Below are 200,380 nucleotides of genomic sequence, written 5' to 3' on the forward strand. Positions count from 1 at the left end.
GATGAATCGAGAATACGCAAACTTCAAGGGCCATTAATGTTTAATGTAATGCGAAAGATAGCCATGGCGCTTTTTAAACAAGATGCATCTAAGTCAGCAAGTATGGCGAGGAAAAAGAAAATGGCAGGGCTAGACGATGATTACCGCTCAACCCTGCTAGAGTCTGGGATTAAAATGCGCTAGCCGTGGGGCTATTACGCCATATTACTTGGGTAACATCTTCAATTAAGTTACATTAACGCAATACACTATTTATTGATGGAGTTAATCATGTTTAACCCAGAGCAAAAATATTTAATAGCCCCTTCTATTTTGTCTGCTGATTTTGCAAAACTAGGCGAAGATGTTGATAAAGTACTCGAAGCGGGCGCTGACGTGGTTCACTTTGATGTAATGGATAATCACTATGTACCTAATCTCACAATTGGTCCTATGGTGTGTAAAGCACTCAGAGATTACGGCATTACAGCACCTATCGACGTACATTTAATGGTTAAGCCTGTAGATAGTCTTATTCCATTGTTTGCAGAGGCTGGCGCATCAATTATTACTTTTCATCCAGAAGCCAGTGAGCACGTCGATCGTACAATACAGTTAATAAAAGATCACGGCTGTAAAGCAGGCTTAGTGTTTAACCCTGCTACAAGCTTAAGTTATTTAGATCATGTTATTGATAAGCTAGATACCATTTTACTTATGTCGGTTAACCCAGGTTTTGGCGGGCAAAGCTTTATCCCTCATACGCTTGAAAAATTACGCCAAGCTAAGCAACGCATTATTGAATCGGGTCGAGATATTCGCTTAGAGGTTGATGGTGGCATTAAAGTCGATAACATTGCAGCAGCAGCACAAGCAGGCGCTGATATGTTTGTTGCAGGCTCAGCTATTTTTAACCAACCAGATTACAAAGTTGTGATTGATCAAATGCGTGAGCAGCTTGGAAGTGTTAAGTAATGAAATACGATATAGCCTTATTTGATTTAGATGGTACCTTAGTTGATAGCGTTTACGACTTGTATATTGCTATTAACCTAACCTTGAGTGACCTCGCTTTTCCTATTGTTAGCCAACGCTTGGTCGAAAGCTGGATCGGTAATGGGGTTGAAGTCCTCGTTAAACGCGCTTTGAGTGGTGATATGCAAGTGAGTGAGCATCTAGATGAGTCACTTAGTAGTAAAGCAATATTACAGTTTTATAAGCACTATGAACAACAAGTTGGTGAGTATAGTGTTTTGTACCAACATGTAGAAACCGGGCTTGCAGCACTTCGTGGTATGTCTAAAGCACTAATCACTAATAAGTCTCGAATATTTACAGAAAAACTACTTGATAAACTAGCGCTAACGAGTCATTTCGATGTGATTGTATGCGGTGACGATATGGTAAAAAAACCATCGCCAGAGCCATTGCTATTTGCTTGCAAAAAACTTAATGCGGAGCCTAATAAAGCAATAATGATAGGTGATTCTAAAAGCGATATACTTGCAGCTAAAGCCGCTAATATAGACGTAATTGCACTTAGTTATGGCTATAACCAAGGTGAAAATCTTAAGGATTATAATCCACAGTACCTATGTGATAACTTCTTAGATATAATACCTGTTCTAACGCAGCGTTAAATATTATTAATTAAGCTAAATAAAGGAAAATCATGAGTAAACCAGTAGTATTAAGTGGCATGCAGCCAACCGGTGGTATGACAATAGGCAACTATGTTGGCGCTATTAACCAGTGGGTTAAGCTACAGGAAGAATGTGATAGCTACTTTATGCTTGCAGATTTGCATGCGATTACGGTACGCCAAGACCCTGAATTACTTCGCGCTCGCGTACTGGATGGAGTTGCGTTATATACAGCATGTGGTATCAATCCGGAAAAATCTGCATTATTTGTACAATCTCAAGTGCCTGAGCATGCTCAACTTGGTTGGGTTTTAAACTGTTATGCGCAAATGGGTGAGCTTAATCGTATGACGCAGTTTAAAGATAAGTCAGCAACACATGCCAATAATATTAATGTGGGGTTATTTGCTTATCCAGCTTTGCAAGCGGCTGATATTTTATTATATCAAGCAGATAAAGTGCCAGTAGGAGATGATCAAAAACAACATCTTGAATTAACGCGCGATATTGCTACACGATTTAATAATGTATATGGCGACATTTTTACGCTACCAGAGCCGTACATTCCTGAGTTTGGCGCTCGCGTAATGAGTCTGCAAGATCCACTTAAAAAAATGTCTAAGTCTGACGAAAACCCAAATGGTTTTATAGTGATGCTAGACGAGCCTAAAAAGATTGAGAAAAAACTTAAAAAAGCAGTAACAGATTCAGATGAGCAAGCGCGCATCTATTTTGATCGCACAGAAAAACCAGGCGTTTCAAACTTGCTTACTTTATTGAGTGTTGCAACTAAGCGCTCAATTGAAGACTTAGTGCCAGAGTATGAAGACAAAATGTATGGTCACTTGAAGAAAGACACTGCCGATGCAGTAGTAAGTATGTTAGAGCCAATTCAAGCACGTTTTAAAGAGATCAGAGAAGATCAAAACCTACTTAATAGCATAATGAAATCAGGTGCTGAAAAAGCCAGTGTACGTGCTGAGAAAACATTGAAATCGGTATACGACGCACTTGGGTTTATACCTCGCGGTTAAATTATATATAAATTTAAACACAAAAAATGCTGATTAATTGAGTTATATTTTATATAGAAGCTTATTTGCCCGCCACTTTATAACTCTAAAGTACTTAACACCGACTTTCCTTATGGTGGGTAAGCAAAACCTCTATTTACTTAATAGAGGTTTTAGGTAATGCCCAGTATGTGAACGCTCACATTCGGCTACTTCTTCTGGTGTACCGGCAATGAGTATTTCACCACCGCCTGCTCCGCCTTCAGGTCCTAAATCGATAACCCAGTCTGCTGTTTTAATAACATCGAGGTTGTGCTCAATAACAACAATTGTATTGCCGTGATCGCGCAGGCGATGAAGTACGACAAGCAGCTGTTCAATATCAGCAAAGTGTAAGCCTGTTGTTGGCTCATCTAATATGTAGAGCGTTTTACCAGTATCACGCTTTGATAGCTCCCGCGCTAATTTTACACGTTGCGCCTCACCACCAGAGAGAGTAGTAGCGGCTTGACCTAAACGAACATACGACAAACCAACGTCCATTAGGGTTTTAAGCTTACGGGCAATAGCCGGTATTTTGTCAAAATACTCATGCGCGTCTTCAACAGTCATCTCAAGTACTTGGTGTATGTTTTTACCTTTGTATTGGACTTCGAGTGTTTCACGGTTATAGCGTTTGCTCTTACACACATCACACGGTACATACACATCAGGTAAAAAGTGCATTTCAACTTTAATTAAGCCGTCACCTTGGCACGCTTCACAGCGTCCGCCTTTAACGTTAAAACTAAAGCGACCTACTTTGTAGCCACGTGAACGCGCTTCTTGTGTACCTGCAAATAACTCACGAATGCCGGTAAATATACCTGTGTAGGTTGCCGGATTTGAACGCGGAGTACGACCAATCGGGCTTTGATCAATATCGATCACTTTATCAAAATGATCTAAACCGCTAATTGATTTATACGGTGCCGCTTCGGCAGTGGTTGCGCCATTTAGCTCTGTATGAGCAAGTTTAAATAAAGTGTCGTTTATTAGCGTTGATTTACCCGAGCCCGATACACCTGTCACACAGGTCATTAAACCAAATGGGATTTTTAAATCCACATTTTTAAGGTTATTACCCGTTGCGCCAAATAGCTCTAGCCATTTGTCGTTCGTTGGGTGACGCTCTTTTGGTATTTCTATTTTACGTACGCCTGATAAAAATTGGCCCGTAACAGATTCTTTGCTTGCTAAAATATCGTCGCGCGTACCTTGAGCAATAATATGCCCACCATGAACACCCGCACCTGGGCCAATATCAATAATATGATCTGCAGCACGAATAGCATCTTCATCGTGCTCTACCACAATAACGGTGTTACCTAAGTCGCGCAAATGGACCAATGTTTGTAATAAACGGTCGTTATCGCGTTGATGTAATCCAATAGATGGCTCATCTAGTACGTACATTACACCTACAAGACCGGCACCAATTTGACTGGCTAAGCGGATACGTTGAGCCTCACCACCTGATAATGTATCGGCGCTACGTTCAAGTGATAAATAATTTAGGCCAACGTTAATTAAAAACGATAAGCGGTCGCGAATTTCTTTTAATATTTTTTCAGCTATTTGGCCTTTTTGTCCGGTTAACTCTAAACCTTCAAAAAATTCCATGGCTTCACCAATACTCATGCATGTGATTGCAGGTAAGTTGGTTTGTCCAATAAATACATTTCGAGATTCTTCGCGTAAGCGCGAGCCATGACAGCTAGGACACGCTTGGCTTGTTTGGTATTTAGCAAGTTCTTCGCGTACAGAGTTTGACTCGGTCTCGCGGTAGCGGCGATTCATGTTATTTAAAACGCCTTCAAACTCGTGATTACGCGTAATTAAATCGCCACGGTCGTTACGGTAATTAAACGCAATTTTAGTGCTACCAGAGCCATCTAAAATAATTTTTTTCGAGTCGCTGTCTAAATCTTGATAAGGTACATCTAAATTAAAACTATAATGCTCAGCAACGGCTTGTAGCATTTGATAGTAATAAAAGCTGCGTTTATCCCAGCCTTTAATTGCACCGCCAGCAAGGCTTAACTCTGGGTTATGCACTACGCGATTAGGATCAAAATATTGACGTATACCTAAACCATCACAGGTTTGGCACGCACCAGCAGGGTTATTAAACGAAAACAAACGCGGTTCTAGTTCAGTCATTGCATAGCCACAAGTAGGGCAGGCAAAGTTTGCTGAAAATAGAATTTCTTCAGCGCTGCTATCATCCATGTATGCTACATGTGCCACGCCATTAGACATTTCAAGTGCGGTTTCGAACGATTCTGCTAGGCGTTGTTGTAAGCCATCTTTTACTTTAAATCTGTCTACAACTACTTCTATAGTATGTTTTTTATGAAGCTCAAGTGTTGGTGGATCAGACAAGTCACATACTTCACCATCTATACGGGCGCGAATATAACCTTGGCTCGATAGCTGTTCTAATAACTTAACATGCTCACCTTTACGCTCTTTTACTATAGGCGCAAGCAGCATTAATTTACTGCCCTCAGGCAGTGCCAAAACAGTATCTACCATTTGGCTCACTGTTTGCGCAGCAAGTGGTAAATTATGTGTAGGGCATCGTGGTTCGCCAACGCGGGCAAACATAAGTCGTAAGTAATCGTAAATTTCGGTAATAGTACCCACAGTTGATCGTGGGTTATGAGACGTTGATTTTTGCTCAATAGAAATTGCAGGAGAGAGGCCTTCGATGTGATCCACATCAGGCTTTTCCATAAGCGATAAAAATTGTCTTGCATACGCAGAGAGTGATTCAACATACCGGCGTTGTCCTTCTGCATAAAGTGTATCAAATGCAAGTGATGACTTCCCCGAACCAGATAGACCAGTAATAACTATTAATTTATCACGTGGGATGGTTAGGCTGATGTCTTTTAAATTATGCGTACGGGCGCCTCGGACTTCAATGTTTTCCATGCTATCTCGTTTATTACCAAAATTATTTACTCAGTATCGCATAATACGAAGCAATATTAATCCTTGATCAATGAAAAATCCTTACTTATAGGCGATTAATTATTGCTACGCTTATGGTAGAATCCCAACCTCAATTTTTCATAGAGTAAGATCACGCAGATAATGACCGCATCTTCACTTAATTCACGAGAAAAACGCGCCGCTGTATCACTGGCGAGTGTGTTTGCATTTAGAATGCTCGGCTTGTTTATGCTGATGCCTGTATTGGCTATTTATGGACAATCGCTTGAAGGTTTTTCGCCTATTTGGATTGGTTTTGCCATTGGTGCGTATGGTTTAACGCAAGCTGTACTACAAATACCTATGGGTCGATTATCCGATAAGATTGGTCGTAAAAAGGTTATTGTTGGTGGCTTAGTTGTATTTGCTATTGGCTCTGTCGTTGCTGCATTAGCTGACTCTATCCAAATGGTTACCGTAGGCCGTGCTTTACAAGGTATGGGCGCAATAGCCAGTGCGCTACTCGCGTTTGCTTCAGATTTAAGCCGCGATGAGCAACGACCAAAAGTAATGGCCGTTATTGGTATGAGCATAGGAATGAGCTTTGCCTTTGCTATGTTACTTGGGCCAATTGTTGCAGCTTCGTGGGGTATTGCTGGTGTATTTTGGTTGACTGCTATTTTAGCTGTCTTTGGTATATTTATAGTGACCATGCTAGTGCCAAAGGCGGTAAATAAAGCGCCCAAAGGCGATACATTAGCAAGCTTCAGCGACATTAAAAAATTAATTAAACACCCTCAGTTAGCACGATTAAATGCAGGTGTATTGTTATTGCATTTAACGCTAACCACAATTTTTGTGGTACTGCCGAGCCAATTAATTAAAGATGGCTTGGTTGCCGACCATCACTGGTATTTGTATATTCCAGTGCTATTTTTAGCATTTTTATTAATGGTACCAATAATGATTGTGGCCATTAAAAAAGAGAAAGAAAAACAAGCATTTATTGGCTCAGTAGCCTTGTTAACTATTAGTATGTTAGCAATGTCGGTATGGGTTAATAGTGTAGTAGGCATTGCTGTGTGTATGCTGCTTTATTTTGTGGCGTTTAACTTTTTAGAGGCCACTATGCCTGCGCTTGTATCGCGAATAGCACCTGCAAGCCAAAAAGGTTCAGCAATGGGTGGCTACTCATCTAGTCAGTTTTTAGGCGCCTTTTTGGGCGGTATGTTAGGTGGCTATGTAGCACAAACTACAACGACGCAAGCTGTGTTTGCGGCAGCGGCACTTGTTGGGTTAATATGGCTTATTATTGCGTGGAAAATGCAAGTCCCACCCAAAAGTAAAGTTATTAGTTTAATGACTAAATTAGATTCTGAAGAGCATGCTCAAGTACTTGCTTCTCAGTTAGTTGCTTTACCAGGTGTAATAGAAGCAACTGTAGTTCGCGATGAAAGTCGCAGCTATTTAAAGATTAATGATAAAGAATTTGACCTAGACCAAGCGCGTAAAGTCGCTGGTTTAATCTAACATTTATAGGAGATGGTTCCATGGCACGCGGTGTGAACAAAGTAATTTTGGTTGGTAATTTAGGGCAAGATCCTGAAGTTCGTTATATGCCTAACGGCAACGGTGTAGCAAATATTACCCTAGCAACTTCGGATAGCTATAAAGATAAAAACACTGGCCAAATGGTTGATAAAACTGAGTGGCATCGTGTTGTATTCTTTGGCAAATTAGCTGAAATTGTTGGTGAATATTGTCGTAAAGGTTCACAAATTTATGTTGAAGGTAAACTTCAAACACGTAAGTGGACCGATCAACAAGGCCAAGAAAAATACACAACTGAAATTGTAGTTGACGGATTTACAGGTCAAATGCAAATGCTTGGCGCACGCGGTGGCGATCAGCAAAGCGGTGGTTATCAAGGTAATCAAGGCGGCCAACAAGGTGGTGGTTACCAAGGTAATCAGCCGCAAGGTGGCCAACAAAGTGGTGGTTACGGTCAAAATAACCAAGGTCAAGGCGCACAGCAAGGTGGCTACAATCCACAGCAACAAGCCGCACCAGCAGCACAACCAAAACCGGCTCCAGCACCACAGCAGCAAAGTAATCAATATCAGCCGCAAGGTGGTTATGCACCACAGCAAAAAAGTGCACCACAACAGCAAGGTGGCTTCGCTCCTAAACCGCAAAACGCCCCGCAAGGTGGTGCATCAAACCCAATGGAACCGACCATTGATTTTGACGACGATATCCCATTCTAGTTTTCCAACTTTTACAGTGTAAAGATTTATTATAGAAAAGCCCCGTTCATACGGGGCTTTTTTATGCGGGTTGTTTAGCGAGGGCACCCAAGAACTATCAATGAATATCGTCATTAAGCAATAAAATGAAATAGTATTAGTAAGTATGTTAAATTATGGTGAAATTTACATTATCTTTAATTGATATGTATATCGTTAACACTTACCATTAAAAGACTTTTACCTTAATTACACAATGAGAAACATGAAAACTAATATCTTATTTTTATTTCTTGTTTTTCAATTTTTGAGTCCAATTTCAAACGCTCAATCTTCTTCAAATGTTACTCATGTTTTATTTATAAATTCAACAAACCAAGATATGCCTTGGCACAAAAGTGTTGATTCTGGACTGCGTAAAAAACTTATAGAACGTTCTTTTAGTTATGAACTCTTCGTTGAAAATATGGATGTAAACCGCTTTGATGAAGCAAATCAAAAACAGTTAATGAAGGACTACCTTAAGCAAAAATATAAAAATAAGCACATAGATATCATTGTTACTCAGTCGCCTTCTGCAGCTGTACTTTTATCGCAATTAGATGATTTTTTTATAAATGCTCCAAGAATATATTTAGAACCAGGCGCTCAATTTAGTTTACCTGAAAGCACCAATGGAGCAGTGATCCAAGCTAAATTAGACTACGCGCAAGCAACAGCAAGCGCTGTTAATTTAATGAAGCCTAAAAAATTAATCGTTATATTAGATACAAAAAATGATATTGGGATGAGCTTTTATCGAGGGCTATTTTCGGTTATTAACCGTGACTTTTCGTATTTAGACGTAGAAAAGTGGTTTGATCTTTCAATGCCAGAGCTACTCACTAGAATAAAAAATGCGCCAGATGATTCAATTATATTGTTTACACCCATTTTCAGGTATTACGATAATAAATCTCTTAGCCCTTATCAGCTAGTAGAGCGATTAGCTGAAGTAAGTTCAGCGCCCGTTTTTAGTTATTGGGAGGTACTATTAGGTTCAGGTGTTGTTGGTGGGTATGTGTTGTCGGGTGAAAAAATAGGCGCACGTATTGCCGATTCGATAATTTTATACAATGAAAATAAAAGTCTAAGTGCAATCAGTGGTGAAGAACTAAGTGTTTATGCTTACGATTGGCGTCAATTAAACAAGTTCGATATAGCTTCACAAAGCTTGCCAGAAAAGTCGATTATATCTTATTACGAGCCAACCTATTTTGAGCAAAATAAAACATTGATTTACAGCGCTACTGCGATTATCTGTATTCTTAGCAGCTTTTTAGTTTTCGTATTGTTTTTAAATCAACGCCGCATCCAACTTTTAAAAGAGCTTGATGAAGAAAAGCAAAGATTAGAGTCTCGCGTTGATCAGCGTACTGAAGAACTGTTGCAAGCCAAAGATGAGGCCGAAAAGCTGACATCCGCTAAGTCTGAATTTTTAGCAAATATGAGTCATGAAATTAGAACGCCTATGAGTGGGATTATTGGCTTAACCAACATTTTGCTAGAAAAAGGTTTGCCTGGGGAATATGAGCATTATTTAAATAAAATTAAATATTCTTCAGATCAACTCCTGGTGGTTATTAACGATATTTTAGACTTTTCAAAAATTGAGTCTGGAAATGTTAACCTTGAAGAATTTCCTTTTTCCGTAAATTCGGTTGTTGATTATATCAAAGCAACCTTCAATGAATTGGCCCAAAGTAAAGGGGTCACATTTGATATTAGCATTGATGAGGCAGTTAAACTGGACTTAATCGGCGATGTAGTGCGAATAAATCAGGTGCTGTTAAATTTATGCTCTAACGCAATTAAATTCACCCCTCACGGCACTGTATCGGTTTTAATTGAGTCAAGAAAGTTATTAGACGATCCGCAAAGTGTTTGCTTATATTTTACAGTTAAAGACTCAGGTATTGGCATCGCTGAGGATAATCTTAGCAATTTATTTGAATCATTTACTCAGGCAGATAGTTCTACAACTAGGAAGTTTGGTGGTACAGGGTTAGGTTTAACAATTAGTAAGCGTTTATGCCAATTGATGGGTGGTGATATAACGGTACACAGCACTCAAGGTGTGGGTAGTGAGTTTGTTGCTTCGGTCAAAGTTAAATTGAACAACCAAGCGTTGATTGATGATACGGCTAACCTAATCTTTACTGATCCGTTTGATGTATTAATTATAGATGATAATGAAGATGACCTTAAAGTAATTGAAAATCAGCTTACAGCTATGGGTTTAGTATGTACTGCGTGCTCGTCTGCTAAGCAAGCTATTGATATTATTGAACAGAATAAAGAAAAATTTAAAGTCATTATTGTCGATTGGATAATGCCAGCGATGAGTAGTGAAACATTTTTAACGCGTATTTATAATATTAATCCCCAGCTTTGCAATAATATAATTGTACTTACAAGGGATCATGAGGTTTTACTTAATGATGTGGCTAACAAAATAAATATAAACACAATTTTGTAAAAACCTGTTTATTCGAGTGTCTTGTATAAGGAGGTGAGCAGTAGAGTGTTAGGTTTTTTTAATGAAGTGCCTAAAGTAAATACTGTGAGTGAACAGTCGCTGGCGGGTATTAAAGTATTAGTTGTAGAAGATAATTCAATCAATCGACTAATAGTTACCAACATACTAGAAAATAGCGGCGCTCAGGTTTACTTAGTTGATAATGGATTAGAGTGCATCCAAACAGTAAAATTAGAGTCGTTTGATATAATTTTAATGGATATTCATATGCCTATCATGGACGGTGTTGAGGCGACTCAAATTATTCGTAATGATAGTGATGAAACTATCGCAAATATTCCAATAATTGCCTTAACAGCTAATGTTATGAAAGATGATTACACGATACTTATCTATTGGCATGAATGCTCATGTTGCAAAACCCATTAAAACACAAAAACTACGTGAAACTATAATTCGCTGTTTAAATAAATAGTTGCGCTATACATATAATTTAATATTTTTATCAAATACCTACCGCAATCCCTTCCATTGGCTTGAGCCGATTTTTTAATAACTTAAAAAGTTTATAAAATAGAATTTGACTCACGCGCTTTTGCATGTGAAATTTCATATATTCGATTTTTCGTATATTCATTTGGTAAAGGTTGAGTTATAAATGTCAGAAGTTAATGGGTTACCAAATACAAATAAAACACACAGCGTTGTTCCACATACTAAAAATTTTAACGTTAGTTTTTCTGAGCACAAACCTAAAATTTTATTGTGATATGGATCATTAAGAGCGCGTTCTTATAGCAAGTTGGTAATAGAGGAGAGTGCACGTTTATTAACGTATTTTGGTGCTGAGGTTAAAATTTTTAATCCTGAAGGTTTACCTCAAACTGATAGTGAAGATGAATCACACCCTAAAGTACAAGAGTTACGAGATTTAATGCTTTGTCGATGGCTTTCATCTATTTACAGAATAAAGGGCATAGCTGTTTATTTTTGTAAGCTCTCGTTTATTTGAGTGTTTTTTGTTTAGTGCTATTAATAAAAGTTTAAACTTAGTTTGCAACCTTGTGCTTCTATAGATATTGAACAACACTTTAGTTATTAATATAACGAGTGGCAGGCTATGCAAAAGAGTAAACTCTGGCTTTTAAAGTACTTCAAAGGTATCTCTTTTGTTCTGTTTCTGGTGATACTTATTAGTTTTAATTTCATTTTAAATGATGCATTACATCAAAAAGCACATGTTTCTGGACAGCAGTTTGTTAAGCGTGTTTACGAATTAAATTTATCCCCCTCTATAAATAATGAAGTGTTAGTCGCATTAGCTAAAAGTGAAGGCTTTAAGCTGGAGGTGCAAAATTCTTCAGATCACTTTAGAAACTTAGTAAATTTAGAACGCGAAGTTTTTACTTTTAAAACGTTAAGTTTGAGCCTTTATCACTATCCAGTGTGGGTAACACAAAGCTACTTATTTATATTTTTAAATTTGATTATATTAGGCGCTGCTAATTGGTCTTATCGCTGGTGGAGTCTGTTAAAAGTAAACCGTAAAGTAATGCTTAAAAATACAGTTATACAGCCGACTAAAATGATTCAACAAAGGCATAAAAATACTCAACTAATCGCACAGACAAAAAAATGTGATTTAAGTTCTTTGTATGGAGTTAATAGAGCATCACATAACTTATTTTTACTTATTAAGTGTGATTGTAGCTTTGATAAAAAAACAGATATAGAAGCCAATTTTAAAGTCTTAATTACTAAAAAATTAGCCGAACTTAAAAGTGTGTCGGTAAAAATACTAAACTCTAATTACTTAGCAGTTACCTTACCAAACATTTCTATTAGCGAGTTGAATAGCTACGTTGAAAAGCTTCATAAAAATGTGTTTTTAATATGTCAAAATCATCAAAAAAATATTACTCATAAAAATATTAAAATAGGTGCGTGTGATTATCAATTAAGCGCTGATCAAGTGGCGGTTTATAAGTTAGCAAAATCAGCACTCGTACTATCACAAAGCAGCCTATTGCGGCACTGCCACCGTTTAACGTTAAATCACTGCCAAGAAAAACACCTCTCTAGCAAACAGGTTATAGAAAACATTAAAAAGAATAAATTTATATTATTCTTTCAGCCTGTATTTGAACTCTCTAGTGGAGATATCCTGCAGCATGAAGCTCTTATTCGGGTTAGGCATAGCCAACTTGGTTTACTGGCCGCTCGTTATTTTATTAAACAGGTTTATAGTGATCAAGACGCTTTAATATTAGATAAAACTGTAATAACACAAGTCAAAAAGCTAATGCTCAGTGAGTCTTCGGCTTTAACTGTTAGTGTAAATCTACACCCTAAAAATTGGTTTAATACTGTATTTTGGGAGTGGTTAGCCAATCAAATGGCAGAGCTTAAGTTAAATGCTAAATTACAATTTGAAATAAGTGAGGCTGAATTTTTTACTTATAGAGAGTCGATAACTAATGCGCTTAATGTTATTAAAAAAGGGTATTCACATATTGTGATTGATAATGTAAAAAGTAGTGAGAAAGTAGCCATGCTAGTTGATTATAACCAAGTATGTGGACTTAAGTTATCTTACGAACTGGTTCATTTATTAAATGAAAAAATTCAAAATCAAAAGAAAATAAAAAAGATAGTCGAAGCCGCTAGTCTTTTAAATCTACCCGTATACGCGGTGGGCGTAGAGACTCAAAAAGAGCTACTTACGCTTACCAAATTGGGAGTGGTAGGAGCTCAAGGTTTTTACTTTTCAGAGCCGCTTCAAGAGTTTACGCAAGCGGTATTTAATTAAGGTCTAGATTAACCCTCTATATTTAAGCCCATTTAATCCTTGAAGCCCGCCGGTATGAACAGCAATAATTTTACTCCCAGATGGGAAATAATCTTGCTCAATAAGCTGCCACAATGCATACATCATTTTTCCGCTATAAATAGGCTCAAGTGGCAGATTATAAGTGTGGCCCATATCTTGGCAAAACTGCCATAACTCAGGTGAAAACTTACCATAACCCCCATCATGAAACTCTGTGAGTAATTGCCAGTTAGTTTGGTTATTAGCTTTAGCGCTCAGCTTTTTTATTTTTTCATTTAAATATTCAGCTTGTTTTAATACCGCTATACCAATAACTTGTGTTGTTGAAGCACTGCCTTCTATTAGTCCAGCAAGCGTGCCACCACTACCTGTAGGACAAACTAAGTAGCTATGTTCAGGTAAGCTTTGTACTAATTCTTTACACCCTAATAAAGCATGTTCATTTGTACCACCTTCAGGGATGATATAAGCGTTTGGAAAACGCTCTTGCAGAGCATTAAGGTATTCGGTGTCGTGACGTTTTCGATACTCTATACGATTAACAACATGTAGGTTCATACCACAATGTTTTGCAAACTGAATTGTCGGATTGTTGTTATCAAGTTCTGGTCCGCGGATAATTGCATGAGTTTTTATATTAAACTCTTTTCCCGCAGCTGCGCAGGCGTGAATATGGTTTGAGAATGCACCACCAAAAGTCAGAAGTTCTGTCTTATTTATCTTTTGCATGTACGCTAAATTATATTTTAATTTACGCCATTTATTGCCACTTATTAACGGATGAAGCAAATCATCACGTTTTATACCTAAATAAATATTTCTCTTTTTTAGAAACGAGCTATCTATTTGTTGTATTTGGTTATTTTCATCTATTTTGAATGTTTCATGCATTTTTTTGGTTTTCAATTTGGCAAAGTAGTTAAAATGTACGACACTTATTTCATACATAATTAACATTAGTAGCTATATGAAAGAAAAGCTGTTTTCGTGGTTAAATCGTAGTTTAGATCCAAATACAGCTATTGGTGTTGCAACTTACGCAGATACTGTTAACGCAGTATGTTTAAAAAAACAAAGCGACCGATGGATGGTTCACAGTTCTCACAGTGTTAATGTGTCTGAGCAAACTGATTATACCGCTGCAATTGTTGCTTGTACAAATGAGGTTTCTACTGATATTTGTGCCGTTAATTTAGTTATACCGCATTATTTTTATCAAATAGTGCAAATGGATAAACCAAATCTCAGCGATGAAGAAATAATTCAGTCACTCCCTTGGACTACAAAAGATTTAGTTGATATAGCCCCTGAAAATATTGTGGCTGATTTTATTGATTACCCAATAACACTCACAATGCAAAGCAGCAAAATGAATGTATTACTACGACGAGTTGCAGTTAAGTATGCTGGAAACAGAGTACAGAGTAACAGCGCCTACACGTATATTTTTAAAAGACACAACCTCACTATTATCAACTTCATTTTTGAATATAGGTAAAACAAATATAGTGGTCGAAACCGGCGCGTACTTGGCTATTTATGTGGATGGTGCGATTGCTATTGCAGCCGATGCCAATATTGCGGCCTATATTGTTGCCACTGGTGAGGTAAGAATCGCACAAAATGTAACGTATCAGGGGGCAATTACATCGGCTACTCAAATTATTACCGAAGGGAGCTCAACGTTTGACGCTCTACCAGTACCCGAAAGCATCCCTGGTTTTTGTGGTATTTATACACCAGAAACCCTAGATCATTATCGTTTAACAATCAGCGATAATAATGCTCTAACGTGTGAAGCTAAAGAGATGACACTCACAGCCTGCGCTAATGATGCCTGCGATTTATTATTTGCTGAGCCGTCTAGTTTAAACCTTTCTCCAGATAATAGTGGGCAACAAAGCTGGGTTACAGGAGAGAATATTAATTTTACAGGATCCGCGGTTGTCGAATTTGCTAAACGCACCACAGGCAGTGTTACATTTGGGTATAACACTGCAGAGCCTTCTGCACCTCTTCGTTGTTATATTGCAGGCAATAATGTTGGATTAAGCGGCTGTAAAGTTACGTTTTCTGATGCTGGATTTATTTTTAATAATGATACAGATGGAAATACTACCATTCCAACTCAGCTATCAGCAAAGCCTTCAAATACTGGATTTAATGCAAAAGCGTTATCTATCCAGGCGGTAAAAACTAATACCACTACGGGCGTATGCGAAGCGGCATTTCCCGCTGGTGGTGATGTGAGCTTAGATTTATCGTATACATGCAGCGCGGGTGCAAGTTGCTCTGATACGGTTTCACTTAGTAATAACAATAATACCTTTGCGGTAGAGCAAGCTTCTAAATCGTTCATACTAAACTTTGATAGTGAGTCTAAAGCTCCGATTGTTATAAATTATCCCGATGCAGGAAAGTTGAGTTTAAATGTAAATACCAATTTAATTTTAGACCCAGTCACTAATTTATCAGTAAATTTAACGGGGAGTTCAAATGAGTATGTTGTAAAGCCATTTGGATTAGCGATGGAAGTTGCAAGTGATGGTTATGCAACAGACGCTGATGGAAGTTTATTTAGATTAACTGGCGAAGCATTTGATTTAAAGATGAATGCGGTGCAATGGCAAACAGGGCAAGACACTAACAACGATGGTTACCCAGATAACTACAGCAATATAACAAATAACACCATTGCCAAGCACTTTATTACAGAGCAACCACTTGTAGAGGCATTACTTAAAGCGCCTACGCCAGGCGTTCAAGGTACGCTTGAAGCGATGAGCACTGTTGCCTTTAGTGACACAGGCAGTTTGAGTGAATCTATATCGCAGTATAATTACGACCAAGTTGGCATCATTGATTTAACAGCAGGTCTGCAAGATGCCGATTACTTTGGCGCGGGAGATGTAAAAGGTGAATTATATAATATTGGTCGTTTTGCACCTTCGCAGTTTCAGGTAGTGGGGGTTCAAGCTGCCGCACAATGCACGCAATACGGCAGTAATTTAACTTACCTTGATCAACCTTTTGAACTCGGCTTTACAGTACAAGCACTAAATCAAAATGGTGAGCTAATGGCTAATTATAAAGAGGGCTTTGATAAATCGAGTGTAGTCATTAATGCCGAAAATAATGAAGTGGCTAACTATGTACCCGCAACTAATTTTGCTAGCCGCTTAGTAAACCTAGGGAATAATAACTGGGGAGATATAAGCGACGGCCAATGGCAAATGAGTCAAATAAACACCACACTTCAAAGATTAGGTGTAGGGCAAGCAGACAGACCGTTCGCTATGGTCAGTTTAATGGCAACGCTTTCTAACATAGAAGGAGCAACGCTCATTGATGCAAATGATAAACCTAATACACAAACAGCATGTTCAGATGGCTGTAATAGTGTACGACTAAATACATTACCAATAGAGTTTAGGTTTGGACGTTTAGTACTTGGTAATAACGCAGGCTCCGATCTCGACCCTTTACTTATTCCTATGCAGGCTCAGTATTACAATGGCAGTGGATTTGTAAATAACGCTGAAGATAACTGTAGTGTATTTGATCATACCCAAATTACTCAAATATCACCTAACAGCCCGCAATTAGCCTATGAATATGGAACGGGTGTATCTGGCCAGTTAGAGGCGGGAGTGTATCCGGCAAACAATGGTATTTATGCACAGCCAAATGGTTTGGGTGAATTTACCTTAAAATATAATACTTATGATTGGTTAAAGTAGGATTGGCAGGGCGATGGAACATAGCTTGATCCTCGTACTATTTTACAATTTGGACGCTTTAGAGGAAATGATCGGGTTATTTACTGGCGTGAAACACGCGAATAGTTGTAAACTAAGATAATAATTGAACAAAGCTTGTGTTTTGTGCTGCAAGTACATAGCATAAGGCTTTAATTATAAAAAATAATAACGACCAAATAATTGCCGCTTTTTGGGACTGGAATATATGCGAATTACTCCTTTATCTCTGTTAATTTCAGCTAGTTTGTTAGCTAGTAGTGCATTTGCACAAGACACAGCTACAGTAACTGGAATTGAGTCAGAGATTAGTGTTAAACAGACAGAATACGATAACTCGACAAGAATACTTGAAAAACATCTTAAAGAAGAAAGTCAGTTACAAAATCAACTAGAGCTACTTCGTTCTCGTTCTACAGAGCTAGATAAAGAAAAAAACCAAGCGCTCGATGCGATGAACGAAATGTACCGTCGTTTAATTGACGATCCCACTATTAATATTAGTGCGGCTCAATCACGCTATCAAAAAGCGGTGATTGATCATAAGCAAAACAAAGATGATATTTCTATGCAGTTGGCGGCAATTGCATCCCACCGTAAAGATATAGAGCAAATTCGTGTTGCTAAACATACGCTTTTAAATACTTTAGAGAGCTTAAAAGAGCAGTTAACTACAGCCAGAGTAGAGCGTTTACGTAACGAGTTTACACGTGAAGGCACGCTTGAAGTTAACCATACGATTAACTGTAAGCGAACAGAAACGCTAGCAGCGTGTGAGCAACGCGGTCAGCAAATGGGGCTGCAAAAAGCAACTAAACGCTTTGTAGATCAAATATTTGCAAATCTAACAGAAGAGCGCATTGTTGAGCCAAAACGTAATTTGGCGGGCGCTCAAGTACAAATATTAAGTAGCCATGTAGTTAACAGTGCATTTAGCGGCCAAGGTAACTACAACGTCAACTTAAGCGTAACCATGCGCGGCGAAGTAAACAGTAGCCGTTTATGTAGCTTATTAAGCATTGATAACCGTTATTGTTCTGAGTACGGCACGCCACTTACAGCTGCTTATCAACCCGCGTATAACAATACATTTACTGATAGTCAGTTAACATTCAGTAATAGCGCGGATAATAGCAACACGGTGTCGGTTTCTCGTTTAGAGAAGCAGCCAGTACGTGATTATTCAGTTAAACCTGCATCGGCGAAAAAAGATTACCCTTCTATCCTTAATAAGAAGAAGGATCAATCAATAGAGCTGACATTACGATCAAACGTATACGACGATGAAGTGTTTATCGATGGTGTAAGCTTTGGCTCAACACGCTTGATCACACGTTTACCGCCGGGTATTCACAACATTGAAATACGTAAACTTGGCTATAAGCCTTATCAAGTTCGTGTTGATTTGAATAAAGCACAAACAATTAATGCAAATTTGGTAAAAAAGCCTAAGTCGATTGCTGCACCGACCTATACTCGAGAGCAACCAGAAGTAACAACACGCCAGGTTAGTGAAAACGTTAATGTATTAAATGCAAACGTTGAAACGCCGGTTGTCGTTATTCCTGCAGGCAAATTTAAAATGGGCGATATCAATGGCAATGGTTTAGCTAATGAACGTCCAGTAATTGAAAAAGTAATAGCAAATTCTTTCGCTATGCAAAGTAAAGAAGTAACCGTAGGTGCCTACGAAAAATTTGTAGCAAATACAGGTTATAAAACTCAAGCGGAAAAAAATAAAGGGTGTGCGTATTATTTAAATGGCGAACCAGTATGGGAAGCAAATTTAAATTGGCGTAATCCTGGTTTTGAGCAAGGCAGTGACTTTCCTGCTGTATGTTTAACTTATAACGATGCAAAAGCTTACGCTGAGTGGTTATCGGGTCAAACAGGACAGCAATTTCGTTTACCTAACGAAGTTGAGTGGGAATACGCAGCACGTGCAGGAACCGAAACAGAATACCCTTGGGGTAACGAAATTGGTAAAAACCTAGCTAACTGTGGTTGGTGTGGTAGTGAATGGTCAAATAGACGTGCATCACCAGTAGGTTCTTTTTCTCCAAATGCATTTGGATTATACGATACCGTAGGCAATGTATGGGAATGGACCGATAAAGAATCAGGTGAGTCTGATGTAGCAGTAAGAGGCGGAGCGTGGAATTTTGCACCAAGCCTTGCTCGTGCATCTACGCGTTTAATTTTAGCGCCTGATTTTAGATCTAACTACATTGGTTTTCGCTTAGTTCGCGAACGATAAACTCAATTAAGGAAGCTTTGCTTCCTTTTTTCACAAATTCACAAAGGCGCTGCGCTTTATATTGCTCATATAGTTGAGCATGTTAAAGTGAGGCAGCTAATATAAGAACGTATTTCAAAGGTCATCCAGCCTCATGTTTAAAAAACTCCGTGGTATTTTTTCTAACGATCTATCGATCGACTTGGGTACAGCCAATACCCTAATTTATGTAAAAGACGAAGGCATTGTATTAAATGAACCTTCTGTTGTTGCTATCCGCCAAGAGCGTGCTGGTGGACCTAAAAGTGTTGCATCTGTAGGTACAGAAGCAAAGCTTATGTTAGGTCGTACACCGGGTAATATAAAAGCGATTCGTCCAATGAAAGACGGTGTTATTGCTGACTTTTTTGTAACAGAAAAAATGTTACAACACTTCATTAAGCAAGTGCACAACAATAACTTTATGCGTCCAAGTCCGCGTGTACTAATTTGTGTACCGTGTGGTGCTACTCAAGTAGAAAAACGTGCAATACGTGAATCTGCAATGGGTGCAGGTGCTCGTGAAGTTTACTTAATTGAAGAACCAATGGCAGCAGCTATTGGCGCAGGTTTACCAGTATCAGAAGCAACAGGTTCTATGGTTGTTGATATTGGTGGTGGTACAACTGAAGTGGCTATTATTTCACTTAACGGTGTTGTTTACTCATCATCTGTTCGTATTGGTGGCGATAAGTTTGACGAAGCTATTATTAATTATGTACGTCGTAACTTTGGTAGCTTAATTGGTGAAGCGACAGCTGAAAATATTAAGCATCAAATTGGCTCTGCGTTCAAAACTGATGAGCCAATCGAAATTGAAGTGCGTGGTCGTAACCTTGCCGAAGGTGTTCCGCGTTCATTCACGCTTAACTCACACGAAATCCTAGAAGCTTTACAAGAGCCGTTAATGGGTATTGTGAGTGCAGTAATGGTTGCGCTTGAGCAATCACCACCAGAGCTGGCATCAGATATCTCTGCGCACGGCATGGTACTTACTGGCGGTGGTGCATTGTTAAAAGATTTAGACCGTTTATTAATGGAAGAAACGGGTATTCCGGTTGTTGTAGCTGATGATCCACTTACGTGTGTTGCGCGTGGTGGTGGTAAAGCATTAGAAATGATCGATGTTCATGGTGGTGACGTTTTTAGTTACGACTAATGAAATTAATGTTTGGACGCACAGTCTCTTTGCAACTGCGACTTTTTGTCGCAGTGCTTTTGAGTATCGTACTCATAGTTGGAGACAGATATACGCAAGGTGGTACCGTTGTTCGTACCAGCCTTAATACTCTAGTTAGCCCACTAATCTATGTTGCTAATTTACCCTACGAATTATTTAGCTTAAGTGCTAAAAGCCTGCATACGCGGGATCAACTTCTTACTGAAAACGAAGCGCTGAAAAAAAAGCAAATGCTACAAAGCGAGCAACTTCAGCAGTATCAATTTCTAGCCAGAGAAAATCAAAAACTGCGTGCCTTATTAGGCTCATCTGCAAAGCAATCAAATCGTAAAATAATTGCTCAGGTACTCTCTGTACATTCAAACCCGTATAGTCATCAGGTTGTTATTAACCGTGGTACAACTGACGGGCTTAGTGAAGGCCAAGCTGTAATTGATGAAATGGGTGTAGTAGGGCAGCTTACAAAGGTTGGTTCAACAACTTCACGCGTGCTACTAATGACCGACACCACACATGCCACACCTGTGCGTATACTTCGTAACGATGTACGAACGGTTGTTGAAGGCATAGGTAAAATTAACGTCGTTAAGCTCTCTCACGTTCCACACAGTTTAGATGTGCGAATTGGCGATGTGCTTGTTACATCGGGTTTAGGGGGGACATTTCCTGAAGGATACCCGGTGGCAGTAGTAACCGAAATAAATCGTGATGAAGGGCGACCGTTTGCACAAGTTTTTGCAGAACCTATTGCGCAACTAGATCGCATTCGTTTGCTGGTTATTTTATGGCGTAATCAACAGGAGCAAATCAGCGATGATTAACCGTTATTCATTGTTAATTGCGCTAAGCATCTTTTTTGCGTTAATAATGGCACTAATGCCACTTCCATTTTCGTTTGAGCCATTTAGACCTGACTGGGTTTTACTTGTACTTATGTATTGGTCGTTAGCAGTACCGCATCGTTTAAATATTGGTACTGCTTGGATTGTTGGTTTATTAATCGATTTGGCGTCTGGCTCACCGCTGGGCGTGAACTCGCTTACATTCTCAGTATGTATATTTATAACCGCAAGTAACTTTCAAAAAATTCGTAACTTTTCGCTTTGGCAACAAAGCTTATTAGTTGGTTTATTTTTAACGCTGTACCATTTAATGCAATTTTGGCTAAATCATTTTTTGTTAGATGTTTACTTTAATCCACAGTATTTATGGCCAGTAGCAACCGGAATGGTTAGCTGGTTTTGGGTTTTTTTACTGCTTCGTAAATATCGCAGACATTTTAGGATCAGGTAATGACTACCTCAATATATTTGGCATCAGCCTCTCCCCGTCGTAAAGAGTTATTAAGCCAATTAGGTGTCGAATTTACACAGTTTAGTGTTGATGCAGATGAAAGCCCACTTCCAAACGAGCAACCTAGAGCTCTTGTTGAGCGTTTAGCGCGCTTAAAAGCACAAAGCGGTGTTGAGCTTGGATATACTGATCGTCCTGTGCTTGGTAGTGATACCGTGGTTGTTATCGACAACGAATCACTGGGTAAACCTCGTGATAAAAACGATTTTACAAACACATTAAAACGCCTGTCAGGTAACACGCATCAAGTTCTTACCGCAGTTGCATTTGCGACGCAAAATGATGTGCTTAGCTGTGTTGCAAGCACAGATGTTACTTTTAAAACCTTAACAGATGAAGAAATTAATGCTTATTGGGAGTCAGGTGAGCCACAAGATAAAGCCGGTGGCTACGGTATCCAAGGTTTAGGCGGCCGCTTTGTAACTCACATTGCGGGTAGCTATTTTTCTGTTGTAGGCTTACCTTTATATGAAACCGAACAATTATTAAAAACATTCTTAAGAAGGTAACATGAGTACAGAATTACTGATCAATGTCACACCGAGCGAAAGCCGTGTTGCCCTAATAGAAAACGGTGTACTGCAAGAAATACAGCTAGAGCGAATCGGTAATCTAGGTATTGTAGGCAATATTTACTTAGGAAAAATAAGCCGTGTACTTCCGGGTATGCAGGCTGCTTTTGTTGATATCGGCCTTGAAAAAGCTGCATTTTTGCATGCATCCGATATTGTAAATAGTGCCTCTATTGTTGAAGGCGTAGACGACGTACCAATAAAAAAAGTACAAGATATTAGAGAGTTAGTTCGTCAAGGCCAGTACATTATGGTGCAAGTGGTAAAAGATCCGCTAGGCACTAAAGGCGCAAGACTTACCACTGATATTACTATTCCTTCTCGTTATTTAGTGTTTATGCCAGATGCGACCCACGTAGGGGTTAGTCAGCGTATTGAAACTGAAGAAGAGCGCTCGCGCCTTAAAAAAATAGTCGCAGAATATGGCGATGAAAATGGCAGTTTTATTGTTCGCACAGCAGCCGAAGGCGCTAGCGAAGCAGAATTACGACACGATGCCGGTTTTTTAAGAAAACTATGGGAAAAAATTACAGCTCGTCGCAAAAAAACCAGTAAAGCCAGTATTCTACATGAAGACTTAACGCTTGCCTTTAGAACCCTACGTGACTACGTAGGCGAAGATATGGAGCGCATTCGCGTTGACTCTAAACTTACTCATGAAGAGCTAAAGTTATTTACTGAAGAGTTTGTTCCACAGCTTTCTCAAGTGCTTGAATACTACCCAGGCGAGCGGCCTATATTTGACTTGTTTGACGTTGAAAACGAAATTCAAAAAGCACTACACCGTAAAGTTACGCTAAAATCGGGTGGTTATATAATTATTGACCAAACAGAAGCAATGACGACTGTTGATGTTAATACTGGCGCATTTGTAGGGCATCGTAATTTAGAAGAAACCATTTTTAATACCAACGTAGAAGCAACCTCTGCAATTGCCCGCCAGCTCAGGCTGCGTAACTTAGGCGGTATTATCATTATCGACTTTATCGATATGGTAAGTGAAGATCATAAGCGACGGGTGCTTCATTCACTTGAAGCAGCCCTTGCAAAAGATCGCACTAAAACGAATATTAATGGGCTTTCAGCGCTTGGCCTTGTTGAAATGACGCGTAAACGTACACGCGAAAGCTTAGAGCATATTTTATGTGATGTATGCCCTGCATGCTCCGGTCGTGGTTCACAAAAAACAGTTGAAACGGTTTGCTACGAAATACTACGTGAAATAGTGCGTGTTAACCGAGCATACGCAGCAGACAAGTTTATGGTGTATGCAGCGCCGGCTGTAAGTGAGGCCCTACTAAACGATGAGTATCATAACCTTGCTGAGCTTGAACTATTTATTGGTAAGCAAGTCAATATTCAAACCGAGAGCTTATACAGCCAAGAACAGTTTGATGTGGTAATGATGTAATGAAAGCAAAAGCGGTCTGTTTTTTTTGTTTTAGAAAGTTATGGCAGACCTGCGCCATAATTTTGGTATTACTGGCCGTTATTGTTTCAATTTTAAAATATACCCTCCCGTATGCAAACGAGTACAAAGGTGACATAGAAAGCTATTTACACGAAAAGTTTGAAATAAGCTTATCTATTGGCGAAATATCAGCTAGTTGGCAGGGCAGTGGTCCTGCATTAGTGCTAGAAAATTTATCGTTTAAAGATAACGAAACCGCGCCAATATCACTCACCATTGCTAAAACCAGCTTAGAGCTAAACCTATGGGAAAGCTTAAAAGCACTGCAACTTAGATCTAATTATTTTGTTATTAATGGTTTTCATACCAGTGTAAATATCACCAACTTATTTAAAACCGGTGATAACGACGAAGTTTCTTTTGAGCAAAAAGAGCTAATTGAAGAACTGTTTTTGGGTAAAACGGGTCATTTTGCAATAGAAAATTCCAGTATTAACTTTATTTTAGAAGACGGTAAAGAACGTAAATTACTTCTTCAAAACATTGTTTGGCAAAATGAAGATGAGCAGCATCTTGGTAGTGGAAGCTTAGCACTGCCGGGTATTTCGGTCGGAGACTTTGACGCGCGCATTGCACTTACTGGCGATACCCTAGAGCAGGTTGCGGGCGACATTTATGTGCAGGCTAATAAGGTCGATGTATCTAACTGGTTAGCACAATATATAAATACGCAAAAGCAACAACTGCATAGCGATATTAATTTACAAGCATGGCTAAAACTAGATAAAGGCCTTGTAAGTGATGTGAAAATGCAGTGGTTACCAAGCTTTGTACGCTGGCATCGAGAAGAGCAAAGCCACCAAGTTAGTTTGAGTGAAGGTGGATTCCATCTATATCCAGAACAAAATAGCTGGCACTTAAAAAGCACCGGTTTAACATTTAATAGTAACGATAAAGCATGGCCAAGTTTAGAGTTTGAAGCTCAACTAGGGTCGCAAAATAAAGTGTGGCTCCATCAAGTTGATTTTGAATTACTGAGTAACCTAGCAGGGCTAAGTAATTTTAATGCACTTGAACCATTTTTAGAGCGCCAACCTAGTGGGCAAATAGATCAAGCTTATTTAAATTTTTCTAATGCACAGCAATGGCAATTATGGTTTGAGGCTGACAATATTGGTTGGCAAGAATTAAGGTCTGTACCTGCAGCACAAGAACTTAGAGTAAGTGGTTTACTTAATCAAAGTAGTGGTCGAATAAATTTATTTGGTGAAAATGGTACATTGATCACAGGCGAAAGCTTTAGTAACGACATAAATTATAATCAGCTAAATGTAGAGCTAGATTTAGCTAAGCGAGATGATGGCTGGCATATAAGTAGTGACAATATATGGTTTGATAATAATGAAGTTACTCTTGCTGCAGAATTACAAATTAGTCTAACAGATGATCCTCGATTAGATCTTTACGCTGAAGCGTTCGCCCCAGATGCCAACATTGCAGGTCATTACTTCCCATTAAAAGCTATGAGCCCTGAGCTCGTTAGCTATTTAAATGGCGCAATTAAAGGCGGAGAAGTGTCTAAAGCACAAGTCTTATTTGCAGGACCTTTATCTGGTTTTCCATTCACCGATGGCAGCGGTCAGTTTAATGTATTAGCGCAAATAGACAACGCAACCTATGAGTTTGATCCTGATTGGCCTTTGGTCACTAATGCCAATGTACAGCTACATTTTGATAATGAGCGTATGGATATATATAGCCAGCAAGGCAAGTTGGTTAATTTAGATATTGGTAATAGTGTACAGGTGAGCATTGCAGATTTAATGAATGCTGATGAACTTATTGTGCAAATTGATAAAAAAGCAGAGCTGGAAAAGTTACATGACTTTTTTGCAGCGACACCTATTGCCAAACCTCTTGCTGAAATTTTTAAAGTTGTACAGGGCAAAGGCGAAGCCGATGCCAGTATTGAGCTTTTAGTAGGCTCTAAGTTTAAAGGCGGAGCCAGTGTTAGCGGCAAAGTTAATTTAAATGACTTGCCAGTATTTATAGCAACGCCAGGAATTGAGCTTAAAAACTTAACTGGCGAGCTTAATTTTAAAAACGACAACATCACACTTGAAAATGCGACTGCGAAGTGGTTGGGCATGCCGCTAAATATTAATTACAGCAGTAAAAGTGATGCAAAAAATTACCAAGCAAATATAGATATAAACGCCAAAATTGACGCCGATACACTAATAGATAGTGGACAAGGTATATTAAAAAATTATTTAAGTGGGCAAAGCGATGTTGATATTGGTTTGGTACTTAATTTTACCGAACAAGGCTTTAATTACCGTGCACAGGTAAACTCAGAACTACTTGGCTTAACGAGTAACTTACCCGCACCTTATAATAAAAATAGCGAACAAGCGTGGGCGCTTGATGCAGTAGTTCAAGGTGATGATATTTCTAATCTCATTACAGCAAACGCTAATCAACAGTTTTACTTTAATGCTATTTTAGAAAATGGAAAATCACAGTTTAGTAATGTCCATTTTGTGCTCGGAAAACAAGATTTAGGATTAAACCAAAAAGACTTAAGCGTAAATATAAATCTTGAGCAGAGTGAATTAGTGCCTTGGTTTGATCTGATTGATCAAATAATTAAAGCAGGTAAAGCAAACCCAGATAAAAAATCAAAAGGGATTATGCCACCGCTTAATGAGGTGGTCGCAAATATAGGTATGCTTGATGCGAGTAACATCATCTTTAATGATTTTGAAATGCGTTTAGCACCATCAAAAGACGATTTATACCTAAAGCTAAATGCTAAAGAACTTAGAGCTGGGGTGTTTATTCCTACATCACAGCCTAGCCAACCAATACGAATTAATGCTGATTACTTAAGGCTTAATTTTGTACCGGACAATGAGCAAGCACTTGAAATAACAGATGTACTTCCCGAGGAAGACTTGAGCTGGCTTACTAAAATACCTGCCATTGAGTTTGAATGCAGTGACTGCAAAATTGACCGCTACCAACTTGATAAAGTGAGTGCGTCATTATTGGGTGATGGCGAGCGCTTATCAATATCAGAGCTTGTGGTCGATAAAGGCGATCATGTGCTACGCACTAAAGGGCAGTGGCAAAATGGCTTAACAACGCTAAGTGGCGAGCTTAAAAGTGATGACATAGGCGCATTGTTTGGTGAGTTTGATATTACCTCTGCAATTAAGGACTCAAAAGCCGATTTAAATTATGATCTTACTTGGCAAGCAGCACCTTATGATTTTGATGTGAAAACTTTAAGTGGTGAGGTTACTTGGGATTTAGGGGAAGGTCACTTAACTGAAATAAGTGATGGTGGTGCACGCGTATTTTCGTTACTGAGTCTTGATTCATTAGTACGTAAGCTAAAACTTGATTTTAGAGATGTCTTTTCAAAGGGCTTTTTTTATAACAGCATGCAAGGCTCTATGCAGCTAGAAGAAGGTATCGCTTACACTAAAGATACCAAAATGGACGGTGTGCCCGCCGATTTAACTATTAAAGGCTACGCAAATTTAAATACGCTAGATATAGACTATGACCTTGCTGTAGCGCCACAAGTAACCTCGAGCATTCCGGTTATAGTTGCATGGATGGTAAATCCAGTAACAGGGCTTGCTGCCTTAGCAATTGATAAAGTTATTCACTCTGCACGCGTTATCTCAGAGATAAATTTTAAAGTAACGGGTAAAATGAACGATCCTATAGTTCAAGAACTCGACAGAAAAAGTCGTGAAGTTACACTACCGCAAGCTGCGCAAAATCAGCCACAAGCATCAGTCGATTTAAAACTTAAAGATGCTCAAGTAACAGTAATGCAATGAACAAAACAGCAAACATAAGCACACCCACAATAGTTGCCCTACAAATGTGTTCAGGGCTAAGCCCTGATGACAACTTAGCAAGCTTAAAGCGCGTACTTAAAACCCTCCCAACAACAAGGCCATTACTTGTTTGTTTGCCTGAGGCTTTTTTAGTGTTTAGTAAAAGTGGTAACGATACGTTACGTGTTGCTAAGCAAGTTGAGCGATACAAACTACAACTTAGTGAATTGTGCCAACACCATAATATTTGGTTAAATGCAGGAACAATGCCTGAGCCATTTAACGAACATAAATATTATGCAGCATCGCACTTATATAATAATCAGGGCGAGCTGGTTGCAACGTATAACAAAATACATTTATTTGATGTAACCGTAGATGATAAAACAGGTAGCTATCGAGAGTCAGATTTTACCCAAGCAGGTAGCGATGTGGTTGTTGTTGATTCTCCCTTTGGTAAAATAGGCTTAACAGTATGTTATGATCTGCGCTTTAGTGGCTTATTCAACGAACTAGTACGCCAAGGCGCCGATATTATTTTAGTACCCAGTGCATTTACAGTCCCTACAGGGCAAGCACACTGGCAGCCGTTATTAACAGCGCGCGCAATAGAAACACAATGTTATGTGGTTGCAGCGGCTCAACACGGTACACATGAAAATGGCCGACAAACATATGGCCACAGTATTATTATTTCACCTTGGGGAAATATCCTGAGTGAACTGCCAACAGGCACCGGTTTTATAAGCTGCAGCGCAGACTTAGACCAGTTACAAAAAATTAGACGAGATATGCCCGTGCAGTCTCATCAACGATTTAGAGAGCATTTATTATGAATTCGGTTGAACAGCATTTACTACACGACAGCCAGCTAAATAGAGAAGAGCTCGAAAAAACGCTCGCTTATATACATCAGCATAAAGTGGATTACGCCGATTTATATTTTCAATCTAGTCACCACGAATCATGGGTGCTTGAAGACGGCTTAGTTAAAGAAGGCTCTTATAACGTCGAGCGCGGCGTTGGTGTACGTGCTGTAAGCGGCGAAAAAACAGGTTTTTCTTACTCTGATGCAATAAATCTTGAAGCGCTTAATAAAGCGGCTACAGCGGCTCGTAGCATTGCAGATGCTGGTGAAGATAGAGCGATTAAAGTATTTAGTGATGTTAAAGCTAAAGAGCAGTTTGCAGCGCATCAGCCAATCTCGAGTATGAGCGATACCGACAAGGTGAGTTTATTACGCGAACTTGAAAACTATATTCGTGAACTAGCACCAGATGCAGAGCAAGTAATTAGTTCAATGTCAGCGGTATACGAAGAAGTATTAATCGCAGCAAGTGATGGTACGTTTGCCACCGATATTCGCCCGCTTATTCGTTTAAACTGCTCAGTACTGCTTGAAAAAAATGGTCGCCGTGAACGCGGTGGCGCAGGCGGTGGTGCACGTTTAGATTATGGTTACTTTAAAGAGCTTGTTGATGGTAAACCGCGTTGGATGGAATTTGCAGAAGAAGCGGTACGCCAAGCTAAAGTAAATCTTGAGGCTATTGATGCACCTGCAGGCACGATGGAAGTTGTACTTGGTAATGGTTGGCCTGGCGTGCTTTTACACGAAGCGGTAGGGCATGGCCTTGAAGGCGACTTTAATCGTAAAGGCGCGTCTGCGTTTAGTGGTAAAGTGGGCCAAAAAGTAGCATCTGAGCTGTGTACTGTGGTTGATGATGGCACCATGGCCGATCGCCGTGGATCACTCAATGTAGATGATGAAGGCACACCAGCCGCTTACAACGTACTCATCGAAAACGGTATTTTAAAAGGCTATATGCAAGATAAGCTAAACGCGCGTTTAATGGGTGTAAATCCTACCGGTAACGCACGACGTGAGTCGTATGCACATTTACCAATGCCTCGCATGACTAATACTTACATGTTAGGTGGTGAGCACAGCCAAGCCGATATTATAAGCTCAGTTAAAAAAGGGGTATTTGCGCCTAATTTTGGCGGCGGACAAGTTGATATCACGTCAGGTAAGTTCGTATTTAGCGCATCAGAAGCGTATTTAATCGAAAATGGTAAAATTACCCAACCAATTAAAGGCGCAACGCTTATTGGTAATGGCCCAGAAGTAATGCAGCAAATATCTATGGTTGGTAACGACTTAGCACTTGATAAAGGTGTTGGTGTTTGTGGTAAAGATGGTCAAAGCGTACCGGTAGGCGTAGGCCAACCAAGCCTTAAAATTGATCAGTTAACGGTCGGTGGTACAGCTTAAATATTACTCAAGCGCGAAGTAAATTCGCGCTTTTTGTTTTAATGAAGGCGGGGTTTATACTTCTCCTTCATCCTCTTTATTTTTTTCAGCTTCTTTATACCATAACGCAAAAAAGCACTCTGTTAATTTATGCTCTATCTCAAGCGCTTTTTCTGTCGGACAAAACAAGGTGAAGCTTGCTTTAAATTCACCTAAATCGGTTGTACCAAAGTGAATTACTGGTTCTGGACCAGATATTTTTGCATCGAGTTTACGCTCAATCATTGAATTATAACGACTTGCTACTTCTTGAAACTCTTCGCAGTAGAGTTTAGCTTGTTCAGTGAGTGTGTCGTGAATAGGATACGGGTTAAAGCTCTCTCGACGAACAATAATAAAATGATGTGTAACAAAGCGTTTTACAAAGTTTAAGTTTTTAATAGAGCTGGTAATCAGCTTATTATTAGGTATGTATATGGTTTTTCTAGAAAATTGATAAGTATGTATATCAATTTCATGCATGGTTGTTTTTATCCAATCAGTTTCAGCTACTTCACCAAAGTAATCACCTACTTGTATCCAATCACCGACTCTAAACGGGCGAGTTGTTACGAGGTAAAAAAAGCCTATTACACACTGAATAAACTCGCGCGTTGCAAGCACAATCGCCACAGCAAAAGCAGCAATAGAAAGTGCAAAGTTTTGAATTTCAGTAGACCACACAAATAGCAGCGATATCATCATTACAAAATTAATAAAGTGCTTAATATTGTGTGCGATGTAGCGAATATCTTTTTCTTTTTTTTCTGCGCGATTTTTAGCGAGCTTATCAACAAGCACTTTTAGTACAAATGCAATTGTGATCATTACAATTGAAAGAAGAAACGGATGCAGCAATATATCTTTAGTCATAATATCCAATTAAACGCGAGTTGATAAAAACAGACTCAGTATATTGATTTATTAAACCAATTAGCAAACTTAGCGCAAAAAAAAGTAACCAATATAAAATGGAGCGATGCTATTGAGTTGCTTCATCAGTGCAATGTTTGTGATTTTTAGCCATTCTCTTTCGGCATATGAGTACAAGCTCAATGGCTGAAATAAAAATTAGAGTATAGCCAAGTGTTTCTATTCCTTCTTCAACAATGTTTTTCACTACGCGTACATAGGCATCTCCCATTACTGAATGCCAAAATGCACCTTTGCCCATTATTCGCGAAAACGCGAGTAAAGTAACCATGCCTGATAAGCAAATTCCATAACTAGGAGTGAGGCTATAGGCTTTTAAAGCGTTAAAAATATTCCCTCTCTTTGTGATTAAATAAACAAACACGCCAGCTAAAATTGAATAGACGATACTTTGCCAAGCGCCATCAAAAAAGTATAAGTCGAGGTAGGTATCAAACTCTCTTACAAACATCATTGCCGATAACGCAGCAAGTAATACTGCCGGTATTTTGAGTTGAAAGTTAATCCGCGAAGCATAGAAAAACAAAATACAGCTTAAAAAAGTTAAAACATCTTGCATATGTTCAGTAAGAGTTTCTTCACTGTAAAGTGCGTTTTGCTGTAACTCAAACTCTTCAAGTTGAATTAAATAAGCAACACCCGCTAGGAACAGTAAGTAAATAAAAGATCGTAGTAAAAACATAAAAAACCAAGAGTATTATAAATGCGCGAGATTCTAATTGTAAAAGCGCCTTAAAGCCAAAAAAAATATAAACTTTTAGTGTTTTTATTGGTCTAAGGTGCTTGGTGTTAAAAATGATGACTATAAATTTAATTTAATGTTGAATAAAGGTTTTAGATGTAACGTTGGCTGTGAATAATATAACAAGCATTAAAAAGCCCTTACTAATTACTTAGCAAGGGCTTTTTATAATTAAGAACTTAGAGTTTAGCGCCTAGCGCATCGTTACAAATTCTTCCGAGCCAGTCGGGTGAATAGCAACAACGGCATCAAAATCAGCTTTAGTTGCGCCCATTTTCATGGCAACTGCAAAACCTTGAATCATTTCATCAACCGCAAAACCAATCCCATGTAGGCCAACTACTTTTTCGTCTGGGCCGGCACATACAAGTTTCATTTTACAAGGCTGGCGATGTTTAGTTACCGCTGTGTACATAGCCGTAAAACCAGATTGATAAATTTTAACGTTTTCTTCGCCATACTGAGAAATAGCTTCTTGCTCAGTTAAACCAATAGTACCAATCGGTGGATGACTAAATACAACAGTAGGAACTAGGCTGTAATCCATTTTTAAATCATCAGGTAGTTCTTTATTAAATAAACGCTCTGATAAAGTACGCCCTGCTTTAACTGCTACAGGTGTAAGTTCAATACCGTTTTCGATAATATCACCAACAGCATAAACGTTTTTAGCTGTGGTATTTTGAAACTCATCAACTTTTACAAAACCACTGCTGTTTACTTCTACGCCAGCTGCAGCAACGTTAATAGCATTGGTTGTTGGCTCGCGGCCAATAGCCCAAATAACTTGATCAACGTTGTGAGTTTTGCCGTTATCTAAATGAAGCGTTACTGAGCCATCGTCTTCTTTAACTAATTTATGGGGTACAGACTCTGTATGAAGAGTAGGGCCTTCAGCAGCCATAACATCAACAAGCGTATCTACAATGTACGGGTCAAAGTTACGAAGCGGAGAATGCTTACGAACAAATAAATGCGTCTCAGTACCTAAACCATGTAATACACCAGCAAGTTCTACAGCTATATAACCTGCGCCTATTACTGCAACGCGTTTAGGTTGCTCTTTTAATTCAAAAAAGCCATTAGAATCGATACCGTGCTCAGCACCTTCAATATGCGGAATGCTTGGGCGCCCACCTACTGCAATTAATATGTGATCGGCTGTGTAATGCTCGCCGTTTACTTCAACTGTTTTATTATCTACAAATTTAGCAAAGCCTTTAATTACAGTAACGCCATTGCTAGCAAGGCCACTGTCATAACCTTTATGAATTCGGCCTATGTAGGCTTCGCGGCTTTCTACTAACTTGCTCCAATCAAAGCCTTTAACTTCAACATTAAAGCCGTAATCTGGGGCGTATAAATTAATAGCTTCGGCAACCTGAGCACCGTGCCACATTACTTTTTTAGGTACGCAGCCTACGTTTACACACGTGCCGCCCATGTGTTTTGCTTCTATAAGTGCTACTTTAGCGCCACGCATTGCCGCTCTATTTGCAGAGGCAATACCACCACTGCCACCACCGATTGCAATATAATCAAAGTGTTGTGTCATTTTATGTCCTTAGGCGTTGAGTTTTATGCGCATTAGCATAACATTAAGTTTTAAAAATAAAGAGTGTTTAGGTGACCTATGTTTAGTAAAAAAACATTCGAATTTCTTGCTCAGCTTGATCAAAACAATAATAGAGACTGGTTTAACGACCATAAATCACAGTATGAGGAATACGTAAGAGAGCCCGCTTTAGATTTCATTAGGCAAATGCAAGCACCACTTGCTGAGGTTTCTAGCCATTTTGTCGCATCAGATAAAAAAGTGGGCGGTAGTTTAATGAGAATCCATAAGGATGCGCGTTTTAGTAAAGATAAAACCCCATATAAAATTAATGTAGGGATTCAATTTCGCCATTTTATGGGAAAAAACGTACACGCCCCGGGTTTTTATTTTCACTTAGCAAATGACGAATGCTTTATAGGTGCTGGTATTTGGCGACCAGAATCAAAGGCGCTTAACGCAATTAGAACCTGCATAGATGAAAACCCAAATAGCTATAAAAAAGCAATTTATAATGAGCAATTTAAATCTATTTTTGAAATGTCAGGAGAGTCGCTAAAACGCCCACCAAGAGGTTTTGAAAAAGAGCACCCCTTAATAGATGAGCTCAAGCGAAAAGACTTTATAGCCATTAGCCCACTTACTCAAAAACAAATATGCAGTAATAACCTAGTTGATACGGTACTAGAACGTTATAAAGTGGCCGACTCATTAATGGGTTATTTGTGTTTTGCTTTAGAGCAACCCTATTAAAATTAAACAACTTAGAAGCGGCTGAGTTGTTTTTTTACTTTTAGACCCAATTTAAAACGTAATGCATTAACGCAAAGAGAGTATTTATGAGCAACCCACTAATTGGCCTTGAAGGCTTACCACCATTTTCAAAAATAAAGCCTGAGTATGTAGTACCCGCACTAAAAGACGGTATTGAGCTTTGTCGTAAAGCCATTGATGACGTGTTAGCTAAAGGTTCGTACACGTGGGATGACTTAGTATTACCCCTTGAAGAAGCTGACGATAAATTATCGCGCATGTTTTCCCCTGTATCGCATTTAAATTCAGTAATGAATAACGACGAATTACGTGAAGCTTACGAGCAGTGCTTACCGTTAATATCTGAATATTCAACATTTGTAGGTCAGCATCAAGGTTTATACAACGCGTATAATACGCTTTATAACAGCGACGAATTTAAAACGCTGACTACAGCACAGCAAAAAACAATTACTAATGCGCTGCGTGATTTTAAATTATCGGGTATTGCTTTAGCGCCAGAACAACAAAAACGCTACGGCGAAATAAGCGCACGCTTATCTGAGCTTGCCTCAAAATTTGGCAACAATGTAATGGATGCGACTTTAGCGTGGCACAAGCATATTACTGATGAGAGCGACTTAGCTGGCTTGCCAGAATCAGCTCTTGCACTTGCAGCCGATACCGCAAAAAGTAAAGAATTAGATGGCTGGTTATTTACACTCGATTTTCCATCATATTTACCCATAATGGCTTACGCAGATAACCGCGAACTACGCAGGGAAACCTACACTGCGTTTTCTACGCGCGCATCAGATCAAGGCCCTAATGCTGGTGAATTTGATAACTCAGAGATTATGAGTGAGGAGCTTGCGCTTCGCCATGAACTTGCACAGTTACTAGGGTTTAACAGCTATGCTGAAAAGTCACTGGCAACTAAAATGGCCGAAACACCGGCGCAAGTATTCTCGTTTTTAGAAGACCTAGCGGCTAAATCAAAACCACAAGCAGAGCAAGAAGTGGCAGAGTTAAAAGCCTATGCTGAGCAAAAACATGGTATTTCTGAATTACAGGCATGGGATTTTGGTTACTACAGCGAAAAACTTAAGCAAGAAAAATACGCTATTTCAGATGAAGTACTGCGTCCTTACTTCCCTGCAAATAAAGTATTAAGTGGCTTATTCGAAACCGTTAACCGCTTATTTGGTATTAACGTAAAAGAAGTTACTGATTTTGATACTTATCACAAAGATGTACGTTTTTTTGAAATTGTAGATAGCAGCAATACCTTACGTGGACGTTTTTATCTCGATTTATATGCACGCGACCGTAAACGCGGTGGTGCGTGGATGGATGACTGTATGGGTCGTAAAGTACGTGCTAACGGCGAACTACAAACTCCAGTGACTTATTTAGTGTGTAATTTTAATAAAGCGGTTGGCGATAAACCTGCATTGTTTACTCATGACGAAGTGACAACCTTATTCCACGAGTTTGGTCATGGTATTCACCACATGCTTACACAAGTTGATGCTGCCCCTGTTGCGGGTATTAATGGCGTGGCGTGGGATGCGGTAGAGCTTCCTAGTCAGTTTTTAGAAAACTGGTGTTATGAAGAAGAAGCCCTGAGCTTTATTTCAGGTCATTATGAAACGGGTGAGCCGTTACCTAAAGAGTTACTTGATAAGTTACTTGCTGCTAAAAACTATAACTCAGGCGTACAAATGCTACGTCAAATTGAGTTTTCGTTATTCGACTTTAAAATCCATAACGATTACAAAGTGGGTGAGCAATGCCAAATTCAAGCAGTACTAAACGATGTACGTAGCCGTACATCAATCGTTAAACCGCCTGAGTTTAACCGTTTTCAAAATGGTTTTAGTCATATTTTTGCCGGCGGTTATAGTGCAGGTTATTACTCGTATAAATGGGCTGAAGTACTTTCTGCTGATGCATTTTCTAAATTTGAAGAAGAAGGTATTTTTAACGCTAAAACAGGGCAAGCCTTTATGCAAAACATTTTAGAAAAAGGCGGTAGCGAAGAGCCAATGGAATTATTTAAAAAGTTTCGTGGTCGTGAGCCAAATGTCGACGCGTTACTACGTCATAGCGGTATTGCTGTTTAAAAATTAATATTTAGCACAAACCAAATTAAAGCGCCTTAATGGCGCTTTTTTATTATTTTAAAATTATTATCTAATAATTTTTAGTAATTTCATCCTACCGTACTATGCTTTTAGCACACCTAATAAAATGGACTAAGGCATGGCAAAGTTGGTATTGGCAATTGATGACGACAAGTATGTTCATCATATAATTGAAGAGTCTTTAGCAGAGTTTTGTAAAATAATTCATGCAAAAGATGGCGATGAAGGATTAAGGCTAACCAATAAATACAACCCAGATATTATTTTACTCGATATTGAAATGCCAGGTATGTCAGGTTATGACGTATGTAAAACAATAAAGCAAAGTCAAAATACTCAAGATATTCCCGTTATGTTTCTCTCATCTAAAATAGAGCTAAGCGATCGGGTAAAAGGTTACAGCGTCGGCGCATCCGATTACATTACAAAACCTTTTAACGCAGAAGAGTTAATAGCGCGAATAAAGGTACTTTACGAATATAGGCAAAAATGCGCAAAACTTAAATTGGATATAGTAAAAGCGAATAAAACAGCTGAAATAGCAATGACAGAGTCGGGCGATATGGGGCGTATAATGCGCTACGTTGGACAAAGTTATCACGCTAATAACTTTCAATCGTTAAGCGAACACTTTTTTACTTTTTTTGCACCTTTAAATTTAGATGTTGTGGTTGTGTTTTGGTATCAAAGCAAAGGTATTTTTTACAGCCAGCAAAGTGGTGTTTGCCCGCTAGAGCAAGAACTGCTAGAGCAACATCGACATGCTCAACGATTTGTTGATATTGGTAGCAGTACTATTATTAATTATCCCAAAGTATCCCTTTTGATAAAAAATATGCCTGTTGATAACGATGCTTTGTACGGGCGCTACAAAGATCTTTTCCCGCATATATTAGAAGTGACCAACGAGAAGGTTGTTACCATGGAAAGAAGCGAAAGCAGTTATGAGCAGGCAGCTCAAATAAGTACAGCCCTTCAAGACATTGTTAAGCAGTTAACTACTCAAAATGTAGAGCAAAACAAAAGTACTAAAATATTTATAGAGCAGCTACATGAGCTTGACTGCGCCATTAAGCTACAACAAACACAAGCAAATCCTGCGGATCTCACCTTATATATATCTCAATTAGATCAAACGATGCAGTTATTTGTATCGGCTAATAGTGATTTAGCCTTTATCAAATATCAGCTTAAACAGGTTGCCGAAAGCCGCAATGAACTTATATCTAATTTACGCACTAAAGCGGAAGCCGCAAAGGTTAATACTAATCATCATAGCGATATAGAGCTATTTTAGTGCTTTAAAGTAAAGCGGTTGATATACTACAGGCGTATTTTATCGTCGGAGTTTATTGTGGTTATTCAGTGTGCTTTTAAAGAGTTACGTCCTTATTTAAATGAATTAGAAACACGCTTTGGTTTAGCCCAATGGGCGCAAAATTGCAGTGGCTTTAGCTTACATTACGACGATAAAGGGTTAAGCCTATTTAAAACCGACGAGCCCAAACTAGGTGCAATTAACGTTGACTTTGTAACCGGTGCCGCCGCCCATAGGCGTAAGTTTGGCGGTGGTAAAGGGCAAGCAATTGCCAAAGCGGTTGGCTTAAATAAAGGTGCAACGCCTGTTGTACTTGATGCTACCGCAGGCCTTGGGCGAGATGGCTTCGTACTTGCCTCGCTAGGGTGCAAAGTTATATTACATGAACGTCACCCGGTTGTAGCTGCACTTTTATACGATGGTTTAAAGCGAGCCTATAGCGATATTGAAATTGGTTTGTGGATGAAAGAAAATATGAGCCTAATATTTGGTTCAAGCCATACCCTACTATCGCAGTGTGAAAGCATGCCCGATGTGGTTTATTTAGATCCTATGTTCCCGCATCGCGAAAAATCAGCATTAGTTAAAAAAGAAATGCGCGTATTTCAAGAGCTAGTTGGTGCAGACAACGACGCTGACGACCTACTTGATTTTGCCTACCCACTCGCCAGTAAGCGTGTAGTAGTAAAGCGCCCCGATTACGCCCCATTTTTAAATGACAAAACCCCAAGTATGCAGATCAAAACCAAAAAGAACCGTTTTGATGTCTATGTAAAGGCGGCAATGGTTTAAACATCAAAAAAAATTGGTGTTATACCCCTAGATCTTGTCGCTGCAACCATAGTTTCATAATACAACCATACTATGACATAATTAAACCATACCGTGCTTGCAGCGACAGATCTTATGTCGCTGAAACCATAGTTTGCTTGCAGCGACAGATCTTATGTCGCTGAAACCATAGTTTGCTTGCAGCGACACTTATCGATGAAAGAATTGTTATATTGGGCTAGATCTTAGGATCTAGCCTTTTGAATCTAGGATCTTATTGCACTTTCATGTTAGAATTTGCGCAATTTTTTGGCATAGCAAAGTAGCACAGTAATGATCTTAGATGATATTCGCATTGTTTTAGTTAACACGTCACATACGGGCAATATTGGTTCGGCGGCTCGCGCCATGAAAACCATGGGTTTATCAAAACTTTATTTAGTTGATCCTGCTTGCGAAATAGACAGCCAAGCAAGTGCATTAGCTGCAGGCGCAACTGATGTTTTAGGCAATGCAGTTATTGTAGGTACCGTTGAAGAAGCTATCGCTGACTGCACATTAACGATTGGCACAAGTGCGCGTTCTCGTACGCTTTCGTGGCCAATGGTTGAACCACGTGAATGTGGTGAAAAACTCGTTGCTGAAGCGGTAAATGGCCCTGTAGCGCTAGTATTTGGTCGTGAAAACAGCGGCTTAACTAACGAAGAATTACAGCTTTGTAATTACCATGTATGTATTCCTGCTAATCCAGAATACAGCTCGCTTAATTTAGCAATGGCCGTACAAACACTTAGCTACGAAACGCGTATGGCATTTTTAAATCAACAACCTAAAAAGGTTGAAGAAGACGATGCTGTTTACCCAAGCTCAAAGCAAACAGAGCTGTTTTATGATCACCTTGAAGATACACTTTTCAAAACAGGTTTTATCATCAAACAACACCCTGGTTTAGTTATGACTAAATTACGCCGTTTGTTTAACCGAGCTCACCCTGAAGATGCCGAAATGAATATTTTACGCGGTATTCTCACCTCAATTAATAAGGCTATCCCTAAGTAACTTAGGTATAGCTATTAGTTATAAAAACCAATAGGTAAATAACTAGCTAATACTTGACTAAAATACTCAGGTAATTACAATGGCTGTAATACTTGACCAAAGAGGTCAAGTATTGAAAGTTTGTTAACTCTACAATTTAAAAAGTAAGAGTTTATAAATCAAATTTTTATCAAGTGATAATACTTGACTAATTTACTCTGGTAATTAAAATTTGCACTCTTTTGTGCAGGGGGCGTTATGAAGTTAACATCAAAAGGCAGATATGCCGTTACAGCTATGCTGGATGTTGCACTACACACAGGTGTAGGTCCTGTAGCCCTTGCTGATATTTCACAAAGACAAGAAATTTCTTTGTCTTACCTTGAACAATTATTTGCTCGTTTACGTAAAAATGGCCTAGTAAGTTCTGTTCGTGGACCTGGTGGTGGTTATTTACTAGGGCGTGAAGCGGGCGTTATCTCTGTTGGCGATATTATTAGCGCCGTAGACGAATCGGTCGATGCAACACGTTGCCAAGGTGCCGATACCGGCTGTCAGAGTGGTATGCGTTGTTTAACACATAATTTGTGGTCAGACTTAAGCGCACGCATAGAAGAGTTTTTGAATAATATTACCCTTGCTGAATTGGTGGAAAAATCAGATGTGAAAGAAATAGCATCGCGCCAAGATAACAGTATCAATAATGCAATTAAGCAGTTGGAAAACATTCAAGTAAGCTGTCAACTTTAAGGTTGACCTGCAGCGGAGAGAGAAATGAAGTTACCGATTTATTTAGATTACGCAGCGACCACGCCTGTTGATGAACGTGTTGCTAAAGAAATGATGCAGTGCCTGACAATGGACGGTAAGTTTGGTAATCCTGCGTCACGCTCACATCGTTTTGGTTGGCAAGCAGAAGAAGCTGTTGACCAAGCGCGTACAGATATTGCTGATTTAATTAATGCAGACCCACGTGAAATTGTTTTCACATCGGGTGCAACAGAATCAAATAACCTTGCTATTAAAGGTGCAGCACAGTTTTACAAGAAAAAAGGTAAGCACGTTATTACCGCTAAAACTGAGCATAAAGCTGTAATCGACACATGTCGTGAGCTTGAGCGCCAAGGTTTTGAAGTAACTTACATGGACGTTGAAGAAAACGGCCTACTTGATTTACAAAAACTTGCCGACACAATGCGTGACGACACAGTACTTGTAAGCATCATGCACGTTAATAACGAGCTAGGTGTGATTCAAGATATCGCGACTATTGGCGAAATGTGTCGCGAACGTAAAATTATGTTCCACGTAGATGCAGCGCAAAGCGCGGGCAAAGTATTAATCGACGTGCAACAGCTTAAAGTTGATTTTATGTCGTTCTCTGCACATAAAGTGTATGGCCCTAAAGGTGTTGGTGCACTTTACGTTCGTCGTAAACCACGTGCTCGCCTTGAAGCGCAAATGCACGGTGGCGGACATGAACGCGGTATGCGCTCTGGTACACTAGCAACTCACCAATTAGTGGGTATGGGTACTGCGTTTAAAATTGCTAAGCAAGATTTCGAAAAAGATCACGCACACATCAGCGCCTTACGTAATCGTTTAATCGACGGCATTATGGCTGATATGGACGAAGTATACTTTAACGGCACACAAGACCAATCAGTACCGGGTATTGTAAACATCAGCTTTAACTTTGTTGAAGGTGAGTCGTTACTTATGGCAGTAAAAGACATTGCAGTATCGTCAGGTTCAGCCTGTACATCTGCAAGCTTAGAGCCTTCTTATGTATTACGTGCACTTGGCCGTAACGACGAATTAGCACATAGCTCAATTCGTTTTAGTATTGGTCGCTTTACTACCGAAGAAGAGATTGATTACACCGTCGAATTAATGAAAAACTCTATCGGTCGCCTACGTGAGATGTCTCCACTTTGGGAGATGCATCAAGAAGGTATTGATTTAGATTCAGTTGAATGGGCTCACCACTAATAGTGTGAGCACATACCCTAGCAGGTAATGAGGATAGAATAATGGCTTATAGTGATAAAGTAATCGACCACGTAGAAAACCCACGTAACGTAGGTACTCTAGATAAGAACGATCCGTCAGTGGCAACGGGTATGGTAGGCGCACCAGCATGTGGTGACGTAATGAAACTGCAAATTAAAGTATCTGCCACTGGCGTTATTGAAGATGCAAAATTCAAAACCTACGGTTGTGGTAGCGCAATAGCTTCATCTTCACTTGTAACAGAGTGGGTTAAAGGCAAAACGCTAGACGAAGCAGCGACAATTAAAAACACTGATATCAGTGCAGAGCTTGAGTTGCCACCAGTGAAAATTCACTGTTCAATTTTAGCCGAAGACGCAATTCAAGCAGCAATTGCAGACTACAAAAGCAAACAAGCGAAGTAAGAAGAGAAACTCATGGCAGTGACATTGACAGATGCGGCAGCAAACCGCGTACAATCATTTTTAGCAAACCGTGGTAAAGGCATTGGCCTGCGAGTTGGCATTAAAACGACGGGCTGTTCAGGTCTTGCTTATGTTCTAGAGTTTGTTGATGAGCTAAACGATGACGATGAAACATTTGTGGCCAAAGGCGTTACCTTAATTGTTGACGCTAAAAGCTTAGTTTATATCGACGGCACCGAGCTCGACTACACTAAAGAAGGTTTAAATGAAGGGTTTAAATTTAATAACCCTAACCAAGCCGATGAGTGTGGCTGTGGCGAAAGCTTTACCGTTTAAGCTCAAACTTGTTTTAAGATATAAATAAGCCCTGCCAGTTAATGTAGGGCTTTGTCATTTGTGAGAAGTTATGCGTTATTTTGAGTTATTTGCAATACCGGTTGACTACAATATTGACTTAGCAATGATCAACAAGCACTACTTAGAACTTCAACGTGCTGTACACCCTGATCGTCATGCTAATGCCAGTAGTCGTGATAAATTAATGGCCGTACAAAGTACCGCTGAAATTAACGACGCATTACAAACACTTAAGCATCCGGTTAAACGTGCTGAATATATGTTGAGTGAGCTGGGCGTTGATATTCGCGCTGAGCAGCAAACACTGCAAGATCCCATGTTCTTGATGCAACAAATGGAACTGCGCGAAGAGCTTGAAGAACTTCCCTCTGCAAGTGATCCAGATATCGCTATTGCTAATTTTGAGTCGCAAATAAAGCAATTAAAAGCCCAGTATAGCAACGAATTGGCTGAGCAACTTGCAAGCAACGATGAGCAACAATATCAACACGCTGCTGACAACATTCGCAAATTAAAATTTGTATATAAGTTACAAGACGAACTTGAACGCATTGAAGACAGTTTATTTGACGATTAATTACTTGCTGCAAAGCGAGCAACACGAGTTTAAAGAGCATTATGGCATTATTGCAAATTGCTGAGCCGGGGCAGAGCGCGGCACCACATGAACACAAATTAGCCATTGGAATTGATTTAGGCACTACAAATTCATTGGTTGCAACCGTACAAAGCGGCGAAGCTCGTACTATTACTGATGAGTCAGGCGAAGCGATGTTACCCTCAGTGGTTCGTTATCAAGCTGGCGGCATTACCGTGGGTAATGATGCAATGCAAGCAGCTACACTCGATCCGGTTAATACGCTTATTTCAGTGAAGCGCTTTTTAGGTAAAACCCAAGCCGAAATAGAGCAAAGCTATGGCCAACTGCCTTATCAGTTTTGCGATGATGGTGGTGCATTGGCTATCGAAACGGCTGCGGGAAAAATCAGTCCAGTAAAAGCATCAAGTCATATTTTAGGTGCCTTAAAAGCACGTGCAGAACAAAGCTTTGGTAATCAAGATATTTTAGGCGCGGTTATCACCGTACCAGCCTATTTCGATGATGCACAACGCCAAAGCACTAAAGATGCGGCTGAACTTGCCGGTATTAATGTACTGCGCTTACTAAACGAGCCTACTGCCGCTGCCGTTGCTTACGGTTTAGATTCAGGGCAAGAAGGTATTATCGCCGTTTATGATTTAGGGGGCGGTACTTTTGATATCTCTATTCTGCGTCTTAATAAAGGCGTGTTTGAAGTGCTAGCCACCGGTGGCGATTCTAGCCTCGGCGGCGACGACTTTGACTCATTATTAGTTGATTACCTAAAACAAGAAACCGGCGTGACAAGCTTATCTCCTTCGGTATTACGCTTATTCATTAATAAAGCCAAAGCCTGTAAAGAAGCACTCAGCCAATACGAAAAAGTGAATGTTGGCCTTGAGTTTGACGATGAAAAATACATGGTTGAAGTAACGCGAGAAAAATTTAATGAGCTGGCTATGCCACTGGTTAAAAAAACGCTCCGCTCATGTCGTCGTGCAGTAAAAGATGCCGGTATTGAAAACCAAGAAGTACTACAAGTTGTGATGGTTGGCGGTTCAACCCGTATGCCATTGGTACGTACCCAAGTTGGCGAGTTTTTTGACAAACAGCCACTCACTTCAATTGACCCTGATCGTGTTGTTGCTCTGGGTGCCGCATTACAAGCAGACGTATTAATTGGTAACAAGCCAGATTCAGACATGTTACTGCTGGATGTGTTACCGTTGTCGCTAGGCCTTGAGACTATGGGTGGCTTGGTAGAAAAAATCATTCCACGCAATACCACGATTCCGGTTGCGCGTGCGCAAGAATTTACTACGTTTAAAGATGGTCAAACGGCTATGTCGTTGCATGTTTTACAAGGTGAACGTGAACTGGTTGACGATTGTCGATCGCTGGCAAAGTTCAGCTTAAAAGGTATTCCTCCTATGGCGGCGGGGGCGGCGCATATTCGCGTTACCTTTAAAGTAGACGCTGATGGTTTACTAAGCGTATCAGCCATGGAAAAATCAACCGGCGTTCAAGCAGAAATACAAGTAAAACCGTCGTTTGGTTTGTCTGACGACCAAGTTGCTAATATGCTTAAAGAGTCGATGAGTAACGCTAAAGGCGATATGCAAGCGCGTATGCTTAAAGAGCAACAAGTTGAAGCGCTTCGTGTAATAGAAGCCATGGAAGCCTCATTAGCTGCTGATGGCGATTTACTTGAGCCTGAGCAACTAGCGGCGCTAAAAGTGGAAATAAACGAACTTGCAAAAGTACGCGAGCGTGCACAAGAGCCAAGCGAAATTAAAGCAGCCATTGAAAAAATGGACAATGCGAGTAGTGATTTTGCCGCGCGTAGAATGGATGCATCAATTAAAAAAGCCTTAACAGGCCAGTCAGTAGACAATATATAAGAGAGATTAGAATGCCACAAATTGTTTTTCTTCCCCATCCGGAGTTGTGTCCTGACGGTGCTGCAATAGAAGCGCCAGCTGGCGAAACGGTACTTGATATCGCGCTTAAAAATGGCATTAGCATTCCTCATGCCTGTGAAAAATCATGTGCATGTACAACGTGTCATTTAGTGATCCGTGAAGGTTTTGACTCATTAGATGAAAGTGACGACCTAGAAGATGACATGCTAGATAAAGCTTGGGGTTTAGAGCCTGAGTCACGTTTAGGTTGCCAAGCAATCATTAGAGATGAAGACCTAGTGGTTGAAATACCTAAGTACAATCTCAATATCGTTAATGAAGAGCACTAGTTTTTAACGATGTATATATTAAAAGCCGCTGTTTGATACAGCGGCTTTTTTGTTTCAAGAAAGCATTTATAAATACGTAGCAGCGACTTTATGTCGCGTTTTTAAATATCAAACGTTTTAAGTTAAATTTTTCTAATCTCAAACTTGAACATCAAAATGATCACGTATTTTTTAGATTATATAAACGCGGGTTAAACCCGCTGCTACGAGTTCAACCCAATCCCTAAAATCTATTTCGGAGGTTTATTTTGAGTAATCTTATTTTCTCAGACTCATTTATTAACGGCGAATTTTATAAAACTGATACGCGCTTTAGCGTTAACGATCCCGCTACCGAAAAAAGTATTGTTGAAGTAAGTGATATTGACGAGCAGGGTGTAAATAGCGCAATAACCGCAGCTCAAGGGGCTTTTGTTAAGTTAAAAACGACAAATGCCACTGAGCGAAGCGAAACCTTGATGCGCTGGTATGAGCTAGTAATAAAGCACAAGCAAACACTTGCAGAGCTGATGACTAAAGAGCAAGGCAAACCACTCAAAGAATCCCTTGGTGAGATTGATTACGGTGCAGGTTTTATCAAATGGTTTGCAGAAGAAGCCAAACGTAGTTACGGAGATGTAATTCCGCCAACAGATGACTCGCATCGTTTAACTAGCTTTAAGCAGCCTGTAGGTGTTGTAGCTGGTATAACGCCGTGGAACTTCCCTATTGCTATGGTTACTCGTAAAGTAGCGCCAGCTTACGCTGCGGGCTGTAGCTTTATATTAAAACCTTCTGAGCACACACCACTTTGTGCTATCGCACTTGCTTACTTAGCTGATCAAGCTGGTTTTGTTAAAGGTGCATTTAATGTACTGGTTTCTCAAGATGCCAAAACAGTAGGCAAAATGCTGACTGATTCAGAAGTTGTGCGTAAGTTTACATTTACCGGTTCTACCGGTGTAGGTAAGCAGTTGCTATCGCAATGTGCAGACACAATTAAACGCACCTCGATGGAGCTTGGCGGTAATGCACCTTTTATTATTTTTGATAATGCTGACTTAGATGAAGCTGTTGAAGGGCTAATGGCGGCTAAATTTAGAAACAGTGGGCAGGCATGTGTTGCTGCAAACCGTATTTTTATACAGCGTAATATTCTCGACAAAGTACTGTCAAAAATCACGCCTAAGGTTGCAGCGTTAAAAGTGGCAAATGGTTTTGAAGACGATGTTGATATTGGTCCACTCATTTACCCTAAAGCCAAAGAGAAAGTACAGAAGTTAGTACAAGACGCACTCGATAAAGGCGCGACGCTGGTTGGCGATAATAGCGACTTAGGTGGCAGCTTTCAAAATCCATTAATAGTAAACAATGTCACCACAGAAATGGATATTTACCACGAAGAGGTATTTGGTCCAGTATTGACGGTTATTCCTTTTGATGAAGAAAGTGAAGTGCTTGCACTTGCTAACGATGTACCATTTGGTCTAGCAGCCTACTTTTACAGCCAAAATATTAAGCAAATTTACCGAGTTAGTGAAGGGCTTGAATTTGGTATGGTCGGCGTAAATGAAGGTGTTATATCAAACCCAGTAGCGCCATTTGGTGGTGTTAAGCAATCTGGTTTAGGCCGAGAAGGCGGTCATCAAGGGCTTGATGAGTACTTAGAAGAAAAGTACGTGTGTATTAAAATATAACGCCCGTTAAGTTTATGAGCGCGAATTTACTTCGCGCTTTTTTTATGACGTTAATATGGCAGATATATGAACTTTATCTTTTACTGTTGCTACACAAAGCACTAAATGCTACCTTTGGGCACATATTTTTTGTTAATAAAACAATACAAAAAAAAATAAAAAGTAAAAGTATTTCTATAAGTAGAAATAACCCCGTGTGTAAATGCCACCGTCAGGTGGCATTTTTTTGTTTGAATAGTCATAGACTGTAATAAGCACATTTTGAATAAAGATATTACTTTATAGGTGCTAACTTATAGGTGTGTAACCAGGTAAGTTATCAAAATCTACCTCATCTAGCTGCTCTGGGTTAGCATATTCGTTGATATAATTTTTATAGACTTCTGACTCAATAAAAATAGCAAAAATATCAGGATCAAGGTGATTATTACTAACCATGTTCCCTAGAATATTCAAACATTCACTTACCGGTTTTGCTTTTTTATAGGGCCTGTCTACGGCAGAGAGTGCTTCAAAAATATCCGTAATAGCCATTAACCTTGCAGGCACCGACATTTGTTCTTTGGTTAAACCTCTTGGGTAACCAGTACCGTCAAGTTTTTCATGATGACCTAATGCATATTCAGCTACATTACTAAGATGTTTAGGGAACGGCAAAATATCTAATATATTTTTAGTTATATCCATATGGCGTTTCATGATTTCGCGCTCACCTTGGGTAAGTGTGCCGCGTCGTATCATGAGGTTTTCTACTTCATCATCAGTCAGTAGAGGTGTTTCTTCGCCGTTTATTTTAAGCGAATACTGTTTTGATATTCTCAGTATATGGGCTTGTTCTTCTTCGCCCAAAAACTCACCGCCAATATTCACCCGCTGTAATAATGCACGGTCGAGGGCTAGTTGTTTAAGCTCAGTTTCAAGCAATCGTTCAAATTGTAAAACCTCAACCGACTTGTTCTGTTTTATTGCTGAAATAATTTGCTGCTGATAAGAGAGTTCTAAATCTCGACTAATTATTTCAAACTTAGCATCAATAAACTCTATGCGATCGAAAATAGTCTCTAACTTGGTCGACTTTTCCATAATATGATCAGGAGTAGCAATTTTCCCACAGTCATGTAGCCATCCCGCAACACTTAGTTCATGGCGATCCTCTGGGCTCATTATAAAATCTGCTAGTGGACCTTTATCTATTTTATGCACTGCATCAGCAAGCATTAACGTCAGTGCTGGTACCCGCTTACAGTGGCCGCCCGTGTGAGGAGACTTTTCATCTATTGCCATTGCGATAGCTTCGGCAAACGTTGAAAAAAGCACTTCCATATCTTTAACTAAAGTAGAGTTAGTTAGTGAAATAGCGCCTAAAGAGGCAAAAGATCGAATCAGAGTGACGAGCTCTTCACTAAAAGGAATGTTTTTATTTTGCGCATCTTTTACATTTATAAGCTGGATTACACCAATAATGTCATCTTCATGATCTTTTAAAGGAATTGTTAGCATGGACTCAGAACGATAACCCGTGCGAGCATCCATTTTGCGTGCAGCGCTCATATCAAAAGGCAAGGCATCATACACGTCAGGAATATTTATTACTTCCCCTGTATTAACAGAATGCGCAACAATAGCGGTGTCATTTGGTTTGCCATCAATAAAAAGCTCTATATTAGGAAAATCAACAGGACCACCTAATGTGCCGCCTAAATAAAGATTCAATGATTTGTTTATTACTGTTTCAAACTTTAGTTGTTTGTTTGAGGTAATAGAGTAAATGCTGCCAGCATCAGAATTTGCTATCGACATTACAACTTGCAGTATTTCATCAAGTAACTTAGACGAGTTTTTTTCGGTTGTTAGTCTAATGCTAATATCGATAAAGTGTTGAAGATTTGTTTTGTCTTTAATGTGCTGTCGCATATGTTTACTACTTTTGAGTATGTTTAAAGGCACCATTCCAATCCTTAGCTAGTGTTTGCAAATCAGTGCCCTTAATACGTTCAATAAAAATGGCATAAATGTTGGGGCTAAATACGGTTGTACTGTGTAGTTCTTTAAATAAGCTAAGTGCTTGTGGCCAGTTTTTATTATAAAAAAGCGTTATGGCCTGCTGCGACTTTTTAACTTCATTTAACTGCTCTTCATCGAGCTTATCTGTAAAGTTTATAGGTTCAAACAACTGTACAGCAGCTGTTTTACCAACAACTTGCACTTTATCTATTAGACGAAATGAAATATGAGGGCATTCCTTCATCGTTTCTTCTGTAACAAGAATAGCTACGCCATAAAATTTGGTCAAGCTTTCTACTCTAGCACCTAAATTAACAGTATCACCAAGAACTGTATAGGCTTTACGGTAAACCGAACCCATATCACCTACATTCATGTCGCCAGTACTTAAACCGATACCTATTTTTATTGCAGGCTGGTTGTTTTCTGCAAATAACTGATTTATTTTCGTTAACCCGTGGATCATAGACATTGCGGCTTCAACACCATGGCGAGCGTGATTTTCATCTTTTAGTGGGGCATTCCAAAATGCCATCACCATATCGCCTACGTACTTATCAATAGTTCCGTGATGATCAAATATGATTTTGGTAATAGCCGTAAGATATTCGTTTAAATATTCACTTAACTGATGAGGGGTCATACTTTCTGATAGTGAAGTGAAACTACGAATGTCGGCAAACAACACAGTCATATTTTTTCGCTCACTTTTTTGAGATAAACTTTTACCTTGCAGTATCATTTGGTTTATACGCTCAGGAGGAACATATTGGTCAAACATAGATTTTATTTTTCGGCTGTGTTTCATTTCAGCGATAGAGCCTACAATGATGTAATAACCGGCTAATATAATGATGAGTAAAAGAGGCATTAATAAAGGTAAACTAATTTTTTGTACTGACCATAAATAAACGTTTGAAAATATAACGACACTTGTGACTATAAGAGACAAAATAATAATAAAACGTGCGCTCTTACCGTGGCTAAAAAACGATAATACGCCACCAGTTAATGCAATGATGAGTAAGCTTGCCCCCAGTGACCAATTAGGTTTAGATGGAAGTAGTTCTGGGTGCATTAATCCTTCAAATATGTTGGCATGTACCTCAACACCAGGGTACTGCAAACCAACCGGTGTTGATCTTAAATCAGCGAGCCCAATTGCCGATGTGCCAATAAACGCTACAGTGCCTTCTAATTCCTCTGAGCCAATTCGCTGAGTCAAAATATCGGTAGCCGAATAATAAGGAAAGCTATGCGCACGGCCTTTGTAAGGAATTAATACTTGCCCATACTCATCAGTTTGAATCCACTTATCTTGAAACTTTATACCTTCGAATAAGGTTATACCATCTAACATATTGGAACGGGTTTCTATGTTTTCAGCAAGGGTATACAGCCGAGCAACTTCAAGTGCTAAAGAAGGGTAGAGTGTATCGCCAACTCGATTTACAAGAGCTGCTTTACGTATAAAACCATCTTCATCGCTATGTGCATTGATAAAACCGGTACCCGTTGTCGCATTTTGTAACTGAGGAATATTTACAATAGCACCAGGAAACTGGTTTATTTGTGAATTAGTATGATCTGCATTTGCCCATACAACACTGCTTTTAGCTGGCAAGTTTTGATTTGTGAGTTGTTCATCAATTAATAAAAAACCAAGAACAGTATCATTTTTAGATAATGCGCTTGCTAGCTTTGAGTCTGCATCGACTTGTTTAGTAATTTCAGCAAAGGGGATGGTGTACTTTTTTGATAAATCAGGAATCTCAGACATAATTTTTGTAACAGGGTTTTCTTCCTGTTCAGAAAAAAATATATCGAATGCAATAACAATAACACCTGCATCGCTAAGCTTTGTAACAAGGTCGGCTAATTTTGAGCGACTCCAAGGAAAGCGTCCTTGTTCTTGCATGCTCTTTTCATCGATATCAATTATTACAACGGTTTCATCGATGCGCCTAGGCGTCTCTGAAAGCGTCAGTAATAACCGAGAGTCGTATATTATGCCTTCTACACGGTTAACTAACTTTGCAAGCGACCCAGTTGAAAATAACTCTATTGATGCAATTAATAATGTAATAACAGCGCCAATAAAAAAGTGCTTTGAGGTAATGGGTTTTAAGAAGCTAATGAGTAACGCTCCTTGATAGACTAAAAATCAAAAACTCGTCCTTCTCGGCCGCATTCTATTTTTACCTGTTGAGCGTACTGCGTGTGTAAATACTTTTCTATAGCGACTAACTGTTCATCGGTTCTTGATGGATCGTGGCTAATAATAATCACATTTTTAATACTCGCTTTTATAGCAAGCTCAGCAACCTGATCTATGGTGCTATGACCCCAACCATGCTTAAGAGGCAAGTCTGCATCTATAAATTGAGCATCGTGAATTAGTAAATCAGCGCCTTCAATAAAATTACTCCATTCGCAAATACTTGTGTTTAGCTTATCTGGTGGGTTTAGCTCATTGTCGGTAACGTAAGCTATCTTTTTTTCATCTGCTTTAATGCAATAAGCAGTACCGCCACCAGGGTGATTCAGTGGAGCAGTAGAAACCAAAAAACCGTTAAGTGTAAATTGCTTTTGAGACGATAAATCAGTATTAAGCGTAATATTGGCAGGTAAATCCTGATAACACACAGGAAAGTACGAACCACTCATTTGCTTTAATATGGCATCTTGGCTTTTTTTATCATCAACGTTGCCAGCTACAATGGTTATATTGCGGTTGGGCTGGTAGATAGGTTTAAAAAAAGGAAACCCTTGAATATGATCCCAATGATTGTGCGTTAGCAAAATATTGATAGGACTTTGTGTTTCTAGTAAACGTGTACCGAGTTCTACAATACCGGTACCAGAGTCTAAAATAAGATCTTTACCGTTGTTTTGTTCAATGTACACACATGAGGTATTTCCCCCAAAAATGTGTGTATTACTTCCAGCTGAAGGCATCGAGCCTCTAACACCAAAAAATTCAACTTTCATAATTTAAGGCTAAGCTCCATCTGCTTCAAAATTGAATTTAGAAATACTAACATTGTTAGAGTTAGTGTCATTACAGGTGCTACTTACAACAACTTGGGTATCATTTTGCAGGATGATTGAAGTAAACACATGTGTACTGACACATTGGCTTGCTTCATAAAAGCCGGCACCACTGGCTCCAAACGTATTATCCAAAGTACCGTCAGTTAAAATGCGCGCTAACATGCCTTTATTGTTAGCCTTGCCTGCTAAAATAAGTTGATTGCTGCTATCTAGCGCTGCACCACTTAGCTCAGTGTTACCGGTTGAGGCCAAAGTATATTCACCGACACCATTTGCGGCAAAGCTAGTATCAAGCGTACCCGTAACAAGCAACCTAATAACATTGGCTTTATTTGGCGAATCAATAAGGTTTGCTATTAAATATAACTTACCCGTTGTGTCAGTTAAAATCTGCACTATTTTATTGTCGGTATCTGTAGTTTCTTGACCTACATATTTAAAGATTTCAGTACCGTTTGAGCTCAACTTCAATGCGATTAGCTTTGAAGTGCCACTTAATACAGACTTACCACCAATGAAAATATCTGCATTGTCGGTATGTACGCGGTTATAGTACTCAAAAGCTGAGCCTATGATACTTCCGCCAGTGCCAAAGTTAGGCTCAAGGGTGCCTTCTGGAGTCAACATTATAACGATTGGGCTAGGAGTACCACTTGTTACTATTGACCCGACAGTAATAATGTTACCGCTGTTATCAAGTGCAATATCTGTCAGGTTTACCAATTCTGCGCCACTGACAGAGGTTGTGTATACACCGTCTGTTGCAAATGAAGTGTCTAAATTACCAGACTGTTCAACTTTAGCTATAAAGCCCTCTTCACCGTCAGTTTTGCTTTTAGATCCCACAATAAATAAGCTTCCGCTATTGTGTTCAACCAACGCTATATTAGATGCGCTTAAATCTATGGCAATTTCTTTATGGCCACTTTCGCTAAAGCTAGTATCGATATCACCTGCACTCGTAAAGCGTGTTAATACTAACTTAGTAATTGAGTCCGATTTAGCCGTTGATGCAAGAATGTACTTACCGGCATGAGGGTCATTGCTAAGTTGTAAAACGTGCATTGATTGATCGTCAGATTCTGCGCTTATAGTATCAAAAGCAAGATAACCAACGTCTGCAAAGTTGGTAAATAATGTGGCTTGCTCGTCAACTGCAGCAACAAATGGTTTGGTGGTTGAGTCGTCAACAACACCCGATATCCATACAGTATCATTAGCATCTATAGTTGCTGATTTGGCAAATTGTTTTCCATTGATATCTGAAATGATATTAATACCTGATGCACCATAAGTACTATCAAGTGAGCCGTCTGAAGTTAAAATACGGGCAGAAAATAACTTTTCGTTAGCTGAAACACCGGTAGTGCCAGATAAAGTAATTCCATTTTTAATTGGCTCGTATTTTACGCCTGTTACGTTCGCGCCACCATTACCTGCACCACCGTTACCATCAATATCGTAAATAGCAGTACCTGCATCACCAAAACTCGTTATAAGAGTACCCGTTTTATCAATAGCCAAAACCACGGCTTCTTTTTCACCACTGTTACGAGTTATGTAACCACCTGCAAAAGCTGTAAATTCGGTGTTTTTAGCGCCGCCAATTGCAAATAGTTCGTCATCTTTATTATTCTTGGACAAGTCGAGCGATAATGCTGCGCTACCATTAAAGCTTCCATTGTTTTCACCATCAGAAATTAAATAACGAATAAGTACGTCTTTATCACCAGTTGCACTTGTGACACTGCCAACAACCATAAGATCAGAGCTATTAAAGTTTTTAATAGCAAACGCTTCGTCATCTCTACTAGCGCCGCTCACATCGACAATTTTAGGGCTTCCGGCTTCATAAGCGAGCGTAGATATGTCGTATTTTATCCATAAGCTATCGTTGTCGTTACCATTAAATGACTTACCAACAGCCTGAATTTTATTGTCGCTAAATTCAAGGTCATTAATCACGAGGGTGCTTGCTAATGCGGTACAGTGAATACCTGAATTATTATCTCCAGAGTTATTACTTAATACGCCAGCGGTATTCATTTTCAACAAACATGCTTCGGTATTTGTGCCATCAAAACTAGTGTAAGCAACAAAGAGGCTTGTACCATCAGAGATGATAGCTGTTGCTTGTTCATCATTTTCTAAATCTAATACTTTAACGCCATCACCATTAAATGCTGTATTTATCACACCACTCGTTGTATACGATGCAATAACAATATCTTTGTCGCTGTTATTACTAAAACCTACAAAGTAAAGGTTATTATTTAGCTCAATACTGTCATTAAATTCACCGCTTGAAAAAACTCCAGAAAGCTCAAGTTCACCTGTTATAGGGCGACCAAATGTTTCATCTTCAACAGGAACTAGGGGCTCCATATCATCAGTGATATCAATTATTATATTAATAGGAGTTGTTTCGTTAGGCGTACCGTCGTCAGTAATAGCTAGGCTCAATATGTACTGAGGAGTTGTTTCAAAATCAAACGGGCTTTCACCTTTTACAGTTAATAAGCCAGAATCATTATTTATTTCGAATATGGGGGCACCACTGAGTATGGTGTAACTTAAATTTTGGTTCTCAATGTCTGAGGCACTAACAGACCCAATAGTGTCGCCATCGGTTGCGTTTTCGCTAATATTAAAACCTTGGTTTGACGCAACTGGAGCATCGTTAATAGGAGCAATCGTAATTGACAAACTACCAGTATCTGTAGCGTTATTCCCATCATCAACAGTATAACTGACAACAACAATACCGTTGGTATTTGCAGCCGGTGTGTACTGTAGTTTGTTATCAACAACGGATACTGAACCGCTATCGGCTGACGCTGCTGTTATGCTTAGGTTATCGCCATCAGAGTCAGTATCATTTGCTAATACGTTTATCAGTATTGGTGCAGCATCTTCAGCCATGGTCGCGGTATCGTTATTGGCAACAGGCGCATCGTTTACTGCAGTTATCGTAATAGTGAGTGTAGCAGTGTTCGTTCCACCATTATTATCACTAACAGTATAAGTTATAGTGGCGAGTCCATTTTCATTCGGTGCAGGGGTGTATTGAATTTGATTGCCAACTACTGAGACTGAGCCAATATCGGCTGATGCTGCACTGATCGCCAGGCTGTCGCCATCTTCATCAGAGTCATTGGCTAATACGTTTATCAGTATTGGCGCTGCATCTTCAGCCATAGTTGCAGTATCGTTATTAGTCACTGGTGCATCATTCACGGCAGTTATTGTAATAGCGACTGTGGCTGTATTGGTTCCACCATTATTATCACTTACAGTATAAGTTACCGTGGCGAGTCCATTGGTATTCGCAGCTGGGGTATATTGAATTTGATTGCCAACTACTGAGGCTGAGCCAATATCAGCTGAGGCAGCACTGATCGTCAGGCTGTCGCCATCCTCATCTGAGTCATTGGCTAATACGTTTATCAGTATTGGCGCTGCATCTTCCGCCATAGTTGCCGTGTCAGCATTTGCTATTGGAGCATCATTTACAGGTGTAATAGTGATAGTTAACGTTGCTGTACTGGCGCCGCCGTTGCTATCGCTTACAGTATAAGTAACTGTTGCGAAGCCGTTGTCGTCGGCTGCCGGTGTATATTGAATTTGATTGCCAAGCACTGATACAGAGCCAATATCAGCTGATGCTGCGCTTATGGCAAGGCTGTCGCCATCCACGTCTGAGTCATTGGCTAATACGTTTATCAGTATTGGCGCTGCATCTTCCGCCATAGTTGCCGTGTCAGCATTTGCTATTGGAGCATCATTTACAGGTGTAATAGTGATAGTTAACGTTGCTGTACTGGCGCCGCCATTGCTATCACTAACATTATAAGTAACTGTTGCTAAGCCGTTGTCGTCGGCTGCCGGTATATATTGAATTTGATTGCCAACCACTGATACAGAGCCAATATTAGCTGATGCTGTGCTCATGGTAAGGCTGTCGCCATCCACGTCTGAGTCATTGGCTAATACGTTTATTAGTATTGGCGCTGCATCTTCATCTATTGTAGCTGAGTCTGCGTTTGCTATTGGAGCATCGTTTACGGGAATAATAGTAATTGTTAAGTTAGTAGTTGCAGTACCGCCGTTACCATCACTTATTGTGTAGTTAATAATTGCGGTTCCATTTGTATTCGGAGCAGGCGTATATTGGATTTTATTATCAACAACAGATGCAGAACCTCTATCTGCAGTAGCGGCTGTTATCACAAGAGTATCGCCGTCAATGTCGGAGTCGTTAGCTAATACGTTAACTAATAACGCAGGAGCATCTTCGTTCATCGTTGCTGAGTCAGCATTTGCAGTAGGGGCATCATTAACGGGTGTAACAGTAATCGTCACACTTGCTGTTCTGTCGTTTATACCTTCATTACCAGTGCTATAACCATCAGTAATGGTATAAGTTAGTACTATTTCACCTGAAAAATTTGCTGGTGGAGTAAACTGTATTTTTCCGGCGACAATAGTCGCTTCACCAGCAGTATTTTCTATATTAGAAATACTTATTGTATCGCCATCTGCATCAGTGTCGTTAGCTAGCACATCTAAAAAAGAGGCAGAGCTGTCTTCGTCTAACGTATATTGATCGTCATTGGCTTCTGGAAAAGTATTAACGCCGCTTTCACTTAAGGTTACTTGAGCTGTTGCAGTTAAACCTTGCTCATTTGAAATTGAATAGGTAAAGCTATCTACACCAATAAAACCTAAGTCTGGCTGATAGGTAAACGAGCCATCAGCATTTAATGTTAGTTCGCCATTTTGAGTTGTATTAATTGCCGTGGTATTAACCGATAAATCACCAGCCTCAATATTAAAGTCGTTAATTAACAAGCCATTTTGTACTGTTACTTCAAATAGTTTATTTTTGCTAAATTGATAGGCATCATTTTGTGCAACAGGGTTATCGGGTTCGCTGTTTATTACTAAAGTTACTGTGGCTGTAGAGGTTGCACCTAATGAGTCTATAGCTTGATATTGAAATTGATCAACACCATTAAAATTAGCATCCGGCACATAACTAAAGCTGCCATCAGTTGCTAATAATAGTTGGCCATGTGTGGGTGCCACCATAAACGTTTCATCAACTGAAAAACTGTCATTATTTGGGTCAGTATCGTTACTAAGCACACCATTGGCTGCTGTAACCACAAGTGTTTCATCTTCGCTTAAACTATAGCTATCATTGTTTGTTACAGGGGCTACGTTAGTGTTTGAACTTACAATGGTTACATTTGCAATAGCCTGAGCACCTTGTGCATCAACAACTCTGTACTGAAAACTGTCTTGGCCTTGCATATTTTGCTCGCCTTGGTATTCAAAGCCACCATTATCAAAAAGGGTTAATTGTCCTCTTGTTGGTTCGCTAACCGGCGTTGTATCAACAGTTAAGTCATCTAAGTCTATATCGCTATCGTTTATAAGTAAGCCTGGCGATAGGACAACTAAGGTTCCATTGTTTGTAACGCTGTAAGTATTATCAAGCGCAATAGGAGCGTCGTTAACAGCTAAAATGGTTATCTCTACAACTGCGGTGTCTGTCATACCTAGCTCGTTAGCAACTTGATAGCTAAAGGCATCTTCACCATTAAAGTTTGCAATAGGGATATAAGTAAAATCCCCATTTTCATTTATATTAAGAGTGCCATGCTGCGGTAGAATTAATGCATCTGCATTTACACGTAAATCGCCACTGTATTGATTCGTATCATTCGTTAGTACGTTACCTTGCAGAGTTTGATCTTCACTTATCTGAAACTGATCGGCATTTGCCTCTGGTGCAAATGCAAGCTCTCCACCCACTGGCGCTATGTTTATTATATTAGCAAAACCACTTTCACCACTGCCATCAACACCGGTAATAAGTACTTGGTAACTTTTATTAGTAAGTGACTCGGTAATGCTTAATGCAGTATCTTGAATACTTAAAAATTGTTGCCCATTCTCTAATTCATTAATATTAGTAGATGAGACTCCAGCTTGAGTTGCAATATAAACGTTGTAACGATTAAGTTCGGGGTTGGCTTGCCACGAAAGATTAATATTATCTTCGTCTCGTTGTGCTGTAACACCTTCAATTTGATATGGTTGCCAGTTAAAAGTGATTGCATCAGCAAGTGCTTGATTATTTAAAGTGTCAGTTATCCATATTTCAAGACGTATTTCCCCTGGAGTTACGCCATAAAGCGCAGGACTGAGGCCTATAATTGACTTTTCGTAGTCAACACCACAATCAGAAGAACAAAGTGATATGCTTTTATTAACGCTAGGGAGTACTAAATTAACTTCAGCAATGCCATCAGTATCCGAAGCTTCAAGTAAAAAAGAAACATTACCTTGTACGGTGTCGTTTGTTTGTGGAAAAACAATATTAGCGCGAGTATTAGCTAAACTTGCTCCAACAACTCCTCTACTTGAAGTGACAGCACCTAAAACTTTTGTACTCTTGGTTTGATTACTCGCTATAACACCAGCCAAATTTATATAGCTAGTCACCGTTGGCGGTATTACTTCAGCTGTAGGTGATTTTATAGCTTCTTGAGAAGGGCTTTCTTCTGAACCTCCACAAGCACTTAACAAAAACACCATAGAACCAAGCAAAAATATATTTTTTGCTGTCATTTTAAATACTCCATAATAAAAGCTTTGTATCCAATGTGTTTATGGTTCTAATTTAAAAGAACCGCTAGCATTTACATCAGGATTATTTATTTCGTTAAGATTAAAGTTGCCAGTAATGTTGTCTAGGTCATTCAAAAATATTGCATCAACATCGCCCTCGGCTTTATTGTTACCATGGGATGCAAATGTAACGGCCAGCTCAAGTTCGCTTAAATTTATTAAGCCGCTGTAGGCTGCATACCAATTTCCGCCGGCATCATTAAAACTAATTTCGCCATCAGGCACTGTGCCATTATCAAAATCAACGGCCATAGTCATAGCAAAGTCAGTAACAGCACCTACACTCGAATTTACATTAAAGCTTGATGCTTCATAGTTAAATACACCTTGGCGCTGAGCTATCTGATCAACTAAAGACGCGCTGCTAACTGTTTGAAATTGTTGTTCAGAATATACATCCATAGCATCTGCATCTGTTTCAAAGGCATTTACTTCAACTTCAGTTGCAGCTACTTGCTCAGTTTCTTCTTCGTTGTCATCTTTAGGATCGATCGTTACAATATTTTGATCAAACACACGTGCCGCACGCGTCGTTTTTAATACTTCACCAGTGGCTGTAATTTGCGCAAACGAAAATGCTTCGTTATCACCCAAAGAAACTACGCTACTATTTTCTAACGTTAAATCTATTGCGCCATCCCATACAGCTAAAAATACATTGCCTTCAACGAGCTGAACTTCAAAATGTGTTCCACGTATACCAATAGAGCCCACGGGAGTTTTTACACTATAAGAGCCGCCATTTTTTTTAATCACACCTGAAATAGAGCGCAAACCGCCTTTAAGTAACTCAATGGACGCGGAGCCTTGTTGGGTATTAGCATCAAATTCGTAGTTAGCAATATTTAGTTCTGAATTTTCTTTTAAAGCGATTAAACCACCATCCGACATCGAAAACTGCGCTTTACTTTTCTCTCCAGTCGTAATGCGATCTACACCAAAAACGGTATCTCTGCGCTGCAACTGTCGTTGTTGTTCAGAGCTTCCATCAACCGCAAGTACTGAGCCTCGCGCTAAAATAGTTTTACCAGCAGGATCATTTGCTTGCGTATAAAAACTTACACACAGTAAAGTGGTAATTACAGGGAGTAAATGTTTCATAAATACCTTAAATTAAAATGAGTAAGAAGCGCTTAAATTGATATCTAAACGGTCATATTCGAATAAAGAAATATTACTGGATTTATCTTGATAGTTTGCAGCCAACTGTATTGCTAAATCACGATTAACTAAATAGCGAACAGTAGTCGAAAGCATAAAGAGGTTATCGGCACGTTCTTGTAAAAATAAAGGGTGATCTTCTTTATAATTAATCCATTGGTATCCAGCAAGAGACAACAACTGCCAATGTTGAGCCAGCTGAGTGTTTGCTTGGTAGTACAAGCTAGTAATATTTCGGCTATTAAATTCGCCTTCAGTAATATCGGCTTTTTCGTTTTTGGCGTTAACGCTTAAACTTTGAAACCATTGATTAGTTGCATAGCTAGCACCTGCATTTAATGTATAAAACGAATTATCGAGCTTTTCATCAAACCTATTATTCAAAACACCAGCAGTCGCAGAGCTAAATAAATTAACTTGTTTATTTAGCGTAAAATTAGCTCCGGCCGTTAAAGCTGATTCAGTACGATAAAGTTCACCGTCAAGCATCAACGGAGTGGTAGCAACTCGTGCAAACCAACTTATGTCATTTTGTTTATATTGATAGGCGGCATTCATGTGCGCATTTAAACGATCGTATTGACTGAGTTCTTCAAACTTGTACCACCCGGTATCAATACTTAAAGTGATTAAGCTTTTTTGGTCAATAGGGTGAGAGTACTTTCCTCTGTAATTAAGTCGTGCATAGTTGTCTTGCGTACTTTTACTTTCTGGCGATAACAAAAACTCACCAATATTAGGAATTATAATCGTATTTTCTGCAGTACCTGCGTTTACGTTGCCATCTACGCCAAGGGCAAGCTCAATATTTTGTTTATAAGAGCGTCCAGCCTCTTGTTGCTTAAGTGCAGCAGTTTCTAGCAATGACTGTGCAGAAGACTTTATATTATTAGGTGTGTCAGGTGAGTTAATTAGTATTAAAGCTTGAGTATCGGCAGCAGGTAAATTATTAACTGTTAAATAAGCACGAACTAAGTACAAGCGAGCTTCATACCATCTAGGATTATTTTCAACCACGCGTTCAAAGGCAAATACAGCTGGCGCCGCATGCCCTGTTTTAAGTGCACTGACCCCTAATAAAAAGTCGTATACGGGTTCGCCCAGGTACTGGTATTCGCTATTACTTTTTTGATAAGCCTGAGTGTATTTTTTTTCAGAAACTAATTTTTGAAGCTCAATCAATAACTTATTGAATTCATCATTGCTTTGAGCCAATGAGTTAAAGCTCATTACAGCTAAACAACTACACAGTAAATTTCCTAAAACCTGTTTAATCATGCTTAATTTTATATCCCAGTAGAAGTTTGATGTTTTGTAAAAAGTGATGCCAACATTAGAAACCTACCACTTTTTGTAGCTAAGTATAGTTAATACAGTCACATTAGTTAATTAATTGTAGATAAGTAACGAGTTATACCAATCCGCGATAATACTTAATCATTTTGCGGGGCTAAACGTGTCGCTACCTGTGTTAGAAAATTCTCATTTACGACTGCATAGATGCAGAAGGTAGAGCAATGCAGGAGCAATTGCCGAGAACAACTAAATAGCGAATTTTTTGCCAAGCTATCAACATGTTTTTCCATCCTCAAAATAGATCACTTAATTAAGCGAATTGGTATAAATACTTGTTTATTACATATTATTACTAATTAGGGCGTGTTGATCTTTGTGGATTGAAATTTTTTAATCTAGGGATGATTTAATCGCTGCGCGAGATTTGTAAATTAGTGGGTTTAACTAGAGTATTAATAATTATGTTGCAAGGCTAATATAGTAAGAGTTTTTAGAATTTATATAATAGAATAATTAATAGGGTATAAATATGAGGCTTTCTAGGAAAGAAGTGGGGCGATTGACGGGGCTTGAACCCGCGACAACCGGAATCACAATCCGGGGCTCTACCAACTGAGCTACAACCGCCACTACACACACCTTGTTTGGTGTGGCGCGCATAATACATAAAATAATAATTGTTGTGAAGCCCAAAAGTGAAATAAATTAAAATAATTTAAATCAGGCAAATATAATTAGTATTTAGTCGTTAATATTTTTTCAAAGTAGGCTATGTTTTATCGCATAAATGCCTCTAAAAAATAGAATATACTTGCATTTAATAGTATTAATTCATTATTTCATGAGAGTAAATTGTAAATTAATGTATAATAATGCCCGAAAACGCTTAATAAAAAACATTTGGAGTAAATATGGATTCAGTACTTAATTGGCTTAACGATAATTCAGGCCTAATTTTACACTACGGTATACAAGCTGTTGTTGCGCTTGTTATCTTTTTACTTGGTAGTCGTGTTGCTAAGTTTTGTTCTAACTTAACTGAAAAAGGTTTTGCTAAAAAGAAAGTAGATAAAGCTGTCGCTTCATTTGTTTCAAGTATTGTGTACACACTTGTATTTGCTGTAACTATTTTAATGGCACTTTCGCAAATTGGCATTGAAACAACTTCGTTCATTGCTATTTTAGGTGCTGCCGGTTTAGCTGTTGGTTTAGCATTACAAGGTTCATTATCTAACTTCGCATCAGGCGTACTAATTATTTTACTTCGTCCATTTAAGTCTGGTGACTTTGTTGAAGCAGGTAATAAAATGGGTACGGTTAAAAAAATCGAAATATTCTCAACTGAACTACGTACTCCAGATAACAAAGTAATTATCGTACCAAACTCTCAAATAATGTCTGGTGCTATTACTAACTTCTCACGAGAGTCTACTCGTCGTATCGATTTAGTTATTGGTGTTGGCTACGATGCTGATTTACGTCACGCAAAAGAAGTATTAAAATCTGTATTAGATGCAGAAACACGCATACTTAAAGATCCAGCTTACAATGTATCTGTAAATGAGTTAGGCGATTCAAGTGTTAACTTTATTGTTCGTCCTTGGGTTAACGCTGCTGATTATTGGCCTACTTACTGGTCATTAATGGAAAATATTAAAATCGCATTAGATGATGCAAATATTACTATCCCATTTCCACAAATGGATGTTCACTTTCACAAGCAAGACTAATTTTAAATAGTTATTTAATTAAAGTTATCTTTAATTGTTATAGTGCTAAAGAGCTATTAAACATAAAATTTTCATGCGGTATTTGCTGCATGAAAATTTTTTACATTATTACTTAGCTGTTTAGCTTGCTCTAACAAGTAATGCTTTAATAAAATAGATGTACATTTATACAAAGGTTATTTTTTAATGAAATTAAAGCTTTTATCAGTTTTAGTTGCGGCTTCTGCTGCAACAAACGCATTTGCTGCAGACGCAGAACAAAGAACATGGGAAGTTACCAGTGAATTAGGTGCTATTGTCACAAGTGGTAATACAGAAACGACCACACTTAAAGGTGGCATCAAAGTTCAGCACAATCTTGAACACTGGAACAACGAATACAAGCTAGACGGCATCTACAAAGAAGATGAAGTTGAAGATGCAAATGGTGACAAAAACAAGCAGCGCACTAACGAAAAGTATTCAATTTCTGCACAAGGTAATTACAAATTAAATGAAGATCATTCTCATTTATTCATTTATGGTTCACACGTTTCAGATTATTTTGGAGCGTATAGAAGTGAGTCAGTAATTTCTGCAGGTTACGGTTTACGTTTATTAAACGAAAAAACTATGTGGTTAAGTGCTGAAATTGGTCCTGGTTATAAATACTTTGAATACCCAGATGACAGCACTGAAGTTGATGACAACGGTAACTCTCTTGCTGGTGAATTTGAAGGCGAAGTAATTGCCTTAGGTAAGTTAGATTACAACTGGCAAATTTCTGAGAATGCACGTTTTACTCAATTAGTTGCTGTTGAGTACGGTGATACAAACACTAAAACTCGTTCTGAAACTGCATTACTTGCAAAAATAAACGGCTCGTTACAAATGAAAGTCGCTTTTAATGTCACTAACAACTCAGATGTTGCTGACGACAAAGAAAGCACTGACACTGAAACGTCATTCACGTTGGTTTACAGTTTTTAACCAATGTAGTTAAGTTAATTACACTAAAGTGACAAAAGGGACGAAAGTCCCTTTTTTATTTGCTTAAAATTAAGGTATTATAGCGGCCAATTTTGGTTGTAGACCTAGGGATATACCTACTCGTGAAAGTTTTTACACAATTTATTAGTGCTTTTATTCTACTTTGTAGTTTTAGTACTTTGGCTTTTACGCCAACAGCGTCTCAAATTGAGCAATTTAAAAAGTTACCTAAAGCTCAACAAGAAGCCCTCGCAAAACAATACGGTGTCGATGTATCAACGATCACTGGTACAAACCAATCTAATAATCAAAATAATACTCAGCAGCAAAATAGTATTGGTGAGCGCGCAGAACCCGAAAAAGAAAAGCTTACAGATGAAGAGCGCTTTAAACCAAAAACAGACGAATTAAAACCATACGGTTACGAATTGTTTGCAGGTGAACCAACTACATTTATGCCAAGCGAAAATGCTGCAGTACCAGATACATATATTGTGGGCCCTGGCGATCAATTAAAAATAAACTTTTATGGTAAAGAAAGTGACAGTTTTGAAGTTATAGTTGACCGTGAAGGACGTATTAGTATTCCAGATTTAAGCCCTGTAGAAGTGGCCGGTTTAACTTTTGCTGAAATTAAAGAATTAGTAAAAGTAAAAGTAGAGCAAGAGGTAATAGGTGTAAAAGCGTTTGTGTCGCTTGGTCAGCTTCGTAGCATGCGTATTTTAGTGCTAGGGGAAGCTTACAAGCCTGGTAGCTACAGTGTTTCTTCATTAACAACCGTTTCGCACGCATTATTCGTAAGCGGTGGCGTGTCTGACATTGCTTCTCTTCGTAATATTCAAGTTAAACGCGCAGGCAACGTAGTTGCAAACTTTGACCTTTACGACTTACTTATTAATGGCGATAGCAGCAACGACATCGTATTAAAACCGGGCGATGCAGTATTCATACCGTCAGTTGGCGCTCAAGTAACAGTTGAAGGTGCAGTTAAACGTCCCGCTATTTTTGAACTTAAAAAAGGCGAGTCTGCTAAGCAGTTATTAGCGATGGCCGGAGGCCTTAAACCCAATGCATACGCTAAAAGCGCAATTGTAGAGCGCTTTAATTTCGATCGTAAAGAAGTACTCTCGGTCGATTTTTCAAAACCACAAATTAACTATATCCCACAAGATGGCGACCGTATTCGTTTTAATTCGGTTAGCTCGCAATACCAAAATTCAGTTAGCTTAATTGGTGCAGTAGCACGCCCAGGTAATTATCAATGGCACCAAGGCAAGCGTATTTCAGATGTACTTAAATCTATACGCGGTGACCTACTACCGCAAGCCGATTTAAGCTACGGCCTCGTCATCCGCGAAATAAATGTAAACGGCGATATAGAAGCGCATCAGTTCGACGTTGCTCAAGCAATTATTAAAAATCCTGAAAACAACTTACAACTTAAAGCTAATGACAAGATAGTTGTATTTAGTCGTTTTGAAGAAAAAGAAGCAGAGCAATCAGCTCTAGCAAATATGGCCCTTAGCCAAGAGCAACAAGAGCAGCAACAAAAAGCAGAGCAATGGCACAAGTTTGAGCAAAAAGAGTTCGAAAAATATATTGGTGTTAATCAAGAAGACGAAGAGCTTGTTCTTGGAGACAATAAAATACTAACAATTGCTGGAATTTCTAAACGCAAAGCAAAAGAAGAAAACCAAGAACTCAAACCTGAAGATTACGCATTATTTAGCCGCCATAATTTATTAGCGCCAATTATTGCTAAATTTAAGCAACAAGCATCTGTAAGCCAAGCCATGCAACTTGTTGAAATTAGCGGGAACGTTACATTTCCAGGTATTTACCCATTAATGGTTGGTGGTGAGGTAAGTGATTTAATAACAGCAGCCGGTGGCCTGTTAGAGTCTGCCTACGTAAAACAAGCTGAAATTACACGTATTGTAGCCAGCGATGGTTCTAAAATAGAACACTTACGATTTGACCTTGAAAGCGCCATGAAAGGCGACCTTCAAAGTAATATTACATTACAAAGTAAAGACAGCATCAACGTTTTTGCAATTCCAAATTGGCAAGAAAATGTAAAAGTAGAATTAAAAGGTGAGCTTAAGTTTCCAGGCACATACACTATTCGCCGAGGTGAAACGCTTACTGATTTACTTAAACGTGCGGGCGGATTTTCTAATTTTGCAGAGCAAAAAGCAGCAATATTTACCCGCGTCTCTATTAAAGAGCAAGAGCAACAACAGCTAGCCCGTTTATCAACCGAGCTACGCCGTGATATAGCATCAAAAAGTTTTCAAAACTCAGTTAGCAGTAATTCACTCTCGTACGATGAAATGAATAAGCTACTAAATGACCTAGCAAGTGTTGAAGCGGTAGGGCGTCTAGTTATAGATTTACCTTTAATTGTAGATAACAAACAGAATTTAGTGCTTCAGGATGGCGATACACTTTACGTACCAAGTAAGCGTGATTCTATAAGTATTATTGGTGAAGTTAACTACTCTACATCGCATCTTTTTAAAGCTGGTGTAAGTGTTGATGATTACATTGATCTAAGCGGTGGTCTTAAAGAGCGTGCCAATGAAGATAGCATCTATATTATTAAAGCAAATGGCTCCGTAAAAATACCAAATACAGGTGGCTGGTTTGCTGCTAATAACTCAGAGCAGTTAGAGCCTGGAGATACAATTGTAATACCAATGGATACAAGCCATATGGATAAGCTGACGTTATGGAGTACTGCTACGCAGATTATGTACCAATTAGGTGTAGCGGTTGCTGCGATAAGTGGCATTTAACCCATTCAAATATTTTCGTAGTGTAAATACAAGTAACTTGCAAAAGTGTATTTATAATACTCAGGATTGGTAAATATTTTATATGAGCAAAAGTAATTTAAATTCCAGTAATGTACCTGTTACTGATGATGAAATCGACCTACGAGAGATATTTCGTGTAATTTGGGAAGGTAGGTGGCTAGTTATAACTTTAACAACTGTAGTTTCTGCTTTAGCAGTACTATACGCTTTAAATCAGCCTAACATATATAAAGCAGAGGCATTGCTAACGGCCTCTGAAAAAGAGCCAGTTAGCGGTCTAAGCTCACTTTCAGGTCAGTTTGGCAGCCTGGCTAGCTTAGCAGGAGTTAACTTAGGTGGTAATGGAGGCGGAAATAAAACGCAGTTAGCGCTCGAAATATTGAAGTCTCGCAAGTTTACTACTGACTTTATTAAAGCTCATAATATATTACCAGATCTAATGGCTGTAAAATCTTGGGATCGTCTCGATGATATAATTTATTATAATGAGGCTATTTATGACAAGAGCAAAAATAACTGGATTAGGGAGGTTGAAGCACCCTATAAGCCTGAGCCTTCTATGCAGGAGGCCTATAAAAAGTTTCGCGAACACCTAGTCGCATATATGGATAAAGAAAGTGGGATGATTACGATATCTATTGAGCACATGTCTCCCGTGGTTGCACAGCGTTGGGTTAATTGGTTAATAGAAGATATTAATAGCGTTATGAAATCGAGAGATGTTGAAGAGGCAATTAAAAGCACAGAGTTTTTAACAAGCCAACTAGAGCAAACTCAAATTACTGATATTAGGGCTGTACTATATAAGCTAATTGAAGAGCAAACTAAAACTATTATGTTTGCTAATGTAAGAGATGAGTATGTTTTTAAAACGATTGATCCCGCACTAGTGCCTGAACAGAAGTTTAAGCCTAAGAGGCCGCTTATATGTATATTCGGATTTCTTTTAGGGGGGATTTTAAGTGTTGTAACTGTTTTAACTCGATATTTTTTAAGAAAAGAGAGATAGCACCCAACTCTTTAAATTTAATTATAATAATAAATAGTGATTATAATTATTGTTAACCGAAGTCTCTAAGAGATTAATATATTCAACTTTTTAATTTAAGGTTTTCACATGAGTCAAATTATATCGCTAATCGGTAGAACAAAAGAATTATTCTCAACTGATATTTCAATGCATGAATTAAAACTAACTGAAGCAGTTAACAAGTCAAAATTTCTTGTTCTTGGTGGCGCAGGTTCTATTGGTCAAGCAGTTACAAAAGAAATCTTCAAACGTAACCCCAAAAAGCTTCATGTCGTTGATATAAGCGAAAATAATATGGTTGAGCTAGTTCGCGATGTTCGTAGTTCGTTTGGCTATATCGACGGCGACTTTCAAACCTTCGCACTTGATATTGGCTCAGTAGAATACGATGCGTTTATAAAAGCAGATGGGCAATATGATTATGTATTGAATTTATCTGCACTTAAGCATGTTCGTAGTGAAAAAGACCCATTTACTTTAATGCGTATGATTGACGTAAATGTTTTCAACACGGATAAAACAATTCAACAATCAATTGATTGTGGTGCAAAAAAATATTTTTGTGTATCTACTGATAAAGCAGCAAATCCAGTAAATATGATGGGAGCCTCAAAACGCATCATGGAAATGTTTTTAATGCGTAAAAGCGAAGAAATCGCTATTTCTACCGCTCGATTTGCCAACGTCGCTTTTTCTGATGGTTCATTATTACATGGCTTTAACCAACGCATACAAAAGCAGCAGCCAATAGTCGCTCCTAGCGATATAAAACGCTATTTTGTTACACCTCAAGAGTCTGGTGAACTATGTTTAATGTCATGTATTTTCGGTGAAAATAGAGACATTTTCTTTCCAAAACTAAGTGAAACTTTACACTTAATTACCTTTGCAGATATTGCTGTAAAATACCTTCAAGATCGTGGTTACGAACCTTTCTTATGTACAACTGAAGAAGAAGCACGTGAGCTAGTAAAAACGCTACCGGCTCAAGGTAAGTGGCCGTGTTTATTTACTGAAAGTGACACCACCGGCGAAAAAGACTTTGAAGAATTTTTTACCGACAATGAAACACTAGATATGGAACGTTTTGAAAATTTAGGCATAATTAAAAATGACGCTATTTTCGAACAAACTTTGTTAGCCGAATTTGAAGAAGCAATTACTCAAATGAAAACTAATAAATCTTGGGCAAAAGACGAAATTGTGTCGCTTTTCTTTAAAATGCTACCTGACTTTGGGCATAAAGAAACGGGCAAATACCTTGATGGTAAAATGTAATTAGGCAAATATATTATGACTAAACAGCTTGTTTCATTTGTGAAAGATCTCTACCAAACTAACGAGTTCATTCCTTTACACGCACCAACGTTTTCAGGGAACGAACAACAATATGTATCTGAAACAATAAGCAGTACATTTGTATCTAGTGTTGGTAAATTTGTAGATGACTTTGAAGCCCACATTGAAAATTACACCGGAACCGCAAAAGCAGTTGCTACTGTAAATGGCACCGCAGCGTTGCATACAGCTCTGTATATGGTGGGAGTTAAAAATAACGATATCGTTATAACTCAAGCCCTTACTTTTGTAGCAACTTGTAATGCATTGCATCATATGGGAGCAGAGCCAGCATTTGTTGACGTATCACCCGTCAGCTTGGGGTTATGCCCTAAAGCTTTGTCTGCTTTTTTAGAGCAACATGCAGTATTAACCGAATCGGGCCCCGTGCATAAAACCACAAAGCAGCGCTTTCAGGCAGTGGTTCCAATGCATACATTTGGTCACCCTGTTGAGCTTGATGAGCTAATTAGTGTGTGTAACGAATGGCAAATCGCTTTAGTAGAGGATGCAGCCGAGAGTCTTGGATCTTTTTACAAAGGTAAGCATACCGGTACCTTAGGTGATTTTGGTGCAATTAGTTTTAATGGTAATAAAATAATTACCACCGGTGGTGGCGGTATGGTTTTATGCAAAACCTTAGCGTCGGGGCAGCACACCAAACACATAACTACCACAGCTAAAGTGCCTCATCCGTATGAATTTTTTCATGATGAAGCTGGCTTTAATTATCGCATGCCTAACTTAAACGCTGCACTTGGTTGCGCGCAAATGGAAAGCTTAGCCGCATTTATCGACAATAAACGCTATCTCGCGAATTTATATATAGACTTTTTTAATGGGTCTGATTTTAAATTTGTCACTGAGCCTAATTATGCAAAATCAAATTATTGGTTAAACGCCATTATTTGTCCAAATCAAAGTGAACGAGAAAAACTATTAAAACAGACAAATGCTGATGGTGTAATGACTCGACCAGTATGGCAATTAATGCATCGTTTACCTATGTTCGAAAAGGTAATGAGAGGCGATCTAAGCCATTCAGAGTTTATTGAGGCTCACTTAGTTAATATACCAAGCTCTCCAGTTAATAGTTTAGGCAAATTGTAATGACAAAAAAAATAGCTGTATTTACAGGTACTCGAGCAGAGTATGGGCTGCTGTATTGGCTAATAAAAGATATTCAAAATGATCCAGAGCTTACATTACAGCTATTAGTTTCAGGCATGCATTTATCATCTGAATTTGGTGAAACTTATAAACAAATAGAGCAAGATGGTTTTACCATAGATGAAAAAATAGAAATTTTACTCTCATCAGATACGGCCGTCGGTACCGCTAAAAGTATGGGGCTGGGTGTACTTGGATTTACAGATGCATTAAGTCGATTAAAGCCCGATGCATTGGTTATTTTAGGGGACCGCTTTGAAGCACTTGCAGCCGCTCAAACTGCGATGATAATGCGCATCCCTATTTTGCACCTACATGGTGGAGAAATCACCGAAGGTGCTTATGATGACGCTATTCGTCATGCCATTACTAAGCTGAGCTATTTACACGGAACCTCTACCGAGGGGTATCGGCAACGTGTTATACAGCTAGGTGAAGTACCTGAACGAGTTAAAAACATTGGCGCAATTGGCCTTGACCATTTAGCACGTAGTGAGTTTATGAGCGTAAATGAAATTGGCAACTCATTAAGTTTTAATTTGAAACAGCCTTACTTTCTTGTTACCTATCATCCGGTAACGCTAGGTGAAGAGCCTCCAGAGCAAAGCTTTATAGCATTACTAGATGCGTTAGATGAGTTTCAAGATCATCAAATTATTTTAACCTATCCAAATGCCGATGATGGTGGGCGCCGTATCATACCAATACTTGAAAACTATGCTAAACAACATCCTAATAGAATTTGTGCAATACCTTCGTTGGGGCAAAAGCGCTACCTAAGCACGGTAAAAAACGCCGCTGTTGTTATTGGCAACTCATCAAGTGGGATCATTGAAGTACCAGCATTTAATGTGCCTACAGTTAATATAGGCGTAAGGCAAAAAGGCCGTTTAGCTGCTAAAAGTGTACTTAATTGCATAGCAACAAAAGCCGCTATTTCTGCAGCAATAACGACTGCTGTTACTGGTACTTATAAAACTCCAGGCGAAACAATTATTAATCCATATGGCGCCGGCAATGCAAGTGCTCAAGCAATTCAAATGCTCAAATCTTTAGAGTTTGAGCCGAGCAAATCTTTTTACGATTTAAAGTGAGAACCTCCATGACATTAATTATAGCTGAAGCTGGTGTTAACCATAATGGCAGTGACGACATAGCGTTTTCTCTTGTTGATGCTGCGCATCAAGCAGGAGCCAATATAGTTAAATTCCAAACATTTAAAGCTAAAAATTTAGTCACTGAAGATGCACAACAAGCAGAGTATCAAGTCACTAATAGTGGTCAAAAAGAGTCTCAGTACTCAATGCTAAAGCGATTAGAGTTGAGCTACGAAACGCACCATAAGCTAGTGAAATATTGTAATGAGTTAGGTATTGAGTTTTTATCTACCGCATTTGACTCAGAAAGCCTTTCATTTTTAGTTGATGATTTAGGAATAACGCGCCTAAAACTACCATCGGGTGAAATTACTAACGCGCCATTAGTACTAGAACACGCAAGAACAGGTTGTGATCTAATCGTATCAACAGGTATGGCAACGCTTTCTGAAATAGAGCAGGTATTATCAGTAATTGCTTTTGGTTATTTAAACCCAGAAGGCAATCCAACAGAAGAAGCATTACAAACAGCGTATTTTTCAGAGCAAGGTAAGCAATTATTAAAAGAAAAAGTAACACTTTTACACTGTACTACCGAATACCCAGCACCATTTAATGATATAAATTTAAATGCCATGGACACCATGAAAGATGCCTTTAAGCTAGAAGTAGGTTACTCAGATCATAGTGCAGGAATTGTAGTACCTATTGCCGCTGTCGCTAAAGGGGCTGTTTTAATTGAAAAGCATTTTACAGTCGATAAAGCACTGCCAGGCCCAGATCACAAAGCCTCTCTTGATCCTATCGAATTAAAAGAGATGGTTGATGGTATTCGCATTGTAGAACAAATATTAGGTGATGGCATTAAAGGGCCACGACCTTCAGAAGTTAAAAATAAAGCTGTTGCGCGTAAAAGTTTAGTTGCGGCTCAAGCGATTAAAAAAGGAGATGTATTAACAGCTGAAAATATGTCAGTGAAGCGCCCTGGTGGTGGAATAGAACCAATCAATTATTGGAATTTACTAAATTCCCCAGTAACTAAAGATTACTCAATAGGGCAGTTGCTTGATGAAAAATAAGCCACTTATTATAATTGGCGGTGGGGGACATGCAGCGGTATTAGCAGAGATCCTCCTTAAGCAAAATAAAAAAATAGTGAGTGTAGTTGCACCTGAGTTAATAGCGGCCGGTAATCTCTTTGATAATATAGAATTACTTCACAACGATGATGATATTCTTAAATTTAACCCTCAAGAAGTTTTGTTAGTTAACGGTATAGGCTCGATGCCTTCCAAATCTGTAAGAGAGGCGATTTATAATCGCTTTAAAAAACTAGGCTATGAGTTTGCCACGGTCATTGCTGATTCAGCCATCGTATCAGACTATTCCGTAATAGGTTGCGGTGTTCAAGTAATGAATAATTGCGTAGTTAATATCGGCACTGTAGTTGGAGAAAACACGATTATAAATACCTCGTCATCAATAGACCATGATTGCAGTATTGGTGCAAATTGTCATTTAGCACCAGGATCTACATTAAGTGGCCAGGTTGTAATAGAAAATAATGTTCACATAGCTACGGGTAGTAATTTAATTAATGATATTACTATAGGCCGAAATAGTATAATTGGTGTTGGCGCAAATATAACAAAATCAATTCCAGCGAACTCAGTTGTTTATGGTGCGCGCGCAATAGTTAAAGGATTAGAAAGTAATGACAGTTAATTGGCAAAAAGTAGTAATTGAACCTTCAGTTTCAATCAAAGAAGCGTTACAAGTGATCGATAGAGAAGCGCTTAGAGTCGCGCTTGTTGTTGATAACAACAAGCTGGTAGGCATGATAACGGATGGTGATGTACGAAGAGGTATACTCAAAGGTATTGAGTTAACAGCACCAGTAAGTACGATTATGAACATAAGCCCAGTCAGTGCTAGCGCCTCGTTAAGCAGTAATGAGCTTAAGCTATTAATGCAATCTCGTAAAATATTATCTCTGCCGATAGTTAATAACAATAATGAGTTAGTTGGTTTAAAAACACTTCATGAAACGCTAATAATAGAGAAGCGTGAAAACCCAGTTTTTATAATGGCAGGTGGGTTTGGAACCCGATTACGTCCACTCACTGATAATTGCCCAAAGCCAATGCTACGGGTGGGCGACAAGCCAATGCTTGAAACATTAATTAATAATTTTAAAAATCATGGCTTTTACAAGTTTTATATTTCTACACACTACTTGCCAGAGGTAATCATGGATTACTTTGACAACGGCAATAATTTTGACGTTGAAATTACATATGTGCATGAAGAAACGCCACTTGGCACTGGGGGCGCGCTCTCACTACTGCCAGATGATTTACCGAAAGAACCATTAATTATGATTAATGGCGATATTTTAACGAATGTTGATTTTTCTAAAGTACTAGACTTTCATGTTAAAAAGGCTAGCGATGCCACAATGTGTGTCCGTGACTATGAGGTTAAAATTCCCTTTGGAGTAATTGAAGGTGAAGGGCATCAAATTACAGGCATGGTAGAAAAGCCAACATACCGTTACTTTGTTAATGCTGGTATTTATGTGATTTCGCACAATATTATTAATTCACTTCCAAAGAGGCAGCACTTAGATATGCCAAGTTTATTTGAACAAAAACAAGCAGAAGGGCTTAAAACATTGAAGTTCCCTATTCATGAGTATTGGTTAGATGTAGGGCGTCATGATGATTTTCAAAAAGCACAGTTAGATATCAATACCTTAGGAATTAATAATGATTAATGGTAAAAAAGTTTTGGCAGTAATTCCAGCCCGAGGAGGAAGTAAAAGGCTACCAAGAAAAAATATATTAAAATTAGCTGGAAAACCTTTAATTGCTTGGAGTATAGAGGCAGGGCTAAATAGTAAATATGTTGATGAAGTTATTGTTACTAGTGACGACAGTGAAATATTAAATATATCTAAAAATCATGGTGCAGATACCATCAAGAGGCCAGAGGTACTTGCTTCTGATATTGCTACTACTTTCGATGCAGTAAAGCACGTTATTGATAACACACAAGCGTATGACTATGTAGTTTTATTACAAGCCACAAGCCCTCTTAGAAGTCGCATACATTTAGATAGTGCAATAGAGTTATTAGTTGAAAAACAAGCTGATTCTATAGTAAGTGTATGCGAGATGGATCATTCACCCTTATGGTCGAATACCTTGAATAGTGAGCTATCGATGGATAATTTTTTGAATGACGAAGTGCTTAATAAGCGCAGTCAAGATCTAGAAAAGTACTATAGATTAAACGGTGCAATCTTTATTTGTAAGGTAGAAAAACTATTAGCTGCAGGTAGCTTTATGTTAAAAGCTAATACTTTTGCGTATTTAATGGATAGAGAAAACTCCATTGATATCGATGAAAAAATTGACTTTAAAATTGCAGAGTTTTATTTAAAACAATGAGAATATTAACCTATAAAATAAGTATAAACTATGAGTGAAAAATTCAATATTTTTTTTGTGGAAAGTCCCCTACAACTAATATCTGCAACTCAGGTTCGTGACTTATTAAAAATAAAAAAAACAATTATCTTCATTAATATACACGAAAAAAACAATAATAATCATAAGCAAATAATGAGTGAGTTAGATTCTAAATGGGCTAAAGTGCACATTTTTTACAATACCAACCTTTATTTAGGATATTTTTTATATTTTTCTTTTTTATTTAAATTGTTTTTTAAGTATCGGAATAGAGTAGAGCGTTTGTTCTATGGTGAATATAGAAACCCTGATTATGCTATTTATGAAGCTTGTATAGCTCCAAGAGAGTCGATCTTATTGGATGATGGAGCGGTTACGATAGCTATGCAGAAAAAATTTATAAAGCAAAATAAAAGTGTATTTGAAATAAAAGGCTTAAAAAAGAAACTTTTTAAAAAATTATTACTTAAACCAAGAAAGCCCAATTTATTTACCTTTTTTGACTTAAGTATGTTTATGCTTCCGGGGCAAACTAATTACTATAACTATAAAAGCAAGAAGGAAAATCATAAAATATCAGTAGATAATAGTCATTATTTCATAGGTGGAAAGTTGTCTGAAGCAGGTTATATGAAAGAAAATGATGAGTTGTATGTGTTAAGCACCATTTTTAAACACTACTACATTGATGATTTTTATTATATACCTCATAGAGAAGAGTCTGAAAAGAAACTCAATAAAATTAAAAAAATTGGATTTAAAATTAAAAACTTAAATCAACCTATAGAAAACTACTACCTGTCAACCAATATTATGCCTGTAAAAGTGCTTTCTTATTATTCGACGGCGCTTTACACGTGCTATTTAAATTTTAATTCGCAGGTTGATTTAGTCGCCGTAGATGTTCGCGAATATTTAACATCAAAAGTATCGCTAGAAAATGTAAATATTGTTTACGATTATTATGCAGATATTGGTATGGAAATAAAAAAAATTAGCTTTCAGATATAAATAGAAGTATTTGCATAATGACATTACGTTTAAAGTTAAGGGAAGAGCCTTGTTAAGAAATACGCTTATTTATACATTAAGTTCGATTGCTAGCTCTGCTATTCCTTTTATTTTGCTACCGATTTTAACTCGCTATTTGGAACCAGAGGAATATGGCCAAATTGCGATGTTTGGTATTTTCACAACAGCTTTAAGTTCTTTAATAGGCTTAAGTGTTTATGGCGCAGCAAATCGCCGTTACTTTGATGAAAAAATAACGTCTACTGAATTAGCTAGGTTCAATGGTAACTGCTTTTTGATATTGGTGGGTAGTACACTTATATCGGTAATTATTCTAGCACTTATTGATGGGCTCCTTGCAGCATATCTTGGTATTCCCTTGCTTTGGGTTTATTTAGGATTACTTAGTGTTTTTTGTAGTTTCACCCTAAACATACGTTTAGGCCAGTGGCAGATCAGGGGTAGAGCAAAGTCATATGGAACTCTTCAGGTAACTAATGCTCTCGTAGTTTTGCTGTTTAGCCTCTTGTTGGTTGTTCTATTTGAGTTAGGACCAAACGGGCGCATCTATGGGATTGTGATAACAAGTATTATTATTGGAATAATATCATACTTCACTCTTCGCAATGATAAGCTCGTAATATTTGAATACAACAAGGCTGACATAAAATATGCACTATCATTCGGCATTCCATTAATCCCCCACGTTCTAGGAGGCTTTTTATTACTTTCTATTGATCGTTTAGTAATAAATAAAGAGTTAGGGTTGGAAATGACTGGCATTTACATGGTTGCTGTTAACTTAGGTAATGCCTTAAATATAGTTTTCAATAGTATTAATAAGGCATATTCACCTTGGCTGTTTGGAAAGCTGAAAGAAAATGATAACTTTATAAAAAAATCGATTGTAAAAAAAACATATATATATTTTTTGTTTTTGACTCTTTTAATATTTTTATCATTCTTGATTGCTCCCGCAATTCTAAAACTCATAGTTGGTGAACAATTCCATGAAGCTGCGAGAGTATTACCTTTTATAGTTACCGGGCAAGTTTTTCTTGGGATGTATTTTATGGTGACGAATTACATTTTTTACATAAAAAAAACCAAATACTTATCTTATGTAACAATAACTTCAGGTGCATTAAATATTGTCTTGTTATTAATTCTCATACCAAATTATGGGCTAATAGGTGCGGCATTAGCTTTTTTAATTGCGAATTTTTGTCAGTTTATATTTACTTGGCTCATAAGCGCAAAGTTATTTGATATGCCGTGGAGATTAAAGGAGGAAAGATGAAAGGTTTATTCAATTTTATCAATAAATTTAGACGCCGTATAAGAAAAAGATATTATACAAATAAGGCTATTAAACAAATTACACATTATGACGAGTTACCAAATATAAACTTTAAAAGCAGTTTCAATAATCATACGTATTTAGGTAAAAACTGTCATTTTAATGGTATGCAGATATCAGGAGCGGGGAAAGTCACTATAGGAGATAATTTTCACTCAGGTTCATCATGTATGATGATAACGCAAAACCATAATATTAACGGAACCGCGTTACCTTACGATAATAGCTATGTTACCAAAGACATTAATATAGGTGAAAGTGTTTGGTTAGGGAGCCGAGTTATAGTTTTAGCTGGCGTAAACATTGGTGAGGGAGCCGTAATTCAAGCTGGTAGCGTAGTAGTTTCTGATATACCCCCGCTATCAATAGCTGGAGGTCACCCCGCTGTTGTTTTCAGCCAAAGAAATGCTGAACACTACTATAGGCTTAAAAGTGAAGGTAAATTCAATTAGCGCTATTTAAAAGTAGTTACTTTTAAATAATTTAGTTAGCTTTTGTTGCTAGTCCAATATTCGTATTCAGGCAAATAAAGCTAATTAATAAATGGAAAGGTGTAGGAAATTATGTTGGCAGAAATAAGATCGTTATGGATTGGTGGTGCTTTATCTAGGCTAGAAAGAGTGTGTTTAACCTCTTTTTTGCGTGCAGGGCATAAGGTGTATCTATATACCTACGATGAAGTACTAAACATACCGGAAGGTGTCGAGGTTTTAGATGCTAATAGCATACTACCAAAAAATAAAGTTTTTACTTACGGGTCTGTAACAGGTAAAGGTAAAGGAAGTTATGCTGGATTTGCTAACCACTTTAGGTACGAAATGCTTCTAAAGTGTAGCAATACCTATTGGGTTGATATGGACGTTATCTGCTTATCTCCATTTTATATTGAGAACGATCTTGATTTTGGTTTTGAGAATGAAACCTATATAAACAATGCTGTAATTGGAACGAAAGAATCAGGTAACAAACTATTTTCTAATTTAAGTAACTACTGTAATAACCCATTTCAATTTACAAGGTGGGATACATTTAAATTCCTAATAAGAAAGTTTATTGGCAGAACCTGGGGGCGCGGAGATTTTTCTTATTTGCCATGGGGTATTACAGGACCCAAAGCCCTTACTGGCTTTGTAAAGAAGGGTGAGCTAATAAACTATGCTGCACCAATGCAAAAATATTACCCAATTTCATCAGCTGACTGGAAGAAAATTTTCTTTGCCAGTGATGGGCACATTAATCTGGAAGGAGCTCAGGCAGTCCATCTGTGGAACGAGCAACTCCGAAGAGATAATTTAGATAAAAACACAGTATTTGACAAAGAGTCTTTATATGAACGGCTTATTTCAGGTCTGAAGTTAGATGAATAGTGCCCTTTAATAAATGATTTATCTTATACTTGTTGCCGTGCTTACACTTTTTTCGTACTCATCTATAGCAAAAAAAGACTATAGTTTTTTGGGCTATTCTTTAGTGCTGATACTTGCCTTATTTGCGGGGTTGAGGCATGAAGTAGGTGCTAAACCTGATTGGGAGGTTTATCACCAAGTATTTTATGATGCTCCCGAATATATCTCAAATTTATTTAATTATTTTTCTGACAATAGGCGCATAGAAAAAGGGTATTTAACTTATAATTTTATAATTCACTCCATAATTGATGACTTTAATTTTTTTCTTGTTGTTACAGCCTTAATTACTATAGGTTTAACCTATAAAAGTGTATCTATATACACTCCAATGACTATATTCGCACTACTAATTTATATGCGTTATGGTTATTTTCAGTTTAACATGATGTTTTTAAGGCAAGGTTTAGCTGTCGCAATATTCTTATATTCACTACAGTTTATAAAATCTAGAAATGCTTACGCTTATTTTTTATTGAATTTAATAGCAGTTACTTTTCATGTAAGCTTGATTTTAGTTTTTCCATTGTACTTTTTTGTAAATAAAAAATTTAAACCGCACGTTTTTATGTCTATCCTAATTAGCGCGTTATTTTTGCAAGGAATCAATGTAATTAAGCTAATAGCAGATGTTTTACCCAACTCAAACGTTATTTTTTACGCGTTTAAGTCATACGTATCTGCTGGCGAGCCAAAACCATTTTCTTTCTCATTTATAGAAAAACCATTAACGTTTCTTATTTTACTTTATTATTATGAGAGGCTCGCGAAAAGGTTTGAGTACTTTGATCTATTTTTTAACTTAAGCTTTATAGGGCTTATCTTAAGTATATTGTTAATGCAGTTTGAGGACTTAAGTGATAGGTTTGTGATTATTTTTAATATATCAAATATTGTGCTTTTAACCTATTTAATGCGAGTGTTTAAAGGTGAGGGAAGGTTAGTTTACCTATCTATCGTGTCATTTATAATTATGTTCTTTGTTTTTAAGATGACAAACTCAGAACAATATATACCCTATAATGTATTGGGAAAATTTAACCTCTAATAGTAAGGCCTCCATGTTAACAATTGCCATATCAACAGTTACTGCTTCTTTAAATAAGTTGACAGAATATCTTCAGACAAATATTGATAAAATAGATCATAGAGTCAACTTTTTAATATGTTCACAAAGAGAACCTACTAATACTGTAACTCAACTATCGGAAAGGGTTAAAGTAATAAAAACGACTGAATCTGGGTTAAGTCGCAGCCGTAATATGCTGATCGAAAATAGCCAGAGCAAGTGGTTGTGGATACAGGACGATGATATTGAATTAGAATTTGAAGCTCTGGATAAGTTAGTTTACATACTCCAAAACTCTAATAATGATCTTCATTTTATAAAAATTAAATCTTTAGAGGATCATAGTAAATTTTATAAGGATTATGCTTTTCACCGCTCGCACAAGTTAACAAATTCCTTAAAAATATCTTCTATTGAAATAATAGTAAGGCGAGAATTCGTCAATGCTAATAATATTAAGTTCGATACGAATTTAGGTTTAGGGACACAGCTTCCATGCTGTGAAGAAAATAAATTTATATTAGATTTATTTAAGGCTAATGCAAAAGTAAGTTATTTAGGTCTAGCCACTTGCTACCACACGACTAATATAGAAAGTCGAGCTATAGATCATGCTGGTCGATTCTGTGCTAGAGGGTACTTATTGCGCTTTTATCCCTTTTATATTCGCTTTGCGCTAATGCTACGGTGGGCAATAAAAATTCCTGCAGAGTTATCTTTCTATGAAAAAATGAAGCTAATGTTAAAAAACTACATTAGAAAATGATTATTTTATTTCTAAAGCTTTAATCTAAGGTTTATCTCTATATACTATGCAGGATTTTTTAAATAAATATATCTTAGCAAAATTTACTATTAAAGTATTTTTCAAACGAAGAGTTAAATATGCACCTTATCTCAATTATTACAGCGACTTATAATTCTAGTTCAGAATTACTTGAAACTTATAAGTCTATATCCTCACAAACGCTAGATAATTGGGAATGGCTAGTAACTGATGATTGCTCGTCAGACTCAACATATCAATTGCTGCAAGAGGTATCAGAAAAAGATCAAAGAGTAAAAGTTTTCAAAAATGCGGTTAACTCAGGTGCTGCTGTCGCACGCAACAGCTCATTAAGTAATGCTAAAGGTGACTTTATAGCGTTTATCGACAGTGATGATTGCTGGCATCCTAATAAGCTTGAAAAGCAAGTAGCCTTTATGGGGGATAGCATTGACTTTTCTTTTACTGCTTACGCCCTAATAGATCATAGTGGGGAGCCAATAGGTAAAACAGTAGATGCAACACAAACCGGCTTTTTTACCTATAGCGACATGCTAAGAAAAAAAGCAACCTTAGGATGCTCTACCGTAATGTTAAGACGTAATGCTTTTTCTGATATTACTATGCCATTACTAAGAACAGGGCAAGATTATGCAACATGGCTAAAGTTATTAAAATCGGGGAAAAACGCTTACCTATTAAATGAGATACTAACGTGTTACAGAATAATGCCTAACTCAATTTCAAGAAACAAATTAAAAAAGGCTAAGCGGCAGTGGCAAATTTATCGTGAAGTAGAAAAGCTTCCTTTTATAAAAGCAGTTACTTGCTTTGCCTATTATGCATGGAGAGCTGTGTTCCGTCAGTCGTGATACCTATAAAAGCCTAAGTGTTTAAATCTTACTCTCGGAATAGATCTTTAGTTTATATTTGTATTCAATGCGCGTTCAGAGTTCAGCCATAGAATAATGGACTAGCGTATTGCTAATCAAAAAAATGAATAATAAAATATATCTATTGTGTATTTGTATAATACAAAACTATTTAATTTACTCATTGTTGTTTAGAAAGGCTCTAAATAACCCAAAATACTTAGATGCTTTACTAGCTCATTAAACTTTGAGTTTTTTTATAGGCAAGTGTTATATTGTTTTCGCCAAGGAGTACATGAGTGTGTTTAGGGAAATTCTTACTTTAGCTGTAATTATTTAAAAATTCAGAAAGCACACATTAAATTTTTAAGTGCTTTAAATCAACTGAAACAACCAGATTAAGTTAACTTAGCCAGTTAACACGGAACTTTATATGATTTTAGATCTTCTATTTACCTTTGTTATTGCCTTCGCAATGCTATTCCTAATGCGAAAAGTAGCACGCAATATTGGACTTGTAGACATTCCCTCAGGCAGAAAAGCTCATACAGGTAATATTCCCCTAGTTGGCGGCGTGGCAATATGTATCACAATAGTTCATTACATTTATTCTCACCCAGGTATGATTAATCACGAAAACCTATTTATGCTTTGCATAACTGCGCTTACAGCAATCGGTGTTCTTGATGATAAATATGATTTAAGCGTTAAGTTTAGGATCATCATACAAACGGCTATCTCTATAGTTATGATTTACTTTGCAGGTGCTCAAATGCAGTCTTTGGGTAATATGTTCGGTATTGGAGAAATTTTTCTCACATGGCTTGGTCCTGTGATTACCGTGTTTGCAGTGATCGGCTGTATTAATGCTTTTAATATGGTTGATGGTATCGATGGGCTTCTTGGTGGTTTATCAATTGTTACATTTGGCAGCATAGCTATTTTATTATCTTTGTCGGGTGAGCAAAAACTTAGCTATTTATGTATATTGTTGGTAATTACTATGATCCCTTATATTATAATGAACTTGGGTTTATTCGGTCGTGCTAGAAAAGTATTTATGGGTGATGCAGGTAGTATGATGATAGGCTTTACTGTAATTTGGCTTTTAATTGGCGCTAGCCAAAATCCAGGTAGCCCAATGATCCGTCCTGTAACAGCATTATGGTTAATCGCAGTCCCTTTAATGGATATGGTTGCAATAATGATACGTAGAATTAAACAAAAAAAATCACCATTTAAGCCAGATAGAGAGCATTTACATCATATCTGCCAAAGAATTGGCTGCTCTCCCATGCAAACATTGGCGTTAATTTGTTTTATAGCCTCGGTGTTTGCTTCAGTGGGGATGCTGGGAGAGGTATATAATATCCCAGAGTACTATATGTTTTATTGCTTTCTAGTAGTATTTTGTCTTTATTTATATGCACTTGCAAACTATTGTAGAGTAATTAACTACATAAGGTGTAAGCTTGGGCTGCCTGAACTTACAATACAACAATAACTTGCTTGTTGTTTATAGAGTAAAATAAAGTTACATAAATACTAGAAAATCCAAATGGCACTTAAAGCTGAGTGCCATTTGAACATACTTTAACAACAGGTGCTGTGGGTTTATTTATACTTCACTGCGTGGCTCATTAACACCTTCCAATCTCTATTTTAACTTCACTACTTAACACTTCCTTGTACTTTGCTGCTAAGGCGTTTTTTGCTTCAACATCGCCATGTACAATTTTAATACGGCTTGGCTTTTTATGCATACCCGTTACAAACTTAATTAATCCGTTTTGATCGGCATGGGCGCTGTACCCGCTAATTGTATGTATTTTTGCGTTTATAGTAATGCGAGCATCATTTATAAAAACATACCCATTACGCGGGCCATATTTTTGAATTTCGCGACCTAGCGTTTTGTTTCCTTGGTAACCTACAAACAATACATCAGTGGTTTTGTCACTTAAAAATCGCTCAAGATAATTAACTATTCGGCCACCAGTGCACATACCGCTTGCTGCTAATATTATGGCTGGTGTTTGCCGGGTACTTAAATAGTTAATAACAGCCAAGTGCTCCTTGTGTGTATCAACCGTAGTTAGGTTTTTAAAATCGAGCGGGTGCCTACCGTTTGCAACTTTGCGTTTAGCTTCGCTATCCCATAGGTGTTTAAACTTTTTGTATTGCTCAGTAAAATTGGCTGCCATGGGGGAGTCGAGTATTACGTGAATGTCTTGCCACTTAGACTTTTTAGATGAGCTATGTATTAGTTGCTCAAGCTCATATAGCAGCTCTTGTGTGCGGCCAATACTAAAAGCAGGAACTAAAACAACACCATTGTCGGCTACGGCGCGTTCAATAATGTTTTTTAGCGTTTTTGTGCGCTCTTTACGGCCTTGATGATTTTTATCCCCGTAGGTTGATTCAATAACGAGGGTATCGGCTTTATAGGGCGGCTTAGGCGAAGGGAGTAGCGGGGTGTATGGCGCACCTAAGTCTCCCGAAAATACAACGCGATGTTTGTTGTTATTGCTATTTGTAACATCAATTTCAACGTAGGCAGAACCTAATATATGGCCCGCACGCTGAAACCGCGCTTTAGCTTTACTGGGCCCTTTGCAAGGTAGTTCAAACCACGTTTTATAGTCAACAGCTACGATACGCTTATTTAATAAGCTTAAGCAGGCAGCTATAATTTTAGGGTCGCGGGTTACACCCACTTTTAAAGCATCTTCTATTACCAAAGGTAATAAGCTGGCCGATGCAATACTTGTAAAAATAGAGCCTTTAAAACCGGCTGCTAATAGGTAAGGAATTCGGCCAACATGGTCAATATGGCAATGGGTAACAATAAGGGCAGTAACATGGGTAATAGTAAACTCAATTGAAAGGTCGGCTTTAGAGTCTTCGCCTTGAAATAACCCGCAATCAATAAGCACACTTGTTTGCTCGTTAACTACCAGCTCGTGGCACGAACCAGTAACGCCGTTAACCGCTCCGTGGTGAAGTATTTGCATTGTGCTTCCTTGTCATCAATTTGTTACATTGAATTTTAAGGTAGAAGTAAAGCCATAATTATTCAAGGTACTAACGCTTGGGCTAAATTAATAACCTTATCTAGAAGTATGTACCCACCTGTAGGCGCGAATTTACTTCGCGCTCTTATTTATATATTTATTAAAAAATATTAATTAAAGTTTTTAATAAATTTTCGCAGCTAAACTTTTGTTTGGCCCAATCTAAACATGGCTTTATAGGTACTAAACTAGCGTTAAAGCCTTTACTCTCTTTAAACTCAATAACAATATTAATTAAAGTGAGTGGCTATTAACCACTAAGGCTTATTTACATAGAGGCTTTATGTTGGCTATAATGCCGCCGTTGTTTAGTTTGTAATTGTATTTTTTGCAATTTAGTTGTGTATTAAGGGCTACTATGGAATGTTGGTATTTAGTCGTATGCAAACCTAAGCAAGAAGAGCGAGCTAAAACTAACTTGCAAAATCAAGGGATTGAAGCGTTTTACCCCCAATTAACTACCGAAAGGTTGGTTAAAGGTCGTCGGACCGTCAAACACACCGCTTTATTCCCTAATTATTTATTTGTATGCCTTGAATCAAAAAATGGTAACTTTTCTGCTGTAAAAAATACCCGTGGAATAGGTGGTTTTGTTTCTTATGGGGCAAATTATCAATTAGTTTCCGAATACATAATGAACCAACTAAAAAATGAACGTTCGCACACCACAGAATCAAAAATACCAAAAATAGGCGATGCAGTAAGTGTTAATAACGATTCATTTAATAATATACAAGCTATATATAAAGAGCCAGACGGCGACTTGCGCAGTATTTTACTCATTAACTTACTTAATCAAAAAATTGAAGTAAGTGTAGATAATAAAGATATTAAGCAATAATAACTAAAGCGTAGCAGCGGCTTTACGCGCGTGAATTAAAATGTAGCAGCAGCTTTATGCCGCGAAAAAATATTTTTATATCAGTAACTAGGAACTGTAACCTAAGGGCGGAAGCGTGCCTAAAGCACTTAAAACTGTGTTGTTAAGTCTACTGTACGCGCAGCGTGCTGGCGTGACGAGGAAAGCTCGTAATCTTTATATTTTAGTGATCTATCATTTACCTTAGTTCACTTTATTTAATGCAATTAGATATTAATGAGCCTGGTGTTTTACTAAAAACGGCTATCAATTAAATTTATTCATAAAGACCTTATGAAAATACTGATATAATTTCAGTGCTAATTAAAAACTTAGTTACAAAGCTTTTACAAAGCAAAGGCTATTGATTCACAATAGTGCACATGCTTTAATTAGTCGGCTAAAATACAAGTGCTCACCAAGGTTGGTGAGTAAGTGCAATATTAAAATAATTTTGGGATTCTACAATGGCGTTAAGCTGTAAATCACTCGCATCAATACTCGCAATACTAAGCATGACCGGCTGTACAATAGTACCAGGCAGCCACTTTGAAGGTATAGACTCAGGCGAGCAAACACAAAACCTCGAACAAGATCTCGAAAAAGTAAACATTCAAATAATCGACTCGCTACTAATAAATAAACAAAATCAAGCGCGTATAGCAGCTAAACCAATTTCAAGCACTGCTGGTTTAAACGTAAGTAACTACGAATACAAACTAGGTGTTGGTGACGTACTAACAATAGGCGTATGGGATCACCCAGAGCTAACAATACCTGCAGCAGTACAACGTACCGCAGAATTTGACGGCTTTAGAGTACAACGAGACGGCACCATTACTTACGCCTACGCACCAAATATACCCGCAGCAGGTAAAACAATAAGCCAAGTACGTAATGAGCTTGTTAAACGCCTAAGCCGAGTAATAGAAGACCCTCAAGTAGACGTAAAAGTAGTGGGCTTTAGAAGCCAAAAAACCTACGTTACCGGCGAAGTAAAGCAACCTGGTGTATACCCAGTAACCGAAATTCCACTTACATTAATAGATGCCCTAAACCAAGCAGGTGGTTTAACAGATGCAGCCGATTGGCGCACAGTTACATTTACCCGTGGCAACAAAACAGAAGTTATAAAACTTGATGACTTTTATGCCCATGGTGATATTTCGCAAAACCGCTTATTGCAGCATGGCGACATAGTGCACGTAAACCGTAACGATGCACAAAAAATATTTGTATTAGGTGACGTTAAAAAAGCAGGTTCAGTAACGCTTAACCGTTATGGTTTAAACTTGGCCGAAGCGCTAAGCGACTCGGGCGGCTTGAATGAGGCAACAGCAGACGCTAACGGTGTATTTGTACTGCGAAAAAGTGACGTAGAGCAAACCGGTATTATTGCAAACGTATACCAATTACATGCTAAAAATATAGCGGCAATGGTGTTAGCTGAGCAGTTTGAACTACAACCGCGCGATATTGTATATGTAACATCGGCACCACTTGCCCGTTGGAACCGTGTAATTAGCTTACTATTACCGTCTATTGCTACTGTAGATAGTGTTGACGATATAACTGCAAACTAAGGGTTTTTAAAAATGTTTGATTCAGTTTTAGTGGTGTGTGCAGGTAATATTTGCCGCAGCCCAACAGGTGAGTATGTTTTAAAGCAAAAGCTTGAAGGCAAAAATATTAAAGTATCGTCTGCTGGGTTAACAGCACTTGAAGGCAAACCAGCAGATGCAAAAGCAAAACAAATAGCACTCGCACATGGCGTTAATATGGATGCCCACCAAGGCCAGCAGCTTACATCAAGCTTAGTTGCGCAAAACAGCGTAATACTTGTAATGGAAGAACGCCATTTAAACGACGTACATGCTCGCTACCCAGAGGCGCGCGGTAAAACGTTTTTATTGGGTAAGTGGATTAATAACGCTGAAATACCAGACCCATATCGCCAAAGCCAAGAGGCTTTTGGACACGTTTACACATTAATCGACAGCGCGTGTAGCGCTTGGCAAAAGTATTTATAAGGAATGGCTAATTTAATGAATACACAGCCGAATAACAGCGCTAGTAGCGCTAATAATAAAAGCACTAATAATACACAACCAACGCAAGAAATTGATTTAATGGCGCTACTAGGCGCATTGCTCGATCGCAAATATTTTATAGTAGCTGTAACCGCACTGTTTATGTTTGTGGGTGTTATTTATGCAGTATTAAGTACCCCTGTTTACCAAGCAACAGCCATGATACAAGTTGAAGACGGCAGCGCATCAGTCCCTGGTTTTGACGATATGGCAGGCATGTTCGAAAGTACATCGGCTGCAGTAACCGAAATAGAGCTACTAAAGTCGCGTAGTATAATAGGTGAAGCTGTAGATACTTTAAAGCTTGATGTTATAGCAGAGCCTAAACTATTCCCGTTTATTGGTAGTCGCGCTTATCGTAAATTTACTCCAATGGAAGATGGCGACTTAGCAGAGCCAAGCTTTGGTGCTAATAGCTACGCATGGGGTGGTGAGAGCATAAATGTATTTAGGTTTGATGTACCACGTACTGCTGTAAATCAAGCATTTACTTTGATCGCACAAACTAACAACAGCCTTGCACTTTTAAATGGTGACGGCGAGAAAATATTATCGGGTAAAGTAGGCGAGGAGCTTACAAACGGTAAGTTTAACTTAACCATTCGTACTTTAAATGCGCGCCCTGGTACAGAGTTTACAATTACCCGTAAAGATCGTCTTAATACTATTTTAGATTTGCAAACAGCAATTGGTGCAAGTGAAAAAGGTAAAGACTCAGGCATAATTAACTTAAGTTTACAAAGCACTAAACCAAGCTACGCTGAAAAAGTACTTGATAAAGTGGCCGCTATTTATGTACGCCGCAATGTTGAGCGCAATAGTGCCGAGGCACAAAAGTCGCTTGAGTTTTTAGAAGTACAACTGCCTGAAATTAAAAAACAGCTTGAATACGCAGAGCAACGCTTTAACGACTACCAAATTAAACGCCAATCAATAAACATAACACTCGAAACACAAGGTGTGCTTGAACAAGTTGTAAAGCTTGAAACCAAGTTACAAGAGCTAAACCTAAAACGGTTAGAGCTTGGCCGTAAATTCAAAAAAGATCACCCAACATACCAAGGTATTCTGGAGCAAATAGAGGCGGTTGAAAGCCAAAAGCAAGAGCTTGTAGGTGAGGTAGGTAATCTGCCAGAAACTCAACAAGAGCTACTTCGCTTAAGACGCGATGTTGAGGTAAGCAACCAAATTTACACATTGTTACTTAGTAAAACGCAAGAGCTTGATATAGTTCGCGCAGGCACTGTAGGTAACGTACGTATAATTGACTACGCCGAGGTAAACACCAGCAAGCCAGTTAAACCTAAAAAAGCATTAATAGTCGTAATGGCGACTATGCTAGGCGGTATGTTAGCTGTGGCTATAGTGCTTATACAAAAGGCAATGCACAAAGGCGTTGAAGACCCTGCAGAAATTGAAGCGCTAGGCCTACCTGTATACGCAAGTGTACCGCACTCAGATTACCAAGATAAACTAAGTGGCTTTGCTGAACGAGCCCGTAAAAACAAAACAAATAAGCCTAGAAGCATATTAGCTCTTTATAACCCAGCTGACCTAGCAATAGAGGCACTGCGTAGCTTACGTACAAGTTTGCACTTTGCGATGATGGAAGCTAAAAATAATATTATTGCTATATCGGGCCCAAGCCCAAGTGTGGGTAAATCGTTTATATCGGTTAACTTAGCAAGTGTGCTTGCGCAAAGCGGTAAAAAAGTACTGATTATTGATGCCGATATGCGTAAAGGCTACTTACAAACGCAGTTTGGGTTAAAGTGGGACGATGGATTAAGTGATTACTTATCTGGCCGTTTAAACCTAGAGCAAGTTACTAAACCAACCAAAGTTGAAGGTTTAAGTGTTATTACGCGTGGACAAATACCGCCAAACCCTTCAGAGCTATTAATGCATAGCAACTTTAGTAAGTTAGTTGAAGAAGTAAGCGCCGCTTACGACATTATAATTATTGATACACCACCAATACTTGCAGTAACTGACCCCGCAATTGTAAGTGCGCATACAGGCACTACGTTACTAGTAACCCGTTTTGGACAAAATCATGTACGAGAAATAGAGCTAACTCGAAATCGTTTTGAGCAAAATGGCATAGACGTAAAAGGCGTTGTATTTAACGGTGTAGTTAAAAAAGCGAGTAATGCGTATGGGTATTATGGATATTACAACTACGAATACAAAAGTGATAAATAATTTATATGGGGCCTATTGGGCACTTTTTATAAAAAGCACTAAATCAAGCAATTACAATGAGATAGTCTAAATTGACTGTCTCAATTTAGAAAAAAGTGTCTCAGTGGGTTGTAATAAAGCTGAGATACTAAACTGCTAAAATACAACTTCATAATGACCAATCGGTTACTTAGAGTGTGAATACTGTGATGTTTTAAAGTGATTTATCATCAGGAAGAGAGTTTCAATCCACTCAAAATAGGTTGGAAAATGTACTTTAAATAATAGGGATTTAAGCTCCCAGCACTCTTAGTTCACCCTTAAATAGCTTCTTTAAACAACCGAGTTTATTTTCAATGGGTTGAAGTTAGGCCGTTAATTCAATTGATCGAAATAGGTATTTAAATGACTAAAGGAATAATCCTCGCCGGAGGAAGTGGCACCCGCTTATACCCACTTACTAAAGTAGTAAGCAAACAATTGATGCCGGTTTACGATAAACCAATGGTGTATTACCCAATTGCCACATTAATGAGTGCAGGCATTCAAGATATATTAGTTATCACCACGCCGGTTGAGCAAAGCAAGTTTCAAGAGCTACTCGGCGATGGCAGTGAGTGGGGCATTCATATTGAGTATGTTGCTCAACCCTCACCAGATGGCCTAGCACAAGCATTTTTACTTGGTGAAGAGTTTATAGGCGACGATAACGTTGCACTAGTGCTCGGTGATAACTTGTTTTATGGTCATGACTTAGTTAAGGCACTTAAAAATGCCGCTGCACGCAAACAAGGTGGAACAGTATTTGGTTACCATGTTGCCAATCCTACGGCTTACGGCGTAGTTGAGTTTGACGAAACCGGTAAAGCAATTTCGGTAGAAGAAAAGCCATCTAAACCAAAATCAAACTATGCCGTTCCTGGTTTGTACTTTTTTGATAACAACGTGGTTGAATACGCTAAAAATGTTAAACCATCGCCTCGTGGTGAGTTAGAAATTACAGATGTTATTGAGCAATACCTAGATGCCGGTACATTAAATGTGGAAATAATGGGCCGTGGTACAGCTTGGTTAGATACCGGCACGCACGATAGCTTATTACAAGCCGCACAGTTTATTGAAACGATCGAAAAGCGCCAAGGCTTAAAAGTAAATTGCCCTGAAGAAGTTGCATACCGTATGGGGTATATCAATGAACAACAATTGCGTGAATTAGCTGAGCCACTACGTAAAAGTGGTTATGGTGAATACTTGTTAAGCTTGCTTTCTAATAAGGTGTTTTCATGAAGGTTATCGATACAGCCATTGCTGATGTAAAAGTTATTGAGCCAACTGTATTTGGTGATGAGCGCGGTTTTTTTATGGAAACCTTTCGTGATGACTGGTTTCGTGAGCAAGTTGCCGATGTGGTATTTGTGCAAGACAACCACAGTAAATCGGGTCAAGGAATATTACGTGGCTTGCATTATCAAACCCAGCAAACGCAAGGTAAGCTTGTGCGTGTAATCGCGGGTGAAGTGTATGATGTCGCGGTTGACATGCGCAAAGACAGTCCTACTTTTGGTCAGCATGTCGGTGTATTACTGAGCGGTGATAACAAGCGTCAACTTTGGGTGCCTGCAGGCTTTGCTCACGGTTTTTATGTGACCAGTGACAGTGCTGAATTTGTCTATAAGTGCACTGACTATTATGCACCACAGTTTGAACAAAGCGTGTTGTGGAATGACCCTGCATTAAATATTCAGTGGCCACTTGTTGACGGTAAATTACCGTTATTTTCAGCGAAAGATGAAGCTGGTTTATTACATGCCGATGCACCTGCTTTTTAAGAGAATAAAATAATGAGTAAAACAATATTTATAACTGGCGGAGCAGGGTTTATTGGCTCGGCCTTAGTGCGCTTTCTAATCAATGAAACAGAGCATACCGTGGTTAACTTTGATAAATTGACCTATGCTGGCAATCTTGATTCACTGCGTTCAGTTGAAAATTCAGCTCGTTATCACTTTATACAGGGCGATATTTGTGACCGTGAAAAAGTAGCCGCAGCATTCTTACAATACCAACCTGATTTTATTATGCATTTAGCGGCAGAAAGCCATGTTGATCGTTCAATTGACGGTCCAGGTGAGTTCATTCAAACAAATGTGGTAGGCACATACGAGCTGCTAGAAGCCGCACGTAGTTACTACGCAACCCTTGTTGATGATAAAAAAGCAGGGTTTCGTTTCCACCATATTTCAACCGATGAGGTGTATGGTGACTTGGGCGAAACAGGCTTGTTCACAGAAGAAACATCGTACGAGCCAAGCTCACCTTATTCAGCATCTAAAGCAGCCTCTGACCACCTAGTACGTGCATGGCACCGGACTTATCAATTACCAGTGGTCTTGACTAACTGCTCGAATAATTATGGTCCGTATCATTTTCCTGAAAAGCTCGTACCACTTATTATCTTAAATGCCCTTGAAGGTAAACAGTTACCTGTTTATGGCGATGGTAAACAAGTACGCGACTGGTTATTCGTAGAAGACCACGCACGTGCACTGTATAAAGTCGTAAGCGAAGGTAAGTTAGGTGACACCTACAACATTGGTGGGTTTAACGAAAAGCAAAATATTGAAGTGGTGACCACAATTTGTAATCACCTAAATGACTTAATTAAAGATAAACCAGCTAACCTTACTGACTTTAAAGAGCTTATTACCTTTGTGGCAGACCGTCCTGGGCACGACGTACGATACGCAATTGATGCGACTAAAATTAATAAAGAGTTAGGTTGGCATCCAGAAGAGACATTTGAATCAGGTATTTTAAAAACAATTCAATGGTATTTAGATAATCAAGCATGGTGTAAAAACGTGCAAGATGGAAGCTACCAACGTGAACGTTTAGGCAGTCATTAATATGAATGTACTAATCATTGGTAAAAATGGTCAAGTAGCGTGGGAATTACAGCAAACCTGTCCAAGCCATATTACAGCGCATGCTTACGGACGTAATGAGATAAATATTACGGACCCGCAAAGTATTGAGCGGGTTATAAAACAGTTAAATCCGGCTGTCATTATCAATGCGTCAGCGTATACGGCGGTAGATAAGGCAGAGTCAGAGCAAGACGAAGCCTATTTAATTAATGCAACAGCAGTTGAACTACTAGCCAAAGCAGCGACTAAGCATAGCATTCGTTTGTTACATATTTCGACAGACTTTGTGTTTGATGGTACAAAGAATACGCCTTACACAGTGGACGACAAAACAAACCCAATCAATGTGTATGGTGCATCTAAATTAGCTGGCGAGCAGGCAATTAAAGCACATTGCCCAGTTAATTCTGCGATTGTTAGAACATCGTGGGTATATTCAAGTCACGGTAATAACTTTGTAAAAACAATGCTGCGTTTAATGGCGGAAAAAGAGCAATTAAGTGTTGTGTGTGACCAAGTAGGTTGCCCAACGAATGCAAAGGGTTTAGCTCAGTACTTATGGCAATTAACGGAACTCCCTAAGCTTGACGAAATTTATCACTATAGTGATTTAGGTGTAGCAAGTTGGTATGATTTTGCAGTAGCGATACAAGATATTGCATTTGAGCAAGATAAACTTAAAAAGAAAATCCTCATTAAACCAATACCAAGTAGCGGTTATCCTACGCCGGCAAAACGACCGATATTTAGCCTTATACAGCAAACTCAATGTATTCCAAATAAGCACTGGAGAGAGCGACTTTGTAGCGTTATTCATTTTTTAAAATAATTCATTGCTTGATTTAAACTTCATAATAGAGAGAATAAAAATGCACGATTCATTAAAGGATCTTAAAATTGGCGTAATAGGTTTAGGTTATGTAGGCTTGCCATTAGCAGTTGAGTTTGGCAAAAAACTCCCTGTATTAGGATTCGATATTAACCAAAGTCGAATCGCACAGTTACAATCCGGTCACGACTCTACACTTGAAGTAAGTGACGAAGAGCTTAAACAATCTCCACAGCTTAATTTCTCTTATACAGTGTCAGATCTTGAAAACTGTAATGTATATATTGTTACCGTACCAACCCCAATTGATGAGCATAAGCAACCTGATTTAACTCCACTTATCAAGGCCAGTGAAATGCTAGGTAAAGTAGTTAAAAAAGATGATATAATAATTTATGAGTCCACCGTATATCCAGGTGCTACTGAAGAGGCGTGTTTGCCGGTAGTAGAGCAGGTATCGGGACTTGTCTTTAATAAAGATTTTTTTGCCGGCTACTCACCAGAGCGTATAAACCCGGGCGATAAAGAGCACCGTGTAACTAACATATTAAAAGTAACATCAGGCTCGAATCCAGAAATAGCTGAAAAAGTTGATCAGCTTTATAAGTCAGTAATTACGGCTGGCACACATAAAGCGAGTTCTATTAGAGTCGCTGAAGCTGCAAAAGTAATCGAGAACACGCAACGAGATGTAAATATAGCTTTAATTAATGAGCTATCGATTATTTTTAATAAATTAGGTATAGACACGCTAGAAGTGTTAGAAGCTGCGGGTACGAAATGGAACTTCCTACCATTTCGTCCTGGATTAGTTGGCGGACATTGTATTGGTGTTGATCCGTACTACTTAACACATAAAGCACAAAGTGTAGGCTATCACCCAGAAATGATTTTAGCCGGTCGTCGTTTAAACGACGGCATGGGCAAACATGTGGTATCTGAACTGGTTAAAAAAATGCTTAAAAAGCGTATTCATGTAGATGGTGCAAATGTATTAGTAATGGGCTTAACCTTTAAAGAAAACTGTCCAGACTTACGTAATACAAAAGTGATCGATATTGTAAGTGAACTTAAAGAATACAATATTAATGTAGATATTGTAGATCCATGGTGCTCAAACGAAGAAGCACAACATGAATATGGCTTAAGCTTAACTAACGAACATAAGCCTAATAATTACGATGCAATCATTCTTGCAGTAGGCCATAACGAATTTAAAGAAATGGGCGCTGAGAAAATTAGCGCGCTTGGTAAAGCTGAGCATGTACTTTATGACTTAAAATACGTACTACCAAAGCAAAGTGTCGATATGCGTTTGTAATAATCGCAAGCGTGAGCTCATCTCATGTTTATAAAGTAAATACTATAACCATTCATAATACTTTGAAAGTCCGCGAGGCTCTAAGGTCACACAAGGAATAATATGACTCGTTACGAACAAATTAAAGCTGAATTACTTGCAACTCCCAAAACCTGGTTAGTGACTGGTGTTGCTGGTTTTATTGGCTCAAACCTTTTAGAGCATTTATTAAAATTAAATCAAAAAGTAGTAGGGCTTGATAACTTTGCAACGGGCCATCAGCATAACCTTGATGAAGTAAAAGGTTTAGTAACTGCGGAGCAGTGGCAAGGCTTTAATTTTATTGAAGGGGATATTCGTAATTATCAAGATTGCGAAACTGCGTTAGCTAATAACGGTGAAGGCGTCGATTATGTATTGCACCAAGCGGCACTTGGTTCAGTCCCACGCTCAATTGCAGATCCAGTAACAACTAATGCTGCGAATATCACTGGTTTTTTATGTATGTTACAAGCAGCCAAAGAAGCTAAAGTAAAAAGCTTTACCTATGCTGCAAGTAGCTCTACTTATGGTGACCACCCTGGACTGCCAAAAATAGAAGAAAATATCGGTAATCCGCTTTCTCCTTACGCAGTTACTAAATATGTAAATGAGCTATATGCAGGTGTATATGCAAAAACATACGGATTTAAAACGATTGGCTTACGCTACTTTAATGTATTTGGTCAACGACAAGATCCAAATGGAGCTTATGCTGCAGTGATCCCTAAGTGGACTGCTGATATGATTAAAGGCGAAGATATATTTATTAATGGTGATGGTGAAACGAGCCGTGATTTTTGCTTTATCGAAAACACAGTGCAAATGAATATACTTGCTGCAACAGCTGGAGATGAAGTCAAAGACAACGTATATAACGTAGCAGTAGGTGACCGGACAACACTTAACTATTTATATAAAGCAATACAGTCTGCACTTAAAGAATGCGATATAAATGTTATGCAAGAACCAGTGTATCGTGACTTTAGAGCTGGTGATGTACGACATTCTCAAGCTGATGTAAGTAAAGCTGTTGATAACCTTGGTTACGCGCCAGAGTACAAAATCTTACAAGGTATTAGTAAAGCTATGCCGTGGTATATAAACCTTAAGGGAAAGTAAATGAAAAATTTTGCAATGATAGGTGCGGCAGGCTATATCGCACCAAGGCATATGAAAGCGATTAAAGATACAGGTAATAATTTAGTTGCTGCTTTAGATAAGAACGATTCAGTAGGAATTATTGATAGTCACTTTCCTAACGCAGATTTTTTTGTTGAGTACGAGCGCTTTGATCGCCATATAGACTTATTAAAGCGAAAAGGCACGCAAATTGATTATGTGGCAATAGCATCGCCAAATTATCTACATGATTCGCATATTCGTTTTGCTTTACGTCACGGTGCACATGCGATATGTGAAAAACCATTAGTTTTAAATTCACATAATATTGACGCTCTAAAAGTCGTTCAAGACGAAACCGGAAAACAAGTTTATAACATTCTTCAACTGCGATTACATCAAAGTATAATTGATCTTAAGTCTTATGTCGCTGAAGAAGTAGCTAAAAACCCTAATAAAGTGTTTGACGTAGATTTAACTTATCTGACAAGCCGTGGACATTGGTATTTTACGTCATGGAAAGGTGATGATAATAAATCTGGAGGTATAGCTACGAATATTGGCGTGCACTTCTACGATATGCTTGGTTGGGTATTTGGTGACTTAGTTAAAAATGAAGCGCACTTAAAACAAGCGGACTCTAATGCTGGTTATCTTGAGTTCAAGCACGCAAAGGTACGGTGGTTTTTATCCGTTAACTACGAGCATATTCCAGAAGAGATTAAAGCAGCAGGCCAACGTACTTATAGGTCTATTACTGTTGATGGTAATGAGATTGAGTTTTCTGGTGGTTTTACTGATTTGCATACCAAGAGCTATGAGCATATTTTGGGTGGAGGTGGCTTTGGATTAGAAGAAGCTCGTAAGAGTATCGAAATTGTAAGCTCTATCCGTGAACAGCAAGTTGTTTTTAACAGTTCTGACATTCACCCATTTGTATCAAAGGTTTTAGGCTAATGAGAGATTACACTGTGCATGAAAGCGCCATTGTTGATGACGGCGCAAAAATAGGCTCTGACACACGTGTTTGGCATTTCGTGCACGTGTGTAGTGGTGCGCAAATTGGTGAAGGTTGCTCGTTAGGGCAAAATGTATTTGTTGGTAATAAAGTCACAATCGGTAATAACGTTAAAATACAAAATAACGTATCAGTTTACGATAACGTACATATCGAAGATGATGTTTTTTGTGGGCCAAGTATGGTATTTACCAATGTATATAACCCGCGTTCATTCATTGAGCGAAAAACAGAATACCGCGACACATTAGTAAAACAAGGCGCAACGTTGGGTGCTAATTGCACTATTGTGTGTGGTGTTACAATAGGGGAATATTCATTAGTTGGCGCGGGCGCCGTTATAAATAAGAATGTACCAGCATTTGCATTGATGGTTGGTGTACCTGCCAAGCAAATTGGTTGGATAAGCAAATATGGCGAGCAACTGAATTTACCATTAACTGGTAATGCAAGTGCCACGTGTGAACACACTGGTGAAGAGTATGTTTTAGAAAGGAGTGTGTTATTTATTAAATAATACACACTTTTTAAACATTGCCAATTATTAATTGTAAGCTGGGCTTTAAACCATTAAATTCCTCGAGTTTAATGGTTTATAATTTAATAAGCTTATACAAATCAGTAATACCTCCCTCTAATTTAAAGAATTTAAAATGACGATACAATTTATAGATTTAGCTGCGCAATACCAACACTTAAAAACAAAAATAGACGCGCGAATTCAAACTGTTCTAGACCATGGCAATTATATCATGGGGCCAGAAGTGCAAGAACTTGAAGCTGAACTTGCAAAGTATGTAGGCGTTAAACATGCTATTACCTGCGCTAACGGCACAGATGCATTAACACTTTCGCTTATGGCACTTGATATTAAAGTGGGAGATGCTGTTTTTTGTCCAACTTTTACTTTTTTTGCGACGGCAGAAGTAATAGCGTACGAAGGTGCAACACCTGTATTTGTTGATTCTGACGCAGCAACATTTAATATTTGTCATGTAGACTTAGAAAAGCGTATTCAAGCAACTATTGCAGAAGGTAAACTAATTCCTAAAGCAATTATAGCAGTTGATTTATTTGGCTTGCCTGCTAACTATCCTGAGATTCAAAAAATTGCAGATAGGTATAATCTAAAACTAGTTGAAGATGCAGCACAAGGCTTTGGTGGGAGTATTGATGGGAAACGTGCTGGTAGTTTTGGTGATATAGCGACTACTAGTTTCTTTCCTGCAAAACCTTTAGGTTGCTATGGTGATGGTGGAGCTATTTTCACTAATAATGATGAATATGCTGAATTAATAAAATCTTATCGTGTACATGGCAAAGGTAGTGATAAATACGATAATGTGAGTATTGGTATGAATAGTCGCCTAGATACAATCCAAGCAGCTATCTTACTTGAAAAACTCGCAGAATTTCCGATCGAACTCATTAATCGTAATAAGGCTGCTGAAAATTATGAAGTTTCGTTGTCAGGAAAATATAAAACCCCACAAGTTCCTGAAGGCTATGTAAGTTCATGGGCTCAATACACCTTACTGTCAGCAAGCCGCGATACGGCTATGGCCATGTTTAAAGAAAAAGGTATACCTACTATGGTTTACTATAGAACATGTATGCACATGCAAACAGCATTTGATTATTTAGGTTACTCTGTAGGAAGCTTTCCTGTTGCAGAAAAATTAGCTAAAAGTGTTTTCAGTTTACCTATGCATCCTTATATGGATGCAAAAAGTTAAGGGTTTAAATGAATAAAAAAATTCACATCCTCCTTTTACCTTCTTGGTATCCAAGTGATGCCAACGATATTTACGGAAGCTTTTTTAGAGAGCAAGCTTTAGCACTTTCAAAAAGTGGTCATCGGGTTGGTGTTATCGCACCTATATTTAGAACTCTAAAGGATATTACAGGGCTTTTTAATAAGCCTTATGGATATAGAGTAAACAATGATGAAGGCGTAAAAACTTATAGATGGTATGGGGTTAATTACACGCCTAAGCTAATTAAAGTTGTAAAAAAAATTAGGCTATGCGTTGGCGAGAAGTTATTCAATAAGTATATCAAGGAAAATGGATTACCAGAGATTTTGCATGTACATTCCTTAAATGATGCTGGGTTCTTAGCTTTAAAAATTTCGAAAAAGTATAATATTCCATATATAATTACTGAGCACTCATCTTTATTTGCTAGAGGCTTAATCAAAAAAGAAGTTACCGAAAGCCTCAATGATGTTGTCCAAAACTCTAGCTATAATATTGCTGTAAGTAACGAGTTTACAAAGCTACTAAACAGTACTTTTAATTCAAAAAGTTGGAACTATCTTCCTAACATGGTAAATAGTTTTTTTTTAAATGAAGAGCTCGTTATTAAGGAGGATACGGAGTATTTCGAGTTTATAAACGTCTGCTTTCAGAATGAAAATAAACGTGTAGATCTTTTGATTAAATCATTTTCAAAGGCCTTTAAAGGAAATAGAAATGTTAGATTAAAACTAGTAGGGGACGGCCCAAGCAAATATATCCTTGAAGAACTTGTTAAAATTGAAGGTATCTCAAAACAAGTTACGTTTTTAGGAGAGTTAGATCGTGAGAAAGTAAAAAGAGAAATTTCTTCTGCTGATGCGTTTGTTCTTTCCAGTAATTATGAAACCTTTGGAGTTGTAATTATAGAAGCACTAGCTCTAGGGAAGCCCGTTATAGCTACTTGTTGTGGAGGTCCAGAATCTATAGTAACTCCTGATGTAGGTTATTTAGTCCCTAAAAACTCCATAGGCGAATTATCTAAAGCAATGTTAGAACTCTATAAAAATAAAGAGAAATTTAATGCTTTTAATATTAGAAAGTACTGTGAAGAAAATTTTAGTGAGTTAGCTGTTACTAAAAAACTTCAACCTATTTATTTACAAGCTATCCAAAGAAAGATCACAAATGAAAGGTAAGATTATACAGTATGCTATCGGTCCAATTGGCACTGCAATTATTGGACTGGTCACACTACCTCTCATAACATGGTTTTATTCTGTAGAAGATGTAGGTAGAATTTCAATGTTACAAGTAGTTGCAAGTTTCTCTATTTTATTATGTTGTTTAGGTCTAGATCAGGCGTATATAAGAGAGTACCATGAGGTAGATAACAAGCCTCTGCTATTAAAACTTAGCTTTTTACCTGGCTTTGTTTTAATTTGCTTAGTATATGGTGGGAGTATTATTTTTAGTCCCACCATTATTTCTCAGTGGTTATATAATATTCCCAGCTCCAGCCTAAGTTTACTTAGCATCGCTTGCTTTATTACTGCATATACCTCCCGCTTTTTATCTTTAGTAGTACGAATGGAAGAGCGTGCTTTAGCTTACTCCATGAGTCAATTAATTCCTAAAGTCTTTTTCTTGATATTTATTATTTGCACCGTTTGGGTCGGCTTTAAGCAAGACATCTATAGTCTTATTGCTGCGCATATGTTATCAGTTTTTATAGTGTGTTTAGTGTTTTTATGGAACACTAAACATGAGTGGAATACTATTCTATCTTGTGGGTTTAATTGGCATAAGTTAAAGTTATTACTAATATTTGGACTTCCTTTAGTCGTAGGGGGACTAGCTTCCTGGGGTCTTAATGTCATGGATAAAGTGTTCCTGAGAAGCCTATCTACTTTTGAAGAGCTTGGCGTTTATTCCGTTACTATTAGCATTGCAGGGGTTGCCACAGTTTTTTCCGGGATATTCAATACAATATGGGCTCCAATGATCTATAAGTGGGAAAAAAATGGTATTGATATTAAGTCTGTTGATAAAATATCTGAGCATGTTTTAGCTGCTGTCTTTTTTGCAGTTGTTCTTGTCGGCTTATTTTCTTGGATGCTGCCATACTTCTTACCTAAAGAATACCTAGCTATTAAATATTTAGTTGCTTTATGTTTGTTATCTCCTTTATTTTATACGCTTTCAGAAACCACAGCTGTTGGAATATCAATTTCTCGTAGGACGGGATTGTCTATGCTCGCTTCAATAGTTGCTATGTTGATAAATGGAATTGGAAATTACATTCTTGTACCTGAATATGGTGCTTTAGGTGCAGCTATTTCAACATCGATAGCATTTTATTTTTTTTATATTCTACGTACAGAGTTTTCACGAAAAGTATGGCGCAATATACCAACGACTAAAACTTATTTAATAATCACTCTGCTATTATTTACTGCAATATCAAATGCGGTTCTTTTCCAGGGAACCAATACTGCAATTATTATTTGGGGTGGGCTGTTATTTTTTGGTTTTTTTATCTTCAACAACTCAATACAGTTGCTTTATAAACTAGTTCGTAATTCAAAGCTATTAAACTTAAGGTGAGTGGAGAATATGAAATGATACCTATCATGAGCAAAACAATACATATAACAGAACATTAATACATATTAGGATGTATTAATAGTTAACTTAATTAAGGATTCCAAGTGAAAATAATAACAGTTGTTGGCGCAAGACCTCAATTTATAAAAGCGGCCACGGTAAGTCGAGCAATATTAGAGCACAATAAAATTAACCCATTAAACAAAATAGAAGAATTAATTGTTCATACCGGACAGCATTATGATACAAACATGAGTGATGTTTTCTTTGATGAAATGGATATACCTAAACCTATATATACATTGAATGTCGGTAGCGGCAACCATGGAGCGATGACTGGTCGTCAATTAGAAAAAGTTGAAGAAATTATACTTAAAGAGCAGCCTGATTATGTGTTGGTTTATGGGGATACCAATTCAACTCTAGCAGGTGCGCTTGCTGCTGCGAAGTTACATATACCGGTAGTACACGTAGAAGCTGGTCTTAGAAGTTTTAATATGGAAATGCCAGAAGAAATCAATCGTATATTAACCGACCAAATTAGTTCAGTGTTATTCTGTCCCACAAACACTGCTATGAATAATCTTAGAAATGAAGGTTATCAAAATAAAAACTGTAAAATTTACAATGTTGGGGATGTGATGTATGACGCTGTTATGTATTATTCGTCAAAAAGTAGAAGGCCTAACTCAGTTAATATAGAAAGAAAATTCGTATTGGCCACAATACACAGAGCTGATAATACTGACAGCAATGAGAGGTTATCAAATATAGTATCAGCTTTAAATAAAATACATAAAACTATACCAGTTGTTTGCCCAGTTCATCCGAGAACAAAGAAGCATATTTTGAATTTAGAAGTGAAACCGAATTTTTTAATGGTTGACCCAGTGAGTTATTTCGAAATGATTTGGTTACTCGATAATTGTTCAGCAGTTGTAACTGATAGTGGTGGTCTACAAAAAGAAGCTTATTTCTTTAAAAAATTCTGTATTACAATGCGGGAGCAAACCGAGTGGGTTGAATTGGTTAATGAAAAAGTTAATTTTTTAGTGGGTAATGATCCAGTATTAATAGTAAATAAAGTAATGGAAGCTCTTGAAAATGAGGAAGAGTCGAGGTTTGAAGGCAAGTCATTATATGGTGACGCAGATGCCGCTGCGAGAATTGTGAAATGCTTGAGTGAAAAGCTAGCGTAATTTTTACGTCGGTTTTGGTTCTTGTTTTTTATAATGTCAACAAAAGTATATAATTAAGCTGTGATAAAATTACTGGAATTCAAGTTCAACTTGTCTGTTTAGTTCAATACTTTCGAGCTTTAGACCTAAGAGTTAAAAATGAAAAAAATTACATGTGTATTATTTGCCACTCATCACAATTCAAAAAATATAGCTTCAATAAGATATATAAGTTTAATTAAATATATAGACCCTCATAAATTTGAATTTATAATTGTAACTAAGGCTGTAGATAATGACACTACAATTACAAAGAATGAAAATATAACTGTTATACCAATAGTTGGTGGGTTACTTGGTCAAAGTAATATGTTTATGAATTTAAAAAATTTAGTTTATTTAATGCTAGGCTTTGGTATAAAGCGCAATATCAAAAGCAATAGTTTTTTTAAAGGTTGTTGGGCAAGTAATGCAATGGCTTCATTAGAGCGGTATTTAGAGTCTCAGCTAAACTCTAATAAGAATATAGTTGCGATGGGCTCATACTCTCCGATAGATGCTTTAATAGCTTCTAGTAACTTTTCAAGTAAATATAACATACCATTAATTCAAGACTTTAGAGATGGCTTTTTATTTGAATCATTAGGACGAAAGTCTAAGTTTCTTAACGTAATGCGGAAAAAGCTTGAAACTATAGCTTGTGAAAACAGCAGCTTAATAATGACTGTTAGCAACCCATTAGTTGATGATTTTAAATTGCGATATCCAAATAACAAAGTCACATTGATGCATAATGGTTTTGACCCAGATGATTTTACTGGTGAGTTAAAATTAGATGAAAGTGATCAGTTGGTAAGTAGAGTGTTTTTTACTAACAAGAAGGTGATTGGACATTTTGGTAGAATAAGCGCGAGTGATGCCTCTCGGTGGGAAAGCTTGAAAACTTTTTTAAAAACATTTTCGACTTTAGACTGCGGAATGAAATCTGAATATACACTTCTATTTGTCGGAGAACTTGAAAATAGAGAGGTAGACTTAATTAAAGCGACAGATGTAGACTTTATTATTAGCCAACCTGTTGAGCGAGGTAAGGCAATTACTTATATGTCTAAATGTGATTATCTTTTGTTATTAACGGGTGATTCAAAGGGGTGTGCGACTGGGAAAATATTTGAGTATATAAATGCTAAGAAAAAAATAATGTGCTTTACTGGGGTTGAAAATGAAGCAACAAAAATACTAAAAGAAACATCGACAGGTAAGGGATTTGTAAATCAAGAAATAGAATTGGAAGCTAGCTTTAAAGAATATATTTTAAATAGTGAAACTTTAGAACCTAAAAAAGCAGAACTTGAAAAGTATAACAAAATCAATCAAGCGCAATTTTTTGAGAGCTTAATAAAGAGTCTAATCATATAATGTTGACAGTTGCTAAGTTAAATTATTATTTAATAGTAGTTGTGCTTTTTTTTAGCGTGGTTTTCCCAAATGTTTTAAAGCCAGTTGTTGTTACTTTTATGTTTCTCTCGTTCTTATTGTCTTTACCGTATATTAAAGTTAGAAGTGAGTTAAAAGTATTTTATCTAATGTTTCTTTTTTCAGTCTTAGTCACCATTTTCTTTATATGCGTGGGGTTGCATAACGGTGCTCCTGAAAACTCGGTTCTTTTAGTTACTTTCATATATATAATCTCTCCATTATTATGGCTTGTTATACTAACCTTTTTTGTACAGCATTTTACATATGATAAAATAGTGTCTTTACTAGTTCTCTTCAGTATTCTGGGGTGCATTTCCGTAGCTGTTTATTTTTACTTGTTTTTGAATTATGGGCCTAGTTCTGTTAGTTTTTTTGAATCAGGAACAAACGTAAATATGAATAGTGATGGTTACTCTGGGGCTATTATGCATGTTTTTGGTTCATTAATTTTTTTAGGTGGTGGGTTTTTCTTTTACCCTAATGTTATTAAATCCTTAAATGTAAAGTTTTTCATATTATTAATTATTTTTCTTACTATGGTTTTTGCAGGAAGAACAGCTCTTACTTTAGCTATTGTTTTATCATCATTTATGTTCTTCACGGTTCTTTCAGTGAAGTTTGTTTTAAATAGGTACTCTCCTATAAAATTCTTTTTTATTATTACTTTAGCTATTTTTGTTTTTTTCTCTTTAATAATAGTTATACGTGAATTTTCGGGAGTTGACTTCCTTTATATAGCGAGTGTTTTTTTTGATAAATCGATGTCAGGTGGTGGGGGAGCAAGAGTTGAGCAAGCATCCGCATTATTTGAAGGTATAGAAAACTCATTCGTTCTAGGTAAGGGACATGGTGTAGGTGTTGATTATATTAGAAGTGATGATTTTCCATGGCGCTATGAACTAGTTTGGATTGCGACTGTGCTGAGAGTTGGTTTTATTGGCGCGTTTATTTATAGCATTCCATATATGTTTTATTTATTTATATTCTTTAAACGGATGAAGGGTTCTCAATTAACATCATTAGATAAATTCTTTTTTGGCTCTTGGGTTGCAGTATTTTTAGCGTCTAATACAAATCCATATATAGAAGCATTTTCTTTTCAATGGATGTTTATAATGCCCTTAGTTTTTCTTTTTAATGACACTACGAGTAACTCATATGAAAAGGCATAAAATACTTTTGCTTTCAAAATATAGCCGAAAAGGCGCAAGCAGTCGCTTAAGAACAATTCAGTATATTTCGTACCTTGAATCTAAAGGTATAAATATAAAAGTAAAAAGTTTTTTTAATGATGAATATCTAGAGAAACTTTATGCAGAAAATAAGGTATCCTTAGTGACCTTATTATATTATTACTTAAAAAGGTTGTACTCTATATTTACTGTTTTTCAATATGATGCTGTTTGGGTTGAAAAGGAGTTGTTCTTATATTTTCCTGCTTTATTTGAGCGGTTACTTAGCAAACTAGGAGTAAGATATATTGTAGATTATGATGATGCTATTTTTCATAACTACGATATGTCTAAGTCCAAATTTATACGTTACTTTTTAAGTTATAAAATTGATGTGGTAATGAGAAATGCTCATACAGTGATTGCAGGTAATGATTACTTGGCGACAAGAGCGAAAAAAGCAGGAGCTAAAAATATAATAATTATCCCAACAGTTGTTGATATTGAGCGCTATAGCCAAAAATCTGAAATTAATAGTGATAAATTAACTATTGGGTGGATTGGTTCACCATCAACTCAAAAGTATGTAGTTAATATAAAGTCTGCTCTAATTGAGTTAAGTAAAGCATTTGATATTACTATTAACCTAGTTGGTGCTAGTGAAAGCGTAGTTAATGAATTAATGGAATTGAATGTTATTATTGAAACTTGGTCAGAAAAGACTGAAGTTAGCTCTATAAAAAAAATGGACATTGGTATTATGCCTTTAGAGGATGGGCCTTGGGAAAAGGGTAAATGTGGATATAAGCTCATACAATATATGGCCTGTGGTGTGCCTGTTGTTGCTAGCCCTGTAGGTGTCAATATAAACATTGTTAACAACAGTATGTGTGGGTTATTAGCGAATACAACAATTGATTGGACTAATGCATTAAAAGAGTTGATAGAAGATAAAAAAAAGCGTGAACTATTTGGATTTAACGGGAGAAAAGCTGTAGAAAATACTTACTCAACTAATGCGCAGCAAGAGAAATTATTGAATGCATTGAGTCTAGTCTCTAAAGGGAAATAGCTCACATTACTCTCTTTAAAGAGTTGTTTAATTATCTTAGACTCTTTATTTGGGGGTTACTACGCTATGCGCTTCACTAACTTTAAATTTATTGCAATAGTAGTCATTTAATTACGTAGCTCTTTCAAATTTACAAGAATGTCAATAGCTGACTTTTCATATATGTTGTATGCTAAATTGGTTTGCTGCAATGGGCTAATGTTTTTTATCACTTATTACTACATACTCAGCTTATTGGTTAGTAGTACAGTAGTGTTTTTAATAGTTTTGCAGCAAACTGTTATGTATATTTTAAGGGATAGTGGTTTACTTATGAGCTATAAAATATTTATTCCCTTTGTTTAAAGGGAAGTATCGATCCTTAGATAAAAATGAAGTTCAATATTTGATTATTCATGACTAGATAAAAACTAATCGGTTGATTATGCGGTTTTATATTTTAACTACTTTGGCTCTTTTATCTATTACAATCTGAGCTTATTTCTGTTATCCATGTGCCGACTAATGAGTAAATAAAAAATATGAAAATTAATATTATAGGTACTCTGCCTTCATCTTTATATAACTTTAGAGGGGGGTTACTTAATCAACTTAACAAATCTAATTTTATAGTACAAACTTTAGCCTCTGGAGCAACAAATAATGATATTAAAGCAGTAGAGGCTTTAGGTGGGAATTACATTGATTATCCCGTTAGCAGAAGTGGCTTAAATCCGATACAAGATTTTAAAACTTTTGTGGCGCTGCGTTATGTTTTTAAAAAGCAGCAACCTGATGTGATTTTAGCTTATACAATAAAGCCAATAATTTGGGGAGCTTTTGCAGCACGTGTTGTGCCTGACTGTCGCTTTTATGCTTTAGTTACTGGCTTGGGTTTTGCTTTTCAAAAAGGCAACTGGAAAAAAAACTTATTAGTAAAATTAGTTGCTTTTTTATATAAAATGTCCTTAAAGAAAGCTCAAAAAGTGATATTTCAAAACCCAGATAACCAGCAAGTTTTTATTGATTTAGGTATAGTACCCTCTTATAAAACTTGTGTAGTAAACGGCTCAGGCGTTGATATAACTCACTTTGATGTTAAACCGCTGACGTCATCACCGGCCTTTTTACTTATTGCCAGGTTATTAGGTGATAAAGGTATTCGTGAGTATGTTGCTGCGGCAAATTGCGTAAAACAACATTACCCTGATGCTGTATTTCAATTAGTTGGCCCAGCAGACCCCTCTCCTGATGGTATTACACTTCAAGAATTAGCAAAGCTAAATAACGATAAAGCTGTTGATTACTTCGGCGCAACTAACGACGTTCGACCCTATATAGAAGGTTGTAATGTTTTTGTATTGCCTTCGTACCATGAAGGGCTGCCACGTACAGTGTTAGAAGCTATGGCAACTGGGCGACCTATTTTAACAACAGATGTTCCAGGTTGCCGCGAAACCGTCATTAATGGTGAAAATGGCTGGCTGGTAGAGAAGGCTAACGTAGAACAATTGGCTGAAAAAATGATTTGGTTTATTGAAAACCCACAAGAATGGCAACGAATGGCAGTGGCAAGTAGAGCGATGGTTGAAGATAAATTTGATGTTCATAAGGTCAATAAAGAGTTAATGAATATTATGGAACTTAATTAATGAAGCGCTTCTTTGATTTTATAGCTGCTCTTTGTGCATTACTTACTTTATTACCAGTAATAACTGTTGTTGCTATACTCATTCGTTTTAAATTGGGCTCACCTATTTTATTTACTCAAAACCGCCCTGGTTTGAATGGTAAAGTATTCAAAATGATGAAGTTTAGAACCATGCTCGATGGTAAGGATAGACTTGGTAATTTACTCCCTGATGATAAACGGATGACTAAATTTGGTGCTTTTTTACGTTCTACCAGTTTAGATGAACTACCTGGTTTATTTAATGTATTAAAAGGTGATATGAGCTTAGTAGGCCCACGTCCTTTACTAGTGCAGTATTTACCTTTGTATAGTACTGAGCAAGCCCGCAGGCATAATGTGCGTCCAGGTATGACAGGTTGGGCACAAGTTAACGGCCGAAATGCTATTAGTTGGGAGGAAAAGTTTAAACTTGATGTGTGGTATGTAGATAACCACAGCTTTTTACTCGATTTAAAAATATTATTGCTTACCGTAAAAAAAGTGTTTGTGCGTGAAGGCATAAGTGCTGACGGCCATGTGACTATAGAACCATTCAAAGGCTCTAATAATGACTAAAGAGTTGGCTATAGTTGGTGCAAGCGGTCATGGCAAAGTGATTGCTGATATTGCAGAGCAGCTTGGTTTTATAGTTAGCTTTTATGATGACGCTTACCCCAGTAAAACACATATTGAACACTGGCCAATACACGGTACATGCGCTGATTTAATAGCTCTAAATAATACAAATGCTACGTTGAGTAATGACGTTGTAGTTGCTATTGGTAATAACGAAATCCGCCAGCAAAAAATAGAGTTATTAAGAAAAAATCGTTTTAACCTTATTACTTTAATTCATCCAACCGCAGTAATAAGCCCATATGCAGCAATAGCATCAGGTACCGTTGTTTTTTCGAGCGCAGTTATTAATGCTTTTGCTAAAGTTGGTGTTGGTTGTATTATTAATACCGCTGCTGTCGTTGAACATGATTGCACCATTGATAATTTCACCCATATTTGCCCTAATGTTGCTCTAGCCGGTGGCGTATCTGTTGGTGCTAAAAGCTGGGTTGGTATTAGCAGCCAAGTTAAACAATTAATTACGATTGGTGATAACTGTATAGTTGGTGCTGGTAGTACAGTTATAAAAAATATACCTGATAATGTAACAGCGTTTGGCTCTCCTGCTGTTGTAATAAAAAGCCACTAAAAATACTTTTTATGATCTTTTCTATACAGAATAAATAGGAATACCATGTTAAATACCCCATTTTCTCCTTGGCCTAGCTTTACTCAAGGCGAGGCTGATGCTGTAAGCCGCGTTGTGCTTTCAAATAAAGTTAATTACTGGACGGGTACTGAAGGCCGTGAATTTGAAAAAGAATTCGCTACTTGGGCTGACAGCGAATACGCCATTGCTTTAGGTAATGGTACGCTAGCGCTTGATATTGCTTTAAAAGCATTAAATGTAGGTGCGGGCGATGAAGTAATCACTACGCCACGTACATTTTTAGCGTCTGCCTCAAGTATTGTAACTGCGGGTGCTGCCCCTGTTTTTGCCGATATTGATTTAAATAGCCAGGCAATTACAGCCCAAAGTATTAAAGCAGTACTTACACCAAAAACAAAAGCGGTGATTGTTGTGCATTTAGCAGGTATGCCCGCTGAAATGGACGACATAATGACGTTAAGTAAAGAATATGGCTTTTATGTAATTGAAGACTGCGCCCAAGCGCATGGTGCAAAATATAAAGGTCGCTCAGTGGGTAGCATTGGCCATGTTGGTGCGTGGAGTTTCTGCCAAGATAAAATTATGACTACCGGCGGAGAAGGTGGCATGGTAACTACTAACTCAAAAGAGTTATGGTCAACTATGTGGAGCTATAAAGATCACGGTAAAAGCTTTGATGCTATTTATAACCGTGAGCACCCACCAGGATTTAGATGGTTACACGAAAGCTTTGGTACCAATTGGCGCATGACCGAAATACAAGCTGTACTAGGACGTATTCAACTAACGCGTATGAGTGACTGGACTGCAAAACGTCAAGCATATGGTGCTGAGCTAGATAAAGCTGCCAGTGAATTTGACTGTATTCGTTTAGTAACAGTGCCAAGCTACATTGAACACGCAGAATATAAACACTATATGTTTGTTAAGCCGGAGCAACTAGCTGAAGGCTGGGATCGCGACCGTATAGTGAATGAAATTGTAGAGCGCGGTGTACCATGTTTTCAGGGAAGTTGCTCTGAGGTGTACCTAGAGAAAGCATTTGATAATACCCCATGGCGTCCAGAAAAACGCTTACCTAATGCAGTAGAGCTAGGCGAAACATCATTGATGTTTTTAGTGCACCCAACGCTTACTGAAGCTGAAATAGCTAAAACAACACAAGTGATGAAAGAAGTATTCGCGTTGGCATCTAAATCTTAAAGGTGCGATTAACTCTCAGCTTATAATTGTGAGTAAATAATGACAAATATAAGCTGTAGTCGCCGTTTTGAGTTTATGCATTGATATTTGCTTATGAAGTGTGAGGTTGGCTTAACGCGGGTTGTAGAATTCCTATTAGATAAAGAATTTTATAGCACGTAAGCGTAATCCCTGAATTGTATATTATATCGGGAGTACTTTTTTGATTTTTTTAACTAGCTAATTCAAAAGTATTTATTTTAATATGTGTCTCAGGCTGAGACATTTCTGAGACACATTTAACCATCATTTATTACACCAATAGTGAGATATCTGAAATTATCAACTTCCCTCTATCGGGCTGTAATATTGTAATTCATTACTATTTACTCAACGATTGACTTCATTAAAGCTAATTACCCTAGTCTATTATTTGTTATAGTTACCAAATTGTTAATTTCACACACGATACTGGGTTGACCTCGTATTTACACCACAAAGGAACGTGCCATGGATAGTTTCATTCGCTCTATTTTAAACGCATCGCGTGCTAAAAAACGTATAATTACACTGTGTATTGATTCGTTATTTATTGTATTGGCGTTTTGGCTAGCGCTTATTGTAAGGCTTGATAGCTTTGAGTCGCTGCAGCGTTTAGATAATTGGCTTTTATTGGCAGTGTTAATTCCGGTTAGCTTATATACATTTATAAGTTTAGGCTTGTATCGTGCTGTACTTAGATACATGAACTCACAAGCTATTTGGGCAATTGTACTAGGCACTGTAATAACAACGGTCAGTTTGGTTTTAATCGCCTTTTTTATAGGTATAGATATACCGCGCACGATGCCATTTATATTTGCGTGGTTGTGCTTATTAACTGTCGGTGGGTCTCGCGTATTGGTACGCGCGATGATTGGCAGAATGACGACAAGTAAAAAAGAACCTGTCATTATTTATGGGGCGGGTTCTGCCGGACGACAATTAGCGACGGCATTAGGTGCTGGTCCAGAATATTTTGTTAGAGCGTTTATTGATGATGATGCAACTAAACATGGTTCAATCATTCAAGGTATACCCGTTTTATGCTTTAAAGGTATTTACGAGCTCATAAATAAACGCAAGGTAAGTAAAGTTTTATTAGCACTCCCAAGCGAAACCCGTGCTCGCCGCAAAGAAATACTCGCCCAATTAGAACCTTTAGCTATTAATGTGCTTTCAATGCCCGGTATGGCTGATGTAGTAGAGGGCAAAGCAAAGCTTGCTGAAATAGCAGAGGTTGGTGTTGAAGACTTACTTGGTCGTGACCCTGTAGAACCAAATACTGATTTAATGACCGCTAACATTGAGAATAAAGTGGTTATGGTTACAGGAGCCGGTGGTTCTATCGGTTCTGAACTGTGTAGACAAATAGTTAAACAAAAACCTACAAAGCTTGTTTTATTTGAGCTTAGTGAGTTTGGTTTATATTCAATAGAAAAGGAGCTTAGTGAGTACATTACTAATAATAACCTTGATATTGAGTTAATACCTATAATGGGCTCGGTGCAACGTATTAACCGAATTGAAACTGTAATGACAGCATTTGGTGTGCAAACTGTTTATCATGCCGCAGCTTATAAGCATGTGCCGTTGGTTGAGCATAACGTAGTAGAAGGTGTGCGTAATAATGTGTTCGGTACTTATTACGCAGCAAAAGCAGCAGTCAACGCAAAGGTAGAGACCTTTGTGCTTATCTCAACAGATAAAGCGGTACGCCCGACTAATGTTATGGGTGCTACTAAGCGTATGGCTGAGCTATCGCTGCAAGGTTTAGCACAAGAGCAAGGTGTTAAACATAAAACACGTTTTTGTATGGTGCGCTTTGGTAATGTATTAGGGTCGAGTGGCTCTGTAGTGCCACTATTTCGCAGGCAAATAAAAGAAGGCGGCCCGATAACGCTCACACATCCTGATATAACACGCTTTTTTATGACGATCCCTGAAGCTGCGCAATTAGTTATACAAGCAGGGGCGATGGGCAAGGGTGGCGACGTATTTGTACTTGATATGGGCGATCCAGTTAAAATTAAAGATCTTGCGACCAAAATGGTTCGTCTTTCTGGTTTTGAAGTTAAAAGCGATACTAATCCACATGGCGATATTGAAATTAAGTGTACGGGCTTACGCCCAGGTGAAAAGCTATATGAAGAACTGCTGATCGGCGATAATGTTGGCGAGACCTCTCATGAACGAATCATGACTGCTAATGAGGTAATGTTGCCTTTGGCCGAGCTTAATGTGTTTATAGAAGCGCTAGATATTGCGTGTCATAATTTTGATCACGAAACAATACGTCAGCTGCTCTTAGACGCACCAACAGGCTTTAATCCAACCGATGGCATATGCGATTTGGTGTGGAATGCAAAAATAGGACAGCCAAGCGCGGATAAACAAAAGGTTGTGAATATAAATTAAGAAATTTATTTTGCACTTTGTTGATGTAAAAGTAAGTATCTAGCCTTGTATAATAAATTAAATCTAAAGCGTGAGTTTAACTCGCGCTTTTTGTGTTTTGTAGTAAAGCTTTATTATTTAGAATAATAGAGTTAACTAAGATTAATAACGCGTATAGCGCGTTTGTAACATTCATAAAGGAATAATTATGCCACGTAAGTATTTTGGTACCGATGGAGTAAGAGGTAAAGTAGGGACTTTTCCTATTACGCCTGATTTTGCAATGAAGTTAGGCTGGGCCGCGGGTACAGTCTTAGCCTCTAGTGGTACAAAAGAGATATTAATAGGTAAAGATACACGTAATAGCGGTTATATGTTTGAGTCAGCTATTGAAGCAGGTCTTTCTGCTGCGGGTGTTAATGTAGCATTTGTTGGCCCAATGCCAACGCCTGCTGTTGCTTATTTAGCATCCACTTTTAGAGCGGATGCCGGTGTTGTTATTAGCGCATCACATAATCCATATTACGATAATGGTATTAAATTTTTTAATAATTCTGGTACGAAGTTAAACGATGAGCAAGAGCTAGAAATTGAAGCTTTACTTGAGCAAGCATTAAATAATGACGCTATGCAGTGTGTTAGCTCAGAACGCTTGGGTAAAGCAAGACGCATTAACGATGCTGCTGGACGATACATTGAGTTTTGCAAAGGCATATTTGCTAAAGATTTAACACTTGAAGGTTTAAAAATTGTTGTCGATAGTGCAAATGGGGCTGCGTATCACATAGCACCAAATGTTTATGCAGAGTTGGGTGCTGATGTTATTAGCATTAACGATAAACCAAACGGGTTAAATATAAATGAGCAATGTGGTGCTACACATCTAGATAGCCTTCAAGCTGCTGTACTAGAACATAAAGCAGACTTAGGTATTGCGCTTGATGGTGATGCTGACAGATTAATGCTTGTTGATGACAGTGGCGCTGTGATTGACGGTGACCAAATCCTTTATATTTTAGCTAAGGCCGCAAAGCTACAAGGAAAAATGCAAGGTGGTGTTGTTGGTACACTCATGTCTAACCTCGGGTTAGAACTAGCGCTTAAGGAAATGGGTATACCATTCAAGCGCGCTAAAGTAGGTGACCGCTATGTTGTTGAGCAGCTCAAAAATACGGGTTGGAAACTTGGTGGTGAAGGTTCAGGCCATATTCTACACTTAGATTATGCAACCACAGGTGATGGTATTGTTGCTTCTTTGTTGGTATTAACAGCGCTTATTCAGCAAAAGCAATCATTAAAAGACTACGCAGCAGGTATGCAAAAATTACCTCAGGTACTTCTCAATGTGCGTTTAACAAAAAATAATGCGAATGAGATTTTAAATACTGATTCAGTTAAGCAAGCAGTAGTAGAAGCTGAAACACTTTTGGCAGATACAGGCCGTGTTTTACTGCGTAAATCAGGCACTGAACCATTGATACGTGTTATGGTCGAGTCAACTGATTCTGTCGCATCTCAAGTGCAAGCTGAGGATATTGCTACGGCAATAAAAGCGTTATTGTAGAAATATATATAGGTTATAAAAGGTGAGATTCCTATCTCACCTTCAAAAATATCTATGGGCTACGTATATAATTGGGGTTCAAATTACTGGCTATATGGCACTATTAATTCCTGAGTTAGCAAGCTCAAATGTAGCTAATTTTATTTAGCATTTTAATCAAACGCTTCATGCAATCCCACGCTCAACCATCATCTCGTTAAACGCAAACCCATCCTGCCTTGACGCATTAGCAACATAAGGCGCATATACTTCAAACAGTAAACGTGTATCGCTATGCCCTAACATATGTGAAATATAAAGCGGGTTTTCGTGCGCAGCAATATGCAGCACAGCCGCAGTGTGGCGTGTTTCGTAAGGACGTCTGCGTGCCAGACCCGCTTTTTTTAGAGTGGGAAACCAAAGCTGCTTACTCACAAAGTGATTATCAAGTGGATTGGCCTTATGAGTAAATACAAATTCATTACTCGCTTGGTTTTTTAAGCGGTTGAACAATGCATAGAGTGTATCGCACATTTTTAATTCACGGCGTGACTTAGGTGTTTTTACATCACACAACTCACCATTGACCCAGTTATGGCGAATTCGAATCAACCTATGGTTGAAATCTATATCTCCCCAACGCAAACCGTGAACCTCACAGCTACGCATCCCTGTCCAAAAACGTACTTTAAAGTAATCTTTCCACTCAATAGGTGCCGCCTCTAAAAAGCATTGCACTTCATCTGCCGTTAGCGGGTTAGAATCAGCACGCTCTTCTTTAAGCGTTTTGTATCGACGCATAGGGTAAGCAAAGTCATGCTCTTCAGCCGCTAAACTTAAAATCGCAATAAGTGGCCACAGGATGCCATTAATGCGTTTATTGGTGAGCTTTCGTCGACCATTCTTTTTTATCATCGTTAGACTTTCACGAAAATAATCCACATTGGCGAGTGTAATTTCACTCACGAGAATATTCCCAAACTCAGCGATTAAATACGTATCGAGTGTATTGCGCATAACGCTTTGATAGCTTTTCTTCCATTTCGCTTTTTGGCGGTCAAACCATTCATTGGCGTAATCGTTAAAAAATGGATACAGGCGATCGGGGTCTTTAGTGCGTTGCAGTGTTTCAAACTTCGCGACTTTTTTGCTATCAGGAAAATAATCACGGTATTGAAACGTTTCTAAGTCAATTTCCGCGTTCATTTTTTTGAGGGTAGCATTGGCTTTTTTTAAATTAGCCGGCGTTGCCATGAGCTTAGTGCCTTCACGAAAGCGTTGCCCATACAGGTGTAAATCAAATTGAATACGCCCATTCGGGCGAATACGAATGTGAGCCATAATGGCCTCCATTAGTTAGTCGATCTATAAATAGATCTATCCCTCACCAATGGAATTCGTTAGAATTAAGCCATCGGCTGGGTAGGTTTAAATGTCGAGCAGCCGATACGGGGTAGGGAGGTTGCCGCCTCTTTACCCCAACTGCTTATAAGATACCAACTCGCAATAATACGTAATCAATCTGAAGTATTAGACCTGACGCTAACAGCGTTAAAAATTTCTGATTTAGAACCACTAAATAACAAAATTTTTGCCTTGTTTTCGACACGGTTTTCTTGCTTCACAATAGCTTACTAAATTAAGCGAATTGGTATTTTTCCCAATCATGCTAATACCATACACTAGGTACGAAATCGCACAACTGATTAAAAATACACTAATAAATATAACAGTAACTGTTTATTTGTCCAGTGTTTTTGTGTTAATACTCTTCCCCTTCATCAGCATAGAAAGCAAATAAATCCTCTTGTACTTCTTGTTTCTCATGCTGCGTATTACCTTGGTTTTTATTAAAACTTTCAAGCATTGCTAGCACCCTCGGTAGCTCGCTTTCGTTTTTTTCTATCGCAATGCTACGATAAGGTAGTTTATCTTCTAGTGAGTAATACACCCCTAGCTTCAGTTCACCATTTTGATATTTAATAATTTCTAGCCGCGTACTTGTAGCACCAATTAAATCTTTGATTTTTATACTTAGTAAGTCTCTGGGTGAAAAGCGATACAGAGAACCATTATTACTCTTTTTACCACTTACTTTTGATACCGTTACACGGTAAACAAATTTATATGGGCCTGTAAATACAGCAATTGCAGCTTCTTCATTGCTCAAATACAACAATGCGTCATTTGCTTTTTTGATGACTCCATACGATATAAAACAGTGTCTAAGTTCTTTTTTAAATGCATGAAAGTCTAACTCAGCGTACTGTAGAGTCTGTGTTTTTTCTGGCGTTTTTGTATGAAACTCGTTGAGCCCAGCTACAGAGCTGGTTACTGAACCTTCATCTACTTTAAATATGAGTAATTCCCCTTGTTGGGCTATTTCAATCTCATTACTATTTGTGCTGTAACACAAGTCAGTTAATTGTTTAGTAATTTCAGGCGTCATAACCATAGAGATAGGCAGTTCTATGTCGTTGGGTAAATGCTTGTCTTCAACTTTTCCATCGCGTTGTACTCGAATACGCTGGTGTTTCTTATCGAGTTCACAAAGTTCAAAAGGCATATGCTCTGTAGATTCAAAAACTATACGTTCAATAACTGATTTGGAGACGATCGTGGTTGGGAGCTTCTTATTATCTTCAAGGTAAGTTAAATGTTCTTTAAAAGTATCACTGCATTCACATCGACGTAATGTTGCTTGATTGTCTTTGAGGCCAATTTGAAACAACTCTATGAAAGAGGAGTTAGCTGATGAATTTTGAAAGCCTAATTCAATATCTTGGTTTGATGCAAAGTAGTAAGGTAGCTGTTTTGCGTAGCTACCATCAATAGAAAACGTCGAGTCTTTTAAGTTAGTCGATCGTTTATCAAGTATAAAAACACAATGCGCAAACAGCGGTTTTTGACCGGTGACTAACGTTAAAGAACGTTCTTTCTTGTTTATTAATACTGTTGCTGAGCTATCAGCATAACGAGTATCAATATTTTCAGTTATGTTTTTAAGTAGCTCTTTTTTATTACGGGGAATAATCATTTTCATTGTTGAACCTCATGAGGTTGGAAAGACTGAATAAAATTTTGTGCAAATTTGAGCACATTGGGGGGAAGTGATGTTTTGGGACTTAAATAAATAGTCAGCTGAGTTTTTCCTGCTGATTGTTTATAGATTTGAACAACTTCGTTTTTCTGAATAAACAGTTTCTTTAGTAACTGTAGTTGTCGGTCGCTGTTGATTTTTCGATTGACTGATAATACAAATTTACTCGTTAACCAACCCCAATCGCTATGTCTAAAAGCGGTGGTAAATGCACGAGCGTTTTTGCTATTGCAGGCCAGCGTGATTTGTAATGATTGGCCATCATCAGAAAGTGCAACGGGAGGTAGATTGCTTAGAGCTGTATGCTGCTTTTTAGAAACCGGTTGAATATGATGCTTACTGCCATTACCCCATATAAAGCTCAGTGAATATAAGTCGAGGGCTTTATTTTTTAGCATGGCTTTAAATATGAAGCCGAGTAACGTGCGTTTACTGTTATTAATTGATTTTTGCCAAGCTAAAGCATAATCAACAGTTGATAGCGTTTTTTTTGTTTGGACCCCTTGGCCAAATATGACCTCTCTGAGCTTGTTATCGCACAGTCTTACAGGTTGACTACGTTTTTGTCCCAGTGCTTTATTGGCATAATCAGGGCTCAGCTTAAGTAATATACGGGATAGGTCGTTAGAATTAGGCTTTAGCCCAAATAAATAGCGCAGTTCACTGTGAGTATATTCACGAGATATATACGGTGAATGAGTACGGCTAACGATAGGTAGCAACCATTCAATATCGTGTAAGTATGACCAACGTGTCGTGCTGTAGTGAATATGGCCAATTTGCAGACCCATTTCATCTAAAAGTGCGGCATCATTAATCTCACACACGGATCTGCCTTCAAACCAATAATCAAAGCGTATACTCACTGCCTTACTAGATAGGAATTCACACTCAAGTATTGTTTCCCCTCGTAGCTCATCAGGTGTATTACTTACGCAATGAAGTGTTTGCAGCATAAAAATATGTACCCCACTGTGTCTTAAATGATGAAAGTTAAAGTGCGAACCAAACAAACAGCGCAATGCTCGTGACACGGGTAATAAGTAATAAAGCTGCCGCGAATGATATTTTTCACCTTCAAATCCAAGCAAAGGTTGATCGCGATCAGAGTGTTTCTTAATTTCAAATAGATAAATAAGCAATTGACGATACTGTTTAGGGATTGTGGTGTATATCTCTCGTGAAGTATTACCTTTTGTTTTGCCTTCAGGGGTATTAGCAACGGTAACGGTTAAAAGCCCAGTACGTGGTTTAAATCGAATATCTTTACGGCGTAATCTCAGAACTTCACCGCGGCGAAGCATAGCGTAAAATCCCAATAGCGCAGCGATCGTACAAAACAGACTACGAAAAGGGTATTTAGATTTATTATCTATAAGCGTTTTAATTAGGTGATCAAGTTCGTCTATGTTTAATCGAGCAGGACTCACCGAAGGCGGTACTAGAGGCGAACTAAAGTTGGATAAATCAAGCGTATCCGTTTGTTCCTGGTAGCTTAAAAAGCGTAAAAAGTTATAGAAGGTTACTTTTACATTGTCGGAGTCTATCGAGTCATAGACCGTTTTGGCCCATGCATTAATAACCTCTTCACTAATAGCATCGGCGTAGCATAGCGGGTAGGGCTCAAGTTTACTTTTAAGCGAGGTATAACTTTTAATAGACCCGAGTGCAAGGATCGCTTTCTTAACTCCTCCATACACGAGTAGCTGTTTCGTATAATCGAACAACAAGCGCGGTAGAATATTATTGGCATCCCAAGGAGGTGTTTCGATAGTTTCCAAGCTTTCTGAATGTTTAAGTAGTATTTCGTGTGGCCAGCGTATTTTTTTTTGTGATTTAGCTAATGAATCAAACCACTTCGTATCCCAGTCAATGGCATAAATATCAGCCTCTTTTATTTTGGATGCCGTAATGGTGTTTGACAGGCCTACATGTCGCTCAGGGTTAGCCAAATCCTTAATGAAAACAGGCGGTAGCTGAAAACGAAGATACCAATGGATTTGAAATCGTTTCGGCCATATTTGCTTTCTAATACAGGCCGGTAACCCATTTTCTTCCAACCAACTTGATAAGTCTGCATACAAACATTTTGAGCTTATTCTTGGAGGTGATTGCGCATAATAATTCTCTAAGAAACGATAGCTTTCGATCGATAAATAATAATGAGTTGCTCTTAATTCATCTGCTCCATACCCCATGTGAGTAATAGCAAGGCGTGGATTATCTTCTTTATCTATAATCGAATTTGGATTATTTAAAATAGCGCTGATATGCGCAAGTGATAAGGGAGCCACTTCAAACCCTATCATTAATGCCATAAAGCTAGGTGTTAATGTCCCTCTTGTATCAAAAAAATAAGTTTTTTGTTGCTGGTAGCGAGAAAAAATTAGCTGTGCATGCGCAGTACCTTTTGCAAGTTCCTCAAAGTATTTAAGATTAGTATCGCTTATTGTGTGTTTAACAAACTCAGGGACTTGCCAATGAGCGATGTCAGCTAAATAAAAAAGAATCCCTTCAAGCGCTTGCCGATATATTCGTTGTTTTCCTGTTGGAATAGTATTGATCTGCCGATTGATACACCTAAGATCGCTATTATCGATAATACGCGTTTTCTTTTCTGCTAGTTGCCAACGATCTAATACCCAAAAGATTGCGTCTTCAGTGACCTTTAGTGGCCAAAAGTGAATCAAATAATCAGAGATTTGTTTAGTGTGCAGATTTATTAATCTTTCAGACATATGTTAAAGCCTTTAGTCCTAGACGCTCTGGTAGAGAATTTAGATAGCTTTTCATTGCATCGAATCGAGCTGGAAACAACATATCGCTTCCGAGTCGCTCTCCCAGGTTTTCATGCCCCATGAGACGGTCAATATCCTGATCGAATAGCTTTTCTGAAAATGTATGGCTATTAGCGCAATGACAAAAGAAATGACGTAGTTGGTAAGGCACAATACCAGGCCAAACCTTTGCCATGAATAAGCGTAATTCGCGACTAGTCAGTGGTGTTGGTGTGTTTTGTTCATCACACTTATACCAAAGCTCATCTAACTCTTTATGTATATTAAGTTGCGAACGAACAACTGATTGTAATAATAAGTACTGGTTAATTTCTTGCTGCAAGTAATCACAGAGTAAGAGTTGTCTAAGGCGTCCTTTATCTTTAATAAAGGTAATATCAGAATCTGAATAGTAGACAGATAAAATACTGATGCTATGGGTAGGCCTTGCGCCTGTAAGAGCAATAAATAGCAGTGCAATGCGATAGGTCGCATAATTGTAGTAATCACGTAACGCTGATTTATTTACGTTTTGAGTATTTTTACTGCCGGCTTTTACAAACGTACTTTGGTGAGCGCTTTCGACTAATGTATGTAGTTCGTGGAAAAACTGACTGACGTGGTTATCTTCAAGTGAGCGAAGGCTACCTATTAAAGTTGCTGGAATACGTTTTTTATTAATGCCATTTTGTGCGGTATCAAGTTCAAACTGACTTATCTCCCCCGGTTGCGATAAATAGCCAGCCTTTTTTATTGACGCTTTAATAAGGTTTATAGAAACCCCTTTTAGAAAAAGTTCAAAATACGCGAAAAGTTGAGCGTTCCTTGCTTCGTCTATGAGTCGTGATAAGTAGCGGTTATGCGCATCAAATAACTTATAGCGGATACGATCACTATTGAGCTGCTGGTAATACATCGCGCTAGTATGATGTGCTTTATCAGGTTCAATAAGCTGTAGTCGAACAATCGCACCCAGTGTATTGTCGGCTCGAGCACAATTAATAAAGTAATGCTGGAACGTATCTTTGTGCATTCGCGGATGCTTTGTTAATGTGCTTGGTGTTTTCCAAGTAGACTTCATCAGCTCAAACAAATGTACTTTGCCAGTTGGGCTTAAAAAAGGCGTATCGTAAGATTGAACACTAATAAACTTTTGAAAAAATGTATTTAAGTACGTAGGCATAGGCTGCCATAAATACATAATATGTTTTTTGTACTTACAAGGTCGCGCATACTCAGCCCACGATAGTGTGCCATCAAAGTAAGTTCTAAAGGTATTTTCCTGACAGGGAGTCGCGCCAGATATTTTAACAAAATCAGGAATATCTTTTGGCATACTAATCTGTTTCCAGTCTTGTGTTAGCCACATAAACATTGCCACCGCGGTCATCGCCGGGCGAGTTTTAGCATCAACCTTAGCCAGCTTCTTCAACATAATGGCTAAGGTTGTGGCATGCGCTAATGCATTAGGGTAACAACCACCGGAATTATTTAAACGGTTACTTCTTGCAATATGGTCAGTTAAACTCACGCTTGGCACCTCATTTTCGAAAAGCAGAAGGCGAGGTATTGGCTAAATTAGCCAATACCTGTTGTTTAGATATTGGTATACATTGTTCTTCGAAACAACTAAGCCGGCGTTTCAGGTTTGTGCTTAAGTTAGCTTTCAAAGACAGTGTTAGTGCGTGGTCGTATAGCAATGTAGTTGCAAGTACATACTCGACGGCTTCTTGGGGATAAATCTGTAATTTTATATTTAATTCCGCTTTTAGCGGGTGTGCTTTAAAGCGCTCAAACATACCACTTGATGCAAGCGTTAAGTAACTATCGTCGTGAGTATTGGTAGTGACAGCTAAAGGGCGCAAATCTAGCAACAATTGCACGACTTTAATTGGCAATGCATGAATACTTTGATTGGCTTTTAGCTGTACCACATCATTTTTTGTCAGTTCAATTAACAGCGGGTGAGCTTTTAACTCAGCCTTTGAAAGTGGGATCGATTTCTGTCTGTATTTCATAAATTCGTTTTTCCATACGTTTTAATTATTAAAGGATCATAAAACTTTAATTTTACTGCTATGACGATTAAGTCATGCTAATAAGGCCTACATAATCGAAGCAGAATTAAAAAAGTTACCTTGTTAGAAATACAGAAAAGGAATAATTAGCTTCATAAATACAGAGCTAATCGCAAATTGATTTTAAATAAATTACTTTTATTTCAATTTTTAGTGATTATTCTGTTTTTATGCTTAAAGCGGATTTGAAGATGGTGAATAAGATTCTTTATATATTTGATACATATGAAAGGGGAAAAGTTACTGATGAAGTATCATTGATTTGTCACCTTTTTGAAGTTTGTCGATTTACCCCAAAAACGTAAATAGTGTCATTAAATCGTTCATTTTCGACACGCTATTATTCATTTTAAGAAAGGCGTAGACAATATGGCTATAACGCTTAAAGTGTTGCAAGTTATAAAATAGCTAAAGTATTTTGACTGCTATAAATGCAATTGGGCTATTGAATACGTTAAATTAAATACTGCGTAACTTGTAAATAGAGTTCGCTGCCGAACCATTTATGAGTTTTCGACTCAGCTTTATACTATTCAATTTGTAAAAAAGAGTTCGCTGCCGAACCATTTATGAGTTTTCGACTCAGCTTTATACTATTCAATTTGTAAAAAAGAGTTCGCTGCCGAACCATTTATGAGTTTTCGACTCAGCTTTATACTATTCAATTTGTAAAAAAGAGTTCGCTGCCGAACCATTTATGAGTTTTCGACTCAGCTTTATACTATTCAATTTGTAAAAAAGAGTTCGCTGCCGAACCATTTATGAGTTTTCGACTCAGCTTTATACTATTCAATTTGTAAAAAAGAGTTCAGCGCCGAACGGTTTATGGGTTTTCGGCTTGGTTTTATACTATTCAATTTGGAAAAAGAGTTCGACGCCGAACTGTTTATGGTTTTTTGGCCCAGCTTCATACTATTTAATTTGTAGAAAAGAGTTCTAACGTGAACCAAAGCTCGCAAAAAATAAGAGCTTTACTCATGCTGTCTCCCGCTGGAACTTTGATATAGCTTAATAAGTATTAATAGAGCTTCTTTGATATATACTTAAAGAGTGATTCATAGGTATTTAATCGATGGCTTCGCATTCTAGCTGATAAGTAGAGTGGATCAGACCATATCGCTATAAAAAATGGATTAAATCCATGAATGCATACGACGTTAGGAATGTGGATTAAATGTAGCTTAAAATAAATCTATGAATTTTTAACTTCTTTTGGAACTGCGAAAAAATTACCCTGCTTGAATAACGTATATCATCAAAATAAGCATTAATATGCTCAACCATGTTATCACCTCAGAGTTTGGGTGGATCTCACGGCACAATCCGAATTGCCTTCTCTTATAAGTGAAGCATGATAGTTATAAACATTTCTATTTAGTGCTGTAAGTTAGGGGACTTTGCATTTACTCCGTGTTTAACGTAATAGGTCATAAGCTCAGCTTTGTGTTAAGTCAGGTGTCAACGAGCTTATTTTGGTAAGGGCCAGCAGGGTTAATTAGTTATTTTTTCTAGCAAGCTTCAAGTACCGAATTTTACCAGTATCACTATAAGTTGTTTTATTTATAGCCCATACTTTGGCTAGTGGTCTTTGTTAAGTGGTTAAGCTAAGATTAAATTAATATTAATCAGCTTAAGTAAGGTTTTTTATATGCATACTTCTTTTAGGCCTCATTATAATCCCGACCTTTTAGATGTGCTGAGCAATAGACGAATTAATCTTAATTCAAATCCTTTAGACGAAATCGATTTTTTAAGCCAGCGTTTGGATATCAGTAGCATTGAAAGATTGCGATGTGAATTAAACTGGGATAGAGAAACATTCCTTAAAGTGATCGGTATAAATACGCGGGACATTGGCAATTATAAAAAAGGTGGTCAACTTTTAAATATTACAGTCGTTGAAAATATTGTTGAGCTGGCCAAAGTAGCCACTGTGTGTCTTCATTACTTTGGAAGTGTTGAACGTTGGAATAGATGGTTAAATCAAGAGAGCATACAATTTAATAACGCACCGCCGCTTGCTGTTATTCATACAATCCGTGGTCGTGAATTAATAAAAAAAATGATTGTTAGTCTGCAAAATGGCTACGCAGCTTAAATGAAATACGGCCCAATTGATTGTACTCGCCAAACATAAGTGTTGTTAGTTTAAGCCCGATGTCCATATCGAAAACCTGCAAGTATTTTTAATTGATTAAATTAAATCGGCTAGGGGTGCTGCTAGGATGCTTACACTTTATCCTTCCGAACGGCGCGTTAAAAAATGCAACAAGGCTATTTTAAACTTTTTTATAAGAGGAGAGAGAGTTTGTCACTGCTTGAGTAGTTTCAGAAATACTAAAGAGGGTCACATTTAATGTAGACCCTCTTCTTACATCTAAAATTATTTTAATAAACATATCATTGATATATAACTCTTCTAATCAAATAGCCTCGTATTGTTTTATATTGTACAAGAGATCAGCTAAACGTGAGTTAAGCAGTGAACTTCTGTAACCTGCTTTTTGCAGAGTTTTTAATTTTTCCAAATATAATTTAATTTCAGCTAAGTTATCAGAAAGGCCCTTATATACCAGTATTTCGGGAAGGCTTAATAAAAGCGAGTCATATGGAAAATCTTTATTTATTACCCGAAGAAATTCAACCTCTTTTTTATTACACTGAATGGGAAACTCTATGCCGTCTCCTCTACAAAGGTCATTAGTCAGCATACCTCCCCAATTGTTGGCACCAGGGTTTTCCTGAACATACTTAATATGTGCATCAATGAACTCAACGTATAGTTTCTTAACGCTGTCAGTTATTAATATTTGTTCACGCTGGTCTATTGTGATTCGACCCACGGGTGGAATATAAGGATATATAGGCATTCTAAGTGCTGAGTGGTGATTAATAAACTTTAGATTAAGTGACAATTTCATAGCTAAAACTATAGGATCTTTCTCTAAAACTAGATACTCGTCAAATTCAAAATAATTACCAGGATACCCAGTGATTTCCGAATAGCGAAGAGAACAAAATCCATCAGCAAGAGAATACAACCTATCTTTTAATACTTTTCGAGATTTATCATTCACTGATAAAGTATATTGCTGATCAGGATATATACCACTCCTACAACCCCAGTGATTTTCATCTTTATAGTTATAGTACGTATAAAAATAATAAGTAGCTTGTGGGTAACCTTCATCTTGTAATTTGCGTGCAATTTTATCGCCCTCTTCATAAGCACCAGCTAAATTTCTTAATTTATGCGCTTTGATTAGTTGAGCTTGCTCTGGGCTTTTCATTATTTCAGGAGAATATGGTTTACCGTATTTATTAATATTTGGTGGAGGGGTAAATTTACATCCAGTAAATAATAATACTAACAAATAAGTTATTACTATCTTTTTCAATTGTTTATTCCTTAACGTTGAGATATTTATCAAATCTAATGATACCTAAATTTTATTTTTTTGTATTACTTTTTCTGTGTTTTATAGGGATATAGTACTACCTTCATTGTCCGCTAGTTAGGGTGAAGTAGGGAGCTCGATTTGTAATGAGTTAACCTAAACTTAGCTTAGGCGTCCGTAAAAAGCCTCAGTGTTAATCCTAGAGTCGAGTAACATAATTAGTAGCGTAACCGTGCACGCTTATTTGCTTTTACTTTAGATATCAGTTGCCTTTACTTACTTAATAGCTACATTTTACTATAAAAAGCGTTGAGGTCTTTCAGGCCTTATAAAAGTGATTTTTCCTAAAATTCTAGATGTTATGCGCCCCTTTTCATTCGCCTGTTTTATTTGGTTATCTGCGTTTATTCACAGGTTTTAGCTGGTCAATACTGTCTCAAATGCTTAAGTCGGCGCGTATTTGCGTCTCATGGGTAAAATGGGGCGGGTGCAAAGCTAAGCGGTAAAAGGGCTGTCGGGGAGGGCGGTGTATCGTGCTAATAGGGCAGGAACTCTTGGTTAAAAGTGCAAGCTTGCTTATATAGTGACCTTAGAAATCACTTTTTCTCAGTATTCTTGTTATCAAGTCTAAAGTAGCAAAACATATAATACTCTACGGTGTGGACATAAATGACGGGCTCTAAATACTCCATGGCATGTAGTTTTCACCCTGAGTCAAGGTATCTGGCAGTGATTAAACTTTAGGCGGGGCTTTATACCCCGCTTTTTATAAAGTTAAATTACATTAGCGCGAAGTAAATTCGCACCTACAGGGTGAATATACCGTAAGTGGTGTTTTATACCTCGCACCCTGCGCTTTATAGGCGGTTAAAAATTAGCAAATACACCTAACCTAGCAAACGTTTCCCCGTACACATCCTTACCTTGGTACAACTCAGCTCCCCAACTTTTTGCGCCCATTATTGGGTTACTCAACTTACGTGTGTATGCCGTTTGCAGTTCGTAACTTGTTTTATAGCCACTGCGTTTATTTTCAAGCATACGGATAGTTGTATTTAAGCTTTCTATTTTACTTAATTGCCAATGCCAGTTTACGCTCATCGATTTAGCCGGAGTGTAGTCTGTGTAGTCGTGTTCATCACCCGCCCAGTGGCCAATTACGTTGCCTGAGTTACGGTTGCCATCTTGATATATACTATTTGCATACCAGCTCTTTTGTAAGTTACTGTGCTCGAAGCGTAAACTGTGGTTGTTGGCAATAAAAGGTAAATAAATACCAAAGCTATATGCATTATTGCGAGAACCACCCAATGTATCTTCAAGTGCTATTTCACCGTATAACTCGTAAGGAAGTGCATAAATACTATTGTTATACGCAAAAGTAATTGAGCCTAACTGATCTCCAAGCTCAAAATCTGCATCAACTTCCTCGGCATCTGAGCGAGTTATATTATCTTTAGTGCCAGGGGTAAAAAAACCTTCCGCAAAGTCTTTTAACGTAACGCTTCGCGGCCCACCACCAAATTGCATTAAGCGACTCAAGCCTATTGTTAGATTATCGGTTGCAGCAAAACTGGTATGCAAGCCAAATAAATAAGGCTTACCGGGTGTAAATTCATTACCGTTTACAGGATCGTAGTTACCTTTACGGATCCCGCGTTGCTCGGTCATTTTACTAATAAACATATCATAGCGAATATTAAAGCTGGTTATTGGCTTTACATTACTCAGTGTTATAGAAGGCATTGTTTTAGCGTGTGTGCTTAATAGCATGGCACTGTCGTTAAATGGTGAGTACCAATGTTCTCGATAACCTACATCTAATTGCGCGTACTTATTACCAAGGTAAAAAAAGCTTTGTGTAGGTAATATTTCATCTTCGTTGGCTATGCCAGCAACACTTACACCAAAGTCATAGGTAAGATCTTAAGAAATTGAGTTGAAGCTCAATTCATGATCAAATTGTTATTACCACACAAACCACAGAATCAAGAAAAGAGCTTCAAATGAATGCTAACATTTTTATTAATAAGTTAAAAAGTATCCTAAGTGAAAAAAAACTGAACCGACTTGGTAAACAAGTAGCATTTACTAAAAGAGAAAGAAATATTACCGCATTTCATATGGTTGTTAGTCTTGTTGCTGCGCTTGGGGATAAAAAAACGATCTATTTATCCGAAATATTAAGAGTTTATAATCAGCTAACAGGGCAGTCTATTAAGTATAAGCCTTTTCAAAACCAGTTAGTTAAACCTGAACTAGCTGAACTAATGCGAGAGGTAACAAATAGAGTTTTTAATTGTTGGATAAATGATGCGCTTAAGTACACGAAAAAAGATTTGTTCAAGTTTGAGAATATTTTAATTCAGGACGGTAGCTCTATTATGCTTCATCGTTCTTTAAAAGATGTTTTTCCTGGGCGATTTTCAAATACGTGTCCAGCAGCGATTGAATTGCATGCTACTTTAAATTTAACGCAAGGTTGCTTTGAAAAAGCAGGTATAACACCAGACAGTTATTCTGAACGTGAAGAACTTCCAACATTTAAAGAGTTGAAAGGACAGTTGTTACTTGCTGATAGAGGGTATTATTCAGGTAGTTATATTCATGAATTAGATAAAGCAGGAGGATTTTACGTATTAAGAGCTAAGGGGTTAAAAGCAGTCAGAGTACATAATGCTTTTAAGCAAAATGGACAGGAATTAACAGGAAGTCATTCCCCAAAGTTATGTGAATTGCTCCCCGAATTACCTAAAAATGATCTTATTGATATGAATGTTAGCATAAAAAACAAGCTAACAAGAGTCGTTGGGTATTGGTCAAAAAAAGAAAAACAATATACATTTTTAGTCACTAATTTATCTATTGATGAATTTACAGCGACTGAAATAGGCAAATTATATAGGTTACGCTGGCAGGTTGAATTACTTTTTAAGGAGTGTAAGTCTTATAATAATTTACGCGGCTTTCAAACATCAAACGCAACCTTACAAGAGGCGCGAATTTATGTAAGTTTAATAGTAACCACGCTTAAAAGGTTTTTAACTGGCTGTATTGAAAAGATATTCAAAACTGAAATATCTACAATGACAGTAGCAAAAACAACGGGTGTTTGGTGGATTGGCATATTAACAGCGATTATTAGGAAGCATAGGAAAGGATTGTTAAATGCAGTTAATGCAGCATTTGACTTTCTGAGGAAAAATACAGCTAGGGCACACCCCAAACGCGATCGAAAAACAGGAGTATTTCAGTATGGGGTAGAGCCAAATTTTTAAGGCTGTACTTAATATTTTTCTTAAGTACCTACCTATGACTCACAAGTAGTTTGTTAAGCACAATAGTGCTGGCTTCTCAGACAAATAACGTACAAAGTATGAACAATCAATTAAATCAGTCACAAATACAGGCTTGGCACTTTGAAAATGAACCGCTACCGCTGTATATTCGTAATACAAGCAGTGTAAAAAATCATTTAAAACACATACTCACAAACGCAAACTGTCATAAATCAATAAAACAGTTTACCCAAAGCATTGGTGTGCAAACGCTTTTATGTAATAAAGCGCATGCATTAATAAACACCAATACACCGGCGCAATTTAAAGCTGTAGATGAGCATTTTGACCAAAGCATTAATCAATTGAGAAAAACATTATGAGCCACACAAGCGATACACAAATACCTTTAAACATTGCCGTACTTACAGTAAGCGACACGCGCGATGCGATTACTGATACCTCAGGTCATTACTTAATTAAAGCGCTAACTGAGGCGGGTCATCACTTAGCGGATAAAGACATAGTTAAAGACGACGTTTACCAAATGCGTGCAGTGGCATCGCAGTGGATAGCCGATGACACCATTCATGCTATTTTAGTGACTGGCGGTACAGGCTTTACTGAGCGCGATTCAACACCAGAGGCATTTGCGCCGCTGTTTGATAAAAGCGTAGACGGTTTTGGTGAGCTATTTAGGCACATATCGTACGGCGAAATTGGTAACTCTACTATTCAATCTCGTGCATTGGCAGGACTTGCTAACAACACCGTTATTTTTTGTATGCCAGGCTCTACAGGCGCATGTAAAACAGCGTGGACAGGCATAATAAAAGATCAACTTAACTCAATGCATAAACCGTGTAACTTTGTACCGCACATTACCATTGGTAAAAAGTGTGAATCGCGTGAGCAATAGTATGTTAAGCCACGTTGACGAAAACGGCCAAGCTAATATGGTTGATGTATCGCTCAAAGAAGTAACCCTGCGCGATGCCTCAGCTGAAGCCTTTATTAGCATGAGCAAGCTTGCCTTTGAGCAAGTAATGCTTAATCAAAACAAAAAGGGAGATGTGCTAGGCGTGGCACGCATTGCAGGTATTCAAGGCGCTAAAAAATGCGCTGATTTAATCCCGCTTTGTCATCCGCTTGCACTTAGTAAAGTCGCTGTTGATTTTGAACTTGATGAAGCAAACAGCCAAATTAAAATAACCAGCTACTGCAAACTTGCAGGTAAAACGGGGGTTGAAATGGAAGCGTTAACAGCGGTATCTGTGGCTAGCCTTACTTTGTTTGATATGTGTAAAGCAGCCGACCCTCTAATGGAAATTAGCGGCATGCGCGTTACTCAAAAAGCAGGGGGCAAAAATGGTAGTTGGCAACGCGATTAATCCAAACGATGCAATATCTAGCGCCGGGAAAGTAGAGTTATTGTTTTTTGGGCAACTAAAAGAGCGCTTGAAGTGCAGTAAATTAAGCCTTGAGATTACGCAGCCGCTTAGTATTTCAGAGCTTAAATTAAGATTAGTTAGCCAATACCCGCATTGGCAACCGTGGCTGGAGGAGCGTGAGCTACTTGCAGCGCTTAACCAAACTATGTCATCAAGCGACGCAATAGTGAAAGCAGGGGATGAGCTTGCCTTTTTCCCGCCGGTTACAGGTGGCTAATGAGCATACATATTCAAGTACAAATTGATGATTTTAATGTAGGTGACGAGCACAATGCGCTTTGTAGTAATAATAAAAGCGATGGCGCTGTTGTCACCTTTACAGGTTTGGTAAGAGAGTTCAGCAGTGGCGATAACGTTACTGCACTTGAGCTTGAGCACTACCCTGGTATGACTGAGCAACTGCTTCAATCTATTGCAGAGCAAGCACAAACTCGCTGGCAACTGGCGAGAATATGCATTATTCACCGCGTTGGTTACTTAGCACTTGGCGAGCAAATTGTATTTGTAGGCGTAACTTGCCGCCATCGCCAAGCCGCGTTCGAAGGCGCACAATTTATAATGGATTATTTAAAAAACCACGCCACGTTTTGGAAAAAAGAGCACTTTAAAGACTCATCAAATTGGGTTGAGTTTAAACAAAGTGACAAACAAGCGCTGGGCAAGTGGGAAGAGTGATACAGATATTTAATTATTTACGTTCAGTAAAGGCTTTATAGCTCGATAATAAATAACTTATGTAACTCTCAGTTTGCGTGTGAAGTCTGCGTTTTTCGTGTTATAAATCAGCAATATTAGATTGTTAGCTCGACCCAAGTCTGGAAGACATATGCGCACATCAAAAATGTTATATTTTACAATATTATTACTTGTTCTACTTTCAGCTTTTCTTGCTGTATGGGTATATGATTTAAAAGAAGGTAAAGATTTACTAAGCTTTACCATATCAACAGTAAGCTTTTGTATAGCCGTATTAGCTTTATTTATTACTGTTAGAACATATACATCAATTGATAGTGTAAATAACATTAGTAAAATGGAAGGTAACATTTTAGATAATGAAAATTACGTAACCTCACTTCCAGAGTTAATTAATCAGTTTAAGTCCCAAGATGAAAATACACTAGAGAAAGAAATTTTTGACTCTATTGAGCATAAACTAAAAAAAGAGTCAGAAACCGCCGTCCTCTTTGCCGATACCCTGCAATATATAATTGACCTAATTGTTTTATTTCCAGCTGTTTTTAATGCATCAGAAACTAACAAAGTACTTTATAAAAAGCGTATGGATACAATTTTGTCAGAAGTTGATAGGCGCTGTGAAATATTGCACTCGGTGAGTAAAGGTAATTCAATTCAAATAACGGAAACAATAAAGCTATTTAAAGCTGTTGTGTCTTACCAAAGTTTTGTAGCTGATGATAATTTTAATATTCATGCAGACTTACTTCATGTGAGAGGTCCAATTCTTCGTAACCCAGTGACAAAAACTATTTACCATAATTACCTAGGTTTGTATTACAACAAAAAAGGCATGCATTTATTACGAGAGTCGCTAAATATGAACTCTGTAGATATTTTGTCGATTGATGGTTTAGAGCTGGCTCAAAAAAATATTAATACCATAGAGCCATCAATACTTGAAGAAGTAAGTATGTATCTTAAATCTGCCGCTGAGCAGTTCGATAAAGCACTTAAAGTATCTAGCGAAGATGTTATGTGGCCTGGTTTTATTAATTACAATAAAGCACGTACGGTATACTTTTTATCTTTACTATCAAATACAAAGCTTAATTGGTTAGATATTCTCGACGAAGCAATAGAGTCTCGCAGCAGGTTAAATCGACTAATTGACGAAATTTTAATGATAGACAGATCAAAACCAGCCAATATTGTTAGTACACATTTAAGAGAGTTTTTTCTGTATCAAGAAGAGTTAGCACGTACAGTAAAATTGAATATTTTACTGTCGAATAATCTAACCAGACAAAATAATGCATCTATTATATATAAAGGGATTAATATCTCTGATATATCAAACGAAAAACTAACTGAATTATTTGTATCAATACAAAAGTTTTCTACAGTTAGTATTTACCAAGAAAAAATCATAAGTCGACTTAAGAATAACCTCGCTGTGACAAGCTAATAAAGCTTCAGCGAGAAAGTAGGGATATATACTATTTTTAGACTTTTATTTTTACGGCTTTTTTCTCATCATAAAAAAGCCACCTACCTATGCATGAAAAGTCATAGCAAGAATAAATGGCTCTTTATTAAAATGTTTTTTGGACTGAGCTTATTTTATTACACTTTTCCAATGCTCACATCAGGCATTAAATTGAGCCTGTTATGAATGGCATGATGGATGAAAGATAACTTAGTTCGCACCGCTTGAGTAAGTACAAATGGGTAGGCATCGGCAAGTCCCATGCTGCGATTTAGTGAATTTAGAATGATCGAAAATTCCATCCAAGTATCTAAAATAGCATCAATCGATGTTTGTGAATTAAAGTAATAAGCACTTTGTGGCAATCGAAGCTCGTCTGCTTCATCTAATCCATTGCTTGTTTTTGTAGCTGTTTATGGGCTTGCTCTTCGGTGAGCTTTAACTGCTCAATAAGTATGTACTTGGCTTGGTGAATTACCTTTTGCTCACTAATAACTTTTTTAGCATCAAGTAACGCTTGGTTTATTTGTTTTATATGCTGGCTTTGCTCGATAATTAAATCATACATAGTTTTATTACTGTTGAGCTTATCGGCCGCTATATTTTGGTTTACTTCTGGCTCTGGTTGCTTAATGGCTAATTGGCCAAAAGTAGGGGCTATGTGTTGCTCTGCCATATTGTTAAGTACTTGCTTATTTGTATTTAAACTACGTTGAGCACAGGCTATTTGCATTGCTGCAGTATCAATTAATTGATCTGCTATATTTTGTTCAATTTTGTGCATTATATCTATGCGCGTAGTGGTTACTTCGTACCATACTTCGCTTAGTTGCGAGAGCGGTTGAGCATTCTCGTCATCGAGTTTTTGCAGTAAACTTCTAAGTTGCTCTACCTGATTATTAACCTGATGTGTTGTTAACGTGGCAAAGCATTTTACAAGGTGCGCATCGGCGTACTCATTAAAAAAGTCAAAGCTGTGGTTTTGCTCTTGTTCAAAATGCGCGAGTTGTTGTTTTTGCTCAGTGGTAAATTTACTCGCTGCAAATGCTTGTGCACCACAGGCGCGCTCTTGTCCTGCGTACTCTTTACCTTGCATAAAATTGAAAAATGCGACTAACAAACGCGTTATTTTAGGATCGCTTGCGCCATCTGCTGCCTCTAAAATAATATTGAGTAAACTAGCAATTAACTGCGTGAACGACTGCGTAGCATGCACTGCACTAATGTTTTGTTGTGCTATTTGATTGCGTAATTCGGGCAATGCGTCAAGTGTTTGCAGGCTATAGGTAATTAAATTAAATAACCGAGTATGACCAGTATCGGCGTTGTCGTTTATAAATGTTTGTTTAAGAGAATCATAAAATGCAGTTTGTGCGCTGCTGCTTAAAGGAATTTGTTCTTGTAATTGGGTTTTAAATCGCTCGCGATTTGAGGCCAAAAATATATTACTCATTGCACGTTCTTTTTGTAACTGATGTACAAAATCGCCTAACTTAGTAAGCGAGGCACAACTGTTTTGTAATTGCTTTAGCGCGTGTATTTCTTGATACTTAGCCGCTAATAAAAACTGTTTTGTGAGAGGATTGCTTGTCGCCATTGGTATTATTCCACACTTTTTTGTTTTTAAAGTGCAACCACTGTTCCAATCATTAATAAATTTCATCATTGAATTTAAAATCAAGCTAATACAATTGCTTAAAGTGTTATTTTTGTTTTTCACTTTGTTTCTATAATTTAACTTACCATTAATTTTAACTTATTTGGTGCATTTAAGTATGTTGTTGCACACAACTTGAACCCAAATTAAAAACAAAAAAAGCGCCTACTCCTGGGGAGGTAGTAAGCGCGAAAAGTGCATTATTCATTTTACGTCATGCGTTAACATTTACACTGTTTAGTAACTCAGGACTAATAGCCATTTTATGATTTATTACTTCACCAATCATAATTAGGGTAGGGCCTTGAAGGTTGTGTTTAGCATGCTCATTTACTATTTTCTCAAGCGTACTGGTAATTACTTTTTGCTTAGTAGTAGTGGCATTCTCTATTAGTGCGATGGGTGTATTACTTGGCCAGCCCACTGATTGCAAACCGTTGCTTAGCGTTTGTAAGCGCGAAAGCCCCATATAAACCACTAAAGTGGGGTTGTTGTTTGCAGGCATAAACGCGTAATTTTGCCAATGAGGTTGCTTGTTAGGATCGGCAAACTGCGCTGTTAAAAATGTAACACTACGCGCTACATCGCGTGCAGTGAGCGGAATACCCGTATAAGCGGACGTAGCACAAGCCGTTGTCACACCCGGAACAATAGCAAAATTAATATTATGCTCACTAAGCGCATCGGCTTCTTCGTTAATACGTGCAAATATACTCGGATCGCCGCCTTTTAAACGCACTACGTTTAAGCCTTGTTGTGCGTATTTAACCAGTAGTTCGCAAATGTTAGCTTGGGTCATCGAATGTTTACCCGCACGTTTACCTACAAATACTCGCTGTGCTTTTTTAGGAAGCGTTTTTAATAAATCATCGCTTACTAACCAATCGTATAAAACAACATCGGCGGTATTAATTAAACGCTGCGCTTTTACCGTAATTAGCTCTGCTTCTCCTGGGCCCGCACCAATTATATAAACGTTGCCGCTTTTGACGCTGCGACTATTTGAGCTTGTTAGCTTAGTAACAAGCTTATTTAGCCACACGTTTTCAATACCCGAAAAATAAGACAGTACACTCATACTATTCCCTTAAGCCACTGCTGTTGTAACTTTTGGTTCAGAGCTTATAAATACACTGCCGTCTTCAATTTTTGCATTAAAAACCGGTAAGTGTATTGCTTCTGCTTCTAAACATTCGCCTGTTTCTAGGCAAAAGTGTTGCTTATATAAAGGCGATGCGACAACTAATTTATTGTCGATTGAGCCAATAATGCCACGCGACAATACATTGGCTTTGCCAATCGGGTCGTAGTTGCTAATGGCAAACACAGCCGTTGGATTTTGTGGAATGTAAAAAATAGCCACTTGCTGATTATTAACTAATGCGCATACGCCGCTATTAGCCACTAGGTTGTCGATTGTTCCAATATTATGCCAAGACATCAGCTTGCTCCTCTTCAACTTCCATTACTGGAATACGGTTTTGTGTATTACGTTGATCACGCTTTTCGGCTTCTGTAGCAGGGCGTATTTGGTTACGCTCTTGCACAAACAAAATGTTGTCGTCGGTTTCGGGGCTATTAACAAACTGGCGGAATCGTTTGGCAGCATCTGGGCTTTCAATCGCTTTTTTCCATTCACACGCATAGGTTTGTGTAATTAATTCCATTTGCGCTTCTAGCTCGTCGCAAATGCCTAAGCTGTCGTCAATTACTACGCTTTTAAGGTAGTCTAAACCGCCTTCAAGGTTTTCCATCCATACCGACGTACGCTGTAATTTGTCAGCCGTTTTAATGTAAAACATAATTACGCGGTCAATGTATTTAATTAGTGTTGGCGTGTCTAAATCGGTCGCAAATAAATCAGCATGGCGAGGGCGCATACCGCCATTACCACACACGTATAAGTTCCAGCCATTTTCGGTGGCTATAATGCCAATATCTTTACTTTGTGCTTCGGCGCATTCGCGGGTACAACCCGATACCGCCATTTTAAATTTATGCGGTGCGCGTAACCCTTTGTAGCGGTTTTCAATTTCTATTGCGTGTCCAACGCTATCTTGCACACCATAACGACACCACGTACTACCCACACACGATTTAACAGTTCTAAGAGACTTACCATAGGCATGACCGGTCTCAAATCCGGCTTCTATAAGTCGCTCCCAAATAACAGGAAGCTCTTCTAAACGCGCACCAAATAAATCGATACGCTGACCACCAGTGACTTTGCAGTACAGGTTAAAGTCTTTGGCTACTTGTCCAATTACAATGAGTTTGTCGGGTGTTATTTCGCCGCCAGCAATACGCGGTACCACAGAGTACGAACCATCTTTTTGCATATTTGCTAGGTACGTATCGTTAGTGTCTTGCAAACCAACATGAGCGGGCTCTAAAATAAAGTCGTTCCATGTTGAGGCTAAAATAGAGCCAATGGCAGGTTTACATATTTCACAGCCATGACCGCTGCCGTGTTTAGTTAGTAAGTCATCAAAGCTTTTAATGCTTTCTACTTTTACCATGTGCAGTAGTTCTTGGCGTGAATACGCAAAGTGCTCACATACATGGTTGTTTACTTCAACTCCACGACTTGCTAATTCGTTATCAACAACTGATTTTAGTAACGCAGCACAACCGCCACAGCCGCTTGCTGCTTTAGTGCATGATTTTACCGAGGCTAAATCGCATGAGCCGCCATCGATTGCACCCACGATGTCGCCTTTACTCACATTGTGACACGAACAAATAGTGGCGGTGTCGGGTAGGGCACTGCCAGATAACGACGGCGCGCCGCCGCTATCTGGTAAAATTAAACACTCAGGGTTTTCTGGTAAGTCCATGTCGTTAAGCATGTACTGCAATAAAGTATCGTAGTCGCTGGTATCGCCAACTAGTACAGCGCCCAGTAATTTATCGCCTTTTTCACTTAGTATGATTTTTTTATAACAGCCGCGAATAGCGTCTTGGTATATAAGCTCTTTACAGTCAGGCGTTTTTGCATGAGCGTCGCCAATTGAGCCTACTTCTACGCCTAACAACTTAAGTTTAGTGCTCATGTCGGCACCTAAAAACTCAAGCTCGCCACCACTTAATTGGCTCGCTGCAACGCGCGCCATGTTGTAACCCGGTGCGACTAAGCCAAATAGTTTTTTGTCCCACAGGGCGCATTCCCCAATGGCTAAAATATCAGGATCAGATGTTTGGCATTGGTTATTAATAATAATACCGCCGCGTTCACCAAGCTCTAAATCAGCAATTTTACCTAGCTGATCATACGGGCGAATACCGGCAGAGAACAAAATTAGGTCTGTTTCTAAAAATGACTCATCCGAAAAATTTAATCTAAAGCGACTCGTTTCGCCTTTTACTATTTCGCTGGTCGCCTTTGATGTATGTACCGTTACGCCAAGTTTTTCTATTTTATTTTTTAGTAGCGTACCGCCTTGTCCATCAAGCTGAACAGCCATAAGTTGTGGCGCAAATTCAACTACGTGGGTATCAAGCCCCAGTTGCTTAATGGCGTTAGCGGCTTCAAGCCCCAATAAACCACCGCCAATAACAACACCGCTTTTACTTACAGCGGCACTGGCTTTTATTTGTTCTAAATCTTCTAATGTACGATACACCAAACAATGAGGTTGGTCGTTACCTTTTATAGGCGGCACAAATGGAAATGAACCTGTTGCCAATATAAGCTTATCGTACGGGTATTGCTCACCAGTTAGCGTGGTTACTATTTTTGCTGTTCTATCAATGCCTTCAACCCACTGGCTGGTATGCACATTAATATTAAGTTGTTTGTAGTTGTCGTGAGTGGTAAGTGCTAAATCGGCGGCTGTTTTGCCATCAAATACACTTGATAAGTACACGCGATCGTATGCAAGATTTGCTTCTCCGCAAAGTACCGTAATGTCTGCGTTGGCATCGCTTTGGCGCATTTGCTCAACAAAGTGGTGTCCGACCATACCATTACCAATAATGAGTATTTTTTGCGAGGTTTGCATATGGCATTCCTTAAAGTGACGGTTTAAATACAAATAACAAAAAAGCCCGCCACAAATACGCATTAAGCATAATTGTGTGCGGGCTTCTTTGCCGATGGTTGCTAATAGCTATAGTGCCAACAACCTAAATTTTTGCCGTAAATAAAACTGGCTTGTTAATAGAGTGTTTGCAAAAATATAGCCAGTTTTTTAAATTGTTGTTTAAATAGTATTTAATGTTTTTTTAGAGTGAATGAAAAACCCGTTTTGACATATGTTGGTGCGCGCCTGGCACTAAGAGGGTGCAAGTATTGTCATTGTATTGTGCATTATCAGTCAATAAAACACCCATTATCATTCATTGTGTATTGAGTTAAATTTAGCCCATAAAATACGCACACGAATTACAAGCAAAATGATAAACACAAATTCAATAGATGATTCCCCTTTTCACGAAGGCGAGTTGGCAATACAAGACAAACTCGGTAAACGAAAAATAATGGCAACATTTAGCAAACGTGGCGTGCGCTCATTTATGCCAGAGCAGCATCAAGCCTTTTTTGAGCAGTTACCATTTGTGGTTGCAGGCAGTGTTGATGAAAACGCTGATCCGTGGGTATCTATTGTTTCAGGTATGCCTGGCTTTTTAAGCTCACCCACACCCATATCATTATTAATGACCCACGCGGTTGATAAAAACGACCCCTTACATAACACGTTAAATATTGCCGGCTCGCCAATTGGTTTATTAGGCATTGAGCTAAGCACGCGTAGGCGTAACCGTTTAAATGTGCGCGTAGGTGAGGTAATTAATGATAATCAGGTGAGTTTTTGTGTTGATCAATCCTTTGGAAATTGCCCGCAGTATATTCAAACGCGCGACTTAGTGTTCAACACAGACCCTTTACTTAAAAGTAATGCACTGCAAAAAGTTGAATTTAATACACTTGATAACGCAGCTAGTGCGTTAATTGACACCGCCGATACATTTTTTGTTTCGAGTTTTATAACCGCAAAAAACAACCCAGAAATTGAAGGTGTTGATGTTTCTCACCGTGGTGGGTTGCCGGGTTTTGTAAAACGCGAAGGCAACACATTAACGATTCCTGATTACGCAGGTAACAATTTTTTTAATACCTTAGGTAACTTTTTATTAAACCCAAAAGCAGGTTTGTTATTTCCTGATTTTGACACGGGTAATGTATTAATGCTTACTGGCAGCGTTGAAGTTTTATGGGACGGGAACCAGAGCTTGAAGGCTTTATTGGCGCAGACCGAGGCTGGAAATTTACCCTCACTAAAGGAATGAGGCTTAAAAATTTACTCCCGTTTAGTGCTAAATTTGATGCTTATTCCCCTAACACTAAAATGACGGGCACATGGCTTGAGGCTGATAAAAACAAACAAGCCGAAAAACTAAAACATACTTGGCAGCCTTTAAAAGTAACTAAAATAATTAAAGAAAATAATGTAATTACCTCCTTTTATTTAGAAGGGCATAACAATACAACCTTGTTACCGTTTAAAGCTGGGCAGCATTTAACTGTACAAATACCATGTAAAAATAGTAGCAATAGCAGTAACAGCAAACCTGTTATTAGAACCTACACCGTGTCATCGAGCCCTCATGAACTATTTTATCGGTTATCGATTAAAAAAGAGCTCAGTGGCGAGGTGTCTAACTACTTTCATGATGAGGTAAAAGTAGGCGACGTTATTTTAGCTAAATACCCACAAGGGCAGTTTTTTATTGACCCAACTAGCGCCAAACCAGCAGTACTAATTGGTGGCGGGATAGGTATTACACCTATGATCTCAATGGCTAAACATATTGCCAATGAAGGGTTAAGAACCCGCTATACACGCCCTTTGCATATTTTCCATAGTGCTAAAAGTGCCCAACAGCGTGCGTTTTATAACGAGCTAAAAACACTTGCAGATACGAGTGGCGGGGCAATTGATTACTACTCACTTTTATCTCAGCCTGAGCTTGATGAAAAACAAGGCGATGGCTTTAACGTAAAAGATGAGAGTTTTAATTTAAAAGACGAAAGCTTTGATTTAAAAGGGCGCATAAATGCGGATGTGTTTAGGTATTATTTACCACTTGATGATTACGAGTTCTTTTTATGTGGACCGCAAGCGTTTATGCAACACGTATATAACGAGCTGTTATTGCTCGGTGTGCAGGATAAAAACATATTTGCTGAAGCATTTGGACCCTCCAGTATTAAGCGCAAAGTACTTAACACAAGCGAAGCGCCTAATAAAAGCAAAGAGATTAGCGTAGAAGAAGCAGACAACACCATCATTAAATTTAGTAAATCGGGCTTTGAACAGCGCTGGAATAAAGGCGATAACACTATACTTAATGTAGCCGAATCCCATGGCTTAGAACCTGAGTTTGGCTGTCGAAACGGCAGTTGCGGCAGTTGCGCTGTAAAAATAAATGCAGGAGCTGTGGTGTATCGCAATACCGTAAGTTACCCAGTAGAGACAGGGCAGGCGCTAATTTGCTGCGCCGTACCTGCTAAAGGCGTTGAGGTGCTTGATTTAAATCTGTAGTGTTTTGAAATATAGCGTTTTTATATACAGCGCTTTTAAATACAAAACTATGCGCTAAAACTAAAACAACTGTTTTTTGTTAAACAAACGGAGCGTTTTAAAAACGCTCCGTTGAATTACTTTTATTAAAACTCAAAATTAAAACTGACCGTAAGTCTTCTTCCGTCTAGCACAACGCCGTAGGTTTCATTGGTCACTACACGGTTTGTAACATTGTATAAACCAGCCATTACTTTCAGATTATCAGTCATCCAATATTGTGCGCCTATGTCCATCATGGTGTAGCCGGGTGTACCATCACTTAAGCTTGTACGGCTTAAATAGTCAGTAGTTTCACCACGGTAGTTTACACGACTCCATAAATTTATCGTGTCACTCGCATCCCAGTTTAAGGTTGCATTAGCCATACTCTTGGGTATTTTATTTAAAGGCTCGCCTGCAAAGTCTCCAGATTTTTGCTCAGAGTCTGTAAAAGAGTAGTCAGCTTTAAAGCGAAGGTTGTCGGCAATACGGTAGTTTACAGTCGCTTCTACCCCTTGCATTTCTGCCTCTGAAATATTTTTTTGCGTACTCAAAAATTGATAAGTGTTCCCACTGAATTCACATTGATAGTTTTCAAAATCATTTCTATCAATATTTTCACTAATACAGTAGCGATCTTCTGCTATTTTATCATCAAAATCAGTATGATAAAACGTTAAGCTGGTCGATAGTCCAATTTTAGGATCGTTATAAATAAAACTAACTTCGTAGTTAACGCTAGTTTCTGGATCTAAGTCAGGGTTACCTATTATCAGGGCACGTGAAATGGATGTTCCAGTGGAAGATAGGTTAGGAGATCCGCCCCCACCTGTGCCTCGACCAAAGCCTGCAGTAGCTTGAGATAATGAAGGCTGAGTATATCCTGTAGAAACCCCTCCTTTAACAGTAAAGCGGTTATTTGCATGCCAGTTAGCATAAATCCTAGGTGACCAATGAGAACCAAATTGCTCATCGTTATCGTATCTTAAACCGGTAGTTATGGATAAGTCTTTTATAAAGTTCCATTCAACCTCAGTAAATAAAGCCCCAATCCATCGGTCAACAGTATCACTGGCAATAGCCACGTTGGCATCTAGTAAACCATTCGTTTCGTCAACAAGTTCTTCGGTTTTATATCGTGCGCCCACAGTGTAAATATGTTGCTCTGCTGCATAAGTTGCAGATGTATTAAACGTAATTATTTCTTCTTTTTTATCTTCATCTTGCACGCGTTCAGATAAATCTTGCTGAATATAAGTGTTTGTTGTTAATTTTCCGTAATTACCCATATGGGTGAGGGAGTACATTTGTTTTTCAAATTCGTACTGTGAGCCTTCTGCATCAATAGCTATTGAGTTACCTGGTGTATGCTCAAAATCAATATTTGATGTATCGTAGGCTAGACTCACCTTGTTTTTATCATCAACGGCCCAGTTAAATTTAACCCCAAATTGGGTTGTATCTGAGTCTGGGCGGCTAGCAGTAGCGTCGCCACCGCCAGAGTAATCACTTTCATCTGTATGTTGTATTGAGCCTGTAAGCTCCATGCCTAATACATCTTTAATTAACGCACCGCCAGCGTAAAAGTCGGTATTGTATTGATCATTACTCACATCATTCATAGATGAAGTATAGCTTGCGGCTAAGCTTGCGGCCCATTGTTGTGGAGCAGTACGAGTAATAATATTAATCACTCCGCCCATTGCTTCAGAGCCGTAAAGTGATGACATAGGACCACGAATAACTTCCACACGTTCAATCATTGCAAGTGGTGGAATACCTATTTGTTTACCCCCATCTGAGCCATTAGTATTTACTGAACGACCTGCCGAAAGAGGGCGACCATCGACAAGGTATAATGTGTATTGATCATCCATACCACGGATACTAATATCTTGCATATTACCGCCACCAGTTACATATACGCCTGGTATATCGCGAACAGCATCAACAACAGTGGTATAAGATTGTTTACGTAGCTCTTCTTGTAATATGACCGAAATAGATGCAGGGGCATCTATAATTTTCTGCTGATAACCGGTTGCCGTTACAACCATTGTTTCCATTTCATTTGTTTTTTCTGCCGCTGAAGCGCTCATGGCTATAGGGATCAAAATAGCGAGAGGTAACTTTTTACAGGTCAATGGTACTAACTTCGACATTGATCGTTTGGACATTAAAATGTTCTCCTTTACATATAGGCCTAAATTCAAGAGTGCAAATGATAATACTTACTGTTATCATGTAAAGGGAGTTAAGTGGAACAGTGTGTTGCCAAAGTTGCAACACATGTTGATCGTTTGCTCGTGTAATGGCTAGTTTATTAGCATGTAAATTAGCCGTCACTGAGCGTATTAAACGCAGTAGGGATGTTGCAATGCCTCAATTTAAAGAATTACGTAGTTTTGTCTCTGTGGTTAGTTCAGGAAGCTTATCAAACTCGGCAAAAGCACTGCAGTTATCTAAATCAACTATTAGCCGACATCTTAAAAACTTAGAGCAAGATGTAGGGAGTATTTTACTTAAAAGAATGCCTAACAGCTTGGTGCCTACAGAGGCAGGGCTGTGTTTTTACGATTATTGTGAGCAAATACTAAGTATAGCGAAAGAAGCTAAACAAGAATTAGACACCTTAGATGAAAAAGTACAGGGTGAAGTAGTTATCTATGTTGATAGCGGCTTATTAAGAGGCTGGCTAGGTGATGTTGTTACTCAGTTTTTAACGCGCTTTCCAGATGTTAGCGTGACTTTTAAAACAGATATAAAATCTAACTCAAACCAATGGCAAGACAATATTTTGCTTTGTATGGGACAGTTACCTGAATCCAGCCAACGCCAAGAAAAACTCTGTATTCTTTGGCAGGGGGTATTTGGTAGTAAAGATTACTTTAAGTGTAATGGCTATCCTAACTCACCGGAAGATTTAATAAATACTCACTGGTTACAATTAATTGGCAATAAAAATGAGCAGTTAGTTATGACAAACCAAGGAGGAGAAACATTAAGTGTACTAGTTCCTTCGTCACGAATTCAGTCAGATCAGTTGGTGTTACAAGGAGATGCAATAAGCCAAGGGCATGGGCTTGGTTTACTGCCTCTATGGCAAGCAAACATGCGTCTTAATGCTCACCCCGAATGCTTTGAGCGTTGTTTAAAAGATTGGGTAGGTCATCCTGTTCCTATTTGGTTATGTTATCCTTTTGGCAAATTAGCCAAAAAGCAGCGTGCTTTTATAGAGCATATAAAAAGCAATTTACCGCAGGAATGGGATAATGAGCTTTGCCAAGAAATGTAAATTTTATTTAGTATTACTTAGACAATTTATTTTAAGTGTTTTAGAAACTGCAACGTAAAAAACCGCTTTTTAATCAATAAAAGCAAATGCTACTCATTATCATTTGGTGTGTGGCATGCTAGCATATCCTTAATATGTTCATAAATTAAAAAGGAAATATAAATGTACGGCATACTAATAAAAATGTTTTTTATAGCTGGTTGTAGTTTTTTCTCAGTAGCTAGCTTTGCTAATTACCCAATAACAATTAGCCAAGGGAATACCCAAGTTATTATAAAACAAAAGCCTATAAAAGTAGTTGTATACGATTTAGGTGTACTTGATACATTAACAGCACTTGATATTGATGTAACAGCGGTTGCTAAGGGAGTGTTTCCTGAATATTTAGCTCATTATAACTCCCCAAACAAAGCAATAGCGGGTAGCTTATTTAAGCCAGACTTTGAGGCACTTAAAAAAATTAAACCTGATTTAATTATAGTCGGACCACGCAGCCGTAGAGCATTAGATAAATTAACTGCAATTGCACCTACCATCGATTTAACATTAAGTTCCGATGATTTTGTCTCTAATATTAAAAGAAATATTATACTACTGGGTGATGTTTTTGAAAAACAACAGCAAGCAAAGTTATTGTGGAACAATTTAAATAATAAAATTAATGCTTTGCAGGCTAAAGCAATGGGTAAAGGGCCTGGGCTTGTTTTATTTACTGTAAAAGATATGTTTATTGCGCACTTACCTGGAGACAGATTTGGTATGGTGTATGAACTACTTGGTATACAAAGCTCAAATAAAATTAATAAACCGCAGCTAAAAGATAACGATAAAAGCCAAACTAAAGTGCAAAAAGCCAAACAAGCTGCAGTATTAACAAAGGATTATATGGCAACAAAACCAAATTGGCTGTTTATACTCGACAGAGGTTTAGCAACTGGTGGACAAAGCAATATTGAGCAAGCTTTAGCAAAAGCACCGTTTATAGAAAACTCTCAAGCGTGGCAACAAAAACATGTTTACTACTTAAACCCAACGCAATGGTATGTAATAACAGGCGGCTATACGAGTGTTCTTAATACTGTTAACGAGTTAAATACTATTTGGTAAACATTTTTATTAAAGGTGAGCTGATTATGAATATTTGCTCACCAATTCACTTTAGTTAGATACAAAACGGATAGCGAAAAATTGAAATTTCCTGCATATATATTGGTCATAAATAGAATTTAGCTCAGTACTTTTAAAAACTGCAACAAATAGGTAACTCTACTTATTCTGGTCAACCCGAACTAAACACTTTAAGTTGAGAACTTTTAAACTCCACAGGTAATAAGTGATCATTTACTGAATGCAGCCGAAGCCTATTGTTTAGAGTCTAAAATTGGCTGTCTAAACGTCGGTTGAGGCAGTTGCGCAGTTAAAATAAATACAGGGAGTGTGTAGTGGCATAGTTAATTTGGCCACCTATTAAGAGATGTTATGATTGATTTCATAGCAGCATTAGGTGCCAAGATGAAGAAGAAAATACGTAAGTCATTTAGTCCTGAATTTAGACTAGAAACGGCTCAATTAGTGGTCGATCAAAATTACACCCAAGAAGAAGCGGCCAAGGCGATGGGGGTGGGTAAATCGACTATCAGTAAGTGGGTTAGGCAATTACACGAAGAACGCGCAGGTAAGGCCCCTAAAGCCATGCCGATGACGCCAGAACAGCTTGAAATACGGGAATTGAAAAAGCGCATTGAACGAATAGAGCTGGAGAAAGAGGTTTTAAAAAAGGCTACGGCTCTGTTGATGTCCGACTCCCTGAACAGCTCTCGTTAATCGAGAAACTCAATCAGAGCCAGCCTAAGCGCTATCCAGTTACTTTATTGTGTGAGGTATTTGACGTACATCGCAGTACCTATAAATACTGGCTAGCCAGGGATAATGAAATTTGTCCTGAGCGAGTTCGTTTACTCAGCGATATTAAGCAGATACACAATGAGAGTAACGGCTCTGCGGGGGCCAGAACGATTGCTGATATCGTGACACAGCGCGGCACAAATCTCAGTCGATATCGTGCCGGCAGGCTCATGAAACAACTTGAGTTGGTGAGTTGCCAACTTCCGCAACATGCTTGCAAAAAGGCGGCAAAAGAGCATGTAGAGATACCCAATTTATTGAATAGACAATTTGCCGTCACTGAGCCTAATCAAGTGTGGTGTGGCGACGTGACCTATATTTGGACTGGCAATCGCTGGGCTTATTTAGCCGTTGTGATGGATTTATTTGCTAGAAAACCGGTGGGCTGGGCGATGTCGTTATCCCCTGATAGTCAATTGACCATGCAAGCTTCAACCATGGCCTATGAGCGCAGAGGAAAGCCGAAAGACGTGATGTTTCATAGTGACCAAGGTAGCCATTACACGAGCAGGAAGTTCAGACAATTAATTTGGCGTTACCAATTGACTCAAAGCATGAGTCGCCGTGGAAATTGTTGGGACAACAGTCCAATGGAACGATTTTTTAGAAGTTTAAAAACGGAATGGGTACCCACTACAGGTTATAGGAGTTTTACCGATGCTAAGCATCATATAACGGATTATATTGTTGGCTACTACAGCCAGACTAGGCCGCATCAGTACAATGCTGGTTTAAGCCCAAACGAGTCAGAGAAAAGATTCTGGCTTTACTATAAAACTGTGGCCAATATTACTTGACCACTACAGGTTATTAACTACTCTAGGCATTATGCCTCAGAGCCTATACGATAGGGTAGAGCTATATATCTACCTTGAAAATATTCACACTTATTTTCAATAAGGATATCATAGGTTTCATTATCTTCAATTAGGCATGTAATAAACTTTATACCTAAGCCGTGCGAGAGCGTAATCAATGTTCTTAGGAAGTATTGATTTTCTTCACATTTAAGGTTGCTAATAAAGCTTCCGTCTAACTTAACGTAATCAATATTTAAACCTTGCAGATATTTTATAGAAGTTAAATTTATAGCAAAGTGCTCGATACAAACCCTGAAACCAAGTTTTTTTAGCGCAGCTATTACTTGAGCTGCTTTTTGCTGACTATCAATTATTACAGTTTCTTTTATTTCGAAAATAAGTTTTAAGGATTTTTCTTTAGCTATTTTACTTATAGATTCAAGCCAAAATATAAACTCATTGCTGTAAAGAGACTGCTTGGCTAAGTTAATTGCAATTGGTTTATCGTAGCGAGTTAAATCTTGTGCTAGTAACCCTGTTATTATTGCTTTATCTAGCTCAACAGTTAGCTCAAGCCGCTCTGCCATAGTGAACAACTGATTGTTATTAAGGGGCTTATTATTGTATAAAACATTAGAAAATAATTCATAGTATTCAACTTCCTTTAAATTATTTTTTATTGGTTGAGCGCTAAAATTAATTTCTTTATTTTCAATTGCATGGTTGATAACACTGCGCCATTGAGTAAAAGATATTGCAGATAGGTTTGAGTTAGAAATTATATCGACTTCATGAGGTGATGTGTCTAGTTGCGACAGTAAATCACTTAAAGTACATGTTTTATGGTAATCAATAGCTGAAACTCGAGCATAAGGAGAGTCTAATTCTGTGACCTTCTTTTGAGAAAAGTCGCGGCTCAAGTGTTCTAGCATTTCTTGCCTATACTCTATGCTAACACTCAGCATTAAGATAAACGTGCCTCCAGATATTCTAAATATTTCACTTTCTTGAGAAAAGTTAAAATTCTTTTGAATAATATTTTTAACTTCAAATACGTAGTTGTCTCCAGCAGCAAATCCAAAATTTTTATTAATAGATATTAAAGAATCAAGGGAGATAAGTATTAGGCATGAAACATCATCTTTATTCATGCCTGTTTGAGTTGCACTAAATTGATTCTCAAATGCTCGTCGGTTACCTAACTGAGTAAGTTCGTCTTGGAAAACCTTTTTAGACAAACTTTCACTATGCTCTGATAAAGACTGGAAAGTCGAGTTTAAGTTTCTTACCATATTGTTCATTGCTTTGGTAACCGTTCTCAACTCTATTGAAAAGGGGACATCATTATTAATAATAAATTTTTTATATGTTACCGATTGAGCTTGTTTCTCAAGTTTTTTTAGAGGCCTAAATATAGCACTAAGTATAAAGTAACCTAGTATTAGGCTAATAATCAAAAGAGCTAAAGAGGTAATACAGGTGTCTATCGCATGCTTCCACAACTTTTCATAGGAAAGGCCTGGGTGGCTCTCGACTATTAAAGTACCGGCTATATTCCATCCATTATTAACTTCACTTGACTCAGGTACTCTTGGAAGTTCAAACATAGATGTAAACCAAGGCGGAATATCTTGTGATGTTAGTGGATTAACCCTTTCAATTAAAGTATTACCTTTTTTATCAACAAATCTGATACTGTGATAGTAGCCAGAGTCAAAAATAGCGGAGATCATGGTCTCTGCTATAACCAAATTTTCTTCATCAGTATAAGGAGAAATAGATAAACCTAAATTAATAGCTGCGTCATTAGCATGTACGCTCATTTGCTCTGTAAAGTAGGTTTTAGTTGTATTAATATCAATAATTAAACGTGCAAAAAAAGAAATTGAAACAAGTAAAAAGATCAAACCATATATTTGCGTCCTGAGACTCATACCAATATTAACTTTATTCTTCAATTTTAATTTCTCCATTGCTAACATTTATATCCACCTCTATACGCTCAATCATATCCTGCCAAGATTTTAAGCCATGCTGCTTACGAACTTTTTTTCCTATACCTCTAGCCTTAGAAAGCCAGAGGCCATGACCATTAAAGCTGTATATCGGTTTTAGGTCTGGACGTTTTGTCGCGGGTAAAATCTTATGTTCATAGTTATCAAGTATAAGTGGAGGTGAATCATTATTTTCTAAATAAATTAATACCATATGGGGTACGTCAACAGTTAGCTGACGTACATACATTAACCTAAGCTTATCTTCAGGAAAGCCCAAGGCAAGAAGGGAAAAATATTTAGCAATAGCATAATCCTCGCAATCGCCACCTCCACGGCCTATAGTTTCAATGGGGGACGCCCAATAATCTTTTTTGTTCCAAAAATCGATATCCTCATAATATTTAATCTCTTCGTTAAAAAACATATTTACAGTATTTAATTGTGACCATTCGCTAGCAGATTGACTATTTTCTAATAGCTTTAACCAACTGCCATAACGATTGACACCATTTTTATTGTATTTATTTTCAATTAACTGTAATAATTTTTTATTATTAAGTTTATCCTCTATTTTTTGAGAAAAAACAAATAAGGAAAAAACACATATACAGATAAATATTATTGTTTTTTTCAAATGCTTTTATTACCTAAAAATCTTTAAAATTCAATTTTTTGCCAATCTTTTTTTACTACTAAGTAGACCTAAACATATTATAACAATAAAAGTCATTGCATTAGCTGTTGCCTGCAGTGGGAAATCTACAATAATATGGAGAATCATAAATGTAATCGCAGTAGCCACTCCAAAACTGACTCCTTGGTATAAAGGTGATGTTTGTTGAGTCATATTCTTAAAGCAAATGTATAAAATATAAAGTAATGAAAAAAAGCTTAAAAAGCAGCTTAAAACACCAAACTCAATTGCAAATTGCACATACTCGTTATGCGCATGATCGTAAAAGCCGGAGTAAGGTATTGATTGTTTGGTAGGAAACAGTCCGTAATAAGAGCCTCCTCCAGATCCAGATAAGTAGTATTGCTTAACTAATGGAATTGAATCTTGGATAACTTCATCTCTTGTTTCTTCAATAAAGCTAGTTTCAGCTAATCTTTCTTGTAATTTATCGGCACCAAAAAGACTACCCACAATAATAGTATCAAGTACAAAAAAACTAATAATAAGATATTTTAAAGACCATGGCTTTGATTTATAAAATTTAAGAGCAAATAAGCTTACTGAGGCGAGAGATACTAAAAATGCAATATTCCCCATTCTTGAGCGAGTTAGAAGTAATGCGACAACAATAATTATAAGACACAACCGTATAACTAATTTCTTGGATAAAAGCGCTTTTATAAAACCTCTGAAATAATGAGTTAACTTACTATTAGAATTTTTTTTAATATCTAGCTCACTAATTATAAAACCAATCCCAATTGACAAAATAATAGCAAGGTAATTAGCTAAATGGTTATGGTATACAAAAGAGCCATTAGCTCTTTGTGAGTACTGGAAACCAAAAATAGGAGTGTAGGAGGGAGGTGATAAATTTAAAAATGTAGCATAAATTGCTTGAAATAACCCTGCAATAATTAAGGCATAGATAATGGTCGTTATTCTTTTTTTATCTATGGTGTATACACAAATTAGCCAAGCAAACATAAAAAAACTAGCTGTTTTTAATAGCACTATTTTTGTTTGTATAGGATCTGTTGAATAAGAAAAAATAATCTGGATTAGTAAAGTAAGTAATAAGGTACCAATTAAAGTAAAAATTGGCCAAGTACGCAGAGGAGGGAAAAAGCCATTGTTTTTATATATATTGAATATACAATGTAAAAAAAATAATGCAAAAACAATAAGTTCCGAAATTGCCCAAGCCCACGGTCTATTACTACCTAAAGGAATAGGAAGCCATATAATTAAACTACAAAGGCTATAAAAAATAAATTTATTAAGCATAAAAAGAAAACCCATAAAATGGGTTCCTTATAGAAGACTAAAATTAGTTACTTGAAGCTGTTGTTCCGCCGCCACCGCCGCCAGAACCAGTAGATCCTGTTAAAGGAGTACCTACTCCAGAGATTAAACCTGTACCACCTGCAGCAGTACCAGAGCTAATAAGTTCTAAATTTAAATTAGGGTTAGAACTTGCTAAAACAATTAAATCATCTTCTGACATGCCATTAGCTTTAGCAAAAGCAAAAAATGACTCTTGTTGACTTTCAGTAAGGGATAGATTGGCAAATAATGTACTCAAACAATCTTTTTTTACAGTATCGGCTAGGGCTAAACACTCTGAAAGTTGTTCTGAAGCAATATTAGCTTTCTCATCTGAGTCTTGTTGCGCTGATACCATTAGAGGAAAAGCGAGAATTATGATTAAAAAACTTACCTTTTTCATTTATTTACATCCTTATGTTAATTCAAACTTATTATAAACAAGCTAGTATCAATTTATTCATTAATCAAAGTATATATTTAATAAAATAATTTGCATCTTTTTTATTTTTAACCGCTCAAGGAAGGTTGGCATGATTTAATGCTTATGTCTAAGGTATTAATCATTAGCCTTATTTAACAGGATGTTAAAATTTATGTGAATTTTAACTTGTTTTGTTTATTTCTAAGCGTTAATATTTCACAAAATATACGCCGTGCTCTTCAATGTGTAGTCTTCATTCACATAAAAGATTTGTATATTTTCAATCTTTAGTTTAAGAAAGCCAAACTTGATGCGAATCAAGGACGGAAAGCCACGGGTCTCCTCAAGGAATTAGTATCAGGATGATAGCCGGGTTGCTGAACATTATTATTTATAATTATAAATGTGAGGCACAAAATGAACACTTCAAATCAATTTGCACTACAAAACAATTCAATTCCAAATGTTTTCTCATCAAACTCAATAGATTTTACGTCTTCTGAAATGGGTCTTTACTTTCGTCTAGATCAAGGCTGGGTAACTGAAATAGAAAATAAAAATATATATAGTTGGAATGACTTAAATGAAGGTATTTCAAGTGAGTCTATCCCGCATGTGGTCGTTGAAGGTATAGCTGAGCTTTATGCTTCTAACCTGTCTGATGTGATCCAAGGTTCTAATCAGGATGAAACTATTTATGGTATGGGAGGAGATGACTATATCAATGGTGGGGAAGGCATCGATAATATATTTGGTGGTGAAGGTAATGATCTTATTAAAACAGGAAAAGGATGGGGGAATTTTGTTGATGGTGGAGAAGGTAACGACACTATTAATTATTTTGGAGAAACAATAGATCAAGGTGTTTACGCCAGAATGGATAAAGGTTGGGTAACTGACTATCAGAATAAATTAGACTACTCATGGAGTGAAATAAATACAGGTATTGATTCTGGGGAAATTGAAGCAGATTTTTTTGTTAATATTGAAAATTTCACAGGAACAAATTACAGAGATGTTATTCAAGGTAACTCCGGAGACAATATAATAAAAGGTGCTGGTGGATCTGATTATATTAATGGTGGGGATGGCTTTGATATATCAAGTTATTATGGTGATAGTGATGATGGTTATGGAATAAATGTAAGGCTTGACCAAGGTTTTGCTGTGAGTATGGCTGATAAAATGGCTCATAGTTGGATGGATCTCTTAAGTGCAATTAAAAATGGAGATGTTGAAGCTGATAAACTAGTTAGTATTGAAGGGGCTATTGGTACTAAATATAATGATGCTATTCAGGGTAATAAGTTCGATAACTATTTAGAAGGCGCTCAAGGGAATGACTTTCTCAATGGTGGTGACGGTAATGACACTTTAGTTGGTGGAAGCGGAATAGATAGACTAATTGGTGGTAAAGGTAATGATACTTTCTATGCCGATGAAACTGACAGTTATATAAATGGTGGAGAAGGTTTTGATATTGTTTCGTTTGAGGATGTTAATGGCGATAATGAAGTAAATATTAACCTTGCAAGCTCAAATTATTCAGGCCTCGAAGCTATTGTTATAGGTGGCGACTTACAACAACAAGTACACAATATTAATGTATCGCTTGACCAAATCGCGGCTGATACTGAAGGCACTTACGATGATATGTTTTTTGCTATTGGTATTGATACTCTTACGTTTAGTGACAGCGTTGGAATTGCTTCATTGACTCAAGAATTAGATGGCAATTATGAGGCAGAGTTAATAGCACTTCTTGGCTTAGACGAATTGACTCAATTACAGTCAACAACCTATGAAACTGAGGGCGGAAATTTCGTTACAGTTATCCAAGATGTAATAATTGATTCAGATATGGATATTGGTGGCATAGGCTCGCAAGATTTTATGGGCCAAGAGAGCATGTATATAGCTTAATTGTTACTGATTTAGAACAGCAGCTATAAGTTGCTGTTCTATACTTTAAAAGGAATTAGTGTGAAATCACTAAAGAAGCATATACGCAATCGTGCCCGGTGGACATTTTTTTTTAGTTTTGTAACTAGTGTATTAATGCTAGTTGTACCGATTTACTCCTTACAAGTATTTGACCGTGTATTAAGCTCCTTTAGTTTAGACACTCTATATTTACTGACTATTATCGCTGGATGGCTTGTACTCGTTTACGGCTGCTTAGAATGGGCAAAACAGAGGCTATTACATGCAACAGCAAATGAATGGCGTGAGCAAGCAATTAATTTATATGCAGAAACTGGCTTCAAAAAAAGTGAAAATGGTAAATTAATCAATGATATAAAACTGACAGAAACTGGTTTACAAAACCATTTAGGAACAGTTGCCGACATTCCTTGGACAAGTATTTTCTTATTCGTTTTATTAATCATTCACCCAACATTTTTCTATATTGCTATATCGAGTATTTTTATACTCATGATTTTTGCCTGGATAAATTACTTATATAGCCAAAGAGTAAGTAGTCAAGTGTTAGCAAGTGATATGCAAACAAGTATTTTAGTAAATAAAAATTATTTAGTTGCCTCTGGCTTTATTTCTTCAATGGTTTCTATTTGGAAAAAATACACTCAACAATCTTCAAGCACGCAAATAAACTATAAAATAAAAACCTTAAATATTAGTAGTCTATCGAAAACATATAGGCTGCTTGTACAAATAGCAGTTACATGTGTAGGTGTTTCTTATGTTTTGAACCAAGCGTTATCAGTTGGTGGCATGATTGCTGCCAGCTTAATTATTGGACGTGCACTAGCTCCGTTTGAGCAATCTGTTTTGCAATTACAACATTGGGTTACGTGTTACAAAGCATGGAAAAGAGTCACTTCATATAATATAGATAACGAAATTAAAACCGAACCTGCAATCCCTAATGGTTCACTCATTGCGAATAAAGTTATTCATAAGTATAGCAATTTAAATAAAGTATTTATAAAAGCTTTCAGTGCAAACTTTACTTCTTCCCACGTTATTTTGGGTGCTAATGGTTCAGGAAAAACGACTCTTTTAAAAATATTAGCGGATGAATATCAGCCTTTTTCAGGTGATATAAGGATTGAAGGAAGCCTTTTAAGTAGCTGGGACTCTATAAGTAAGCAAAAAATAATCGGGATATATCGCTCAGATTTACCTTTAGCAAAAACAACTATTATTTCTAATATGGCAGTGGGTGAAAGTCAGGCATATGCAATGGAGTTAGCACAAGAGTTGGGGTTACATAAAAATATAATGCAACATACTAACGGTTACGATACTGAGCTTGTAAATGTTGAGACTCAACTTAGTAGTTCTGAAATTCAATTAATTATTTTAATAAAAGCGCTGTCTAATAAGCCACATATACTAATAGCAGATAATATTGATGACCATTTAGATACCAGAGCCGAACTTGCTTTAGCTAAAATTTTAGCAAAAAGAACAGAAGAAGGTAAAATAACAATTTACTCAGCGAAAAAAATGAATTTGATAAGCAAAGCGCAAAACATTATTTACCTTGAAGAAGGTAGTATTCAGTTTAATGGTAAAGCAACTGAGTTTTTTTCTACTCGTAATAAAATGAAAGAGGCTAGTAATGGATAACTTAGCAAGCAAAAAATGGTTAATTACCTGCTTTATTATATTTGTTATTGGTTTTGGTACTTTTTTTATTTGGTCTGTATTTTCTACTTTAAGTTCAGCATCTATGGCAGCAGGGAGTGTCGTAGTTAAAGGACATAAAAAAAGTGTGCAGCATTTAGAGGGTGGAATAATAGAGGCGATTTATATTGAAGAAGGTCAACATATAAATAAAGGCGATATATTATTTAAATTAGCAAAAGACCAATCTCAAAATTTATTTGAACAAACCCAAACTCAATATCAATATGCTAAAGCGGCTTTTCAGCGTATTCAAGCTGAGCTATCAGGAATAGATACACTCATCTTTACTGATTTCGATCAAAATAATATCGAAATTAAACAAATGATTGATTACCAAGTTGAACAGTTTAATGCAAATAAACATAAACAAAATAGTTTAATATCGTTACAAGAAGAAATAAAAGAACAAAGTACACAAGAGTTGCAAACGTTGTTAGCAAGACAGGCATCGGATAAAAAACAGCTGAAAATTGCAGATGAGCAAGTTACTATGTATCAAGAGCTTGAAAAAAAAGGTTACTCATCTCGAGCGCAGTTTTTAGGAGCTAAAAGTAACCAAGAATTAATCCGAGGCCGATTGAGTGAATATATAGGATTAATTCAACGCGCTAAAGCATCAATTAATGAGTCAGAACTATCACTTGCAAGTATTAAAATTGAACATCAAAAGCAATTGCGAGAAATTTTTGAAAAACAACAAGAGCTATTAAGAATTAGACATTCAGAATACATGCGGGTTAAAGATGTTTTAGATAGAACGACTATTATTAGCCCTATATCAGGATACGTTGTGAATTTATCAGTAAATACCCTCCAGGGTGTAATTAGTCCTAGGCAGGTATTATTAGAGATTGTCCCAGATACAGATGATTTATTAGTAGAAGTTTTATTAAATCCTAAAGATATAGAGTCTGTTCATGAGGGAATGAAAGCAAAAATAAGACTATCATCTTATAATATGCGCCGCGTGGCACCTATTGATGGTGTTGTTGAAAACGTTTCTGCAGATAGAATTTATGACGAAGAAAAAGATATATCGGCTTATAAGGTTAAAGTTAAAATAGAAAATAACAGAACAGATATAGACTTATACCCAGGTATGCCAGCGGAAGTAATGATTTTGCTTGAAGATAGAACGCCAATGGATTATTTACTTTCACCATTAACAGAACTTAATTATAACGCATTTAGAGAAATAGATTAGATTAAAAATAATGCCAATACACTTCAAATTTAAGAATGTATTGGCTTTGATAATTTAATTGTCCGACCCTCCACAATCATCATGACGACCTGAGCCACGCTTTTTACGCTTTTTATGATTCGCTTTATTCCTAGACCCATTTCCACCACCAACACAACCATGATTTGGACCGTGACGTTCGTTACTCACAAAACCATCGTCGCGCCTTGATAACCACCATTCAAACTGTTTATTAAGTTGATTATTTCTTGCTGTGGCTGATGCCAAATTGATTTTTTGCATAGCAGTTGATAAATCATTTAATGCAGATTTATCAAATTTATATTTACTATCGATTGGTTTGCTTTGATTTATATAAGCTGAAAAATTTTTATATATATTTGAACGTTCATAGTCATTTGCCTTTATTGAAGTTGAAATTAATAGCGTTAAACTTATGCTAGTAGTAATTAAAACTTTTTTTAGATCCATATTTGACCTCCTTTAAAAAATCAATATTACAATTTAATTCATAGATATTCAATAATAACAAGGTTTTTAAACAAATGTAAAATATTATAAATAAGTTCAAATAAGAATAAATAGGAATAAACAAGCGTAAACAAGTATAAACAAGCATAAACAAGCATAAATAAATATAAAAAAGTATAATGAAAAAGATTTTAATGGTGTGGCATAAGTTGAAAAGGTAGCTTTATGTTCAACAACGCTGTTATTTGCATAGTTATAATAAGGTATCTAAAGAATTGCTTATGGATAATAAAGTTAAGGGTAGCTACCTATTAATTAATAAATATTCTGTTGAACTAGCTAATAGATATAAAAAATCAATAAAAGTTTCATCAGATTTTTATCTTTACTTCACACCAGGCCCTAATCTGACAGTGAATAATTATCTAGAAGGCGAAATTATAGAGCTGTCTCCATTATTAGTTAAAATTAATATACTTACTAATGGAATAGAACTTACTTTATCGCAACTAGCAATTGGTGATGTTTACTATTTAGAACGAGAAAATGGAATAGAAGCACTATCTTCTGAACCTGCTATATTAGCCGCTTTATTTGATTGTGAGTTGTCAATAAACGCAATATATCAAGATATATCAATTGGTTTTAGGTTAGGCAATTTATCTATATATGAAAATATATTTAAGTTAAATGCAAATCATTCAATTAATGCTATATCTAATAAAATAACATTAGTTGAACATCCTCGACGAGTTGAAGTATTTAAATTAGCGCAAGAAAAGCTTCTGGATACTTTGCCTAAAGAAGTTGCTCGTTGTTATGCAAATGGTTATGCATCTGAATTGACTGGGGGGATTGATAGTCGGCTCGTTTATGCTCTAGGGTTAGCTGGGGGTGGGGCGCCTAAAATTGATTTTACTATAGGTAATCAATTTGATAATGATGTAATTGTTGCTGAATTAATAAGTAAACTGTCAAAATCTAAGCATATTAGAATTAATAACAATTTAATGGATAGTCAGCTTGCTGAAGATGGCTATGATTTTGTTTCATTTTCAGGTTTTAGTGTTAATGCAGCATCTTATAGTTGGCTTCCATCTGTTTATAGACAATTAGACTCGGTTAGAACTGGGCAGTTAACTGGAGCGGGCGGTGAGTGTGCCTGTGATTTTTATTTTACTCCTTTTGATCGCCTAATAAAGAGTCCTTACATATTAGATGAATGGTTGAAGAAAAGACTTTATTTGTCAGGAAATAAAATGCTGAAGGCCATTCCTATGAGTGACGAATTACATAAAAATTTATTTAATAAATTAAAAGTTATAGTCGACACTTCAAGCATTGATACTTGGCGTAATAGTATGACTTCTTTATATTCCGAGCATAGAGTGAAAAATTGGGTTGGTCCTGTCTTAAATGCATCAGACAATTATTACAATGTTTCAGCACCTCTTTTAAGCGATACATATTTAAATTGGGCTAATTCAATACCACTCAAATTACGCAGAAATAGGCAAGCTCAGCTCGGTTTAATTAAAATATTGAATCCAAAGCTAGCAATGATTCCTTATGGTTTTAAACTAGGAAAAAATGTTTTATTAAATAATAAACATATTAATTTATTAAATAAAATTTATAAAAGAACAATAGGCTTTAACAAAACAGATGATCTAGGTTCTACGTCAACTATAAAAAAATTAACTAGTGATGTTGTAATTAGAGAAGAACTAAGAGTTATTATGAGAGAGTATTTTTCAGTAAAGGAATCTAATATCGAATTAATAATTAATAATCCTGATGTGTATACAAAGCAGCTTGGTTACCTTGTGACCGCTTGTTGGGCCAAACGTAAAGTTAATGAAATAAGCTTAAGTTATAAAATAAGGAAATAGAAAGATGCATTATGTAGTATGTGGTTCAGATCCAGGAACTAGTAATTTGGGAGTTTCTGCACTAGGAAACTCCGCAGTAGAGGGTTTGTATAAAGATAATAAAACTAATAAGTTCACTATTTTAGATTCACTTAAAGGACTAAGGACTTTAAATTATTCAGTTTCTAGTGGATTTGTTAATGTTACTTTATGTGGCGCTAAGTTAAGTAAAAAATTCTATCAAAAAGAAAGCTATATTAATCTTAAATTTAATTGTTTTTTTAATGGTTACTTTAACAATAATTGCAAGCACCTATTAAGTGCCGATGTTTTTCTAGATGTTAGTGGTGGAGATAGTTTTACAGATCTTTATGGTAAATTTAGATTTAACTTGGTTAATGCTCCAAAGTATTTTGCATTGAAAAATAATATTCCATTAGTGCTATTACCACAAACTTATGGACCATTCATTTCAGAATCTACGAAAAATGAAGCAAGGAATATCGTCATTAATTCTAAAATGGCGTGGGCAAGAGACTTAAGATCTTATGAGGTTCTGAAACAACTTCTAGGAGATAATTTTGACCCTAATCGTCATAGGGTCGGTGTTGATATGGCTTTTGCACTTCCAGTGAAACGTTCAGATAACAAAGTGAACCAGAAGGTTCTCAATTGGCTTAATGAAGGTTCTATCAATAAGGTAATAGGTCTGAACATAAGTGGCTTAATTTATAATAATCCGGAAGAAGCAAAAAATAGATATAAATTTAAAACAGAATATAACATTTGTATTGAGCAACTTCTAACTTATATCCTTGATAAAACTGATTATAAGGTTGTATTAATACCGCATGTTTTAACTTCACCTTTAGGAGATTATGAGTCGGATTTTAAGGCTAACAAACAGCTAATTGCAAAGTTAGGTTTAGAAAACTCTAAACGTATTGAAATGCAAGACGCGAATCTAGACCAATGTGAAGTTAAATGGTTAATTTCTCAGATGACTTGGTTTATGGGAACACGGATGCACGCAACGATAGCTGCTTTATCAACAAGAACCCCTGTTTGTACAATTTCATATAGTGATAAGGCCTTGGGAGTTTTTGAGTCATGTGGAGTTGGGTACAGTGTTATTGATCCAAGAAAATTAAATACAGAGCAAGTTCTTTCTGAAGTCATTAACTCTCTCTCTAATAAATCTAAATTGCAATTCGATTTAGATGCATGTGTTCCAAAAGTATGTATTGATGCTAAGAATCAATTACAAGAAATAGATCGTTATTTGAGAAATTAAAATGTTAAAAAAAATAAAATGGCTAATACATGTCAGAATACGTCATGCAATTCTTGCTTTAAGAATTATCTTTTTCAATAAATTTCTAGGAATGAAAATTCATCCGTCAGTACGTATATCTTTAAAGGCTAAATTAGATTATACAAACCCTACAGGAATAAATATTGATGAAGGCACTTATATTGCTTTCGGAGCAGTGCTTCTTACTCATGATATGTCTCGTAATTTATCGAAACCAATATTTATAGGGAAAAACTGTTTTATCGGTGGCAATGCAATAATTTTACCAGGTGTTATAGTTGGTGATTCAGTAGTGGTTGGATCTGGTAGTGTTGTCACTAAAAATATTCCAAGTAATTGTATTGTTGGTGGAAACCCAGCTAAAATAATCAGAACTAATATTAAAACAAAGTCTCTTGGGATATTAGTTTAAAATGGTTATTAACAATAAGACATATATATATATGTTAATGTATATATTCTCTATTCTCATTCCGATGGAAGCATATTTCAACGTTGGAAATGTTAGGGTGGAGTTATATAGAATTTTACTTTTGTTAGTTACGCCATATGTTTTTATTAATTTGAATAAAAATAAGCTAATAGGTCTTAAAGAAAAGTTGTTGTTTGTTTTTTGTATTTATGTGGGTGTGAGCTTCTATATAAATCATGGCTTTGTAAAAATAGAATCTGGAATTATAAATTTTTTGGAAGTGTTTATTGGTTATGGCTTAGGTTTACTGCTGTTAGGTGATAAAAACGTTTTTAAAAATGTTTTCAAAGTCTTTTTAATTGTTTTTTTAACTTTAATTCCTTTTGCAGTATATGAAGCTATTGATGGAGTAAGGTTTTTACATATAATTGCAGCTGATATATTTGGTAATCCTGTTGTAGAGGAATTAGGTGATTCATATTTTCGCCATGGAATACATAGAGCAAGTACATTATTTTCACACCCTATCCTATATTCAATATGTGGGGTTATGTTATTCCCTATATTATTTATTTATTTTAGACCTTTGAAAGCTGTTGTTATGGGAGCTGGTATACTTGTTGCTATGATTACATCAGTAACTTCAGCAGGTTTTTTAATGATAGCATTTCAATTCAGCTTATATTTATTAAAAAGACTATCTTTTTATATTGATAAAATATATAAAATTATTTTCATTACAATGATTCTTTTATATGTATTCTTGGTGATAAGTTCTAACAGAGGCCCTATTTTAATTTTAATACAAACACTTGCCTTAAATCCTGCCACAGCTTATGCGCGATATCAACAATGGCAATTTTCTATTGATGATATTTCAAGTAATCCATTTTTTGGTATTGGCTTTCATAACTGGTCAAGACCATTTTGGATGTCTAGTAGTGTGGATAGTTTTTGGCTTAATACCACTTTAATTAGTGGTTACCCCTCATTGATTTTATTGTTAAGTTTCTTTTTTCTGTCTCTAAAAGAACATTGGAGTAAAAAAGATAATAAAAGTAATGGGCATTATCACTTTGCATTTTTTTGTTCTATCTCTTCAATTTTATTTGCAGGTTTAACAGTTGATTTTTTTGATCGTGCTCAATTAATGGTTTTTTTTATTATGGGTATTTATAATTCATTTTTATTAAATTTAAATAAGGAAACTAAAAAGTGATTGATAATGGGTTAATCTATGAGTTATATTTTTTGTTTTTCGATTACTTTTTTTTATTAATTTTAACATTAATCACTTCTTACTTATTTTATAAAAATAAATTTAAATTTTCTTTATTATTTGGTGTGTTCTCAATTTCTGTATTTATAAATTTTTTTTATGGATTTCAAGATCATCATTCTGTTGATAAAAAAATCACAGCTATTACTTTTTCTTTACGGTCTAATAGCGAAAATAAAATTCAAGATATTGGCAAGGTAATCAGAGATTATTCTCCCGATATACTTTTCCTTCAAGAAATAAATAAAGGAGATGAATTTAAAGATAGTATTGTAATTAACTTTCCTAATTATACATTTGTTTCAAATGATAATAAAAGTACTGCACTAATGACTTTATACCCAGTAAATAGAGTAGAGTTTATCGGTAATATTCAAAAGGTTTCTTTAGAGATAAAAGGTGAAGATGTTATTTCTTACAATTTCCATGCTCCTAAATTCTTTTTAAATTACATGAATTTTCACAGGTTTTATAATTCATTATTAGTTGATATAAATAGCAAAGAAAATGAAAGAGTTATAGTTGCAGGTGACTTTAATTTAATAAGAAATAATACACCAAGAAAAAAAATAGAGTCAGAATTAAATTTTAAAGGAGCATTATCTCATTTTGGCTCAGGTTCAATCAGTACATTCCCCGGACCTGGACACAAATTAGGTTTTTTTGGATCTTTTTTTTCAATAGATGAGATTTATGTTAAAGGTATAAAAATATCATTTGGTAGTACTATTGATTTTAATAGTTCTAGTGATCATAAGCCAGTTGTTGCTTATTTGGAATTATAATGATTAATATAAAAAGTATATATAAAAACAAATCTTTTGCAGCTATATTTTCTAAAGTTACATCAGCTTTTTTTACTTTTCTATTTTTATTTTTTATTACAAAGTCTATTTCTACACATGAAGCGGGAGTTTTTTTATATAGCTATTCAATTATGATGGTTTTAGTTCAATTAGCTAGGGCCGGGACTGATAACGTTATTATCAAACAACTTACAAAATATAAATGTGTTTTTTTTCACAAATATATAATGTTGAAAATTAGTTTTATTGTTATATTAATTTCACTTTTTCTAAGTTTTTCACTGATAGTAATTATTTATTTTGGTGGGTTTCCTATATATAATAATATTTCATCGATAAAAATTATACTTATCTTTTTAGTCGTTTCACTTCTTTTTTCATTTATGCAAGTGTTAGCATCATATTTTCAAAGCCAACTACTAATCTACAGTCAATATTGGAGCTTAGGTATTGGTGTAAGCTTTGCTGGTTGTATTTCTTGCTTGATAACATATTATTATAAGTTGGACGTACTAAAACTAAGCTTAATTTTTTTATTAATGTGTAGTTTAGTAATGCTCACTTCTATTGTGACTTTTTTTAAGTACATTAAATCTATACCTATTTATGATAAAAAACATAGAATAAAAAAATTAGATTCTATAGGTATTTTAAAATACACAATTCCATTTTCTTCTATAGCATTAATTATGATTATTATCCAACAAGGAGGTGCGCTACTTTCAGGTTTTTGGCTCAATGAAGAGCAACTTGCATTGATTTCAGTTGCATTCAGGATCTCAACTTTGGTCGGTTTCTTGTTCGTAGCATTTTGTGCATTATTAGCTCCAAGAATTTCATCTCATTTTGAAGATGGAAATATTTCAGACATACATGACAAATCTATAAAGCAAGTTGCAATATCAAATTTATTTTCAATTAGCTTATTCATATTTTTTATTTTCTTTGGCGATTTAGTTTTAAACTTATTTGGTGAAAGGTATGTAGCAAGTTATCCAGAGTTATTAATTTTTTCATTTTGTTGGGTTATAAGAAGTTATGTTGGTCCAGTTGGCACTATTTTAACTATGACAAATCATTTAAAGGAGTTGCGTAAAAACCTTTATTTTTCAGCTTTAGTGATTTTGATTTCTTCCATAATTTTAATTCCTAAATACGGATCACTTGGGGCTGCAATTTCTTCCTTAGTGGGAAGTGTGACTATGTGTTTAGCGAATTCAATAAGTGTGAAAAAAGAACTGAATATTTCGTTTTATAATTTTAAAAGCTTGAAAAATCAAATTTATTATTTGGTAAAAGTATTTAAACTTAAAATAGAAGATAACCTGTAGAGCAAAGCCATAAAAGGAGATAGAAAAATGGAATTAATTACAATTATCATAGTTTGTTATAACTGTGGCGAAGATATAATTAATGTAATGAAGGATATACAAAAAAGTAATTATAATTTATCGGATTTACAAATTATAATTGTAGATAATAACTCGCAAGATGCTTCTTTATCTTTATTTGGTAATTTTAATGAAGTAGAGTTTTCAGTTATAAAATCAAAAGAAAACATCGGTTTTGGTAGAGGGTGTAATTTGGCTTTACCCATGATTAAAGGGAATAAGACTCTTTTTCTTAACCCTGATGTGAAACTTAGCTCAGATAGTCTCAAAAATTTATTTGATTTTTCTAACCTTTACCCCTCTTCGAAAGTTTGGGGAGGGCAAACTATTAATCTTCAAGGAGAGAATGATGGCCAAAATGCCTGGAGAGAGCCAAGTTTGATAGGTGTTTTAAGCTGGGCTTTTTTTGGCGATATTTTTTTGAAGAAGTTATCACTTAGAATCCCAGATGCCTATACTTCTACTGAAATACAAAAGTCACCATATGTAGATTCTATATCAGGTTGTTTTTTACTAATGGATACTGAACTTTTCAAACAACTTGAAGGCTTTGATGAACGATTTTTTATGTATAGTGAAGAGGTTGATTTATGTCGACGTGCTAGATCTTTAGGTGCTAAGCCTATGTCTACAGATAAAGCTGTAATCCTACATGAAGGAAGTAAAACAATAACATCAAGGAATAAATTAAACTTTTTGTATCATTCTAAACTAAAATACTGCAAAAAGTATTGGAGTCCAATTTCTTATTATACTGCTCGGGCTTGTCTTTTTTTAGGTTCTGTACTTAGAGGTACGCTCTTTAGTTTATTTTCATTCAACGAAAATAAACGAGCTGAAGCTAAGATATGGTGGGAGTTTTGCTCCCGTCAATTGAAATGGAAAATCGAAAAATGAGTGTTTTACCAGCTATTATTATACCTGCTTATAACGAGCGCAGTGTAATAGCCCGTACTTTAAAACCACTTTATCAGGGTGTAAAAGAGGGGAAATATACAATTACAGTTGCTGTAAATGGTAGTAACGATGGTTCTGTAGATTTTATTCGTAATGAATTTCCTGCCGTGTGTTGTTTAGATATTGAACTTGGATCAAAGACCAACGCAATAAATGTTGCCGAAAAATCCAATGTTGGTTTTCCTCGTATCTATATGGATGCTGACGTTGTAGTTAATTATGACGGGCTTCTGTCTCTAATAAATACTTTGGAATCTTCGGTATCACCTTTGTTAGTTTCTCCTAAAGCAATTATGGAATTTAGTAGTTCTAGCATATTTGTAAAAGCTTTTTATCGAGCTTGGTTTAAAACTAAATTCTATTCTTCACAAGGGTTTGGTAGCGGTGTATATGGTTTAAATAAGCAAGCTAGGGCATGTTTTAAATTCTTTCCTGATGTGATTGCTGATGATGGGTTTATAAGAGAAGTCGTGCCTGTTTCAAAGCAGCAGGTTGATACTAATTGTACATCTATGGTTACTGCACCAAAAAAAATCGGTGATTTAATTAAAATTAAAACACGGAGTAAGCTTGGTAATATTGAGCTTAAGAATAAGTCTCTAGTTATTAATAAAAACTTACCATCAAAGCGCTTCGTTTCAATGCCAACCTTTTTTGAATTTATGGTTTATGGTCTAGTAAATTTAATAGCAACGAAATTGGCGAATAAAAAATATAAATCTTTAGAAAGATACCAATGGCAAAAAGATGAATCATCAAGGAATGTGGAATGAAAAAAAAATTAGTGATGGCAATAGCTTCTCGAGGTGGTCATTGGATTCAGTTAAATCGATTATCAGCGGTTTGGGAAGAGCAAGATGTTATTTTTATAACTAATGACCCATCGCTTGAAAGTCATGTTGGTAATGCTAAATTTGAAACTGTTATTGATGCTAATATGGATCAAAAGTTGAAATTAGTTTTTCTAGCTGCCCAGACTTTTTTTAAAGTTTTGAAACATCGACCAGATGTAATTATAAGTACAGGTGCCGCACCTGGTTTCTTTGCTTTAATTTGGGGGAAATTAATTGGCGCTAAAACTGTTTGGGTCGATTCTGTAGCAAATGCGGATGAGTTATCTTTAGCAGGAAAAAAAGTATCAAAGGTTGCAGATGTTTGGCTTACGCAATGGCCTGAAGTAGCAAAAGAAGATGGTCCTTTATACAAAGGGAGAGTATTTTGATTTTTGTAACTGTAGGTACACAGCTTTCATTTGATCGACTTGTTAAACAAGCTGAAAATTGGGCGCTTGAAAATAACTATACAGATATAGTTTTTCAAGTGGGTAGCAAAGGCTATAAACCTCTTACAGGTAGGTCGTTTGAATTTATATCAGGAAAAGAAGCTGATGATTATTTTAATGAGGCATCGGTAGTTATTGGCCATGCAGGTATGGGAACTATTTTATCTTGTTTAAGTGAAGGAAAGCCTTTAGTTGTTATGCCTAGACTTTATACATTAAATGAACATCGAAATGACCATCAGTTGGCAACATATACTAAATTAAAATATTTAGATGGTTTATTTCCTGCAGATGATGAGTTAACGCTCAATAACGCGATTAATGATGCACTTAAGAGTAATTCAAAAAGCCACGCATTTAATAGTAGGGCCCCAGTTGAAATAACTGACTATATTAAAAGCCGTATTTATTCGTTTTAAGATGGGAGATTGCCAGCGCAGAAATCTCTTTACTAGGTTTATGTAACTGCTGCTCCCTAATTTAATCAAGTTAACATACCTTTTTTTATTAATTCCAGAGATTATAAAATTATCTCAATATTATACTTAAGCTCGATATTTTCACCCAAATTTGTATACAAATAGCATAACATTTCTTTCTTATTGGGTGGCCAAATTAACTATGCCACTACACATATCTTTATTTAGCTTTGAGTTGATTAAATACAATGCGCCTCAGTGTAGCAAATACAGGCACTCCACCTTTGTATCAATTTTGCACATGCTTTCTCTCTAGTGGATTATCATTAGCTAAATTTTAAATATCCTCCGAGCCTTAGCATTCAGACAAAACGTGCTGACGGCTAAGAATAAGATATCAAATAGTTTATGAACCTGTTTACATTTTTGGTGAGGGTCATTGATTGATTTTAAATATTTAAATAGCTGAATATCAGACATAGATATACTTCTTAAAAAGAAGTATAAATTCATAATTTTAAGTCAAGATAAAGCTCGTGAACTCGTTCTATCTTTATGTTCTATTTAAAGAATCCCAGCACTACTGTATTTCATGTTTTTTTTCGCAGATTAATTACAATCATAGATTAGTAGATTTTCTGTTTTCTTTAAAGATTTTGTTACGTGTATTTTTAATGAGAAGGGATTATTTAAATTATGATTATGTCTATAGTTATAAAATTTTAAGGCCGTGAGTAGATTCATTTAAATATAAAAATAATAAGAATAAAAAAGATAAACTAAACAAAATTAAACTCGTTTAATTTTGTTTAGTTTATCTTTTCTTTGTATGTAAATGTTTATTTTTTTTAGGCTTTTCCTCTGATTTTCTCAGCGTATTGGTTGAGTTTTTTATGAGTTTCTAATGTTATTTGTCTAGGTTTTTAATGGTGTGACTTTTGTTTCATCAAGGTGAGTTTAAATGGAGCTTTTCTTGTCTTTTTTTAGTCTTCTATTATCTATTATATAAGGTTATTCTAACTGCATATTTAATTTGGCAAGGAGGCTTTATGATTACATCTAGGACGTTTAAAATCGGTGGAAACTCTACTGCTGATTTATACCGATTTTCAGATATTTTCACACTTATAAGCAGTTTATATGTAGCTGGCTTTATTTATGGGACTAGCATATCAAATAGTTATATTACAGTATTGCTTGTTGTAACCCTTAGTTATTTATATACCGCAGAAACTCTTGGACTTTATCGCTCTTGGAGAGCAGGTAAATTGAGTAGTATGGTAGTGACTGCTTGGCTTAGTTTAGCAAGTGCCTTTGTCCTATTATTTATTGTGGCTTTTGCCTTAAAATTTACAGAAGAACTTTCTAGAGTAACTCTTTCATTATGGTTTGCATTATCATTTGTTTGGTTATTTACATCTAGAGAGTTAGTTAGGCTTTATAAAGTTAACCGCCGTAAATTAGGTTTAAATATTAGTAAGGTTGCGATAGTAGGAGCTACAGAAGCTGGGGCAAACCTTTATCAACAAATAGCTGAAAATGATGAACTAGGTTACGAGTTTGTTGGCTTTTTCGAAGATAGGAAGCCTGAAAGGCTATTTAAAGATATGGATTTTAATATTGAAGGCATGATTGATAGTGCAGTACAGCATGCTAGGAATGGTCAAATTGATGTTTTGTTTATTGCTTTACCTTTAAAAGCAGAAAAACGAATTGCGGATATTTTACTTAAACTAGGTGATACGACTGTAGATGTGCATTTTATTCCAGATTTTTTACTATCTAATTTAGTTCATGCTCGAATTGAGCATATCGGAAATATTGATACCTTGAGTGTATTTGAGTCTCCTTACTTGGGTGCACGACAATGGGTTAAACGAACAGAAGACATTATTCTTGCTTCTATTATCCTTTTGTTAATATCACCATTGTTACTTCTTATTTCGCTCGCTATTAAGTTTACCTCTGAAGGCCCTGTTCTTTTTAAACAGCATAGATATGGCTTGGCGGGCCAAAAAATAAAAGTATGGAAATTTCGCTCTATGCGTGTGATGGAGGATAATTCAGTTGTTACTCAAGCTACTAAATTTGATCCAAGGGTTACTGCATTTGGTGGTTTTTTGAGACGCACAAGTTTAGACGAACTACCTCAGTTCTTTAATGTTTTATTCGGCGAAATGTCAATTGTAGGCCCAAGACCACATGCTGTTGCACATAATGAAGAGTATAGAAAAAAAGTGGAATTTTATATGCTTCGTCATAAAGTCAAACCTGGAATTACAGGTTGGGCTCAGATAAATGGCTGGCGCGGAGAAACAGATACGTTAGAAAAAATGGAAAAGCGAGTTGAGTATGACTTGCAATATATTAAAAACTGGTCACTTATATTTGACCTTAAAATAGTTTATATGACTATTTTTAAGGGCTTTGTAAGCAAAAACGCTTATTAGGGTTAAGGGATTAAAATGAAATTTAAAAATAGTACTTCTATCACTTTATTAGCTGTCTTTTTTTCGTGCAATGTTTCTGCATTAGAACCTGCTTCAATCAAAACGGAATCAGGTGTTGATATAACACCTCTATTAGAAAGTAAGTATGAATACGATAATAATATATTTAATAGCTCTAGCAATGAAAAATCGAGTACTAAGCTAGTCGTTAAGCCTTCTGTAAATTTCCAAATGATTGATGCACTCAATACTTTTTCAATGGGTACATATGTTGAAAGTGGTACTTACTTTTCTAGTTCGGATGATAATTATTTAGATGGTGGTTTTGAGGCTGCGACTCATTTAGAGCCTTCATCTCGTGATCGTTTTGATTTTAAATACGAATATGATTTTAAAACTGAACAACGTGGTACGGGTGTATCTGAAGGGCTATTAAATTTACTTGATGATCCTAGTGAGTTTAGAGAGCAAAATGCAGATTTACGCTATGAATTTGGAGGGATTACTTCTTCACGTTTTGCTTTGCTAGCAAATTATCAAGATATTCGATTTACCAATAATCGTAACCTAACACAGTATAGAGACTTCGATGAAAGACTCCTCGGGGGGCAATTTCTATATGCATTAAGTGCTTTAACTGATTTAACGCTAGATGCTTCATATACCGGCATTAGGTATGACTTAATTGACGAGTCTGGAGTAACTAGAGACTCAAATGTTAAAGAGCTGTTGGTCGGTGTACGCTGGGAAGCAACGGCATTAACGACGGGTGTTGCAAAAATAGGTTATCAAAATAAGTCATTTAAAGCGTTTGAGCGAGGTGATTTTAATGGGGTAAGCTGGTTAGTTGAAGCACAGTGGGCTCCTTTAAGCTATTCAACTTTTAGGTTTACATCTCAAGCTGGTGCTGTTGACCCTGATACATTTGGTGATTATATAGATCAGAAAGGTGTTTCTTTGGGGTGGGAGCACACTTGGAGTTCTTTAGTGAGTACTAGTGCTGTATATAGCTACACAAACGACGATTTTTCAGGTGTCGAACGTGAAGACGACTCTCAAGAACTTGTATTGTCAGTTATTCACAATACCGCACGCTGGTTAGAAACGAGCATGTATTATACTTATCAGGATAAAGACTCAAATCTTGCGCTATTTAAGTTTGATAAGTCGATTGTTGGTATTAATTTTAAAGTCTCAATGTAAGGAAAAACATGAAACATTTTTGTTTTTTAATAGTATTTTTTTTCACTAATACCATTTTAGCTAATGAAATAAATTACTTATTAGATACAGGCGATACTATTCAAATCAAGGTTTATGGAGAAGAAGCACTATCATTAGAAACTAAAATAGGGCGTTCAGGTAAACTAAACTATCCTTTTTTGGGTGAAATAAAAATAAGTGGATTAACAGAAAAAGCCCTACAACAAAAAATATATAAAGGGCTTAAAGGCGATTACTTAATAGAGCCAACAGTGTATGTGACTGTTGTTCAATATCGTCCATTCTTTATTCATGGTGAGGTTCGTCTGCCAGGTAGCTATTCTTATCAACCCGGTATGACAGTAAATCAAGCGGTTGCTATAGCTGGCGGGTTTACTGAAAGGGCTTCAAAAGAAAAAATATTTATTTTTAAAGAAAAAAACAAGTCAAAACAAATTAATGCAACATTAGATTCAATAGTACAAGCTGGTGATACAGTAACTGTTGAACAGAGGTTTTTTTAATGAATACAAGTAGTAACACATTCTTAGAAACAAACAATACACTTGATTTAAAACGTTACCTTCATGCATGTATGGAGTATAAGTGGCGGTTAATATTTATTTCTTCATTAATATCAGTGATAGCTGCTTTTGTTGTAATGCAAATTAAACCAACTTACGAATCAACAGCAACATTGTTAATAGAGCCAGAACAAAAAAATGTTGTTTCGATAGATGAAATGTATGGTTTTAACACCGCTAAACGAGAATTTTACAGCACGCAATTTGAAATACTACAATCGAAATATATTGCTGAAGCCGTTATAGAAAAGCTGAACTTAATAAAACACCCTGAATTTAACGATGAAGAAAATAACCTATTTGGTTTGAAAGCTCTTTTTTCATCTTTTTTTGGTGAGGGTGGTACAGACGATGAGCTGGATTTAGAATATAAAATGGCACATTTGATTAATGATTTTAGGCAGAGGTTATCTGTCAAGCCAATTCAAGGTACCCAATTAGTGCATATTACTTATCAGGCCTCTGATAGAAAGCTTGCTGCAAAAATTGCGAATGCTATTGGTGAAGTCTATATAGAGACTCATTTAGAAGCTAAATTAGGTGTAACTCGAAGAGCAAGTGCTTGGATGAGTGAAAAAATGGCTGGACTTACAAAACAGTTAGAGCGTTCAGAAACGGCATTTGAAAGTTTTCGTCAAAAAAATAATATTGTAGATATTGATAGTGCTGTTTTGAGAATTGATAGTGAGCTTGAAAAAACTCAAGCTACACTGGCGATTGCTGAAAGTGATAAAAGTAAAGTTGATAGTATTCTTGAATTAATAAATAGGTTTGGTAAATCTGATTTTGAAAACCTTAAATCACTCCCTGAAATTATTAGTCATAGCTCTATTTCAGAAGGGCGGGTGCTTTTAGAAACGGCTGAACTAAAATTTGCTGAATTATCTAAAATATATGGTCCAAAACACCCTAAATTAATAGCAGCATCTGAAGAGCTAGATATGAGAGTTGAGCAGGTAAATGCACAAATTCAATCATTAATATCAGGGATTGAGAAAGAGTCCTATACGGCTGCCCAACGTGTAAAAAGATACAGAAAAGAGCTTTCTGATATCCGTAGTAAATATAGTGATATTACTGGTTTAGATACCAAATATACGGCTCTTAAAATTGAACTTGATACGAATCGTAATTTGTATAACACATTTTTAGAACGCTCTCGAGAAACCGAAGCTACTAGCGATTATAAAGCTAGTCCAGCTCATTTTACTGGCGTAGCAGCTGCTAGCCTTTATCCTGTTAAGCCCAATAAGAAAATGATAGTAGCTGGAGCGTTTTTCTTAAGTCTTATGTTTTTTGTTGGTCTAGTTATTTTATTTGAAATGCTTGATGACACAATAAAAAGCCCTAGTGATATTGAAAGTAAGTTATCTATGCGTATGTTAGGTATGATCCCGCTTTCAAAAAATACAGCTCTCGATATTCGTACTTTTTTTGATAAAGAACAGCAGCAGTTTTCTGAAGCGGTTAGAACATTAAGGACTGGGGTTGTCTTATCGCAAATGGATGCTGAAAATAATAAAGTTATAGAAGTTACGTCTTCAATACCGGGTGAAGGTAAAACAACCACTTCTATCAATTTAGCTTTTTCGCTTGGTCAAATTGAGAAAGTATTACTAATTGATGCCGATATGCGTAAACCTAGTATATGTAAGCGCTTTGATATGCCAACTTATCATCCAGGCCTTTCAAACTTTATAGCCGGAACAGACACACTTGAAAATTGTTTATATCAAGATGAGCAAAGCGGGATAACAGTAATGCCATGTGGCCAATTACCACCTAATCCCTTAGAGCTTTTATCTAGTAACAAATTTAGTAAAGTAATAGAACAATTAAAAGAGAAATTTGACCGGATCATAATAGATACAGCACCTATTCAAGCTGTAAGTGACTCTTTAATGATTTCTAAAAGTGTAGATAGTGTAATTTATGTTGTTAAAAGTGACGATACACATTTATCAATAATAAAAAATGGAATTGGTAGATTACTACAAGATAAAGCTAAGTTAGCAGGAGTTGTATTAAACCATGTTGATACTGATAAGGTAGCTAAAACACAAGGCTACAATGGTTACTATGACTATTATTCTTATGGAAAGAAAAACACTTAACATGATAGATATTCATAGCCATATTATTCCTGGCATTGATGATGGGGCAAGAGATGAGGCAGAGACCTTGTCTCTTTTGCGTATGGCTCAAGATGACGGTACTACGCATATAGTAGCCACACCACATATAAATATAGGGCGTTTTGATAATGACCAAGCGTGCATTATGGATGGACTTGCTCTTTTAAAAAAAATTATAAATGAGAATAATCTAACGATTCAAGTTGCGGCTGCTTGCGAGCTCAGAATTGATGTGGAGCTCATGATTAAGCTCAAAGCCGGTCTCATACCTGCGCTTGGTGTTTTAAAAGGGTTAAAAACGGTATTATTAGAATTTCCGCATAGCCATATTCCTCCGGGATCTGATAATTTTATTAAGTGGCTATTTAATAACGGATATAGACCTATAATAGCCCATCCTGAGAGAAATAGAGATCTGTTAAGATCTCCCTCACTGCTGGCTCCTTTTCTACGTTTAGGATGTTTAACGCAGGTTACTGCAGGAAGTATAATGGGTAATTTTGGCCCTGAAGTTAAGGCTTTTTCATTTGAACTATTAAAACAAAATAAAGTAACAGTCGTTGCAAGCGATGCACATAATATAAAAAGAAGACCGCCAATTTTATCTGAGGCATATAATTTTGTTGCTCATGAGTTTGGAGAAAATAAGGCAATAAAGCTCTTCAAACATAACCCACAAGCAATAACACAGACTCTATTTAATGAAAACTAATATTGTTTTTTCAGTTTTAAAAATGAGTATTGGACTCCTATGTTTATACCTAATTGTTATAGCTTTTCGGTGGGGGGTTGCTAATGTTTACTATTTTCAAGCCAATTCATTTATTGATGAGTGGAATTATGAACGTAATTCACTTACGCAAACTAGCTATAAAAAAGCGAATAGTCTAATAAAAAAAGCACTTTATTATCACCCTGATCATAATCATTATGTTCATACCTACGGACGGATAATGCATTGGGGAGTAATTGCTGGGGTAGAAACAGTTTCAAACTATCAAGATGTAAAAAGTATTTACTTAGAGGCGACGATTTCAAGGCCTAATTGGTCTGAAACATGGACTGATTTAGCTGCTCTTAATGCTTATTTATATGGCTTAACTGATGAAACTCGTGAATACATAGCTAAAGCACGTGCTACAGGACATTTTACAGAGCATGTTATGTATACTGTAAGCCAAATTTATTTAGATAATTGGGATTACTTAAGTAACGAGGATATGCGTAATTATCTTCAAATTATTAATGACAGTTATTTAAAAGAATATCGATTAAGACAGCAATTAGAACTTGCTAAGGATTACAACAAAGACAAAATGATTTGTGGCCTAATTAGTTCATCATCTCAAGCTAACGATAAAAGTATTCAAAGAGTGAGTGAACAATATTGTAGCGAATAAAAGTAATGAGTCAGTTTTTTTGTTAAAAGGTTATGCAGGTACAGGTAAAACCTTCATTACTGAAGGACTAACGCAATACCTGAATGCGATTGGTCGACAATTTGAATTGATGGCTCCTACTGGCAAAGCAGCAAAGGTAATTAGTGATAAAACAGGCCAAGCTGCGTCCACTATTCACCGTGTTATTTATAACTATGAAAACGTTAAAGAATATAAATTAGAGGGGATAGAAGAGTCTGAAACGTTTCGGTGCTATGCCGAAATAAAAGTTAATCAGAGTACATCTGAGGCTGTATACATTATTGATGAATCATCGATGTTGTCTGATACCTATTCTGATTCAGAGTTCTTTCGTTTTGGCTCAGGTTATTTATTAAAAGATTTACTTAACTACATTAACCTTGATCATAACGATCATCAGAAAAAAGTCATATTTATTGGTGATAATGCACAGTTGCCGCCAGTAGGTATGGGCTTTTCACCTGCATTAAGTAAGCGGTATTTATTTGATAAATACCAGTTAGCATCAAAAGAGTGTGAATTGTCTGAGGTGGTTAGGCAAAAAGCTGAAAGCGGCGTAATGAATAATGCGCGAATTTTACGTGAAGCTATGCACGCAAACTTATTTAATAAACTTGAGTTTCAAGTTAATAGCCTAGATGTACAGGCGCTAACATCGGATGTTTTGCTCAATACCTTTTTGAAAGTTTGTAACAATAAGATATCAAATACTAAAAACGCTATTTTAATTGCGTCTTCTAATGCTCAAGTAAGCCAATATAATAGGGTGGTGAGAGAACACTTTTTCCCATCTCAGCTGCAAGTGGTTTCAGGCGATAAAATTATTTCGGTTGCCAATCATTATATAAATCAGAAGGTCATTGCCAATGGTGAATTTGGCATGGTAAGGCAAGTTTTGTCTGCGCCTGAAATACGAAACGTTGTATTGCGTAAAAAAGGAGAAGACGGCGAAACCATTACCATTAGTGTCGAACTGCAATTTAGGGATGTTGAACTTGGTTTTAGGGATGAATATGGGAACGCCAGCTTTTTTAGATCTAAAATTATAGAAAACTTACTTTATAGCGATGAGCCAGCCTTGAGTTCGGACGAGTACAAAGCGTTATATGTTGATTTTTGCAATCGCCATGCTGATTTACGCACAAAAGCTAAGCGCAATGAGTTTCGTATGGCTTTGTTATCTGACCCTTACTTTAACGCATTTAAAGTTAAATTTGGTTACGCAATTACGTGTCATAAAGCACAAGGTAGTGAATGGCAAAATGTATTTGTGAAATGCAGTTCTCACCTTAAAACACTGACCCCAGACTACTTTCGCTGGCTTTACACTGCAATAACTCGTACCTCGTCTCAGCTTTATGTTATTGACCCGCCTAACGTTACGCCTTGGGGTGGTGTTACAAAAGTAGGAGGTAACTCTTATAATCCAACACAAAAATCAACTGAAGTAAAAGTAGAGACAGCTGAATCAATTAGCAAAAGTAATGCTGCTGAAGGTAATAGCTTAGTTATTAATGATGAAAAGTTGGAACCAAACGTTATTATACCTGAAGGTAATGTGTTTTTAGCGCGGTTATTTGCAGAGGTTAAAAGTGCTTTGATTGGCACAAATGTAGAGATACAAAATATAACTCATAACCAGTATCAGGAAGTGTATTTATTTCAGCTTGCTGAAGAGTATGCTACTGCACGTATTGTTTATAATTCAAGACAAAAGATTAGCTCAATTGCATTTAATCAAGATAGCCCGTTGGATGAGTTAATAAAAGCACGCCTTAACCATTTAGAGGGGATATTGATAAGTGGGTATACGGATACCAAGCCTTCGCAGTTAGAGTTTCCTGAAGAGTTTTTGAAGGAATTTCATGAAAAATTATCAGAAGTATTTACGCTTAATGATATTTCTATTCCTGAAGTGAGAGCCAGAAGCTTTGCTCAGCGTTATTGTTTTCAAAAATTCAATGAGATTGCTGTAGTTGATATTTATTACAATGGCAAAAGCCAATTTACTAAATTTATGGGCCAGAAAAATCTTTCTAGCTCACTAGAGTTTTTAGACACAGTTGAAAACCTGATTGAAGAGGCGTTGAATTAAGATGGCCAGCATTAATCATGGGAGTAACACCTTAAACAACTCGGCATCATTCACAAGTAAAGATGTATTTGCCAAACGAAAAGCTGGCGATTTAGATGAGGCGTATCAAATAGGATTTAAATTGGTTCAATCTTTACCAAACGATGAATGGAACGTTAAAGCTTTAGGGTGGTGTTTGATTGATTTAGTAAAAAGAGAATCACAAGCCAACAATTTTGAAGCGGTAAATGTTTATCTTACTCAGCTAAATAATCTTTCGTTTGACCCAAGCGATAAAATGATAAATGACCAAATTGCTTTTGTTAATAACTTATCAAACCCAGCTAATAAAGAATTACAAAAAGCCAAAAAAGCCAGTAAAGACGGTCAACATCAGCTAGCTATAAACATCTACAGGCAAGTTCTTCATGAGCAGCCTGATAACCAAGAAATAATGATGAACATTGGTTGGGAGCTTTATAGATTAGCTAAGCTTCAATTTAACTCTGAAAACCTTAATGTATTTGCTGTTAAAAAATTACTTAATGATTATTTAAAACTTAATTGTGAAAAACCTTCGTTGTTACACTCTTTAGTACTAGGCGTTGCTGATAAATTAACCAAGGAAAATAACTTTAGTTTAGTGGGCTTTATTAAAGTATGGGGTATAGAGAACCTTCGTGATGAGGACTTTGAGGAATATTACGATATAAACACAGGTAAGGTATATCCGAGTTTAGCGGCTAAAGTTATACAACATGCGAGTAAACAAGCTATTGAACAGAGTGAACTTGATTTGTTATCTAAGATGTTGCCTCTGATTGATAGAGTTTTAGAGACATCAGAAGAGAAAATCTGGTTAGAATTAAATAAAGCTAGAGCATTAAATCTATTAGGTGATTATCAAAGTAGCTTTGAGCTTGCTGTGAATGTGGCCAAACAAAAGATTGGCGACTATTGGGTGTGGGAGTTATTAGGTGATATACAAATAAACTTAGATATTAATAAGGCGTTTAATTGTTATTGCCGTGCTTTATCATCCAATCCTGAAGAAAAATTTATTGCTAATTTAAGGTTGAAGCTGGCGCGTTTATTAACCGAAAAGGGAGATTTTTCTGCTGCTAAATATGAAGTGAACTCAGTTGTTGAAAGCAGAAATAAAGAGGGATGGGCCATACCTGAAAAAGTTAATGAGTTTTTGAATCAACCCTGGTTTGATGACGTTGTAGCCACCAAAAATAATGATGACTTATATAAAAAGTTTGCGAGCCAAGCTGAAGAAGTACTTTTCCAAAACTTGCCGTGGATAAAAGCAAACCTCGGTGGGGCATTTTCGTTACCTGATAAACCTAATAAAAAAAGAAGAAAAATATACCTTTATAATTCCGCCAACCAATTTCCAACAGAGATAACTCTACCAGAGCGCAGATTTCCTTTTAATAAATTTAGTGAAGGTACGCCTTTACAGTTTAAAGGCGAGTTAGATCCAACAACGAATCACTTTACTGCATTTCAATTTGAAGAAAGAGGTGGTTCCCATTGGGATGTTTTTTCTTTAGTTGTTGGTGTTGTTGATAATGTTAATGAAGATAAAAAATTAATACACGTGATATTTGATAGGGATGTAGACACTGTTATTCCTTTTTCTAGGTTGTCACAAAAGTATGAGGTGGGGGATTCAATTTCGGTCAAGTTATCTAAAAGTAAAACTAAGTATGGCATTAAATATTACTCTGTAGAAATTCCAGTACTAGTGAAGCTCCTAGCTTAAAAATTTTTAAACCATTTAGTGAGGCTGTGCGAATTTCAAATGAGCTTGGCTTTACTGATACAGATATATTTATTGACCGAAACCTTGTTGATAAATTTAATATTCAAGATGGGCGAACTGTTAGAGGTAAAGCTATTTTAAACTTTAATAAAACGCGATCAACATGGGGTTGGAAGGCGCTAACAATAGATGGTGTTGACTAATAAACTATGAGAGCTGTCTCACCCAGTACTGCACTTTAGTACTTTTTATGCAACTTGGACTAAACGCCCGCTTTGCAAGGAAGCAGCTATGGAGCATTCTGAAAATATTTGCTGAATTAAAATTAAGTAACGTTATAAATTAAAGTTTTAAAATACATTATTTTGTATTAAATGGATTAATATGCTTTAGTGAGGTTAATGCTAAATACGTAGATATAAAAATAAAATAGGGAGTTTTTGTGATTTTTAAAGATATAAAACCGGATTTAATATACGTAGAGCTGCAAAGTGTAATTAAGGATTTGATTAACACCATTGAAGCATCAGAAGTTGAAACTACAGATAAGGAAATAGCCACATTTAGCCGCAATTTACTTAATGAGTTGGATGCTAATATAGCGGGCGAGTTAGATAAGCTAAAAGCTAACTCCGAGTGGGATACGTTTACAGTTGCATTTTATGGAGAAACAAATGCTGGTAAATCGACTATTATTGAAACGCTGCGCATTTTGTTAGCTGAACCTCAAAAAGTTTCCTCACAAAATAAGTTTAAAGAACTTGCTACCACATTAAATATCGACAGCGCGTCGTTTGAAAAAATTAACCAAGAAATCGCTGCGCTTAAAGATAATAAAGTTGTACTTGAGCAAAGCCTGAACAGCGTTAAAGACAAAAGTAATGAACAGCTTAGCAGCCTTAAAAACGAACTAGCTACGCTTAATAAAACAATCGAGTCTAAGCTTGCAGCGTTTAATATTTTCCAAAAAATTTGGCACTTTTTCAGCAAACTACCTGAAGAGGCACAAATAGTTACTAAACAAGAGCAGTTTGAAACTACAAAGTTAATACTTGATGAGAACGTTGCCCAAGCAGAAAACGAAGTGTCTGAAAATGATGAACGCTACAACGCTGCGTGTTTGAAATTAGAGCATATGCAGGGCGAGCTAGAAAAATTAGTGCCTTATGCTGACGGTGCCATTATTGGCGATGGCCGCTCAGATTACACTTTAGATAGCCAATCCTACTCAATGCAAGGTGATGAAAGTACGTTTACGGTTTTAGATGTTCCAGGTATTGAAGGTAAAGAAGAAAAAGTTGGGGAAAGTATTTGGAGCGCAGTACACAAAGCGCATGCTGTGTTTTATGTAACGTCTAAAGCGGCTGCACCACAAACAGGTGATGATAAAAACAAAGGTACCTTAGAGAAAATAAAAGAGCACTTGGGCGACCAAACCGAAGTTTATAGTATTTACAATAAGCGTATTACTAACCCTTTGCAGCTGCAGAAAAGTCAACTTGTTAGCGAAAGCGAGTTAGCTAGTTTAGCTGAGCTTGACACTAAAATGACGGAGCAATTGGGCGAAAACTATCAAGGTACTAAAAGCGTATGTGGTTTAGTGGGTTACCTTGCTGCTGCAAACTGCTTAGTCGCTGGCTCGGCGGATCATAAACGTAAAGAAAAGTTTATGAAGGATAATACCGAACAGCATTTATTGGATTACTGCGGATTTACTGACTTAAAGCAGTTTTTAGTTAGCGATTTAATAAAAGACTATAAAGTTAAAATTATCAAAGCCAACTTTAACAAAGCAAACCAAGTTTTAAAGAGTGCAAATAGCAGTATAACGGCCTTACGTGATGAAAAATTTGAACCATTACACACCAAATTAAAAGAAGAAATAGGTTCTGCTTCAGAACAATTAGATATTGCTTTAAGTAGCTTAAAAAGTAGGTTACTCACTTCAGTTGGTACCAGTATCAACACCTTTAAATCATCAGTGCGTAAATCGGTTTATTCTGAAATTGAAGATGATATAAGCAACGATGACTTTAAATATGAACTTAAAAGAGAAATTAGTCGAGCACAAAGTCAGTTTGATGAAAGCTTGCCAGAGGCAATTAATATTCAACTTAATGAGTTTGATAAAGAGGTTAATGGCATTGTAGAGCGTTTTCAAAAGCATGCAGGTGAGTTATTAGATGCTTATTCGTCTTTTGAAACCAATACAATTGCAAGCGATTTTAGTATATCTGTAGATATTGATAAAGGGTTTAACGTAGCTGGAATAATTGGGTCAGTTGTTGGTGCGGTTGCACTAGCCTTATCTGGTGTTGGCATAGCTGCGCTTGCTATAGGAGCTGTAGGAGTAGTAATTTCATTTGCGAAATCAATAGGCAGCTTTTTTAGTTCTAGCTATAAAATGTCTCAGCAGAAAAAAGCAACGGATGACAATATATACAAAATTGCCCGTGAGCTTGAAAACACGGCAAAAACAAATATAGACGAAGCGTTTAAAGAGCTTGAAGAAAATATTGATACCATAAAGTTATCTTTAAAAACTCCAATCGAACACACTGCATTAATTAATAAGATACTTTCAATTTCAATTGAAAAACTTCATAAAACATCAAGACAGTTAGACAAGGAACTATAATGGAAGCAACATTAAAAACGTTTAATACTCAAAAAGAGAGCACACTTAGTATATTAAACCAGTTGCATGCTTTTTTATTGCAGGGTGAAGGATTGGGTATAAATATTGATTCATCTTTAGTTAATAAATTAGATACGGCTATTAAGTCGCTCTCTGATGATAATTTAAAAATAGCTTTAATAGGTGGTTTTTCAGAAGGTAAAACATCAATTGCTGCAGCATGGATGGAGCGCTTAGATCAGTCAACAATGAATATTAGCCAACAAGAATCGTCTGATGCCGTATCGGTTTACAATGTTAGTAATGGGCTTCAGCTAATTGATACTCCTGGGCTTTTTGGTTTTAAAGAAAAAATAAATGCAGACAGTTCTGCAATAGAAAAATACAAAGACATTACCAAAAAATACGTGAGTGAAGCGCATTTAGTTTTATATGTGATGAATTCGACTAACCCTATTAAAGACAGCCATCAAGAAGATTTACATTGGTTATTTAGAACGCTTAATATATTACCGAGAACAGTATTTGTACTTAGCCGCTTTGATGAAGTGGCCGATGTTGAAGATATAAATGAATACAATGAAAACTTAAATGTAAAAAAAGAAAATGTGGTTAACCGTTTAAAAGATTTAATAAACCTTGAGCAAGATGAAGCTTATAGTTTATCTGTTGTTGCTGTTGCTGCTAATCCTTTTGATATGGGGACCGAGTATTGGCTTGATAATCTTGAAAAGTTTAAACAGCTATCTCACATTGAGTCGCTGCAAGCCGCTACAAATGAAAAAGTAGCCAGTAATGGTGGTGTTGAAAGTATTGTTGTTGAAGCTAAAAATAGCATTGTGAGAGATGTGCTAAACGAAGAGTTACCGCTTGCTATTGAGAACGACAAAAAGCTAGGCCAAGAGGTTGATAAAATGCTTGATGTTGTAGATACAATGAAAACAAAACTAACTAAAACTCAAAGTTTAATTTCGGATTCTCGTGTAGGGTTACGTGATTTTGTCACTAGCTACTTCTCAGACTTGATTTTGCAAGTTCAAGGTACTGACTTAGAGACATTTAATCAGTTTTTTCAACGAGAAGTAGGTGATGGTGGAGTTGTTATTTCATCAAGATTACAAAGTGAGTTTGACCGCTATTTACGCTCTGCCAATTTGGAAGTAAAAAGTATGGCGTCAAGCTTTACACAAGAGGTAAACCATTTTAATGATGCTGTGCTTGGGTACGGTAAGCAAGGTGTGGATTTACTTGTAAAAAGTAATGTTATTAACAATACGTCTGTTATTGCAGCTAGAGATGGAATAAAAAGTATTGCTGGTTTGGTCGGTATGGATTTATCTAATCTACTTAAATTTAAGCCTTGGGGCGCAGTTAAAGCTGCTAATGCTATGAATGGTGTGTTTGCTGCAGTGGGTATTGCTTTTGAAGCATGGGATAGTTACAAACAAGTACAAAAAGAAGAAAAATTCCAAGCTGCAGTAAAAGAGATGGTTAATAACTTTAATAATCAGCGTACAGAGCTTTTAGAGCTAGTAAATGGTGATGAGTTTGTTTCAAAGTTTTTCCAGTCATTTATTGAACTTGAAAAAGGCGTAGCTGAGCTTGAAAATAACTTAGCTGGGCGTACCGAGCAGCGTGATAACTTCCATAAATGGCGCATGACTGGTGAAAAAATTAAGCAAGAATTTGAAACGTTATAATTAATCGTCTGAGAGCACCTTGTAGAATGTAAATTATAAAAATAGCGATGTATTACATGCATCGCTATTTATTTACAAAGGTGTTTTTTTGTACAACTCACGCAAAATAAAAGGATAAAAAATGGAATTTGAAGAGTTTTTAATTACTTATATGGATGAAAGAAATACGGTGTTTTTAGAATCTCGAAGCAGTAAGCAACAAAGACTGTTTACTGAGGTTTATAGTTTAATTCGTCAGTATTTCCCACAGTGTGATTGCTATACAACGCATAATACCAAAGAAAAAAAACGTTATTTTAGGTTTGGTGTAAAAGATTTAAGTTTAAAACAAGGTATACCTCGTATTACGGTAAGTTTTTTTTCCGATGCTGTAAGAGTATCTCTTAATAGTAAGTTTTTTAAAGAAAAAAAAAGGATAGAGCTAACTTCAATAGAAAAACTTTCCCCATTTTTAGACAATATAAAAGAGCAATTAAATAGTGAAATGAATGGGGGTCAAAGAAACCCTATAGATTACTCTCAAGATGAAGAAACTACAGAACAAGATACTACTGAACAGTTCATTATAAATGATAGCAGTGAATTTGAGATATCTGCATCCCCCCTAAATCAAATATTATATGGTCCACCAGGAACAGGTAAAACCTATCACACCGTTCAAGCTGCTGTTAAAGCTGCAGAACCTTCTAAATATGCAGAAATTAAAATTGATGAGAATTTAGGTGCTACAGAGCTTCAAAGATCACAATTAACTGAGCTATATAAACAACTATGTGATGAAGGTAGAGTTCGATTTGTAACATTTCACCAAAGCTACGGGTATGAAGAGTTTGTTGAGGGAGTTAAAGCAAGGGAAACTGAGTCTGGTGATTTAACTTATGTTACAGAAAGTGGCATATTCAAGTCACTAAGTGATAAAGCTTCGGAGCCTTTTGTAAGTGAAGACAGTGAAATTAACCGTGATGGGCGAGTTTGGAAGTTGTCAATTGAAGGGACTCACGAAAATCCAGCCAAATCACACTGCTTAAAAAATAATATAGGGGCGATTGGCTGGAAGCACACTGGAGACTTAGCTGGCGGTAATAGAAATGATTACTATAAATCACAAGGTAAAAACAATCAAAATTCATTACGTTATTTTTCACAAGAGGCAAAACCTGGTGACCTTGTTTTATGCATCAACAGCAACTCGTCTGTTGAAGCAATTGGTGTAATTACAGGAGAGTATTTATATAACCCTAAGGGATTACCAACAAGAGATGATTTTTGCCATCAGCTTCCTATTAAATGGTTAGCTAAAGACTTTTCTGTTGATTTTAAAGTGCTAAACGATAACAAACAATTTAATTTACCTACATTTTACCCATTAAGTAGATTAAATGTTTCTAATACTATTAGTCATTTACTAGAAAATGATGTTGAGGTTTCTACAACTAAAATACAAACTAACCCTTCCAATTACGTTCTTATTATTGATGAGATTAACAGAGGTAATATTTCAAAAATATTTGGTGAGTTAATTACATTAATCGAACCATCTAAACGCTCAGGAAATAATAAAGAAGCGTTGTTTGCTACATTACCATATTCAGGATCACGGTTTAGTGTTCCTGATAACCTTTATATTATTGGTACTATGAATACGGCTGATAGGTCGTTAGCGATGATGGATACTGCATTGCGACGTCGTTTTGATTTTATAGAAATGATGCCACAGCCTGAGTTGTTTAAAGACAAAGTGGTTAAGGGGATTCACCTAGAGCAGCTACTTAAAACAATGAATAAGCGGATCGAAGTGCTATACGACAGAGAGCATACATTAGGGCATGCTTTTTTAATCCCCGTTTTAAATGCTTTAAATAGTGACGATAATGCTGAAGAAAAAGCCTTTAGTGAACTTAAAAACACCTTTAAAAATAAAATCATCCCGCTACTTGAAGAGTACTTTTTTGAAGACTGGAATAAAATTCGCTTAGTTTTAGGTGATAACCGAAAAGAAAAAAGTGAATTAAAACAATATATTTTTGTGGAATCGAAGAGCGAAAAATATAATGAAATTTTTGGTGAAAATCATGGTTTAGAAACCTACGAAGACACGAAAACCACATACACCTTAGCTGATTTTAACGCTCAATATTCAGTATGGAATAGTCCGAAAGCTTATCAAGCTATTTATGACGATACATTGCTTAAAAGCCTTGCGAACACTAATGATGATGCAGGTGAAGCTCCATCTTCGAGTGATCAGTAATGTCGGAAGTTAAAAAGCAAACTACTGTTTTTGAGTTTGGGTATTTGGGTAATGGTGATGATAAAAGTGACAAAGTACAAGCATCGCCCCAGATAAAACCTATTTCTGGAGAAGCATATAATTATTTAAAAAAATTATGTTTATGTGATGACTCAGAAAGTCGATTTATGCGCTTAAAGCAAGTTGATAATTGTGAAGTATTGCAAGTTAAAAACTATGCTGGTGTGATTTTCACTCCCGATGGAACCCAAATAGAAGTATTGCCTAAAGTAGCTAAAAATAGTGATGACAGTGCCTCGCGCGCGTCATTACTCATGATGCTAAAATCACTCAAGCAGTTTAGGCACTTACAAACTAATAACGCCAATTTAGCTGAAAATAAAATACCTCTGCTAGAGGTTTTTATTAGCCAGTTTTTAGCCTCTGTAAATACTTTAATAAAGCGCGGGCTTAAAAGTGACTACCTACTAAAAGAAGATAACGTTGCCTTTTTAAAAGGTAAGCTTTTGGTAGGTAAGCAGGTTAAGCATAACTTTATTAATAAACATAAGTTTTATGTTGAGTACGAAGAGTATTTACAAGATAGGCCGGTTAATCGATTAATACACACTGCACTTGTAAAGGTGAAAGGCTATAGCCGCAGTGCTAATAACCAAAAACTACTGCAAGAGCTGTTATTTGCTTTTGCAGACATACCACTAAGTAATAATGTAAAAAATGACTTTGCCAGCATTAAGCTAGATAGAGGAATGAAGTATTACGAAGCCCCTCTAGCATGGACAAAGCTAATTATTGATGGATTCTCTCCGTTAACGTTGCAAGGAAAAAGTAATGCATTTTCATTGTTGTTTCCTATGGAGGCGGTTTTTGAAAGCTTTGTTGCTCAGTATTTAAAAAAGCATATTACAGGTTTAGGTGAGGTATCTGCTCAGGTGAGTACTAAGTCTTTAGTTGATTATGGCAATACACCTTATTTTTTACTAAAACCGGATTTATATATTTCACGCAAAGGTGATACTGATAAAAATCATGACATTGTGCTTGATACAAAATGGAAGTTAATAAACGAGCAAAACTCTAAACGAAAAGACAAGTTTGGGCTTTCTCAGGCCGATTTTTATCAGATGCTTGGTTACGGTCATACTTACTTAAATGGTAAAGGTAATTTAGTCCTTATTTACCCTAAAACAGACGTGTTTAGCAGTGCATTCCCGCATAGCTTTAATTATGAAGGTGGTGCATTAAAGCTCTGGGTTGTGCCTTTTGATATACAAGCTAAGTGTGAAAAAAGAATAGATTTGAGCTGTTTAAATATCGGTCTTATTTAATATTAACGTTGCGAGTGGAGCAGTCGATGCAACCAATAGAAGAAATGATCAAAGAGTTGAGAGTACATGACTTAGATAATGTTGGTTGCAGCAATGTGGGAACTTTGTATTGGAATTACAAAAATAACCCAACAGTTAGAAACCTAAGCATATTAAATAAGTTTGGTAACGTTGCTAACAATACATTATTTCAAAGCAATGAAACTTGGTTAATAGATTTACTTGATAATAAAGATAAAGTTTATGCTAAAACATTAATTGATGAGCTAGGTTTAAAAGATGTTATCAGTCAACTAACAGTTAGATTTGAAGATCAACAAAGCAAAATACATCAATTAGAAAGTAAACTTATAGACGTTAAATCTGAAGCTGATTTTTTTAAGAGCTTAGATATAGCGTCAATTATTAGTAATGATAAAAAGTTTATAGAAATAGACATTACAGAGGAGTTTATTGAACTTAATTTTACTTTTGTTAGGCCTTACGTCAGAGCAGTTAAAGTTAGACAGCAAAATGCTAAGCATGAATTAGTATTAGAGCTAAATTCAGGCGTTGAGTTAACAGAAGAAATAAACATTCAAGCAATGTTTAAGCGACCTTTTCAAAGTCAGGTGAAAATGTCGGCTTATGTGTACCAGCATTTGCTCTGTCTCCATGATGTATTTTTTAGCTTAGTTAAAAATCATCAGTATGCACTTGAACCACTTAATAAGTTAGCACCAGACTTTATAGATGCAGTATTAAATAACGATATAGTTATTGAAGGCAGGCACACATTTGAACTATGTAGGTATTTAGGTGTGCTATTTGAGGTGGATTCTAGTGAGTTTCTTAGTTGTGTAAACGAAGTGAATAAAAGCCAATATATTCAAGTTGTAGTTGATAATAAGATTGAAGTGAATTTAATTGATTTTAGAAATTCACTCTCAATTTATAGTGCAGATATCGGTCCTGGGGTAATTGGCGAGTTAAGTGTGTTTAATATGGCTCTTTATCAAGCCGTTCAAACTTTAAGCAGAACACAAATTTATGAAAGGACATAACAAATAAATAAATTTATATCTATAGCTCATTTGATGGTAATTTTATTCACATAAAAGTAATTTAATTACCATTTCACAATGTAGTTATTTGATTAAATCTTTACAAAACAATCTTTTATATTTTGGCATTAAGCTTGTAATAGTTTATTTGTATTTAACTATTACAAGGCTTAGCCATGACTTCTAAAATTATCCTTAATGCAAACGATTCAATAACCTGTCCTCATTGTGATACTGATTTTCATGTAAAAGATGCAATAGCAAAGCATTTAATTGAGCAACATGAAAACGAGTATGAGCAACTACTCAACCAGCAATTAACTTCCTTTAAAGCCCAAGCCACAAAAGAGGCAGAAAAATCAGCGTCAAAAATATTTCAGCAGCAATTAACCCAATTAAAAGAGCAGTTAGAAGATAGTAAGCAAAGTGCAGAAATACTAAATGCTAAGATTGAATCTGAAAAAGCAAAAGTAGAGCAGCGCGTGAGAGAGGCTGTCAGTTTAGAACAACAAAGCCTAGAAGAGTCAATTAAATCTAAAGATGAGCAATTAGATCAATTTAGAAACGAAGAGCTTAAACTCAGAAAAGCTAAAACAGAGCTTGAAGATAAACAAAAAAACTTTGAGCTTGAATTAGCACGTAAAGTTGAAGAGCAAAAGCAGTTACTTCGCGACGATGCTGCAAATGAGTTCAAATTGATAGAAGCTGAGTACCGTAAAAAAATTGATGATGCTTCCAAAGCTAATAACGACCTTAAGCGCAAGCTAGAGCAAGGGTCACAACAATTACAAGGTGAAGTTTTAGAGCTTGAGCTAGAGACTACATTGGCTCATTTATACCCAGTAGATTTTATTGAACCTGTAAAAAAAGGAGCTAAAGGCGCAGATGTTATTCAAACAGTTTGCATGCGCTCAGGTACTGTGTGCGGTAAAATAGTGTGGGAGACAAAGCGAGCTGAAAATTGGTCAAACGCTTGGGTTAGCAAACTTAAAACAGATGTACAAAATGCCGCTGGTGATATTGGAGTACTAGTAACAACAGTTTTTCCTGCTAATACAAATGAGCCCATGTTAATGCTTGATGGAGTTTGGTTAGTTAAACCTGCTTTAGCAAAAGGTCTTAGTGAAGCACTTAGAATCGTACTTTTAGAGTCACAGCGCCAAAAAACGGTTAGTGCGGGCAAAAGCGAACAAGTAGAGGCTATATATGATTATATTTGTAGCACGCAATTTGTTCATCGTTTAAAAGCGGTTGTAGAACATCAAGAACAAATGAAAATTGAACTTGATAAAGAAAGAAACGCAATGCAAAGGATCTGGAAAAAGCGTGAAGGGCAAATTACAGGGATAACATCGCAAATGATGTCGATTTGTGGGGAATTGCAGGGCCTCTCGCATGGTGGTATGCCAATGTTGGATGAAATAGCTACTCTAGAGTAATAAACAAAAACCAGTTAAGAGCAAATTTTGCTCTTAACTGGTCGCTAATATAAGTGATTTATCTAAATAATTACTTAACCACTTGATTTGAGTAAAATGAATGGTAGATTACCGCTAGTAGTATATAACTATCCCAAGGTCGGGAAGCAGCATCAACAAATAAAGTTTTAGATACAACCTTTACCGGGTTAACCCCTTATTTACCCACTCACCTTAAGAGTTTTGATCCAAAATCATATTCCTGTAAACCTATTAAGTTACCTCAGTTGTGGGATGCATTTGAAGAAACAGGAGATTTTCAAACTGATTTATCAAGAGTTCGTGAATTCATTAAAAATAGCCCAAGCGTAAGCAGGTTGCAGGCAGCGTAAGTCAACAGCGTTGCAGTTCCGACGCGAAGTGAACCTCGCATGATTAAGGAATAGCCAATCCAGGCCAGTGGAGTCATGACCCACCAAAAGGCATCAATCTGGTGCTGATTGATCCAAGGTGGCTCAGGGTACTGCTCAAAAAACAGCAAGTTGTCCGTGTAGTGAAGGACACTACCGGCGACAAGCGCCAACAGCAACCGGCCTAGCCAGGGTTGTTTCACTTTCATGCGTCGACACTCGTGTAGGGCAAACCTGCGAATCATTCCAGCATCTCACTCCATTGTGGTTCTGCGGATTGTCGGAAGTAACCCATGTGTCCGATCTTGCCGCCGACCAATTCTGGGTTCAGGTCTTTGCGCACTAAAGGAGCGTTTCGGTAGCTCTGCACGAAGGCATCGCGAGAAAGGGGAGAAGCCCAAAGATCGTCCAACGCATTAGCCGCCACGATAGGCGTTTGAACTTCCGCATAGGTTTTTTCGATCCCACGCATGCTGGGGTCATCGAAGAAGTAGTGTGGGTACTGACACCAATGACGCCATTGATGAAAAACGTCAACTGGCAAGTCCTCGCCCATACCCAGCATCTTCCACGGGCAATAACCCTTCCACCATGTCAATAAAGGAAGAACTAGCCTCCACATCATAAGAACACGCAACCGTTCTCCCAGTGGCATGTAACCATGCCAGCCCGCTCCTGTGCCAAAAACATAGAAGCCAGTGACCTTATCGTGGTTGGGCAGTAGCCCAAAGGCATGTCCGCCGAAGGAGTGACCCACAACGAACATGGGCGTTGTATCGTCGACCATAGCTTCAACCGCAGCCGCGAGATCCTGACGAGCCCAGTCCAAAAGATCCATGCGAAACCCCTTAAGAGAAACAGGACGCGATTCCCCTATGCCGCGATAGTCGAACGTTAAGGTTTCATAGCCTCTGGCGCTAGCGAATTGCGCAAATCGTTTATAGAACCCTTGAGGAACGGCTGTGGCTCCCGCAACGACTAGTTTTCCTTTCAACGGACTGCCAGCCGGATAACGCTTGCCACCCAAGGTGAAACCATCAGCGGTGACGAGGTTTACGGGGAAAGCTTCTGTAATCATAGTTATCTCTCAATTATAACGGTCGTTATAGGTGAATTTTATGCTAACCTATAACGACTGTTATAACAAGGATCTTCCTGATGAAATTTCACCAAGCCGATACCCGCCAGCGCATGGTCAAAACCGCCGCCGAGATGCTGGCACAGCATGGTCTCAATGCCACAAGCATCCGCGAAATGTCCAAACGCGCCAAGTCGCCTCTAGGATCGACTTACCACCACTTTCCCGATGGCAAACAACAGGTGGTGGTTGAAGCCGTCGTGTTCGCAGGAGAGAAAGTTGCAGCGAGTCTGGATCACCATTTGCGAAAAGGTGCAGCCCTTGGAATACGTGAATTTCTGGGAGTGTGGCGAGTAATACTACTGGAATCTAACTTCCGCATCGGATGCCCGGTGCTGGCTGTTGCAGTAGAGGAGCCTTTAGATGAGGTAGCGGAAAATACGCTGAAAGCCGCCGCAATAATTTTTAATCTATGGGAAGAGAAACTAGGAGCAGCTCTAATTGCCGAAGGGAGTGATTTGGCAGCTGCATCAGGGATCGCCACGCTGGTTGTTGCAGCTGCCGAGGGAGCTATCGCACTGTGCCGCGCCCAACGCAGCATTGATCCGTTTGATCGAGTTGAGGGGCAATTATTGACTCTGCTTACACAGGTTTAATTTTTCCATCATGGCTCGTGCCCGTCAACCGGGTCGTATACTCAAGCTAGAACATGGCCGTAGCCTTCACAGCCAGCGGAATTAATTAGGTATCTGGCGAGCATAGCACCACAGTGTTAAGCTCGCCAGATTGCCGATTACAGACCCTTAACGGCCTTAGTGACCTCAGCGACATTAGCACCAAATGCTTCAGCTGTCTTGAGGTCACCCGGGATCATCTCATCTACCGAAGCATCAGATGGCGACGCAACGAGCAGCCCTTTGTAGCCACCAAGATGATTGAGATCGTCACGAGTCGAACTCTTAGCATTGGATGGATGCATACCCGTACCTGTCCAAAGCATTTTGTGCTGGGCAGCCAACGTCGATAAATACGAAATGGTCGATTCCTTGTCGCCATTCAGTGTCGCTGAGCAGTTAAAGTCGTTACGCAGTGCGATTAATAAAGGTATGAAGCAAGAAACGATCGAGTTAATTGTAAAAGTGCCTAACCACTCTGCAGTTAATCAAGGTTTTATTGAACTTGGCGAGCTGATTGACAAGCAACAGATTGACGATAAAAACGTATTACTTACCTACCAGACTATTGATACTGAACAACTAACCGATGAACTATTTAAATGTGCCCATTGGATCGAGGTTGCTAAACCTGAAAAATTGCGGCAAAGAATCACTACAAAGCTTAAAGCGGCCGTTAACATCTATAAATAACTCCAACTAGTTTGGGTGCGTCAAATATTGACGCACCTGCTTGCTATGCTCCATTTTAAAGTTAAGGAGTAGTTATGTTTCAATTAATTCAACAAAATGATGGTTTATCGATTGGTGTATTTGGTATTGGTGGGTGTGGCTGTAATACGCTTAACAGTATTTTTGAACAACGCGAGTCTGAGCAGGCGCACTTGTATAGCGTTAATACCGACAAAGTGGTACTTATAGAATATTTCATGAAATGACACGGAAAATATTAGGGTAGTGGTCACCTGATTTGAAATTTTTGGTTTGGAATTTGTGATTTGAGGTTTGTGAATTTGCAAGGGTAGGGGTCTAATTTTGAGGAAGATTAAAGAGCTAAAAAAGTGGTTTGGGCGCTTGGGCACAAGTTTGGGCACAAATCGATAAAAACTGGAATTTTTAGGATGATCTTTTGAGGCTTGGCTCTCGTTATTTTAAAATTTTGAATACAAAATAATAAAAAACTAAGAATTTAATTTTTAGTTGAATAATTAAACGAATATATTGAATAGGGTTTTTAACTGTTTGAAATATAAAGTTTAATTGGTACGACCGAGTGGATTCGAACCACCGACCTCTACCATGTCAAGGTAGCGCTCTAACCAGCTGAGCTACGGTCGTACAATTTTTTTAGGATTCTTAAATGTTGGTACGACTGAGTGGATTCGAACCACCGACCCCTACCATGTCAAGACGTTAGTTTAATTACTTCTATAAATAATAATCTCCAGTAAATATAATGAATTGCATATTATTACAATAGCTTAGATAAAATTTAGTTAATATTAAAATCTGTTTTTGAGTGTTTTACGAACATTTAAAGCTTGATCTGGGCACTACTTAGGCACATTATGAAAATGTCAAAAATGACTACTTATTGTTCTGGTGCTGAATATGATTGATGAGAATGTTGAAGGCAAATTAAAAAAGATCGATGAATTATTAGACAGGTCTACATTTGAGTATATTGTCGCAGAAAATATTACCCTTGAAAAAACCATAGATAATTTAATCAGTAATATAAATTTATTTTCGTTTTTAAAACCAAGTTCAAACGACAGCTTTGATACAATTACTACTTGGAAACTTGATGCTTATCAAGCCCCGATAATTGGATATAAAACTGATAATGAAAAGTTAAAAGTAGTCTCTGGCTTATTTACATTTCATAAAGTTTGTCGACTTCAAGATCAGTCAAATCAACTTGTCCCATGTTTGATCCTTCCTAATCGTCCGACACCCGATCTTAGACGTTTAATTTTTCTTAATGATATTGTTCGGCTACTTTTTAAGCAGTACTTTAATGCATCCGGCCCTTTAATCTCAGAGTTACTTATTGGCTTATTCAAAGGTGAACAACCAGTAATTGATTCAACAGAATGGCGTACCTTATTTCCAGCTATTAAAACAAAAACAGAATTATGTAAATGGCTTAAAATTAGTACAAAGGTGATTAAATTATGACGGGTATGCTAAAAGTTAAGCTTCTTGAGCAGATTGAGTTGTATTGCAAAGGGGTAAACTTGGAAATCAGTATCGAGGATATAAAATCTGACTTTGATGATTTTACTTCTCGCATAAGTGCTCCTGAAGATTTGAGTGGTTTATCACAAGTTTTTTTATTATTACAAAGGATGAATGATGCATCACGAAAGCTATGGGAGTTTACTAAAAGTGAGCTATGTCTTCCTGAGTATATTTATTACGCCTTTAATGAGTATGGAGTTGAGCTAGATGCAAGCTCAAGAGAGAGTTTTAAACGCTGTACATATAAAAATGGATGGTGCAATGAGATACCATTTTATGTATTACTTATTAAATCATATGAGTATAAGCAAGATTCAAAATCATTAAATCTTCTTGCTAATTTTATTGGTAATTATTTTAAAACAATACATACACTCATCGATCCTGAATTAGCTACAAGCTCGTCAACAAGGGAAGTAGAGGTTTGTAGAACGTTTCGCTTATTAATGACAAAGTACAATATAGCCTCCGAACTGGATAGAGATAAAATATTAACGAACTACCTTGATTCAGCTTCGTCAATCGCGAGTAAGTTAGAGTCAATTAATAATGATATATATAGTAATGATGCCAGAAAGAGAGGTTATTTAAATACTTTAATTCATTTTTATAAGAATGACTGGCAACCAGCTCGGCTTTATAAAACCGGAGGCCGTTACAGAGGCTCCATCGCTAAATGGTATAAAAAACCCAATACTTTACCTGTTATCGGTACTGTTGATAATTTGTCAGTTTTAATACCATTTTTAAACCATTCATTAGATACAGAGGGGTTTAATCCTGAAGATTCAGAGGTTCAGATGCCTTTTGTAATTGATAACAATGAAGGTAATACTGTACGAGATAAAACCGAGCATCAAAGTATTGAAATGATTTTTAGTCCTGCCTCTAAGAAGAAAAAACAGATAGATATAACTCGTAATGTGCACAGAGCTCATAATATTGCTTACCAAGATACGCGATTATTAAAGGCGCCAGAACTGGGTTTATTATTTGATACACTAAATAAGTATGGCCATTCCGATAAAAATATTGAGCTAGCGATATTGGGATGGCTGATGTTTTTGTTGGGTAAGACGTTGCATGAGATAAAAGATTTACAGATATTTAATAAAATAGATGACAAAACACGAGGTTTGTTTCTAGATGAAAATGACCGTGGTTGGTGGTATTTTCCTATAACTCAAACTGCTAAACCAACGATTAAAAAAGTTGGTCTTATTAAAACAGCAAATGGTGTATTTACAGCCTGTCCTACATTTTTTACAGATTTAATAATTAAATATTTAAAGGGCAGAAAAGAAGGTTTACTTATTAACGTAGACAATTTTGCAGCACTTGAAAGCAGTTTAGCCAAAAAATTAAAAAAGGTATCAGATAGAGCTTATAGCGGAAGACTAAGTATCAATAGCATTAGTAATTTTATTGGGAATTATATTAATGCAACAGGTGTGATAGACCCTATTTATATAGACTTTAGTTACGATGTAAAAATGTATTCTACTCGAGTATCTAGAAGCTATAGCAATATTGATGATGTTACGCGGTGTGAAAGGCTATTTGAGTTTTGGCAAGAAGTTGAGTCTGATTACTATGATTATTGTAAAGAAAAATTCCCTATAAAACTTTTTGAATTAGTGTGTTTTGATAAGCGTAATCGTATGCTTGGTTCTAAATTTACACCAAAGAATATGACAGTTAAGAGCCTCATAGCAGCTTTGGCATTAGAAGTTAAAAACACTAAGTTAAACTCTTTAAAACAACTTGATGCAATCTTAAAATACCATAACGCGTTTACAGTCTATACGGCATGGATGTTAATGTTTGGAACTGGTTATCGGGCTGTTTGGAACCCGTTACCAACTTTTTCTCTGTATTTTCCAACGCTAAACCTCATGGGGATAAGTGATAAAGATGATAGTGATTTTACGCATTCTAGATTAGTTTGTTTACCGTCTATTTTAAATGCGCAAATCACAGCTTATCAAGAGCACCTTAGTTGTTTGAGAGGGTTAATAAGAGTATTAAAGCCCAAGTTATGCCAGTCAATAGATGACTTTTTAAATGCCGCCTCTAAAAGCTTAAATCTCGATTACAAAGAATCTTGTCAGTGGTTTAAGCTAATTAGAAATTCACGTATAAATCATGGACCTTTATTCATATTTCAAAGACAAAGAGCAGGAATTGTTACTAAAGGTATTTCTCCTACAGAGTTAGTTCTCAGGTTACCTAAGGAACATAAAATACCTGCAAATGCAGGAAGGCATTGGCTTAAAAGTAATTTGCTTTATAACAACGTCAATTCAGAGCTAATAAACTTTCAAATGGGCCATTGGCAGTCTGGTGAGGTTCCTTTAGCTGATTATTCGACACTAAATTACATAGATTCTGTAAATGAATTATTACCTATTCTAGATAAGTTATTTAAGGGGGTAGGGTGGCAAACTCTAAAGTCCGATCTTATTTAAATGAACTGAAGAAGCAAGGTAAGTTCCATCAATGTTTTCAACAGATTGTAAATGCTTATAGAAACGGCTCAGATAATGATTTTGGAATTAGATTTAGCGATGATGATTTTTTAAACGAATATAAAAAGCTATGCATGCTAATGCTTAGGTATTTTAAAAAATCCGATGAGAATGTTCTTTCTAGTGAAATGAACATTTTAAAGTCACGGTTAAAAGAAGACTTAACGATTAAACACCTTCAGCTCATGCTTATTGATGCTATATTAAATTATGGATTAAAGCATCATGGTATTGAATCTTCAAAAGTCCCTCAAATCGTCGTACTAAAGCGCGATAAACCTATGTTATCACCAGTAGAATTAATAAAACTACCGATAGCACTACAAATTAAGTCAATATTAAGTAAAGAGCTACAAACACCAACTGCTAATTTATCAAAAGAAGCTAGTTATGGTCGGTTAGTTTTATTTTTATATATGACAACAGGTGTTCAGTTTGACGAGCTTATTACAATCATAAATGCCCCAGATGCTTTAATGTATTTAGGTGGTCAAGTATTTTGGTATGGGAAAAGCGAAAAAGAGGAACGACGATACGTACTATGTGATGCTGTTGTCCTTTTATTATTACATCATAAAAACTTCATTAAGCCGTCTGAGAAAATACGAGTAAATAAAAATAGATTAAGTGAATTTATAATAACGTTTTTAACAGAAGCTAGTGGTACAAACTGGCAAAGCTTGTCACTTTTAAAATTACGAACACTTAGAAAAATAGATACTATAATCAACCTTAGCCCTATCGACTATCAGATGTATTTACGGTCTAGTACCTGTACCGAGCTACCTCAAACAGCTTTTTTAAGGTTAATAAGTAATAAGGCATTAGTTGCAAACGAAATAGCAAAACAACCTAAGAAATTTAATGAGCTTAATAAGCTATTGTCATTTGATAGTGACAGCTTTGATTATATTGAGCCTAAATTAATAATAGCTAAGTTAGAGTATACCTATAAAAATGTGCGGGAACTGAATGGCCAAAGAGCTTCAAGGGCACAGTGCATTAAATTTGTTGAACAAGAATTGAAAAATGATAAAAATAGTATTTATTTCAATATTTTGTGTGGTTGGCTTTATTATCTTTTGAAAGAGGGAGGGGTAACTAAAAAGAAGTTAAAAGTAGGCACAGTAATTGATTATGTGAAAAGTATCAGTGAACCTTTTTTAACTGTTTTTACTCGAACTGATCTAGCAGTAATATCAGCGTCAGATTGGGCAATAAAGTTAAATGATACGAGTGAATATTTTAATTCTGCCCAACGTAAAAAGTATTTATATTATTTCTCTGTGTTTTTAATAGAGTCTGAAATTGTCAAAGACTTGTGTATTGACGATCTTGATATAGCTCCTGTCCAAAGTAAAGTTGATGCTAATTTAGTTTCAGCTGGTCATGCAAGCGCAATTCTTGAATATTTAAGTGACAGCCTCAATAACAGTCCGGTTGAGTTATATGCATATTTATTAATGTGTTTTTGTTTTTATAGTGGCTTGCGCCGTAATGAAGCCGCTAAGCTGTACTTTGGTGATATTCAGGTTTCACCTATAAAGCCAAATGAAGATGAATATGATTGGGTTCTACTATCAATCAGACCAAATAAAATAAGGGGTTTAAAAACACCTTCAGCTAGAAGAGAACTACCTCTTGATGCGTTATGGCCAAAAGAGCATTTAGCCAAGTTAAGAAGCTTTTATGACGTTCAAAAAAACACTGAAAATAAGCCATCAAATTCATTGTTATTTAACTGCTCTGTTAGCGTAAATAAAGCATACGAGCTATTAACGCAATTACTGCATTATTATACTAAGGATCATACTCTAAGAATTCATCACCTAAGACATAGCTTTGCTAATTGGACTTGGTACAGATTAAATTCAAACTTGGTATTAACGGGAAGGCAGTATTTATCTATATTTGAAAATGACTTATTTGATCAAAGTTTTATTACTCACTTTAACAAAAGATTAAAAGTTAAAGACAATACTCGCTCAAAAATGTTTTTTTTGTCTCATTTACTTGGTCATAAAGTCACTGTGTCGACACTAAATAGCTATTTACACTTAAAGGACATACAGCATTGCGCTCAAATGAATCAGACATATACAGTATCTAAGTATTTTTTATCTGAATGTATAGGGAGAGCTAATTTTAAGGAGTTTATGCTAGGTGAAAGTTTAATTGAAAGAATTGAATTTTATAGTAAAAAACAAGAGCAAGACTATTCGATCCAATATGCGGGTAAGGTTAGTGATTTAATCACACCATCGTTTAAAGGTTTTAAACAAAAGTTTGAAGCTGATGGGCAAATAAGAATGTTAGATTATGCAAATGCTCTTAAATCGCTAGAACTAAACTCAATACACGATACAGCATCGAGTTACTCACTCCCTGTGGAGCAAGTTCAAAAATTACATGATAATGCTCTGAGTGTAAGCAGAGAATATCCTAGGAAAGGTAAAAAGCTTCCCTTAATTCCTAACTTCCCAAGTTTAGATAATACTAAAGATGACTTAAAAAGAGTTTCTTCACAAAAAGCATTTTATTATTTATGTCAGAAATTTGATACTTTATTAAGTCAGAAAAATGTAACGCTTAGTGAAGCATTTGATGCCCTGCAAATATTAAAATATGCTGCTGCAGGGAAAAATTTCGCTCTTCGTTGTCCTGAAGAGCAAGTAATACACAACTTTTTGAATTTATGTATAAAATTTAAATTAAAGTCGAGCCACTTCAAATTTCGTTTTCATCAAGTAGATTTACAAAATCAAAATGTTACTCAAGCGAGGTCTTACTGGGAGCAATTAGTTTCTTCATTTGGATTAAGCGATAGTCACATCGAAAGCGCCTCAATTGAGGAGGGCAGGTTTCTAGGTAAACATAATGGCAATGGCTTTTTGGAAGTTGGATTATTAATTACAGTAAAGGGTAGTAAAGGCACATATAAAAAGTCGAGGCGCCACCATAGCTTAATGAGTTTTCTTCATTTGCTGCTTATTATAAGTTATAGGGCCGGCGAAGACCCTTAAAAGCTTCAAATTAAGTTTAGGTATTTTAAAACTTTAACTCATTCTTTTAAGAACTTTATCGCCAACTTTACAAAAATGGTAGTAATCAGGAAGCTCTTGAAATTTAGCATGTATAAAAGCTGATTCAGAAGAGCATCGGTCAGCTTGTTGCACAATATGCTCAATTGCATATCTCGCTTTATAGCCAGATGGCTTGGCAGCTAATAAACTGCTTAATAACTCAAGCAATTGCCTATTCCGACTGCCTAGCTTCGCTAAAGGTTCAGCTAAGATAGCAAAGTTATAACCTTCGTGTGGTCCTGGTATATAGCGATCGTTGGCTTGATGTAGCATGACAAATATTTTACCAATATCGTGAAATAAGCCAGCTACTAATGCAGCTTGGCATTCAATACTGGAATGATTTAAGTGTTTAGCATTATTAAATGCAATTTCAGCTACCTCTATACTGTGCTCAAACAATCCATGAGTATAAGAGTGATGGTGGTTTAGGCTAGCCGGTGCTTGTATGAATTTTTGTAAAATGCTTTGTTTAGTTAAAATAAAATCAATAAAAGGCTGCAACTCACTGCATGTGACAAAGCTAAGCAGCTTAAAAAATCGTGCTATTAAATGCTCATTTGTATTATTTATCATCGAAGTTAAATTAAGGTACTGCTGTTCGTTACATTGAGAAAGTATAGGCTCTATATCACAAACAACATGATTACCCATTATATCGTGAGTTAACTGAAATTGAGCTAAGCCAGACACTATTTGGCATTTTCTAGCAATATCAGCAGATGTAATAGCGTAAATTATTTGCTTGCTTATCAATAGCTCACAATTGGCTGTTGGCAAAGTACCATTAATATGTAAATTCTTTAACCAACCATAGATATAGTTATTCATAAGTAGCCTCTTCTTCAATGTTGGCATTTAGAAGTAGGCGATCAAAAGCACTACCATCTTGTCGAGTATTGTTTGGAACATAACGGCTGTAAACTTCAAATAGCATTTTAGTCGTGCTGTGACCCATTTGTTTAGCTATCCATTCAGGATTTTCACCAGCAGAAAGCCATAAAGTTGCGCATGTATGCCTCGTTTGATAAGGGCGTCGCCTTTTTAAAGAGATCTCTTCTAGCGTTGGATACCATACCCTTTTAGTTATATTTCGATGGTCAAGAGGGTTACCTTTTTTATTACAAAAAACATAAGTGTTCTTACCTGTTATTTTGAATTGTGTTTTTAATGCATCAACAACAACTCTAGACAGCTGGATATTTCTATATGATGTGGCTGTTTTAGGTGTCTCAACATTGCCATCAACTAAGGTTTCATGAATAGTAATTTCATTTCGATCAAAGTTAACGTATTCCCACTTGAGGCCATCAATCTCTGCTGTTCGTATCGCAGTAAAAAAGCGAACGGTATAATAATTACGAAAATCACTTCTTACATACTTAAGAAATTGCTGAACTTCCTTGAGTGAAAAAGGTTCTATCTTGGTTTTAACTACTTTTAGTGGTTTTATATTGTTAAAAGGAGTTTGAAAATCATAACGTAATGACGCTTCTTTAAGTATGCCTCTAAGAGGTGTCATAACATGATTGATCCAATCATTACTTAATTGTTTTTTACTACTACGCTTAGGCTCTAATATGCCCGCGCGATATTTAATAATATGAGCACGACTTATTTCATCAAGATTAAACTTGCCAAATTCAGGAATTAAATAACGCTCAAAGATCATAGACACATTTTTAAAATGACTAATTTTCCAATGAATTTTACTTTCTTCTAGCCACTCATAAGCAAATGCCTCGAAGTTAGGTACATTCTGTAAAATAACATCAGCTTTATTCGTTTCATTAGCTTTTATAGCTTCTATCTGGTCATCAAACAGTTTAAATGCCTTGCAGCGGTTACTATTCGGAAACATATCTCGGTAAACAAAACGATCGAGCATAATTTGAATTTCAATATTTTCTAGAACTTTCTCAAGTTTGATACGATTAGCTTTTGTATCCTTGAGTAAGGTCTGCTCACGACATCGTATGTTTTGATAATAAAAATCAAAAAACAACTTATCGTTTCGGCTTCTTACACTAGCCATAACATACACCTCCACTTGCAAGAGGAATGACAAATTCGCGCTCAGCTTTATACGTGGTGTTGTACATTTCTTCCATTACACTTTCTAAAAGGTAAAGTATTTTTCTTGATCCAAAAGGTCTAATGTAATGCTCACCCTCAAAAAAAACATTGTCTTTCAACTTACGGTTAATGTAATCTGGGCTGAACTTAATAAAGCTTGAAAGTTCTTTAGCAGAAAGCAAAGTAAATTCATTTTTAATCATAAAAGTATCCTCACAAGAAACTAAGCTGATTAAATCATACGTAAAGTATCCTGTAAAGAAACTTTTTAAATAATTGGTTGTATTAAAATGATTGTTTATAACTTAAAGGAATTAATCGCAGCTAAGTCATTGAAAGAGGGACGTAAAATTACGTTAGATGAAGTTGCAAATGCCGCAGGAGTAAATAAAGCCGCTATGTCAAAAATGGCTAATAACAATAATTACTCAACAACTACGCGTACTTTGGATGCATTATGTGCTTACTTCGATTGTAAAATAGAAGAGATAATTACTTATGAAAGGCAGTGAGATCAAAAATTTATTTAGATATTACTCTTCTCTGCTGATATAAGTTACTGATAAAAAGGTTATCCATTTTCTCAATATAACTGCATTATAATTATTAAACCAACACCAAGCTCACAGTTTTCATAAAATCAGCAAGTTAGCTTTAGTATTTTAATATTCTTCGATGTGTAATGGATTTTATTAGGGGCTGTTGATCTTTGTAGTACATATATCAATCAGCCCACATTGGTAGCCACATCATAGTAAATGCTAAAGCGAGCATTGAATGATAATTTCGTTCAAGCTTTTCATACCGCGTGGCTATCCCT

General features: G+C 37.0%; 158 protein-coding genes, 2 tRNA genes, 5 pseudogenes and 1 riboswitch. Of the genes and pseudogenes, 126 read left to right on the forward strand and 39 right to left on the reverse strand.

Annotated features, from left to right (window positions below):
* The 4 genes and pseudogenes from QL998_RS00005 to trpS all read left to right on the forward strand — a co-directional run.
* A pseudogene (locus tag QL998_RS00005) lies at positions 1-183 on the forward strand (ISAs1 family transposase); the annotation flags it as partial.
* Between the two features lie 87 nt (positions 184-270).
* On the forward strand, positions 271-954 hold the full coding sequence (rpe, locus tag QL998_RS00010; RefSeq protein WP_007586288.1) for a ribulose-phosphate 3-epimerase: 684 nt from the start codon (positions 271-273) through the stop codon (positions 952-954).
* Positions 954-1,619 carry a phosphoglycolate phosphatase gene (locus QL998_RS00015; protein ID WP_290191861.1) on the forward strand — a complete coding sequence of 222 codons (666 nt, stop codon included), beginning with the start codon at positions 954-956 and terminating at the stop codon, positions 1,617-1,619. Before rpe ends, QL998_RS00015 begins: the two co-directional genes overlap by 1 nt.
* Positions 1,620-1,651: 32 nt before the next feature.
* A complete protein-coding gene (trpS, locus tag QL998_RS00020; protein WP_290191862.1) occupies positions 1,652-2,656 on the forward strand; it encodes a tryptophan--tRNA ligase in 1,005 nt (334 codons plus the stop codon).
* 132 nt (positions 2,657-2,788) lie between these two features.
* On the opposite strand, the gene uvrA is transcribed toward trpS, so the two are convergent.
* Entirely contained in the window at positions 2,789-5,614 is a 2,826-nt protein-coding gene (uvrA, locus tag QL998_RS00025; RefSeq protein ID WP_290191863.1) for an excinuclease ABC subunit UvrA, read from the reverse strand.
* Between the two features lie 162 nt (positions 5,615-5,776).
* Between uvrA and QL998_RS00030 the strand changes: the two genes are divergently transcribed.
* From QL998_RS00030 to QL998_RS00055, 6 genes and pseudogenes are all read left to right on the forward strand, one after another.
* Positions 5,777-7,144, forward strand: a complete 1,368-nt coding sequence (locus QL998_RS00030; RefSeq protein WP_149602041.1) for an MFS transporter — start codon at positions 5,777-5,779, stop codon at positions 7,142-7,144.
* Positions 7,145-7,164: 20 nt separating this feature from the next.
* Positions 7,165-7,881: a single-stranded DNA-binding protein gene (gene ssb, locus QL998_RS00035; protein WP_024598062.1), complete on the forward strand. Its 717-nt coding sequence runs from the start codon at positions 7,165-7,167 to the stop codon at positions 7,879-7,881.
* A gap of 244 nt (positions 7,882-8,125) precedes the next feature.
* A complete protein-coding gene (locus QL998_RS00040) occupies positions 8,126-10,378 on the forward strand; it encodes an ATP-binding protein (RefSeq protein ID WP_290191864.1) in 2,253 nt (750 codons plus the stop codon).
* A 33-nt stretch (positions 10,379-10,411) separates the two neighbouring features.
* Entirely contained in the window at positions 10,412-10,807 is a 396-nt protein-coding gene (locus tag QL998_RS00045; RefSeq protein WP_290191865.1) for a response regulator, read from the forward strand.
* A 229-nt stretch (positions 10,808-11,036) separates the two neighbouring features.
* Positions 11,037-11,318, forward strand: a pseudogene (locus tag QL998_RS00050) (NAD(P)H-dependent oxidoreductase); the annotation flags it as partial.
* 180 nt (positions 11,319-11,498) lie between these two features.
* On the forward strand, positions 11,499-13,187 hold the full coding sequence (locus QL998_RS00055; RefSeq protein ID WP_290191866.1) for an EAL domain-containing protein: 1,689 nt from the start codon (positions 11,499-11,501) through the stop codon (positions 13,185-13,187).
* 3 nt (positions 13,188-13,190) lie between these two features.
* Here the strand turns inward: QL998_RS00055 and QL998_RS00060 are convergent, their stop codons facing one another.
* Positions 13,191-14,099 (reverse strand): pyridoxal-phosphate dependent enzyme, encoded by a 909-nt coding sequence (locus QL998_RS00060; protein ID WP_290191867.1) that lies wholly within the window; start codon positions 14,097-14,099, stop codon positions 13,191-13,193.
* Positions 14,100-14,175: 76 nt separating this feature from the next.
* On the opposite strand from QL998_RS00060, the gene QL998_RS00065 reads away from it, so the two are divergent.
* From QL998_RS00065 to tldD, 11 genes and pseudogenes are all read left to right on the forward strand, one after another.
* Positions 14,176-14,706 (forward strand): hypothetical protein, encoded by a 531-nt coding sequence (locus tag QL998_RS00065; protein WP_290191868.1) that lies wholly within the window; start codon positions 14,176-14,178, stop codon positions 14,704-14,706.
* 310 nt (positions 14,707-15,016) lie between these two features.
* Positions 15,017-17,053 (forward strand): annotated as a pseudogene (locus tag QL998_RS00070) (DUF6701 domain-containing protein).
* A gap of 121 nt (positions 17,054-17,174) precedes the next feature.
* Positions 17,175-19,223: a formylglycine-generating enzyme family protein gene (locus tag QL998_RS00075; RefSeq protein ID WP_182671030.1), complete on the forward strand. Its 2,049-nt coding sequence runs from the start codon at positions 17,175-17,177 to the stop codon at positions 19,221-19,223.
* 133 nt (positions 19,224-19,356) lie between these two features.
* A complete protein-coding gene (locus QL998_RS00080; protein ID WP_007586338.1) occupies positions 19,357-20,400 on the forward strand; it encodes a rod shape-determining protein in 1,044 nt (347 codons plus the stop codon).
* On the forward strand, positions 20,400-21,242 hold the full coding sequence (mreC, locus tag QL998_RS00085; protein WP_173400216.1) for a rod shape-determining protein MreC: 843 nt from the start codon (positions 20,400-20,402) through the stop codon (positions 21,240-21,242). Before QL998_RS00080 ends, mreC begins: the two co-directional genes overlap by 1 nt.
* Entirely contained in the window at positions 21,235-21,714 is a 480-nt protein-coding gene (gene mreD, locus QL998_RS00090; protein ID WP_290191870.1) for a rod shape-determining protein MreD, read from the forward strand. The genes mreC and mreD overlap by 8 nt, the downstream gene beginning before the upstream one ends.
* The gene (locus QL998_RS00095; protein ID WP_290191871.1) at positions 21,714-22,283 is read left to right on the forward strand and encodes a Maf family protein; all 570 of its coding nucleotides are present in this window, start codon (positions 21,714-21,716) and stop codon (positions 22,281-22,283) included. The genes mreD and QL998_RS00095 overlap by 1 nt, the downstream gene beginning before the upstream one ends.
* 1 nt (position 22,284) lies before the next feature.
* Positions 22,285-23,757, forward strand: a complete 1,473-nt coding sequence (rng, locus tag QL998_RS00100; RefSeq protein WP_182196160.1) for a ribonuclease G — start codon at positions 22,285-22,287, stop codon at positions 23,755-23,757.
* Positions 23,757-27,614: a YhdP family protein gene (locus QL998_RS00105; RefSeq protein WP_290191872.1), complete on the forward strand. Its 3,858-nt coding sequence runs from the start codon at positions 23,757-23,759 to the stop codon at positions 27,612-27,614. The genes rng and QL998_RS00105 overlap by 1 nt, the downstream gene beginning before the upstream one ends.
* On the forward strand, positions 27,611-28,450 hold the full coding sequence (locus QL998_RS00110; protein WP_290191873.1) for a carbon-nitrogen hydrolase family protein: 840 nt from the start codon (positions 27,611-27,613) through the stop codon (positions 28,448-28,450). The genes QL998_RS00105 and QL998_RS00110 overlap by 4 nt, the downstream gene beginning before the upstream one ends.
* On the forward strand, positions 28,447-29,886 hold the full coding sequence (tldD, locus tag QL998_RS00115; protein WP_197120445.1) for a metalloprotease TldD: 1,440 nt from the start codon (positions 28,447-28,449) through the stop codon (positions 29,884-29,886). Before QL998_RS00110 ends, tldD begins: the two co-directional genes overlap by 4 nt.
* A 54-nt stretch (positions 29,887-29,940) precedes the next feature.
* Here the strand turns inward: tldD and QL998_RS00120 are convergent, their stop codons facing one another.
* From QL998_RS00120 to gorA, 3 genes are all read right to left on the reverse strand, one after another.
* A complete protein-coding gene (locus tag QL998_RS00120) occupies positions 29,941-30,777 on the reverse strand; it encodes a mechanosensitive ion channel family protein (protein ID WP_010553762.1) in 837 nt (278 codons plus the stop codon).
* 109 nt (positions 30,778-30,886) lie between these two features.
* Positions 30,887-31,519, reverse strand: coding sequence for a hypothetical protein (locus tag QL998_RS00125; protein WP_290191874.1), 633 nt, complete (start codon positions 31,517-31,519; stop codon positions 30,887-30,889).
* A 253-nt stretch (positions 31,520-31,772) separates the two neighbouring features.
* A complete protein-coding gene (gorA, locus tag QL998_RS00130) occupies positions 31,773-33,134 on the reverse strand; it encodes a glutathione-disulfide reductase (RefSeq protein WP_024605448.1) in 1,362 nt (453 codons plus the stop codon).
* 78 nt (positions 33,135-33,212) lie between these two features.
* Here gorA and QL998_RS00135 point away from each other — a divergent pair, with 78 nt between their 5' ends.
* The 13 genes from QL998_RS00135 to QL998_RS00195 all read left to right on the forward strand — a co-directional run bounded on the left by QL998_RS00135 (position 33,213) and on the right by QL998_RS00195 (position 46,442).
* Positions 33,213-33,887, forward strand: a complete 675-nt coding sequence (locus QL998_RS00135) for a DUF2461 domain-containing protein (RefSeq protein WP_290191875.1) — start codon at positions 33,213-33,215, stop codon at positions 33,885-33,887.
* A gap of 86 nt (positions 33,888-33,973) precedes the next feature.
* Entirely contained in the window at positions 33,974-36,013 is a 2,040-nt protein-coding gene (gene prlC / locus QL998_RS00140; RefSeq protein WP_290191876.1) for an oligopeptidase A, read from the forward strand.
* A 139-nt stretch (positions 36,014-36,152) separates the two neighbouring features.
* A complete protein-coding gene (locus tag QL998_RS00145) occupies positions 36,153-37,331 on the forward strand; it encodes a response regulator (RefSeq protein ID WP_290191877.1) in 1,179 nt (392 codons plus the stop codon).
* A 57-nt stretch (positions 37,332-37,388) separates the two neighbouring features.
* Positions 37,389-38,144, forward strand: coding sequence for a class I SAM-dependent methyltransferase (locus tag QL998_RS00150; RefSeq protein WP_024605444.1), 756 nt, complete (start codon positions 37,389-37,391; stop codon positions 38,142-38,144).
* A gap of 312 nt (positions 38,145-38,456) precedes the next feature.
* The gene (gene trmJ / locus QL998_RS00155; protein ID WP_290191878.1) at positions 38,457-39,182 is read left to right on the forward strand and encodes a tRNA (cytosine(32)/uridine(32)-2'-O)-methyltransferase TrmJ; all 726 of its coding nucleotides are present in this window, start codon (positions 38,457-38,459) and stop codon (positions 39,180-39,182) included.
* Between the two features lie 237 nt (positions 39,183-39,419).
* Positions 39,420-39,911, forward strand: coding sequence for a Fe-S cluster assembly transcriptional regulator IscR (gene iscR, locus QL998_RS00160; RefSeq protein WP_002958424.1), 492 nt, complete (start codon positions 39,420-39,422; stop codon positions 39,909-39,911).
* A gap of 24 nt (positions 39,912-39,935) precedes the next feature.
* The gene (locus tag QL998_RS00165; RefSeq protein WP_002958425.1) at positions 39,936-41,153 is read left to right on the forward strand and encodes an IscS subfamily cysteine desulfurase; all 1,218 of its coding nucleotides are present in this window, start codon (positions 39,936-39,938) and stop codon (positions 41,151-41,153) included.
* A gap of 41 nt (positions 41,154-41,194) precedes the next feature.
* Positions 41,195-41,578 carry a Fe-S cluster assembly scaffold IscU gene (gene iscU, locus QL998_RS00170; protein ID WP_002958426.1) on the forward strand — a complete coding sequence of 128 codons (384 nt, stop codon included), beginning with the start codon at positions 41,195-41,197 and terminating at the stop codon, positions 41,576-41,578.
* A 12-nt stretch (positions 41,579-41,590) separates the two neighbouring features.
* Positions 41,591-41,914, forward strand: coding sequence for an iron-sulfur cluster assembly protein IscA (iscA, locus tag QL998_RS00175; RefSeq protein ID WP_290191879.1), 324 nt, complete (start codon positions 41,591-41,593; stop codon positions 41,912-41,914).
* 70 nt (positions 41,915-41,984) lie between these two features.
* Complete coding sequence (gene hscB / locus QL998_RS00180) at positions 41,985-42,512, forward strand: co-chaperone HscB (protein WP_008113925.1); 528 nt, start codon at positions 41,985-41,987, stop codon at positions 42,510-42,512.
* A gap of 41 nt (positions 42,513-42,553) precedes the next feature.
* The gene (gene hscA, locus QL998_RS00185; protein ID WP_290191880.1) at positions 42,554-44,416 is read left to right on the forward strand and encodes a Fe-S protein assembly chaperone HscA; all 1,863 of its coding nucleotides are present in this window, start codon (positions 42,554-42,556) and stop codon (positions 44,414-44,416) included.
* Positions 44,417-44,427: 11 nt separating this feature from the next.
* The gene (gene fdx, locus QL998_RS00190; protein WP_008113929.1) at positions 44,428-44,766 is read left to right on the forward strand and encodes an ISC system 2Fe-2S type ferredoxin; all 339 of its coding nucleotides are present in this window, start codon (positions 44,428-44,430) and stop codon (positions 44,764-44,766) included.
* A 248-nt stretch (positions 44,767-45,014) separates the two neighbouring features.
* Positions 45,015-46,442: an NAD-dependent succinate-semialdehyde dehydrogenase gene (locus QL998_RS00195; protein WP_182196173.1), complete on the forward strand. Its 1,428-nt coding sequence runs from the start codon at positions 45,015-45,017 to the stop codon at positions 46,440-46,442.
* Between the two features lie 288 nt (positions 46,443-46,730).
* Here QL998_RS00195 and QL998_RS00200 read toward each other — a convergent pair whose 3' ends face one another.
* From QL998_RS00200 to QL998_RS00230, 7 genes are all read right to left on the reverse strand, one after another.
* Positions 46,731-48,392, reverse strand: coding sequence for an HD family phosphohydrolase (locus tag QL998_RS00200; RefSeq protein ID WP_154903978.1), 1,662 nt, complete (start codon positions 48,390-48,392; stop codon positions 46,731-46,733).
* Positions 48,364-50,583 carry an adenylate/guanylate cyclase domain-containing protein gene (locus QL998_RS00205; protein WP_290191944.1) on the reverse strand — a complete coding sequence of 740 codons (2,220 nt, stop codon included), beginning with the start codon at positions 50,581-50,583 and terminating at the stop codon, positions 48,364-48,366. Before QL998_RS00205 ends, QL998_RS00200 begins: the two co-directional genes overlap by 29 nt.
* Before the next feature lie 20 nt (positions 50,584-50,603).
* Positions 50,604-51,437, reverse strand: coding sequence for an MBL fold metallo-hydrolase (locus QL998_RS00210; protein ID WP_024605050.1), 834 nt, complete (start codon positions 51,435-51,437; stop codon positions 50,604-50,606).
* Positions 51,438-51,446: 9 nt separating this feature from the next.
* Positions 51,447-58,139, reverse strand: a complete 6,693-nt coding sequence (locus QL998_RS00215; protein WP_290191881.1) for an Ig-like domain-containing protein — start codon at positions 58,137-58,139, stop codon at positions 51,447-51,449.
* A gap of 39 nt (positions 58,140-58,178) precedes the next feature.
* Positions 58,179-59,300 (reverse strand): FecR domain-containing protein, encoded by a 1,122-nt coding sequence (locus QL998_RS00220; RefSeq protein WP_182195591.1) that lies wholly within the window; start codon positions 59,298-59,300, stop codon positions 58,179-58,181.
* Positions 59,301-59,312: 12 nt separating this feature from the next.
* Complete coding sequence (locus QL998_RS00225; protein WP_290191882.1) at positions 59,313-60,638, reverse strand: hypothetical protein; 1,326 nt, start codon at positions 60,636-60,638, stop codon at positions 59,313-59,315.
* 569 nt (positions 60,639-61,207) lie between these two features.
* A tRNA-His gene (locus QL998_RS00230) sits at positions 61,208-61,283 on the reverse strand.
* 284 nt (positions 61,284-61,567) lie between these two features.
* On the opposite strand from QL998_RS00230, the gene QL998_RS00235 reads away from it, so the two are divergent.
* The 19 genes from QL998_RS00235 to wecA all read left to right on the forward strand — a co-directional run bounded on the left by QL998_RS00235 (position 61,568) and on the right by wecA (position 82,270).
* A complete protein-coding gene (locus QL998_RS00235) occupies positions 61,568-62,386 on the forward strand; it encodes a mechanosensitive ion channel domain-containing protein (protein WP_182195597.1) in 819 nt (272 codons plus the stop codon).
* Positions 62,387-62,572: 186 nt separating this feature from the next.
* Entirely contained in the window at positions 62,573-63,355 is a 783-nt protein-coding gene (locus QL998_RS00240; protein ID WP_024596589.1) for a DUF481 domain-containing protein, read from the forward strand.
* A 122-nt stretch (positions 63,356-63,477) separates the two neighbouring features.
* Entirely contained in the window at positions 63,478-66,153 is a 2,676-nt protein-coding gene (locus QL998_RS00245; protein WP_182195600.1) for an SLBB domain-containing protein, read from the forward strand.
* Positions 66,154-66,235: 82 nt separating this feature from the next.
* A complete protein-coding gene (locus tag QL998_RS00250) occupies positions 66,236-67,183 on the forward strand; it encodes a Wzz/FepE/Etk N-terminal domain-containing protein (RefSeq protein ID WP_182195603.1) in 948 nt (315 codons plus the stop codon).
* 108 nt (positions 67,184-67,291) lie between these two features.
* On the forward strand, positions 67,292-68,482 hold the full coding sequence (locus tag QL998_RS00255) for a UDP-N-acetylglucosamine 4,6-dehydratase (protein ID WP_290191883.1): 1,191 nt from the start codon (positions 67,292-67,294) through the stop codon (positions 68,480-68,482).
* Between the two features lie 15 nt (positions 68,483-68,497).
* A complete protein-coding gene (locus QL998_RS00260) occupies positions 68,498-69,652 on the forward strand; it encodes a LegC family aminotransferase (RefSeq protein WP_182195608.1) in 1,155 nt (384 codons plus the stop codon).
* Entirely contained in the window at positions 69,652-70,806 is a 1,155-nt protein-coding gene (gene neuC / locus QL998_RS00265; protein WP_182195610.1) for a UDP-N-acetylglucosamine 2-epimerase, read from the forward strand. Before QL998_RS00260 ends, neuC begins: the two co-directional genes overlap by 1 nt.
* An 8-nt stretch (positions 70,807-70,814) precedes the next feature.
* On the forward strand, positions 70,815-71,888 hold the full coding sequence (gene neuB / locus QL998_RS00270; RefSeq protein WP_182195613.1) for an N-acetylneuraminate synthase: 1,074 nt from the start codon (positions 70,815-70,817) through the stop codon (positions 71,886-71,888).
* Positions 71,878-72,534, forward strand: coding sequence for an acetyltransferase (locus QL998_RS00275; RefSeq protein ID WP_182195616.1), 657 nt, complete (start codon positions 71,878-71,880; stop codon positions 72,532-72,534). Before neuB ends, QL998_RS00275 begins: the two co-directional genes overlap by 11 nt.
* The gene (locus QL998_RS00280; RefSeq protein ID WP_182195619.1) at positions 72,524-73,585 is read left to right on the forward strand and encodes a nucleotidyltransferase family protein; all 1,062 of its coding nucleotides are present in this window, start codon (positions 72,524-72,526) and stop codon (positions 73,583-73,585) included. The genes QL998_RS00275 and QL998_RS00280 overlap by 11 nt, the downstream gene beginning before the upstream one ends.
* On the forward strand, positions 73,578-74,261 hold the full coding sequence (locus tag QL998_RS00285; RefSeq protein ID WP_182195622.1) for an acylneuraminate cytidylyltransferase family protein: 684 nt from the start codon (positions 73,578-73,580) through the stop codon (positions 74,259-74,261). The genes QL998_RS00280 and QL998_RS00285 overlap by 8 nt, the downstream gene beginning before the upstream one ends.
* 30 nt (positions 74,262-74,291) lie before the next feature.
* Positions 74,292-75,293 carry a hypothetical protein gene (locus QL998_RS00290; RefSeq protein WP_182195623.1) on the forward strand — a complete coding sequence of 334 codons (1,002 nt, stop codon included), beginning with the start codon at positions 74,292-74,294 and terminating at the stop codon, positions 75,291-75,293.
* Between the two features lie 49 nt (positions 75,294-75,342).
* Positions 75,343-76,593, forward strand: coding sequence for an oligosaccharide flippase family protein (locus tag QL998_RS00295; protein ID WP_182195627.1), 1,251 nt, complete (start codon positions 75,343-75,345; stop codon positions 76,591-76,593).
* On the forward strand, positions 76,590-77,105 hold the full coding sequence (locus QL998_RS00300; RefSeq protein WP_182195630.1) for an acyltransferase: 516 nt from the start codon (positions 76,590-76,592) through the stop codon (positions 77,103-77,105). Before QL998_RS00295 ends, QL998_RS00300 begins: the two co-directional genes overlap by 4 nt.
* 111 nt (positions 77,106-77,216) lie before the next feature.
* On the forward strand, positions 77,217-78,020 hold the full coding sequence (locus tag QL998_RS00305) for a hypothetical protein (RefSeq protein WP_182195633.1): 804 nt from the start codon (positions 77,217-77,219) through the stop codon (positions 78,018-78,020).
* A 13-nt stretch (positions 78,021-78,033) separates the two neighbouring features.
* The gene (locus QL998_RS00310; RefSeq protein ID WP_182195635.1) at positions 78,034-79,107 is read left to right on the forward strand and encodes an EpsG family protein; all 1,074 of its coding nucleotides are present in this window, start codon (positions 78,034-78,036) and stop codon (positions 79,105-79,107) included.
* Positions 79,108-79,120: 13 nt separating this feature from the next.
* Positions 79,121-79,894: a glycosyltransferase gene (locus tag QL998_RS00315; protein ID WP_182195638.1), complete on the forward strand. Its 774-nt coding sequence runs from the start codon at positions 79,121-79,123 to the stop codon at positions 79,892-79,894.
* 119 nt (positions 79,895-80,013) lie between these two features.
* A complete protein-coding gene (locus QL998_RS00320; RefSeq protein ID WP_182195641.1) occupies positions 80,014-80,766 on the forward strand; it encodes a glycosyltransferase family 2 protein in 753 nt (250 codons plus the stop codon).
* A 433-nt stretch (positions 80,767-81,199) separates the two neighbouring features.
* Entirely contained in the window at positions 81,200-82,270 is a 1,071-nt protein-coding gene (gene wecA / locus QL998_RS00325) for a UDP-N-acetylglucosamine--undecaprenyl-phosphate N-acetylglucosaminephosphotransferase (RefSeq protein WP_024605760.1), read from the forward strand.
* 136 nt (positions 82,271-82,406) lie between these two features.
* Here wecA and QL998_RS00330 read toward each other — a convergent pair whose 3' ends face one another.
* Entirely contained in the window at positions 82,407-83,780 is a 1,374-nt protein-coding gene (locus QL998_RS00330; RefSeq protein WP_182195644.1) for an MBL fold metallo-hydrolase, read from the reverse strand.
* A gap of 418 nt (positions 83,781-84,198) precedes the next feature.
* Between QL998_RS00330 and rfaH the strand changes: the two genes are divergently transcribed.
* From rfaH to glmM, 25 genes are all read left to right on the forward strand, one after another.
* Positions 84,199-84,681, forward strand: coding sequence for a transcription/translation regulatory transformer protein RfaH (gene rfaH / locus QL998_RS00335; RefSeq protein ID WP_182195647.1), 483 nt, complete (start codon positions 84,199-84,201; stop codon positions 84,679-84,681).
* A 485-nt stretch (positions 84,682-85,166) separates the two neighbouring features.
* Complete coding sequence (locus QL998_RS00340) at positions 85,167-86,282, forward strand: polysaccharide export protein (RefSeq protein ID WP_182195649.1); 1,116 nt, start codon at positions 85,167-85,169, stop codon at positions 86,280-86,282.
* 12 nt (positions 86,283-86,294) lie between these two features.
* Positions 86,295-86,729, forward strand: coding sequence for a low molecular weight protein-tyrosine-phosphatase (locus QL998_RS00345; RefSeq protein WP_182195652.1), 435 nt, complete (start codon positions 86,295-86,297; stop codon positions 86,727-86,729).
* Positions 86,730-86,744: 15 nt separating this feature from the next.
* Positions 86,745-88,994 (forward strand): polysaccharide biosynthesis tyrosine autokinase, encoded by a 2,250-nt coding sequence (locus QL998_RS00350; protein WP_182195655.1) that lies wholly within the window; start codon positions 86,745-86,747, stop codon positions 88,992-88,994.
* 384 nt (positions 88,995-89,378) lie between these two features.
* A complete protein-coding gene (rfbA, locus tag QL998_RS00355; RefSeq protein ID WP_290191884.1) occupies positions 89,379-90,260 on the forward strand; it encodes a glucose-1-phosphate thymidylyltransferase RfbA in 882 nt (293 codons plus the stop codon).
* Positions 90,257-90,802 carry a dTDP-4-dehydrorhamnose 3,5-epimerase gene (gene rfbC / locus QL998_RS00360; protein ID WP_290191885.1) on the forward strand — a complete coding sequence of 182 codons (546 nt, stop codon included), beginning with the start codon at positions 90,257-90,259 and terminating at the stop codon, positions 90,800-90,802. The genes rfbA and rfbC overlap by 4 nt, the downstream gene beginning before the upstream one ends.
* A gap of 12 nt (positions 90,803-90,814) precedes the next feature.
* Entirely contained in the window at positions 90,815-91,879 is a 1,065-nt protein-coding gene (gene rfbB / locus QL998_RS00365) for a dTDP-glucose 4,6-dehydratase (RefSeq protein ID WP_290191886.1), read from the forward strand.
* A gap of 1 nt (position 91,880) precedes the next feature.
* On the forward strand, positions 91,881-92,729 hold the full coding sequence (gene rfbD, locus QL998_RS00370) for a dTDP-4-dehydrorhamnose reductase (RefSeq protein WP_290191887.1): 849 nt from the start codon (positions 91,881-91,883) through the stop codon (positions 92,727-92,729).
* A 40-nt stretch (positions 92,730-92,769) separates the two neighbouring features.
* Entirely contained in the window at positions 92,770-94,050 is a 1,281-nt protein-coding gene (tviB, locus tag QL998_RS00375; RefSeq protein WP_290191888.1) for a Vi polysaccharide biosynthesis UDP-N-acetylglucosamine C-6 dehydrogenase TviB, read from the forward strand.
* Positions 94,051-94,152: 102 nt separating this feature from the next.
* Positions 94,153-95,190, forward strand: a complete 1,038-nt coding sequence (locus QL998_RS00380; protein WP_290191889.1) for an NAD-dependent epimerase/dehydratase family protein — start codon at positions 94,153-94,155, stop codon at positions 95,188-95,190.
* Entirely contained in the window at positions 95,191-96,147 is a 957-nt protein-coding gene (locus QL998_RS00385; RefSeq protein ID WP_290191890.1) for a Gfo/Idh/MocA family oxidoreductase, read from the forward strand.
* Positions 96,147-96,725 (forward strand): acyltransferase, encoded by a 579-nt coding sequence (locus QL998_RS00390; protein ID WP_290191891.1) that lies wholly within the window; start codon positions 96,147-96,149, stop codon positions 96,723-96,725. The genes QL998_RS00385 and QL998_RS00390 overlap by 1 nt, the downstream gene beginning before the upstream one ends.
* Before the next feature lie 142 nt (positions 96,726-96,867).
* A complete protein-coding gene (locus tag QL998_RS00395; RefSeq protein WP_290191945.1) occupies positions 96,868-97,944 on the forward strand; it encodes a DegT/DnrJ/EryC1/StrS family aminotransferase in 1,077 nt (358 codons plus the stop codon).
* 8 nt (positions 97,945-97,952) lie between these two features.
* Entirely contained in the window at positions 97,953-99,143 is a 1,191-nt protein-coding gene (locus tag QL998_RS00400) for a glycosyltransferase (RefSeq protein WP_290191892.1), read from the forward strand.
* On the forward strand, positions 99,133-100,551 hold the full coding sequence (locus QL998_RS00405) for an oligosaccharide flippase family protein (protein WP_290191893.1): 1,419 nt from the start codon (positions 99,133-99,135) through the stop codon (positions 100,549-100,551). The genes QL998_RS00400 and QL998_RS00405 overlap by 11 nt, the downstream gene beginning before the upstream one ends.
* A gap of 104 nt (positions 100,552-100,655) precedes the next feature.
* Positions 100,656-101,750 (forward strand): UDP-N-acetylglucosamine 2-epimerase (non-hydrolyzing), encoded by a 1,095-nt coding sequence (gene wecB / locus QL998_RS00410; RefSeq protein WP_290191894.1) that lies wholly within the window; start codon positions 100,656-100,658, stop codon positions 101,748-101,750.
* Between the two features lie 138 nt (positions 101,751-101,888).
* On the forward strand, positions 101,889-103,148 hold the full coding sequence (locus tag QL998_RS00415; protein ID WP_290191895.1) for a hypothetical protein: 1,260 nt from the start codon (positions 101,889-101,891) through the stop codon (positions 103,146-103,148).
* The gene (locus tag QL998_RS00420; protein ID WP_290191896.1) at positions 103,148-104,380 is read left to right on the forward strand and encodes a hypothetical protein; all 1,233 of its coding nucleotides are present in this window, start codon (positions 103,148-103,150) and stop codon (positions 104,378-104,380) included. Before QL998_RS00415 ends, QL998_RS00420 begins: the two co-directional genes overlap by 1 nt.
* On the forward strand, positions 104,367-105,452 hold the full coding sequence (locus QL998_RS00425) for a glycosyltransferase family 4 protein (RefSeq protein ID WP_290191897.1): 1,086 nt from the start codon (positions 104,367-104,369) through the stop codon (positions 105,450-105,452). The genes QL998_RS00420 and QL998_RS00425 overlap by 14 nt, the downstream gene beginning before the upstream one ends.
* A 521-nt stretch (positions 105,453-105,973) precedes the next feature.
* Positions 105,974-107,083 (forward strand): glycosyltransferase family 4 protein, encoded by a 1,110-nt coding sequence (locus QL998_RS00430; protein ID WP_290191898.1) that lies wholly within the window; start codon positions 105,974-105,976, stop codon positions 107,081-107,083.
* Positions 107,083-107,679: a sugar transferase gene (locus QL998_RS00435; protein ID WP_290191899.1), complete on the forward strand. Its 597-nt coding sequence runs from the start codon at positions 107,083-107,085 to the stop codon at positions 107,677-107,679. Before QL998_RS00430 ends, QL998_RS00435 begins: the two co-directional genes overlap by 1 nt.
* Entirely contained in the window at positions 107,672-108,310 is a 639-nt protein-coding gene (locus QL998_RS00440) for an acetyltransferase (protein WP_290191900.1), read from the forward strand. Before QL998_RS00435 ends, QL998_RS00440 begins: the two co-directional genes overlap by 8 nt.
* Before the next feature lie 45 nt (positions 108,311-108,355).
* Positions 108,356-109,534, forward strand: a complete 1,179-nt coding sequence (locus QL998_RS00445) for a DegT/DnrJ/EryC1/StrS aminotransferase family protein (protein WP_290191901.1) — start codon at positions 108,356-108,358, stop codon at positions 109,532-109,534.
* 489 nt (positions 109,535-110,023) lie between these two features.
* Positions 110,024-111,970 carry a nucleoside-diphosphate sugar epimerase/dehydratase gene (locus tag QL998_RS00450; RefSeq protein ID WP_290191902.1) on the forward strand — a complete coding sequence of 649 codons (1,947 nt, stop codon included), beginning with the start codon at positions 110,024-110,026 and terminating at the stop codon, positions 111,968-111,970.
* A gap of 187 nt (positions 111,971-112,157) precedes the next feature.
* Entirely contained in the window at positions 112,158-113,513 is a 1,356-nt protein-coding gene (gene glmM / locus QL998_RS00455; protein WP_290191903.1) for a phosphoglucosamine mutase, read from the forward strand.
* A gap of 165 nt (positions 113,514-113,678) precedes the next feature.
* Here glmM and QL998_RS00460 read toward each other — a convergent pair whose 3' ends face one another.
* The 5 genes from QL998_RS00460 to QL998_RS00480 all read right to left on the reverse strand — a co-directional run bounded on the left by QL998_RS00460 (position 113,679) and on the right by QL998_RS00480 (position 121,387).
* Entirely contained in the window at positions 113,679-114,833 is a 1,155-nt protein-coding gene (locus tag QL998_RS00460; protein WP_010554167.1) for a site-specific integrase, read from the reverse strand.
* Between the two features lie 421 nt (positions 114,834-115,254).
* Positions 115,255-116,535 (reverse strand): hypothetical protein, encoded by a 1,281-nt coding sequence (locus tag QL998_RS00465; RefSeq protein ID WP_182195697.1) that lies wholly within the window; start codon positions 116,533-116,535, stop codon positions 115,255-115,257.
* Positions 116,532-119,330 (reverse strand): site-specific integrase, encoded by a 2,799-nt coding sequence (locus QL998_RS00470; RefSeq protein WP_182195698.1) that lies wholly within the window; start codon positions 119,328-119,330, stop codon positions 116,532-116,534. The genes QL998_RS00465 and QL998_RS00470 overlap by 4 nt, the downstream gene beginning before the upstream one ends.
* Positions 119,323-120,900: a hypothetical protein gene (locus QL998_RS00475; protein ID WP_182195700.1), complete on the reverse strand. Its 1,578-nt coding sequence runs from the start codon at positions 120,898-120,900 to the stop codon at positions 119,323-119,325. The genes QL998_RS00470 and QL998_RS00475 overlap by 8 nt, the downstream gene beginning before the upstream one ends.
* Before the next feature lie 10 nt (positions 120,901-120,910).
* Positions 120,911-121,387 (reverse strand): hypothetical protein, encoded by a 477-nt coding sequence (locus QL998_RS00480; protein WP_010555241.1) that lies wholly within the window; start codon positions 121,385-121,387, stop codon positions 120,911-120,913.
* Between the two features lie 1,708 nt (positions 121,388-123,095).
* On the opposite strand from QL998_RS00480, the gene QL998_RS00485 reads away from it, so the two are divergent.
* A complete protein-coding gene (locus QL998_RS00485; protein ID WP_010555242.1) occupies positions 123,096-123,545 on the forward strand; it encodes an antitoxin Xre/MbcA/ParS toxin-binding domain-containing protein in 450 nt (149 codons plus the stop codon).
* A gap of 325 nt (positions 123,546-123,870) precedes the next feature.
* On the opposite strand, the gene QL998_RS00490 is transcribed toward QL998_RS00485, so the two are convergent.
* Both QL998_RS00490 and QL998_RS00495 read right to left on the reverse strand, forming a co-directional pair.
* Positions 123,871-124,845: a hypothetical protein gene (locus QL998_RS00490; protein WP_290191904.1), complete on the reverse strand. Its 975-nt coding sequence runs from the start codon at positions 124,843-124,845 to the stop codon at positions 123,871-123,873.
* Positions 124,846-125,712: 867 nt separating this feature from the next.
* Positions 125,713-126,735 (reverse strand): capsule assembly Wzi family protein, encoded by a 1,023-nt coding sequence (locus QL998_RS00495; RefSeq protein WP_356948104.1) that lies wholly within the window; start codon positions 126,733-126,735, stop codon positions 125,713-125,715.
* 116 nt (positions 126,736-126,851) lie between these two features.
* Between QL998_RS00495 and QL998_RS00500 the strand changes: the two genes are divergently transcribed.
* The 7 genes and pseudogenes from QL998_RS00500 (at position 126,852) to QL998_RS00530 (ending at position 131,720) form a co-directional block, all read left to right on the forward strand.
* A complete protein-coding gene (locus tag QL998_RS00500; RefSeq protein ID WP_290191905.1) occupies positions 126,852-128,123 on the forward strand; it encodes an IS4 family transposase in 1,272 nt (423 codons plus the stop codon).
* Between the two features lie 38 nt (positions 128,124-128,161).
* Positions 128,162-128,506: pseudogene (locus QL998_RS00505) on the forward strand (molybdenum cofactor guanylyltransferase); the annotation flags it as partial.
* Positions 128,503-129,042, forward strand: coding sequence for a molybdenum cofactor biosynthesis protein B (moaB, locus tag QL998_RS00510; protein WP_165743807.1), 540 nt, complete (start codon positions 128,503-128,505; stop codon positions 129,040-129,042). The pseudogene QL998_RS00505 and the gene moaB, both read left to right, overlap by 4 nt.
* A 1-nt stretch (position 129,043) precedes the next feature.
* Entirely contained in the window at positions 129,044-129,514 is a 471-nt protein-coding gene (gene moaC / locus QL998_RS00515) for a cyclic pyranopterin monophosphate synthase MoaC (protein WP_149606408.1), read from the forward strand.
* Complete coding sequence (locus QL998_RS00520; protein WP_290191907.1) at positions 129,492-129,791, forward strand: MoaD/ThiS family protein; 300 nt, start codon at positions 129,492-129,494, stop codon at positions 129,789-129,791. The genes moaC and QL998_RS00520 overlap by 23 nt, the downstream gene beginning before the upstream one ends.
* Complete coding sequence (moaE, locus tag QL998_RS00525) at positions 129,791-130,249, forward strand: molybdopterin synthase catalytic subunit MoaE (RefSeq protein ID WP_024590927.1); 459 nt, start codon at positions 129,791-129,793, stop codon at positions 130,247-130,249. The genes QL998_RS00520 and moaE overlap by 1 nt, the downstream gene beginning before the upstream one ends.
* 151 nt (positions 130,250-130,400) lie before the next feature.
* Positions 130,401-131,720, forward strand: a complete 1,320-nt coding sequence (locus QL998_RS00530; protein WP_197188132.1) for a hypothetical protein — start codon at positions 130,401-130,403, stop codon at positions 131,718-131,720.
* A gap of 158 nt (positions 131,721-131,878) precedes the next feature.
* Here the strand turns inward: QL998_RS00530 and QL998_RS00535 are convergent, their stop codons facing one another.
* The 5 genes from QL998_RS00535 to nirB form a co-directional block, all read right to left on the reverse strand.
* Positions 131,879-132,106, reverse strand: coding sequence for a putative zinc-binding metallopeptidase (locus tag QL998_RS00535; protein WP_290191908.1), 228 nt, complete (start codon positions 132,104-132,106; stop codon positions 131,879-131,881).
* 20 nt (positions 132,107-132,126) lie between these two features.
* On the reverse strand, positions 132,127-133,338 hold the full coding sequence (locus QL998_RS00540; RefSeq protein ID WP_290191909.1) for a nitrate- and nitrite sensing domain-containing protein: 1,212 nt from the start codon (positions 133,336-133,338) through the stop codon (positions 132,127-132,129).
* A 274-nt stretch (positions 133,339-133,612) separates the two neighbouring features.
* A complete protein-coding gene (gene cobA / locus QL998_RS00545; RefSeq protein WP_290191910.1) occupies positions 133,613-134,476 on the reverse strand; it encodes a uroporphyrinogen-III C-methyltransferase in 864 nt (287 codons plus the stop codon).
* A 9-nt stretch (positions 134,477-134,485) separates the two neighbouring features.
* Positions 134,486-134,839, reverse strand: a complete 354-nt coding sequence (gene nirD / locus QL998_RS00550) for a nitrite reductase small subunit NirD (protein WP_002959861.1) — start codon at positions 134,837-134,839, stop codon at positions 134,486-134,488.
* Complete coding sequence (gene nirB, locus QL998_RS00555; RefSeq protein ID WP_290191911.1) at positions 134,826-137,399, reverse strand: nitrite reductase large subunit NirB; 2,574 nt, start codon at positions 137,397-137,399, stop codon at positions 134,826-134,828. Before nirB ends, nirD begins: the two co-directional genes overlap by 14 nt.
* A gap of 394 nt (positions 137,400-137,793) precedes the next feature.
* Here nirB and QL998_RS00560 point away from each other — a divergent pair, with 394 nt between their 5' ends.
* Both QL998_RS00560 and QL998_RS00565 read left to right on the forward strand, forming a co-directional pair.
* Positions 137,794-138,687 (forward strand): pyridoxamine 5'-phosphate oxidase family protein, encoded by an 894-nt coding sequence (locus QL998_RS00560; RefSeq protein WP_290191912.1) that lies wholly within the window; start codon positions 137,794-137,796, stop codon positions 138,685-138,687.
* Positions 138,612-139,943: a 2Fe-2S iron-sulfur cluster-binding protein gene (locus QL998_RS00565; RefSeq protein WP_290191913.1), complete on the forward strand. Its 1,332-nt coding sequence runs from the start codon at positions 138,612-138,614 to the stop codon at positions 139,941-139,943. The genes QL998_RS00560 and QL998_RS00565 overlap by 76 nt, the downstream gene beginning before the upstream one ends.
* Before the next feature lie 125 nt (positions 139,944-140,068).
* Here the strand turns inward: QL998_RS00565 and QL998_RS00570 are convergent, their stop codons facing one another.
* Positions 140,069-142,141, reverse strand: coding sequence for a TonB-dependent receptor (locus tag QL998_RS00570; RefSeq protein ID WP_290191914.1), 2,073 nt, complete (start codon positions 142,139-142,141; stop codon positions 140,069-140,071).
* Positions 142,142-142,275: 134 nt separating this feature from the next.
* Between QL998_RS00570 and QL998_RS00575 the strand changes: the two genes are divergently transcribed.
* From QL998_RS00575 to QL998_RS00585, 3 genes are all read left to right on the forward strand, one after another.
* Positions 142,276-143,259 (forward strand): LysR family transcriptional regulator, encoded by a 984-nt coding sequence (locus tag QL998_RS00575; RefSeq protein ID WP_182197957.1) that lies wholly within the window; start codon positions 142,276-142,278, stop codon positions 143,257-143,259.
* Positions 143,260-143,421: 162 nt separating this feature from the next.
* Positions 143,422-144,366, forward strand: coding sequence for an ABC transporter substrate-binding protein (locus tag QL998_RS00580; protein WP_290191915.1), 945 nt, complete (start codon positions 143,422-143,424; stop codon positions 144,364-144,366).
* 405 nt (positions 144,367-144,771) lie between these two features.
* A protein-coding gene (locus QL998_RS00585; RefSeq protein ID WP_290191947.1) for an IS3 family transposase occupies positions 144,772-145,961 on the forward strand; the annotation gives its coding sequence in 2 pieces (ribosomal slippage) (positions 144,772-145,039 and positions 145,039-145,961; 1,191 coding nt in all).
* 29 nt (positions 145,962-145,990) lie between these two features.
* Here QL998_RS00585 and QL998_RS00590 read toward each other — a convergent pair.
* The 4 genes from QL998_RS00590 to QL998_RS00605 are packed head-to-tail and all read right to left on the reverse strand — an operon-like array spanning position 145,991 to position 150,366.
* On the reverse strand, positions 145,991-147,946 hold the full coding sequence (locus QL998_RS00590) for an EAL domain-containing protein (protein ID WP_182197544.1): 1,956 nt from the start codon (positions 147,944-147,946) through the stop codon (positions 145,991-145,993).
* Positions 147,912-148,595, reverse strand: a complete 684-nt coding sequence (locus QL998_RS00595; RefSeq protein WP_220467230.1) for a transglutaminase-like cysteine peptidase — start codon at positions 148,593-148,595, stop codon at positions 147,912-147,914. The genes QL998_RS00590 and QL998_RS00595 overlap by 35 nt, the downstream gene beginning before the upstream one ends.
* Positions 148,596-148,625: 30 nt before the next feature.
* Positions 148,626-149,939 (reverse strand): O-antigen ligase family protein, encoded by a 1,314-nt coding sequence (locus QL998_RS00600; protein WP_290191916.1) that lies wholly within the window; start codon positions 149,937-149,939, stop codon positions 148,626-148,628.
* Positions 149,940-149,967: 28 nt separating this feature from the next.
* Positions 149,968-150,366, reverse strand: a complete 399-nt coding sequence (locus QL998_RS00605; protein WP_182197541.1) for a hypothetical protein — start codon at positions 150,364-150,366, stop codon at positions 149,968-149,970.
* A gap of 311 nt (positions 150,367-150,677) precedes the next feature.
* Positions 150,678-150,769, forward strand: a riboswitch (cyclic di-GMP riboswitch).
* 35 nt (positions 150,770-150,804) lie between these two features.
* On the opposite strand from QL998_RS00605, the gene QL998_RS00610 reads away from it, so the two are divergent.
* Genes QL998_RS00610 through QL998_RS00620 form a run of 3 tightly spaced genes read left to right on the forward strand, consistent with a single transcriptional unit; the run spans position 150,805 to position 155,248 of the window.
* Positions 150,805-152,310, forward strand: coding sequence for a calcium-binding protein (locus QL998_RS00610; RefSeq protein ID WP_290191917.1), 1,506 nt, complete (start codon positions 150,805-150,807; stop codon positions 152,308-152,310).
* A gap of 60 nt (positions 152,311-152,370) precedes the next feature.
* Positions 152,371-153,984: an ATP-binding cassette domain-containing protein gene (locus QL998_RS00615; protein WP_290191918.1), complete on the forward strand. Its 1,614-nt coding sequence runs from the start codon at positions 152,371-152,373 to the stop codon at positions 153,982-153,984.
* Positions 153,977-155,248 carry an HlyD family type I secretion periplasmic adaptor subunit gene (locus tag QL998_RS00620; protein WP_290191919.1) on the forward strand — a complete coding sequence of 424 codons (1,272 nt, stop codon included), beginning with the start codon at positions 153,977-153,979 and terminating at the stop codon, positions 155,246-155,248. The genes QL998_RS00615 and QL998_RS00620 overlap by 8 nt, the downstream gene beginning before the upstream one ends.
* 54 nt (positions 155,249-155,302) lie before the next feature.
* On the opposite strand, the gene QL998_RS00625 is transcribed toward QL998_RS00620, so the two are convergent.
* Positions 155,303-155,719 (reverse strand): hypothetical protein, encoded by a 417-nt coding sequence (locus QL998_RS00625; protein ID WP_290191920.1) that lies wholly within the window; start codon positions 155,717-155,719, stop codon positions 155,303-155,305.
* A 281-nt stretch (positions 155,720-156,000) separates the two neighbouring features.
* Between QL998_RS00625 and QL998_RS00630 the strand changes: the two genes are divergently transcribed.
* The 25 genes from QL998_RS00630 (at position 156,001) to QL998_RS00750 (ending at position 187,488) form a co-directional block, all read left to right on the forward strand.
* Complete coding sequence (locus QL998_RS00630; protein WP_290191921.1) at positions 156,001-157,611, forward strand: hypothetical protein; 1,611 nt, start codon at positions 156,001-156,003, stop codon at positions 157,609-157,611.
* A gap of 4 nt (positions 157,612-157,615) precedes the next feature.
* The gene (locus QL998_RS00635; RefSeq protein ID WP_290191922.1) at positions 157,616-158,884 is read left to right on the forward strand and encodes a polysaccharide pyruvyl transferase family protein; all 1,269 of its coding nucleotides are present in this window, start codon (positions 157,616-157,618) and stop codon (positions 158,882-158,884) included.
* Between the two features lies 1 nt (position 158,885).
* Entirely contained in the window at positions 158,886-159,317 is a 432-nt protein-coding gene (locus tag QL998_RS00640; RefSeq protein WP_290191923.1) for a DapH/DapD/GlmU-related protein, read from the forward strand.
* Between the two features lie 97 nt (positions 159,318-159,414).
* Positions 159,415-160,536 carry a hypothetical protein gene (locus QL998_RS00645; protein WP_290191924.1) on the forward strand — a complete coding sequence of 374 codons (1,122 nt, stop codon included), beginning with the start codon at positions 159,415-159,417 and terminating at the stop codon, positions 160,534-160,536.
* Positions 160,533-161,381: an endonuclease/exonuclease/phosphatase family protein gene (locus QL998_RS00650; protein WP_290191925.1), complete on the forward strand. Its 849-nt coding sequence runs from the start codon at positions 160,533-160,535 to the stop codon at positions 161,379-161,381. The genes QL998_RS00645 and QL998_RS00650 overlap by 4 nt, the downstream gene beginning before the upstream one ends.
* Positions 161,381-162,733 (forward strand): polysaccharide biosynthesis C-terminal domain-containing protein, encoded by a 1,353-nt coding sequence (locus QL998_RS00655; protein ID WP_290191926.1) that lies wholly within the window; start codon positions 161,381-161,383, stop codon positions 162,731-162,733. The genes QL998_RS00650 and QL998_RS00655 overlap by 1 nt, the downstream gene beginning before the upstream one ends.
* 27 nt (positions 162,734-162,760) lie before the next feature.
* Positions 162,761-163,690: a glycosyltransferase family 2 protein gene (locus tag QL998_RS00660; RefSeq protein WP_290191927.1), complete on the forward strand. Its 930-nt coding sequence runs from the start codon at positions 162,761-162,763 to the stop codon at positions 163,688-163,690.
* On the forward strand, positions 163,687-164,523 hold the full coding sequence (locus QL998_RS00665) for a glycosyltransferase (protein WP_290191928.1): 837 nt from the start codon (positions 163,687-163,689) through the stop codon (positions 164,521-164,523). The genes QL998_RS00660 and QL998_RS00665 overlap by 4 nt, the downstream gene beginning before the upstream one ends.
* Entirely contained in the window at positions 164,520-164,972 is a 453-nt protein-coding gene (locus tag QL998_RS00670) for a hypothetical protein (RefSeq protein WP_290191929.1), read from the forward strand. Before QL998_RS00665 ends, QL998_RS00670 begins: the two co-directional genes overlap by 4 nt.
* Entirely contained in the window at positions 164,969-165,451 is a 483-nt protein-coding gene (locus QL998_RS00675) for a glycosyltransferase (protein ID WP_290191930.1), read from the forward strand. The genes QL998_RS00670 and QL998_RS00675 overlap by 4 nt, the downstream gene beginning before the upstream one ends.
* Before the next feature lie 1,049 nt (positions 165,452-166,500).
* The gene (locus QL998_RS00680; RefSeq protein WP_290191931.1) at positions 166,501-167,901 is read left to right on the forward strand and encodes an undecaprenyl-phosphate glucose phosphotransferase; all 1,401 of its coding nucleotides are present in this window, start codon (positions 166,501-166,503) and stop codon (positions 167,899-167,901) included.
* Positions 167,902-167,916: 15 nt separating this feature from the next.
* Positions 167,917-169,104: an outer membrane beta-barrel protein gene (locus QL998_RS00685; protein ID WP_290191932.1), complete on the forward strand. Its 1,188-nt coding sequence runs from the start codon at positions 167,917-167,919 to the stop codon at positions 169,102-169,104.
* Positions 169,105-169,112: 8 nt separating this feature from the next.
* The gene (locus QL998_RS00690) at positions 169,113-169,628 is read left to right on the forward strand and encodes a polysaccharide biosynthesis/export family protein (RefSeq protein WP_149592171.1); all 516 of its coding nucleotides are present in this window, start codon (positions 169,113-169,115) and stop codon (positions 169,626-169,628) included.
* Positions 169,628-171,802: a polysaccharide biosynthesis tyrosine autokinase gene (locus tag QL998_RS00695; protein ID WP_182197683.1), complete on the forward strand. Its 2,175-nt coding sequence runs from the start codon at positions 169,628-169,630 to the stop codon at positions 171,800-171,802. Before QL998_RS00690 ends, QL998_RS00695 begins: the two co-directional genes overlap by 1 nt.
* Positions 171,768-172,535: a CpsB/CapC family capsule biosynthesis tyrosine phosphatase gene (locus QL998_RS00700; RefSeq protein WP_259365803.1), complete on the forward strand. Its 768-nt coding sequence runs from the start codon at positions 171,768-171,770 to the stop codon at positions 172,533-172,535. Before QL998_RS00695 ends, QL998_RS00700 begins: the two co-directional genes overlap by 35 nt.
* A 22-nt stretch (positions 172,536-172,557) precedes the next feature.
* The gene (locus QL998_RS00705) at positions 172,558-173,223 is read left to right on the forward strand and encodes a VpsP family polysaccharide biosynthesis protein (RefSeq protein ID WP_290191933.1); all 666 of its coding nucleotides are present in this window, start codon (positions 172,558-172,560) and stop codon (positions 173,221-173,223) included.
* Positions 173,201-175,339: an AAA family ATPase gene (locus tag QL998_RS00710; protein ID WP_290191934.1), complete on the forward strand. Its 2,139-nt coding sequence runs from the start codon at positions 173,201-173,203 to the stop codon at positions 175,337-175,339. The genes QL998_RS00705 and QL998_RS00710 overlap by 23 nt, the downstream gene beginning before the upstream one ends.
* A gap of 1 nt (position 175,340) precedes the next feature.
* Positions 175,341-177,089, forward strand: a complete 1,749-nt coding sequence (locus QL998_RS00715; protein WP_290191935.1) for a hypothetical protein — start codon at positions 175,341-175,343, stop codon at positions 177,087-177,089.
* Positions 177,090-177,115: 26 nt separating this feature from the next.
* Positions 177,116-177,292, forward strand: a complete 177-nt coding sequence (locus QL998_RS00720; RefSeq protein WP_290191936.1) for a hypothetical protein — start codon at positions 177,116-177,118, stop codon at positions 177,290-177,292.
* A 239-nt stretch (positions 177,293-177,531) separates the two neighbouring features.
* Entirely contained in the window at positions 177,532-179,727 is a 2,196-nt protein-coding gene (locus tag QL998_RS00725) for a hypothetical protein (protein ID WP_182197676.1), read from the forward strand.
* Entirely contained in the window at positions 179,727-181,427 is a 1,701-nt protein-coding gene (locus QL998_RS00730) for a LeoA/HP0731 family dynamin-like GTPase (protein ID WP_182197674.1), read from the forward strand. Before QL998_RS00725 ends, QL998_RS00730 begins: the two co-directional genes overlap by 1 nt.
* Before the next feature lie 121 nt (positions 181,428-181,548).
* Positions 181,549-183,678 carry an AAA family ATPase gene (locus QL998_RS00735; RefSeq protein ID WP_182197672.1) on the forward strand — a complete coding sequence of 710 codons (2,130 nt, stop codon included), beginning with the start codon at positions 181,549-181,551 and terminating at the stop codon, positions 183,676-183,678.
* Entirely contained in the window at positions 183,678-185,006 is a 1,329-nt protein-coding gene (locus QL998_RS00740; RefSeq protein WP_182197671.1) for an McrC family protein, read from the forward strand. Before QL998_RS00735 ends, QL998_RS00740 begins: the two co-directional genes overlap by 1 nt.
* 26 nt (positions 185,007-185,032) lie before the next feature.
* Positions 185,033-186,049, forward strand: coding sequence for a hypothetical protein (locus QL998_RS00745; protein WP_290191937.1), 1,017 nt, complete (start codon positions 185,033-185,035; stop codon positions 186,047-186,049).
* Between the two features lie 176 nt (positions 186,050-186,225).
* The gene (locus QL998_RS00750; RefSeq protein WP_182197021.1) at positions 186,226-187,488 is read left to right on the forward strand and encodes a DUF2130 domain-containing protein; all 1,263 of its coding nucleotides are present in this window, start codon (positions 186,226-186,228) and stop codon (positions 187,486-187,488) included.
* 298 nt (positions 187,489-187,786) lie between these two features.
* Here the strand turns inward: QL998_RS00750 and QL998_RS00755 are convergent, their stop codons facing one another.
* Positions 187,787-188,086, reverse strand: a complete 300-nt coding sequence (locus tag QL998_RS00755) for a hypothetical protein (protein WP_182197019.1) — start codon at positions 188,084-188,086, stop codon at positions 187,787-187,789.
* A 32-nt stretch (positions 188,087-188,118) separates the two neighbouring features.
* Positions 188,119-188,955 (reverse strand): alpha/beta fold hydrolase, encoded by an 837-nt coding sequence (locus QL998_RS00760; protein ID WP_290191938.1) that lies wholly within the window; start codon positions 188,953-188,955, stop codon positions 188,119-188,121.
* An 80-nt stretch (positions 188,956-189,035) separates the two neighbouring features.
* Here QL998_RS00760 and QL998_RS00765 point away from each other — a divergent pair, with 80 nt between their 5' ends.
* A complete protein-coding gene (locus QL998_RS00765; protein ID WP_290191939.1) occupies positions 189,036-189,611 on the forward strand; it encodes a TetR/AcrR family transcriptional regulator in 576 nt (191 codons plus the stop codon).
* A gap of 137 nt (positions 189,612-189,748) precedes the next feature.
* Here the strand turns inward: QL998_RS00765 and QL998_RS00770 are convergent, their stop codons facing one another.
* Positions 189,749-189,934 carry a hypothetical protein gene (locus tag QL998_RS00770; protein ID WP_182197014.1) on the reverse strand — a complete coding sequence of 62 codons (186 nt, stop codon included), beginning with the start codon at positions 189,932-189,934 and terminating at the stop codon, positions 189,749-189,751.
* A gap of 67 nt (positions 189,935-190,001) precedes the next feature.
* Between QL998_RS00770 and QL998_RS00775 the strand changes: the two genes are divergently transcribed.
* Positions 190,002-190,322 (forward strand): WYL domain-containing protein, encoded by a 321-nt coding sequence (locus QL998_RS00775; RefSeq protein ID WP_259365668.1) that lies wholly within the window; start codon positions 190,002-190,004, stop codon positions 190,320-190,322.
* A 74-nt stretch (positions 190,323-190,396) separates the two neighbouring features.
* Positions 190,397-190,567: a hypothetical protein gene (locus QL998_RS00780; RefSeq protein ID WP_259365667.1), complete on the forward strand. Its 171-nt coding sequence runs from the start codon at positions 190,397-190,399 to the stop codon at positions 190,565-190,567.
* A 323-nt stretch (positions 190,568-190,890) separates the two neighbouring features.
* Here QL998_RS00780 and QL998_RS00785 read toward each other — a convergent pair.
* A tRNA-Val gene (locus QL998_RS00785) sits at positions 190,891-190,967 on the reverse strand.
* Between the two features lie 273 nt (positions 190,968-191,240).
* Between QL998_RS00785 and QL998_RS00790 the strand changes: the two genes are divergently transcribed.
* The 3 genes from QL998_RS00790 to QL998_RS00800 are packed head-to-tail and all read left to right on the forward strand — an operon-like array spanning position 191,241 to position 197,424.
* Positions 191,241-191,810 carry a hypothetical protein gene (locus tag QL998_RS00790; RefSeq protein ID WP_290191940.1) on the forward strand — a complete coding sequence of 190 codons (570 nt, stop codon included), beginning with the start codon at positions 191,241-191,243 and terminating at the stop codon, positions 191,808-191,810.
* Complete coding sequence (locus QL998_RS00795) at positions 191,807-194,341, forward strand: hypothetical protein (protein WP_290191941.1); 2,535 nt, start codon at positions 191,807-191,809, stop codon at positions 194,339-194,341. The genes QL998_RS00790 and QL998_RS00795 overlap by 4 nt, the downstream gene beginning before the upstream one ends.
* Complete coding sequence (locus QL998_RS00800) at positions 194,311-197,424, forward strand: integrase (RefSeq protein WP_290191942.1); 3,114 nt, start codon at positions 194,311-194,313, stop codon at positions 197,422-197,424. Before QL998_RS00795 ends, QL998_RS00800 begins: the two co-directional genes overlap by 31 nt.
* 33 nt (positions 197,425-197,457) lie before the next feature.
* Here QL998_RS00800 and QL998_RS00805 read toward each other — a convergent pair whose 3' ends face one another.
* The 3 genes from QL998_RS00805 to QL998_RS00815 are packed head-to-tail and all read right to left on the reverse strand — an operon-like array spanning position 197,458 to position 199,763.
* The gene (locus tag QL998_RS00805) at positions 197,458-198,315 is read right to left on the reverse strand and encodes a TraI domain-containing protein (RefSeq protein ID WP_157696007.1); all 858 of its coding nucleotides are present in this window, start codon (positions 198,313-198,315) and stop codon (positions 197,458-197,460) included.
* Complete coding sequence (locus QL998_RS00810; RefSeq protein ID WP_290191943.1) at positions 198,308-199,519, reverse strand: site-specific integrase; 1,212 nt, start codon at positions 199,517-199,519, stop codon at positions 198,308-198,310. Before QL998_RS00810 ends, QL998_RS00805 begins: the two co-directional genes overlap by 8 nt.
* Positions 199,512-199,763: a hypothetical protein gene (locus QL998_RS00815; protein ID WP_024594200.1), complete on the reverse strand. Its 252-nt coding sequence runs from the start codon at positions 199,761-199,763 to the stop codon at positions 199,512-199,514. The genes QL998_RS00810 and QL998_RS00815 overlap by 8 nt, the downstream gene beginning before the upstream one ends.
* Before the next feature lie 87 nt (positions 199,764-199,850).
* On the opposite strand from QL998_RS00815, the gene QL998_RS00820 reads away from it, so the two are divergent.
* The gene (locus tag QL998_RS00820; RefSeq protein ID WP_222714603.1) at positions 199,851-200,072 is read left to right on the forward strand and encodes a helix-turn-helix transcriptional regulator; all 222 of its coding nucleotides are present in this window, start codon (positions 199,851-199,853) and stop codon (positions 200,070-200,072) included.
* Positions 200,073-200,283: 211 nt separating this feature from the next.
* On the opposite strand, the pseudogene QL998_RS00825 reads toward QL998_RS00820, so the two are convergent.
* Positions 200,284-200,380: pseudogene (locus tag QL998_RS00825) on the reverse strand (IS5/IS1182 family transposase); the annotation flags it as partial.

The organism is Pseudoalteromonas sp. APC 3691 (assembly GCF_030408135.1).
GTDB lineage: Bacteria > Pseudomonadota > Gammaproteobacteria > Enterobacterales > Alteromonadaceae > Pseudoalteromonas.

Bases quoted from the DNA above. Each gene is read 5' to 3' on its own strand.
- QL998_RS00125 (WP_290191874.1), bottom strand. From the start codon at position 31,519: ATGTTTTTACTACGATCTTTTATTTACTTACTGTTCCTAGCGGGTGTT.
- QL998_RS00340 (WP_182195649.1), top strand. From the start codon at position 85,167: ATGGCGTTAAGCTGTAAATCACTCGCATCAATACTCGCAATACTAAGC.
- QL998_RS00440 (WP_290191900.1), top strand. From the start codon at position 107,672: ATGACTAAAGAGTTGGCTATAGTTGGTGCAAGCGGTCATGGCAAAGTG.
- QL998_RS00405 (WP_290191893.1), top strand. From the start codon at position 99,133: ATGAAAGGTAAGATTATACAGTATGCTATCGGTCCAATTGGCACTGCA.
- QL998_RS00750 (WP_182197021.1), top strand. From the start codon at position 186,226: ATGACTTCTAAAATTATCCTTAATGCAAACGATTCAATAACCTGTCCT.
- QL998_RS00315 (WP_182195638.1), top strand. From the start codon at position 79,121: ATGTTAACAATTGCCATATCAACAGTTACTGCTTCTTTAAATAAGTTG.
- tldD (WP_197120445.1), top strand. From the start codon at position 28,447: ATGAATTCGGTTGAACAGCATTTACTACACGACAGCCAGCTAAATAGA.
- QL998_RS00685 (WP_290191932.1), top strand. From the start codon at position 167,917: ATGAAATTTAAAAATAGTACTTCTATCACTTTATTAGCTGTCTTTTTT.
- QL998_RS00420 (WP_290191896.1), top strand. From the start codon at position 103,148: ATGTTGACAGTTGCTAAGTTAAATTATTATTTAATAGTAGTTGTGCTT.
- QL998_RS00680 (WP_290191931.1), top strand. From the start codon at position 166,501: ATGATTACATCTAGGACGTTTAAAATCGGTGGAAACTCTACTGCTGAT.
- QL998_RS00300 (WP_182195630.1), top strand. From the start codon at position 76,590: ATGAAAGGTTTATTCAATTTTATCAATAAATTTAGACGCCGTATAAGA.
- QL998_RS00055 (WP_290191866.1), top strand. From the start codon at position 11,499: ATGCAAAAGAGTAAACTCTGGCTTTTAAAGTACTTCAAAGGTATCTCT.
- QL998_RS00445 (WP_290191901.1), top strand. From the start codon at position 108,356: ATGTTAAATACCCCATTTTCTCCTTGGCCTAGCTTTACTCAAGGCGAG.
- cobA (WP_290191910.1), bottom strand. From the start codon at position 134,476: ATGAGTGTACTGTCTTATTTTTCGGGTATTGAAAACGTGTGGCTAAAT.
- QL998_RS00565 (WP_290191913.1), top strand. From the start codon at position 138,612: ATGGGACGGGAACCAGAGCTTGAAGGCTTTATTGGCGCAGACCGAGGC.
- QL998_RS00210 (WP_024605050.1), bottom strand. From the start codon at position 51,437: ATGAAAGTTGAATTTTTTGGTGTTAGAGGCTCGATGCCTTCAGCTGGA.
- nirB (WP_290191911.1), bottom strand. From the start codon at position 137,399: ATGCAAACCTCGCAAAAAATACTCATTATTGGTAATGGTATGGTCGGA.
- QL998_RS00290 (WP_182195623.1), top strand. From the start codon at position 74,292: ATGAGTGAAAAATTCAATATTTTTTTTGTGGAAAGTCCCCTACAACTA.
- QL998_RS00790 (WP_290191940.1), top strand. From the start codon at position 191,241: ATGATTGATGAGAATGTTGAAGGCAAATTAAAAAAGATCGATGAATTA.
- QL998_RS00425 (WP_290191897.1), top strand. From the start codon at position 104,367: ATGAAAAGGCATAAAATACTTTTGCTTTCAAAATATAGCCGAAAAGGC.
- QL998_RS00755 (WP_182197019.1), bottom strand. From the start codon at position 188,086: ATGAAAGTGAAACAACCCTGGCTAGGCCGGTTGCTGTTGGCGCTTGTC.
- QL998_RS00220 (WP_182195591.1), bottom strand. From the start codon at position 59,300: ATGAAACATTTACTCCCTGTAATTACCACTTTACTGTGTGTAAGTTTT.
- rfbA (WP_290191884.1), top strand. From the start codon at position 89,379: ATGACTAAAGGAATAATCCTCGCCGGAGGAAGTGGCACCCGCTTATAC.
- QL998_RS00605 (WP_182197541.1), bottom strand. From the start codon at position 150,366: ATGAAAAAGGTAAGTTTTTTAATCATAATTCTCGCTTTTCCTCTAATG.
- QL998_RS00320 (WP_182195641.1), top strand. From the start codon at position 80,014: ATGCACCTTATCTCAATTATTACAGCGACTTATAATTCTAGTTCAGAA.
- QL998_RS00500 (WP_290191905.1), top strand. From the start codon at position 126,852: ATGAATGCTAACATTTTTATTAATAAGTTAAAAAGTATCCTAAGTGAA.
- QL998_RS00225 (WP_290191882.1), bottom strand. From the start codon at position 60,638: ATGATTAAACAGGTTTTAGGAAATTTACTGTGTAGTTGTTTAGCTGTA.
- QL998_RS00095 (WP_290191871.1), top strand. From the start codon at position 21,714: ATGACTACCTCAATATATTTGGCATCAGCCTCTCCCCGTCGTAAAGAG.
- QL998_RS00240 (WP_024596589.1), top strand. From the start codon at position 62,573: ATGAAATTAAAGCTTTTATCAGTTTTAGTTGCGGCTTCTGCTGCAACA.
- mreC (WP_173400216.1), top strand. From the start codon at position 20,400: ATGAAATTAATGTTTGGACGCACAGTCTCTTTGCAACTGCGACTTTTT.
- QL998_RS00145 (WP_290191877.1), top strand. From the start codon at position 36,153: ATGGCAAAGTTGGTATTGGCAATTGATGACGACAAGTATGTTCATCAT.
- QL998_RS00795 (WP_290191941.1), top strand. From the start codon at position 191,807: ATGACGGGTATGCTAAAAGTTAAGCTTCTTGAGCAGATTGAGTTGTAT.
- QL998_RS00630 (WP_290191921.1), top strand. From the start codon at position 156,001: ATGGATAATAAAGTTAAGGGTAGCTACCTATTAATTAATAAATATTCT.
- QL998_RS00060 (WP_290191867.1), bottom strand. From the start codon at position 14,099: ATGCATGAAACATTCAAAATAGATGAAAATAACCAAATACAACAAATA.
- trmJ (WP_290191878.1), top strand. From the start codon at position 38,457: ATGATCTTAGATGATATTCGCATTGTTTTAGTTAACACGTCACATACG.
- rfbB (WP_290191886.1), top strand. From the start codon at position 90,815: ATGAGTAAAACAATATTTATAACTGGCGGAGCAGGGTTTATTGGCTCG.
- moaC (WP_149606408.1), top strand. From the start codon at position 129,044: ATGTTAAGCCACGTTGACGAAAACGGCCAAGCTAATATGGTTGATGTA.
- QL998_RS00815 (WP_024594200.1), bottom strand. From the start codon at position 199,763: ATGATTAAAAATGAATTTACTTTGCTTTCTGCTAAAGAACTTTCAAGC.
- QL998_RS00015 (WP_290191861.1), top strand. From the start codon at position 954: ATGAAATACGATATAGCCTTATTTGATTTAGATGGTACCTTAGTTGAT.
- QL998_RS00385 (WP_290191890.1), top strand. From the start codon at position 95,191: ATGAAAAATTTTGCAATGATAGGTGCGGCAGGCTATATCGCACCAAGG.
- QL998_RS00690 (WP_149592171.1), top strand. From the start codon at position 169,113: ATGAAACATTTTTGTTTTTTAATAGTATTTTTTTTCACTAATACCATT.
- QL998_RS00110 (WP_290191873.1), top strand. From the start codon at position 27,611: ATGAACAAAACAGCAAACATAAGCACACCCACAATAGTTGCCCTACAA.
- mreD (WP_290191870.1), top strand. From the start codon at position 21,235: ATGATTAACCGTTATTCATTGTTAATTGCGCTAAGCATCTTTTTTGCG.
- QL998_RS00715 (WP_290191935.1), top strand. From the start codon at position 175,341: ATGGCCAGCATTAATCATGGGAGTAACACCTTAAACAACTCGGCATCA.
- QL998_RS00580 (WP_290191915.1), top strand. From the start codon at position 143,422: ATGTACGGCATACTAATAAAAATGTTTTTTATAGCTGGTTGTAGTTTT.
- QL998_RS00470 (WP_182195698.1), bottom strand. From the start codon at position 119,330: ATGTCTGAAAGATTAATAAATCTGCACACTAAACAAATCTCTGATTAT.
- rng (WP_182196160.1), top strand. From the start codon at position 22,285: ATGAGTACAGAATTACTGATCAATGTCACACCGAGCGAAAGCCGTGTT.
- hscA (WP_290191880.1), top strand. From the start codon at position 42,554: ATGGCATTATTGCAAATTGCTGAGCCGGGGCAGAGCGCGGCACCACAT.
- prlC (WP_290191876.1), top strand. From the start codon at position 33,974: ATGAGCAACCCACTAATTGGCCTTGAAGGCTTACCACCATTTTCAAAA.
- QL998_RS00030 (WP_149602041.1), top strand. From the start codon at position 5,777: ATGACCGCATCTTCACTTAATTCACGAGAAAAACGCGCCGCTGTATCA.
- QL998_RS00575 (WP_182197957.1), top strand. From the start codon at position 142,276: ATGGCTAGTTTATTAGCATGTAAATTAGCCGTCACTGAGCGTATTAAA.
- QL998_RS00780 (WP_259365667.1), top strand. From the start codon at position 190,397: ATGTTTCAATTAATTCAACAAAATGATGGTTTATCGATTGGTGTATTT.
- hscB (WP_008113925.1), top strand. From the start codon at position 41,985: ATGCGTTATTTTGAGTTATTTGCAATACCGGTTGACTACAATATTGAC.
- ssb (WP_024598062.1), top strand. From the start codon at position 7,165: ATGGCACGCGGTGTGAACAAAGTAATTTTGGTTGGTAATTTAGGGCAA.
- gorA (WP_024605448.1), bottom strand. From the start codon at position 33,134: ATGACACAACACTTTGATTATATTGCAATCGGTGGTGGCAGTGGTGGT.
- QL998_RS00330 (WP_182195644.1), bottom strand. From the start codon at position 83,780: ATGCAAATACTTCACCACGGAGCGGTTAACGGCGTTACTGGTTCGTGC.
- QL998_RS00345 (WP_182195652.1), top strand. From the start codon at position 86,295: ATGTTTGATTCAGTTTTAGTGGTGTGTGCAGGTAATATTTGCCGCAGC.
- iscU (WP_002958426.1), top strand. From the start codon at position 41,195: ATGGCTTATAGTGATAAAGTAATCGACCACGTAGAAAACCCACGTAAC.
- QL998_RS00665 (WP_290191928.1), top strand. From the start codon at position 163,687: ATGAGTGTTTTACCAGCTATTATTATACCTGCTTATAACGAGCGCAGT.
- QL998_RS00695 (WP_182197683.1), top strand. From the start codon at position 169,628: ATGAATACAAGTAGTAACACATTCTTAGAAACAAACAATACACTTGAT.
- QL998_RS00810 (WP_290191943.1), bottom strand. From the start codon at position 199,519: ATGGCTAGTGTAAGAAGCCGAAACGATAAGTTGTTTTTTGATTTTTAT.
- QL998_RS00740 (WP_182197671.1), top strand. From the start codon at position 183,678: ATGTCGGAAGTTAAAAAGCAAACTACTGTTTTTGAGTTTGGGTATTTG.
- QL998_RS00430 (WP_290191898.1), top strand. From the start codon at position 105,974: ATGAAAATTAATATTATAGGTACTCTGCCTTCATCTTTATATAACTTT.
- uvrA (WP_290191863.1), bottom strand. From the start codon at position 5,614: ATGGAAAACATTGAAGTCCGAGGCGCCCGTACGCATAATTTAAAAGAC.
- QL998_RS00670 (WP_290191929.1), top strand. From the start codon at position 164,520: ATGAAAAAAAAATTAGTGATGGCAATAGCTTCTCGAGGTGGTCATTGG.
- QL998_RS00285 (WP_182195622.1), top strand. From the start codon at position 73,578: ATGATTAATGGTAAAAAAGTTTTGGCAGTAATTCCAGCCCGAGGAGGA.
- QL998_RS00760 (WP_290191938.1), bottom strand. From the start codon at position 188,955: ATGATTACAGAAGCTTTCCCCGTAAACCTCGTCACCGCTGATGGTTTC.
- QL998_RS00820 (WP_222714603.1), top strand. From the start codon at position 199,851: ATGATTGTTTATAACTTAAAGGAATTAATCGCAGCTAAGTCATTGAAA.
- QL998_RS00625 (WP_290191920.1), bottom strand. From the start codon at position 155,719: ATGGATCTAAAAAAAGTTTTAATTACTACTAGCATAAGTTTAACGCTA.
- nirD (WP_002959861.1), bottom strand. From the start codon at position 134,839: ATGTCTTGGCATAATATTGGAACAATCGACAACCTAGTGGCTAATAGC.
- QL998_RS00380 (WP_290191889.1), top strand. From the start codon at position 94,153: ATGACTCGTTACGAACAAATTAAAGCTGAATTACTTGCAACTCCCAAA.
- rfaH (WP_182195647.1), top strand. From the start codon at position 84,199: ATGGAATGTTGGTATTTAGTCGTATGCAAACCTAAGCAAGAAGAGCGA.
- QL998_RS00660 (WP_290191927.1), top strand. From the start codon at position 162,761: ATGGAATTAATTACAATTATCATAGTTTGTTATAACTGTGGCGAAGAT.
- QL998_RS00530 (WP_197188132.1), top strand. From the start codon at position 130,401: ATGCGCACATCAAAAATGTTATATTTTACAATATTATTACTTGTTCTA.
- QL998_RS00080 (WP_007586338.1), top strand. From the start codon at position 19,357: ATGTTTAAAAAACTCCGTGGTATTTTTTCTAACGATCTATCGATCGAC.
- QL998_RS00390 (WP_290191891.1), top strand. From the start codon at position 96,147: ATGAGAGATTACACTGTGCATGAAAGCGCCATTGTTGATGACGGCGCA.
- QL998_RS00350 (WP_182195655.1), top strand. From the start codon at position 86,745: ATGAATACACAGCCGAATAACAGCGCTAGTAGCGCTAATAATAAAAGC.
- QL998_RS00065 (WP_290191868.1), top strand. From the start codon at position 14,176: ATGAAAGAAAAGCTGTTTTCGTGGTTAAATCGTAGTTTAGATCCAAAT.
- QL998_RS00620 (WP_290191919.1), top strand. From the start codon at position 153,977: ATGGATAACTTAGCAAGCAAAAAATGGTTAATTACCTGCTTTATTATA.
- QL998_RS00480 (WP_010555241.1), bottom strand. From the start codon at position 121,387: ATGAAATACAGACAGAAATCGATCCCACTTTCAAAGGCTGAGTTAAAA.
- QL998_RS00200 (WP_154903978.1), bottom strand. From the start codon at position 48,392: ATGGTGCCTTTAAACATACTCAAAAGTAGTAAACATATGCGACAGCAC.
- QL998_RS00275 (WP_182195616.1), top strand. From the start codon at position 71,878: ATGAAAAATAAGCCACTTATTATAATTGGCGGTGGGGGACATGCAGCG.
- QL998_RS00805 (WP_157696007.1), bottom strand. From the start codon at position 198,315: ATGAATAACTATATCTATGGTTGGTTAAAGAATTTACATATTAATGGT.
- glmM (WP_290191903.1), top strand. From the start codon at position 112,158: ATGCCACGTAAGTATTTTGGTACCGATGGAGTAAGAGGTAAAGTAGGG.
- QL998_RS00310 (WP_182195635.1), top strand. From the start codon at position 78,034: ATGATTTATCTTATACTTGTTGCCGTGCTTACACTTTTTTCGTACTCA.
- iscA (WP_290191879.1), top strand. From the start codon at position 41,591: ATGGCAGTGACATTGACAGATGCGGCAGCAAACCGCGTACAATCATTT.
- QL998_RS00215 (WP_290191881.1), bottom strand. From the start codon at position 58,139: ATGACAGCAAAAAATATATTTTTGCTTGGTTCTATGGTGTTTTTGTTA.
- QL998_RS00075 (WP_182671030.1), top strand. From the start codon at position 17,175: ATGCGAATTACTCCTTTATCTCTGTTAATTTCAGCTAGTTTGTTAGCT.
- QL998_RS00135 (WP_290191875.1), top strand. From the start codon at position 33,213: ATGTTTAGTAAAAAAACATTCGAATTTCTTGCTCAGCTTGATCAAAAC.
- QL998_RS00255 (WP_290191883.1), top strand. From the start codon at position 67,292: ATGAGTCAAATTATATCGCTAATCGGTAGAACAAAAGAATTATTCTCA.
- QL998_RS00700 (WP_259365803.1), top strand. From the start codon at position 171,768: ATGACTATTATTCTTATGGAAAGAAAAACACTTAACATGATAGATATT.
- tviB (WP_290191888.1), top strand. From the start codon at position 92,770: ATGCACGATTCATTAAAGGATCTTAAAATTGGCGTAATAGGTTTAGGT.
- moaE (WP_024590927.1), top strand. From the start codon at position 129,791: ATGAGCATACATATTCAAGTACAAATTGATGATTTTAATGTAGGTGAC.
- QL998_RS00560 (WP_290191912.1), top strand. From the start codon at position 137,794: ATGATAAACACAAATTCAATAGATGATTCCCCTTTTCACGAAGGCGAG.
- QL998_RS00705 (WP_290191933.1), top strand. From the start codon at position 172,558: ATGAGTATTGGACTCCTATGTTTATACCTAATTGTTATAGCTTTTCGG.
- QL998_RS00635 (WP_290191922.1), top strand. From the start codon at position 157,616: ATGCATTATGTAGTATGTGGTTCAGATCCAGGAACTAGTAATTTGGGA.
- QL998_RS00640 (WP_290191923.1), top strand. From the start codon at position 158,886: ATGTTAAAAAAAATAAAATGGCTAATACATGTCAGAATACGTCATGCA.
- rfbC (WP_290191885.1), top strand. From the start codon at position 90,257: ATGAAGGTTATCGATACAGCCATTGCTGATGTAAAAGTTATTGAGCCA.
- QL998_RS00450 (WP_290191902.1), top strand. From the start codon at position 110,024: ATGGATAGTTTCATTCGCTCTATTTTAAACGCATCGCGTGCTAAAAAA.
- QL998_RS00260 (WP_182195608.1), top strand. From the start codon at position 68,498: ATGACTAAACAGCTTGTTTCATTTGTGAAAGATCTCTACCAAACTAAC.
- QL998_RS00765 (WP_290191939.1), top strand. From the start codon at position 189,036: ATGAAATTTCACCAAGCCGATACCCGCCAGCGCATGGTCAAAACCGCC.
- QL998_RS00600 (WP_290191916.1), bottom strand. From the start codon at position 149,939: ATGGGTTTTCTTTTTATGCTTAATAAATTTATTTTTTATAGCCTTTGT.
- QL998_RS00655 (WP_290191926.1), top strand. From the start codon at position 161,381: ATGATTAATATAAAAAGTATATATAAAAACAAATCTTTTGCAGCTATA.
- rpe (WP_007586288.1), top strand. From the start codon at position 271: ATGTTTAACCCAGAGCAAAAATATTTAATAGCCCCTTCTATTTTGTCT.
- QL998_RS00280 (WP_182195619.1), top strand. From the start codon at position 72,524: ATGACAGTTAATTGGCAAAAAGTAGTAATTGAACCTTCAGTTTCAATC.
- QL998_RS00610 (WP_290191917.1), top strand. From the start codon at position 150,805: ATGAACACTTCAAATCAATTTGCACTACAAAACAATTCAATTCCAAAT.
- QL998_RS00570 (WP_290191914.1), bottom strand. From the start codon at position 142,141: ATGTCCAAACGATCAATGTCGAAGTTAGTACCATTGACCTGTAAAAAG.
- QL998_RS00105 (WP_290191872.1), top strand. From the start codon at position 23,757: ATGAAAGCAAAAGCGGTCTGTTTTTTTTGTTTTAGAAAGTTATGGCAG.
- iscR (WP_002958424.1), top strand. From the start codon at position 39,420: ATGAAGTTAACATCAAAAGGCAGATATGCCGTTACAGCTATGCTGGAT.
- QL998_RS00235 (WP_182195597.1), top strand. From the start codon at position 61,568: ATGGATTCAGTACTTAATTGGCTTAACGATAATTCAGGCCTAATTTTA.
- neuB (WP_182195613.1), top strand. From the start codon at position 70,815: ATGACATTAATTATAGCTGAAGCTGGTGTTAACCATAATGGCAGTGAC.
- trpS (WP_290191862.1), top strand. From the start codon at position 1,652: ATGAGTAAACCAGTAGTATTAAGTGGCATGCAGCCAACCGGTGGTATG.
- QL998_RS00745 (WP_290191937.1), top strand. From the start codon at position 185,033: ATGCAACCAATAGAAGAAATGATCAAAGAGTTGAGAGTACATGACTTA.
- QL998_RS00485 (WP_010555242.1), top strand. From the start codon at position 123,096: ATGCATACTTCTTTTAGGCCTCATTATAATCCCGACCTTTTAGATGTG.
- fdx (WP_008113929.1), top strand. From the start codon at position 44,428: ATGCCACAAATTGTTTTTCTTCCCCATCCGGAGTTGTGTCCTGACGGT.
- QL998_RS00460 (WP_010554167.1), bottom strand. From the start codon at position 114,833: ATGGCTCACATTCGTATTCGCCCGAATGGGCGTATTCAATTTGATTTA.
- QL998_RS00120 (WP_010553762.1), bottom strand. From the start codon at position 30,777: ATGACTAAAGATATATTGCTGCATCCGTTTCTTCTTTCAATTGTAATG.
- QL998_RS00735 (WP_182197672.1), top strand. From the start codon at position 181,549: ATGGAATTTGAAGAGTTTTTAATTACTTATATGGATGAAAGAAATACG.
- QL998_RS00040 (WP_290191864.1), top strand. From the start codon at position 8,126: ATGAAAACTAATATCTTATTTTTATTTCTTGTTTTTCAATTTTTGAGT.
- QL998_RS00520 (WP_290191907.1), top strand. From the start codon at position 129,492: ATGGTAGTTGGCAACGCGATTAATCCAAACGATGCAATATCTAGCGCC.
- moaB (WP_165743807.1), top strand. From the start codon at position 128,503: ATGAGCCACACAAGCGATACACAAATACCTTTAAACATTGCCGTACTT.
- QL998_RS00465 (WP_182195697.1), bottom strand. From the start codon at position 116,535: ATGAAAATGATTATTCCCCGTAATAAAAAAGAGCTACTTAAAAACATA.
- QL998_RS00770 (WP_182197014.1), bottom strand. From the start codon at position 189,934: ATGCATCCATCCAATGCTAAGAGTTCGACTCGTGACGATCTCAATCAT.
- QL998_RS00400 (WP_290191892.1), top strand. From the start codon at position 97,953: ATGAATAAAAAAATTCACATCCTCCTTTTACCTTCTTGGTATCCAAGT.
- QL998_RS00415 (WP_290191895.1), top strand. From the start codon at position 101,889: ATGAAAAAAATTACATGTGTATTATTTGCCACTCATCACAATTCAAAA.
- wecA (WP_024605760.1), top strand. From the start codon at position 81,200: ATGATTTTAGATCTTCTATTTACCTTTGTTATTGCCTTCGCAATGCTA.
- neuC (WP_182195610.1), top strand. From the start codon at position 69,652: ATGACAAAAAAAATAGCTGTATTTACAGGTACTCGAGCAGAGTATGGG.
- rfbD (WP_290191887.1), top strand. From the start codon at position 91,881: ATGAATGTACTAATCATTGGTAAAAATGGTCAAGTAGCGTGGGAATTA.
- QL998_RS00540 (WP_290191909.1), bottom strand. From the start codon at position 133,338: ATGGCGACAAGCAATCCTCTCACAAAACAGTTTTTATTAGCGGCTAAG.
- QL998_RS00435 (WP_290191899.1), top strand. From the start codon at position 107,083: ATGAAGCGCTTCTTTGATTTTATAGCTGCTCTTTGTGCATTACTTACT.
- QL998_RS00165 (WP_002958425.1), top strand. From the start codon at position 39,936: ATGAAGTTACCGATTTATTTAGATTACGCAGCGACCACGCCTGTTGAT.
- QL998_RS00730 (WP_182197674.1), top strand. From the start codon at position 179,727: ATGGAAGCAACATTAAAAACGTTTAATACTCAAAAAGAGAGCACACTT.
- QL998_RS00590 (WP_182197544.1), bottom strand. From the start codon at position 147,946: ATGTTAGCAATGGAGAAATTAAAATTGAAGAATAAAGTTAATATTGGT.
- QL998_RS00250 (WP_182195603.1), top strand. From the start codon at position 66,236: ATGAGCAAAAGTAATTTAAATTCCAGTAATGTACCTGTTACTGATGAT.
- QL998_RS00305 (WP_182195633.1), top strand. From the start codon at position 77,217: ATGTTGGCAGAAATAAGATCGTTATGGATTGGTGGTGCTTTATCTAGG.